The organism is Shimia sp. MMG029 (genome assembly GCF_027947445.1).
Classification (GTDB): Bacteria; Pseudomonadota; Alphaproteobacteria; order Rhodobacterales; family Rhodobacteraceae; genus Shimia.
Genome location: NZ_JAQJIM010000001.1, coordinates 1,246,303 through 1,409,107 on the forward strand (window position 1 = coordinate 1,246,303; position 162,805 = coordinate 1,409,107).

Below are 162,805 nucleotides of genomic sequence, written 5' to 3' on the forward strand. Positions count from 1 at the left end.
GCATTCGCAGCATCATTCGCGCGCGCAGCTCTTACGAAGAATTGCGCCTGCGCGAGCAGACAAGTCAGATTCCCGGGCTGGCGGAGTCCTTTGCTGGTTTTGACGGCCCCGCACAGGTTTTGCTTGCATCCTGGAACGCTGCCGAAGGGCTGTTGTGGAGTGCGCAGCTGCAACACGAAGTGCCATACGGTGTGCGCCATCAGCCAGTGGCTCAAATCATGCAGAACATGTCACTCTTTGCGCCTCCGGACGCAATCGTCATCTCATTGCGCACCGCCACGCCAGACGAGTCACTGCGCCTGCTTGCAGAAGTGCGGGCGCGGGCCACCACGCGGCAGGCAGCTGTTCTGGTTGTACTGGATGCAGAGGACGATGCGGCACGGATCAACGCGCTTGACCTCGGCGCCAATGACGTTCTGATTGATGGCTTTGACGCAGAAGAGGCCAGCCTGCGCCTGGCTGCAATGATTGCGCGCAAACGCCTGACCGATCGTCTGCGCAAGCGCGTGGAAGACGGGTTGACCGCGGCAGTAACTGACCCGCTCACCGGCCTGTTCAATCGCCGCTATGCGATGCCGCACCTGAACAAACTCGCGCAGCGTGCGCACACTCAAAGAGGCGATTTCGCGGTGATGCTGGCCGATCTCGATCACTTCAAGGGCGTCAATGACCGGTTTGGTCACGCAGCGGGCGACATCGTTCTGGCAGAAATTGCCCGCCGGATGCGCCGCTGCCTGTCACAAGCGGATTTGATTGCGCGCATGGGCGGCGAAGAGTTTATGATCGTTGTTCCTGTAGAAGATGTGGCCGCAGCAGAGCAAATCGCCCAACGTCTGTGTGATGTGGTGCGCTCTGAGCCCGTCTACCTGCGTGGCAGAGATATCCAAATTCCGGTCACCGTCAGCATTGGCGTGGCTCTCGGCAGTGATCTGATCAAGGCCTCCAGTGATGCGGCGCCCACGTCACACCTACGCGTTGCCGCAAATGATGGCATCGCCTCTGCATTGATCGATCGCGCCGATCAGGCCCTCTATGGCGCCAAAGCTGAAGGACGTGACAAAGTCACTCTCAGCTGCCCCGCAGCGTGATGTACAGTCTACCACGGCTTGCGCGCCCACTGTCGGGCGTGCCGCATCGGGCAATTGTGAAGACTTTGAGCGGTGTGTCGCCAACTCACTCTGACTTGTGCTTTTTCTTTGATTTGCCATCGCGATGTCCACCTTTGTGGCCGCGCTTCAGCTCCTCTTCCAGCCGATCTGCATAGGCTGCGCGCTCTGTATCGCTCATGCTGGAAATACGTTTCAGATAGCTCTCGCGCGCGATCTCGCGGCGATTGATGCCCGTCTGATCCAGCGTCTCCATCGTCGCCTTCATCGCAGGCGCATCAAACGGGGTCTCGCGCAGCAGGTCCAGCACGTCGAGATACAGCACATCATCCGCCCGTCGATCCACGGAGGCCGACCGAAAACCGCGACGGATCTCGCGCCCGACTTCGCGTTTGTCCTCATGGCTCAGCGCCCGCACAAAGGGTGCGGTAAATCGGTCACCAACCGGCGATGGTCCGTCGTGTTTTTTGAAGCTGAATACTGCACCGCCAACCAGACCAAGGATCACAACATTCAGTGTGAGAGATCCAATCAACAACACCCGCCCCACAAGGCGTTTTCGGGATTTTGGCGAACCCACATTCGGGGTTTCAGGTGCACCGTTGTCTTGTGTCATCATTCTTCCTCCACGCCCAGCGACAAGGCGTAGCTCACGTCCAAATCAGAGAGGTATGTTTGTGCGCTCTGGCCATAAAGATCGAGCCCCAATGTATTCTGCATCAAGGCGGTTCCTGAAGACACGCCAATCCACACGCCCGCCGCGCCAGCAATTGCAACACCACTGACAGAAGGCCATCCGCCCAGCGCCTGCAATACAGCATGGAACAAGCCTCCTTCTGCACGCGGTGCCACATCGGCGCTCTGTTGTGCGCCCCGCTGCTCAGCCTGAAGTGTCTCCGCGCTTTCAAGCACACGCGCCAACAGCTCTGCGGATGGATCCATGCGCGCATCACTCTTGGCAGAGGCAAACAGATCCTCCAGCGCTGCATCATCAAACATGTCATCGTCAAACTTATCAGCCATCGGTATACCCCAGTGCCTCGCGCTGGCTGGCCAATGCCTTGGCCAGCGTTCGTTTGCCGCGCGAAGTCAGGCTTTCCACTGCCTCCACGCTGATCTCCATGATGTCGGCAATTTCAGGATTGCCCAACCCTTCTATATGGCGCAACACCACTGCCATACGTTGACGTTCTGGCAAAGTGTTCAGGGCGTGCTGCAGGGCATCGTTGCGCGCCTGATCCTGCATCTGCTGTGCCGCCGATTTCGCCTCATCTTCCGGCTCCGGCACCGCATCGAGCGCCACACCGCGTGTCTTGCGCAGCCGATCGGTACACAGATTGGACACAACGCGATAAAGCCACGTCGTGACTTTGGCCTCCCCTTGCCGCCACTCAGGCGCTTGCTTGAAAAGACGGATCATCGCCTCTTGCGCCACATCCTCGGCCTCAGCTCTGTCACTCAACATGCGAAACGCCTGCGCAAACGCACGCGGGGTCAGCCGCAGTGTCAAAATGCGCGCAGCAGCCCCATCTCCATTGGCATAAAGCACCAACAAAGCATCATCGGGCATCTCATCCTGTTGATCGTATGGCATTGTCATTGTCTCAAGGGCTAACCGCTCCGCCGGTGCTGCGCAATTGCCTGAATGACACCTTGCGCAGCGGGCCGTTACCGGATCAGTTTTCGTCTGTCGCGGGAACGCCTTTCTTCATGCCGCCACGCGCCTCTTTGGCCGCATCCCATTCTTCCTGACTGATGCTACCGTCACCATCGGTATCGAGCGCCTTGAACATCTTTGCCTTGCGCTCAGCCTTATGCGCGGCGCGTTTGTCTTTCATCGCGTCATATTCTGCCTTGCTGATCTGACCATCACCATCGCTGTCCAAACGCTCCAGCATTTTGCCGATACGATCTTCTTTGGGCTTCATTTCTTCGGCCGACAGCTGGCCATCGCCATTGGCATCCATGCGATCAAACATCCGGTCCAGCCCCTTGAGCTTGCGATCCTGGCCCGCAGCCTCTGCCTGCGCGCGCAGCTCATCGCGCGAGATCAGATCATCATCATTGGCATCCAATCCTTCAAAACGCGCCTGCGCCTGAGCTTCCAGCTCTGCGCGCGTGACCACACCGTCGCCGTTGGTATCCAACTGCTCAAACGCAGGCATATGGTGGCCTCGGTGATGGCGGTGTTTGCCACCTTCTTTGGCAGAGGCCCCCACGGCGGTCACGCCCAGGGCTGCAATCACAACTGCGCTGATCATCAATTTGCTCTTCATCTTGGTCACTCCTTTTCGGCTCCGTCCAAGCTGGCTCATTGCCTGTTTGGTGCTGATAGAACGTACCACCCACAGGTTTCCGTCGCTTGGGTTTCAAGTTTTTTTTTGCGTCCTTGAAACCGCGCGCTTTGCGACATCGCGCCGCAAGGCACTTTGCCCTCTTTAATCTGCGCGCAACGCACCTCATTTTGGGCGGATCGAACGCGAGGACATGTGATGAGTGAAACAACAGCGGCACTGGAAGACAGACCCTTAAAGCCAGCACTGCTGCGCGGCTTTCGGCGGAAATGCCCAAATTGCGGCGATGGCCCCATTCTGAAAGGCTATCTCAAGGTGCGCGATCATTGCCCGGTGTGCAAACAAGAGTTCCATCACCATCGCGCCGATGATGGCCCCGCCTATCTGACCATTCTGATTGTAGGCCACTTGATGGCGCCATTGCTGCATGTGGTATTTGTGCATTGGCGCCCGGAACCTCTGATCCTGTTTACAATTTTTGCGGTTGGCTCGGTGGCGCTGTCCCTCTACCTTCTGCCAAGACTGAAGGGGGCAGTTGTTGCGTTTCAATGGGCGCGACGCATGCACGGATTCTAAACATCCGGCTCAGATCCCTTGATGCATGAGGGGAGCATCCGCCAGTGACCGAAGACAAAGCCGCCATCCGGAATGCCGCGACAGTGATTGTTCTGCGTGATCGCGACACAAACCCGCGCATCCTCATGGGACAGCGCGGGGCCAAAGCCGCCTTCATGCCAAACAAAGTGGTGTTTCCAGGCGGCGCTGTTGATTCTGGCGACGCCGACATCGCATTGGCAACGCCGATCTCGGAGTTTTGTGCCACCCGACTGCGCCAGGACAGCCCGCAGGATTTGACCCACAGCCTATGTGTCGCGGCAATCCGCGAACTCTGGGAAGAAACCGGCCTGATCCTCGGTCAAAAGAATGTCTGGTCCGCCCGCCCGGCTCCGGATTGGGAAAGCTTCGCCGCCACCGGCCACATCCCCACCGCTGAAGCGCTGCAATTTGTCTTCCGCGCCATCACACCTCCGGGCCGTCCACGCCGATTTGATGCGCGCTTCTTTCTGTTGGACGCGGATGAGATTGCCACGGATCTGGATGATTTCTCCGCCGCCTGCGAAGAGCTGTCCCATCTTCAGTGGATTCCGCTCAGCGAGGTGCGCGCGTTTGATCTGCCTTTCATCACCGAAGTGGTGCTCGCCGAAATCGAGGCGCGCGTGACAGATCGCAATCCCCCGACCTCTGTGCCTTTCTTTAAGAACAACGACGAGGCCAGCCTGTTCATGCAGCTGCACGGCCGCGAACAGGATCGTTAAATCAGGCGAGCAGAATCAGGCCAACAATCGAAGCCGCCAAAAGCGCCATACCAAAATATTCGCGCTTGCTGATGGTTTCGCGGAAAATCAGCACCGTACCCAGAATGCCAAACACCAGCTCGATCTGCCCCACTGTCTTTACATAAGCTGCGTTTTGCAGCGTGAAGGCCGTGAACCAGCAGAACGTGCCAGCCATGCTGGTCAAGCCAATGAACCCGGCAGTCCGCCATGCACTCAGCACCCTGCGAACTTCGCCCGGCTCACGCAACTTTAGCCACAGCCACATCCCGACCATCTGCATCGCTGTCACCGCTGCCAATGTCACCAAGGCGCGCTGCATCGGCGCCTCTAGCGGCACCTCAAGTGACGCACCACGGTAACAAACAGCCGAAATGCCAAACAAAGCCCCTGCAAGCAGCCCAAGCGCCGCCGAAGGGCTCAGCACCCATCGCCAGCCTTGCTGATTTGCCTCAATCGGGCCTGACAGCACCAATACCCCCGCGACGCCAATCGAAATCGCCAGCATCCCCAGCGGTGAAACCGCCTCTCCCAGCACCAGAATGCCAATCAACACGGTCAACAGCACTTCGGTTTTGATAAACGCCATGCCGACGGCAAAGTTGCGTCGCCCAAACAACATCACGGTACACACCGTCGCCGTGATCTGTGCCGCTCCGCCAACAATGCCATAGCCCCAGAACGGCAACGCCAGCTTTGGCAGCTGTATTTGGCCCAAAGCCACCAGCGTTGCCAAAATCGCACCTGCAATCGGCGCCGAATAGACAAACCGCGCAAAGGTTGCTCCAGCCGCGGAAAGTTTCACCTGCGCGAGATGTTTCTGCAGCATGAACCGAACGGTCTGAAACGCAGCGGCGGCGAGAGAGGCAATGATCCAAAATTCCATGCCGCTCTAGATGCACGGCTTAGATGCGCTTGTCACGCCCAAGCTGTCCCCATAACGCACCCACTCCCGCTACAGTCGCCCCCAGTGGACCCGCGCCCAGACGCGTTCGTAGATGACGTAACAGCACAGCCCGACCCCGGTGTTGATCAACGCAAGCTTGCCCCCCAACGCCAATGATCCCGTGGCCAAAAGCCCGACCAATGCCATTGAAGCCAGGCCAATCACGTTCCAGATCACTGCTTTCACAATCGAGCGTTTCGGGGTTTCTGTTGCCATGCTTCATATCCTTCTGGTCGTCCCTCACGCTTTCGTGAGCATGACTGACACTTACCCTGAGGCGCTGCGTTTCATAATTCCGAATATGATTAACAAAAATCGTCATTAGTGATAATAATCAACTTATGATCGAAAATATCGACAAACGTCTCCGCGCCAACCGCTTCCGCCAACGGCTTGCCACCGCCATGCAGACCAGCGCGATGTCACAGGCAGCGCTCGCGCGCGCCATCGGCGTGGATCGCTCCACCATCAGCCAATTGCTCAATGACGACGGCGCCCGATTGCCAAATGCGCAGGTTGTGGGCGAATGCGCGGCTGCACTCGGAGTGTCGGCTGATTGGCTCCTTTCGCTCACAGATCGCCCGGAAAACACCGCCGATATTCTGGCAAACGCCCTCACGGTCACCAAAGCGCCCCGTGCACTTGTGGATGAACAGATTTTTGCATGGCATCAGGAGGCGGCAGGCTACAAAATTCGCCATGTGCCCGCAGCATTGCCTGACATGCTCAAAACCGACGACATGCTGAGTTGGGAGTACTCCCCGCATCTTGGCCGCACCACAGAACAAGCGATCAACGCATCCCGTGACCGGCTGAACCTGATGCGTGCGGCCCAATCAGACTATGAAATCGCGCTGCCGCGGCACGACATGGAATCCTTTGCCCGCGGCGAGGGCTACTATCGTGGCCTTCCCACAGAAACACGCGCACGACAGCTTGATCATTTCGCGACCCTGTCTGCGCAACTCTATCCGCGCATGCGCCTCTATCTTTTCGACGCCCGCCGCCTTTACTCCAGCCCGATCACTGTTTTTGGGCCCTTGCTTGCCGTCCTTTATCTCGGGCGCAACTATCTTGCGTTCCGAGACACCGAGCGCGTGACCTCGTTTACAGAGCATTTTGACAATCTCGTGCGCCAGGCAGATGTCACAGCACGCGAAATTCCGGCGTACATCGAACAGCTCAGATCCGATTTATAGGGCAAGATACCGTCATAGAGCGCGCAACAGACTTGTCTAAAACGCCTATGGCTTCGTCACATCGTGACTGTAAATCCAATCAAACTGCCCCACCAGTTTTTTGGGCGCAAAGGTGGTCGCCAATCGCATGCCCATATGCGCGGCCGAGCGCACGACTGGGTTGGCCAGGTGATACTTCCAGGCGTTCTTGCTGGCGGCATCCACCACCCGTTTGACACGCTCCTCTCGGCGCGTTTGATAGGCCGCTAGCCCCTCAGAAAGGGTGCCCGCGCGCTCAAGCGCATCTCTTAGGACCCAGGCATCTTCCATCGCCATAGAAGCCCCCTGCGCCATAAACGGCAAAGTGGGATGCGCCGCATCACCCAGAATGGCGCAGTTTCCCTGATGCCAAACCGGCGCCACAGGGTGACGGAACAGCCCCCACCGGCTGACCTCTGTGACTTCACCAAGCAATGCGCGCGCATCGCCTCCAAAGTCGTTAAAAACACGGCGCAGGTTTTGCGGATCATCGGTGTGATGCCAGCCCTCTTCGGCCCAGCCTGCCTGCTCCTGCACGGCAACCAAATTCACCATCGTGCCACCGCGCAAAGGATAGCTCACCAAATGCCGATGCGGCCCCATATGGACCTGCACCAAATTGCCATGACGCATGGTGTTGGGAACAATGGCCCGCCAGGCGACCTGTCGCGTGAAAAACGGCGCAACCGTGCCATTCAACACCCCCCGCAACCGCGAATGCAGACCATCCCCGCCAATAACAAGATCGGCGCGCATTTCTGAGCCGTTGGACATCACCACCCGCGCCCGCTCACTGTCGCGACCTGGATGAACTGTCTCCACGTTCTGCAGCAAAAGTATTTTGATCCCCGCCGCCCGCACAGCCTGTGCCAGCAGATCAATCAAATCCGCACGATGCACAAAATGATAAGGCGTTCCCGCTTTGATCAATCCAAGATCAAGATGGGCAACCAGTCGTCCAGCGGCATAATCCCGCAACTCAACAGCCTGTGCCTTCACCGAGCGCGCCTCAAGATGGCTCGCCAAACCAAGCCCACGCAAAACCGCCAAACCATTGGGGCTGACCTGTAGGCCGGCGCCCACTTCCTTGATTGCCTCTGCCTGCTCCAGCACACAGACCCGTGCGCCCAGCTGCCGCAAAGCCAGCGCAGCTGTCAGTCCACCAATACCAGCGCCAATGACGCAAACTTTCTGTTCACTCAGATCCATCGTCGCCATATCTACAAAAAAACGCCGAGGCAAAAGCCCCGGCGCGGTGTTTTTTTGAGCAATTTGAAAAAATCAGTCGTCGCGATGTACTTTTTCGCGGCGTTCATGCCGTTCTTGCGCTTCAAGGCTCATCGTCGCAATTGGGCGCGCATCCAGACGGCGCAGCGAAATCGGCTCTCCGGTAACTTCGCAGTAGCCGTATTCACCTTCATCAATGCGGCGCAATGCACTGTCAATTTTCAGAACGAGTTTGCGTTGGCGATCCCGGGTGCGCAATTCTAGGGCGCGGTCGGTTTCTTCGCTGGCGCGGTCTGCAACATCAGGAATGTTGCGTGTGCTGTCTTGTAGGCCTTCAATGGTGTCGCGGCTGCCTGCCAGAAGCTCCTCTTTCCAGTTCAGCAGTTTACGACGGAAGTACTCAACTTGCCGGTCATTCATGAACGGCTCATCCTCTGCAGGACGGTAGTCGTCCGGCAGGAAAGTTTCTGCTTTCATTTGTGCTCCCTTACCGTGGTCAACGTCCGTGGTGCTATTCAAGTCAGACATGCCACCCCCTTCTCTATTGCCAGCAAATACTCTCTTGGAGCGAGAATGTCACTACCTGTTAATGGTACATTGCGGACAAAATATGTTCACGATAGGCTGCCGCGAAAAATTGATGTACGGGCGGAGAAATTTTATGCAGTTTTCAGGCACCAAAGACTATGTGGCCACAGACGATCTGACAGTGGCTGTAAACGCCGCGGTGGCGCTTGAACGCCCTTTGCTGGTCAAGGGCGAGCCGGGCACAGGCAAGACCGAACTGGCGCTGCAAGTGGCGCGCGGCCTTGGCCTAAAAATGATTGAGTGGAACGTCAAATCCACGACCAAGGCACAGCAGGGCCTCTACGAATATGACGCCGTGTCTCGCCTCCGCGATAGTCAACTAGGAGATGAGCGCGTCCACGATATCTCCAACTACATCAAACGCGGAAAACTCTGGGAAGCCTTTGAGAGTGATGAAAAAGTTGTGCTGTTGATCGACGAGATCGACAAGGCCGACATCGAGTTTCCAAACGACCTTCTCCAAGAGCTCGACAAGATGGCGTTCCACGTCTACGAGACCGGAGAAACCGTCAGCGCCAAACACCGCCCGATCATCATCATCACCTCCAACAACGAAAAAGAACTGCCCGACGCCTTCCTGCGCCGCTGCTTTTTCCACTACATCCGCTTCCCGGATATGGAGACACTGAAAAAAATCGTCGAAGTGCACCATCCAGGCATCAAAGAGGCGCTTCTGACCACCGCACTCACGCAGTTCTTTGAAATCCGCGACACCGCCGGGCTGAAGAAAAAACCCTCCACCTCTGAAGTGATTGACTGGCTGAAGCTGCTTTTGGCCGAAGATCTCTCTCCAGAGGACTTGAAGCGGGATGGCGCCAATGCGCTGCCAAAACTGCATGGGGCGCTGCTGAAAAACGAGCAAGATGTCCATCTTTTTGAACGCCTCGCTTTCATGGCGCGCTCCGGCCGCTGAGCAACAGCTGCGCATTTGCCGCGAAACAGAGGATCGCATGCCATAGGTGGCAAATAAAACGTGGCGCACAACAGTTTTTTGCGCCACGCCCCCGTTCTTGGCGTAACCTGAACCATAGGCGTCAGTCAGCATCTTGCATTTTGCAGCGCATAAGGAGCAAACTAGGCCCATGATCACAGCCCAAGCCACCGACTTGTGCATTCGTCCGCTCGAACGCTCTGACCAAGCCGACTGGCGCAGGCTCTGGACAGCCTATCTCGCCTTTTATGAAAGCACGGTCTCAGATGAAGTGTATGCCACCACATTTGAGCGGCTTCTGGGGGATGACGCTCAGGATTTTTCCTGCCTTGTAGCTGAAAAAGACGGCGCCCTGGTTGGCCTCACCCACTACCTGTTCCATCGCCATGCCTGGCGTGTGGAAAATGTCTGCTACCTTCAGGATCTCTACGCCGACCCACAGGTGCGCGGCACAGGGGTTGGGCGCAAACTGATTGAAGCTGTGTATGAAGCGGCAGATGCCCAAGGGGCTCCAAATGTCTATTGGCTGACGCAAGAGTTCAACACGACGGCGCGGCAACTGTATGATCGTGTTGGCAAACACACCCCATTTGTTAAGTACCAAAGGCCTTGATGTTTCGTTTTTTTCTTCCTGTCGTTTCGGTTTTGGGCGCGCTCGCTTTGGGGGCCTGCACCCCGCTAAACCAAAATAACACCTCCACACGCGCCGCCGTGGCCGACACGACGCTGCCGCCGGTCAAGGGGTTTGCCACACCACGGCCCAAAGCTCCGGCGCGGTCCAACCGCGATATTGCACGGGATTTTCTCGATCTCACATTTGAGCTGGAAAGCGGGCGCAAACTGGAGCGCCTGACACGGTTTGAAGGCCCAATCACAGTACGTGTCACAGGCACACCGCCCCCCGGCATGATGACCGACCTGCGCGCCCTGCTCGCGCGCCTGCGCTCCGAAGCGCGCATCAACATCAGCCTGAACAACACGCCAAACGCAAATATCACCATTCAGGCCGTGTCCCGCAAAGAGATCCGCAAGGCGCTGCCACAGGCGGCTTGCTTTGTTGTGCCCAATATTTCGTCTCTCAGCCAATATCGCGGCGCGCGGCGCAGCGGTGCGGCCAACTGGGCCCTGCTGGAAAACCGCGAAAAAATCGCGATCTTCCTGCCCAATGACACCAGCCCACAGGAAACCCGCGACTGCCTGCACGAGGAACTGGCGCAAGCGCTCGGTCCTCTCAATGACCTTTACCGCCTGCCGGACAGTGTCTTTAACGATGATAACATCCATGCGGTGCTGACCGGTTTTGACATGACCATACTGCGTGCGTTTTATGATCCGATGCTCGCCAACGGCATGAGCCGCAATCAAGTTGCCAATCGTCTGCCCGCCATCTTGAGCCGGATCAATCCGCGCGGGGATCAGCTGTCGTCAAATCCCCTGCCCGCCACACCGCGCAGCTGGATTGACGCGGTGCAAACCGCCCTTGGTCCCGGAACCACACCCGCCGGTCGCCGTGTCGCGGCACGACAGGCGCTCTTGATTGCCCAGTCTGAGGGCTGGCGCGACCACAGGTTGGGCTTTTCCCACTACGCGCTCGGGCGCCTGTTGCAGTCCCAAGACATCAGCGCCGCACTGTCGGAATTCCGCGCAGCCGATCGCGCCTATCGCAGCACCGATGGTCTGGGCCCGCACCGCGCCTTTGTCGCCACCCAGCTCTCTGCCTACGCGATCAGCGCAGGCCAAAGCCGCGAGGCCCTCAAAATCATCAGCCCTCAGCTCACCACGGCCGCCGAATTTGAAAACGCGGCACTGCTGTCTACCCTCATGCTGCTTCAAGCCGAAGCTCTGGACATGGAAGGCCAATTGGAAGATGCGGCCAACCTGCGTCTGGACAGTCTTGGGTGGGCACGCTACGGATTTGGGCCGGATTGGGCAGTGCGCGCAAAACTGCGCGAAATTGCAACGCTCAGCCCGATCAAAGGGGGATCATAAGACAAGATGTTCGTGATTATTGGGGCGCTTTTGGGCGCAGTGCTTGGCGGTGCCATTGCCAAAAAACGTGGCGGCAAACGGCTGGATATTTTGCAATATTCCGCTGTTTACGCGATGATTTTTGCTATGCTTGGCCTGTTCGTAACCTTAGCTATCCACCGTATGGCATTGTAAAAAATCATGTTTCTTCCCTTCTTTGAAAATCTACGCACTGCCCGCGTGCCCGTGTCGCTACGCGAGTTTTTAGGCTTTCTAGAAGGATTAAAGGCCGGGCTCGCCACCTATGATGTGGAGAGTTTTTATTACCTCGCCCGCACCGTGATGGTGAAAGACGAGCGCAACATCGACAAATTTGATCGCGCCTTTGCCATGACCTTTGATGGTCTGGCAGAGATCAGCGCAGAGGCCGTTCTGGAAGCTGTGGACATTCCCGAGGAATGGCTGCGCAAGATGGCCGAGAAACACCTCAGCGCCGAGGAAATGGCCGAGATCGAGGCCATGGGCGGCTTTGACAAGCTGATGGAGACTCTGCAGGAGCGCCTGAAAGAGCAGGAAGGGCGCCATCAGGGGGGCAACAAATGGATCGGCACTGCGGGCACCAGCCCGTTTGGCGCTTATGGCTACAACCCCGAGGGCGTGCGCATCGGCCAGAAAGAAAGCCGCCACCGCCGCGCGGTGAAGGTCTGGGACAAGCGCGAGTTCCGCAATTTTGACGACACGGTCGAGCTCGGCACCCGCAACATCAAGGTGGCGCTCAAACGCCTGCGTCGCTGGGCACGCGAAGGCGCGGCAGACGAGCTTGATCTCAATGGCACCGTTCGCGCCACCGCAGAGCACGGCTATCTGGATGTCAAAACCCGCCCCGAACGCCATAACGCCGTAAAAGTGCTGCTGTTTCTCGATGTTGGCGGCTCGATGGATCCGCACATCAAAGTGGTGGAAGAGCTATTTTCTGCCGCCCGTGCAGAGTTCAAACATCTGGAATATTATTACTTCCACAACTGCCTCTATGAGGGCGTGTGGCGCAACAACCAACGCCGATGGAACGACCAGACCCCCACCCACGAAGTGCTGCGCACCTATGGGCCGGACTACAAATGCATCTTCGTCGGGGACGCCTCCATGTCACCTTACGAAATCGCCTATGCAGGTGGGGCCAATGAACATTGGAACCAAGAGCCCGGCCAGGTCTGGCTGGAGCGCGCCCGCGATCAATGGCGCGACAACCTCTGGATCAATCCGGTGCCAGAAGCACAGTGGCAATACACCCACTCCATCAGCATGATCCGCGAGATTTTCGAGGACCGCATGGTGCCAATGACCCTGCAAGGGCTAGAGCGGGGCATGCGCGAGCTGACCCGTTGATCCCGCCCCTTAGGGCGTTTTTGCCTCCAACGCCGCCCAGGTGGCAGGCCCAACAACGCCATCCACACCCAAGCCATTGTCGCGCTGAAAATTCATCACCGCGCGTTTGGTAGCGGGACCAAAATCGCCATCAATCAAAACGCCATGGCCCGCGCGCCGCAGCAACAGCTGCAATTCACGCACTGCTTCTCCCAAAGCGCCCGTGCGCAACACCAGCTCATCTGGTTCCGCCACCACCCCAGACCCGCCGAACGCCGCATAGGCGCGGGCCATCTTAGTGTCATATTTGTTTACCTTGTAGCCCGGCCCATTGTACTGGCGCGCAAACGCCGCCCAGTTGAGCGCCTGCAGCTCATCCACCAGCCCAGCGCGGCGAATAAAATTGGCCATGACCTGCACCTGCCCCGCCGCGCCAGACACCGCATCGGCCACCAACGCATGAACATCTTGATAGCCAATCCACTCTGCATTGGCCCCCATCACCTGCCCCAGTCCCCAGGAGCAGCTGCGCAAGGCGGCCACCTCATGCAACTTCTTGGCCCGCGCCAGCAGATTGTAGCGCACCTGTTGTGAACTGGAATTTTTCACGCCACCCACCACAGTTGACGCAAGCCCAGCCCGAACCGCTTTCTTGCGCAGGGCCACAGGCAGCTCGCGATGAAAGTAATGCCCTTCCCAACGGATCAATGGCATGTCTTTACCATCCACCGTGGCAAACACCCGCCCGCCACTTTCAACCTGCGCCACCGCCAACAAGGCCGCAGGCTCCACAGTCAATTCTTCAGCAATCTTGGAAATTTCTTCAACAACATCGGGCGCAAACATCCGCCACACTCCTCACCTGACACAAAACTGCGGTTATGACACCCTGTGTCACATGAAGCTGTCAATGCAGTTGCACCTTACCTTTGTGCGCCCCATATCTTGGTCATGATCAAATTCATGCCCATACTTCTCGCCCTGATCATGGGGATCGTGTCTTTCAAATTCTCCGCCTGGCGCACCACCAAGGAGCTGAAAGCCCGCTCAACAGAGCTTGCAGATCCCCGCCTCATGCCGCTGATCAAAGATATGGCCAAAGCCCTCGATTTGCCGCGCATCCGGGTACACATCTACGAAATCGAGCCGGTGAATGGCCTCGCCGCACCAGATGGCAAAATCTATCTCACCCGCGGCTTTTATGAACGTTACCGTCAGGGCGCGGTCAGCGCCGAAGAAATGGCCAGTGTGATCGCCCATGAACTCGGTCATGTGGCCCTCGGCCACTCGCGCCGTCGTATGATCGATTTTTCCGGCCAGAATGCGCTGCGCACGGCGCTGGCCATGGTGCTCAACCGCTTTTTACCGGGTCTAGGTGCGGTGATCTCCGGCGCGGCCCTGTCGCTGCTGATGGCGCGCCTGTCTCGCTCTGATGAGTTTGAAGCCGATGCCTATGCCGCCGCCCTGCTGGTAAAATCCGGTATCGGCACCGCCCCACAAAAATCCCTGTTTGAAAAACTCAGCCACCTCACAGGCGCCCATGGGGCCAGCACACCCGCTTGGCTGCTCAGTCACCCCAAAACAGAAGAGCGTATCAAAGCGATTGAAAAGCTGGAAACCGACTGGGGCCTCACGCAAGCTTGAGCACGCTTCTCATTCGTCAAATATCCCGGGGGAGTCATATCCCTGATATGACGGGGGCAGCGCCCCCATGGCTGCTTAACGGCTCACCGCTTTGGCCAGCTTGGGCAGGCGTGCCTTTTTGAGCAGCGCACGCATCTCCCAGGTCTCGCCACTCAGCCGATCCGCCTCCTGCCGCACCGCCTCACACGCCTGTGCCACGCCTTCGGGATCTTCTTCCCAGCACTTGCGCAACAGCTCATCCGGCCCGAGGCGCGCCACGCCTTCTTCCGCCAGAATTTGGCGCGGGAAATCCTTCACATTCATCGTGACAATGGCGTCAGCCGATCCCGAAATCGCTGCGGCCAGAACATGAGTGTCATTTTCATCCGGCAGGTAGAGACGGTTCTGCAAACCTTGCGGCCACGTCACCTCTGCCTTGGGCCAATCAGCGCGGATCAGCGCAATTTCGCTGCGCGCCTGCGCCTCTCCTGTGGGGCCGATCTTGCGCGCCGCTCGTGCCCATTCTTCCAGAATGCGCGCCGACCATTGCGGTTGAAACGCTCCGGTCTTGGCCACCCCAAGCAGCACCTCACGCATCACTGTAGGATAAAGTACGCAGGCGTCGAGCAAGAGCCGTTTCAAAGCGCGCGCCTCACAGGCGGAAAATCAGCGATTTGAGATAGCCGCTTTCCGCCAGTTGCGGCATCAGCGGGTGATCTGGTCCTGCAAAGCCGGTGTGCAGAAGCTGCGCCTGACGCCCTGCCCGGCCAATCCCGCGCAGGCTTGCGCCCCGGAAACGCGCCACATCAGCGGCATGGGAGCAGGAACAGAGGCCCAGATAACCTCCTTCCGCCACCAACGGTGCGGCCAGTCGCGCCACACGTTCATAAGCCCGCAGGCCCTTTTCCAGCGCAGGCTTGGACGGCGCAAAAGCTGGCGGATCACAGATCACCACATCAAATTGCGCGCCTTCTTCCGCCAAAGCGGTCAGCACGTCAAACGCGTCACCCTTGCGGGTGGAGAAACGATCTGCCACGCCAGCAGCTGCGGCGCCAGCCTGCGCCAAATCCAGCGCTGCGGCAGAGCCATCCACTGCGAGGGCTTCAGATGCGCCGCCAGCAAGCGCGGCGAGCGAGAAGCCCCCGACATGGGAAAACACATCGAGAACCTTCGCATCTTTGCACAGCCCGGCAACAAAGCCGTGGTTGGGGCGCTGGTCATAAAACAAACCCGTCTTCTGCCCACCGGTCAGATCCGCCATATAGGTCGCACCGTTCATCACCACAGGGACAGGCGCATCCGGGGCTGTGCCCAGCATCACGGCGCTGTGCTCTTCCAGCCCTTCCAAGCTGCGCGCGCGGCCAGAGCCATTCATCAGGATCGTGCTGACACCGGTAACTTTGGCCAGGGCCGCAACCATCATTTCAAGCCGCGCATCCGCCCAGGCCGCATTTGGCTGGATCACAGCGGTGTCGCCAAAGCGGTCCACCACCACGCCGGGCAGCCCGTCCGCCTCCGCATGGATCAAACGGTAGTAAGGCGTTGCGTAGAGCCGCTCCCGCATCGCCAGCGCATAGGCAAATTTGGCCTCAAACCAAGCCTGATTCACCACGGTTGTGACATCGCGCGTGAGCATCCGGCAGAAGATCTTGCTCTGGCTGTTGGTCGCCACCAACCCGATGGGCGCGCGGTTGTCGTCTTCCAGAATGGCCAATGTGCCCGGCGTCAACGCTTTGGTGCGCCGGTCAGTCACAAGCTCATTGTCATAGACCCAGGGAAAGCCATGGCGGATCGCACGTGCATTGGCTTTGGGCTTAAGGCGGACAACCGGCAGATCACCGGCGGCGGAAACGGAAGAGGACGGCATAGACATGCCGCCCTCCTACTGTGTTCTTTGGGATGTGAAAAGCCCTCTCAGGCTCAGTTCAGCACTGCCGTGGTCAGAGCACTTGCCTCTGTCCCGATTGGCGCAAGCGGCTGAACCGTCTTGCTGGCGCCCCGGCTTGGTCCAACAAACCCTTGCGCTTTGGTCAGCTCTTCCCGCACCACATAGGCAAGGTGGTGGGTGATCCGGTACTTCTGGGTTAGGCCACGGGCCTCAGCTGCCAGTGCTTTTTGCCCCCCATACCCGGTGAGGCTAGCCTTGATTGGCTTGGGCCCGCGCAGCACGGCCCCGCTTTGCGCATCCACAATTGTCATCGTGAATTCAATCGCGTGCACACCGCCCACGCTGTACCGTGTCTTCTCGGTCAGCGCGTGAAAGCGGCTCACTTCAATCTGCACATGAACCGGACGCGCACCCACAAGCGGCCCGCCACCAAGACGCACCCCCTCTTCAAACATCGCTTTGACCTGTTCATAGCGATCGCCGTAGGCATCCCCGCGCCACACGATATCTCCACCGGGATAGTAGGTGTTGGCCTCAGATACCCGCAGGCTGCGCGGCACTGTGACTTCAAATCCAGCCATCTGATACGACGGCGCCGGGGCTGCAATCTCGGTAGAGGCCACATCAAAAGGCGCGTTCCGGCTGGCAGTATCCACAGAGGCACAGGCACTCACGCCAAGGCCCAAAACCATTGCTGCAACAACACGCATAAGTGACATGATCGACTCCTTCGGCGGATTTCGCCTTTTATTTCTGTCAATCAATATGCCCCCCAATTTGGGCGCGATTGCGGCGTGGTTCGGACCTTTTCAGGGGAATTGAGTCAAACCGACAACCCCCTAAAATCAATGCGGATTGTCAGTCTCGCGGACGACTCCGCCACCCGCCCCGACGCCGTGGCGCGGTCATTTGAACCTGACCGTCCCGCAGCACCTCGCTCATTGGGTGGTCAGGAAAGTCCGCGCCATAATGCGCAAGCAAAGCGTCAATAGCCGCTTGCGTATCACTCTCCTGTGGCAAAGAAAGCGCCCAATCAAGAAAGATCGAGCGACATTCCGGCAACGCAATGCCGTCAATCTGATAGCTTTCCCGGATCAGCCCCTTGGGGTCAAACTGCGAAAGATCCATGTCACGCCTCCCTTTTGGCGATCAGGTTTGTCTGTGCCAGCGCCGCGTCGATGCTTGTTGCTGCCACATCACACGCGATGTGCATCTGTGTTTGCAGCGCCTCTATGTCTGCAGCCCCCGTCTCACGCAATAGAAATGCGCGTCCACCTTCGCCAATTTGTTGCGGATCAATGGTCTGACCCGACAGCAATTTGGACGCAAGCTGCACCTGCCAACAAAGCCGATAAGTGGCCGCCAGCTCTGTCACATTGTCGGCGTTCAGCCACCCAATTGCGACTCCCGCCTGCAAACCCTGCGTGACCGCACGGCGTGGGCTCCCCGCGAGCAAGGCCGCCGTCTGGCTTAACAGCTCGATGTCCTGCAGTCGTCCAGCACCGATCTTGGCATCCCAAGCCCCATCTGGCGCCTTCGCAGCGGCGATCCGGGCGCGCATCTCCTCCACATCCGCCGCGACCTTGTCTGGTGTCTTGGGCTGCGTCAAAAGCGCCTGCCGGAAGGCTTCCACCTCCGCCATCAACTCTGGCGCTCCAGTCACAGGCCGCGCCCGGGTGAGCGCCAGATGTTCCCAGGTCCAGGCTTCGGTCTGCTGATAGTTCTTAAAGGACGCCAGCGAGGTCGCCACCGGCCCCTGTGTGCCAGAGGGCCGCAAGCGCATGTCCACTTCATAGAGCCGCCCCTGCGCCATCGGCGCACTCAACGCGGTCACAAACGCCTGCGTCAGGCGCGCATAATAGGGCCGTGTCGCCAATGGGCGTCGCCCTTCTGATCCCTCAACCCCATCCGCATCATAAATCACGATCAGATCCAGATCGGAGGTCGCATTCAGCCGGCGCGCACCGAGCGAGCCCATCCCAAGCACCATCGCCCCACGGCCCGGCATCGGCCCATGCTTGGCGGCAAATTGATCGGCAACCGGCTGCCACAAGGCGCCCAGCACAGCATCAGCCAGATCGGCATACTGCTGCCCTGCTTCCTCGGCCCCCATGAGCCCGCGCAGGTGATGCACCCCAATTCGGAACTGCCATTCCTTGGCCCAACGCCGGGTGCTGTCCAGCTGCGCCTCATAGTCGCTTTCCTGCGCCAGCCGTTCAGAAAGTTCCGCCGTCAGCGCTGCCTGTCCCGGCCATGGCGCAAAGAAGCCACCGCCGATCACCGCATCAAACACCCCGGAATTGCGCGACAGATGCTGCGCCAGCGCAGGAGCCGTGCCCACAATATCAATCAACAGGTCGATCAGTTGCGGATTGGCCTCAAACAGCGAAAACAGCTGCACCCCCGCGGGCAACCCGCGCAGGAACCCATCCATCGCCAACACCGCCTCATCCGGGCGCGGGGTCTGCGCCAGACGGCGCAAAATCTCAGGACGCAGCCGCTTCCAGATTTCAGTGGCCCGCGCACTACGCAGGGCGGGATAGGTCTGCCAGCGCCCAAGAACAGCCGGATCAAACGCATGTTCCACCGCCTCAGAGGCCGCCGCATCCGGCGCAAAGAACCCCTCGGTCATATCATGGACTTCAGTCAGCCGCGCACGCAGCTCCTGTTGTAGATCATCAATGTCGCGCCCCATCAGACCGGCAATCCGGCCCCAGCCTTCGGCCCCCTGTGGCAAGCGGTGAGTCTGCGCATCGGCCACCATCTGCACCCTGTGCTCCACCTCGCGATGAAAGCGATAGTGGTCGCTCAGCGCCTCTGCCACCTCATCAGGCACCCAGCCTTTGGAGGCCAGCTTGCGCAAACCCGGCACCGTATGACGGTCACGCAAGTAAGGATCGCGCCCGCCTGCAATCAACTGCCGTGTCTGCGTGAAAAATTCGATCTCCCGGATGCCGCCCCGGCCAAGCTTCATGTCGTGGCCGTCCAGTGAAATCTCACCGCCCAGCCCCTTGTGCTCGCGAATGCGCAAGCGCATGTCGTGGGCGTCCTGAATGGCGGCAAAATCCAGATGCCGCCGCCAGACAAAGGGCGTGAGCGTCTTCAGAAACCGCGCCCCGGCCTCCAGATCCCCTGCCGAAGGCCGCGCCTTGATATAGGCCGCCCGCTCCCAGGTGCGCCCCAGACTTTCATAATAGCGCTCCGCTGTTTCCATCGCGATACACACCGGGGTCACCGCCGGATCGGGCCGCAGCCTCAGATCGGTGCGAAACACATACCCCTCGCCGGTGATGTCATTCAGCATCGCCGCCATCTTGCGGGTCGCTCGAATGAAACTGGCACGCGCATCGTGATAATCATCCGGGTCAAACCGCGTTTCATCAAACAGACAGATCAGGTCAATATCAGAGCTGTAGTTCAGCTCATGTGCCCCCATTTTCCCCATTGCCAGCGTGACCATGCCCCCGGCTGTCGGGATATCATCTTCTGTGGCACCGGGCAGCTTGCCCCGCCGGATCTCTGCCCCGATGGTGGCCTCCAGCGCCAGCTGGCTCGCCAAATCGGCAAAATCGGTCAGCGTTCCGGTGACTTTTTCAAGCGACCACGCCCCAGACAGATCCGCCAGAGCGGTCAGCAGTGCGACCTTGCGCTTGGCCGCACGCAACACTGTGGCGCGCTGATCGGGCGCGCTCTCTTTCAGCGCAGCAAAAAGCTGCGCCAGCGCGGCATCTGCATCCAGCAGCGCTTCTGGCAACCAATCTGCCTCTTTGTGGATCAGCCCTTTCAGGTAAGGGCTAGAACCTGCGGTGCCCGTGATCAGCTTGGCCAGATCGCCGGACAGCCCCGGTACGGCGGCGCAGGCCTCCGCCCCAAGATCAGCATCATAAGCATGTGGCAGGCGGGTGATTTGGGATGCAAAAGTCATGGGGGGACTTTGAAACCCACAAGCCGCGAAGGTCAATGCGGCGTGATGGCAAAAGGGGCGACCCCCTGCCACAGCTGCGATGCGGCTACCCCGAGATGTTTGATGAATGACAGACGCTTAGGGATCTGGGACATCCGTAAGCGGGGTGTCTTGGCTGAAACTGTTACGCCACTCGCCATCCGTCGCGCGCTGCCAAAGTGAACTGATCAACATGGCCTCCCAGTCGGTGCTGCCAACCCGCAGATAATCCGCCCGGTACACCAGCAAGCCTCCATCTGCCGAGACCGCTCGAAACGTCATCTCAGACAGCCGAAAATCCGCAATCGTCGGGCCTTCAGCCAGCTGTCCCACGTGGTCGGCCTTGCTGCCGAACCCACTGGGGTACACCCCAAGAAAGTCCCCCGTCAAAAGAGCTGCATCAGCCGCTGAATCACCCTTGAGCAGTGCGGTCCACACGCGCCCCTCCAGAGCAGCAACCTTAGCTTTCAAATCGTTTTCTATTTTCATGGCCCTTCCGTGCCCTATGCTGCCTTCGAGATCAACCCAAACAGGATTCATGAGAGATGAGCAAAAGCCTCAAACGTGTACGCGCCGCGCTCGAAGCGGCCGGTGCCGCTGTCGATATCCGCGAAACCGATGGCGCACGTACCGCAGAAGTGGCGGCAAAGGCCGTCAGTTGCCATGTGGATCAAATCGCAAAATCCATCATCTTTCAGGCGCAGGACAGCGAGACTGTGGTGCTCTTTCTAACGGCCGGTGGCAGGCAGGTTGATCTGGCAGCCGCCTCCGCGCTGGCGGGTCTGGCGTTGCAACGCGCGGATGCGACAGTGGTGCGCAATCAAACCGGCTTTGCAATTGGCGGGGTCAGCCCGGTGGGCCACCTCTCCTCCATCCGTGTGTTTATGGATGAACACCTGATGGCATTTGAACAGATCTGGGCCGCAGCAGGCACACCGCATCACGTTTTTTGCATCAAACCGCATGAGTTGCGCGCTCTGACCCGCGCTGAGATTGGCGCTTTCAGCCTGTAGCTTTGTTTTTAAGTTCAGATAGTATTATTCAAAAACAATATCTTATCGCTAAAATGTAAAAACTATTCACATTCTGACTTGCAATCAAAGCCTACAGTGCCAATCTAGGTAATGTGAAAGGGATTTACATACCCAATCACAGCGTAGCTAGAAACACCAACTTCGGAGACCCCAATGACCCCTGCCGCAACCGCACATACCGCCGACACCCGCCACCTTGGCTGGTTTGGCAGAAGCGAGGCTTGGCTTGACAGCAAAGGCAAAGGTGCCTGGATCGCCGCCATGGTGCTTGGTTTTGTGTTCTTCTGGCCCGTCGGTCTGGCCCTTCTGTTTTACATGATCTGGAGCAAGGATATGTTCAAAAAATCTCACCGCAGCCGCAGCTGTTCGCGTCGGATGCATGTCATGACCCCAACCGGCAACAGCGCCTTTGACGCCTATCGCGACGAAACACTGCGCCGTCTGGAAGACGAACAGAAGAGCTTTGAAGAATTCCTGCAGCGTCTGCGCGATGCCAAGGACAAAGCCGAATTTGACCAATTCATGGACGAACGCGCCACCAAAGCGGCCGACGCGCCCAAAGAAACCGAAGACGCGTAAGCCCCCAGAACTTGCTAAGATGTGGCGCGGAAGCCCCCTTCCGCGCTGCTTTGCTTTGACAAAACACACATCACACTCACCCCGGAGGGAGGGCCATGAGCCACCACGACACGCACCACCGCAGCTACACTTTGCCTGATCCAGACACACAGGCTGAGTTCTATCAGGATGTGACGTTCAAGCGGCTTTTGGCCTGGTTTATCGACACCGCCGTGATCTTTGTGATCTGTGTGCTGGTGCTGCCCTTTACGGCCTTCACCGGCATCCTGTTCTTTGGCGCGCTGTTGTTTGTGTTTGGCTTTGCCTATCGCGTGGTGACCATCACCACCGGCTCCGCCACCTGGGGCATGCGCCTGATGTCGCTTCAGATGCGCCAATCAAACGGCGCCCGCTTCGATCTTGGCGCGGCCTTCCTGCACACATTGGGCTTCACCATCTCTGTGGCCTTCCCGATCCTGCAGATCATCTCGATTGTGCTGATGCTCACCACCGATCGCAAACAGGGCCTGACCGATCTTGTCATGGGCTCTGTCCTAATCAACCGCGCCGCGCGGTACTGAACGCCGCACCACGTCACGAACGAAAAACGGGGGCCAGATGGCCCCCGTTTCTGTGTCTTGGGTTGGTCGCATCAGCCGCCGAGCAGATCCGGCAGGATCGTCACGATGGAGGGGAAGTACCACAGGATCGCCAGACCAACGACCTGTATGAGCACAAAGGGGATGATGCCCTTATAGATGTGCCCGGTCGTGACCTCCTTGGGCGCAACCCCTCTGAGATAGAACAGCGCAAAGCCAAAGGGCGGCGTCAGGAACGAGGTCTGCAGGTTCACCGCGATCATGATGGTCACCCACTTGGGATCAAAGGTGCCGCCGTAGATGACCGGGCCGACAATTGGGATCACGATGTAAATGATCTCCAGGAAGTCGAGCACAAAGCCCATCACAAACAGCACCAGCATCACGATCAAGAAGACTTTGAACTCATTGTCAAAGGACTGCAGGAACTGCTGGATGTAGTGTTCCCCACCAAAGCTGATCACGACCAGATTGAGCAGCTGAGAGCCGATCAGAATGGTGAAGACCATGGAGGTCACTTTCGCCGTTTCGCGCACAATCGGTGTCAGGACCTTGCCACGGAACAGCACCCAGCAACCGTAAAGCAGACCGAACATCGCAAAGAGGTAAGCCCCTTTGGCCACGAAGAAGGCGATGTAGTTCTCGACCTCAACTTCAGCCTGATTCACACGCAGATCAAAGTTCACACCAACGAGGATCATGATGATCACCGCAAATGTGGCCCAGATGATGATCGCGCCAGAGCGTTCCTGATCCTGCAGCTTGCGATAAGCCGCCAGCATGATCGCGCCACCTGCGCCCAGCGCCGCTGCGGGCGTCGGGTTGGTGATGCCGCCAAGGATCGAGCCCAGCACCGCAATGATCAGCACGAGCGGTGGGAACACCACGCGCAGCAGATCGTTTTTACCAAGCAGCCCGGCCGCATAGCGCACACCATAAAGCGTCATCGCCAATGGGATCGCCATATAGATCAGCGTCCAGCCCGGTGTGGTGACCGGCGAGATCAGGACAATATCCACCAGCAACGCCAGCGCCACACCTGCACCGCCAACAATCAGCGGTGTGCGGTCCGCACTTGGCGAAACCCCACGCGCAGTGGTGATCACCAGTGCCAGCAGCAGGAAGCCAATCGCAATGCCAGAGCCGATAGGCGCTGCCGCCGCGATCTTCGCGGCACGTGCATCAGCGCGTTCCTCATCGGTCAGCGCGCGGGCTTCTGCCACACCGCCGGCCTCATCAATCGCCGTCTGCTCAGCCACAGCGGTATCCCACGCCAGCTGCCCATGCAGATCAATCATAGAGGCCCGGCACTCCTCGCTCACATTGGTGCGCAAGCTTGCGGTTTTGCCCGCATCAGAGAAGCTGTCCACAGTGACGTTCTGGCTGCCGATGAAGTTCACCTGACCCAGCAGGATCACACCCGCAATCAGCCCCGCAGGCACCGCGAGGAACCATGTCAGGCTTTCACCACGGGTGACCGCTTCCCCACCAGAGGCGCCAAGCTCAACAGCTGGGGCTTCTTTTGGGTTAAACAGCGCATAACCAAAGGCATAAAGACCATAAAGCACCGCCAGCATGATGCCGGGGATCAGCGCCGCCTGGAACAATGTGCCGACAGAAACAACCGCTGGTTCGCCAAGGAAGGTCAACGCATCAGAACAGCCCGCCACCTGCGCACGGTTTTCCTGTGCCGCAGAGTAGAGATCGCCCGCCAGCGTGCCGAGCAGAACGATCACGATGGACGGCGGAATGATCTGACCCAGCGTCCCAGACGCCGCAATCACACCTGTTGCCAGCTTTGGGTTATAGCCGTGCTTCAGCATGGTTGGCAGCGACAAGAGGCCCATGGTCACAACCGTTGCGCCCACAATACCGGTGGAGGCCGCAAGGAAAGCGCCCACAACCACAACCGACACAGCCAGACCGCCGGGCAGCGGGCCAAAGACGCGCGCCATGGTGGTCAGCAGATCGTTTGCGATCTTGGAGCGTTCCAGCGTGATGCCCATCAGAACAAACATCACAACCGCCAGCAGCGTTTCAATCGACTGACCGGCAAGCACACGCTCGTTCATCCGGTTCACAATAAAGCTGATGTTGCGGTCCATCGCCTGTTCCCAACCGCCCGCAAACACCGGCTCTGCATACCGTGGCAGATCCGGGTATCGGAAGATCGAGATTGTATCCGCCTTGACCCCCTGTGCGATCAAATCGGCATACATCGCCGAACTGGTGTCAATCGCTTGGTGAATAAGGATCCCGGCACTGTCGAGCGCCGCAATGATCCCGAAAGAGATCACCCCTGCCCCACCAATGGCAAAAGCCACCGGAAAGCCTGAGAGAATGCCTCCAAAGAGGCAGAGGAAGACGATAATCAGGCCGACTTCGACCCCATCAAGTCCAAATAGCATAAGTTCTGCCCCTTAGATCAGTGTGTGCCTTCATAGGCTTCTTCACCTTCACCCAGCGAATCTCGGTCAAGGTATTTGCCTGCACTTGCTGCGCCTTCTTTGAATTCAAGGAAGGAGCGATAGAAGAAGGCGATGGCTTGCAAAAAGACCATGCCAGCGAAAAGCACCAGCAGCACTTTGAACAAGAAGTAGGCGTTAAACCCGTTTGGCGAAAAGCCGATGGTTTCCACGTTCCACTTCAAAATGCGCGCTTTTTTCTCCAGCAGAGACAGCTTATCAGAGGCCGAAACCTTCGGTGTCACAAGGTGACGCCACATGAAGTACCAGCCGTACATCCACGTCAGCACAGCCGCAGGCATCATAAAGATCAGCGAGCCCAGCATATCGACCACGCGTTTCGCACGATGGCTGATGGTGGAGTAGATCAAGTCAACCCGAACATGGCCGCCCTGCACAAAAGTGTAGGTCGCACACAGGCAGACGATCATCGCATTATATAGCTTCAGTTCTTCGGCCCACCAGCTTACATCCGCTGTCAGCCAATCCACTTTCCAGATCAGCGAAATCTCTGCCACGGTGAAAATCCGCTGCATGAAAACGATGACGATCTGCTGAAGCACCATCAACAGGCCTGCCCACGCAAAGAAACGGCCCACCGTGTTGGCAAAGCCTTCCAGAACGCGCACGCAGCCCCACATGAAAGAGTTGCGCCAGATCCCGACCGCCGTTGCGATCAGAAACAGCGTAAACACCACAAAGAAAAACTCGACCGAGCCACCATAGTAAACAAACCGCATCAACGCTTGCTTGTCCTCGGTGGTCTCAAGGCCGCCTATCCAGCTCAGCCAGCTGTTTGGATGTGTCACCGCATAAGCGGCATTCACAAAAGCTTGGCCAATGTTGGAAAACAACCAGACCAGACCGTCCAGCATGTCCCCTCATCCCCTTTTTGTTCGTACAGACGGCACCGCCAGACCGTCGGGCATTTTTAGCAAAAGACCCCTCGGAAAGCTTCCCGAGGGGTCTATGGCTTTAGCGATCGGTGGGCTTAGCCCAAGATGCGGTCACGCTGGGAGCGGTACACACCTTCAGATTTCACAAGCCAGCCGGAAGACGCACGCATGCTGTCTTCAACCGAGTTGCGGATCTTGGCGAACAGCTCATCATCCATGTAGCTGTCCAGAGTTTCTTTAGACGCGGCACCCATCGCATCCCAAACAGTGTCAGGGAACTCAAGGGTTTTCACGCCACCCGCCTGCAGACGCTGAAGCGCTGCACCGTTGTTGTTGAGGAACTGAGCGAGGTTCCACTGGTGCGCTGCGGCGGCTGCGGTTTCGATGATCTTCTGGTGCGCAGGAGACAGGCTGTCAAAGACTTCGCGGTTGGTCGCCAGTGACAGACCCGCACCTGGCTCGTGGAAGCCTGCGGTGTAGTAGAACTTGGTGATTTCCTGGAAACCAGCTTTTTCATCTGCCCATGGGCCGATCCACTCGGTGCCGTCGATCGCGCCGGATGCGAGCGCCTGATACACTTCGGAACCTGGAAGGTTCTGAACAGAGGCACCCATTTTGCCCAGCGCCTGGCCACCCAGACCTGGCATGCGGAACTTGAGACCTTGGAAGTCTTCTGGGCCGTTGATCTCTTTGGAGAACCAGCCACCTGCCTGCGCGCCGGTGTTGCCCGCGAGGAAGGATTTCAGACCAAAGATTTCGCCCAGCTCATCGTGCAGCGCGTGGCCTTCACCGTGGTAGTACCAGTTCACCAGTTCCTGCGCGGTCATGCCGAACGGAACAGCGGTGTAATAGGCGTAACCTGGGTGCTGGCTTACGAAGTAGTAGTCCGCCGCGTGGTACATGTCGGCCTGACCCGCGGTCACGGCGTCAAACACTTCAAACGCGCCAACCAGTTCGCCAGCCGCTTTGATTTCCACGGTCAGGTCACCGCCAGACATCGCAGTGATGGTGTCTGCTGCGTATTGTGCCGCATCAAACACGCCTGCCAGACCACGACCCCAAGAGGTCACCATGGTCAGAGTACGCTTGCCTTGTGCATATGCAGGTGCGGCCAGAGTGGTTGCCGCGGCTGCAGTGCCGCCCAGAGCAGAAGTTTTCAGAAAAGAACGACGATCCATGTAGGTTTTCCTCCCAGAAATTTGTTCGGCCCGGGCCTCCCTTCAGAGAGTCCGGGCGGATCGTTGAAGTAGGGCGAGCCTAGCGTTGCCCCTACGTAGAAGAAATACCCACTACCGCGTAGAAAGCGGGCAAATGGCAAAAAAACCCGACCAATTCAGGTATTAAGCCTCCGCTGCGCTTGTGATGGGGGCGCATGCGCCACGAATCTTCTCTTTGATTCGCCATGAAATTTCCGTAACGAATCAGATATGCGAAACCTCTTCTCCATCCTGCGCCTGTCTTACGGACAGAAGCTCTTCTTGCTCGCCACCCTCCCCTTGATCTTGGCGGTGGCCGCAATCTCAATGCTGGTGGCCAATCAATCGCGCCAACTGGCAGAGCGGGAAATACGCGCCTTGGAGGCACAGCTGATCGAAGCCAAAAAAGCGGAACTGAAAAACTACATTTCGATTGCCCGCACCGCTTTCATCAATATCTACGGGCGCGCCGCGCCGGATGACGAGGCCGCAAAGCTCGCGGTCACCCAAATTCTGTCCTCCATGCTCTATGGCCCGGATGGCTACTTTTTTGTGTTTGATTATGAGGGCAACAACCTCGTCAGCCCGCGCCAGACCTATCTGATCGGCAAAAACTGGCGTGGCATGACCGATCTCAACGGCACAGAAATCACCGATCCTCTGATCCAGATCGCGCGCTCTGGCGGTGGCTATCACAGCTTTGACTGGACCAAGCCCAGCACCAATGAAACCGCGCGCATGGTCACCTACTCCGTCGGCTTGCAGGATTGGCAATGGGTCGTCGGCACCGGCATCTTTATCGACGATGTGCTCGAAAGCGTCGCCGCCGCCCGCGCCGATGTGGAGGAACGGGTGCAACGCACCTCCGTCTATATCCTTGGCATCACCTTCGCCGCGCTGCTTCTGGTGTTTGCCTCAGGCTTTGTCATCACCGTACGTGAACGACGCCTTGCAGACACAAAACTCAAAGCGCTGACACAGCGGGTGTTTGACGCCCAAGAAGAAGAGCGCGGCCGCGTGGCCCGCGAACTGCATGACGGCATCTCCCAATTGCTTGTGGGCGTGCGCTATGCGCTCGACAGCGCCCGCAGGCGGGTGAACGCCGGAGACGAACGAGGTCTGCAATCGCTTGACAAAGGCATCGACCACCTGTCGAGCGCCATTCAGGAGGTGCGCCGCATTTCCCGCGATCTGCGCCCCGGTGTGCTGGATGATCTGGGGCTCGGCCCGGCGCTCAAGGTGCTGACCGATGAATATGCGGCGCGCACCGGCATTCACGTCGCCTTCAAGACCGTTGTGTTCCGCAACCGGCTCGATCAGGAATCCAAAATCGCGCTCTATCGCATCGCGCAGGAAGCGCTCACCAATATCGAACGCCACTCCGGCGCCACCGAAGTCACCATGGATCTGCGCGGCCACAAGCGCGGCGCAACGCTGCGCATCGCCGACAACGGCCATGGCCTGCCACAAGACAATGCACCAGCCGAACGCGTCGGTCTTGGATTGCGCAACATGCAGGAACGTGTCGAACAACTCGATGGCACCCTGCGCATATTCTCATCTCGCTCTGGCACGGTGATTGTGGCAGAAGTCCCGCTGAGCCACATTCTGACCCCGGAAACCGAAGGATCGGACAAAAGTAGAAAGGCGCGCGCATGACAGCCCCTGCGGACACCCCCACCATCAAAGTCATGATTGTGGACGATCATCCGATGGTCGCCGAAGGCATCGAAAGCATTCTGGAAAGCTATGATGACATCACGGTCGTCGGCACATTGTCCAACGGGCGCGAAGCGGTGGACCAAATGACAGCGCTTGCGCCCGACGTTGTGCTGATGGATCTCAACATGCCTGAGATTGGCGGGCTGACAGCCACCGAAATGCTGCTCGAGATGAATCCAGAGCTCCGCGTGCTGATCCTATCGATGCACGACAGCCCAGAGTATATCTCCACCGCCCTCAGCCATGGCGCCATGGGCTATGTGCTCAAAGACGTGCCCACCGAAGAAATAAAAACCGCCATCGACGCGGTGATGCAGGGGGAGCGGTATCTCTGCACCGGGGCCGCAGGATCACTCTCTCCCGGCGATCAAAACGACCGCGAGCCGCTGACCAGCCGCGAGCAAACCGTGCTGCTGCAACTTGCTCAGGGCAAGTCCAACAAACAGGTCGCCATTGATCTCGATATTTCTGTGCGCACCGTGGAAACCCACCGCAAAAACATCAAACGCAAGCTTGGCATTTCCTCCACCGCCGGCCTGACCCGCTACGCGATGGAACACGGTGTTCTGCAAGGCACTGGCGTGCGCCTCTGACGACAGCCGACCGGCCAAAACGCAGCCGTTCAGGCACCGATCAGCCCGCTATCGTCTCACCAAAAAACACCAGCGTGCAGTCCTCGTCTTTCACATGAAATTCGCGCTGACCGTAGTCCTGGTCAAAAGGCGCCCGCACGCGGGCTGCGGGCAGGCGATCCAGCTGAGGCCGCAAATGCGCATACAGCCCGTCGATCCCCGACACATCAACATAGAAAGATGTCTCGTAACCTGACAGATTCACACCAGCGTCCACTTCGATCAGCCGAATGGCCACCTCCCCTGCCTTCATGAAAGCATAATTGTCAGCCTGAAAGCCCAGTTCAAAGCCCAGCACATCCCGGTAGAAGCCGATTTGAGACGCCAAATCGCGACAAGGGACGAAGGGCGTGATCTGTTTCAACAGGAATTCATCCATGATTTTTCCTCAAATTTCACGAAGACCCACAGTTCGCGCAACAAATGCAAAGATTTTCATCCAAAAATGTGCTTTCCACATCTCATTCCCTGTTGACGCCGCTGTGCAGCACACATAAGGTCCGGTTCGAACACAATGGAACCCAACTTGAGGACGGACGCAATGCAACAGCTAGTCGTCATTCTAAGAAATTGGCGCATGGGCCGGTAACGGACACCATAATGGTACCCCATGCGCCCTCGCCAAAAGCGAGGGTTTTTTTGTGCGCAACGAATGTGAAATGACGTCGGTAACGGAGAGAGTGATGACACGTCAGATGACCGGAGCAAAAATGGTTGTTCAAGCCCTGAAGGATCAGGGTGTGGACACAGTCTTTGGCTATCCGGGGGGAGCCGTCCTACCGATTTACGATGAGATTTTTCAGCAAAATGACATCCGCCACATCCTCGTGCGTCACGAACAAGGCGCGGTGCATGCGGCAGAGGGCTATGCCCGCTCTACCGGCAAGGTGGGTGTGGCGCTGGTGACATCCGGCCCCGGCGCAACCAATGCCGTAACCGGCCTCACCGATGCTTTGCTGGATTCCATTCCAATCGTTGTGCTCACCGGACAGGTGCCAACCTTCATGATCGGCTCTGACGCCTTTCAGGAAGCAGACACCGTAGGCATCACCCGCCCCTGCACCAAACACAACTGGCTCGCGAAAGAGACCGAAACCCTCAGCGAAACCCTGCATCAGGCGTTTCACGTGGCGCGCTCTGGCCGCCCGGGTCCTGTGCTGATCGACATCCCCAAAGACGTACAGTTTGCCTCCGGCACCTACACCGCGCCGGAGAAGTCCGACACCACAATTTATGAGCCGCAGACCAAAGGCGACATCGCCGCAATCAACGAATTGGTTGAGGCAATGGAAAAGGCTGAGCGCCCGGTGTTTTACACCGGCGGCGGCGTGATCAACTCCGGCCCCAAAGCTTCTCAGCTGCTGCGCGAGCTGGTGGATGCCACCGGCATTCCGATCACCTCCACCCTGATGGGTCTGGGCGCCTATCCGGCGTCTGGGGAGAACTGGCTCGGCATGCTGGGCATGCACGGTCTTTATGAAGCCAACATGGCGATGCATGACTGCGATCTGATGATCAACATCGGCGCGCGGTTTGACGACCGCATCACCGGACTGATCTCGGCCTTCTCGCCGAACTCAATCAAGGCGCATATCGACATTGACCCCTCCTCGATCAACAAAGTGATCAAGGCGGACATCCCGATTGTCGGCGATGTGGAAAGCGTGCTCAGTGACATTCTGAAAGTCTGGAAAGCCCGTGGCCGCAATGTGAACCGCGAGGCGATTGCCAACTGGCAGAGCCAGATCAGCGACTGGCGCAAGGTCGAATGCCTGAAGTACACGCAGGAAGGCAAGGTCATCAAACCTCAATATGCGCTGGAGCGTCTTGAGGCCCTGACCAAAGAGCACGACCGCTACATCACCACAGAGGTGGGCCAGCACCAAATGTGGGCCGCGCAGTACCTCGGCTTTGAAGATCCAAACCGCTGGATGACCTCCGGTGGCCTCGGCACCATGGGCTATGGCACCCCAGCCTCCATCGGTGTGCAGGTGGCGCATCCCGAAAGCCTCGTGATCAACGTGGCGGGGGAAGCCAGCTGGCTGATGAACATGCAGGAAATGGGCACCGCGGTGCAGTTCCGCCTGCCGGTGAAACAGTTCATCCTGAACAACGAGCGCCTCGGCATGGTGCGTCAGTGGCAGGAGCTGCTGCACGGCGAACGCTACAGCCACAGCTGGTCTGAGGCGCTGCCTGATTTTGTGAAACTCGCCGAAGCCTTTGGCGCCAAAGGCATCATCTGCTCTGACCCGGATGATCTGGACGAAGCGATCATGGAAATGATCAACTACGATGGCCCGGTGATCTTCGACTGTCTGGTAGAAAAACACGAAAACTGCTTCCCGATGATCCCATCAGGCAAGCCACACAATGAAATGCTTCTGGGAGAAGCCAGCACGCAAGGCGCCATCGAAGCTGGCGGCGCCGTTCTAGTCTGATCGCGCAGGGTTAAGGAGAGAGAACAATGGCTGCTCTAAAAATCAAGAAAGGCTCAACGAGCCATTCCGCCTATAACCTACGTCCGAACTTCTCGGACACACAGGAAGCCCACACCCTCGCGGTATTGGTGGACAACGAACCGGGCGTGTTGGCGCGCGTGATTGGCTTGTTTTCCGGCCGTGGCTACAACATCGAAAGCCTCACCGTGGCTGAGGTGGACCACACCGGCAAGCTGTCCCGCATCACCGTTGTGACCACCGGCACACCGCAGGTGATCGAACAGATCAAGGCACAGCTCGGCCGCATTGTGCCGGTGCATGACGTACATGACCTGACTGTGGAAGGCCCTTCGGTCGAACGTGAACTGGCGCTCTTCAAAGTGGCGGGCACGGGCGACAAACGTGTGGAGGCCCTGCGTCTGGCCGATATCTTCCGCGCCAATGCCGTGGACAGCACGCTGGAGAGCTTTGTCTTTGAACTGACCGGCGCGCCTGAAAAAATCGACGCTTTCGCCGATCTCATGCGCCCCCTCGGCCTGATTGAGGTGGCGCGCACCGGCGTGGCGGCTCTGTCGCGCGGCTCCGAGTAAACAGCTTATGAAACAATGAAAAGGGAGGCCATGGGCCTCCCTTTTTTGGTTTAAGACAGGCCGCAGCGGGCCACGTCTTTTCTGTTTAGGGTCTTCCCCTCAACGCTGTCCCGTGCTGAGGGTTTCGAAACCAGACCACGTCTGACACAACCAAAACGCAGCCGTGCTATCCGTGCTCCAACCTCTCCAAGTCAGTTGCCGAAGCTTTTGCGCACCGTTCTGACGGAAAGCGTATGACATTGTCACTCTCCGCCTTCATCACAGGCTGAAAGGGCAGAGATTCGCCTCCAAGGGCCAACCGACTCGCCGTCTTCAGCATGTCGATCAAATCATCCGCATCCCTATGCGCGAATAGACGAATATTGGTTGCACGCCGCAGCTGCTCGCTGTGACAAATATCAAACACCAACAGATCGCCCACACGTGGTACAATTGGCATGTCCCGTCCACCAATTGTTGTGTTTTCGCTATCCTGCGCCCCGTCAAAAAATGCAAGATCTTTCTGATCTTCACACCAAATCAGGGCCTTACGGCGCTTTGGATCACTCCAAAGTACCAAACCGAGCATTACATACTCCCCAAAAGTCTAACTTACCCGTGCAATACCACACCTTTCTTTCGCCCTGGCGGGGGCTTGCGCAAACGCGGCCCCCCTTTAAAACTGCCTACTGGCGGACAGGGTCTTTGTTTCGCACCGTTCTGGCGCTTCTGACGCTAAAGAGCATCATCGCTCTATAGTTAGCGCCTGTCGTTGGGTAAAATCCAGCGAAAATTGAATATGTGTGGTTCTCGTATATGTATGATTTCTTCAACGATCAAAGAGCGCGCAGTGAAAACTTCAGAGTCTCAAAACCGTCTGGAACTTTCCCCGAAGGAGCTGCGTGAGACCTTCAGCCGAAATTTGCGCGAACTGACAAAGCCTTACCGGTCTATTTCCAGCCTTTGCCGCGATCTTGACATCAATCGAACCCAGTTTAATCGCTACTTGGCCGGAGAAAGCTTTCCGCGCCCGGAAATCATCGCCCAGATCTGCAGCTTCTTTGAAGTAGACGCCCGCATCTTGCTTGGCCCACTCGCCGCGAGCGCCGACAGCGGTCCCGGTCACACGCACCCCTTTCTTGATGGGTTTGTCGGCCCCAAACCCGGCTGCATCAGCGAAGAACGTTTCCCCCCCGGCTTCTATCGGTTTTCCCGACAAAGCTTTTTGCACACGGACTTGGTTATTCACGGGCTGGTTTATGTGTTCCGCAGTGACGGGTTCACGCTACTACGCGGTTACGCCAGCCGCAGCGCCATGCGCGAAGTGTCCTTGCCAACTGACAGCGCGCTGCGCGAATTTCGCGCCGTCATCACCCCGCAAGAAGACGACCTCTACTTTATGCAATCGCACCGCAACAACATTGCCAGCGTGTTCAACTACCTCACCCGCGTCAGCGACGCCCCGACCCAGCTCTGGGTTGGATTTGCGGCCCGCCCGGACCGCGAAGACGCCACCAAACGGCGCATCACGCGGCTTGTTTTTGAGCGTTTGACCGGCGGGCTCTCAGACGCCCGCGCTGTGGCCGCCATGACAGGCTATCAGCCTCTCAGCGACCTGCCCCAAAGCCATCAGGACAATCTGCGCGTCGACCAACCTTTTGTGTGACGGACAGAGAGGTGGCTTAGGATGCAGTGGGAAGACCTAAGCGGCCCGCCCCAACCACCATCAGTCTTGAGCTAAAGCGCCGCGCGCCTCCTCCTCTGCGCCGGCAGCCTTGATCTGTGCATAAAGATGCCAGCTTGCGTGCCCCAGCACGGGAAAGATCACAAACAGGCCCAGAAACCCCGGCACCATCGCCGCAAAGGTCAGCCCAGAAACCATGGCTGCCCAAATCAGCATCACCCCAAGGTGTGCCTGCACATATTGAAAGCTCGCAATCATCGCAGTGACAAAATCCAGCTCGCGGTCCAGCAGCAAAGGCAGAGCAAGCACCGTGATCATGTACAGCAGCATCGCAAACAGAAATCCAACCACAGAGCCAACCCCGAGCATCATCAGCCCGTTTGCGGTGGTATAGACCTCCAGAGAACTGGAAATATTCGTCATCACCGACAGCCCCAGAAACAGGGCAAAAATCATGTGCCCCAGAAAAAACCAGAACAAGAACACGATGATGACAACAGCACAGATCGACGGCAACTGCCGTTTGCTCTGGCGCAGCACCACACCTGCAATCAAGGGCCAGTCCATGCGCCAGCCCCGCTCAAGCCGCAAAGACACCTCATAGAGCCCTACAGCCGCAAAAGGCCCCAACAGGGGAAACCCAATCGCCGCAAACGTCAGCCAATAACTCTGCCCGCTCGCCAAGGTGAGCCAGACCATGGCCCAGCCTCCAAGAACATAGAACAGCGAAAAACCAAGTCCATAGACGGGCTTCTTCATGAAGTCTCGCAGCCCAAGCCGCAAGGCCTGTGCCAACATATCCACCCGCACGCGTCCCAGCGTGGGCACCCCATGCGCCCGCGCACCATCTGCCGCTCGCGCGGCTGAAAACCGGGTGTGATCCTGCGCATCTGCCTCGGCGATACGCGATGCTGCCTCTGTCTTCTCCGGAATGCGCCCTGCGACATTACCCTGTATGCTCTCCTCAGACATGCGCCCTCCCCGCGCCTGTTCCTCCAGAGACCATGAAAGCGGCTTTGTCGCGTCAAATCAACCGATGGAAAGCTTTGGCGCATGCGCCTGCGGCCAATGGGTGGCACTATGATAGGCCTGCGCGATCTCCAAAATCTTTCGATCCGCCCCTTTGGCACCGATAATCTGCATCCCCATCGGCAGACCACGGGCATCAAACCCGACAGGCACACTGATCGCAGGCAACCCCAACAGGCTTGCAGGTACCATCACCTGCATCCAACGGTGGTAGCTGTCCATCGCTTGCCCCGCGATGTCCTTGGGCCAGTCCCATTCCGCCGGGAACGGGAAACACTGCGCCACAGGCAAGACCACCGCGTCAAACTGCGCAAACATCTCAGCTGCGGCCACATACCACGCGGAGCGCACCCGACTTGCCTGGTGCAACCCCATGGCATCCATCTCAATGCCCCGGCGCACTTCCCACTGCACCTCCGGCTTCAGCCGCTCCCGTGTCTGCGCGTCCTGATACAGCGGCGCAAGTTCGCCTGCCAAGGCAAAGGCACGCAGCCTGCTCCAGCTCTGAAACATCGCCTCTGCATCAAACGGAGGATCCAGCGCCATAACCTCGGCTCCAAGATCCGCAAGCACCGCCAACCCCGCCTCACAGAGTGGCAGAATGCCCTCCTCCATCGGCATTGCGCCGCCCCAGTCACCCAGCCAGCCGATGCGCAGCCCCTCTGCATTGCAGTGCTCCGGCACGTCCCAGTCCTGCGTTGGCATGTTAAACGGCACGCCCGCCTCTGCCTGTGCCATCACCCGCAGCAGTAAGGCGCAGTCTCTTGGGCTGCGCGCCATGGGTCCAATCGTTGACAACTGCTGCCAGAAACTCTCTGCACCAACCTCGCGCGGCACCACCCCCCAACTGGGGCGAAAGCCGTACACATTGTTCCATCCGGCCGGATTGCGCAGCGACCCCATCATGTCGCTGCCATCCGCCAACGTCACCAGCCCCAGCGCCAGCGCAGCCCCGGCCCCGCCGGAACTGCCCCCGGCGGTGCGGGCGGCATCAAACGGGTTGCGTGTGACCCCATGCACCGGGTTGTAGCTGTGGCTGCCCAGACCGAACTCCGGCACATTGGTTTTGCCAATGAATATCGCCCCCGCTGCGCGCATCCGCGCAACAAAGGCGCTGTCAGCCTCTGAAATCCGGTCGGCAAACAAGGGGCTGCCTTCTGTGTTGCGCGTGTCTTTGACATGGGCTAGCGCCTTGATCGCCATGGGCATGCCATGCAACGCGCCCCGCGCCTCATAAGGCACCGCATCTGCCGCCCGTGCCTCCGCCAGCAAGATCTCCGTCGCCCGCTGATCCACAATCGCATTCACCGCACCGTTGCGCGCTGCTATCCGCGCCAATGTGGCTGTCATGACAGCCTCCGCCGTCAGTCGCCCCTCGCGCAACGCCGCAATCAGAACCCCTGCATCCCAGTCCAGAAAATCGCTCATCTGCTGTCACCCTCCACGACAATCGCAGCACGATCCGCCCACAACCGCAAGCCTCAAAAGCGCAAATGGCGCGCCCCTGCGGGACACGCCATCTTCTCTTTCGTCAGATATCCTGGGGGGAACCGCCTTACGGCGAGGGGCAACGCCCCTGCCTTTCTCTTCTCAGCGCGGCAGCGCCCGAAAGGTCAGGCTCACTCGTCCGCCTGCGCGTCCGCGCGGCTCATGCCCGCCACATCCATCGCCAGCGTTGCCGCCATAAACCCATCCAGATCCCCGTCCAGCACGCCTTTGGTGTCGCTGGTCTCATGGCTGGTGCGCAGGTCTTTCACCATCTGGTAGGGCTGCAGCACGTAAGAGCGGATCTGGTTGCCCCAGCCCGCATCCCCCTTGGCTTCATGAGCGGCGTTGATGTCTGCGTTCCGGCGGTCCAGCTCCATTTGATAGAGCCGCGATTTCAACGCCTTCATGGCGATATCGCGGTTCTGGTGCTGCGACTTCTCCGAGCTGGTCACAACAATGCCTGTTGGCATGTGGGTGATCCGCACCGCAGAGTCGGTGGTGTTCACGTGCTGACCACCGGCGCCTGAGGAGCGGTAGGTGTCCACGCGAATGTCGGCCGGGTTCACTTCGATTTCAATGTTGTCATCCACCACCGGATAGACCCAGACCGAACTGAAGGAGGTGTGGCGCTTGGCAGCGCTGTCATAAGGCGAAATCCGCACCAGACGGTGCACACCGCTTTCGGACTTCAGCCAGCCATAGGCATTGTGCCCGGAAATTTTATACGCCGCGGATTTGATGCCCGCCTCTTCGCCCGGTGTCTCGGACTGCAACTCAACCTTATAGCCCTTTTTCTCCGCCCAGCGCACATACATCCGCGCCAGCATCGAGGCCCAGTCACAGCTTTCCGTGCCGCCAGCGCCAGAGTTGATCTCAAGGAAGGTGTCGTTGCCGTCCGCCTCGCCATCCAGAAGCGCTTCAAGCTCTTTCTCCGCCGCCTTCTCCGCCAGCGTTTTCAGCGCGGCCTCAGCTTCGGAAACAACCTCATCATCCTCTTCCATCTCGCCCAGCTCAATCAGCTCGACGTTATCAGACAGCTCGGTCTCGATGGATTTCACGGTGTCCATCGCATCCACAAGCAACTGACGCTCCCGCATCAACTTCTGTGCGCCTTCGGCATCGTTCCACAGGTCCGGATCTTCTACGCGGGCGTTAAATTCTTCAAGACGATAGGCTGCCGTTTCCCAATCCATACGCTGGCGCAATAGGGTCAGGGATTTCTCGATCTCTGTAACAGTATTCTGAGCGTCCGCGCGCATGATCTTAGCCTCATTCCGGTTCAGATCAGGGTGATAACGCAGAGCCGCAAAGGGGGCAAGGCACGAGGCACACCTCACAGCCAAACCAGAGACCATCAACGAAGATACATGACATGTTTTCGGAAAATTGTCGGTTGAAAGGCGCTTTGAATTTTACCGAAGGCTTAAGACTTTGTGGCAACAGGAGTGTAGATTTTTTCAGGATGCACCTTATGCGAAAGTTCGCCAAACTCTCCCTCTCCATCTTATTTTGCTTTTCTGGCGCTGCGGCAGCGATGTTTGGGGTACATCAGGTATCCGTTCCAATTGTGGAAACCCTGATGGAAGCGGATCTGCGCAAACACTCCGAACTCTGGCAACGCCGGGTGATCCTGCATCTTGATGACCCCGCGGGGACCTTCCTCAATGGTGAGCTGACCAGCAATAACATAAGCTACTTTGAGCTGCTGCCAGAAGCCTCCGATGTCTATCGCTTCAAACTCTATGACACCGAGGGGCTGGTGATCTGGTCCACACGCTCCGGCGACAAAGGGCTGTCGGATGCCGACACCTTCCCAGCGCAGGAGATCATGCAAGGCAAGACCTCCTACCGCCGCACCCAGAAACCCGCCGCTGAAATCGATGGGCTGGCGCTCCACGCTCTCTCACAGGATGTGGCCACGCATGAGGTCGCAGAAATCTATGAACCCGTCATTTCTGATGGCCGCGTGATTGGCGCGCTTGAGTTTTACACGGACATCACCGACACCCGCGCCCGGTTCCTCATCCGGGTTCGCGTGCTTTTGGCAGGCCTCACCGCTCTGGCAATTGCAACGGTGACTGCCGTGGCCATTGTGCTTTTCCGTGCAAACAGGCGCCAATATCAGGCCCTCACCCGTCGCACCACCAAAGAAAAGAAACTGCTCAGCGAACAGCTCAAACTCGCCCGCGACGTCAAAATTCTGGGTGAGCTGAACGAATGGCTACAATCCAGCCGCTCTCTGGATGAACTCTTTGACATGGTCAAACGCTTCATGACCCATGTGCTTCCGGATGCCGAAGGCAGCGTGTATGTCTACTCCAACTCCCGCGACGTGCTGGATGGTTGGGCCAGCTGGAACGGCGGCAACCACAAAGACCACATTCGCCCGGACGAATGCTGGGGCCTGCGCCGTGGTCGCACCTATGAATATGGCGATAGCGAGATCAATTTCACATGCTCGCATGCTGAGCCACACAACGATCACCCCTATTTCTGCTTCCCCATTCTAGCCCATGGCGAAACCGTCGGACTGCTGCACCTACGTGCCAAAAGCAACGATTCAGAGATGTTTCACGCCAATCGGGATCTGGCGCAGATGTGCTCTGAGCAGATTTCGATGGCCATCGCCAATGTGCGCATGCGCGACGAGCTGCATGACCAATCCGTGCGCGACCCGCTCACAGGTCTGTTCAACCGCCGTCACATGAACGAAACCCTGCGCAAAACCATCGGTGACAGCCAGCGCAGCACAGAACCCTTTGCCGTGATCGCGATTGACGTGGACCACTTCAAAAAGTTCAACGACACCCATGGCCATGACGCTGGGGATATGGTGCTGCGGGCCGTCGGCTCGGTGCTGCAACAGGATTGCGACCGCGACGATGTGGCCTGCCGCCCGGGTGGCGAAGAGTTCACGCTTATTCTCCCGGGCACCGGGCTCGATCAGGCCCAGGAGCGGGCAGAAAACCTGCGGCGCGCTGTGGAAAACATCAAAGTGCGCTATGGCGAGAAGACTTTGCCTCGCATCACCATCTCTGTTGGTCTGTCCATGTATCCGGAACACGGCACCCTGCCCCAGATGCTTCTGCGCAGCGCAGATGATGCGCTTTACCAGGCCAAAGCCTTGGGGAGAAACAGAGTGGTTGTCGCTGACAGCTTGGAAACTGGAGAACATGAAGGAGAGCCGTGGGAAAAGACAACCCCGACGGCCTTACCATCCGCGGCTGCTGAAGCGCGTGATGACAGTGGCGACACACCCCAAAAGAAAGCAGGCTAAGGCTAAAAACACCAAGCCCCACCAAATCCGGTGGGGTTTTTTTTATTTTACAGAGGGAAATCCCCCCCCTGCCCCTCCCTCTGCGCAGGGTAGAACGCTTGCACCCAAGCCACCACAAATCTTGACGAAATATTAAACGTCATGGTGTACACTACAAATCTTCTAAATTTTGCCTAATTCTCTTAATAACCCTGCGGAAACCGTGGGGTCACTTCGGTTATAGTACATTTGGTTTGCGATCCCCTGTGGCTCACCACAGAAGAGATCGTCTGACGCGCACAGAGAAAGAATTTCACGTGCCCAGTTTCAGCATCAGTGGTGGCAATTCCACCACCTACACCGATCCAACACCGGGCAATGGTTTTGTCATCGACTTTGATCGTCTCGACAACAGCATAAATGTCCAAATCAACGGTGTGGATCTGTTTGTCGGCGGCCCTGCGGGCGCCCCGAACGAACTGCAGTTTCAAACAGCGGCCACAGCGGGCCAAACCGTGCGTTTCGCCGATGGCGACCGCTACGGCACCAACACGCCAGAGATCTGGCAGCTGCGCAATTCCGGGGTCGATCCCGACCCAGTGTTTCGGCTTGAGATCAACCCCGACGGCACCATCGCCCTCTATGGCATGAAATTTAACAATGGCCCGCTCGAAGAGCTGGAGCTGTTCAATGGTCTCACCGTCAACTCCGCCGCCATCGCCAACGCCTGGAACGACGACGGGCCCAACACCGTTGTCGTGGATCAGTCGGTCACCGGACCCACCAACGCAAGTGGCGATTTTGAAGACGTGCCCTGTTTTGTCGCAGGCACCCAAATTGAAACGCTGCTTGGCTCCAAACCGGTTGAGGCGCTGCATGCCGGCGATCTTGTGCTGACCTATGACGGCACCTACGAACCCATTCGCTGGATCGGGTCATGCGCATTGGATGGCGCGCATTTGCGGGCCACACCAAAACTCAAACCGATCCTGATCAAGGCAAACGCCCTGGGGCTCGGGTATCCGCAACGCGATCTTTGCGTGTCTCCCCAGCACCGGATGCTGGTGTCTTCAAAGGTTGCCATGCGCATGTTTGGCACCAGAGACGTGCTGGTCCCGGCCCATAAACTTCTGCCGCTGGATGGCATCGAGGTGCTCGGCGACACGTCCGAGGGCGTGACCTACTGGCACATCCTGTTTGATGACCATCAGGTCGTCTGGTCCAACGGTGCGCCCTCCGAAAGCCTGTTCACCGGTCCGCAGGCGCTCAAGGCGCTTTCACCGGCGGGTCGCGCGGAAATCGAAACGCTGTTCCCTGAAATCTGCGCGCCCGGTTTCAAACCCACCTCCGCCCGCCACATCCCTGCCCAAGGCAAACGCGTCAAAAAAATGGTCGCCCGGCATCAGGCCAACAACATGCCGATCTATTGCCACTCCTAAGCTGAGGCGACGCCTCAGATAGAAACGGCCACTGCAACACCGACACCCAGCTGCTGCCCCCGCACAGCCAAGCCTGACAAGCCCAATCGGAAAGGCCCCTAACGTGCGCCTCAAACACATTTCTGGCCATTTCGCTGTGGCAAAACTCCCACCAGAGGCCGCGCTGCCGAGTTGGTTCACCGGCAGGGGCTTCTCTGCCATGGTGAGAGCGGACGATGAGCTGACCCTTGTGTGCGAGGCCCAACTCATCCCGCAAGAGGTCACAGCCCAGCGCGGATGGGCCTGCTTCCGCACGCTTGGTCCCTTCGCCTTTGACGAAGCCGGCATTGTCGCCGCACTCATAGCACCCATATCCGCAGCCGGCATTGGTGTGTTCGTGCTCTGCACCTTTGACGGAGAGCATATCCTTGTCCCTTCTGAGCATTTTGACAGGGTTCAGAACTTGCTCATCGCACAGGGGCACGAATTTGTCGCCTAGCGCCTGACAATCGGTCCGACAACGCCCCCTGAAACCAGCGTGCCCGGTCTCAGGGGCTTTGCCAGACCACAGCCCTATGCGGCCATAAAAAGGGCCCCGGTCATCATCTGACCGGGGCCTCATCATGTCATATTCTGCGCGTGTTAAGCGGCCAGATCAATAAAGCCCGCCCGAGCTCACCGTGCCAAAATCGGCCTTTGGCCCCACGATGCCAGTGCCACCGCTTGAGGTGGTCACTTCGCGGCCCTTAGAATTGGCGACTTCTTCCACCAGTGGCAGATTCTGCCCCATGGCAAAGCCACCGTCATAGGTGATGCCAAACACCGGCTCCTCGCCATCGCGGAAATACTCTGCCACCACATTGGCACCACTGGCGTCGCCATCCAGCCGCGCACCGGTGTAGCGGTCAATCTTGATGAAATGCCCACCCGGCGGCACACGGAACTTGCCGCCGCCGTATTTCTGCACCGCCTCTTCCATGAACTCCTGGAACACAGGGCCACAGGTGGTGCCACCATAGGCCCCACGCCCCAGCGGCCGGGGCCGGTCATAACCGATGTAACAGCCTGCCACGATATTGCTGGTGAAGCCGACAAACCACACGTCTTTGGCCTCATTGGTGGTGCCGGTCTTGCCAGCGACAGGCACAGGCAGATTGATCTGGCTGCTCGCCGTACCACGCGTTACCACGCCTTCCATCATCGAGGTCAGCTGATAGGCGGTCACCGCATCCATCACCCGCTCCCGGTTGGTCACGATACGTGGCCCCCGTGTGGCCGGGATACTTGGATCCAGGCAGTCGGTACATTCGCGCTGGTCATGACGATAGATCGTCTTGCCATAGCGGTCCTGCACCCGGTCCACCAAGGTCGGCTCCACACGCTCACCGCCATTGGCAAACATCGCATAGGCCGCCACCATCTGATAAAGCGTGGTTTCATCCGCCCCAAGCGAGTTCGCCAGAAACGCCCCCATATTGTCATAGACGCCAAAACGTTCTGCATAGCGCGCCACGGTCTCCATCCCAACCTCTTGCGCCAGACGAATGGTCATCAGGTTCCGGCTCATCTCAATGCCAGTGCGCAGCGGGGTCGGCCCGTAGAATTTGTTGGTCGAGTTCTTCGGGCGCCAGACCCCCTGCGGTGTGTTGATCTCAATGGGCGCATCAATCACGATGGTCGCGGGGGAATAGCCGCTGTCGAGGGCTGAGGCATAGACAAAGGGCTTAAAACTAGATCCCGGCTGACGCTTCGCCTGCGTCGCGCGGTTAAACACCGTGTCCTGATAGCTGAAACCGCCTTGCATGGCGATCACACGGCCGTTGTTCACGTCCATCGCCATAAAGCCGCCCTGCACCTCCGGCACCTGCCGCAAAGACCAGCGCACAAATTCACCGCTGTCATCCTTGGTGATCGCGCGCACCAGCACCACGTCACCCTCAGAAACCAGATCGCCCGCCACACGCGCCTTGCGGGCAAGCGAACCATCCGCAAGCCGTTTGCGCGCCCAGGTCACATCTTTGGCACTGATCCAATGGCCGTCGGCGTCATCTTCCACGCCCTCGATCCCGATCCGCGCATCATTGCTGCCAACTTCCAGCACGACCGCCGGATACCATTGCCCCTCAAGATCCACATCACGTGGCACCGACACTTCCGCCAGCGCACCGCGCCATGCAACATCATCTGTCAGCAGGCTAGCATCAATCACCTCACCGGTCCCACGCCAGATGCCACGGCTGCGATCATATTTTTCAAGCGCACGGCGCAGCGCCCGCGCCGCCACATCCTGCATCTCCGGGTCCTCGGTCGAACGCACGGTCATCCCGCCGGAGAAGAACTCGTCCTCGCCAAAGTCACGGCTCAACTGTCGGCGAATCTCATCCGTGAAATAATCCCGCGATGGCAGAGTTGATTTGAAGCTCTCATAATCACCATTCTGCACCGAGCGCAGCGGCAGCTCCTTTTCAGCCTCATAGACCGCCTGCGTGATATAGCCGTTTTCGGCCATTTCCTTCAGCACAAAGTTGCGCCGCGCCAGCACCCGCTCTTTGTTGCGCACGGGATGGAACTTGCCCGGCGCTTTGGGCATGGAAGCCAAAGTCGCCGCCTCATGTGGGGCAAGCTCTTCCAGCGACTTGTTAAAATAGGTCTGCGCGGCTGCGGCCACACCATAAGAGTTCTGCCCGAGGAAAATTTCGTTCATATAGAGCTCAAGGATCTGATCTTTGCTCAGCGTCTCCTCGACGCGGGTCGCCAGAATGATCTCTTTGATCTTACGTTCAATGCGCCGGTCACCCGACAACAGGAAGTTTTTCATCACCTGCTGCGTGATCGTCGAGGCCCCCCGCACGCTTTCCCCACGGCTCTGCACCGCTTCCACAGCCGCCGCAGCGATCCCGCGCGCGTCAAAGCCTGAGTGGTAGTAAAAGTTCTTATCTTCTGCGGAGATAAAGGCCTCTTTCACCATATCCGGAATCTCTTCCGCAGGCACAAACAGACGCCGCTCTTTGGCAAATTCATCAATGATATGGCCCTCACCCGAATAAATCCGGCTGATGGTCGGCGGCTTGTACTGCGCAAGGCTCTCATGGCTTGGCAGCTCTTGCCCATAGATCCAAAACACCGCCCCAATAGAGAGCGCCACAACGGCCAACCCCATGGTGACAAAGGTGAAAATGGTTCCGAAGAAAGACAGAATAAAACGTATCACGCCGAAGGCCCTTAAGTCGCAGCTCAGAGCCTCTCTATATAGGCGCGCGCAGGGCGGGTCAAAACACCTCTCTGTGCCTCAGGCAAATAAGCGCTGCGTCATATAGTGCGTATCACGACGCCGACGCGTTCTCCCGCTGCGCCAGATACTCTGCCAGCCGTGCTTTCATATTGGGCACCGCATTGTTCATTCGCAAAAACCGCGTCACATCCCACATGCGCCAGGCCTGCCCTTCCTCCCCCAGCCGCAGCCGGTTGATGTCCAGATCCGGCACTTCCGCCACAAAAAACCAGTTGACCACCTCACCCTGTCGTCCAGAAGCATAACGGCGTTTGTAGGTCAGTGTTGCCTCTGGCAGCGCCAGCCCCAGTTCTTCATGCAATTCGCGCAGCACACAGGATTCGGGGCTTTCTCCATCCTCGCGCCCACCGCCGGGGAAATCCCACATGTTTGGAAACGGAATATCCGCCTTGTTGTCCCGCAGAATGGAGACAAGCTGATCCCCTTTCAAAAGCGCCAGCTTGGCACCGTCAAAATCGGTAAATTCGCGCATTTCGACCCGTCTGTTGTGTTCGTCTTCCCCCGGCAGCACTCGACGGTGTTTGCGGCGCAAAGGGAAGCCACCTTTCCACTAGATTGCGGTAATAGGCGGAGCTTTGCCACCCACAACGGCACATGTCTGGAAAGTCATTGGCTGGTGGCCGTCGCGCGGCGAAGCCTATTGGCGCACAAGCGCCCGTGTCGCTTTGTCCTCTTCGATCCACGCCAACAGCCCGTCGCGCAAACCCGCCGCCATCGCCGCGCGCCATCCAGCATCCTGCAAGTTTGCCAAATCCTGCTGATCTGACATGAAGCCCAACTCAATCAAAACCGAGGGCACATCCGCCGCCTTCAAGACGGAAAATGCACCTTCTCTCAGTGGCTTACGGTTCAATCTTACACCACCATCACGCAAGGAACCTGCCAAGGAATGGGCCAGTTTGTCGGTGCGCGGCTCCGTCTCCATCCGCGCCAGATCCAACAGCACATCGGTTACTTCATCATCCGCGCCGGACAGATCCACACCAGAGATGATGTCCGCGCGATTATGCCGTTCCGCCAGCAAGGCAGAGGCTGCGTCACTCGCCTCTTCTGACAGGGTGTAAATCGTCGCGCCCTTGGCATTGCCCTGGCTCAGGCTGTCGGCATGCAAGGACAAAAACACATCGGCCTGATGCTGATGCGCCAACGCGACCCGACCCTCAAGCGAGACAAACACATCCGCATCCCGCGTCATGATCACCTCAAAATCTCCAGCCCGGCGCAGCAGGTCACGCAGCTCGCGCGCAAACATCAACATCAGCGCCTTTTCCTGCACATCTCCCCGCTCAGCTCCCGGATCAATGCCGCCATGCCCCGGATCAATCATCACCCGTGTCGGGGCCCAATCCGGGCGTGGCGCAGGCGCTGCCTCTGCTGCGGGCGCAGGCAAATCCCAGCGCGGGTCATAGGGCGCGCCAGCCGCTGACCCAAAAGTCTCTGCATCCGTCGGCGCCAGTCGCAGCGCCAGCGTCGCCGCCCCCGTGGCCTCGGCCACAGCCATCTCCGCGCTTTCCACATCAAACGGTCCCGCCAAATCGAGCACCATCCGGCTCCACCCCGGACGATAGGCACCAAAGCGCAACCCGCTCACGCCTTCTGCACTGCCGAGTTCCCCCGCCTTGAGGGTGCCCCAGTCAACCTCGCGAAAGTCCAGCACAACCCGGCGTGGGTCGTCCAGTGTAAACACCCGCCACGGCACCCCTTGGCTCAGATGGAGGCGCAGGTCCGTGGCCCCACGCCGCCCGTCAGACAGGCCACTCCCGGCCACATCCAATCGCGCCAGCGCGGAAAACCCATCCTCCTGCGCCCCCGCAAAGGTCGGCCCCAAAGCCACGCACAGCCCCAAAGCTGCCGCCCGTAGAAAGCTCATAGATCTGCCAAATCGCGCGCTCAAAATCATGCCTGCCCCACCGCTGTTCCGCGTGTCTTTGGGCACACCCTATATCAGCGCAACCGCCTATGCCACGCCCGGTTTGCCTAAGCTTGGACAGACCGGTGTTTCACACCTTCGGATCCGGGTTCACAGTGAAACCATCCACGGCAATCACCTGCCCGCTGATCATCCGCGCTTTGTCAGAACTCAAGAACACCGCCATATCCGCCACATCACGCGCCTCCACAAAGGCACCCAGCGCTGTGCCTGCGGCATAGCCTTCATAAACCGCATCCCGCGTCATGCCTTTGGCCGCCGCTTCCCGCGCCAGAACGCCTTCCATACGCGGCCCTTCCACCGCGCCGGGACAGATCACATTGGCCCGCACACCAAAGCTGCCCAGCTCCATAGCCAGCGTTTTGGTCAGTCCGATCACCGCCCATTTCGCCGCTGCATAAGGTGCGCGATACGGGTAGCCATATTGCCCCGCCGTTGAGCTGGTGATCACAATCGTCCCCTGCCCGGCAGCCTTCATCATAGGCGCCGCGTATTTCGCCGCCAGAAACGCGCCTTCCAGGTTGACCGCCACGCAGGCCTGCCAGTCTTGCAGTTTTATGTCCTCCACCGCCGCTGTTGGCCCAGCAACTCCGGCATTTGCGCAAAGCGCATCCAGCCCGCCCCATGCGGCCTCCACCTCCGCAAAAAGCGCGGCCACGCCCGTCTCATCCGTCACATCAAGCTGCGTCTTGCGCCAGCTATCCGGCACCTCCGCCAAGGCCGCGCCATCCAGATCCGCGACCCAGACCTGCCAGCCTTCACTTGCAAAAGCGTCCGCCATCGCGCGGCCAATACCAGAGCCGCCCGCCGTGATCAGAACCCGCCCGCTCACCGCGGCTGCCCCACATAGCGCCCAGCGCCCTCAGGTGCTGGCAGATCCGCCTGCGCCTCACAGATCATCTTCAGATTGGCCGCGATCTCTGCGCTAAACGGCGCAGGCCGCCGCGTCTCAAGGCTCACATGGATCAGGATATGCTCCCCCGTCGCCAAGAGCTTCTCGCCCGCATACATCTCATGCCAGAGATGCATCTTCTTGCCTTCGCCCATCAACACACGAGTGCGCACCTCAATCACGCTGCCCAGATGGGTCTCGTCGATATGTCGGATATGCGTCTCCGCAGTGAAAAAGCTCCCGCCCGTCGCGATGTAGGCCTGATCACAGCCAATGATCTCCATCAACCGGTCAGTGGCATCGGCAAAAGCATGCAGATAGCGGCTCTCGGTCATATGCCCGTTGTAATCCAGCCAATCGATCGGCACCGCCCGGCGCACGGTCACAATCGGCAAACTCGCATCCACAATCTCGCTGGCCTTGCGCACCATACCCGCCTCGGCAGAGAGCTTGGCGTCATGTTGATTGAGCACCGCACCGGAGGCAAAATCCTGCGCCTTCAAGGCCCGCATCATCGACACAAGGTTGTTGTCGCGAATGCGCTCCATCTCGCGAATGCTCATATGGCCGGACTGTGCATCAGACTGCCCCGCAATCAGATCCACCAGTTCCTCAGTGAACTCGGGCACATCCATGAGCTTGGTCCAGGGCCATTCCAGCGCGGGGCCAAATTGCGCCATGAAATGCTTCATCCCAGCTTCACCGCCCGCCACACGATAGGTGTCAAACAGCCCCATCTGCGCCCAGCGAATGCCAAAGCCCATGCGGATCGCCTCATCAATCTCTTCGGTGGTGGCAATCCCGTCTTTCACCAGCCACAGCGCCTCGCGCCACACGGCCTCCAGAAAACGGTCCGCAATATGGGCATCAATCTCCTTGCGCACATGCAGCGGGAACATCCCCACCCCGGTCAGGATCTCTTTCACCCGCGTCACCATTTCTGGCGGGTTCTTCTCAGTGGGCACCACTTCCACCAGCGGCATCAGATAGACCGGGTTAAACGGATGGGTCACCACAATCTGCGCAGGCCGCGAGGCACAGCCCTGCAATTCACTCGGCTTAAAGCCACTGGTAGAGCTGCCAATGATGGCGTCTTCGGCGCAATGCTCCTGCAGCGTCTGATAGACCTTCCGCTTCAGCTCCAGCCGCTCCGGCACGCTCTCCTGAATCCAAGCTGCGCCGTCCACAGCCTCAGACATGGTGTCATGAAAACTCAGCGCGCCTTCCGCTGGCAAGGCCGTGTCACTCAGCCCCGGCAAGCTCACCCGTGCATTGGCAATCACCTCGCCAATCTTGCGCTCCGCCTCCGGGTCCGGGTCAAACACCCGCACATCCCAGCCATTGAGCAGAAACCGCGCGGCCCATCCGCCGCCAATCACGCCACCGCCAATAACCGCAGCTGTCTTTGTCATCCCTTGTCCTTTCCGCATGATACGGGTCGCTGCACCTCTGTGCGCGCCCTAGTCTCCCTCGAAAAAGGAGACCGCCTATGTCTGTTCACTTTCATCCGTTGCCCGCCGCCGAGGTGGCCGCAATTCGCGCCACCCGCATCGATTCCTATGGCAACCCCGTGGAGCGCGCGATATGTGACGGCCCCGGTTTTCCCTGCCGGTCCTGTCTGACAGAAACCGCCGCCGGGGAACCCTTCCTCACGCTCGCCCACCGCCCCTTTGAGGGACAAAACCCCTTCACCGAAACCGGTCCGATCTATCTCTGTGAAAGCTGTGAGGGCACGCCGCCAAGCGCTACGCTTCCGGCGATCCTGAGCGCGCCCACCCATATTGTGCGTGGCTACAGCGCGGATGAACGGATTGTCTACGGCACGGGACAAGTCAGCCCGACAGCAGACATCAGCACTTATGCCGCCGCTCTGCTGGCGCGGGACGACATCGCTTTTGTCGATGTGCGCAGCGCCTCCAACAACTGTTTCCTGTGTCGGATCAAGCCGGCCTGAAACGCGCAACCCCGCGGCGGCGCAGCGCGAAAAAGGCTGAGCAACGGCCTTTCTTAACCTTTGCACCGCCGATTCAGGGACCGTTTTTGGCACCGACGCAATACCGTAGGGATACCGACGCGATACCGACGTGTTGTGTTTTTGGCCAAACAGCGCGCGGTGGGCCCAAAAGCCTGCAAAGCTTACCACGCCGCGCGCAGCTGTTGCGCCGCCCTCCCGCAAGGTCTCAGCCCTTCGGCGCGCGTTTCACCAGCCCCAGCTTTTCGCGTACTTCTGCCGGGCCAATCACCCGCGCACCCATGTTCTCAATGATCGTGCCCGCGCGCTCCACAAGCTGCCAGTTCTCAGCCAGCACCCCTTTGTCGAGCCACAGATTGTCCTCCAGCCCCACACGCACATTGCCACCCGCCAGCACCGCAGCCGCCACATAGGCCATCTGATGGCGCCCCAGAGCAAAGGCGCTAAACGTCCACTCATCCGGCACATTGTTGACCATCGCCATAAAGGTATTGAGATCATCCGGCGCGCCCCATGGCACGCCCATGCAGAGCTGCACAAGCGCATTGGGCTCCAGCACGCCATCTTTGACCAGCTGTTTGGCATACCACAGATGCCCGGTGTCAAAGGCTTCAATCTCGGGCTTAACCCCCAAATCTGTCATCATTTTTCCCATCGCCGTCAGCATGCCCGGCGTGTTGGTCATCACATAGTCGGCCTCGGCAAAGTTCATCGTGCCGCAATCCAATGTGCAGATCTCCGGCAGGCATTCCGCCACATGGGCCACACGCTCGGTGGCCCCCACCATATCTGTGCCCGCCACGGTGGGCAGAGGGGTTTCCACCCCGCCAAACACCATGTCGCCGCCCATGCCGGCGGTCAGATTCAGCACCATGTCGACCTCGCTGTCGCGGATGCGGTCTGTTACCTCACGATAAAGCCCCAGATCACGGCTCGGCGCGCCGGTTTCCGGGTCACGCACATGGCAATGCACCACCGCCGCGCCCGCCTTGGCCGCCGCAATCGCACTGTCGGCAATCTGCTTGGGGCTGCGCGGCACATGCGGGCTGCGATCCTGCGTGCCACCCGATCCGGTCACGGCACAGGTGATGAAAACCTCACGATTCATTTGCAGCGGCATGGTGATTCCTTTCTTGATTCTTGCCCAACCGTACCGCTCTTGCCGCGCAACACTTTTCATTTTACGAAAGAAACATGCCTCAATCCGCAGAAATCAGCGTTTTTCACCCAAACCCCGCGCCGCTCAACACGGCCATTTTGGTACTGGATGAGTGCAACACGCTGAGCTTTGCCGCCACAGTAGACCCAATGCGCGCCGCCAACCGCCGCGCTGGAAAAACGCTTTTCAAATGGCAGTTTTTCACCGCAGATGGCACCCCTGCCACCCTCACCAGCGGACTTGAAATACACGGCCCAGCCCTCTCCGAACTGGACAGCTGTGACCTTCTTTTTGTGGTCGCAGGCTTTCGTCTGGAAGAACAATCAACGCCACGCCTAGGGGCCTCACTACGCCGTATCTATGCCTCTGGTGCCTCTCTTGCCGCAATCGACGGCGGACCATGGCTCGTCGCGCGTGCCGGGCTTCTGGACGGCCATGAAGCAACGACTCACTGGGAAGATCTCGAAAACTTCTCCCAACAATTCCCGCAGGTTAAAACGCTTCAGGACCGGTTTTGCCTCTCTGGCCGCATCGCCACATCCGGCGGGGCCAGCCCCTGTATCGACATGATGATGCACCTGATTGCCAGCCGTTTCAGCCCCGATCTCGCACGCCGCGTCGGCAGCGCTTTTCTCTACGATCCGATGCCCTCTCAGGCACAAAGCCCTACGTCTACGCCACGCCAGATGCGCCAACACCCGCAAGTTGGCCGTGCGCTGGATGTCATGGCCCGCGCGCTCGACACGCCGCTCTCCATCCCTGCCATCGCGTCAATCCTCGGCACCTCAACCCGCACGCTGGAGCAGCGTTTTGCCGCGCATCTGAACAGCTCGCCACAGGCCACATATCTGCACCTGCGCCTCGAAGAAGCCCTGCGCCTCGCCACAGACACCCGCCTGCCAGTGCACGACATCGCCCTCGCAACAGGCTTCAACAGCCCCACCAGCTTCGCCCGCACCTTCAAAAAGGCCCATGGCACCTCGGTCAGAGAGCTGCGCAAAAAGCGCAGCTAACCGTCAATTTTAGTTGGAAATATCGCTAGCGCGCAGCGGCAAAAATCGCCTCGACATTCAGATGCGCTTCAACGTGATCTGCCAGACGATCCAGCACCGCCTGCACCGTGGCGTCATAGCCCTCGTTGCCCACCTGCGCGCCCAGCGCGGTCAGCCAGGCCCGGCGAAACCCATCGTCGCGGAACATGCCGTGCAGATAGCTCCCGGCCACCTGCCCTCCGGCTGACACAGCCCCCTCATCGCGCCCGTCCACCTGCGCAAAGGGTCGCGTCCGATCCGGCCCATCCGTGCGCCCGATGTGGATTTCATAGCCCCGAAACGCCTCACCGGAGGCCACATGCACCGCCTCCGTTTCCGTCAGACGTTTGTCCGGTGTCATCACTGTTTCCACATCCAAAAGCCCAAGCCCTTCGGTTTCGCCAGCAGGCCCTTCGATACCCTCCGGATCCTTCACGACCGCGCCAAGCATTTGATATCCGCCACAAATCCCAAGCACATGCCCACCGCGCCGCACATGCGCGGCGAGATCAACATCCCAGCCCTGCTCCCGCAGAAACGCCAGATCGCCCCGGGTCGATTTGCTGCCCGGAATGATCACCACATCCGCATCGCCGGGGATCGGCTCCCCCGCGCGCAACATGGTCAGCGACACGCCCGGCTCCTGCGCCAGCGGGTCCAGATCGTCGAAGTTCGCAATCCGAGAGAGCCCCAGACAAACCACTTTCAAACCGCCATCACGCTCGGCATTCTTGATGTCCAGCGCATCCTCGGCAGGCAATTTCCACGCCTCCCCGAAATAGGGCAACACCCCAAAACCGGCCCAGCCTGTGGTCTCTTTGATCAGGTCGTAACCGTCATCAAACAGGCTCGGATCACCGCGAAACTTGTTGATCAGGAAGCCCACAACCAGCGCTGCGTCCTCCTCGGAAATCACCGCCTGCGTCCCGACAACTTGCGCAATCACGCCACCCCGGTCGATGTCACCGGCCAGCACCACAGGCACCTCTGCGGCCTGTGCAAAGCCCATATTGGCGATATCTCCGGCCCGAAGATTGACCTCCGCCGGGCTGCCCGCGCCCTCAACAATCACCAGATCACTTTTTGATTTCAGCCGGTTAAAGCTCTCAAGCACCGCCTCAAGCAACTGCGGCTTGAACTTGGCATACTCCCGCGCCTTCACCGTGGTCAGCCGCTTTCCCTGCACCACCACCTGTGAGCCCACATCGGTTTCCGGCTTCAAAAGCACTGGGTTCATGTCCACAGTCAGCGCCTTGCCGCAGGCCAGCGCCTGCAACGCTTGCGCCCGGCCGATCTCGCCGCCATCAGAGGTCACAGCCGCGTTGTTGGACATGTTCTGCGGCTTAAACGGTGCCACAGACAGACCCCGACGCGTCGCCGCCCGGCACAACCCCGCCACAAGCATCGACTTGCCAACGTTGGAGCCTGTGCCCTGAATCATAATCGCTTTGCCCATGGCTCAGCCCTGTTTTGGGAGGAAGGCCTCCACCGCCGCAGAGGCGATGACAAGCACGTTTCCGTCATCGGGATTTGTCACATTCATACCCCCAAAGACCGCTTTCACCTCCGCGCGCCCGCGTGGCAAACGCGCAACCAATGCGTCACAATCCACTTGCTCCGGGTCTTGGACGCCGACTGTCACCTGCACACGCATCTCTTTGGGATCTTTGCCTAAAGCGGCAAACATCGGGATCGAAGAATGGCGAATCGCATCCTCGATCGCACGGGCCGCAGCCTTGGTGTAATCCTGCCCGTATTGGTCGTTGCCCATGCCCATTTCGATGATGAAACGCTGCTCGCTCATGCCGCGACCTCCACATCCAAAGCCACCGAAATCGCCACATTGGACATCACCGTAGGGTTGCCCCCATCATTGCGCGGCACGTCCAGCCCGCCTTTGACCGGCACAACTGTGACCTGCCCATAAGGGAAGATCGCCGCAATCACCGCGGTGTCAATCTGCTCCGGTTGCTGCACCGCCACCTCAACGGTGATGATCATCTCTGATTTGTCCTTGCCGAACAACTCCGCCAGATTGATCGAATTGTGCCACAGCGCGTCTTTCACAGCCCGGCTCGCCGCCTCGGTGTAGTCCTGACGGCGCAGCGAAGAGCCCATGCCAAATTCGGTGAGAAGGCGTTTGATCGCCATCAGAACTCCACCCCCGCCTGCGCTTTGATGCCATCGCGGAACGGATGTTTCAGCAGGGTCATCTCCGTCACCAGATCGGCGGCCTCAATCAGCTCCGGCTTGGCATTGCGTCCAGTCAAAAGAACGTGAGTCATGTCCGGCTTTTCGCTCAGCAGAAAATCGACCACCTCGTCGATATCCAGATAGTCGTTGCGCAGCGCGATGTTGATTTCATCCAGCATCACAAAGCGATTTGCCGGATCACGGATCAGCTCTTTAGCAAGCTCCCAGCCCGCCTGCGCTTTGGCAATGTCACGCTCACGATCCTGCGTCTCCCAGGTAAACCCTTCCCCTGAAACGTGAAATTTCACCTCATCTTTGAAGTGCGTGCGCAGAAAATCTCTCTCTCCCGTCGCCCAGGTCCCCTTGATAAACTGCACCACGGCGACGGGCATGCCATGCGAAATACAGCGCATGATCATACCAAACCCAGACGAGCTCTTGCCCTTGCCCGGCCCGGTGTGGACCATGATGAGGCCCTTTTCCTCGGTCTTGGTGGCCATCATACGGTCCCGCGCTGCCTTGATTTTCGCCATCTTGGCCTTGTGGCGTTCGTTCTGATCCGTGTTTTCAGACATTCGTGCCTCTCCGTTCCCGCTTGACTTGGCCGCAATCATTGCCCATTCGAGGTGTCGTTGGTTCCTGCTCCCTCGGGGCAGGTGAAAAGGGAATGTGAAACGGGTCCGACGTCAAGGCCCAAAGCGCAGCCGCCCCCGCGACCGTGACCGGAGAGGTCCGCCACAGCCACTGGAGCGATCCGGGAAGGCAGGAGGGCCACCAGAGCGCAAGCTCTGAAATCTGCAAGCCGGGAGACCTGCCAGCGGAGAAGACATAAACCGGACGGGGTGTTTCGGTGTTGGGCTCTCTTTATGATGTCCCGTGTGCCCCCGTCCCTGCGAAGGGACCAAAACTGATGGCTGATGCATCCGCTCCAGTCGACCTGCTTGTCTGCACCACCTGCCGTGCAGGTCAGCCCACCGACATTGAAGGGCCACGCCCCGGCACCCAGCTGTTTGAAGCCCTCAGGGCGTCAGATTTGCCGGACAACGTGACTGTGAAAGGCGTGGCATGCTTTTCCAACTGCGACTCTGGCTGCTCGGTCACCATTCGTGGTGGCGATGAACGCTGGACCTACGTCTATGGCAATTTCACTGGCGCAGACGACGCGGAGCTGGTTGCCGAGGGCGTGACCAAATACGCCGAAACCGTCGATGGGCTGGTGCCTTGGCGTGAACGCTCGACCCACTTCCGCAAAAACTGCATTGCACGCATTCCCCCACTGGAGATCCCTGAATGAGCACTCTTGAAAAACTTCCCGTCACCGTCATCACCGGCTTTCTGGGATCCGGCAAAACAACGCTGGTGCGCAACCTCATGACAAAGCCGCAGGGCAAACGCCTCGCAGTAATCGTGAATGAATTTGGCGATGTTGGCGTGGATGGCGAGATCCTGAAATCCTGCGCAATTCCGGACTGCCCAGCGGAAAACATCATGGAGCTGGCGAATGGCTGCATCTGCTGCACCGTGGCCGATGATTTCATCCCCACGATCGAAGCCCTGATGAACCTTGAGACCCGCCCAGAGCACATCCTGATTGAAACCTCTGGCCTGGCCTTGCCAAAACCGCTGCTGAAGGCGTTTGACTGGCCCGATATCCGCTCCAAGATCACTGTGGACGGCGTGATCGCTCTGGCTGATGCGGAGGCTGTCGCCGATGGCCGCTTTGCAACTGATGTGGCTGCTGTGGATGCGCAGCGCGAAGCGGATGAAGGTCTGGATCACGAAACCCCTCTGTCTGAGGTGTTTCTCGATCAAATCAACTGCGCCGACATCGTGCTTTTGACAAAACCTGACCTCGCAGGCCCCGAGGGCGTTGCCAAGGCCAAAGAGATCGTCCTGTCAAAAGCACCCCGCGCCCTGCCGGTGGTTGAAGTGGCTGAAGGCGATGTAGACCCGCGTGTGATCCTTGGTCTGGAAGCCGCCGCAGAAGACGATCTGGAGGCCCGCCCTTCCCATCACGAAGATCATCATCACGCGCATGATCACGACGATCACCATCATGACGACGACCATCACCATGATCACCACCACGACCACAATCACGATGCTTTCAACAGCATTGTCGTGGATGTGCCTGAACAATCCGATCCTGCGGCTTTTGCTGCCAAGATTGAAAAAATGGCCAAAGATCTCAACATTCTGCGCGTCAAAGGCTACGCCGCGGTTGAAGGCAAACCGATGCGCCTTTTGGTGCAGGCGGTGGGCGCACGCGTGCGGCATCAGTTTGATCGCCCATGGAAGGCCGAAGAAGGCCGTCAGGGCCGGATGGTCGTGATTGCTGAACATCATGACGTAAATGTGGATGCGATCCACGCAGCTCTGGTAGACTAAACTGCCATGCATGTAGTCTTTCGCGAAAGCCATGGCCTTGATGAGGCCGAAACCCCGATGGATCTGGGCCAGTCCCCGGCCGATCTGGTGGTGCTGTCTTTTTCTGACAGCGACCTTGGGGCTTTCGCGGCAGGCTGGCACCGCAGCAATGGCGATCTGCCAACGCTGCGCCTTGCCAATCTGACAGCGTTGAAACACCCGCTGTCAGTCGACACCTATATTGACCAAACGCTGTCTGGCGCCAAAGCCATCCTTATCCGTCTGATTGGCGGCATTTCTTACTGGCAATACGGCATTCAACAGGTGCAGGCCCTTGCAGCGGAAAAGGACATCGCCCTAGCGGTGCTGCCCGCAGATGGCCGCCCTGACACACGATTGGATGAGGTGTCCACCCTCCCGGTGTCCACTCTGCACCGCCTGACGCATCTTTGCGACACCGGCGGCGCCATTGCCGCACAGGCCGCTTTGGCACAACTCGCCCTGTCTGCAGGGCTTTATGCCAAGCCGGTCATGGGCTCCAAAGCCCTGCCGGATCACGGCGGCTGGACGCCTGAGACGGGCCTATCTGATCCTCTTGCTGCGCGCGATCCTGCAAAACCACTGATTGCCCTGACCTTTTATCGTGCTTACGTCAGTTCCGCCGACACCGCGCCAATTGAGGCCATGTTTGAGGAGTTTCGCGCACGAGGTTTTGATGTGGTGGGCCTGTTTGCCCCTTCCCTCAAAGTGCCCGCATCGGCCGCATGGCTAGCCGAAACCCTGCGCACCCTTGCACCTGCCGCCATTGTGAATGCCACGTCGTTCTCCGGCAAAGGGGCCGATGGCACCTCGCCTTTGGACGCCACCGAAGCACCCGTTTTTCAGGTGGCGCTGGCCACCTCCCGCAAAAAAGCCTGGGCAGAGGCAGAACGTGGCCTCGCGCCTTCTGACCTCGCCATGCATGTGGTTCTGCCTGAAGTGGATGGCCGCCTCTTTGCCGGCGTCGCCTCATTCAAGGAGCCGGGCAAAAAGGACCCGGCACTGGAATACTCTCGCTTTGCCCACCGCCCCGTGCCAGAGCGGATCATGGCAATTGCCGACAAGGTCGAGGGTTGGGTGCGTCTTGCGCAAAAGCCCAACGCAGAAAAACAACTCGCTTGTGTGCTCTCCACCTACCCCGGCAAAGACTGGAACATGGCCCACGCGGTTGGGCTGGACCCGCTCGCAAGTGTTGAGGCGATCCTGTCTGACTTTGCCGAGGATGGTTTTGAAACCGGTCACGCCGACAGCGCACTGGCGGACGCGCTGCTGGGAGAACCCCTCACATGGTCGCTGGCGGAATATAAGTCCGCGCTCAGCACCCTGCCGCAGGCACTGCAAGAGGATCTTGCCACCGCATGGGGCGCGCCAGAGGATGATCCCACCGTCGCAGGCGATGCCTTCACCTTCAAGGCCACAAAACGCGGCAACATCCTGATCGCGTTGCAACCAGAGCGCGGCACCGATCAGCTGCGAGAAGACGAGTACCACGATCTTTCCCGCGTGCCGCGCCATTCCTATGTGGCTTTCTATCTCTGGCTCCGGCAGACACAGTGTGTTGACGCGCTACTACATATTGGCGCCCATGGTACGCTTGAATGGCTGCCCGGCAAATCTGTTGCCTTGTCTGAAGCCTGCTGGCCCGAAGTGCTGATTGGCAACGTACCGGTGATCTACCCGTTTATCGTGAACGACCCCGGCGAGGCCGCACAAGCCAAGCGTCGCATCAACGCGCTCACATTGGGGCATGTGCCGCCGCCGCTCAAAGCCAGCGCAACACCGCAGCGTTTTGCGCGTCTGGAAACGCTTCTGGATGAGTTCTCCAATGCGGACGGCCTAGATCCCAAGCGCCGGGACCGGCTGCAATCTGACATTAAGGGCGAGGCCGAAGCTCTTGGCCTAAAATCAGAACTTGGCCTTGATGACGTGACTTGTCTCGCCGAGACCATCACCCGCATCGACACTTTTGTTTGTGACATCAAGGAAAGCCAATTCGGCGACGGGCTGCATGTCTTTGGCCGCGCGCCAGAGCAGGCTGGCGCGTTTGATGCAGCCCCCTCTGCTCACGCAGAACGCGCCGCGCTCACCCGCGCCTTAGCAGGCAAACGCATTGAGGCAGGCCCCTCCGGTTCGCCCTATCGCGGACGCAAAGATGTGCTGCCCACGGGCCGCAATCTCTTCACCACCGACCCACGGTCTGTGCCCTCGCGTTCCGCCTATGCGCAGGGTGTGAAACTGGCCGAAGAGCTGGTGCGTCGTCATCTGCAAGAAGAAGGCGACTATCCCAAAAACCTGATTGTGGATCTCTGGGGCAGCGCCACCATGCGCACCGCAGGCGAAGAGTTTGCCATGGCGCTGCATCTCTTGGGCGCAAAACCTGTCTGGGACGAAGGCAGCGAGCGGGTCTCCGGCGTTGAAATCCTGCCCATCGCTCTGCTGGACCGCCCCCGGATTGATGTCACCCTGCGTGTCTCTGGTCTGTTCCGAGATGTCTTTCCAACGCTCTCCACCCTCTTTGGTCAGGCTGTCAAAGCTTTGGCAGAACGCGACGAAGCCGCCGACTGGAACCCATTCGCGGGCCGCATCACGGCCCCTCGCGTCTATGGCCCCGCGCCCGGCAGCTACGGCCTTGGCATGGGCCACGACATTGAAAATTACTCAGACGAAGGCCGCAAAGCCGCAGGCGAGGCTTGGCTCAACGCGTCCTCTTATGCTTTTGATGGCGACAAGATCACCAAAGACGCAGCTGGCATTCGCGCGCTGGTGGGCGCCGCAGACAGCTTTGTTCACCTGCAGGACATGCCGGAAACCGACCTCCTGCTGGCGTCTGATTATGCCACCCACGAGGCAGGCTTTGCCGCCGCGCAAAAGATCACCGGCGGCAATGCCAACCTTTATCATGTGGACAACACCAACCCGGAAAACCCCCGCGCCCGCAGCCTGACCGAAGAAATCGCGCGTGTGGTGCACGCCCGCGCCACCAACCCGGATTGGCTGGCTGGCATGATGCGTCACGGTTTCCGCGGCGGTGCCGAAATCGCCGCAACGCTGGAGCATATGGCCGCCTTTGCCAATCTGGCAGGTGCAGTGCCACCACAGCTGTTTGACGCCTATCATGATGCCACTCTTGGCGATGATGGCGTTGTCGATTTTCTACAAAAAGAAAACCCGCAGGCATTGGTCGCGATGCGAGATCGTTTCGCCGCGCTCTATGAGGCCGGGCTCTGGGTCACCCGCCGCAACTCCATTCTGGCGGAGCTTGAGCAACTGCCATGAGCCGCCCCGCCGCCAAAGGCTGGTGCCCCGGTGCCTACAAGCCCATGATGTCTGGCGACGGACTGGTTGTGCGCGTGCGCCCGATGCTGGCGCGGCTGACACAGGCGCAGGTGCTCGGCCTCTGCGCCACAGCACAGAAATTTGGCTCTGGCTTGATCGATCTCACCAGCCGCGCCAACCTGCAAATCCGCGGCGTGGCAGAAGCAGATCACGAGGCCGTTCTGGAACGTCTCGCAAATCTTGGCCTGCTGCCAGATGATCCCCTTCTGGAAAGCCGCCGCAACATCCTGATCCCGCCGCTCTGGCAAGCCGGAGACGAAACCGACCGGATCGCAAACGCACTGGTTGCTCGTTTGGGCGAGTTCCCCGAGCTGCCCGCAAAAATGGGCTTTGCCATAGACATTGATGGCCCACCGCAATTTTCTCAGAACTCGGCGGACTTTCGGCTGGAGCGCTCTTGTGATGGCGCATTGATCTTACGCGCTGATGGGGCCTCACATGGGCGGCTTGTGACCGCAGAGACAGCCGTTGATGCCCTCATCGAAATGGCAAACTGGTTTGTCAAAACCGATGGCCCCTCTCACCGACGCATGGCTGCGCATGTGGCGCTGACCCCGCCACCGGCGGATTGGCAAGACGCCCTGCCCGTAGCGATAAACACAGCGCTGAAACCCGGCAGAGTCGAACTGGGAACCATCTTTGGCGCAGTTTTTGGCCAGATCGAAGCCGAAGCTCTTGCAACCCTAGTTCGTGAAACCAAAGGAAAAGCCCTGCGGGTCACACCGTGGCGCCTCTTCCTGTTGGAAGGTGCCGACGCCGTTGAAACCGTGGACTTCATCACAGAAGCACGCGACCCTTTGCTACAAATCGATGCCTGTCCCGGCGCGCCGCTCTGCACATCCTCAACCGTGGAAACCAGACAGCTTGCCCGCACACTCGCCAAAGAAACGCGCGGGCCGATGCACGTTTCCGGATGTGCCAAAGGCTGCGCGCGTCCACGCCCCTGCGCCACCACGCTGGTTGGGCATGACGGCGCATTTGATCTTGTCAAAAACGGCCGTCCATGGGATGCGCCCACAAAAACTGGTCTGACACCTCAACAGCTGACCACCGCCTTGGGAGAGTTTTGATGCCTTATGAATACGAAAAGAATGGTCAGGCGATCTATGATGAAAGCTTTGCCACCATTCGCCGCGAGGCGGAACTTGCTGACTTCGATAAAGACGAAGAGCAAGTTGTTGTCCGCATGATCCACGCCGCGGGCATGGTCGGTTTGGAAAAACACGTGAAATTCACCCCCGGCATGGTGGCTGCGGCCCGCAAAGCCATGGAAGACGGCGCGCCGATTTTCTGTGATGCGCGCATGGTCAGCGAAGGCGTGACCCGCCCGCGTCTGCCCGCAGACAATGATGTGATCTGCACCCTGCACGCCGACGGCATCCATGCGCTGGCCAAAGAAATGGGCAACACCCGCTCCGCTGCTGCGCTTGAGCATTGGCGTGACCGTCTTGGCGGGGCCATTGTCGCCATCGGCAACGCCCCCACCGCGCTGTTCCACCTCCTGAACATGCTCGAAGATCCCGACTGCCCCCGCCCCGCCGCCATCATCGGTTGCCCCGTGGGCTTTGTCGGCGCAATGGAAAGCAAAGACGCGCTTTGGGCGGATCAACCTGTGCCCTGCATGATCGTCGAAGGCCGCCTAGGCGGCTCCGCTATGACAGTGGCCGCCATTAACGCCATCGCGAGCCGCAAAGAATGACACAGACAGGTACCATCCACGGCGTTGGCCTCGGCCCCGGCGATCCCGACCTCATGAGCGTGCGCGCGCACCGTCTTCTGACCGGTGCCAAACATGTAGCATTCTTCCGCAAGGCAGGCCGCAAAGGCCAAGCCCGTCAGATTGTCGAAGGGCTGCTACCTGAGGGTGTGATCGAATTCCCGATGGAATATCCGGTCACCACCGAAATCCCGCTGTCTGATCCGCGCTACAATGAAATCCTGTCGCAGTTTTACGAGGATGTGACCCAGCATCTGATCCGCCTCGCGCAGGCGGGCGACGATGTTGTGGTGCTTTGTGAGGGCGACCCGTTCTTTTATGGCTCTTTCATGCACATCTATGAGCGCGTACGCAAAGTAGTGCCCGTCAACGTGGTGCCCGCCATCACCGGCATGTCCGGCGCGTGGACAGCCACAGGCGCCCCGATCACCTGGGGTGACGATGTATTGACCGTGCTCACCGGCACCCTGCCGCAAGACACGCTGACCGACTACATCGCGCGCACAGACTCTCTGGTGGTGATGAAGATCGGCACCAACTTTGAGAAGGTCATCGCCGCCCTCAAATCCGCAGACCGTTATGAGGATGCCTGGATCGTGCAATACGCCACCATGCCCAAGCAGACGGTGACAAAACTCTCGGAAATGACCGACGACGTGACGCCTTACTTCTCGATCATTGTTGTACATGGTCAGGGGCGCCGCCCATGAGCACGTCAGAACAAGGCTGGGTCCAAATCGTCGGCATCGGCCCCGGAGATGAAGCGCTGGTGACCCCACAGGTGCAGGCCGCGTTGGCTGAGGCCACCGATGCGGTGGGCTATATTCCCTATGTGGAACGTGTGGCAGCTAACCCGAACTTGACCCTACACCCGTCAGACAACCGTGTTGAAATCGACCGCTCCCGCCATGCCCTGGAAATGGCCTCTGAGGGCAAACGTGTGGTTGTGGTCTCCTCCGGCGATCCGGGCGTGTTTGCCATGGCTGCTGCGGTGTTTGAAGCGGTGGAACATGGCGAGGCCGCATGGCGCGATCTCGACATCCGCGTGCTGCCCGGCATCACTGCCATGCTGGCGGCCTCTGCGGCATGTGGCGCGCCACTGGGCCATGACTTCTGCGCCATCAACCTCAGCGACAATCTCAAGCCTTGGGAGCTGATCGACAAACGCCTGCGTCTGGCCGCTGAGGCAGATTTCGCCATGGCTTTCTACAACCCGCGCTCCAAGTCCCGTCCAGAAGGCTTTGAAAAAGCACTCAAAACCCTGAAAGACGCCTGTGGTGACAACCGCCCAATGATCTTTGCCCGCAATGTGTCGCGCCCGGATCAGACCATCAAAATTGTGCCGCTTCAGGACACCACGCCGGATATGGCAGACATGCGCACGGTGGTGCTGCTTGGCTCCAGCCAGACCCGCATCATCACGCGCGACGGCGCGCCGATTGTCTACACGCCTCGGTCGGTGGCTGGCTAAATGTCAGTCATGGCCCCTCGCCAAAAGGGCCGCGACCGATCCTGGGAGGAAGCAAAGCGCCCTCCCGTGGGGAGGGTCGGGCGCGGCCCGTCTACGCCGGGCCAAACTTCAGTTTTTAGCCCAAGCCAGAATCTCTTCCGAAGTGGCAACCACCGCGCTCGGCGGCAGCTTAGGGCGATCGATCATAATCACCGGAATGTTCAACGCCCGCGCCGCGTGCAGCTTGGCCTCTGCCCCGATGCCCCCCGCGTTTTTGCAAACCACCGCCTCGACGCGGTGCTGCTCCATCAAGGCCCGGTCCCCGGCCACATCAAACGGCCCCCGCGCCACAACCACGGTGTGATGCGGCACGGCGGGCGGGGTCTCCGGCTGATCCACAAGGCGCAGGATATAGTGATGCTGCGGTTGCGCCGCAAAGGCAGGCAGATTGAGCTTGCCCAGCGCCAGCAGCACCCGCTTGGCCGCCCCATCAAGCGTCGCCACAGCGCCCTCAATATCCGCCACATGGTGCCAGTCATCCCCGGCCTGCGCCTGCCAGGCCGGACGGGTCAAAGCGATCAGATCCACACCTTCCTGCGCGCAGGCATGATAAGCATTCCAGCTCATCTGCGCGGCAAAAGGATGTGTCGCATCAATCACATGGGTGATGCTATTGTCCCGCAAATAGGTGGCCAAACCGTCAACACCGCCAAATCCGCCCACCCGCGTGGGCAAAGGCTGATCTTTGGGCTTGGCGACACGCCCCGCATAAGAGAAAACCGCGTCAATACCGGCTTGCATCACGGCTTTGGCCAAAGCGCTGGCCTCGGTTGTGCCGCCAAGAATAAGGAGTTTGGTTGTCATGTCAGTTGATCCTTGGCTCACCATCGTCGGGCTCGGCGAAGATGGCCCAGATGGCCTTCCCCCTGCAAGCCGCAAAGCGCTTGAAAATGCCGAAGTTGTCATGGGCGCGGCACGGCACCTTTCGCTGCTGCCCCAGATCTCCGCTAAGACTGTGACATGGCCCGTGCCTTACGCGGATGGCCTCACACTTTTGCTGGAAAACCGCGGCCGCAAAACCGTCGTGCTCGCGTCTGGCGATCCGTTCTGGCATGGCGCTGGTGGCAGCCTCACCAAACACTTGGAGCCGGGGGAATGGCGCAGCCTGCCCGCCTCCTCCACCATGTCTCTGGCCGCCGCCGCGCTTGGCTGGCCGTTGGAAAGCACAACCACCATGGGCCTGCATGCAGCCCCCTTTGCGCGCCTGCGCCCGCATCTGGCCAATGGCACACGCGCCATCGTGACCCTGCGCGACGGGGATGCTGTTTCCGATTTTGCCACTTGGCTCACAGGTATCGGTTTTGGCGCAAGCCGTCTCCATGTGCTTGAAGCCCTCGGCGGGCCGCGTGAACGTATCCGCCGAGCAACCGCTCAAGAGCTGGCCTTCACCGATATCACACATCCCGTGTCCGTCGCGATTGAGGCGCAGGGCGGCCCTGCCCTCACCACAGCCTCGGGCCGCGCGGATGCGTTCTTTGACAACGATGGTCAGATCACCAAACGCCCTGTGCGCGCCCTGACGCTTTCTGCACTCGCTCCACTGCCCGGCGAGCACCTCTGGGACATCGGCGGCGGCTCCGGCTCCATCGCCATCGAATGGCTGCTGGCCCACCCGCGCACCCGCGCCACCAGTGTGGAGATCAACCCAGAACGGGCGCAGCGTATTGCAGCCAATGCTGCAAGCCTCGGCGCAGACCGCCTGTCAGTTGTCACCGGTGCTGCGCCCGCGGCCCTTGCCGGTCTTGAGCCCCCTGACGCCGTTTTCATTGGCGGAGGCATCAGCGAAGACATGCTACAAGCGGTCTGGCAGCAAATGCCCGAAGGCGCGCGATTGGTGGCCAACGCGGTAACGCTTGAGGCCGAAGTGCTTTTGGCCAATTGGCAGGCACAAAACGGCGGCGACCTCTTGCGTATCGAGCTGGCGCATGCCAACCCCTTGGGCCGAAAACGCGGCTGGAAATCCGCTTATCCCATTGTGCAATGGAGCGTCACAAAATGAGAGTTGCCGGTTTTGGCTTCCGACAATCCGCCACGCTGGAAAGCCTGCAAGCCGCTTGGCAGGCCGCGCAGCCCGTGGATGTGTCTGCGCTTGCCGCACCGGAAGACAAAGCGCAGGCGCAGGCATTTGCGACCTTTGCCGAGGCACTCTCTCTGCCTGTGATCCCCGTGGCACCACAGGATATGCACGCAGCCGCCACTGTGACCAATTCCACGAAAGTGCGCGAAAAACGCGGCACCGGATCCGTCGCAGAAGCCTGCGCGTTGGTGGCTGCAGGTGCATCCGCAACATTGCTGCAAACCCGCGTCATCTCAGAAGACCGTATGGCCACCTGCGCCATTGCTGAAGGAAGTACCACATGACCGTTCACTTTATCGGTGCAGGCCCCGGTGCGGCCGATCTCTTGACCTTACGGGGGCGTGACCTGATCGCCTCTTGTCCGGTCTGCCTCTATGCAGGCTCACTGGTGCCGGATGAAATCCTGTCCCACTGCCCCGAGGGCGCGCGCATCATCAACACCGCGCCGCTGGATCTGGATGCCATCGTGGCCGAATGCAAAGCCGCTCACGCAAAAGGCCAGGATGTGGCCCGCCTGCACTCCGGCGATCTCTCGGTCTGGTCCGCCATGGGGGAACAACTGCGCCGCCTGCGCGCTGAGGGCATTCCGGTTTCCGTCACCCCCGGCGTACCAAGCTTTGCCGCCGCCGCTGCGGCGCTGGAAACCGAGCTCACCTTGCCGGGGCTTGCGCAATCTGTCGTTCTGACCCGTACCCCGGGGCGCGCCTCCTCCATGCCAGAAGGCGAAACGCTGAAGAATTTCGCGGCCACCGGCGCGACCCTTGCGATCCATCTGTCCATTGGCAACCTTGATCACGTGATCGCTGATCTGACCCCCGCCTATGGCGCAGGCTGCCCGGTGGCCGTGGTCTACCGCGCCAGCTGGCCCGATCAGCAGATCATCCGCACCACGCTCGCCACTCTGAAGTCCGATGTGACCGAAAACATCACCCGCACGGCGTTGATCCTCGTCGGCCCCGCCCTCGCTGGCGAAGGCTTTGACGAGAGCTGCCTCTACGCCACCGAATATGATCGCCGTTATCGCCCGCAGACCGCAGACAGCCCGTGGTCGAGCTGGCAGCATGGAGACGACTGACATGACCACCACCATGCCCCCCGGCATCCTGATTTCCGCCCCCTCCTCCGGCACCGGCAAAACCACCGTGATGCTCGGCCTTCTGCGCGCGCTGGCCGAAGATGGCCTGAATGTGCAGCCGTTCAAATCCGGTCCAGACTACATCGACCCGGCGTTTCACCACGCCGCCGCCCGCCGCCCGGCTTTCAATCTGGACACATGGGCCATGCCGCCCGCCCTTGCCGGCGGCATATCAGAACAGGCGCAAGGCGCAGACATCATTGTCGCCGAAGGCTCCATGGGCCTGTTTGACGGCGTGGCGACACGTGGTGAAAACGGCTTTGGCAGCTCTGCGGAAACCGCGCTAATGATGGGCTGGCCGGTTGTTTTGGTGATCGACGTGGGCGGTCAGGCGCAATCCGCGGCCGCCACCGCGCTTGGCTTCAAAACCTACAACCCAGATCTGCCCTTTGCCGGGGTGATCCTCAATCGCTGCGCCTCCCCCCGTCATGAGCGCCTCGCACGGCTTGGCATGGATCAGGCGGGCATCAACGTCCTTGGTGTGCTGCCCCGTCGCGGTGATCTCGCCCTGCCTGAGCGCCACCTCGGCCTCATTCAGGCAATTGAGCATCCCGATCTTGAAGAAGCCATCACCGGCTATGCCGCCTTCCTGCGTGAAAATGTGAACTTAGAAGCCATCAAAGCCGCCGCCAAGGCAGGCCCAGCACGTACAGGGCAGTTGCCCAACCCTCCAGCCCAACGTATCGCCCTTGCGCGGGATGCCGCTTTCAGCTTCACCTATCCGCACCTGCTGACCGGCTGGCGCGACGCGGGTGCAGAGATCCTGCCCTTCTCCCCACTTGCCGATAAAGCCCCAGACGCAAGCGCCGATCTTGTCTGGCTGCCCGGCGGCTATCCCGAGCTGCACGCCGGCACGCTTGCCGCCAATCAGACCTACCTCACTGGCCTGCGCAAACACGCCGAAACCAAACCGGTGCACGGCGAATGCGGTGGCTATATGGCCTTGGGTCAGGCGCTAATCGACAAAGAGGGCAACCGCCACGAAATGGCAGGCCTTCTGGGTCTTGTGACCTCCTATGAGAAACGCAAATTCCACCTTGGCTACCGTCAGGCAACATTGCAGGCCCCCATGCTGGGCTTTGAAACGGGCGCGCGCCTGCGTGGCCATGAATTCCACTATTCCACCATTCTGGAAGAGCCAGATGCCCCCCTCGCCCAAGTAGGTGACGCAGACGGCAACCCGGTGCCGGAAACCGGCTCGATCAAGGGCCACACCACCGGCACCTTCTTCCACCTGATTGCAGAGGCCTCCGCATGACCGGCTTTGTCAGTTTTGTAAGCTCCGGCCCGGGTGATCCCGAATTGCTCACCCTGAAGGCTGTTGACCGCCTCGGGAAAGCAGAGGCCGTGCTGTTTGATGACCTCTCCGCAGGCCCCATTCTGGAGCACGCCAACAAAGAGGCGGATCTTGTTGGCGTGGGCAAACGCGCAGGCCGCCCCTCGCCCAAGCAACACCACGTCAGCCAGCTTTTGGTGGATTACGCCCAATCCGGCGCCCATGTGGTACGCCTGAAATCCGGCGACAGCGGCATTTTTGGCCGTTTGGAAGAAGAGATCACAGCGCTTAAAGAAGCAGGCATTGATTTTGAAATCATCCCCGGTGTGACCTCCGCCAGCGCCGCCGCCGCCGCTGCTGGCATCCCGCTGACCCGTCGTCTGGTGGCGCGCCGCGTGCAATTTGTCACCGGTCACGATGTGGCGGGTGCCCTACCCGGCGATCTCAACCTTCAGGCGCTCGCAGACCCCGGTGCCACCACGGTGCTCTTTATGCCCAAACGCACCTTCCCGGAGCTGGCAGAGAAGCTCTTCGCCACCGGCCTGCGCCGGGATTGCCCTGCGCTCTTGGCTGAAAGCGTGTCCCATCCGGAACAGACACTCACCCGTACCACGATGGAAGAACTCGCCAAACAGCTCGCGGAAGAGATTTCTTCTGCACCGGGCATCATTCTCTTCGGCGAACTGGCAGACCCCAAATGACCACGCTTTCCCTCGTTGGCATCGGCTCGGGCAACCCCGATCACCTCACCCGTCAGGCCCTCAAGACGCTGGAGGCCGCAGATGTCATCCTGCTGCCCCGCAAAGGTGACGAGAAAAACGAGCTCGCCGATCTGCGCCGCATGATCGCCGCAGAGCTTCTGACCACCGCGCCTAGGATCGTCGAATTTGACTATCCGGTGCGCGACGCAGACACACCAAAATACCTTGATGGAGTCAACATTTGGCACGATGCGCTGGCCGCAATCTGGCAAGATCTCATCGCCACGCATGCCCCCACTAATGGCCATGTGGCGCTGATGGTCTGGGGAGATCCCTCGCTCTATGACAGCACCCTCCGCATCGCTGATCGCCTGATCGCACGCGGCATCCCGCTGACTGTGAACGTGGTGCCCGGCATCACCTCGCTGCAGATGCTCACCGCCGCCCACGCCATTCCGCTCAACACTTTGGGCGATCCGGTGCAGATCACCACGGGGCGCAAACTGCGCGAAGACGGCTGGCCCGAAGGTGTTTCAACTGTGGCCGTGATGCTGGATGGCAGCTGCTCTTTCCAGCATCTCGATCCCGCAGGTCTGCACATCTGGTGGGGTGGCTATGTGGGCATGGACCAGCAGATCCTGATCGAAGGCCCGCTGGCAGAGGTCTCTGCCAAAATCATCAAGGCCCGCGCAGATGCACGGGCCGAGATTGGATGGATTATGGATATCTATCTGCTGCGCAAAGCAAATTAGATCGTCGCCTCAAACAGCGCAGTGAGGTTCGCCTCAGTTAGTTCCACCGGGTTGCCACCACAGCTCGGATCAATCAACGCACCTTTGACCAGATCAGGGATGGCATCCGCTTTCACGCCCAGCTCAGACAGCTTGCGCGGGATGCCAAGGCTGTCGTTAAAGCCTTGCACAAACGCGCGGAAGCCTTCAAAGCCGCCTTCAATCCCCAGATAGCCCGCTGCCAGATCAAAACGTGCTGAGATCTCAGCTGCGTTCAATTCCAGAACCGCTGGCATGCAGACCGCATTGGTGGTGCCGTGGTGCGTGTTAAACATCGCGCCCACCGGGTGGCTCATGGCGTGGATTGCCCCAAGACCTTTTTGGAACGCTGTCGCCCCCATCATCGCCGCGCTCATCATATGCGCGCGCGCTTCCAGATCGGTGCCATCCGCATAGGCGCGCGGCAAGTTCTCGATGACGAGCTTCATGCCTTCCAGCGCGATCCCCTGGCTCATCGGGTGGTAGTGCGGGCTGGAGTAAGCCTCAACGCAATGGGCAAAAGCATCAAGCCCGGTGCCCGCCGTGATAAACTTCGGCATGCCCACAGTAAGCTCTGGATCGCAGATCACGATGGCTGGCAGCACTTTGGGGTGGAAGATGATCTTCTTCTCATGGCTCACGGAATTGGTGATGACACTCGCACGCCCCACTTCAGACCCGGTCCCAGCGGTGGTTGGCACAGCGATAATGGGTGCAATCCCGTCAGGATCCGCACGGGTCCACCAGTCGCCAATGTCTTCAAAATCCCAAACCGGGCGCGTCTGGCCAGACATGAAAGCCACCATCTTGCCCAGGTCCAGCCCTGAGCCACCGCCAAAGGCGATCACCCCGTCATGACCACCTGCGCGGTAGACCTCAAGACCGGCCTCAAGGTTCTTCTCATTGGGGTTCGGATCCACATCCGAGAACATGGCGCGCCCCAGACCCGCCGCCTCCAAGAGGTCCAGAGTGGCCGTGGTGATCGGCAGATCCGCCAACCCTTTGTCCGTCACCAGCAGCGGCTTTTTCATGCCGGTGGCCGCACAGGCCTCTGCCAGCTCTTTGATGCGGCCAGCGCCAAATTTCACTGCGGTCGGATAGGACCAGTTGCCTACAAGTGTCATGATGTCACCTTCTTCAGATGGTAGGATTTCGGGCGTGTCAGGTTCTGGAAGCCGATCACAGACAATCCGCCCCCACGCCCGGTGTTTTTACAGCCGGTCCAGCACAGACCCGGATCCAGATAATCTGCCCGGTTCATGAACACCGTCCCGGTCTCAATCTCATTGCCCACACGCTCCGCGCGCGCCACATCTTTGGTCCACAGGCTCGCAGTCAGACCAAATTCGCTGTCATTCATCAGCGCAACGGCTTCCGCGTCAGAGGACACCTTCATGATCCCCACAACCGGCCCAAAGCTCTCATCGCGCATCACACGCATGTCGTGGGTCACGCCCGTCAGGATCTGCGGCGTCAGATAAGCCCCGCCATCATCCTCTGCAAAAGTCTCGATATGCGCCGTTGCCCCAGCTTCCAGAGCCTCCGCAATCTGGGCGCGCACCTCTTCAGCAAAGCGTACATTGGCCATCGGACCAATCGTGGTTTTCTCATCCAGCGGATTGCCAAGTTTGTAGCCATTAACAACGGCCACGGCCTTTTCCACAAAAGCATCATACAGGCTCTCATGCACATAGATCCGCTCGATCCCACAGCAGCACTGACCAGAGTTGAACATCGCCCCGTCAATCAGCGTGTCCACCGCCGCATCAAGATCTGCGTCTTCCATGACATAGCCCGGATCTTTGCCGCCAAGCTCCGTGCCAACACCAGTGAATGTGCCCGCCGCCGCGCGCTCCATCGCCTGACCACCACCGACGGAACCGGTGAAATTCACAAAATCAAACGCATTGCCCGCGATCAGATCATTGGTCACGTCATGGCTCAGGAAAACGTTCTGGAACACATCTTCCGGCACGCCAGCGCTGTGGAAGGCCTGCGCCATGCGCTCCCCCACCACGAGAGTCTGGGTGGAGTGCTTCAGCACAACGGAGTTGCCGGCAATCAGCGCTGGCGCCACGGTGTTGATCGCCGTCATATAGGGGTAGTTCCAAGGCGCCACCACAAACACCACCCCATGGGGCAGACGCTTGATATAGCGCTTGAACGTGTCGTCTTCGCCCACCTGAATATCCGCCAGAGACTCCGCAGCGATATCCGCCATATGGCTGGCGCGTTCATTGAAGCCGCCAAATTCCCCGCCATAGCGCACCGGACGGCCCATCATCTTGGCCAGCTCGGGCACGATCTCATCGTTCATCGCGCCCACAGCGGCCACACCGGCCATCACCAAATCAATCCGCTCCTGCAAAGGCCGCGCCGCCCAGTTTTTCTGCGCCGCTTTGGCGCGCGCCGCTGCGGCAAACGCCTCATCTGCGCTCAACACAGGGCGTTCTGCAAACACCGACCCATCGATCGGAGAGATACAAGTTAACATGCCGCTCATGGCAACACTCCATCCATAAGGGGCACAGCGCCCCGCTTTCTCATTCGTCAAAACCCCGGGGAATATGAGGGGCTGCCCCCTCACCTCTTCCGGTTTATGCCCGCTCAAACCCGCGCGCGATTTCCCAATCTGTCACCACCGCGTCAAAGGCTTCCTGCTCCCATTCTGCCATTCGCACATAATGGTCAACCACGTCACTGCCCATGGCCGCGCGCAGCATGTCAGAGCCACGCAGCGCCTCGGTGGCATCCCGCAGGCTGGTCGGGATCACATTGTCGCCCGCCTCATAGGCATCCCCTGTCAAAGGCGCACCGGGATCCAGCTGTTCCTCTATCCCTTTGATACCTGCCGCCAACATCGCCGCAATCGCCAGATAGGGATTCATATCCGCCCCCGGCACCCGGCATTCCACACGCACAGCCTTGCTGCCATCGCCACAAAGTCGGAAAGCGGCGGTACGATTGTCCACCGACCAGACTTTGGCAGTTGGAGCAAAGCTGCCTTTCTGAAAGCGTTTGTAGCTGTTCACATAGGGCGCAAGGAACACGGTGATATCATCTGCGTATTTCAGCAAGCCGCCCAGATAGTGCCGCGCCAGATCGGACATGCCCAGATCCTTATCCGCATCAAAAAACGCAGGCACGCCGTCTTTGGTCCAAAGCGACTGGTGCACATGGCTCGCGCTGCCCACTTTGTCATGGTGCCACTTCGGCAGGAAAGACACCGCATGCCCCTTCTGCCAGCCAATTTCCTTGGCTGCATGTTTGGAAATCGTGTGGTTCTCAGCCGCATCCATCGCGCTGCCGTAGCGGATGTTCAGCTCTTCCTGACCGGTCTCAGCCTCACCCTTGGAGCCTTCCACCGGAATGCCCGAGGCATAAAGCCCATTGCGCAGCGCACGCATCACGCCTTCTTCCTTGGTGGTCTGCAGTATGTGGTAATCTTCGTTATAAGCGCTGATCGGGGTCAGATCCCGGTAGCCTGTCTTGCTCATCTCTTCAAAGCTCTGCTCAAAGATAAAGAACTCAAGCTCGGTGGCAGAAACCGCCTCAAAACCCATTTCCGCCAGCCGTGCGATCTGCTTTTTCAGCATGGCACGGGGCGAATGCGCAATGTCGTTGTGGCCGTGGTGATCCATCACGTCACAGATCACCAGCGCAGTACCTTCCAGCCACGCTGCCCGGCGCAGGGTACTCAGGTCAGGCTTCATCAGATAGTCACCATAGCCCGCTGACCAACTGGTCGAGGCATAGCCCTCAACCGTGTGCATCTCCAGATCGGTCGCCAGCAGGTAGTTGCAGCAATGGGTCTCTTCCCACGCGCTGTCCACAAAATGCTGCGCCACAAACCGCTTGCCCATCAAGCGCCCCTGCATATCCACAATACAGGCCAGAACAGTGTCAATCTCGCCGCTCGCGCTCAGGCCGCGCAGCTCTTCTAGGGTCAGGTTGCCAGACATCAAATGCGCCTTCTTTGTTGCGTATCAAAGCCCCATCCGCTGACGGGGCTTTGAAAAATGTGATTCCAAAAAGACTTAGCCGTAACGGTACGGACGACCCGCCGCCTGCATGTCTGCGTTATACTTGCGGAAGATCTCCACAACCTTCGCCTTGGTTGGGCTTTCGGCGGCAATTTCATCCCAGAACTTCACAGCCGCAGTCTCAACCTGTGCCCATTCCTCATCCGGAATTGAGGTCAGCTGCATCTTGGTGCCGTTCACACGCAGATTGGCCTCACCACCCCAATACCACCACTGACGATAGTAATGTGACTGATCGGTACAGACGCGGAACAGGGTCTGCAGATCTTCTGGCAGCTCATTCCAGCGGTCCATATTGGCAAAGAAGCTGCCCGCCCAGGCACCGGAAATGTTGTTGGTGAGGAAGTAGTTGGTCACATCGGCCCAACCCACGGTGTAATCCTCGGTGATGCCAGACCATGCAATGCCATCAAGCTCGCCGGTCTGAACCGCCACTTCGATATCTTCCCATGGCAGGGTCACTGGCACGACACCAAACTGGCTCAGGAAACGACCCGCGGTTGGGAAGGTAAAGATACGCTTGCCCTTCAGGTCTTCCAGCGAGTTGATCGGATCTTTGGTGGCAAAGTGGCACGGGTCCCAGGCACCCGCGCTGATGTGCTTCACACCCACTTTGGAATACTCTTCGTCCCAAATCTCGTTCAGGCCGTACTGGTTGAACAGTACAGGCACATCGAGGCTGTAGCGGGAGGCAAACGGGAAGTAGCCACCAAAGACGGTCACCTCGGTGGGCGACGCCATGGAGTCATCGTCAGACTGCACCGCATCAATGGTGCCGCGCTGCATGGCACGGAACAGCTCGCCGGTTGGCACCAGTTGATCCGCATAGAACAGTTCAATCTGCATGCGGTCGCCGGCAATCTTGTTGAACATCTCAATCGCTGGATCAATCACATGCGCAGCCAGCGCCGGACCGGCATAGGTCTGCATGCGCCACTTGATGGTGCTTTGGGCAATTGCAGGCGCCGCGAGCGGTGCGGCCATTGCGCTCACACCTGCGGTCTGAAGAAACTTACGTCTTGTCGTCATTTCTCTATCTCCTTGTTGAAACTGGCACCGTTTGCGGCACTCTGTAGGTTTATTATTTTCCGTAAACATAGTTTGGCAGCCAAAGCGCGATCTGCGGGAAGACCATAACCAATGTCAGCGCCAGCACCATCACAGCCACAAACGGCACGATGCTCCGGTAGATGTCGCGCAGGGTCACTTCGCTTGGGGCCATAGCCCGCATGAGAAACAGGTTATAGCCAAACGGCGGCGTCATATAGGCGATCTGTGTGGTGATCGTATAAAGCACGCCATACCAAATCAGATCAAAGCCAAGCACTTTCACCAATGGCACGTACAGCGGCGCAACAATCACAAGCATCGCCGTGTCATCCAGGAAAGTCCCCATCAGGATAAAGCTCAGCTGCATCAGGATCAGGATCATCCATGGGTCTAGCCCCAACTGCTCGGTGAACAGGTTGTCGATCGCTTTGACCGCGCCCAGACCGTCAAACACCGCGCCAAAGCCCAGCGCCGCCAGAATGATCCACATGAACATGCAGGAAATGCCAAGCGTGCTGCGCACCGAGGTTTCAAACACCTCCCGCGTCATCCGCCCCTTCAGCACCGCAGCAACAAAAGCCGTAATCGCTCCAATCGCCGAGCTTTCGACCAGCGAGGTCCAACCATTCACGAAAGGCACCATCATGGTGGCAAAGATCACCACCGGCAGCAGCCCGGCACGCAACAGGCGCAGCTTTTCCGCACGTGAAATGTCACGATCCGCCTCAGGCAATGCCGGGCCAAGCTCCGGCTGAATGCGACACCGGATCACCACATAAAGGATGAACATCGCCGCCATCATAAGCCCCGGAAACACACCGGCCAGCCACAACTGCCCCACCGGCTGCCGTGCAATCATCGCGTATAGCACCAGAACCACCGAGGGCGGCACAAGAATACCAAGGCTCGATCCCGCCTGAATGACCCCGGTCACCATGCGTTTGTCATAGCCCCGTTTCAGCAATTCCGGCAGCGCAATGGTCGCGCCAATAGCCATGCCCGCAACGCTGAGACCGTTCATCGCAGAAATCAGCACCATCAACAGGATCGTACCAATCGCCAGACCACCGCGCACCGGCCCCATCCAGACATGGAACATCTTGTAGAGATCGTCCGCAATCTTGGATTCACTCAACACATAGCCCATGAAAATGAACATCGGCAGCGTCAGCAGCGGATACCATTTCATCAGCTTCATCGCGGCAGAGAAGCCAATATCGCTGCCCCCCGTGCCCCAGAGCAGCACCGCTGCCAGCACTCCCACAAAACCAATTGCGCCAAAAACGCGCTGCCCCGTCATGAGCATCAGCATCATGGTGGAGAACATCAGAATGGCGATCATTTCATAAGACATCAGTAGTCAACTCCACGCATCCGCGCGATGTCTTTGAACAGTTCAGAGACCGCCTGTAAGAACATCAGTATAAAGCCAAAAAGCATGATTAGTTTGATCGGCCACAACACCGGGCGCCAAGCCGTTGGGCTGCGCTCGATATAGCCGATCACTTCGCTGGCAGCCTCTTTGCCACCGGTGACATAGGCCAAGACCAGATCACGATAAAACGCATAAGGCTCGACGCCAAAATGCCCCAGTGAATAGGCGCTGGAGCCCACAGCACCGTGGATCAGGATGGCAATGTAAAACAGCAAAAAGAACACGGTCATCGCGTCCACCGTGGCGCGCTGGCGCAAAGTCCATTCGCCATAGAACAGGTCCATCCGCACATTGGAGCCAAGCTGCATCGAATATGGCCCGCCAAGAATGTAGTAGGTCACCATGGCGAACTGCGCCATCTCCAGTGTCCAGAGAGAAGGCGTCATGAAGGTCTTGGAGAAAGAGGACCACAGCAAAATCGCCATCATGGCAAAGATGCCATACATGATGAAACGCCCAATGCGCCGGTTAAACCCGTCGACACCGCGAATATAGAGCCGGATAAGCTTCGGCATTTATCGGCCCTCTTCCGTCTTTGTGTCTTTGGCAAGCCCCGCAAGTGCGGCTTGCAGCGCGCCTTCGATCACGTCAGCCATATGGGCAATCTGTGTCTCCGTCCGCAGCAGGTCATTGCGCACCTCAAGCATCACATTGGCCGTCTTGGTCGCGAGCCCGTAAAGCTTCAGCGAGTGTGTCACGCCATCTTCCGGCCCATAAGGCGCATTGCGCTGCACATCATGCGGTGCACCCGCCAACGCCTCAAGCATCCCATCTGCCAAACGTGTGTCCCGGTCATGCAGGATGCCAATCTCCACATCGCGCTTTGCGCCGTGATAGATCGGTGTGAACGAATGCACCGTGACAATCGCCTTGGGCTCAAGCATGGCAATCACCTGCTCAACGGCTCCTCGAAACGGCACATATATCTGCTCAACGCGGGCCTCTCGCGCCGCGTCAGACAACCCGACATTGCCAGGAATGTCGAAAATCTCACTGCGCTGAGGGATTGCACTCTCCGCCACCGGCGGGCGGTTGCAGTCGTACAGCAAACGGGAGACACCGCCCGCAACAAGGCTGCTATCAAAGCGTTCCGCCAACAGTCGTGTCAGCGCAAGCGCGCCCGGATCCCAGGCCACATGGCTTTCGCGGACCTCATCACTCAGCCCAAGATCACCGAACGATTCTGGAAAATAATTGGAGGCATGTTCACAGACAAACAGCACATCACAAGGCGCCACGGCGCCCTCAACATGAACCACTTCGTCATCTTCTAGCGTCATCAGCGCCTCCCTTTGTGAACAAACTTCTTCAGGAGCCCCCGTCCTGTCAATAATCATTCTGAAAATTTTTCTTCTTATAATTGAATTCTGAAACTATGCTTACAGAAACGGCAGAAAGAGAATGGGGTCCAAGTGGCAGACACCGCACAGGAAAAGATCAAAAAGATCTATGAAAGCCTGACCCGCGCAGAGCGCCAGCTCGCAGGGGTAATTCTGGAAAACTACCCGATGTCAGGGATGGGCTCGATCACGAGACTGGCTGACAAAGCGGCGGTCTCCACCCCCACTGTTGCTCGTATGGTCCAGAAACTTGGCTATTCAGGGTTCCCGGAGTTTCAAGACACGTTGCGACAGGAAATGGAGGCGCGCTTCTCCAATCCAATCGCAAAACATGAAAGCTGGGCCGAAAGCGCACCAGAAGAGCACCTCCTCAATCGCTTCACGGATGCCGTGATCGGCAATATTCGCCAGACGTTGGCCAGCGTTGACCCTAAACAATTCGACGCGCTGGCCGAAATGCTCGCGGATCAAAGCAACGCGCTGTATATCACTGGCGGGCGTGTCACCCATGCCCTCAGTGAATATTTGCACCTCCACATGCAGGTTATTCGTGCCCGTGTGCGCCACATCAGAGGCACCTCCAACGCATGGCCGCATGACCTTCTTGATATCAATGAAGGTGACGTTGTGCTGATCTATGACATTCGCCGCTACGAAAACTCTACATTGCGCCTCGCTGAAATTGCAAAGGCGCAGGGCGCACGCGTCGTTCTCATCACCGACCAATGGCAAAGCCCGATCAGCCAATATGCCGAAATCTCACTGAACTGCCGGATCGAAGCCCCATCTGCTTGGGACTCAACCATTGCAATGATGCTCCTGTCCGAAACACTGATTGCCGCAGTGCAGGAAGCCTCTTGGGGCCGAACAGAACAACGCATGCGCACGCTCGAAGATATGTTTGACCAAACCAAAATCTTCAGAAAATTCGTTTAGCGCGCAGCACGCATTATCTAGAGTCTCGGCGTGACAAAGCCCCCAACCGACGCCTGTCTTTCTGCGCAAACAGTGACGCACTTCATGGGTACGCATGGACGATCAACTGCCCTGTTTGTCGCCAAAGCAGAGACAAAAGTTAACAAAACCTTACTTTTTTCACGACACGTCACGCTTTTGCCCCGATCTGGACGCATTCGCTTTGCAAGGTCGCCCTTGGATCGAAAGACAGAATGTTCTTCGAACCGTGTTGGTTTGTGTTGAAAACGCTATCCATCAGGCAGCCACAGAAAGGGCTGAGACATGAAAATACTGGCCGTCGATGACGACGAAAGCATCTGCGCGCTTCTGGAAGAAGCGGTCGCTGCCAAAACCGAGCATACTTTGGTCACCGCACCATCAGGTCCGGAGGCGATCCGCATCATTGCAAAGGCCAAGGTGCCATTCGATTGCTTTTTGCTCGACATTCAAATGCCGGTGCTAGACGGCATCGCCCTGGCAGCGAAGATCCGCAAGACCAAAGGGTATGCGCGCACGCCGATCATCATGCTGACGGCAATGTCTCAAAAGAAATACGTGGATGCCGCCTTTGCCGCGGGCGCCAGCGACTTTGTGACCAAACCCTTTGATTTCTTAGAACTGTTCAGCCGCATCTCCATGGCTCAACACATGGTTCTGGAGCAGCAACGCACCCATGATGCGGCGGCTGAAATGGTCGCGCTGAAACGAGAGCTGCGTGAAACAGTGACGCAAAGCCTTGATGAACCCATTGAGCTGACTGGCGTCACCCAAGTGGTCGGCTATGTGAGCTTTGAAGACCATTTGTTGAACATGCCACGCCGCGCGGTGCGCAGCAGCTGCGCATTCGCAGTCAAAGTGGACACGATCCAAAGCGCATTCACAACGCTTTCCCCACATGCGTTTCGGCGCATGTTGACGGACATTTCCAGTGAATTGATGTCCGTCGTGGCTAACAACGCTGCAATCGCAACATACCGTGGAAGTGGTGACTACCTCTGCATTTTGCCGCGCAATAGGCGATTGCAGACAGAGCAAATCGAAGCGGACTTGAACGACCGCCTGCGCTATCTGCCATCCACGCAGATCGACGGGCTGGTCAGCAGAGTAACCGTCGGGCAACCCCAAAAACTGGCAACGCTTACACGCGCAGGTGCCCTGTTGGCCCTCCAACGGGCCCTTGCAAATGCGCAGTCACGCGCCCAGCACCGCAACGTGCAAGCGCCTTGCTTGCGTAAGCCCCTACGCCAAACAGGCAAAAGTGGCTTCCAAAACGAAATGGAACGCCGCGCTTATGAGCATCTGCTGCATGATGCCCTGCGCGAGGATATTGCCTCACGTCAAACCGCAACGGCCTTCGGCTAGCACTTTGCTCGCTCTGGCCCTTCAAACACAGATAGGTGCCTGAAAACGCAGAACGTTTAATGGCGATGGCTGTTTGACAAATCCATCCGCGCGACCTGCACAGGCACCCCGTCGATCAGCATCACAGGGCCGGCAGCGTATGCCACAAGCCCCAAGCGCCTGATCCAGCGCGGCCACACCGCAGGAACAAGACCCAGCACTTCCCGCGCATTCATCGCTCGGGCAGAGGAAATCAGCTTTTCCATCAACTGTGTCTGAACTTCCATCCGTTGCTCAGCAGGCACATCACGCGCCACAAATACGCGCGTCGCGTCCAGCACGCGCGGATCAATCGGCGCTTCATCAAACAACAGATTGCTCGGTATGGAGTCGAGCATGCCTTTTTGCGCATCCCGCAACATGTAGGAATACATACCACAACGCGCAGTTGTTGGCGTCAAACGGACACCAGCCATCACGCGTTCCCCTTCATGGACCGCAATCCAGCTACTGGCCGGCGTATCGTATTGATCGTACTCCATACCTGCCACCTCGGGCAGGTCCCATTTATTCTGCACAATGAAGGACTGTTTGCGCGCCCTTAACAGGTTCACCATCAATTCCCCATGCATGTGCATGTTCTCAAACGAGAGAGTCGTCGTCAGCATATCCATGAACTCTCCGGATATATTGTTTCCCCAAAACACCAAATCACACTGACACAAGGCGCCCTTCAACAGCGCGCCTGCTACATACCCTCGCACTCATCACCACACCCTTTGGGCGAACGGCACACTCCGAGAAAAACAACGAGAAACCCAAATACCCGACGCAGAAAAAACAGGTATAACCAAATAAAACAGCAGCTTAGCCAATAAGTACAGCAATTTAGCCACTCAGGCAGGAGCGCCCCCAGACACCACTAAGTAAACTGAGCCACAAATTTTACTCAACATCTACTGAAAAAGTTCACGACTTTAAAATTCTCGACTGTTTCTGCATTGAGAACACAGTTTTTACAATTTGATCAAAATTTTCTGCTAATTGTTTAGTCTCTGTAAACTATTCAAGGACATCATCCTCCTCACACTCAGGCGTGAGACTGCGTTCGCAAAATCTCCCAGCCTACAACATCAAATTGCCTCCTTCTGCCAGTGAGTTTGAGCAAGCACTGGGTATATAGGTACGGTTGCCATGGGGACGAAAATGCACACCTACTTTCTTAAGTTTCACGTTAAGGGCGAGATTGCACATACACTGCTGCTGTCTGAGCCCGAGCCGAAGCTTTTGGTGGACATTTCAGCCGAAGCCGCTCGAGACTCCGATGCACCGGGGTTTCGCTATCCAAAACGTGTCAGCTTCACCGTGCGCGATCAGGATCTGATTGAACGGTTTCGCAACTCTGTTGCACCGGGCGATGTCATTGAAGCGACCGGAACCTTCGATCAGTCTGGCTATGTGCCACATCACAAGGGCCACATCGACACAACATTTGAGCTGCTCGACTTTGTCCATTCTCCGGCCCAGGCAGATCTCAAACATGAAGGGCGTGTTTTCAGAACTGTGCAAGACGCCCGCCCCAACTAGGCCTAATCTCAACACGGCGCGATCCCGCCCACATCCCGCCACGATCCCGCCACATTCGCGTGTTTTTTTCCACCTGCCAGAAGGTAGGGGCGTCTCAGTCCTTTTCACGCAATTGGACGTGGCAGAATGCACGCAGATCAAAGACGACAGCCAGCACAGCACCGCAGGTCATTCCTGCTAAGGGCATCAGACCGCCTGCGAAATCTGCTCATCTCAAAGCCCCCCGCAGAGGCACAAGCCCGCAGATTCCACCAAGAAATTCATGACTTTGCCAAAGGCGGCGTTACGCTGTTTTGGCAACGGCAAGGCATCTACTCAGGGGCTGCGCTGCTGTGCGGTGTTTACTATTCTTGGCCGCTCGCGGCCTTTTGTTACCTGCTCGTGCAAACCGCCGATCTGTTTGACAACACCATTTGTTATCAGGTGATTCAGCGCACAGACCATTCTTTGCGCCACAGCCAGCGCCTGCTGCGCCGCCTGTCCTGGGCCAATGCGCTTTCAGCCGCCTCTGTTGCCACATTTACGCTGCTGCTTGCCCGCCTTGAGGGCCCGGGCGAACACTTTATGTCGCTGTTCTTTGTCTTTGCCGCTGGTTTGTTTGCGGCCATCAACAATCACCAACTGCCCCAGATACTGGCGCTGCGGCTCATCACCTATGGCTGCGTCTTCATCTATATCCCTGTGTCTGACATCCTGCGAGAAAACGCTCCGCTCGAGTCAAAACTGTGGCTGCATTTTGCGACAGCGCTTTTCGTACTCTACTTCGTGCTGGAATGCGCCGCGATTTTCTTGCGCATGTATCAGCGCACGCTCGACCACATGGATGAGCTGCGTTCCGAGCGCGACAAAGCCCGCGCCGGATACGAACTCAAATCACAGTTCGTGTCGGTGGTCAGCCACGAGCTGCGCACCCCGCTGACTTCGATATCCGGAGCGCTCAGCCTGTTGCGTGAAACGGATCTTGCCCAAAACCCTGACAGCGCGGGTCGCATGCTCGACATCGCCCACAAAAACAGCAAACGGCTTGGCAAATTGATCAACGACCTGCTCGACATCCAAAAAATGGAAGCTCGAAAAATGGTCTACGACTTCGCGCCGGTCGAATTGGGCGCGCTGATTGCAGAGGCGGCACAATCCATAACGCCCTATGCCAGCCAAAGAGACATCACCGTACGCACATCCCCGCCTGCGGACCCGCTTTGGGTCCGGGGCGACCACCAGCGCCTGATGCAAGTGCTCGACAACCTGCTCTCAAACGCAGTGAAATTCTCTCATGAGGACAGCTACATCGAATTGGCCGCGCGCCTCGAAGACGGTTGCGCCCGACTGGAGGTCCGCGACTACGGCATCGGCATCCCTCCAGAAAGCAGCCATCTGGTTTTTGGCATGTTTCAACAGGTGGATGCATCTGACAAACGCAAATTTGAAGGCTCTGGCCTCGGCCTTTCAATTGCCTACCAAATTACAGAAGATCACGGCGCCTCGCTCGACTTTGACAGCAAACAGGGCGAAGGCAGTTGCTTTTTCGCGGTGTTCCCACTCTGTGACACCGAAGAAAACACACGTGTAGAGCTGCCACAGCCTGCAACCACAAACTAACAGACACAGCCCGCGATGCTTCCATCCAAATACAAAAAGAAACTCGCAGGATTGCGCCGTCGCTTTCTTGCGGGCCTGCCCGCGCGTGAGGCAGAGATCGAAGATCTGACAGCGACATTGCTGGAGCATGGCCCCATGCCTAACGCGCTCAAAGATCTCTATATAGCAACTCACAAGCTTGCCGGCACAAGCGGCACCTATGGGCTGAGCGCACTCAGCCTGTGCGCCGAGCAGGTTGAACAGCTTTTGGAGCCCGCCCAACAGCGGCGCCCAACAGAGCCAGAGCTTGTGCGCATCCTGGTCGCAACCGATATCCTTTCAGAAAAGCTGAGCGATACGATTTCAGCGGGCTAGACTTCAGGCGCGTGCAGGTTCACGCGCCGCCACCATCCGGCGAAGTTGATCAGGCAATGTGACGGGATCAAACGGCTTCTGGATCGCCCCAATTGCGCGGTCACGTATGTCACATTCGTCCTGCGCACTGACATCTCTTGAAGTCAGAAACACCGCAGGGACCTCTGCCAAATCAGGTATCTTGCGCATGGCAATGAGCGTTTCAATGCCACTCAAGCCAGGCAACATCACATCCAGAAGCAAGAGATCCGGCTCAAATGCCGCCGCACGCAGCAGCGCGTCTTCGCCATTGTCACATTGCAGCACATCAAAACCGCCCAACTCTTTCAAAGCCAGCAGCGTGATCTCGCGAATGTCGGGATCATCCTCAACATGTAGTATCCTGTGAAACTCTGCCATGTCTTGCAAACCCGAAACCTGTTTTCACCAAATTGAAATACACCGTAGCGTGTGCATCCTCTCAGGAAAACCCTACATTGTGCCGACCTCCGCAAAACGTGACGCCGCGTTGCCCAAGCCCCTCCGACTTGAGTGACTCCACATTTTGCAGCAGCCTCATTCCATCAGTCAGCGCAGAGGTAAAACCATGGCAACGCCCCCCCTTCTGAACGAACATGTCGGCAACGCAGCGGTGCTCACGTTCAACGATCCCGATAGGCGCAACCCAATCGGGGCGTCTTTGCGCGGTGCGCTCACGCAAGCCCTCATGGAGATCGAGACTGACAGCAGCGTGCGCGCCATCATTCTCACTGGTGCCGGGGGCAACTTTTGTTCTGGTGGCGACATCGCAGCAATGGATGCGCCCATGCGTGACAAACGGATCAACTTTCAGGAGGTCAAACATCTGGCCAACCAGATCACCGGTGCCTCTGTCCCCGTTATCGCTGCTGTCGAAGGCTGGGCCGCCGGTGCTGGCCTGTCCATTGCGATGATGTGTGACACCGTGATTGCCACGCAATCCGCGCGTTTTCTATCTGCCTTCACCAAAATTGGCCTGATGCCCGACTACGGCCTGCTCACGTCCCTGCCCGCACGCATCGGCCACGCCCGCGCGCGCCAGATGATGCTCTATGCCAAACCCGTGGATGCGCCCACTGCGCTCACCTGGGGCATGGTTGATGACCTTGTCGAAGACGGCGGCGCGCGCGCAGCCGCGCTCGATCTTGCCCAGCACATCGAAACACTCGGCCCAGAGGCACTGCGCGCCATCAAAGCCTTTGACAGTGGACGCTTGGACCGCGCCATCGACTACGAACGAGACGTACAACCTCAGCTTTTGAGCAGCGCAAACGCGCAGGAAGGCCGCGCCGCTTTCTTCGAGAAACGCCCCCCCAAATTTCGCCCTAACTAACAAAAAGCCCGCCGATAAAATCGACGAGCCTCTCACTTACGACCCCTTAAAAATCACAGAAAATCAATGTGATGATACAGAGGAAGCTCACGTATGCGCTGCCCAGTGGCTGCAAAGATTGCATTGGCCAAGGCCGGCGCAGCAGGTGGCACAGGCGGCTCCCCGATGCCACGGATCTTGGGCGCATTTTCCAACCCCTTCACGAAGATTTCCGGACATTGGTACATCCGCATCCCTTCCGCATCCCAATAGTTGACCTGCTCCGCCATCCCATCAGAATAGGTGATTTCGCTGTTGATCGCATGGCCCAGCGCAAAGACCACACCGCCTTGCACCAGATTTTCAAAGTTCACCGGATCCAGCACGCGCCCCACGTCCGCAGCGACCCAGACCTTATCGATCTTGATCCCGTCCTCCGTGTTGGTGACCTCAATCACCTCTGCGGTCGGCACGCCAAAGCTCTCGACAAAGGCGACGCCGCGTCCTTTGCCTGCGGCCAGCGGGCTGCCCCAGCCTGACATCTCACCGACAGCTTCCAACACCTTGCGCGCCACCGGGTTGCCCATCAGCCGAATCCGCTCTTCCAGCGGGTCTGCACCCGCTTCATGGATCAGCTCATCCAACATGCAGTCAAAGAAAAAGCCCCCCGCCGAGGCGCCAACCGAGCGCCAGCTGGACACAGGTGCCAGTTCAGGAACGCGGTAGGCCCGCATCCGGTAGTTGTCGAGCGTATAGGGCACATCCCAAGCCCCCGCCGCAATCTGCGTATCAGGCCCCGGAATATTCAGTCCCACGCGCCCCATTTGCGACACCACAACAGACGGCATTGCAATCTGCAAATCGGCGGCAACGACCTTGCCATCCTTCACAGCCCCTTTGGCGCGCGCCATGCCAATATGGCGTGTGAAGTCATGGGCAAAATCCTCTTCGCGGCTGTAGGTCAACTTCACGGGTGTGCCACGCATCTGGTTGGCCACTTCAGCGGCCAGCTTCACCTGTTCAAACTCCAGCCGGTGCCCAAAGCTTCCCCCCATGTAGCGGTTGACCAGATCAACCTGCTCAGGGTCGTGCCCCGTGATCGCCGCCACCTGCTGTTGCAACATCACCGGGATCTGGTGACCTGTCCAAACCGTCACATTATCGTTTTCAACCAGCACAGTCGCGTTCATCGGCTCCAGCGGCTGATGGGCCACATAGGGCACGCGATACTCCACCTCAATAGCGGCGCCTTCCTGCACAATCTTCGCGCCCGCGTCGCCCTCGTCACGCCACTGCTTATCCAGCTGATCATCATTGAAGCTGCGTGCCACGGCCTCCCAATGGCCATCCTGCTCTGCAGGATACGGCGCGCCCCCCCACTCAAAGTCAATCGCCTGCGCCGCCTGAATGGCACGCCAGGTGTTGTCAGCCACCACAGCCACGCCGCCCGTGACTTCCACAATGGCTTTGACGCCGCGCATCTCTTTGGCCGCGCTGGCATCATAATTGGTGAGCGCGCCGCCTTTGCGCGGGTTGCACACCACCGTCGCATGCACGGCGCCTTCGACCTCTACGTCGATGCCATACTCCTGCGTGCCCGTCGATTTGGCAATCATATCAAGCCGCTGCATGGGTTTGCCCAGCATCCGCCACTCGCTTGGATCCCGCAGCTTGATGTCCATCACCGGCTCAAGCGTCGCCGCCTCCGCCGCCAATTCCGTGTACTTCAGCTCCGTGCCATCCGGCAGCTGCACCGCCCCATGCGCCGTTGTGAGCTGCGCGACAGGAACGCCACTCACATTGGAGGCCGCAAGCTTCAGCGTCTCTCGCGCCACAGCCCCCGCTTCGCGCAGCTTTACAAAGCTGTCAGGCACCGCACTGGAGCCACCGGTGATCTGCAACCCCAAAAGCTTGGCCACACCGCTCATGACACTGCGCGTCGCCTCGGCTGCAAAGCTCGTGTCTGTTGAGCGAAACGGCACCCCATCCGCAGACAGTGCCCGGTTCCAATAGGCCTTGTCCGGCTTGCCGAAACTTGTCTCCACCTGATCCAGCTCGATATCAAGCTCCTCAGCAATCAGCGCCGCCTGAACATGCGCAACGCCCTGCCCCTTGTCCCCATGCGGCCCGATCAGCGTCACCTTTTCGCTGTCGATGATCACCCAGGGATTAAACGTTGCCGCCCCATCGGCAAGCCCGTCCTTCAGCGGATTCTCATAAGGCGTGCGCACCTTATAGACGCCAAAGGCAACCCCCCCGGCCACCGCGGCTGCGCCCACCAGAAACGTACGGCGTGCAATTTTTCCAACCTTCCCCATGGCTCACACCTCCTGCAGTTTGGCAGCGGCTGTTTTTACAGCGGCGCGAATACGTGGATAGGTGCCACAGCGACACAGATTGCCGCTCATTGCGTCATCAATGTCGGCATCACTCGGGTTGGGAATGTCTGACAGCAGAGAGGCCGCCTGCATGATTTGACCGGACTGACAATAGCCGCATTGCGCCACCTGATGTTCCACCCAGGCTTCCTGCACCGCATGCAGCGCCCCCGGCTGGCCTAGACCTTCAATCGTGGTCACTTCGCCATCCACATCGGCCACCGGTGTCTGACAAGAGCGCACCGCCACGCCATCAATATGCACCGTGCACGCCCCGCAAGCGGCAACACCGCAGCCGTATTTCACACCTTTGATATTCAGCTCATCTCTGAGCACCCAAAGAAGCGGCATGTCATCCTCGACATCCACCTCATGTTTTTGTCCATCCACGATCAATTGCATAAGCTGTCTCCCGTTCGTTGGAACCTGTCGCGTTGTCTCCCAGATACCTCAGCTTTGCGCAAATTCACTCGCAGATCGTGCCAAAATCACCCACACCGCATCGCACTCAGCGCTGCGCCTCACAAAACTTGCGCGGCCGCCCCATTGTGCGGACCAACAAAGTGATTCGAAGACAGACGTTTCAGATCGCGCCACGATTTCGTTAACCAACAATTTACAAACCGCCACTCAATGATAGCGCTACCGTGAGCGGAACCGATATCGCCACCGATAGCGGAACCGGCCAAATTTATCGCTAACACACTCATATTTCACAGGATTTCACCTTCCGAAGACCTCCCATCAAGACTATAGGTTTGGCCAATCCCTATTCATCAGCGCAACACAGGAGCGCCTCATGACTGTCACCGTCGGCATCAATGGATTTGGCCGTATTGGCCGTAGCACCCTCATGCACATTGCCGAGGAAGCGCGCGAAGATGTGCGCGTTGTGAAAATCAACGCCACAGGCCCGCTGGAAACAGCCGCACACCTGATCCGCTATGACTCTGTGCACGGCCGCTTCCGCAACGAAGTGATCGCAGGCAACGGCACCATGGATGTGGGCCAAGGCCCGATGCGCATGTATTCCACCTACGACATGGACGAGCTGGATTGGGACGGTGTCGACATCGTTCTGGAATGTACCGGCAACTTCAACGACGGTGAGAAAGCCAAAAAGCACCTGGAGCGTGGCGCCAAAAAAGTGCTGATCTCCGCCCCTGCGAAAAACGTGCAGAAAACCATCGTCTTTGGCGTGAACGATCATCAGCTCGAAGCCAACGACAACATGATCTCCAACGGCTCCTGCACCACCAACTGCCTCGCGCCAGTGGCCAAAGTGCTTAACAACGCTTTCGGCATCGAAAGCGGCATCATGACCACAATTCACGCCTACACCGGCGACCAGCCTACGCTGGACCGTCGCCACAACGATCTCTACCGCGCTCGCGCCGCAGCCATGTCGATGATCCCAACCTCCACTGGCGCCGCCAAAGCCCTGGGTGAGGTTCTGCCAGAACTCAAAGGAAAACTCGACGGTTCTGCCATCCGCGTGCCAACACCAAATGTCTCCGCTGTGGATCTGACCTTCACCGCCTCCAAAGACGTGACAGAGGCTGATGTGAACGCCGTGATGGCCGAAGCCGCCGCAGGTGAAATGAAGGGTGTGCTGGGCTACAACGACCTGCCGCTGGTGTCTGTTGATTTCAACCACACCACCGAAAGTTCCACCTTCGCTGCAGATCAGACCAAAGTCATCGGCGGCCGTCTGGTGCGGGTGCTGGCATGGTATGACAACGAGTGGGGATTCTCCGCCCGCATGGCCGATGTCGCGGCCAAAATGGGCCGCATCTAAGCCCAAAGCCCCTAAAACAGACGACAAAATCTTGCGCCCTCGGATGGGGTCAGGCATATCTGCTCTGACCACGACCATCCGGGGGCGCAGCGCTTCATGACCAATCCCATCGCGATTTTCCTCGGCGCTGTTGTTTTGACGGGACTGGGCCTCGACGTGGTGTTCAACAACAGCGCTGCCTCATTTTTCCTCGCCCAGAAATTCATCGACCTGATCGAATGGCTCGCCTTCTGGCGATAGTGCCTTCCCCTGAGGGCACGTCTCAATAACCAACGCAGCCTCTCTGTTCCTGCGTGTGAAGCCCTGCGCAAATGCGCGCACTCCATTCCGAAGTCTCATTCTCCAAATATCCCCGCCGGAGGCGTCCCTCAGCGTGGCACAGACCCGGCAAAAGAAAAGGCGCCCCAACCGGAGCGCCTTTCCACATTTTATCCTAAACCGGATCAGTCGATCATGGTCAGCAGCTTATCAAGGCTCGCCTTTGCATCACCATAGAACATCCGGGTGTTCTCTTTGAAGAACAGCGGGTTCTCGATGCCGGAATACCCGGTACCCTGCCCACGCTTGGAGACAAACACCTGTTTCGCTTTCCAGCACTCCAGAACCGGCATGCCAGCAATCGGGCTGTTCGGATCTTCTTGCGCAGCTGGGTTCACGATGTCGTTGGAGCCGATCACGATGGCCACATCCGTTTCCGGGAAGTCATCATTGATCTCATCCATCTCCAGCACGATGTCATAAGGCACCTTTGCTTCCGCCAAGAGCACATTCATGTGGCCTGGCAAACGGCCCGCAACCGGGTGGATCGCAAAGCGCACGTTCTTGCCTTTGGCACGCAGACGACGGGTCAGCTCCGCCACATTCTGCTGCGCCTGTGCCACCGCCATGCCGTAGCCCGGAATGATCACAACACTGTCTGCATCATCCAGCGCTGCCGCCACACCGTCAGCCTCAATCGCGATCTGCTCGCCTTCCACTTCCATGGCCGGACCAGATGCGCCACCAAAGCCGCCCAGGATCACCGACACAAAGGAGCGGTTCATCGCCTTACACATGATGTAGGACAAGATCGCCCCCGAAGAGCCCACCAGCGCGCCCACAACGATCAGCAGGTCGTTGCCAAGGGAGAAGCCAATCGCCGCCGCAGCCCAGCCGGAATAGCTGTTCAACATGGAGACAACCACCGGCATATCCGCGCCACCGATGCCCATGATCAGGTGATAGCCAATGAACAGCGCCGCAATGGTCAGGATCAACAGCGGCAGCAGGCTGGCAGAGTTCATGTACCAGATCAGGCACAGAACAGAGAGCGCCGCCGCACCGGCATTGAGCATATGGCCGCCGGGCAGTTTTTCTGCTGCAGAGGTCACGCGGCCAGAGAGCTTGCCATAGGCGATGACGGAGCCAGTGAAGGTCACCGCACCGATCCAGATGCCAAGGCTGGCCTCGATCCGCAGGATGCCCACTTCGACCGCATCTTTCTTCGCCAGAAGCGCGGCAAAACCGTCCAGAGATTTATACTCTTCCACCAGCGCCTTTGTTTCAGCCACCAGCGCCAGTTCCGCAGGCCAGACAAAGCCTTTCGGGCTGGTCAGAATGCCCGCCACCTCTGGCAGCAGGGTCACAATCGCACCTTTCAGCGCCAGCACATTGGCCAGCTCAAAATGCGCGTTGAAGCCCACAAACACAGCCGCCAGACCGACGAGCGCGTGCATGCCTGCCACCAGTTCCGGCATCTGGGTCATTTCGACCTTGCTGGCCAGCTGATAGCCGATCGCACCACCGGCGATGATCAGCGGCACAGACAGCCACCACAGGCCGGCACCGGGGCCAATCAGCGTGGCAAACACCGCCAGCGCCATGCCGACAATGCCATACCACACCGCGCGTTTCGCGCTTTCCTGATTGCTCAGTCCACCCAAGGACAGGATGAAGAGCACTGCCGCAACAACGTAAGCGGCGGTCGTAAAACCAAAGTCCATTGCTCAGACCTCCTTAGGATTTCTGGAACATGGCGAGCATGCGCCGTGTCACGAGGAAACCGCCGAAGATATTGATCCCGGCCATGAAAACAGAGAGCGCCGCCAGCAGGATCACGAGGAAGCTCCCCGAGCCGATCTGCATCAAGGCACCCAGAATGATGATCGACGAAATCGCATTTGTGACCGCCATCAACGGCGTGTGCAGGCTGTGCGCCACACCCCAGATCACCTGGAAGCCCACAAAACACGCCAGCACGAACACGATAAAGTGCTGCATGAAGCTCGCCGGGGCCACCAGCCCAACGAGCAAGAGCAGCGCACCACCCACACCCAGAAGGGTCACCTGCTGTTTGGTCTGCGCCTTAAACGCCGCCACCTCTGCCGCGCGCTTCTCTTCCGGGGTCAACTCCGGCACCACCTCTTTGGGCTTGGCCGCAATCGCCTGCACCTTTGGGGGTGGCGGCGGGAAGGTGATTTCCCCCTCAAAGGTTACGGTCGCGCCACGGATCACGTCATCTTCCATGTCGTGATTGACCTGCCCGTCTTTCTCAGGCGTGAGGTCAGACATCATGTGGCGAATATTGGTCGCATAGAGGCTGGAGGACTGCGCCGCCATCCGGCTTGGGAAGTCGGTATAGCCCACAATAGTCACGCCATTGTCGGTCACAACCTTCTCATCCGCAACGGTGCCTTCCACGTTGCCGCCGCGCTCTGCCGCAAGGTCAACAATCACGGAACCCGGCTTCATCGCCTCAACCATATCCTTGGTCCAAAGGATTGGTGCTGCGCGGTTCGGGATCAGCGCTGTGGTGATCACGATGTCCACTTCGGGTGCCAGCTCGCGGAACTTCGCCAGCTGCGCTTCGCGGAATTCATCAGACTGCACAGAGGCATAGCCACCAGTGGCCGCGCCATCCGCCTGCTCTTCCTCAAAGTCGAGATAGACAAACTCGGCGCCCATGCTCTCAACCTGCTCCGCCACTTCGGGGCGCACGTCAAACGCATAGGTGATCGCGCCTAGGCTGGTCGAGGTGCCAATCGCGGCCAGACCGGCCACACCGGCGCCCACAACCAGCACTTTCGCTGGCGGCACTTTACCCGCGGCGGTCACCTGACCGGTGAAGAACCGGCCAAAGTTGTTGCCCGCCTCGATCACCGCGCGATAGCCCGCGATGTTCGCCATCGAGGACAGCGCATCCATTTTCTGCGCGCGCGAAATACGCGGCACCATTTCCATGGCGATCACATTGGCGCCTTTGGCTTTGGCCGCGTCCATGCCCTCTTCATTGCCCGCCGGGTTGAAGAAGGAAATCAGCGTTTTGCCTTTGGTCAGACGCTTGAGTTCAGTGGCGTTTGGCTGGCGCACCTTGGCAACAATATCGACCTCTTTCCAAAGGCCCGCTGCGGTTTTGACCACCTCAACGCCCGCTGCCTCATAGGCCGCATCGGAAAAGCCTGCGCCGGCACCTGCACCACTTTCGATGGCACAGTCATAGCCCAGTTTCTGGAGCTGCTTGGCCGAATCCGGCGTCATCGCGACCCGGTTTTCGCCCTCAAACACCTCTTTTGGTGTACCTATTTTCACCTTTCTTATCCCCCTTCAGAGTCAAAGCAATAATATTTCACGCAAGCGCCCTGCACTTGCATAAAGTTTTAACGCCAATTTTTTGCTGCACAAGCAAACAAGCCGCCATCTGGCGCAGTCGACGCAACGGCATCACAGCCACCGCCGCGTTTTTTCGCAGTACTTTGCAAAATCCATGCGGAACTGGCGCCGCAAACGGTTTTCTTCCGGGATCACAAAGCGCCGCTCCAGCATCCACAGGAACAAAGGCACAAGCGGCAGCGAAAGCACCGCATCCCAAAACAGGATAAACCCTGTCAAAATCATCAGATCCGCAAGGTAGATTGGATTGCGTGAGCGGCGAAAGATCCCGCTCTGGACCAAATGCGCAGCGTCATGGTGTGGATGCAGTGTGGTGCGATGGCGCCGCATCTCCATGATCGCCAACATAACAAGTACGCCACCGCCACCCACCAGCAGCCCGCCCAGCAGGTCTGCCCAAACCGGGCCGAAACTTAATCCTAACGAAAAATACCGCGCCTGACCCCAAGCGAAAAGCAGGGCCGCCACAAGCCACACGGGTGGCAGGTCACAAAAATACCGTCTTGCGGCGATGGTCATGCACAGGCTCCTAGACTGGCTTGCGACGCTTCGTGCGTCTGCTCCGACGCAACAGCGTCCCCTCCCGTTTAGCGATCTCAGCCGATGACGCAACGGCACAAAATGCCTCAATTGCGAAAAAGGACAGAATGTCTGCTGTTTTTGGAAAAATGAAACGAAAAGCACACAGGTTTTGTAAGGATCGTGCCGCCGTTCCATGAGATGCGCTCAAAATGACGGCGCGGCGTTTGCAACCACACTGCTTGTCAGAACCGCCGCTCCCGCTACTCTCACGCTAAACCACAGAGGGAGGAGATCACAATGTCACTGCACGGAAAACACGCTCTTGTGACAGGCGGCGGCACCGGCATCGGTCTTGCCATTGCCCGCGCGCTGGCGGCTGAGGGCGCAGAAGTCACCATCACCGGGCGGCGCTTAAATGTTCTGGAAGAGGCCGCCACCGATGGTCTGCACCCTTTGGCGATGGACGTTGCCGATGAAAGCTCCGTCGTCGAAGGTGTGGCCGCCGCCGTTGCGGCGCGTGGCCCGATCCAGATCTGCGTCGCCAACGCAGGCATTGCCGAAGGCCGCGCACTGCACAAAACCGATATGGAATTCTGGCGCAGGATGATGTCCATCAACATCGATGGCGTTTTCCTCACCATCCGCGAAAGCCTCAAATCCATGACCCAGACCGACTGGGGCCGGGTCATGGTGATCTCCTCCATCGCAGGTCTGCGTGGGCTCAAAGGCGCGCCCGCCTATTCCACTACGAAACACGCAGTCAACGGCATGATCAAATCACTGGCCGCCGATTACGCCAACAAACCCATCACCTTTAATTCGATCTGCCCCGCCTATGTGGAAACCCCAATCATCGACCAAAACATCGAGAGCATCATGGCCCGAACCGGCTGCAGCGAGGAAGAAGCCCGCCATATGATGGTGGGCGTTAATCCCCATGGCCGTCTCATCACCCCAGAGGAGGTCGCCCATTCCGCGCTCTACCTCTGCTCTGATATGGCTGACTCGATCCGCGGCCAGATGATTCAGGTCTCTGGCGGAGAGCTGTAGCGCGCCTTTGGCTCGCCGCAGTACAGCAGCACCGCGGCTGAGTCGCACCTCAGAAATCCCTAAATTCGTCACATTAGCGAGCGTAAGCCCGCCGATGTGACCACCCAGCCTGTGGGCGGTGGCCTGTCAAATCCACAAACTGCAAGCCCCCGCTCACGATCAGCTTCAAACTGCCCAAACCCCTGACGGCCCGCGACCCAGCGCAATACCGTTAAATCTCTGGCCGGAGCAGCGCCACTGCGCGCCGCTGTGTCAGGTTCGGCAGGGTTTTGCCACTGCGCCCCAGCAAGAGCCCGCCATCGGCAAAATCGCGCAAACCATTGATATTGATAATCTTTCACCTCTGATGAAGATTTATAGCACACGGCGAGACAGTCCCGCTGTGCTTACATCAAGGAGAACACCCATGCGTCGCTTCGCACTCACCACATCATTTGCCGCCCTGATCGCAGCGCCTTCCTTTGCCCTGACCGTCGCAGAGGTCGATCAAAACGGCGACAGCCTGATCTCATTTGACGAAATGGCAACGGTCTATCCGTCGCTCACCCCAGAGGCTTTCAACGCGGTTGATACCAGCGGCGACAGCGCGGTTGACGAGGACGAACTCACTGCTGCTTTGGAAAGCGGATTGATCGTCGCCCCGGCCGAATAAACCGTGCTGATCCCGCCATCCCCCAATGGCGCTCTGTCGGCACCTGCACTGCGGGTGTCGACCTTCCCGAAACCTTCACCGGATTGGCGCATCACCAATGCCCATATCTTTCAGGAGAAGCCTATGTCCACCGGATCCAAATCAAGGCGCGGCACCATCCTCAGCTTCTTTGCCATTGCGGCGGTCGCGGTCGCGATGCTCTTCATCGTTCTGTCGATCAGCGTCTCGTTGCCAGATGTCGAAAACGTTGAGCTTCCATCCATCGAAGCTGCACCCACCACACCTGTCGAAGAATGAGGCCAGCACTGCGCATCCTGCCAGACTGACGGGTTCGGACGCCGCGTTTCCGTTTACGACTGTCGCCAAGTTAACCAATAAGCGGTCGGAAAAACGCACCGTCGCGATACCGCCGCAATACAGACGCAATACCGACGTGCGAAATCAACGTTTTCTGGCGTTAACCTTTAGGCGGATTTCAGAACTGGCCGCGCTTCTTCGTTGGCAGACCAGGCCCGCACCGCCTCGCCAAAGGCTTCAAAAAGCGGGCGGCTCACAGGGTCCACCCCCGCCTGCCATTCCGGATGCCACTGCACCGACATGGTAAAGCCCGGCGCATCTTTGATGTAGATTGCCTCTGGCGTCCCATCAGGCGCGTAACCATCTATAATCACACGACTTCCCGGGCGTTTGATGCCCTGCCCGTGCAAGGTGTTTGTCAGAACTTCGCGCGCGCCCATAAGCTTGTGAAAGGGCCCATCCTCGCTAAAGGTCACGATATGGCGCAGCTCAAACTTCTCTTCCAGCGTGCCATCTGGCGGCATGCGGTGGTTGTCCCGCCCCGGCAGATCGCGAATTTCGGGGTAAAGACTGCCGCCCATGGCGACATTAACCTCTTGAAATCCCCGACAAATCCCAAAGAACGGCTGCCCAGACTCCACACAGGCCCGCACCAGTGGAAGCACGATGGAATCCCGCGCCCGATCAAACGCGCCATGCGCTTCCGTGGCCGCTTCCCCATATTCTTCAGGATGGACATTGGGCCGACCGCCCGTCAGCAGAAAACCATCACAGGTGGCCAGCAATTCTTCGACAGACAGATAGCGCGGATCCGCTGGAACAAGCAGCGGCATACAACCAGAAACCATTGAAACCGCTTCGGAATTCATGGCTCCCCCAGCATGTGCTGGATACTCGTCATTAATAAGGTGGTGGTTTCCGATAATCCCGACGACTGGTCGCGTCATGAAAGCCTCTTTGTCTTGCTGCGCAGCTCAACATAGGCGCTGCGCAGCTTAAGAGAAAGCCCCGATCAGATTTCGCCGGTCAATCCAACCGCATCAATGCCCGCCATCGCGGCAATTGCATCATTATCGGACGTATCCCCAGTCACACCCACAGCGCCAATCACAGCGCCCTTCTTGTCGCGCAGCAGAACACCACCCGGCACGGGTACAACCTGCCCACCATAAACGCCATTCACCGCCGCCATGAAATAGGCCTGCTGCTCGGCTCGCGCCATCTGTGCGCTGCCCGCCATGCCCAGCATCACCGCGCCGTAAGCCTTGCCGTGGGCAATGGCAAAACGCCCGGGTGCCGCACCATCTTCCCGCTCAAACGCCTGCACGTGGCCGCCTGCGTCCAAAACCACAACCGACAGTGGCTTCAGCTCCATTTCACGGCCCTTTTCCAGCGCCTTACGAATGATTGTACGCGCGCGTCGCAATGAAATTGTCATGGTGTTTCCTTCCCATAAAGAAAGGTCAGGGCATGGCCCTGACCTTGAATGTTATGCCTGAGCCTTCAGTTCGAGACGCCGCGCATGCAGCACTGGCTCAGTATAGCCAGACGGTTGCACCCGCCCCTTAAAGACCAGATCACAGGCCGCTTGGAATGCGACTCCGTCAAAATTCGGCGCCATCGGAACATACAGCGGATCATTGGCATTCTGTCCATCAACCACGACAGCCATCTTCTGCATTGCGGCCATCACCTGCTCTTGCGTGACAACGCCCTGATGCAGCCAATTCGCCAGACCTTGGCTGGAAATCCGGCAGGTGGCACGGTCTTCCATCAGACCCACATTATTGATGTCTGGCACCTTAGAACAGCCAATGCCCTGATCGATCCAGCGCACCACATAGCCCAGAATACCCTGCGCATTGTTTTCAACTTCTGCTGCAATCTCTTCTGGCGAAAGGTTCTGCCCATCCATCACAGGAATGGTCAGCAGGTCATCCAATGTCCCACGCAGACCACCTGCTTTGATCTCATCCTGGCGCGCCAGCACATCAACCTCATGATAATGTGTCGCATGCAATGTCGCCGCAGTGGGGGACGGTACCCAGGCACAGTTTGCCCCAGATTTCGGATGGCCGATCTTCTGCTCAAGCATCGCGCCCATCAGATCCGGCATGGCCCACATGCCCTTACCAATCTGCGCCTTACCCTGCAGGCCACAGGCCAGGCCAATATCCACATTGCGATCCTCATAGGACGCAATCCATGGCGTTGCCTTCATCTCACCTTTGCGCAGGAAGGTCCCCGCTTCCATAGAGCTGTGAATCTCATCGCCAGTGCGATCAAGGAAACCGGTGTTGATGAAGGCCACACGCGTTTTGGCTGCGCGGATACATTCCTTGAGGTTGGCCGAGGTGCGGCGTTCCTCATCCATGATCCCCATTTTCACCGTGTTGCGCGGCAGACCAAGCACATCTTCAACCTTGGCAAAGATACGATCAGAGAAGGTCACTTCTTCCGGCCCGTGCATCTTCGGTTTTACAACGTAAACCGAACCATGCACCGAGTTGCCACTTTCCTGCTGCAGGTCATGCATCGCGATCATCACCGTGACTAGCGCATCCATCAGCCCTTCGCCAATCTCATTGCCGTCCTGATCCAGAACCGCCGGATTGGTCATCAGGTGGCCTACGTTGCGCACCAGCATCAGGGAACGGCCTTTCAAAACGGTTTCACCACCGTTCGCTGCCGTAAAGGTTACATCATCGTTCAAAACGCGGGTGAAGGTCTTGCCACCTTTGGAAACCTCTTCTGCGAGATCGCGTTTCATCAGACCCAGCCAGTTGCCATAGGCAACAACCTTGTCTTCGGCATCCACACAGGCCACGGAATCTTCGCAATCCATGATCGTGGACAGCGCACTTTCCAGCGTGATGTCATTGATATTGGCCGCATCGCTTGCGCCAATGTTGCCTGCCGCATCAATCTCGATGACCACATGCAGACTGTTGTTCTTCAAAACGATACGGGACGGGTCCGCAGCATCTCCCACATGACCGGCAAAAGCGCTGACGTTCTTGAGCGCGGGCTTCAAAGCGCCTTCGACAACGCTCAAAGAAGACACATCGCTCCAGGAGCCTTCCGCCAGAGGGACTGCGCGGTCAAGGAAGTCCCGCCCCCAGGCAATCACGCGCGCGCCGCGGGCCGCGTCATATCCACCACCTGCAGGCAAATCGCCCATGGCATCGGTGCCATAGAGCGCATCATAAAGGCTGCCCCAACGGGCATTGGCGGCGTTCAGGGCGAAACGAGCATTGGTGATCGGGACAACCAACTGAGGGCCAGGAATGGTCGCGATCTCAGGGTCGACATTCGCAGTTTCAACCGCAAAATCCTCACCTTCGGGCACCAGATAGCCGATCTCTTTCAAGAAGGCTTGATAGGCCTCGGCATCATGCACATTGCCTTTGTTCGCCAAATGCCAGCCATCCAGCTTCTGCTGAATTTCTTCGCGCTTTTCCAGCAACGCGCGGTTTTCCGGACCAAAATCATGCGCCAATGCGCTCAGCCCCGCCCAGAATGCATCTTCCGCGACGCCCGTTCCCGGCAACGCTTGATCTACAATGAAATCATAGAGTTCCTGAGCAATTTGCAGCCCGTGCTTCTCCACCCGATCGGTCATCGCGGCTCTCCCATTTGGCTTGTATCGTTTCCCAATTAAGGCATGAGTTTCCGATAGGCAACAAAATTGGTTATCTTTTTTTACCAAAGATATTTTCAAACAAAACCGAATAGTCTCTGCAGTCTTTAGGCTTGCACAGAGAATGGCGCATCTCCTCTTGCAGGCAGCGACGGATGAATTACACCGATGTCACACACTGTATGGAGAGTTCGATGAAAGACGCAGCGCCACAAACCATCCACCTCAAAGATTATACGGCCTTTGGCTTCATCGTGGACAGCGTCGCGCTCACTTTTCAGCTGCACCCAACGGCCACGCGCGTTCTTTCCAAAATTCAGTTTCGCCCAAACCAAGACGCAACGGACAACCGTTTTTTCCTTCATGGTGAGCAACTTAGCCTGATTTCGGCAAAGATTGACGGCGCAGAAATAACGCCGCGCCTTGTAGATGGCGGGCTGGAAGCAGATGTGCCAAACGCACCCTTCGTCTGGGAAGCAGAAGTCGAAATCAACCCGCAGGCCAACACAGCCCTAGAGGGGCTCTACATGTCAAACGGCATGTACTGCACCCAATGTGAGGCCGAAGGCTTCAGCAAGATCACCTTCTACCCGGATCGCCCTGATGTGATGTCCACGTTTGATGTGCGGATTGAATCAGATGGCGACAACACGCCCATCATGCTGTCAAATGGCAACGGTGCAGAAAGCGGCGCGGGCTTTGCCAATTGGACAGACCCATGGCCCAAACCGGCCTACCTCTTTGCCCTGGTGGCGGGCGACCTGATCGCCCACGAAGACAGCTTTACCACCAGGTCGGGCAAGCCCGTCAAACTCGCCATCTGGGTGCGCCCCGGCGATGAGCACAAATGCGCGTTCGGCATGGAAGCCCTCAAAAAGTCCATGAAATGGGACGAAGAGGTCTATGGCCGGGAATATGATCTCGATGAGTTCAACATCGTCGCCGTGGATGACTTCAACATGGGCGCGATGGAGAACAAAGGGCTGAACATCTTCAACAGCTCCTGTGTCTTGGCCTCGCCAGAAACCGCGACTGACGGCAACTTTGAACGCATCGAAGCGATCATTGCCCACGAGTATTTCCACAATTGGACAGGCAACCGCATCACCTGCCGTGATTGGTTTCAGCTGTGCTTGAAAGAGGGTCTCACCGTTTTCCGCGACGCCCAGTTCACCGCCGATATGCGCTCTGAACCGGTGAAACGCATCGATGATGTTATCGCTTTGCGCGCGCGCCAGTTCCCGGAGGATCAAGGCCCCCTGTCCCACCCTGTGCGCCCAGAAAGCTTTCAGGAAATCAACAACTTCTACACAGCGACCGTCTATGAAAAAGGCGCTGAAGTTATTGGCATGCTCAAAACCCTTGTTGGGGATGATGCCTACGCCAAAGCGCTGGACCTCTATTTTGACCGCCACGACGGGCAAGCCTGCACCATCGAGGATTGGATCAAAGTGTTTGAGGACAGCACTGGCCGCGATCTAAGCCAATTCAAACTCTGGTATTCCCAATCCGGCACGCCCGAAGTCACCGTGCGTGAGGAGTATGAGGGCGACACCTTCACGCTGCACCTCAGCCAGAAAAGCGCGGCAAAACCCGGTCAGGATAGCAAAGCACCGCAGGTCATACCCGTGGCTGTTGGACTTCTAAATGGCAATGGCGATGAAGTGCTGCCTACCCAGATTTTGGAACTGACGGAGACAGAGCAGAGCTTCAGCTTCACCGGCCACGCAACGCGCCCGGTGCCCTCCATCCTGCGCGGCTTCTCAGCACCGGTCACCCTGACCCACGACATCGACAACACCCGCCGTGCGTTTTTGCTGGCGCATGACACCGATGCGTTCAATCGCTGGGAAGCGGGCCGTGATCTGGCCCGTGACAGCCTGCTCAACTCAATTCAAACCGGCGCAGCGCCCAGCGCGGCCTACCTTGATGGCCTGAAAGCGCTGTTGGCAGATGATACTCTCGACCCAGCCTATCGCGCCCTGATGCTCGGTCAGCCATCACAATCTGAGCTTGCCGCCACTTTACACAAAGAGGGTCAGATCCCTGACCCTGCTGCGATTCACAGTGCCAGCGAAGCGCTGCGCGAGGCAAAAGCGCAAGCGTTCTCTGACATTCTGCCCACGCTTTATGCCGCCAATCAGGTTGACGGCCCCTACCGCCCAGATGCTGGCCCGGCTGGTCAACGCAGCCTAGCAAATGCAGCACTCTCTCTGCTGACACGTCTGGACGGCGGCGAAGCCGCAGCCAAACAATATGCGGCGGCGGACAACATGACCCTGCAGCTCGCCGCCCTCGGTGCCCTGCTGGATGCAGGCAAAGGCGCTGATGCACTGCAGGCGTTTTATGATCAGTGGCAGAATGATCGCCTTGTGATTGACAAATGGTTCTCCATGCAAATCATGCAAGCCAAAGCAGAGGCGGTCGCATCCACCGCGCAAGCACTCACCGAGCATGCTGATTTTGATTGGAAAAACCCGAACCGCTTCCGCGCGGTGATGGGCGTTTTGGCAATGCATCATGCGGGGTTCCACCACGAAAGCGGTGCCGGATATACCCTCTTGGCTGATTGGCTGATCAAGCTGGATCCGGTGAACCCGCAAACCACTGCGCGCATGTGCAGCGCTTTCCAGACATGGAAACGCTACGATTCCGCGCGGCAGGCAAAAATCAAAACAGAACTTGAGCGCATCGCCAACCAACCCAGTCTGAGCCGAGACACCACCGAAATGGTGACACGTATCCTGAACGCATGACCGAGATACTCCTCAGCCATACCGCTCAAGGCCGCAACCGGCGCAGCATCATTGTTTTGACGCTGACCATTGTCGCCTTGGGCGGCCTGCTTTTTGCGGGCACCCACTGGGCAATTGTGGCCTTCCTCTCGCTCTTTACACTCCCGACGCTGGTGGATGTTCTGTTCAATCCGCAGGCAAGCTTTGCCCTGACGGAGGATGAGGTGCGCTGGAAAAACGCCACACAAGAGGCCGACATCGCGCTTGGGAAAATTCAGTCCATTCAAATCGCAACACGACTGAACGTCGCCTTCCGCATAACTTTGGTGATGTATGACGGTGCCAAAGTCCGGATTCCACAAGATGTTTTGCCACCCCGCGCTGATCTTGAGGCCGCGTTTAACCACTTGAGCATCCCCGTAAATCGCGACCGGCTGCGGCTGATCTGAAACCCATCTGCCCAACGTCCTGTCGCGAGTTTGACGGCATGATTTCAACTTCATGCCCTTTTTTGGCCTGAAAGCAATTTCATAGTGAGCTCCAGTACCAAACGGAGCCAAAATGAAATTCTTTTCCAAAGAACGGTCAAGCACGCGATCTGGCCCCAATGCCGCGCGCGCTGCCACATTTGCGGCTCCAGTGCTGCGCAGACTGGGCAAACCCTTTGCGACGTCGCGCCCAAATGCGCCGGACACGCGCACCGGCCAAGCACAGCAAACCTATCGTGATCTGCTGCCAAGGCTCCAAATTCCCATCAACGCTGCCACGCCTGATCAAATTGAAAGCGAACGCCTGCGCGCGCAGGGGCAGTTTCTGGCCCGTCAGGAGCGTTGGGACGAACTTGAAGATTACGTGCGCACCCATGATCAAAATCGCGCCGCCACTAATTCAGGCACGCCGCTGTCTGAACTGATGCTTTTTGGCGCACGATCAGACGTGGTGCGCGCGGCCGAACATGCACTTTTACACGGCAAACCTGCTGAGGACGCTGACTTCTTTCATGGCATCGAAGCCATGGAGTATTTGCTGGAGGACATCCCGGACAGCTATCCAATCGCCCTCGTCGTGGCGCTCATGCACATTGACGTCGGCTGGGCCTGGCGAGGTGCCATCGCCAGAGATGATGAGCGCGAAATCAATAGAGAAGCCTTTCAAGCGCATTTTGCGCGTGCCCAGAAGATCCTGGAACGGTATTGCCCGGTGAAACATCACTCGCCAGCTCTTTCTGCTGCGCGCTGTGCGCTTCTCCCCGGCGCAGCGGAGCCGACCAAAGCCCTATGCGCCGAATATGAATCCCTCATCGCGCTCGACCCTCTCAACCCACGCCACATGCGCACGCTGGGCAATTATCTGCTGCCGCGTTGGTATGGCAGCTTTGATCAGCTCGACCTGCAGGCGCGCAGGATCGCCGCGCAAACCTATGAACTCTGGGGCGCAGGTGCCTATGCTTGGGTCTGGTTTGACGCATTGCTGGTAGATCCAAATGGCCTGGCCGAGGTCGAAATAGACTACTTCCTGGATGGCATCGCCGACGCACTGGAAAGGCATGGCACCCAACACGCAGCAAACCTTATGGCGGCACATCTGCACCGCAGCTGGCAGTTTGCGCTCAGTCAATATGACACTGGAACGCTAGACCACACGGTTGCAACGGCCTTGCGAGATGGGTTTGACATGGTCGTGCATGATCATTTGCGCGAAATTCACCCCCTGATCTGGGGCCACGCGGAAATCGGATTTGAAAACACATCGCGTGTCATTTCAAAGGAGCGCCTGTCAGAAAAAGGCCGCGATGTGGCCCTGCAAGCCGTCGCCATGCCGTTCATGACCAGCCTAAAAGCCGGCCAAACCGTCAATTTCTCCCCAGAAGGCATCACTCAGATCAGCCCATAGGCCTGCTGCCTCTTGCTCCTTATCTCTCGCTGGCCTAGAACGCAGACCAGCCAGAGATTTAAGGAGCGTGAGCGATGCTCGACCTGACATATGAGACCCCCAAGCCCAAAGTGATCGCGGGTGCCAAACATGACTGGGAACTGGTCATTGGTATGGAGGTGCACGCGCAGGTTTCTTCCAATGCGAAACTGTTCTCCGGTGCCTCCACCACCTTTGGTGCAGAGCCCAACGCCAATGTGGCTTTCGTAGACAGCGCAATGCCAGGCATGCTGCCTGTCATCAATGAATACTGCGTGGAGCAAGCGGTGCGCACAGGTCTTGGCCTGAATGCCGAGATCCACCTGAAATCCGCCTTTGACCGCAAGAACTACTTTTACCCGGATCTGCCGCAGGGTTACCAAATTTCCCAGCTTTATGAACCCATTGTGGGCGAAGGCGAAATCCTCGTGGACATGGGCCCCGGCGTTGCACGTCTGGTGCGTGTGGAGCGCATCCACCTTGAACAGGACGCCGGCAAATCCGTGCATGACATGGATCCGAACATGTCCTTCGTGGACCTGAACCGCACCGGTGTCGCCCTGATGGAAATCGTCAGCCGCCCTGACATCCGCGGCCCTGAAGAAGCCGCCGCCTATGTCACCAAGCTGCGCCAGATCCTGCGCTATCTGGGCACCTGTGATGGCAACATGCAGAACGGCAACCTGCGTGCGGACGTGAACGTTTCCATCTGCCGTCCGGGCCAGTATGAGAAGTACATGGAAACACAGGACTTCTCGCATCTCGGCACCCGTTGCGAAATCAAGAACATGAACTCCATGCGCTTCATTCAGGCGGCGATTGAATATGAAGCGCGTCGCCAGATCGCGATTGTCGAGGCCGGTGGTTCTGTCGATCAGGAGACCCGTCTCTATGATCCGGACAAGAACGAAACCCGCTCCATGCGTTCCAAAGAAGAAGCGCATGATTATCGCTACTTCCCCGATCCCGATCTGCTGCCACTGGAGATCGAACAGGGCTGGGTGGACGATATCGCCAAGACCCTGCCAGAGCTGCCCGACCAGAAAAAAGCACGTTTTATCAAAGACTACGGCGTGACCGAATATGATGCGTCGGTGCTGACAGCCGAGGTTGATCTGGCCGATTACTTTGAAGCCTCCGTTGGCAAAGGTGACGGCAAGAAGACCGCAAACTGGGTGATCAATGAAGTGCTGGGCCGCGCCAATAAAGCCGAGGTTCGCCCACAAGAGCTGGTCGCGCCAGAAGCCAATGCCGCCATTCTGGCCATGGTCGCTTCTGATGAAATCAGCACAAAGATCGCCAAAGACGTGCTGGAAATCCACATCGAGACCAAAGACGATCCCGCTAAGATCGTTGAAGAAAAAGGCCTCAAGCAGGTGACCGACACTGGCGCAATCGAAGCGGCGCTGGATGAAATTATCGCGGCCAACCCGGCTCAGGTGGAGAAAGCCAAACAGAACCCGAAACTGGCGGGCTGGTTTGTGGGTCAGGTGATGAAAGCCACCGGTGGCAAGGCCAACCCGAAGGCCGTTAACCAATTGGTGGCACAGAAGCTGAACGGCTAAAACGCCACATCGGTATTGCGTCTGTATCGCAACGGTAACGCGTCGGTGTAAAAACCGGCGCGTTTTCGCGTTTCAAAGGTTAACAGAGGCCATGAGCCAGTTCATAACTGCTGATTTTCAGGCGTCACAGCCCCGCTCAATCCAGAGCAATTTCACCCATCCTTGAGCGCAGTGCCGCCACGGCTTCAAGCACGGACAGCGGCGTCATCGCGTCATAGGCGTGCACCGCGTAAATCGGGATAGGCTCTGTCGGATGCGACGGGCAAACTCTCACCAGCTGCCCATCATTCAAGTCTTTTGCAACTGCGACATCAGGCAGCAATGCCACGCCCAAGCCCTCTTTTGCCAAGGCTACTATCGCCTCCATGGTGTTGGCGCGCATGCCAGATTGGAAACGAAGTTTCAGGGGCGCATCTGCTGACCGCGCATGCCCCCGATAATGCAGGTTGGTGGGTTCGCGCATATGGGCCACATACGGCAGGGTTTGAACCCACTCAAAGAACACAGCGTCTGATTGGGGTGGCCCGGATTGCAGCAAACTCGGCGCGGCACATAAGACATCCTGCAATGCCCCAACACGCTGTGCCTTAAAACTGCTGTCCGGCAGATCGCCAACCGTCAACGCCAGATCAATGCCTTCTGCCACCAGATCCAACCGTGCATCATCCGCAATCACACGCGGCTCAAGCATTGGGAACCGACGCACCAGCGATGCCAAGGCAGGCGCAACCACCGGCGCAACAAGCGCATGCGGTGCGGTTATGGAGAATGACCCTCTCGGTGTGGCGCCATAGGCTTCCATCTCTGTGCGGGCGCTCTGCGACAGAGCCACGATCTCCTTACAGCGGTGATAGTAGCGCTCTCCTGCGGGGGTAAGAGTGATCTTACGCGTGGTTCTGACCGCCAGTTTGACATCAAGCTGCTGCTCCAGACGCTTCAAGTTTTGACTGACGGCCGATTTTGCCAGCCCAAGCGCCTCAGAGGCGGCGGTGATAGATCCGGTTTCGACAATCGCCAGAAAGGTCTTTGGCAGATGGGACAGCATGTTTATTGTTCTCTTTTTATGAACTAATACTTCACACTATTCCTGTTTTTCATACAAGCAAAACACCCTAGCTCAAGGTCAAGAACCTGACCAAAGGAGCACCATTATGAAACGTCTTTCCCTTCTCTCACTTGTCGCAACACTGGGCATGAGCCTGACAGCGCCCGCATTCGCCCAAGACGCTGAAGACGCCGCAGCAAAAGAATTTGCACTCTCCACTGCCGTTGCAACCGCAAGCCGCGCATGGCGCGATGCCTTTAATGCGGGCGATGCCGCCGCCGCGGCCGCTCTGTATGAGGCAGACGCAATCATGGTTGCCAAACCCTTTGGCACCTTTGAAGGCCGCGAGGCGATTGAAGCCTTCTGGCAGAACCTGATTGAGAATGGCTATGATGACATTGTGTACGCAAATACTATCACCAAAGTGATCGATACCTCTTTGAGCGCCGCACAGGTTTCCGCTGATTGGAAAATGAACAACGCACAGGGCATCATCACAAATGAGCTTTGGGTGCTTCAGCCTGACGGGACAGCGCTCTTGCGCGAAGACCACTTTGAGGTCGCACAGTAAATACACACCTCAGTCCGAACAGATCCACATGCATTGCAAAGAACAACGGCCCGCAGGAGAAACTGCGGGCCGTTTGAGTAAGCTGGGCGTGCGTTAGCGTTTCTTTTTCTTAAACTTAAACCCGCCGAACTCTTCTTCCAACAAGTCGCAGGCGTGTTGAATATCCGCTTCACAGGCCTGACTGAGATAGGCTTCGGCTTGCTTTTTGTCTTTCTCGACACCTTCGCCATTCAGGTATTGATACCCCGCAGCGTAACATCCTCTCATTCTTTCTTTCTCACATGCCAAGATGAACAATTCGAAAGCCTTCGTGTAGTCTTGCGCAACGTCTTCTGCATCGCGGTACACCCAGGCCAAGTTGTAACACGCAAGCCCGTCATCCTTTTCACAGGACTGCTCATAAAGTGCGCGCGCCTTCTGATGATCCTGCTCGACACCTCTCGCCTTGGAATACGCGTCGCCAAGGTTGGTGCAGGCATAAACGTGCCCTTTGTCACATGCGGTCTGATAATATGTGAACGCTCGAGGCAAATCCTCTTCAACACCACGTGCCATCCCGTAGGCCAAACCAGTGTTGTAACACCCAACCGTGTTGCCCAAATCACAAGCCATCTCAGAAAACTGGGCAGCTTTGGGCAAATCGATCTCTACCCCAATTCCCAAAGCGTATGCACTGCCAAGCTTGCCACAGCCCGTGCCAGAATTGCCCTCACAGCTGCGCTCAAAATACGTGATCGCCCGTTGGGTGTCTTCGGGCACCACGTCGCCGTTTTCATAAAGAATGCCCGCAAAGGCGCAGGCATCCGCATCATAGCCGTAGCGCCCCTCGCAGGCCTGTAAATACATGCTCATCCCAAGGCGGCCGTTTTTGATACCGGCTTCCCCGTGCTCATAAATCTGACCCAGCGCCCGGCAACTTGCCCACTGTTCGCTGTCACATCCATATGAATGCAGGAGCGCAGCAGTCTTGAAATCCTGCGCCATACCGCGCCCTTCAAGAGCCAAGAAGCCCAATTTGGAACAGCCCAGTGACAGACCCGCACCATAGCAGGCCGTTTCATAGTTGGTGATCGCAAGATCGTAGTCTTGTGCAACCCCACGCCCCTCCTCTTGCAAGATGCCGAGATAGGCGCAGCCTTCATGCTCTTTGCCCTCGCAGGCCAGCGTGTAGAACTGCGCAGCCTTTGCCAGATCTTGCGCGACACCAGCGCCGTCATCACTGGTCGCCAATTCATACATGCGTCCAACCGGGGTACAGGCCCAACTCTCCCCAGCTTCGCAGCCAACGGCATAGTAGTTTGCCGCCCGCAGCTGGTCCGCCTCAACACCACGGGCGCGCGCATACATGTACCCTGCATCCGCACAGCTGCGGTCAAATCCGGCCTCACAGGCCCGCACATACAACGCCGCCGCTTTGGCTTCGTCCCATTCAACGCCCTCGCCGCTGTAGTAAAGATGTCCCAGCTCATAACAGCTGACCAGCTCACCGGCCTCACAGCTTTCGTGCAACGCAGCGGGATCTGCCGCTTGATCAGCGTTTTGCGCCGCCAACGGCTGCGCCAATACGGCCACCACAACACCAGTCGCACCGAGGTACGGTCGCATTCGGAATAGGTCAAACATCAGGGATGTTCCTCTTAAGTCTTTTATCAATGTCTGCCCGCGCTTTGCTGCGCGCAAAACGGGCAAATCGTATGGTCAAATTCCCGCCGAAATTGGCGATCCTGTCTTGGTGACGTAGTCAGATGCACCACTGGCCACAGGGACGAACAATCCGTCCACTGCCGTACTAAGCGCACGCCCCTCCACATGTGGACGCGTGTATAAAGGCGCAAAAGCCACCGCAAGAGACACGAGATCGCTATGGTCGCACAGCTAAAAGTTGTTGCGCGCATGCACAGCTACGCACCAGCCGGCGTGCGCCAAGGTGCCGGAACATCAGGCAAGTTTTCCTTGATAAGCCATCCCGCGCGGATCATAAAATTTTGAAAAACAACAGGAGCTCTACCATGGCCTTCGTCGCCCCATTTATCTCATCGCCCATGGAAGTTGAGGCGCAATGGCTTGATTTCAATGGCCATCTCAACATGGCCTATTACAATTTGCTGTTTGATCGGGGTGTCGATCAAGTGTTTGACCAATTGGGGCTCGATGCGCCCTATCGGGCGGCCACGGGCAACACCACATTTTCAGCAGAATTCCATCTCTGCTATCTGAAAGAACTGCATTTGGGTGACAAGGTCACGGCACATTTTCAGCTGTTGGATCACGATGAAAAGAGCTTTCATTTCTATCAGGAGCTGTGGCACGAAGATGGCTGGCTTTCCGCAACAGGTGAAGGTCTGGGGCTGCATATCGACCAATCCGGCCCCCGGGTGGCCCCCATGCCAGAACACATCCTGACAGGTTTTGCGGAGATGGCGGACGCCCATAGCGCCCTGCCGCGGCCGTCACGTGTGGGGCGCCAGATGGGCATTCGCCGCAAGCCCGCGCAGGCAGTCGCAGGCTGAAATCTCAAGACACCGGACGATGCAGCCAAGCCACGTTTTGTCGCAAAGACCGCCCCTCTTTGGGATGCATGCTGGACCCTGCGCGTCAATCCGTGAATAGCTGAGCCGCAATGGTAGACGTGATCGACATTCTGCAAGAGCGCAAGGAACTGCCTCTCTTTCTGGAACGCGACGGCCTTATCGGCATCGAGTTGGGGGTGGCCGGTGGCTGGTATTCCAGACGCCTGATGGAAACCGGTCTGTTCAAAGAGCTGTATGGCGTTGATCTCTATGGCGATCATCACGATACGGCGGAGTACATCAAGGCGCTCAAAAACGTGGGGATGGGCAAACCCTACTGGCTCCTGCGCATGAGCTTTGAGCAGGCTCTGGACGCCTTTCCTGATGAGTTTTTTGATTTTGTCTACATAGATGGGTACGCCCATACGGGCGAAGAGCGGGGCAAAACCATGTTTGACTGGTTTGCCAAGGTGAAGGTTGGTGGCATGATCGCGGGCCATGACTACCACAAGAAATGGCCTCTGGTGGAGATCTGCGTCGACGCCCTTGCCGATGAATTGGGCCAACCCATTATGCGCACGGCCAATTCCAAACAACGCGATCCGCAAGACAGCTTTCCAAGCTGGGCCATGCGGAAAGAAACCTCCGCGCTGCCAACCTACCCAGAACGGCTGCGCCTGCTGCCAAAAAAAATGCGCGGATAAAGCCGCACGCAACGACACAACCGATATCTATTTTGGACTTTAAACGATGACATTTGAATACAAAGTGGTGCCTGCCCCAACACGTGGCCAGAAAGGCAAAGGGATCAAAGGCCCAGAGGCACGTTTTGCCAACACGCTGGAATTGCACATGAATACGCTTGCGGCGGACGGCTGGGAATTTTTGCGCGCAGAGACGCTGCCAAGCGAAGAGCGCAGTGGCCTGACCAGCACCACGACAACCTATCGCACTGTGCTGGTGTATCGCCGCTCAAAATCCGTGGACGAAAACGCAGACGGCAACGCGCCAGCGCCCGCCGCGCTCCCGGCACCAAGTGACGAAGCGCAGCCAGCTGAAGCTGAGGCAACAACGCAGGCCAATGAAGTGCCTGAAACTGTCCCTGAAACCAAAGATCTGGATCAGGAGGATGATTCAGAAAGCACTGAAAATGCCGAACCGCGTGACCAAGACGATGTCGTGCGCGCAGGCGTGGACTCGCTTAAGCAAGACTGATCAGAACGCGCCCGCCGCTGCTGGGGGCGACCTAGGCCGCGTCGATATCCAACGCCAAAGCGTGAATACGTCCGATCAAATCCGCGCCAAGTGCTGCGTGAATCGCGCGGTGGCGCGCAAGGCGTGACTGCCCCGCAAAGGCCGCCGCTCTGATCCGCACGTTGAAATGACTTTCCCCGCCACCTGGCGCACCAGCGTGACCGGCATGGCTTGCACTGTCATCAACGACCTCCAGCTCAGCAGGTGCAAAAGCGGCAGCCAACTTATTGTGAATTTCTTGTGCAACGCTCATTTTTCTACACTCAGCCTCTTCAATCTGCGTCAGGTTAGGGTAAACTCTCTGCTCCGAGTCGAAAAGGTGAGTTCATGACCAAATCAGATCCCTTTGGTTTCGATATGTCCGTGAAGTCGGCGAAGAAGAAAAACCCGCGCGGACGGCGCAGCATGACAGGCGCATCCGAAACCTCCACACGTGTGTGTGAGCATCCCGGCTGTGAAGAGGCCGGTGTTTACCGTGCCCCACGCGCGCCCGATGTGTTGGACGAGTTCAAGTGGTTCTGCAAAGACCACGTGCGGGAATATAACCTGAAATGGAACTTCTTTGACGGCAAGACCGAAGCCGAAATGAACGCGCAGAACTCCAAGGACAAAGTCTGGGAGCGCGAGACCAAAAAATTTGTGGATCCAGAAACGCGTGCCTGGGCGCGTCTGGGCATCGAAGACCCACATCAGGTGCTGGGCGGCAACGCCACGCAAAACCCCGGCAAAGGCGGCGGTGGCAGCAAACGCCTGCCCCCAACAGAACGTCGTGCCATCGAAATTCTCGAGGCCAAGGATCACTGGACCAAAGCCGAAGTGCGCAAAGCCTACAAAAAGCTCATCAAAGTCTTGCACCCCGATATGAACGGCGGCGACCGGAGCCAGGAAGAGCAGCTGCAGGAAGTTGTCTGGGCCTGGGATCAGATCAAAGACAGCCGCAATTTCAAATAATTGCAGATAAAACTTAATCTAAGGCGCGACCAGTTGGGCGCGCCTTTTTTGTTGCCCATTATGTTGCCTATTGGGCCGTTTCTTCTGAATAGCGGTTCCCACCCTTGGGTTTGCACTCTAGCGTCTTCATAAGCGGACTCGTCATGACAGCTGGGGGCATAAATGCAAAAACTGATCGACCATCTGACGGCACATCCCAAACAGCTATATTTGGCGGCGCTCACCGCGATCGCCCTTTTGCCCGTCGCACTTTGGCTGGATCTTAACAGCCTGTCCCACCACAATCTGCATCGCCAGGCCAATGGCCTGAACAAGCTCATGTATGAAATTCGCGATCACTACGAGATCAGCGTAGGCAGCGCCGCCGCCAGCGCAACGGGCGCCGAACAAGCCACGCTGATGTACCGCGAAACCAACATCAAAGATCCCGCACCCCTTTCGGCCGATGCTGCGACAATCGCGTTGTCTGAGAGGTTTTCCGAGATTCTGCCCGGCACCACCTTTCGATTTGTGTTTGAAGATCCGCAAGCTGGTGTCCCCACAACCGAACTGAGTGACTTTGAACGCCACGCGCTGGAGCGGCTGCGCGATCCTGACAACCAGCGACCGCATATTGTGCAGGAGGCAGGTGGGCTTTTGAGGCACCGCCTCACCGTAGCCGCCCCGCTCAAGGAGGGGGACCACATTCGCGGATTGCAAATCGTACATGTGCGCCAGCCGCTCTCCCTCAACCTGAGTTCGTTCAAGTTTCTTTTGGGATACATGCTGATCGCCGGCACACTGGTGGTGATCTTTGCCCGCCATCAATTGCAGCTTGCTGGAAAATTTCGCGACGCCAACGCGGAACTGAGCGAAAACAACGCCTTTCTTGCAGATGTCTCGCTTAAGATTTCCAAGTATCTCGAACCACAGGTCTATCGTTCGATCTTTGAGGGGGAGCGCGATGCCTCCATCAGCACTGAACGCAAGAAACTGACCGTATTTTTCAGCGACATCAAAGACTTCACGGCCACAACCGAGCGGATGCAACCCGAAGAACTGACCGCCCTGCTCAACGAATATTTCACAGAGATGGGGCTGATCGCCGAAAAATATGGCGCCACCATCGACAAGTTTATCGGCGATGCCATCGTCGCTTTTGTTGGGGATCCCACCAGTCAGGGCGTGGCAGAAGATGCCCGCGCTTGCGTAAAAATGGCCTTGGACATGCAGGCACGACTGGATGAGCTGGAGCAAATATGGCGCGCGCGCGGGATTGAGCACCCGTTTCGCGCCCGGATGGGGCTGAACACGGGGTATTGCAATGTCGGCAATTTTGGCTCTGAAACACGAATGGACTACACGATCATTGGCGCTGAGGCGAATTTGGCGGCGCGCCTTGAAGGGATTGCCGAGCCCGGCGGGATTGTGATGAGCTATGAAACCTACGCCCATGCCAAAGATCTTGTGGCTGCGGAGCCGCTCGCGCCCCAACATTTCAAAGGCATTTCCCGAGAAATCACCCCCTATCGTGTCCTGCGTCACGGCACCAATCGTCGCTCGGCCACGGCGACCGATCAGGGCGAAAACTTGGTCGTGCATATGCAAGGACTGGACAAGGAAACACGCGATAAAATCGCCACGGCGGTGCGCGGCGTTTTAGACGCGATGTGACCGGGGTGTCTCATTAATCTGGCCTGCGCTGCAGATAGGCTTCAATCAACATGGCCGACTGAAACCACGGTACCTGTGCCCCTTGCGTCTGTTGTACCACATCCAACCGGACCTTGCGCATAAGCTCCGCCAAAGGAGGGGACTGCGGCCCCACATGGCGCAGAAACGCACGCGCAAACGGGCTTTGCCCCTGGCGCCCGTCATAGGCCTCCGTCCCCGGCGCAGAGGCATATGCCAATGCCAATCCCGCCTGCCAGGACAGAGGCGGCAGTGCCTCTAAAGTCTCAGGCGCTGCAAACACGCTGCGACAGGCATCAAAAAAAATGATCTTTTGTCGTGGGCGTTCCGAAACCGCGCGCGCAAAAAGCATCACGGGCAGCGCCGCGCCGACACGGACTTGACCAGCTGCTCCTCCAGCATCAACGGGGACATAGTAGGCCCGCCCATCTTGCATAAAACCATGCCCAGCAAGGTAGAAAACCACCTGCTGCGCGTCGTGTGCCATCAGGCGCAAAATCGCCAATGCACGCAAAATATCCTGCCGCTGCGGGTTTTGCAGATAGACCACCCGGTAGCCCAACTCTCGCAAGCGCGTTGCAATCGCCTGCGTATCAGACAGAACATTGGGCAAGGCATCTACCCCCGCATAAGCGCCGCTGCCCACAACCAACGCAACATGGCTTACTGGTGCTTTTTCCGCATAAGCCGGCAAAGAAAACACACATGCCAACGACAGTATCAGCGTCAATAACAGGTGCCTCACCGGCAGGTTGCCCCGTCCATCTTTCGCGCCAGGATTTCCACCCGTCGGTTCAGAGGATGTGCCCCTGGGATACCTGCAAGCAATGCCCGTTCCCCTCTGGCTTCGGTCAGCAATCTGCTGCGCGGCACCTTTGACACCGAGGCCAGATTATCCGCCACAACCCGCGCCCGCGCCGCCGAAAGCGTTTGATTATAGGCAGCCCCCCCCACACTGTCAGCATGCCCCACCAGCTTGATGCAGCTCCCTGCAAGTTGCTCTGAGGTCAGCACCCGCCCCAAACGCGCGAGATGGGCCGTGTACTCCGCAGTGAGCTGATCGGAATTGAAGGGAAAGCGGATGAAATACCCTTGGTCTCCATCAGCGCTCTCGAGGCTCGCGGCCCCTGTGTCATATCCCTGAGGCGAGAGCTTTCGCGTGCGCCCCAAAGCCTCAAGCGGAGGGGGGGCACAGCCATGCGCAACCTGCCCCGTCAGAGCGAAAAAAATTGCACATCGATCTGCGGAAACAGCCAGCTCTCTGGGCGCAGACACCGCAGCAAATGGAAGAAAAAACAGGGGCAGACACAGCCCAACTACGCGCAAGCGGAACATACGATCGCCTCAAACCTCGGCACACTGGAAACAGCTATATTGTGCGCGAAAGACGTAAACAGCGCGTTTCCGTCTCAAGTATAATTTTGCGAAAATTCGAAAGAAAAGGTCGTCGTTATTTGCGCTCTGTAAACCCGTCTCCCTGACAATCGAAGGGTGTTTTGTTCTGTTTGGTGATGTTGTGCCTCTAGATCGCCCCGATTCTCGGCTGTTTTTGTTCCTTATTTGCCTCATGGTGCTGACGGGCTGCGCGTCCAATCGCGCAAGTTTTACGCCAGCGATCGCCCAGCCAAACGCGCGGCCAGCACGCAATTTCACCTCTTTTTCGCAATCGCTGCGGTGCATGGATGGGCTATTGGCTCAACTGCCCGCCCGCCGTTACTTGGTGTCCTCCTCCGACATTCCAGATGAGACACGCGGGATCTATGTTGGCGCAGATGACATGCTGATCAACGCGCTCAATCAGATGAACCGCACCAGTCGACGCTATGTGTTTCTGGATCAGGCGCGGATCTCTGGATTTGGCCAGCTGGAGCTGGTGACAACCCGTAAGAAAGGCGAGGTGAAGCCAAATCTCTATATTCGCGGGTCAATTTCGCAGCATGATTCAGACACTGTCGACAACAGTATCAGTGCCGGACATGACTCAAAAACCGGCAAAGGCATCGTGAACTCGCTGTATCGCAGCAGTCGCACCCTTTCGATTGTTTCCGTCGATCTGCATCTTGTGCAGTACCCCAGCCGACAAATCCTGGCAGGTGGGTCGGTTTCCAATTCCATGGTCGTCACCAAGCGCGGTCTCAATGGGGTTGTCGGGGGCGTTATCGGCGATGCGGATGTGGCTGTGCCAATCGCAATTGAACGTGTCGAAAGTCAGGGACAGGCCGTGCGCAATCTGATCGAGCTTGGCCTGATCGAGTTGTTGGGCAAACATGCGGGTGTCCCGTATTGGCAATGCCTCGGCGCTCAAGGCACCGATGCCCGCGCTGCCGAAAAGCGCGAACGCAAATTCGTACTGTCCGGACCGGATATCAAGCGCATGCAACAGCAGCTCATCGCATTGGGATATATGTCAGGACCCATCGACGGCAAATTGACCCCGACAACACGACAGGCTGTTACAAGATTTCAGGTGGCGCAAAATCTCATTGCCAATGGCGAGCCGGATTTTGATGTGATCGAACGTCTGAACCGTCTCACATCGGCGCCAGTGCCAACGGCGCGCCCCGCTGCCGCTTCTGCGCCCTCAAAGGCCACCCCGCGCGCGCCCCAGGCAAAGCGAAGCGCGACCGCCCCTTCCCCCAAATCGAAATCGGGAGCAACCGCACCCTCTGCGGCAACCTCGCCACAATGTGTCGGCGGGCAAAACTGCGACGGACTTTACAAAAATCTCTATGACTTCATCAAAGACGACGTGGAATTTTAGGCCCCTCAGGAAACGCATCCCGTTTCGCGGCATGCGCGTATTTCATGCACGACTGCGGCGCGCGGCAGGGCATGATCAACAACACCGCGTCTTTTTTGTGGTTTCGCTTGTGATCCTTTTCAATTTGATGCACCAAAGGCCGGTAGATTTCAGCCGCCCTTATTTTGCGGCACATTGAAGGACGACAAACATGGCCGACGGCATCATGGACAGCAACACAAAGCCCACAGAAGACATTGATCTGCGCGAAGTCTTTGGCATCGACAGCGACATGAAAATCAAGGGTTTTGAAGAGCGTACAGACCGTGTGCCTGAAGTGGACCCAACCTATAAGTTTGACCCAGAGACCACGCTGGCGATCCTTGCGGGCTTTGGCCACAATCGTCGCGTGATGATTCAGGGCTATCACGGCACCGGTAAATCGACCCACATCGAACAGGTTGCTGCGCGCCTGAACTGGCCCTGTGTGCGTGTGAACCTCGACAGCCACATCAGCCGTATCGACTTGATCGGAAAAGACGCGATCAAACTGCGTGACGGCAAGCAGGTCACCGAATTCCACGAAGGCATCCTGCCTTGGGCGCTGCGCAACCCAACCGCCATCGTCTTTGACGAATATGACGCGGGCCGCGCGGATGTGATGTTTGTGATCCAGCGCGTGTTGGAAGCCGACGGCAAACTGACTCTGCTCGACCAAAACGAAGTGATCAAACCGAACCCCTACTTCCGTCTGTTTGCTACAGCAAACACGGTGGGTCTGGGCGACACCACCGGGCTTTACCACGGCACGCAACAGATCAACCAAGCCCAGATGGACCGCTGGTCGCTGGTCAGCACGCTCAACTATCTGAGCCATGATGCCGAAGCTGCGATCGTTCTGTCCAAAGCGCCGCATTACAACACCGCTGAAGGCCGCAAGATTGTGAATCAGATGGTGACTGTGGCGGATCTGACCCGTACCGCCTTCATGAACGGCGATCTCTCCACCGTGATGAGCCCACGCACCGTGATCAACTGGGCCGCCAACGCGGAAATTTTCCGCAATGTGGGCTATGCCTTCCGCCTGAGTTTCCTGAACAAATGTGACGAGCTGGAGCGCCAGACCGTGGCGGAATTCTACCAGCGCTGCTTTGACGAAGAACTGCCTGAAAGCGCAGCCAGCGTCAGCCTCGGGTAAACAAGGCGACATTGCACACAAAGGCCGCTCCATTGGGGCGGCTTTTTTGTTGGGTGTGCTTGCCTTTCTGCCAGCGCCACAAAGGCACCACGAAAAGCCACCGCTCTAAATTTTCTGCCATTTTAGATGAGAACGTTTAACAAACACCTCCACAAAATATGATATCTTTTTAATATCTTTTGTATATACAGTATTGACTGTACTGCGTCCTGCCATACTGTAGAGGCATGACATATTCAGCTCGCACGACCCTCCGCAGTTTGCTCTGTGGCGCCGCCCTGCTGACAATGGGCACCGCCGCATCTTCTCTGCCGATTTGGCCGCACCAACAGGCACAGGCCTTTGCCACCTGCTCTGGTCGCATCTCTGCCCTCACCACCCATCAGCGCGCAGTTCGAAATCCCGACGCAGAAGGCAATGCGGCCCTCGTGGAGACCTTTGATTTGATGCTGGAAGCGGTGCTGCCCGACGCCCTGCCAAATGAAGAGGACGCCAAAGTCTCGGTGCAATGGCGGGCCCAGGGATGGAGCGAAGTGGCCGGCCTGTTGGCGCATTCTTTTTATAGCTTTGATCACGGCGTGGCAGAACGCGCCCAAGCTGCGCTGCTTGCACGCATAGAAGATTGCCGCAACATGGTGCTCTAGGCCAAATGACGCGACAAAGGCACGCGGTATCTGACGCTCAGGAAATCGCACTTGGGCGGCGCGCAGCCCCTTGCACATTGCGTCTCTCCCGTGATTAATCACAGCCATGACCAAGAAGTCCGACAACCCCGCCGATCCGTTCAAAAAAGCCTTGGCCGAGGCCACCAAAGTCATGGCCGATGATCCGGAACTGTCGGTGACCTATACGGTCGATCCATCTGGTATTTCCGGCGAGAACGTGCGCCTGCCGCAAGTGAGCCGCCGGATGAGCCGCGACGAGGTCCTGCTGGCCCGTGGCACCGCCGATGCGCTGGCGCTTCAGCACAAATACCACGACACCGCGACCCATCAACGCTACGCCCCCGGTCAGGGCATTGCCCGCGATCTCTATGAGGCGATGGAAACCGCACGATGTGAGGCGATGGGCGCGCGCGAAATGCCCGGCACCGCCTCCAACATCGACGTGAAGATCAGCCATGAAGCCGCCGGTCGTGGTTACGGCGAGATGACATCATCTGACCAAGCCCCCTTGCCTGTGGCCGCTGGCTATCTGATCCGCCACCTGGCAACCGGTCGGGATCTGCCCGCCGCGGCTGCCAATGTCATGAACCTGTGGCGCGGCCATATCGAACAAAGCGCAGGCGAACACCTGGACGATCTGCAGGCGATGCTGTCTGATCAACAGGCGTTTGCCAAATTCGCGCGCCAGATCATCGACGATCTCGGGTATGGCGATCAACTTGGAGACGACCCTGACGATCTCGATGATGAACAGGACGAAGCAGAGCCTGAATCCGAGGAAGAGGATGATCCGGATAGCACCGGACAGGACGAACAGGATCAAGAAGACGCCGAAGCAAACCCTGAGCAGTCTCAGGAAGAGCAGCAGGATATGTCTGAGGCTCAGGTCACAATGGATGACATGGCCGAGGACGAAATGTCTGACGAGGCGGAGCTGCCCGATGGCGAAGCCCCCCTCGATCCGCCCCCGCCCCCTCCCATTTCCGAGGCTGACCCGGATTATGTGGTGTTTGACACCACAAACGACGAAGAGATCGCCGCAGAAGATCTGGCAGAGCCGGTGGAGCTGGAGCGCCTGCGCGCGTATCTCGATCAGCAGCTCGAACCGCTGAAAGGTGCCGTCAGCCGTCTGGCCAACCGCCTGCAGCGTCGCCTTCAGGCACAGCAGAACCGCAGCTGGGAATTCGATCTGGAAGAAGGCACATTGGATGCTGGCCGACTGGCCCGCGTTGTTGCCAACCCCACTACGCCGCTGAGCTTCAAAATGGAACGTGACACGGAATTCCGCGACACGGTGGTGACCCTGCTTCTGGACAACTCCGGCTCCATGCGTGGCCGTCCGATATCAATTGCCGCAATCTGTGCCGACGTGCTGGCCCGCACGCTTGAGCGCTGCAACGTAAAGGTCGAAATCCTCGGCTTCACGACGCGCGCCTGGAAAGGCGGTCAAGCGCGGGAGAAATGGCTCAACGATGGCCGCCCGCAACAGCCCGGCCGCCTCAATGATCTGCGCCACATCATTTATAAGCAGGCCGATGCCCCTTGGCGTCGCGTGCGCCCGAACCTTGGGCTGATGATGAAAGAGGGTCTGCTGAAGGAAAACATCGACGGTGAGGCGCTTGAGTGGGCACACCGCCGCATGATGATGCGCCCAGAGCAGCGCAAGATCTTGATGGTGATTTCAGATGGCGCGCCAGTGGATGACAGCACGCTTTCGGTCAACCCTGCCAACTATCTGGAAAAACACCTGCGCGACGTGATCGCCATGGTCGAGAAACGCAAGATGGTTGAGCTTCTCGCGATTGGCATCGGTCACGATGTAACCCGCTATTATGACCGCGCAGTGACGATCACCGATGTGGAACAGCTTGCCGGAGCTATGACCGAACAGCTGGCCGCCCTGTTTGACAGCGATCCACGCGCCCGCGCCCGCGTCATGGGGCTGCGCAAAGCCGGGTGATCTGTTGGGGCACCCGTCCTAACCTACCCTTGCCTGGTTGCCTTCCCCTGCTTTGCAGGTCTACGCTGTGGCTGAGCAGTAAGGGAAGGTCTTCTGATGAAGGTGATCCGAGGCATCATAGCCGCAATCGTTTTGTTGGCTATCTCAGGCGTTGTGCTGATCGTCGCACTGCCGGGTGAGAAAATCGCCAAACTGGCCGCTGATCAAGTGAAGGCACAGACCGGCCGGGATCTGGTGTTTGAAGGCAGCGTTGGCTTCAGCTGGTATCCTGTTCTGGGCATCCGCACCGAGGCGGTGCGTTTTGGCAACGCATCTTGGTCCAGCAAAGGACCGATGTTTCAGGCCGAAAGCGCGGTCATCGGCGTGGATGCAATGGCCGCACTTGGCGGTGACATCCGCATCAAAACCCTCGAATTGGTCAGCCCGGATGTGCTCCTTGAAGTCAACGCCGATGGCCAGGCAAATTGGGATCTGACTGCGGACAAGGCCCCAGATCCCGCGACCACGTCTGCGCCGGATGTCTCAGCCAGCGCGGCGACCCCCATCACCTTGGAAAGCCTCTCTCTCAGCAACGCGCGCCTCCGGTATATTGAGGCGGGCACACAACTACAGGAAATCGCCAACCTGTCTCTCACGCTCGACTGGCCAGAGCGGACCGGGCCCGCCTCCCTTGCCGCCGAGGCCGCCCCTTTTGGCAAGGCCCTCGCGACACAGGCGACCATCGCGGCCCCGCTTACGCTTTTGCAGGGAGGCACCACTCAGGTTTATGCAAAACTCACCGCAGCGCAGGGACAAGCCTCATTTACCGGACAGTTTGGCATCGCGCCCGAAGCGCAGGGGCGGCTCGAGGTAAACGCGCCAGATGCGCACGCCTTTTTAGCCACGCTTGGCGCCACAGGCCCCGAGGGACCACTGGCGGCATCTGGGGATGTGACCCTAACCGGCAACCAGCAAATGTCGCTGCGCGGTGGCACGTTGCAAGTTTTCGGCAACACCTTCAGCGTTCAGGCAGATGTCAATCTGTCCGGCACACGCCCCAATGTCATCGCACAAATTGCGACAGAGCATCTGCGACTGCAGGACAGCCAAACCGCATCAGACAACGCAATCCCAAAACACGAAGCTGACATCGGCGGCTGGTCCAAAGAGCCGATTGATGCACAGGCGCTTGGCCTGATCGATGGCACCATCACATTCGCAGCCGAAGCCATGGATCTGGGCTATATCCCGGTCGGAAAAACCCGAGCATCTCTAACAATCGACACGGCTCGCGCGGTGGCAACAATCGAAGAAATGGCCATTTTTGACGGCGCGGTACAAGGCACGCTGGTGGCAAACAACCGAAACGGATTTTCTGTACGGGGCGATCTCACAGCCGCCGCAATCGGGCTCGAACCCTTCCTCGCGACAGCCGCCGATATCGACCGTTTCACCGGGACTGCGGATGCCCGCGCCACCTTCCTCAGCTCTGGGGACAGCGTTGATACGCTGATGAACGGTCTCAGCGGAGAGGGCAATCTCTCTGTTGGGCGCGGCACCATCGAAGGCATTGATCTGGATCGGCTTTTGCGTGGTGATGTAACCGGTGGCACCACAGTGTTTGATAACATGGCCGCCAGTTGGACAATTAAAGAAGGCGTGTTGCAAAACGATGATCTTGTGATGGGCCTGCCCCGCCTGGCGGCCACCGGCAAAGGCACGGTTGGTCTTGGTCTACAAACCATCGACTATATTTTCACCCCCCAGCTGCGTGGCACCGATGGCCCGGCCCTCATGGTGCCCGTCAAAATCCGCGGCAGCTGGCACAATCCAAGCATTGTGCCCGATCTGGAAGCGGCAATCGAAAGCGGATTTGAGGCTGATCTGGACGCGATCGAAGACAGCCTAAAGGATGCGGTGCAAAATGAGCTGGGGGTCACCCCGCAGGAGGGGCAATCCACCGAGGATGCGCTCAAAAAGAAGTTGGAGGATGAGGCCAAGAAAGGGCTGCTGAACCTTCTGGGCGGAAACTGACCGCTGTGACCTCCAGCGCAACGCTCAGCCCACCCCATCTGAACACTCTGGTACTGCTCACCGCAATGTCAGTGCTGTCGCTCAACATGTTTCTGCCCTCCATGGCCGCGATCGCCGCGGAATTTAGCGTGCCCTACGCGGTGGCAAATCTGTCTCTTGGCGGGTTTCTGGCCATCACGGTGGTGTTGCAAGTGGTGATCGGGCCCTTGTCTGATCGCTATGGCCGACGGCCAGTGATGCTGTCTGGATTGGCAATCTTTGCACTTGGCTCTGCGGGCTGCTTGTGGGCGGACAGCATAACCGGATTCCTGTTCTGGCGCATGCTACAGGCGGCGGGCGTGGTTGGCATCGCGCTCAGCCGTGCGGTGGTGCGCGACATGCATGGCCCACAGGAAGCCGCAAGCAAGCTCGGCTATATTTCCATGGTCATGGCCATTGCGCCCATGCTTGGCCCCACATTGGGCGGCCTGCTGCATGAAAGCTTCGGCTGGCGGGCCAGCTTTGTGCTCTATTTGCTGATGGGCGTCGGGCTGCTGGCCCTGTGTTGGCGCGACCTTGGCGAAACCAACACCGACCGCGCCGCCACCATGCGAGAGCAATTCGCCACCTACCCTGCCCTGCTCAAATCCCGCCGGTTCTGGGGATATTCCCTCTGCATCGGATTCTCGGTCGGGGCTTTTTATGTGCATATCACCGGATCTGTTCTGGTCGGTGCAGAAGTATTTGGCCTCAGCCCCGCTGCTGTGGGCATGTCAGTTGGCACCATTGCCATCGGGTTTTCCTTTGGCTCTTTCCTCTCCGGCAAGCTGGCCCCGCGCCTGCCTTTGTGGGTTTTGGTTCTGTCCGGGCGCATCGTTGGACTTGTCGGACTTTGCATCGGGCTTACGATTGTGCTGTTTGGCTTTATCCATCCGGTGACCTTCACTGGGGCGGTGATTTTTGTGGGCATTGGCAATGGCTTAACCCTGCCGTCGGCCAACAGCGGTGCCATGTCCGTGCGCCCAAAACTGGCGGGCAGCGCCTCTGGCCTGTCCGGCGCGATGAGCGTCGGGATCGGCGCTGTGATGACCAGCGTGACAGGCGCCATTCTCACCCCCGCCAACGGCGTCTATCTGATGTATGGGTTGATGATCGGCTGCGGTGTGATCTCTCTCATCACCGCAGTTTACGTGCGTTGGCTCGACATCACAGAACCGCTGGACGACACCCCAAAAGCCGCTTGACCGACGTTTCCGCCTGTGGCACGAAACAGGCATGAACACTCAAGGTATCTTTTTTGGCATCTATTATCCCCTGACCACATAGTGGCGGGGTCTTTAGCATCTTCATCCGCCGCGTTTGCCGGGGATGAAGCCAAAAAACCTTCCAACACATGAGTTCCCGGACAGGCGCGGCCTGACACAAAGGAACCCCGTGATGGGACAAGCAGTAAAACACTTGAACAACGCCCAAGAAATCGTTGATGGCCAGCCACGTGTGGGGCTTGTGGGATTTGGCGGCTTTGGTCGTCTTGTTGCGCGCGAGCTCGCCCCACAGTGCGCCCTGACAATCTGCGATCCAGCCTACAGCCGGGCCGTGCTGCCTGACGGCAAACGCCTGACGCTGCAAGGATTGGCAGAAGTGGCACAATGCGATGTGATCATTCTGGCGGTTCCGGTTGCGCGCATGGAGCATGTCTGCCGCGCGCTGTCACCACACTTGCGCCCCGGCACCGTGGTGATGGATGTGGGATCAGTCAAAGTGGCACCGCTGGCAGATATGCACCGACACTTGCCGGCGCATGTGGACATACTGGGCACACATCCGCTGTTTGGACCCCAAAGTGCTGCCAATGGCGTTGCGGGGCGCAAGATCGCGCTCTGCCCAATACGCGGAACACAGTGGCGGCGCATCGGAGCGTTTCTGCGCAAAGCGGGCCTCGACGTGATCGTCACCACCGCAGAACAACACGACCGCGACATGGCCATGGTGCAAGGGCTGACCCACCTGATTGGAAAGGTGATCACAGATCTCGGCCCCCTCCCTGACAAGCTGACAACCGCAAGCTTTGATCTTTTGCGCGAAGCCGTAGACATGGTGCAGGATGATCCACCAACAGTTCTGCATGCCATCGAAGTCTGTAATCCCTTTGCCAGAGAGGTGCGCAGCGCTTTCTTTGAAAAAGCCGAGCAGATGCGCGACCACTTTGAGCGCGAGACGCTGCTTGTGCAGGGTCAGCGCATGTCACCCGCGGCATAAATCACAACCGCCGCAATCATGGCGGCGACACCAAAAAGGAAGGCCCGCGTGTTGATGTGTTCGCGCGCGGGCAGCTTCAGGCGGATCGACAAAATGATAACAATCCCTCCGACAATTGCTGTCGCAACAGATTGATACGGATCATATTTTTCGATCTGCCTCCCAATCAGCCCCCCAGCAGCGACTGCCGCCACAAACGCAAACCGCATCCAGCTCCGAAAGTCATCCGCATAGTGGCTGATCAGAAAACTGTTCACACCAAACAAATGCAGCACAAAAACCAAACTGGACACCACATAGAATGCGGCAGCTGGTTCATTGATATGCAGAATCGTGATGCCAACCAGCACGTTGTAGACCAGAAATGACAGCGCGTTGAATGCCATACGAACACGCGCAAACCGCACGGCATCCGCGCCAAAATCGATCAAATAATACGCCAGAAAGCCGCCAAACAAATAGACATACAATTGGTGTTCGACCAACACATGCGCCTCCGGCTGTCGAAGCGCGATCTGTCCGGTCATGCTGCCAATTTTGGGCAAGAGATAGAGAAAAGCGTATCCCAAACCCAAACCGCACGAAAAATCCTGCAGCCAGCGCGTGGCCTCTGGCAAGTGCCGTTTGAACCGCAGGGCAAACAGGTGAGCCACCGCAATGGTCATCAAGCTCACGATCTCAAATGCTGTCAGCATTCCAGTCACCTGCCACCACCCGATGCGAAAACCCCGTTTGACAATCCTTGGGTGAAAGCAACCATAACTGTCTCATAAACAAAGAAAAGCCCCAGCGACGCGTGTCGATGGGGCTCATATAATTCTCTGGCAGATGGTTTAGCGTTTGCGATCGCGGCGCGAACTCATCGGCTGGAACGCCACGCCCACATGGGCCTCACAATAGGGTTTGCCCGCCTGTACAGGCAGACCACAGAACCAGAACTCCTCAGTGGCGGGGTCCCCCACAGGCCATTTGCAGGTGCGCTCGGTCAATTCCATCAAAGACAGCTTCTTCGCGGTCTTTTCGACTTCATTGACCTTGGCAAGCGCCTCTGGGCTGATCTCATTGGCGGAAGGCTGCGGTGGCAGCGGCTGCCCGGCCGGAATGATCGCCTTGCGCATGGGCTGCGCGGTGCGCGCCGGTACGGCGGGTTCGGTTTTTGGCTCAGGCTTGGCCGCAACCTCTTCTGCCTTCGGCTCCGCTTTCGGCTTGGGCGCTGTGGCCTTCGGCTTGGGCGCGGCCTTGGGTTTGGGCTCGGCTTTGGGTTTGGCGTCAGCCTTAGCAGTGCTGCTGGTGGTGCGGTTTGACAGGCCCAGACGATGCACTTTGCCAATAACCGCGTTGCGGGTTACACCGCCGAGCTCCTTGGCAATCTGGCTGGCCGACTGGCCTTCGCCCCACATTTTTTTCAAAAGCTCTACGCGCTCGTCGGTCCAGGACATTCGTCACTTCCTCAGCTAAAAAGCGGCCCGCCAAAGGCCGCCTCTGCATTTCTTGGTCAGGGGCCTATTCTAATCACCCCAGCCCGAGTTACAAGGCGAAGAATCACTTCCTGCGCTGACAATCTCCGACAATGGCGCGGCGGGCACAACAAAGCGAGAGATACGGGATGCACAACGACATGTCAGATCGTGAACAAACACTGCAAATGGGTGTACGCCGCTTCGGGCGCGTGAACTGGCTGGGCCTCCAAACACTGGCAATGCGAGAGATTCTGCGTTTCTGGACGGTCTGGACCCAAACCCTGCTTGCGCCGCTGGTCACTGCAGGGCTGTTCCTGTTGATTTTCTCCATCGCCATTGGCCCGAGCCGCAGCGACGTGATGGGCGTGCCGTTTCTGACCTTCCTGATTCCCGGCATCATGATGATGACGGTGATTCAAAACGCCTTCGCCAATACATCCTCCTCGATTGTGATTTCCAAGGTACAGGGCAATATCGTGGACACCCTCATGCCCCCGCTTGCGCCTTTGGAAATGGTGCTGGGCTACCTTGCAGGATCCGTTGCACGGGGCCTTTTTGTCGCCATCGCCATGAGCGTTGTCAGCGCCTTGGTGCTGGGACAAGGGATCGCGCATCCGCTTTGGGCGTTGAGCTTTGTCGTGCTCGGTGGCGCGATGATGGGGGCCGTTGGCATTGTCGCGGGTATCTTTGCCCAGAAATTTGATCAGATGGCCGCTATCACAAACTTCATCGTGACCCCGCTCGCCTTTCTGTCCGGCACCTTCTATTCAGTGGATGCGCTGCCGCCCGTTCTGCAGAAATTCACCCATATCAACCCGATCTTCTATCTGATCGATGGCACGCGCTATGGCGTGATCGGCGTCTCTGACAGCGCTCCCGCCCTAGGGTTGCTGGTTGTGCTCAGCGTGACCACCCTCCTGTGCGCCGTCGCATGGTGGATGCTGAAAACAGGCTACCGACTGAAAAGCTAACAGCCGGCCCCTCATTCAAAATGGGGGGCTTATCTCCCTTTGCCAAAGCGGCGGCGCTGGCCTATACGGGCGCCCATGTCCAGCAACCCGCCAGAACTCCGCCCCGACCTCGCCCGCGCAACCCTCACAGGGGAGCAGCGCCCCGGCCAGCCGACCATCGGCATGGTCTCCCTTGGCTGCCCCAAAGCGCTGGTGGACAGCGAACGCATCCTCACCCGCCTGCGCGCCGAAGGCTATGGCATTTCTCCCGACTATTCCGGCGCGGATGCGGTTATTGTGAACACCTGCGGTTTTCTGGACAGCGCCAAAGCGGAGAGCCTTGAAGCCATCGGCGAGGCCATTCAGGAAAACGGCAAGGTCATCGTCACCGGCTGCCTGGGCGCAGAGCCGGAATATATCACCGGCACCCACCCCAAAGTGCTCGCCGTGACCGGCCCCCATCAATATGAGCAGGTGCTGGATGCGGTGCATGGCGCGGTGCCCCCCAGCCCTGATCCCTTCATTGACCTGCTGCCAGCCAAAAACGTCTCTCTGACACCGCGCCACTACAGCTATCTGAAGATTTCTGAGGGCTGCAATCACAAGTGCAAATTCTGCATCATCCCGGACATGCGCGGCAAACTGGCCTCCCGCCCTGTGCATGCCGTGCTGCGCGAGGCGGAAAAGCTGGTTGAAAGCGGGGTGAACGAACTGTTGGTGATTTCACAGGACACCTCCGCCTACGGGCTGGATCGCAAATATTCCACCCACCCGTGGAAAAACCGCGAGGTGCGCAGCCACATCACCGATCTGGCACGCGAGCTGGGCCAACTCGACGCTTGGGTACGCCTGCACTACGTTTACCCCTACCCGCATGTGCGCGAGCTGATCCCGCTGATGGCGGAGGGGCTGATCCTGCCCTATCTCGACATCCCATTTCAGCACAGCCACCCGGACACGCTCAAACGCATGGCCCGCCCGGCGCATACCTCCAAAACGCTGACAGAAATCGCCGCATGGCGCGACATCTGCCCCGACATTACCCTGCGCTCCACCTTTATCGTGGGCTACCCCGGCGAAACCGAAGCAGAGTTCCAGCACTTGCTGGACTGGATGGATGAAGCCCAGCTCGATCGCGTCGGCTGCTTCCAATATGAAAACGTCGATGGCGCACGCTCCAATGATCTGCCAGATCACGTCGCCCCCGAGCTCAAGCAGGAACGCTGGGAGCGCTTCATGGAAAAAGCGCAGGCGATTTCTGAGGCAAAACTTGCCGCAAAAGTGGGCCAAACGCTTGATGTGATCGTAGATGACATCGACGAAGACGGCATCGCCACCTGCCGCACCAAAGCCGACGCGCCTGAAATTGATGGCAACCTGTTCATCGATGACGGCACGGATGGGCTTTCTGTGGGCCAGATCGTGACAGTCGAGGTGGACGAAGCCGGCGAATATGACCTTTGGGGTTGTCTGAAACAGAGCTGACTTACGCAGCCTGCTGGGCGCCCCACAACCGGAGCGCTCATGAGCCAAGAAACCCGCGTTTTGTTCAACGCAGACTGCCCAATCTGCAACACTGAAATCTGCCACTATCGCGCCTACACAGAGGCGCGTGGCCTCGATGTGGCCTATGACGATCTCAACGGGAACGCGCTCTCTGAATGGCAGATCGACGCTGATGAAGCCGCCAAACGCCTGCATGTCACCCAAAATGGCGAGGTCTATATGGGTGTGGCGGCATTTGCGGCGCTGTGGTCAACCATGCCCCGCTATCGTTGGCTGGCAAAGTTTGCGCGCCTGCCGGGGCTCTGGCAATTGGCTAATGTGATCTACGACCGCGTGTTGGCACCTTGGCTGTATCGCAAGCACCTTAAACGCGCGGTGGCGGCAGCCAATTCACAAGGCGCATCAAATCCTTAGTGCTTCGCCAAGCGTGTCATCAGGTTTGCATGGCAACAGAACTCTGGCGGTGTCTTTTTGCCGCCTGCAGCGCCCAGCCATACCTGACATTCAGCCACATGACTGCATGTGCGACACCGGGTGACCATTCCCGCATAGTCTTGCGGCGTCAGGCTGCCCTCTGCCATGGCTTCGCTGAGGGACACCCCCATTTTCCGGCCCATGCTTCGGGTCAGCCAGAAATGTGTTTCCGGATCGCCAAGCGGCACAACACGTCCCATCACACCAGCGCCTGCAGTCGATGCAGCAAATCTGCGTTGCGGCAATAAATCGGTGTACTCGTGCCATCCGTAGCGGCTGATTTCACACGCAGGGAACAGCGCGCCGGCTGCAAACAGCCCGTACAACGCACAACAGCGTTGGAAATCTCATCACAGTCTATCGCCCCGCGAATCGCCGCCTCTTGCAAATCGACACCCACATGCGTGGCCATATCGTCAAACAAAGCCGCGTGACGTTTGATTTTTTCCAGCCGGTCCATACGAGAAACTCCTGCGTCATGTGCAAACAGACTAACAGGCCCCTGCAGGACTCCCCTTGATGTGTATCAAGCAGAGGCTAAAGCGCCTCAAGGTAGGCATTCACACAATCCTGCACCCGGCGAAAACGATCACCGCCCAGCTTCACGCCGCCATACCAACGCGTCACAACAACGATGTGATCCGTGATCCCCTCGCGTTCCAGCATGCGCAAGATCACCAACCCCGCGCCGCTTTCCCCATCATCGCCTTTCAGGGGCGTGCCATCACTCAGCAGCGCAGCCCATGTGTTGTGGGTGGCTTTGGCAAACTTCTTGTTGCGTTTCAGCTCTTTGAGGAAGCGATCCGCCTCCTTCCGGTCCGTCACCGCACCCCCGGAAACCGCATATTTGCTGCCCCGATCCGTAACCACATTGGTAAGTTGCAACATAGGTTTACAGACCCGCCGCCGTGCGTTTCACGATCTCAATACGCGAGGCATTGGGCGGGTGCGTGCCAAGAAACACGTTGCCCGGATCTGGCGTGCGCTCAAAAAAGCCCACACCAATCAGCGGATCATATCCTGCCTGTTTGGTCAAAACCGTGCCAAGGCTGTCGGCTTCAAGCTCATACTCCTTGGAAAACGAGCGTGATCCGACAGAGGCGCCAAGGTTGGCCGCGGCGTCAATCGAACTGGCGCTGCCCCCGGCCAAGCCGATCAAAATCGCACCCAGCGCCGCACCTGTCAGCGCATCCGCCTGCTGGCGCGTGAGATGGCCGGCAATATGGTGCGCCGCCTCATGCCCCATGACAAAGGCAAGTTCATGCTGATTGCGGGTCTCCGCAATCAAAGGCGCTGTGAAAATGATCAGCGGGCGGCCGTTCTTGTCGACCGTCTGATAGGCGTTGGGCGGAATGTCTGTGCGTGGATCCACCGAAATTTTGTAGTCGCAATCTGTGCCGCGCGCTGCACGGCGGCGGCATTCGCGCTCTGCCACAGGCTCCATGGTGGCAATGATCGGCGCCAGCCGCGCTTCGGCCTGTTTCACCGTGATCTTGGGCGCTTTGGCTTGCGGTGTCGTGCGGGGCGGGGCCGTGGTTGTGGTGGTCTCACAGGCCGCCAGCGCCACCGCAGCAACCGTTGCCATCGCCATCACGCGCCACTTTGCCAACCCTGCTCCTGAAATTTGCGCCACCATCACGCAATCCTCCCAACACCTCAGCCAAAGAGGCGCTTGTAAATCCATCTTCGTTCTGAATTTACGCCCGCCCGGTGGCCGAGGCCAGCGGGAAATGCTTGCACCTTGCGACACTTACGCTACGCTAGAGGTATGTTCAGCATAGAGCACGAATTTGACGCCACCGTTGTCACGCTCGTCGATGAAGGCGCCGCGCCATTGGGCGAAGATGTTGTGATCCACATGTTTGAGGATTGCGTCACCATCGAACAATATGATCCGCGCACTGACAGCATGCAGAAAATCACACTTTCCACGACGCAGGTGCAGGATCTCACCGCCGCGCTGGATCTGCCTGAGGGGGTCTACATGCTCAAACGTGACCCAGAGCAGACCTAGGCTATTTGCAAGCGTGCCGAGCCGCTGAAATGAAGCGATTTTGGCGCCAGTGCAGCAGGATTAATGGGCCCTGAGCCTAGTCTACGCGAAACACCTTGTCGCGCGCGGTCTGCCCTCGCACAAGGGTTAGGCGTGACTTCGCAATGCCCAGAGCTTTGGCCAGCAGCTTAACCACAGCTGCATTCGCCTTGCCGCCTTCTGGCACAACCGTCACGTAAACGCGCAGCCTGTCGCCCTCTTGCACCACCGCATTGCGCGAGGCCCTGGGCGTCACCCGCACTGCAATTTCGGTTCCGGATGCCAAAGGCAACTCAATCGCGCTGGTCATACCTGATCCCCCAGAAACATATGGTGCGACAACAGCGATTTACATTCCACAAATGCCCCGCTTAGGGTAGCCCGCAAATGACAACGGGAGCGGCGCATGGCGACGGGACAGACCACAGGGTTCTTTTTTGATGAAAAGTGCTTCTGGCATGCTGGGGGCAACTACGCTCTGACCCTGCCCGTTGGTGATCTTGTGCAACCCCTTGCCGCTGGCGGACTCCCCGAAAGCCCCGAAACCAAGAGACGCCTCAAAAATCTGATGGATGTCACAGGCTTAACAGCCGAACTTGATGTGCGCAGGGCCGCCGCTGCAACCACAGAAATGCTCGCCCGTGTACACCCCGGCGACTTCCTGGGAAAGTTCAAAGCCGTGTCTGATGCCGGTGGCGGAGAGATCGGATTGCGCACCCCCTTTGGCAAAGGCGGCTATGAAATCGCAGCCCTCTCCGCAGGTCTGGCCAGCGAAGCCGTGCGCGCCGTGGCCGCAGGAGAGCTGCAAAATGCCTACGCTCTGTCACGCCCGCCGGGGCACCACTGCCTGCCAGATTGGCCCAACGGCTTCTGCCTGCTCGCCAATATCGCCGTCGCCATTGAGGCCGCGCAGGCGGAAGGCCTCGCCCAGCGCGTTGCAGTGCTCGACTGGGATGTCCACCATGGCAACGGCACGGAAGCGATCTATTATGAGCGCAGCGACGTGCTCACCATCTCGCTGCATCAAGAAAAGAACTACCCGCTCGACACCGGCGATGTGGCCGATCGCGGCAAAGGCGCCGGGCTTGGCACCAACATCAACGTGCCCCTGCCCCCCGGCGCAGGCCACAACAGCTATCTCTACGCCATGGAGCAGATAGTGCTCCCCGCGCTGCACAGCTTTAACCCCGACATCATCATCGTCGCCTGCGGCTTTGACGCCGCCGCTTTTGATCCGCTGTCGCGTATGCTGGCCACCGCAGACACCTTCCGCCAAATGACACGACACGTCATGGCCGCTGCCGAGACGCTGTGTGCAGGCAAACTCGTGCTGGTGCACGAAGGCGGCTATTCAGAGGCCTATGTGCCCTTCTGTGGCCATGCCGTGATCGAAGAGCTTGCAGGCTCTGACATTCGCGCCGAAGATCCAATGGCGGCCTCCCTTGCCATCCGTCAGCCCAACGCCCGTGTCGAGGCGTTCTTTGCCACGCTCATTGATGAGATGGCCACCACATTCGCAAGCCCGCCGGGTTGAAAAGACCCGCTGCCGCGCCAACATAGTCACTCAACCCCTGAGAGAACCCTATGCCACAACGAAACCAAGCCGCGCTGGATTTCCTGCTGAGCCGCCGCTCGCGCCCAGCCAAAACGCTGATCGGCCCTACGCCCACACGCACCGAACTGGAACCTCTGCTTGAGGCCGCCCTGCGCAGCCCGGATCACGGCAAGCTTGAGCCCTGGCGGCTCATTGTCCTGGAACGCAAAGCCTTGAGAAAGCTGGCAGATCTTATTCCCGAATGCGGTAAATCTCTGGGGATCGCGCCGGAAAAGATCCAAAAGGGCCAAGATCAATTCGCCAATGCAGAGCTTGCCGTGGCGGTGATCGAATCCCCCGTGATCAGCGAAAAAATTCCCGCGATTGAGCAAACCTACTCTGCCGCCTGCGTGTGCCTGCAACTCCTCAATGCCGCTCTTGCGGCGGGCTGGGGCGCCAACTGGCTCTCCGGCTGGGCCAGCCACGACCGCACCTTTGTAGAGAAAGGCCTCGGCCTTGCGCCGCATGAGAAAGTCGCAGGCTTCATTCACATCGGCACCGAAAAAGCCGCGCCCCCCGAACGCCCACGCCCCAACATGGAGACAAAGGTCACATGGCTGTTGGACTGATCCTATCCTCTTTTGGCAAAACCCTGAGCCAGCTCGGGGATCCGCGCTTTCGCCGGGTTCTCCTCAAGGGCATCGGCCTCACGTTTGTGCTGCTGATCGCCGTCTATGTCGCATTTCTGTGGTTCTTAAGCTGGCTTGGCGCCGCCGCATGGGTGCAGGAGCTTCTGGGCAATATTTCCTGGGTCGGCGATCTCTTCACCGCCGCGTCGCTGTTTTTGATGATCATTCTATCGGTGTTTTTGATGGTGCCCGTGGCTTCAGCCATCACATCGCTGTTTCTGGATGAGGTCGCTGACGCCGTCGAAGACCGCCACTACCCGCATCTGCCCGACGTGCCTGCGGTGTCTTTCGGCGAGGGGCTAAAAGACTCCGTCAACTTCATGGGTGTCTTGATCGCCGCCAACCTTCTGGCGTTGATCGTCTATGTGATCTTCACGCCTTTTGCCCTGTTCATCTTCTGGGCGCTGAACGGCTTTTTGCTGGGGCGAGAGTATTTTCAGCTCACAGCGATGCGCCGTGTGGGCCGTGCAGAGGCAAAGAAGCTCCGGCGCAAACACATGGGCACGCTTTGGCTCGCTGGCATCCTGATGGCGATGCCCCTGTCGGTGCCATTTTTGAACCTACTGATTCCAATCCTGGGCGCCGCCACATTCACCCATCTGTTCCATCAACTGGAGCCGACGCGGGCGCATCCCCCATCCGGTTGAACCAATCCAGATCGCGCACAGTGATCATACCGGATGTAATGATCCAAAACGCAATCAACCAGATAACCGCAGAGGCCAAGGTCGTGATCTTGGCCTTTGCTTTGAGATGGTGGTGCTCAGGCGCGCCGGCATGGGTGCCGGGCACAACGTCGCCCAAATCACCCTGCGTTTGTAAGCGAATCGGAATCACAATCAGAAAGGTCATAAACCAAATGACCGCATATAAGACGATGGCCGAGGTGATCCCCATATCGCTCTCCTCCTAAAAATTGAGCGGGCATCCCTGCCCGCTATTTCGCCCAAATCGGGCACAGACGTCAGACCTGCTCAAGCTCCACCAGACAGCCGTTGAAGTCTTTGGGATGCAGGAACAAGACCGGCTTGCCATGCGCGCCAATCTTTGGCTCGCCGCTCCCCAGAACCCGCGCACCGGTCTCTTTCAGATGGTCACGCGCCGCCAGAATGTCATCCACTTCATAACACACGTGATGAATGCCACCTGAGGGGTTTTTCTCAAGGAACCCATTGATCGGGCTATCTTTTCCAAGTGGATACAACAGTTCAATCTTGGTGTTTGGCAATTCGATGAACACCACCGTCACCCCGTGATCTGGCTCATCCTGCGGGGCCCCAACCTTGGCGCCCAGCGCGTCGCGATACTGCGCGCTCGCAGCCTCCAGATCGGGCACGGCAATCGCCACGTGGTTCAGTCGTCCAATCATATTTGTCCTCCATGGATCGATTTGGTCCCGCTCAGTGCTGTTATGGGATTTGCGCCGCGCCTGCGCAAGCGGCAGGGCGTCGCGGTTGCGATTAACCCTTCGTTAGTCATGTGCCGCCTAGCCTATTGCATGTGAATGTATCAGTTACTCTGCTTCGTTGAGGATTCAGCTATGGATGACCACTCGCCTTTTTCACCACTGACCACGCCCTCTGCTGCGCGGCCGCTTCTGGGCATGACCGTGCTCGTGGTCGAAGACAGCCGTTTCGCCTCCGACGCATTGCGTCTGATGTGTGTGCGCTCGGGCGCCCGCATCCGCCGCGCAGACAGCCTGTGCTCGGCACGCCGCCATCTGCAAATCCACCTGCCAACCGTCATCATTGTCGACATGGGCTTGCCTGATGGTTCTGGTGCCGAACTGATTGACGAGCTGCACAACGCCTCTCCACGCGTCGAGCTGATCCTTGGCACGTCCGGTGATGATTTCGCCGAAGACGCTGCGCGGGCCGCCGGTGCTGACGGCTTCATCACAAAACCCTATGGCAGTCTCGCGACCTTCCAGCAGGCCATTTTGTCCCGTCTCGCGGTGGGTTTCCGGCCAACTGTGGCGCGCATTGCCGACAATGAAACCATTCAACCCGACCCAGTCGCTCTGCGCGATGATCTCATGCATGCGGCCGATACGCTTCAGGCCACCACGGAACAGGCGCTCAAGGATGGCGTTGTGGATTATGTGGCGCAGTTTCTTGGGGGCATTGCCCGCAGCTCTGAAGATGACAGCCTGCTCAACGCAGTGCGCGCCGTTGAACAGGGCCGCAAACAAGGGGCCATGCCAACCGCCGATGTCGCGCATCTGACCGGGCTTGTGCAGGAACGTTTGGCCCAGTCGGCCACAATCTAAGCGTTCCGACGCGCGCGTGAATTGGACTCTGGCGATCACGCTCCGCGACCCGGCGCGCACGCGCCCTTACGGCGCTTGCATTGGATCACTGGCAGGCCGCACCAGCCGGGTGAGATCTCTCAGCCGCTCTTTCTGCTGTCCGTCCGGCGTGAAATTTTGCGGATCCAACCAAACATCATAGGCCGCTTTGAGGGCGGGCCATTCTCGGTCAATTGCTGCAAACCACGCCGTATCCCGATTGCGTCCCTTGTAGACCAGCGCTTGCCGAAAGATGCCTTCATAGCTCAAACCAAGACGCTGCGCCGCGCGGCGTGATGGGGCATTGAGCGCATCACATTTCCACTCATAGCGCCGATACCCCGCCTCAAAGGCCCACTGCATCATAAGATACATTGCCTCAGTGGCAGCAAGGGTTCCCTGCATGATCGGAGCAAAATTGATGTTGCCCACCTCAATTGACCCTGCCTCGGGGGCAATCCGCAAGTAGGACGCAACCCCCGTAAATGTGCGCGCGCCCTTGCTATAGATCGCGTAGAAAAAGTGATCTGGGTTCGCAACGGTTTCGCGGACCCATCGATGATACTGCGCTGCCGAATGAAACGGGCCATAGGGCAGGTAATCCCAAACCCAGTCATCCGATTGATAAGCCCGAAACAGCAGGGCAGCATGCGCTTCCGCATTGAGTGGTTCAAGCCGCACATAGCGCCCCTCAAGCACGGCGCCATCTGGATAAGGGGGCGCTTGCCAATCCGGCACCGCAAATCCAACAGGTCTTGGCTCTCGCATCCTTGGTCCTTTGTTTTTTAGAAAGGTCGCACACCACTTGGCCGTCGCCAAGCATTCGTTTCACAGCCGGTGTGCTATCGCCACGATCACCGCAACAGCGCCAGATCGCCCCCCATCTGGAGCCCTGGGAACACCGCGCTTTCCAACACATCACGCCCCAGCCCAAAACTCTCTCGTATCGCCCAGGCCGCATAGCGGCGCACATCATCTGTCGGCATCAAGTCTCGACGCTCAAACAGATCCGCTTCCTCAATCCCCGGCCATTGCCCCAACACGCGCGCGCCCCGCAACGCCCCACCAGCCAGCACCATTGCGCCCCCCGTTCCGTGGTCCGTCCCGGCCGTGCCATTTTCCGCAACCGTGCGGCCAAACTCTGTCATCGCAAGCACCGTCGTACGCCCCCAGATCTGCGCCCCAAGGCCGGAGCGGAGCGTCAGCAGGCTGTCAGCGAGCTGCCCAAGTGGCCGCCTGAGCGCCCGCGCCTGCCGCGCATGTGTGTCCCATCCCCCAAGCGAAAAGCAGGCCACACGCGCGTCATCACGCAGCCGTTCAGCGGCAAATTTCGCAACGCGCGTGTGTGCATGCCGCGCGTCCCGCCCCTGTGGGGCCGTCTGCGCATCCATCAACTCGTCCAGCGCCTCCATGTCCTCAAGACCCGCACTCTGCACAACGCCACCGCTACCGTTGCTGCCCGCCAAAGCCAACGCGCGCGTCATCGCATCCCTCATCGCCGGATCGCGCTCCATCGTCAGCGCCAGCAAGCGCGCGGCCTGACTGGAGAGCACAAAATCCACATCCGGCGACCAGGTCTCGACCGCTGCTGCTCCCCGACTGAGCAACATCGGATCCGCCCCAATCGCGTAAGCCGTCGACATCTCTGCCCCCGGCATATGTTGCAGCATACGGTTCAACCAGCCCTCTTTGGCCCGCCCCTGCCCAAGCTCCGCCGTACCCGCTTCCAGCATGTCCTGCCCATCAAAGTGACTGCGCTTGTGCCGATAAGGCGTTGAAACCGCTTGTACAAACGCAAGCTCACCCGCCTCCCACAATGGCCAGAGTTCCGCACATCCCGGATGCAACTGAACCCCTCCGGTGATTTCCAGCCCAGACGCCTGCGCCCCCAACGTGGGGCGCAACCGCATCAGCGTGTCAGACGGCGGTGGGCGCAGAAGATCCAGACCATCCAGCCCCCCGCGCAGGATGATCACAACCAACCGGTTGTCGCCCCCCATGGCGGCAAAACTCACCGGCGTCACCAAAGGGCTCGCAGCCAGCGAACACCCAACCGCAAGGCTTTGGCCAAGAAACCCCCGTCTGTTCAATTCCGCCATCTCGCCCCCCTATACCCGCTGAAACGCCGGTGACATCAGCACAAGCGCAATGCCCTCACGCCGATTTTCCGCCGCTTTGGCCGCAAAATGCACAACGGCGGGCGCCTCCGCCCCCAGCGCGACACCAACAAATTCACGCGGGTCTGGCAAATCCGCCGCCACGGCCGCCGGCGAGGCCAAGGCCCATTGCAACCGCGCGCCCATGCCCTGAGGAGACAGCCAATGCGCATCCTCTTCGGCAAACCCGTCCGGCCCAAAGGGTCTGCGCCACGGCTGCCCCATGTGGCGCAGTGGCGACAAAATCAGCCGTTCAAAGGTTTTGGCGTCCATGCGGAGAAATCGCGCCTCCGGCACCGCCAATGCCCGCAACGCTGAAGAGACAAATTGCTCTGGCTGTTTAAAGTTGCCGCCGCCTTCGGGGCGTGCGTGCCACGCCGCCTCATGGCGCAGCATCGCCTCCACCACAGCGCCCAGATCTCCATCGGTCTCGCGATAGCGGATCTCAAGCTCCATCACCAAACCTGCATCCGGCTGATCCCCCAGAAAGTGCCGCGCGATTTTCTGTGCAAGATGACGTGCGGTCTCTGGATGGCGTGCCAGATCCCGCAAAGCGGCATGTATGTCGCTGATCCGCGCACGCCGGGTGCCATATGTCTGCCCCAGTACCGTTTCCGCGCCCGGTTCAATCCGCTTGCTGTCATAGCGCGTGTCTTGCCCCGTCCCTGCGGTCAGCCCAGTCAAAAGTTCGGCAAACTCCCGCACGTCTTTTTGCGTGTAACTGCCATGCACGCCCAATGTATGCAGCTCAAGAACCTCGCGTGCGAGGTTTTCATTCAGCCCTGCCCCGTTTTGACGTTTCTTGGCAAACCGGCTGTTGGGCCCGACAGACCGGTTCTGATCCAGATATTGCAGCATTTGCGGATGGGTCACGGCAGCAATCAGCATGTCCTCAAACCGCGCGGCAACATGGGGCCGTATCGCCGTTTCAACGTAAGAGGCGGCCGCATACCGATAAAACGTGCTTTGCCCCGGTGCCGTGAAATGATCCGCCCAAAACGCCACAAGCCGCTCGCGCAGCCCGTCCTCGCTCCAGATCCGGCGCAACAACGCTTGCCGCACCCAGCCCGCGCTTTCCACACGCGCGGCCTTCAGTGCCTTACGATAGGTCGCGCGCAAATCATGCCTGTCTTTGCTGCCTCTTTCTGCGCGTTTATAAGCCCGCTGCGCGAGATACAGTGCACGCACCTTGGGGTTCATGGCCTCTGACGTTGGAATGACAAAGCGTTGCGTGATTGCATCTGGCCTGCGCAGCTGTGCCACCATCGCATCGACGCTTGCCGGTCCCGGCACCACGGGGGACAGCCCATAGCCAAACCGCATTTGCGCAATGTCAGGGTCAAAACCCATTCTGCATCTCCATTTCCCGCGCCAACATATCAGAGCACGCAAAAACGCGACAAAGAAAAAGGCCGCCCTCACCTATGTGAAAGCGGCCTTTCTTTGTCTCAGGTCAACGCCCGGATCACTCCTGCGGGATCACCCGCAGACCCAGCTCCATCAACTGATCGCTGGAAGGATCGTTGGGCGCATTCATCATCAGGTCTTCGGCGCGCTGGTTCATTGGGAACATCATCACTTCGCGAATGTTCTGCTGATCTGCCAGCAGCATCACGATGCGATCCACACCAGCTGCACAGCCACCGTGGGGTGGTGCGCCGTACTGGAAGGCTTTGTAAAGCGCGCCAAAGCGCTCTTTTACTTCCTCTTCGCCGTAACCCGCAATCTCAAACGCCTTCAGCATGATTTCTGGCTGGTGGTTCCGGATCGCGCCAGAGACCAACTCATAACCGTTACAGGCCAGATCGTACTGATAGCCTTTGACGGCCAGCGGATCGCCGTTCAGCGCGTCCAGACCGCCCTGCGGCATGGAGAATGGGTTGTGTTCAAAGTCGATCTTGCCGCTTTCTTCGTCTGCTTCATAGATCGGGAAGTCCACGATCCAAGCAAAGGCAAAGCGGTTCTCGTCGATCAGACCCAGCTCTTGGCCGATCACGTCACGCGCACGCCCTGCGATCTTTTCAAAGGCTTTTGGTTTGCCGCCCAGGAAGAAGGCCGCATCACCCACGCCCAGACCCAGCTGCTGGCGGATCGCCTCGGTGCGCTCAGGGCCGATGTTCTTGGCCAGCGGACCAGCAGCTTCCATGCCACCTTCCACTTCGCCGGATTTCAGCTTGGCCTGTGCCTCTTTCACCGAAATACCCAGCTCTTGCGCCACGCTGTCTGCGGTTTTGTCGCGCCAGAAGATGTAGCCCATGCCCGGCAGGCCTTCGCCTTGGGCAAATTTGTTCATGCGGTCACAGAATTTGCGGCCACCACCGGTCGGCGCTGGGATAGCGCGCACTTCGGTGCCTTCCTGCTCCAGAAGTTTGGCAAAGATCGCAAAGCCGGAGCCCGCGAAGTGCTCGCTTACAACCTGCATCTCAATCGGGTTACGCAGGTCAGGCTTGTCAGAGCCATACTTCAGCGCCGCTTCCGCATAAGGGATCTGCGGCCAGCTCTCTGGTGCGTCTACCTTGCGGCCACCGCCGAACTCTTCAAACACACCCGCCAGGACAGGCGCGATGGTGTCAAAGACGTCCTGCTGCTCCACAAAGGACATCTCCATGTCGAGCTGGTAGAAATCGGTCGGGGAACGATCGGCGCGCGGGTCTTCGTCACGGAAGCACGGCGCGATCTGGAAGTATTTGTCAAAACCCGCAACCATCATCAGCTGTTTGAACTGCTGAGGCGCCTGTGGCAGCGCGTAAAATTTGCCGGGATGAATGCGCGACGGCACGAGGAAGTCGCGCGCACCTTCTGGGCTCGATGCCGTGATGATCGGCGTCTGATACTCGCGGAAGCCCTTGTCCCACATGCGCTTGCGCATGGAGGACACAACATCAGAGCGCAGCACCATATTCTCCTGCATCTGCTGACGACGCAGATCAAGGAAGCGATACTTTAGACGAGTTTCTTCAGGGTATTCCTGATCACCAAACACCATCAATGGCAGCTCATCTGCTGCGCCGAGGATCTCCAGATCACGCACAAACACTTCGATTTCGCCGGTCGGGATCTTGTCGTTGATCAGATCCGCGTCGCGCGCTTTGACGTTGCCATCAATGCGGATACACCACTCGCTGCGCACCTTCTCCATTTCGGAGAAAACCGGGCTGTCCGGATCACACAGCACCTGCGTGATGCCAAAGTGGTCGCGCAGGTCGACAAACAGAATGCCGCCGTGATCGCGGATGCGGTGCACCCAGCCAGACAGGCGGACGGTGTCGCCCACGTTGGATTTGTTCAGGTCGGCGCAGGTATGGCTGCGATAGGCGTGCATGTGCGGCCCCTCTTTCAGGGTGAAAAACATTGGTCGCGCCGATACACCTTTTTGGGCGGCCAAAGTCAAGGGAACAGCGCTGGTTTGGGCGTAAAAAGCGCCCCATCAGCGCAAGGGCGTCCCCTCCATCACGGCCAAAATCTCTCCGCGCAGCGCATTTGTCAGATGCACACGCTCCGCATTGGCCAAATCCGCCACCGTCAGCACAGCTTCGCGCACCACACCCGCATTGATCAGGCTCTGCCGATAGACCCCCGGCAAACAGCCCGACGCGACAGGCGGTGTCAGCCGCGTCCCATCCGGCATGGTCAACACCACATTGGTGATCGTGCCCTCACACAACTCCCCACGCTCATTCAAAAACAACCACTCCTGAACACCTTCAGGCAAGTCGGCACGCGCTTCATCATAGATCGCCCGCCGCGTGGTCTTATGCTGCAAAAACATATCCTGTGACGACAGCCTCACCTCTGAGATCCGGCACACCCAGGGCTTTTGGGCTGCGGCAGGCATGTCCGCAGTGGAGATTTCTACGTCTCCCGCCGCCCCAAGCGTCAGCCGGCAACGCAACGGGGTCTCACCTTTCAGCGTCTCGATAGCGCGCATCACAGCGCCTTCGGAAAACGCAAAGCCCAGCGCCTTGGCTGAATTCCCAAGCCGCGCCAGATGCAGCGGCAGGCGTGCCACTGGCGCCCCCGGCACATAGCGAAAGGTCTCGATCAGGCGGGTTCCGGCTGGAACGTCTTGGCAAAGCGGGCTTTCCACAGCGCTTCCTCATATTCATCGGCTGCCTTGCTGTCCCAGACCACACCGCCGCCCACATTCAACACCGCCTGCCCGGCCTCAACCAGCATCGTGCGGATCGCCACGCTGAACTCAGAGCGGCCATCCGGCGCCGCCCAGCCAATTGCGCCACAGTAGATCTCCCGCGGCCAGGGCTCCAGATCACGCAAAATCTCCATCGAACGCAACTTCGGCGCGCCGGTGATCGAGCCGCAGGGGAAAAGCGCCTGCAAAATCTCTGGCAGCCCCGCGCCCTCCTGCAGCTCCGCCTGCACCGTGGAGGTCATCTGATGCACCGTGGCATAGCTCTCGACCTCAAACAGCTTTGGCACCTTCACGCTGCCGGGCTTGGCCACGCGGCTGATGTCATTGCGCAGAAGATCCACAATCATAAGATTCTCGGCGCGGTTCTTTTCATCCTGCGCCAACCACACCTTGCGACGTGCATCCTCCGCCGCATCCTCACTGCGCGGCTGGGTGCCCTTCATCGGGCGGGTTTCAATCCGCCCCGCTGCGTCCGTGCGGAAAAAAAGCTCAGGCGAGCGTGATAGAATGTCCGGCAACCCACTCTGCTTAATCAACGCCCCATGACCAACAGGCTGACGCGCCGCCAGCGCCGCATAGAGCGCTTCCGCATCGCCAGAAATCGCCGCATCCAGCGGAAACGTCAGATTGGCCTGATAGATATCACCCGCCCCAATGTAGCCATGCACCCGATCAAAAGCGGCGCGATAGGTGGCCGCGCTCCAACGCGGTGCAAATGTCCCCATATCAAACTTGGCATCACCTTGCAGCGCGTTCGCAGCACGCGGCGCGCGGAACACACCAAACTGCATCAACGGCAGACGCCGCGCCTTGGGCAACATCCGACGCAAACGTGGCTCCAGCACATAGCCAAGTTCATAGCTCACATAGCCCGCAAGCCAAAAGCCCGCAGCTTGCGCCTCGCCTAAAACCTGAAAGGCCGCAGCAACCTCACCGGGCTCGGTCACAGAGATCACATGCTCCGCTGCATCAAACAGCGTGGCACGTCCATCGGGCCCGCGATCAAAACGAATCTGCACCTGTTTCCCCTGTTCGCTGTCTTTCGTGTTACGTCATATATGGCGCATTCGCACCAATGACATCGGGAATACGGCATATTATGACAAAAACCCGCTCCCTCTGCGATCCCTCTTGCACGTTGTCGCTTGATGCGTATAACCCACGACAATTTGCGCATTCGGCGTCTCCCACCGCGCCCACCAAGCCCGAGGTCTATCATGCCAAAAAGAACCGACATCTCCTCGATCATGATCATCGGGGCCGGCCCCATTGTGATTGGTCAGGCCTGCGAATTTGACTATTCAGGGGCTCAGGCCTGTAAAGCGCTCCGCGAAGAGGGCTATCGCGTCATTCTGGTGAACTCCAATCCAGCGACAATCATGACCGACCCGGGTCTGGCCGACGCCACCTACATCGAGCCGATCACGCCAGAGGTAGTGGCCAAAATCATCGAGAAAGAGCGCCCCGATGCGCTCCTGCCCACCATGGGCGGTCAGACCGGCCTCAACACCTCACTCGCGCTTGAAGAAATGGGCGTGCTGGACAAGTTCGGCGTGGAGATGATCGGCGCAAAACGCGACGCCATCGAAATGGCCGAAGACCGCAAACTCTTCCGCGAAGCCATGGACCGTCTGGGTATTGAAAACCCCCGTGCCTCCATCGTGACCGCCCCAAAGAAAGACGACGGCTCCGCTGATCTGGACGAAGGTATCCGCCTTGCGCTCGAAGAGCTGGAAAGCATCGGCCTGCCCGCCATCATCCGCCCAGCCTTTACCCTCGGCGGCACCGGCGGCGGTGTGGCCTACAACCGCGAAGACTACATCCACTTCTGCCGCACCGGCATGGACGCCTCCCCGGTGAACCAGATCCTCGTGGATGAAAGCCTGCTCGGCTGGAAAGAATATGAGATGGAAGTGGTGCGCGACAAAGCGGACAACGCCATCATCGTCTGCGCCATCGAAAACGTCGACCCAATGGGCGTGCACACCGGCGACTCCATCACCGTGGCCCCTGCGCTCACGCTGACGGACAAAGAATACCAGATCATGCGCAACCACTCGATCAACGTGTTGCGCGAGATCGGTGTGGAAACCGGCGGCTCCAACGTGCAATGGGCGGTAAACCCGGCCGATGGCCGCATGGTTGTGATCGAAATGAACCCACGTGTGTCCCGCTCCTCGGCGCTGGCCTCCAAGGCGACCGGTTTCCCGATTGCCAAAATCGCGGCGAAACTGGCCGTGGGCTACACCCTCGATGAACTCGACAACGACATCACCAAAGTGACGCCTGCGTCCTTTGAGCCAACCATCGACTATGTTGTCACCAAGATCCCGAAATTCGCCTTTGAGAAGTTCCCGGGGTCTGAGCCGCACCTGACAACCGCGATGAAATCCGTGGGCGAAACCATGTCCATCGGCCGCACCATCCACGAATCCATGCAAAAGGCGCTGGCCTCCATGGAAAGCGGCCTGACCGGTTTTGATGAAGTCGAAATCGAAGGCGCGGATGACACAGCCGAAGGCAAAGCCGCTGTGATCAAAGCAATCAGCGTCGCCACCCCGGATCGCCTGCGCACCATCGCGCAAGCCATGCGCCACGGTCTGACCAACGATGAAATCCACGGCGTCACCATGTTTGACCCATGGTTTCTCGATCGCATCCGCGAAATCGTGGACGCCGAAGAAGAGGTGCGCAAGAACGGCCTGCCGGTCACCGAAAAAGAGCTGCGCGCGCTTAAAATGCTCGGCTTCACCGACGCCCGCCTCGCCAAGCTCTCTGGCCGGGACGAAGACAACGTGCGCCGCGCCCGTCAGAACCTCGGCGTGACCGCCGTGTTCAAGCGCATCGACACCTGCGCCGCCGAATTTGAGGCGCAGACCCCTTACATGTACTCCACCTACGAAACCCCAATGATGGGCGAAGTGGAATGTGAGGCGCGCCCGTCAGAGCGTAAGAAAGTCGTGATCCTTGGTGGTGGCCCGAACCGCATCGGTCAGGGCATCGAATTTGACTACTGCTGCTGTCACGCCTGCTACGCGCTGACCGAGCAGGGTTATGAAACCATCATGATCAACTGCAACCCAGAGACCGTGTCCACCGACTATGACACCTCTGACCGTCTGTATTTTGAGCCGCTCACCTTTGAGCACGTAATGGAAATCCTGCGCGTTGAGCAGGAAAACGGCACCCTGCACGGCGTGATCGTACAGTTCGGCGGTCAAACCCCGCTGAAGCTGGCCAATGCGCTAGAAGAAGAAGGCATCCCGATCCTTGGCACCACGCCGGACGCCATCGACCTTGCTGAGGACCGCGAGCGCTTCCAGGCGCTGGTCAACGAGCTGAAGCTGAAGCAGCCGAAGAACGGCATCGCCTCCACCGACGCCGAAGCGCTTGCGATTGCAGATGAAATCGGCTTCCCGCTGGTGATCCGCCCCTCCTACGTTCTGGGTGGCCGCGCCATGGAAATCGTGCGCGACATGGGCCAACTGGAACGCTACATCGCTGAGGCGGTTGTGGTATCCGGCGACAGCCCTGTTCTGCTCGACAGCTACCTCTCCGGCGCAACCGAGCTGGATGTGGACGCGCTGTGTGACGGAAAAGACGTGCATATCTCCGGCATCATGCAGCATATTGAGGAGGCCGGCGTGCACTCCGGTGACTCCGCCTGCTCCCTGCCGCCCTACTCGCTCTCCAAAGAGACCATCGCGGAAATCGAGCGCCAAACTCGCGCCCTTGCGCTGGCCCTGAACGTGGTTGGCCTGATGAACGTACAGTTCGCGGTGAAAGACGGCGAAATCTACCTCATCGAGGTAAACCCACGCGCCTCCCGCACCGTGCCGTTTGTCGCGAAATCCACCGACAGCGCGATTGCCTCCATCGCAGCGCGCATCATGGCGGGCGAGAAACTCGCGGACTTCCCCAAACGCGCCCCTTACGTGGAACTCGACGCCACCAAGGATCAGCCGATTGCGGATCAGATGACACTGGCGGACCCGAACATGCCTTGGTTCTCCGTGAAAGAGGCCGTGCTGCCCTTTGCCCGCTTCCCGGGCGTCGACACCATCCTCGGCCCGGAAATGCGCTCCACCGGCGAAGTCATGGGCTGGGACCGCAGCTTTGCGCGCGCCTTCCTGAAGGCACAGCTCGGCGCAGGCATGGAGCTGCCCACCTCCGGCAAAGCCTTCATCTCGGTCAAAGACGACGACAAAACCGACGCAATGGTCGAAGCGGCCAACATCTTGATCGAACTGGGCTTCTCTGTGGTCGCAACAGCAGGCACCGCCACATGGCTGAGCGAGCAGGGCGTGGATTGCACCAAGGTGAACAAAGTCTATGAGGGCCGTCCAAACATCGTGGACCACCTCAAAGACGGCGACATCTCTTTGGTGATGAACACCACCGAGGGAGCACAGGCCGTCAACGACAGCCGCGAAATCCGCTCCGTGGCGCTGTTTGACAAGATCCCCTACTTCACCACCGCCGCCGCCTCCAACGCGGCAGCACGGGCCATGAAAGCCCGCGAAGAAGGCGACCTGGAAGTGCGCAGCCTGCAAGGGTAAGCGGCGCCTTCACTTCAAAATCTTTCCAAAGGGCAGCCCACAGGCTGCCCTTTTTTCTGTGCCTTGACACCCTTAGACCCGCCGCCTAAAACCCGCGCTTTTCCTTGAGGAATGGAGTGTAGATCATGAGCACCAAACCACACACTTTGGGCATTGATTTTGGCACCTCAAACTCCGCCGCCGGGCTGATGGTGGATGGCGCACCGCACCTCATCACCTTTGACGCCGGTCAGACCACTCTGCCTACCACCTTCTTCTTTGATTACGACAGCCGCGCCACGCTCTTGGGACAGCCCGCCAACAATGCGCTCCTGCAGGGCGAAGAAGGCCGCTTCATGCGCGCCCTCAAACGCGTGCTTGGCACCACACTTATGCATGAAAAGCGCCAGATCCTGAACGAGCGCGTGACCTTCGTTGACATCATCGCCCGCTTCCTGCGCCACATCAAACGACAGGCCGAAGCCCAGACCGGCCTCACCTTCACCCACGCCATCTCTGGCCGCCCTGTGGTGTTTCACGGCAACGACGACCCGCGCGAGCAACAGGCCGAAGACGATCTGCGCGCCTGCTATCTCGCCGCTGGGTTCTCCGAGGTCACCTTCCTGTCTGAGCCCGAAGCCGCCGCCATCGCCTGCGGCGCACACAAACACACCGGCGAAACCGGCCTGATTGTCGACATCGGCGGCGGCACCTCGGATTTCTCCGTCTTCCGAACCACCGAGGCTGGCGTCGACATCCTCGCCAACCACGGCATCCGCATCGGCGGCACCGATTTTGACCGCGCGCTCAGCTTTCATCATGTCATGCCGCTGCTCGGCAAAGGCTCCCCCCTGCGCGATACTTTCGGCAAGGGCACCCTACCCGCGCCCAACGCCATTTTCCACGATCTCGCCACCTGGGAGAAAATCCCCTTCCTCTACAATGCCCGCACCCGCCGCACGGTCGAAGACATGCTGCGCCAGGCCGATGAGCCCGAAAAGCTCACCCGCCTTGAAACCGTCCTGCGTGACGAGCTGGGCCATGAGCTGGCCTTTGATGTGGAGCGCGGCAAAATCGCCGCCAACAACGGTGACACAGACGCACAGATCAGCCTGTCAGAGATTGAGCGCGGCCTCACCCAACCGGTGGACGCCGCGACCCTCACCACCATCCTCACCGATCACGCCGGCCAGCTGCACAAAGCCGCCGAAGACACGCTGGCGATGGCCAACTGCACCACAGCAGACATCGACCGCGTGATTTACGTCGGCGGCTCCAGCCTGCTGACAGTGGTGTCTGGCACCATGAAAACCGTGCTGCCGGACGCAGAGCACACCTTCGCCGAGGTCTTCACCGCCGTCGCCGACGGATTGGCGCGGGCCACGGAGCTGCGCGGCAACAGCGTGTAGCCCCTGCGCAGCCCGCAAAAAGAGCGACACAATTCGCAGGCGCACCAATTTCTCCGTACGAGACCCGCGCGCGCCCACATTCGAACTGACGCAGCCATCTTCCTATTGCCCCACAAATCTACCGCGTTCTTTCGATCACCATACTTGTGGGGTCCTAAGAGCAGCTGTTCGTGGCCCACGCGGCATTCTCTCTCAGAGAGCCCAATTTACCGGATGCTGCGCGGTGGGCGAATGGCCGCTTCGCCGGAGATGGCATTGTTTGCTTTTAACTTCTAATCTGAAATCATGGACAAAGTTATCTATGCAATTGGCGATGTGCATGGTCGTGACGACCTACTTCGCGACTTGCACGAACACATTCGGGATTACCACCAACTGATGCACTCGGGCAGAGATGCTGAGTTGATCCATGTTGGCGACTACATCGACGGTGGTGCGCACAGTCGCGAAGTCATTGATCGGCTCATGTCGGGCCTAGACGGTTTTCAAATGACATGTCTTCTCGGTAATCATGAGGCGATGTTGCTGGAGTGTCTGGCCACGGACAACCGACAAGCCTGGTACACTTGGCTTTCCAACGGAGGTGAGGAAACACTTGCGTCATTTGGCATATCCCTTCGTTTTGGCGGCTACGACCCTGACGAACTTCATGCAGGTGTGGGCGAAGATAGAGTCGCTTGGCTTAAAGCTCTACCGCTCTACAAAGCCGTCGAACCCTATCTGTTTGTTCATGCCGGGATTGCTCCCGGCATTCCAATCGAGCAACAGCAATCTAAAGATATGCTTTGGATTAGGTCACGCTTCCTAGATTGCGAAGAGGATCACGGCTACGTGGTTGTACACGGTCACACGCCCGGTGACGAACCTGTGGTTAGGGCCAATCGGATTTGTATGGACACAGGTGCAACGTCGAATGGATTGTTGACCGCCGCCGTATTGGATGGAAACGCTTCTCCCGCTTTCTTGCGGGCAGCCGGTCGCCCGGGAAAAACCGGCTAGCAACAGGAAGCCGACTTTGGCGCAGACGCAGCGAAATTGCGCGTCGTCCGCACCTCGCCGCTTCATGACCAGTGCAGCGAACGTCAGCTTTTACAAAATTGCCGCGACGCAGCGATCTGGTATCTGCCCCTTTTTCAGCACCGCCCCCCAACTTTTCCTCTTGCTGAAAATATCCCGGGGGTATGGGGGCTGGCCCGATCCATTCCAGCCCCGCGCAAATATAAAAACCACGCAAATCCATCGTCCGCACCACGCATGCAACAAAAACAGCGCACGACTCACCACCGTGCGCTGCCTCACATGCCCGAAAATTGCACCTCCGCAATACCGTCGCGATACTGACGCAATACCGACGTTGTGTTTTCAGACCTTTTCCTGCGTGTACTGACGCAACTCCTTGCGCGCCACCTGACGGCGATGCACCGCGTCCGGCCCGTCTGCAAGGCGCAACGTACGCACATGTGTCCACGCCTGCGCCAGCGGTGTGTCCTGCGAAATCCCGGTGCCGCCAAACATCTGCACCGCCTCGTCAATCACCTTCAGCGCCACATTTGGCGCCACCACTTTGATCTGGCTGATCCAGGGGGCGGCGGCCCGCGCATCGCCCTGATCCATCATCCAGGCGGTCTTCAGACACAGCAGCCGCGCCTGCTCGATCTCCATGCGACATTCGGCGATGATGTCATAATTGGCCCCAAGATGCGCCAATGGCTTGCCAAAGGCTTCCCGGCTCAGCGCCCGTTTGCACATGCGCTCAAGCGCCGCCTCAGCCTGCCCAATCGCGCGCATGCAATGGTGGATGCGCCCCGGCCCAAGCCGGCCCTGCGCAATCTCAAATCCGCGCCCTTCTCCGAGCAGCAGGTTCTCTGCAGGCACGCGTACATTGGTGAACTTAATGTGCATATGGCCATGTGGCGCATCATCCTGCCCATAGATCATCATGGGGCGCAAAATCTCGATGCCGTCTGTACCTGCTGGCACAACAATCATGGATTGGCGCTTGTGTACTGGCAGCTCCTCTCCGCCGGTTTTGACCATCACGATATAGACCTTACAGCGCGGATCACCTGCGCCAGAAGCCCAATATTTCTCGCCATTTAGCACATAATCATCACCATCTCGCACACAGGACATCGACACATTGGTCGCGTCCGAACTCGCCACATCCGGCTCCGTCATCAGATAGGCGGACCGGATCTCGCCATTGAGCAGCGGCTTCAGCCACTGCGCCTTCATCGCCTCTGTGCCGTAGCGCTCAAACACCTCCATATTGCCGGTATCCGGGGCTGAGCAATTGAACACCTCCGCCCCCAAAGGCGTCTTGCCCATCTCTTCGGCAAAGAAGGCATATTCCACAGTGGACAGGCCAAAGCCTTTGTCAGAATCCGTCAGCCAGAAGTTCCAGAGCCCTCGGTCTTTGGCCTTGGCTTTCAGCCCCTCCAGAATCTCTGCCTGCCGCGCGGTATAGGTCCAACGATCCTCTTTGGCGATCTCTGCATGATAGGCATCTTCCAGAGGCATGATTTCGTCCTGAATCATCTCTTTCACCTGCGCCAGCAAGGCCTCATTTTCCGGCCGCATTCCCAAAAACATCGCCGTCCCTCCTCTGTTCCACGTTGCCCCACCATGTCGCCCCGGCCCGCCCTTTGTCCACGACGGGCTGCGCGAAATGACGCGAGGTCTTCAAAAACCCTGTGTTTAAAGGGGGTAAATATTTCGGAGAAAATTTTTTGTTCTGAGAGGCATTTTTTTCGCCAAAAAACGCATTTCAGGTCTTGCACCTCTCAGCCGCTCTGAGTAAACACCGCCTCACAGTTGGGGTGTAGCCAAGTGGTAAGGCACCGGTTTTTGGTACCGCGCACCGTAGGTTCGAATCCTACCACCCCAGCCATTTTTCATCCAGTTCTAAGTACTTAGATAATAGCGCTCGAAATGTGCCGTCACCGCTTCTTTTGTGGTAGTTCAGCAAAAACCAAGTCGGTAAATGCTCGATTGAGACTGCTATGGCCTCCTTAAAACACGACTGAAACTCGTTTTAGCGCTCCTTTCTCACCGCTAAACCACATGCTGGCTCGCAGATCAGCGTTGCAGCGACCAATCAGAACTTATTGCTGCCTGCGAGGCGACTAACGGTTTCCAAAGTCATGAAATGTGGGGAGATTTTCGGATCTATACCCAGCGCAAAATGGCTGTTCACCAACCCCGAAATTCTCGCATCTACAATCGCCACTCTGGCCAAATTCTCGCGAATTGCAGCGCCAACCTCTTCAGAACCAGCACCGTGATGCAGGGCCATAGTCCCGACAAGGACACTCAAAGCTTGCGCTGAAACCTCCTGGTTTGTCAGTAGTGTACGCACCAGCCAGTCCACAGCAGCGCGTCCCTCATACTCCATCAAGGCAATCGCATATGCGCCAAGCATCGGCCCATCGCTTCGCGCATTCGCGCGCACGCCCTCTTGAAAAAAAGCCCGCAACCCCACCTCCTCACTGAGACCAAGTAGCAGAACACGCACGGGTTTAAGGTTGGCCTCTCCAACCACGTGGATGCGACTTAAGATGCGTTTGGTGTCAACCTGCAAACCCAGCTTACGAAAGGTGCTGTAGTCCAACAGATCCAATTCGCCCAAGGCCAAGTTGTGAAGCTCGGGGTCTTCCTCGTCCAGAAGCGCCGCAAAAAATTCGGCACGTCCGGCTGTGTCACCCTCCTTCCACTCAACGAGATGTGCGAGAATCTGGCGAAGAACCCGGTGCATGTCTTGATCCACATTAACCAAGCGCACCCACGCGCCGGTTTGGGAATCTTTGGCGAACAAAACACGTGCCTCAGGTGATTTCTCAAAGAATGCACGTGTTTTGCTGTCAACCATATGTGGAATCACCGCCTCTCCAGCCGCACCTCGCAAGGCCCTCACATCGGTAAAGCGAAATGGCGTTTCAGCATGCGATCTGGCAAGCACAATCGAGGAGCTCGACATCAATCTCTCAACCATCGTTGGGATCGGGGTGTATCCATGAAACGCGCAAGACAGAACTGGCGCAGCAGCCATTGCGGCAATGAAAGTGATGACAACAAGGTATCGAACCATGGTGACGACCTACCTGGATATCTGACCTGAAAGTGCGCCCTCTGCGTTTCATAGGACGGCAACAAAGACGCTCTGTCGAGAGTTTTGTGCATGATGTCAAAATGTTATCACATAACAACTTTGCAAAAATTCACTGACATTTCCTTGTGTCATGTTAGCGTAACGGAGCGCAGAGGTATTTGAGCGCGCTATTTTCAGGCACTATTTTAGGGAGACGACTATGAAACAGATGATTACATTACTGCTTTCCACCTCTTTCCTAGCATCGCCTGGGTTGGCAGATGGTGGCTCTGCGGATCCAAAGAAATTCGACACACTATATCCCGGAAAAACCTTTTCTCCCTATGCTAAACGCTCCTTCCCCAGCAACGTGTATTGGGGCGACACGCATCTGCATACAGGCATGTCCCTTGATGCAGGCTTGTTTGGAAACACGCTGGGCCCAGAAGATGCTTGGAAGCTCGCCAAGGGCGAAGAAATCACATCCTCCACTGGTTTGCCTGTCAAGCTTGGGCGCCCACTCGACTGGATGGTGCTCACAGATCACACTGATCTGATGGGATTCGCGATTGATCTGCAAGCAGGTGCGCCAAACGTTTTGGCAAACGAAAAAGGTGCAGAATGGTATGCAGGGTTTGTGGCAGGCGGCGCCGCAGCAGGTGAAGCCGCTGTTGATTTGATCACAAACTTCACGCAAGGCACCCTCCCCGAAGAATTTCTAGAATCCTACAGTACAGGGGCCCAAGCCTACGATGGCGTCTGGGAACGCATTATTGATGCAGCAGAAGACGCAAACGAGCCAGGGCATTTTTCGGCGTTCATTGGCTTTGAATGGACGTCCGTACCTAAGGGGTTCAACTTACATAGGAATGTGATGCTGCGCGACGGAGCCACAAACGCTTTGCAGGTGTCGCCACCAGTCACGGCTCCGCCGTATGGAGACACCGATCCGTTTCATCTTTGGAAATGGCTGGAAAACTATGAAGAGCGCACAGGCGGCACCGCGATGGCTTTCGCGCACAATGGGAACTTGTCCAACGGCTGGATGTTCCCGATCGAAGACACCTATCACGGCGGCAAGGTCGACGAGGAATATGTTCGGTTGCGGGCGCGCTGGGAGCCGCACTATGAGATTACGCAAATCAAGGGCGACGGGGAGGCACATCCCTACCTTTCACCCGACGACGAGTTCGCGGATTATGAAAACTGGGATGTGGGCAATCTCGACATAACGGAATTGAAGACGGAAGATATGCTCGCGGGGGAGTATGGTCGAGAGGCGCTCAAGCGTGGACTGCTCCTGGAAGAAAAGTTTGGGATAAATCCTTATAAATTCGGCCTTGGAGGGGCCACCGACAGCCACACTGCTCTCGCGACTGCGGAGGAGGAAAACTTCTTTGGCAAATCGACGAGTGTTGAACCAAGCGACAGCCGCATGACGCACCCTTTCGTAAAATCTGAACTTGGCGTCATTGAAGGCTATCAGCTGCTTGCCGCGGGCTATACGGGTGTTTGGGCAAAAGAAAATACGCGCCGCGCAATTTTTGATGCGATGGCGCGGAAAGAAACCTATGCCACGACCGGGCCACGTATGACCGTGCGGTTCTTTGGCGGGTGGCAGTTCTCCGAAGATGATCTGCGTACGCGCACGCCAGCCTTTGTCGGCTATGAAAAAGGGGTCCCCATGGGGGGCGACATGGGCCAACAGACATCAGAAGCACCGAACTTCATGATCCTGGCCGTACGGGATCCGATCGGCGCCAACTTAGATCGCGTACAAGTTGTGAAGGGATGGCTCGCGGCCGATGGCTCGCTGAATGAAAAAGTTTATAACGTTGCTTGGTCTGGCGACAGAGAACAAGATGCAAGCGGCAAACTGCCAGCTGTGGGCAACACGGTTGATCTGGAGGCCGCCAGCTGGGCCAACACCATCGGTGCCTCAGAATTAGCGACAATTTGGACGGATCCAGATTTCGATCCGGCTGAGCGCGCATTTTACTATGTTCGCGTACTGGAAATACCCACACCGCGCTGGGTCGTATATGATAAGGTCCGGTTCGGCGTGAACATTCCAGAAGGCTCCGAACTGATCGGCCAAGAACGCGCTTATACCTCCCCTATCTGGTACACACCGCAAGAAAATTGATACGCATGTTGTGCAGGCGGCAACACATGATTGCCGCTTTTCGCACGCAGCTCGTCTTGGCACCTCTCCGCTTGCTCACACAGTTCGTGGCCTTTAATCACCTGATGCGGCGCTTCGGTCCCATGGGCAGCTTAAGGGAGCGCCAGCAACTTCTCATTCTTTTATGAAATCTTCTAAAGGTTTGGCGCCGTCGTTCGTTCTCTAGGTAGAAGACATGAACGCAACCGCACACGAGCGACAATTTAGTGGGTGAGAGATCTAGCGCAGTCGAAGTAGCAACGAGTGTCGCATTGGCTTGAAAGGCACGGATGGCACATGCGGCTGCGCGCTCCCACGAAATCTTCGATATGGTCTTCGGCGGCGGCGCTCTAAACAATCGAGGGACCTTTTCGATGCTCACTAGAACTCTGACCACCCTACTAACAGCTATTTTTGCGCCAATCACCGCCGCTGCTCAGGATGCCCCAACACCAGTGCACGCGCCGCAACACATTGCGACAGATACCGTTACGCTGGACTTTGCGTCCATGCCTGAGAATTTGAAACTGGTCTACGCCGACGAAAATGGAGGCTGGATTGAAGTCTTTAAAGGCAAGTCAGGCGATCGCTACCTTATGGAGCGACAGTTTCCCGATGGTACATTAGACTATCTTGGCTACTACAATATAGATGGTCATTTGATTGCCCGCCATTATAGCTCTGGCAACATACGTACTTTTTCTCCACACCATTGTGAACGCGTTGTTGGGGAGTGTCGTTTTCGCTTTTGGAATACAGAAGGATCTGAAGGCACGTTGCACGTGCTCACCGAGCGCGACGACGATACATATATCACGGCTTTCTGGGAACTGGATTTCGCCAAGACATACCTGAGTTTTGTACCAGGCGAATACAATATCGCTCAATCCGGGATAAGTCCCCGCGGCATCGCCTTTGAACTTGTTGAAATGAGTGTTCAACACTAGCCGCACTTGCGACCGCTGTAAGCGTCCCTAGGAAAAACGAGGACAGAATGCCTGTCCTCGTTGGTTTCACTGAATTCCAAATTACTCAAAGCGGCGCGACAGCGGCGCAAACTGTGACAAAGGTGTGCCTGATCGCTTCCCGCGACCATTTTCAAACACCACGAACCCTCGGCTGGAATAATATCCAAGATATGCCATCTCCGCTCGTAGCTCGTTGAGATCGTCGGCTGAGAGGAAAAACCAAATGCGGCCCTCGTGATCGTATTCAATCCACGCACGCGCGGCGCCATCTCGCGCAAACTCAGGCACTTGGTCAAAGTGCTCTGATGCCAGCTGCGCGACTTCGTCTGTGGTGCCGATCACCATACGGCCCAACGTTGCACGATCCTCAGTACTCCAGATCAAATTGTGATCAGGCAGCATGCTGGACAAAATCTCACGCGCTTGTGCAACCTCAGCTTCTGTCGATACCGCTGCACTGGTGATGAAATCATCGGTGTTAAACGCGATCCCCAAAGTTGGTGCCAGCTCTTTGTCGACCGGACGACGCAGCATGTCAAAGCCAGGATCCACACGCAGGCCGAGCACCGGTGAGGCCGCCGGTATCTCGAAATCCTGTTCAACCTCGTCCATATGCAAAGTCACATGCTGGACGCCGGTTTCGGTTTCAACTTCAACAGGCACGTCAAGCAGGTATGGAGGCGTTGATTGGCGCAATACCAGTTTCGCACCCTCAACGGTTTTTTCTGCTTGAGCGATAGCAAGTGTCGGCAATCCTGCTTGATCCACCCACTGGGTGAAAAATGCACTCAAATCCGATTTGCTTTCCTGTTCAAACGCATCTTGCAGCGCGTTCCAATCGGCGCGCGCACCTTTGTTCTCAATGTAAAATGCGCGCAGCGCGGCAAAGAACACTTCGTCTCCCAGGGTCTCTCGCAAAAGGTGAAAAACCATTGCCGCCTTGCCGTAGCCTTCACTCTGATTTTGCTCATGACTTGCAGCGACAAACGCGCGTAGGGAAGACATCTCTGCATCGGAAAGCGCATCGAGATTGCGGATCCAGCCACGCCGCATCGCTGCCTCCTGTACGGGATCCTGCTTTGCCCCAACCCCGTAGTCAGCCAAGTAAGTCGTCAGTCCCTCTGACCAATTGCCCGCTTCATAGTCCACCCGCACAGCATTGCCCCACCAGCTATGAAGGACCTCATGCGCGAGAGATCTGCCATACATGTAATCATGTGACAGCAACTCCTGGCCAACAAACGTCAGGCCCGCAAACCCCAACCCGACCGGAATGGGCGCAGAAACAACCGAATAGCTATCGTAGGGAAATGGCCCTATCTGTTTTTCGAAGTGGGCAATATAGGTTTCGGTTGCGGCAAGATAACGGTCGGACTTATCAGCATCTTCTACATGGAAGTATGTGCGCACCGTTAGGTCTCCGACAGTGCGTTCAGCGACGTCATACCGACCGATGATCACCATAAGCTGATCGCTTGTACCATCGAATATAAAGCGCACATGCCGCTTTTCCCCTTCGATATCATCCGCGATGATTTTGCCGGTGACGGCGACTTGATCTGCGGCGTCAACTACAACAGTCACGTCATGGCTTCGCGTTGCATTCACACCTTTAGGAAGCCAGTTATCACCCAAGATGTAGCTGGCCTTCTCGCTCCAAGCCGCCGTTCTTAGAGTGTCGCTCAACGGAGGCACATTGCCTGCAAAGGAGCCGTCGTCCAGCTGCTCTGACAACCAATCCGCAGAAATGTCGTCCTGTTGGCAGCCATCGCATTGGATACGCAACGCGCCAGTTGCGCTGTCAAAGTGCATCGTCGCGGAAAGCGCTGTTTCTGCCGATGCGGCGCCGAAGGGGAGCGCCATAAGCAATATTTGCAAAACGCCTACTCGGAGCGCAGTCAAAAATGTGAAAGACATTTTCCATCTCTCTTTCGTTTGTAAATACTCAAAGAGCGGGGCCAAGGCCCCGCTCCAAGTGAATGTGCTTCAAAGAAGCGCTTCATCTGCGCCAGTCCTTTGCTGGATCAGAACGTGTAGTTGCCACCGATCCAGACTGTGCGCCCTTTCACGTAGGGGTTGGAGTCCGTTGCCGTGCCATTCTGTTTCTCATCCAGCAAATTGTTGACCCGCACATCCAGGCGGAACTCATTGCCCGCGCTGTTGGTGAAGAGACGGATCGAGCTGTTCAGGTGCAACTGCAGCTGACTTCCAAAGGCGTGATCTTCGTATACATCATACCGTTCGCCATCAGCAGGGTTGGTATACCGGTCCCCTGTCTCGACGGCCCCAATATAGCTGTCTGTCATATCAGCAATCAGACCGAGGCGTACGAGATCGTTGCTCCAGCTTGAACGAAGTTCAACAGAGCCACGCAATGGGATATCCAGATTGCCGCGCACAGTGTCAAATTCATTTTCGACATAGCCATTGCCTTTGTACCAAATACGATCAGGTACCGCAGTTTCATTTGCAAAGTAGGAGTTGTGCGATGTCTTGCGATCCGCCCAGGTCAGAGAGGTATACAGCCCAACGGCATCCAGGAAGCGAATACTGGGGGTATTCCATGTCTTTTGATATTCAAGCGAAATCGACTCATAGTCACTCGAACCGTCATTGGTCAGGAGGTTCTGCCCGCCACTCAGCATGGTTGTCTCAGATTGCGCGAAGAGATCTTTGCCTTTCCGCTTCAGACCACGCAACCGCCAGATCCCATTCGTCCAGGCATCGTTATAGGACATCGAGACACTTAATTCGTCATTATACGGCGTCTTAAGGTTGCTTGAGGTGTACGATTTAAGCCCTTGACCGAAGCTCGGACCCCAATCCGCAAGCGGATTGCCAAAGCGTAAACTGTTCAAAGGACCCGGCGTCGCATCGTGCACGGCATATGACAGATGGTTGTCATCGTAGTACCGGTTCGCACCAAACGAGAGGGAGAAGTTGTCTGCTGCGTTCCAAGTTGCAGACAAACGCGGCGCAATATCGAAGTTGTCAAAAACATCATTATAATCACCGCGCAGACCCGCGCGTAGGGTCCAGTCTCCGAAGGTCTGGTCCGCTTCGACGTAGAGACCAACCTGTTGGGCAGTTACACCTACATCATAGGCGTCTTGCGCGGTTCGGAATTGCAAGAACTGATCAGCATTACAAGTCGGATCACCGGGCAAGCATGTGCCTTGAGCGTTGGCTGCTCCCAGAAAATACTGCTCAAATCCGCTGCCGACATTGTGCACGTCAAAGTACTGATATTCGATACCGGAGCGGAAGTTACCGTTGCCGACCTCTGCATTTAAGTCAGCGGCAAGCGAAATACGGTTGTCAGTGATCTGCTTAGAACCCTGACCGCCCGTGAAACAGTTCTGCACACCAGCTGTGGGGTCGGGTGAACACCAATCCAAACTTCCAGACAAATCAGCATCACTGTGGTTTATCCCTGACCACAACAACAACTGGTTTGAGCCGGACTCGTTTTCAACTTCGTTACGCTGCGTAGACACTCGGAAGTCCAAAGTCGCATTCCGCAAGAAGCCAACATCATGCAGTTGTTTCTGGTATTCAACGTCCGCCATCAAAGACTTCGTTTTGATGTCGAGGTGGCGATCATAGCTTTCTGGTATGTCCCAGGTCTGACCATAATCCGTATAGTTTACACGCGCATTGAGCGCATCCCCGTTATCCAATTCATGTGTCACAGCAAACCGATAGAAATCACTGTGTGATTTTGAATCGACCCAATCTGACCCGTATTGAATTTCACGTTGCTTTTGAGTGCTCGCGCGTTGTGTCGAGTAACCGAACAGCACCGCAGTACGATCAGAAACAGGTGTGGAATAGTCCAGCGCGAACGTGGACTTTGTCCATTCTGGCTTGGCGCGGTCTTCTGGATTCTCACCGTCCTCTGTTGCCAAAGAGTACTTGGCCATATTGTCGTCTTGGTAGGAGAAATTGACAGATCCCCTCGGCCCTTCAAGATCCGGCTTACGCAGCTTGTAGTTCACGACGCCGCCAACGAATCCGCCGTATTTTGCCGAAACATTTGAGTCAAAAACTTCCGCCTGCTCCACAAAGCTGGTCGGAACAAACTGGGTCTGAGAATGAAGACCATATAGCTCAAATAGCTGCGGAGTTTCACCATCTTTAGGAGCGTACTCGCCAGTGGGGCTGGACAGAGAGTTCACACCAACACCGTCAATCATGATGTTGTTTTCATTCACCGCAGCGCCAGAAATTGACAGATTAAGAGGCTTCAGATTCAACACATCATCGGTGTGTTCACCGATATCGTTGGGCACGCCATTGGAGTAACCGCCGCGGTTTTGTCCTACATCCGTACGTGTCTGCACATTTGGCAACGTACCGATGGCGGTGTTCGCGTCCTCACCAGTTGAGCGGTATTCGATGGCACGCGCGTCCAGTACCACCTGTCCGGTATTGTTTGGATCGTCAGGGTTGATCGGTTGGCCGGTTTCAGGATCGTATGAAACGATGATCGTTCCAAGATCCACATACTCTTCGCCATCGTCCAAAGTGATCACATTCTGTGACACCTCTTCTCGCGAAACGATCACGCCGTTTTTACCCACACTGCGCACAGACATACCTGTGCCCTCAAGCAGCGCCTGCAGCGCTTCTGTGGGTGTCATAAGCCCGGTGACGCCTTGGGTCTGGGTGTCTGCGATCACGCGTGCGCTTGCTGCGATGCGTAGGCCAGTCTCTCGCCCAAGTTCGGTAATTGCAGTGGCAAGCGGCTGGGCATTGATATCAATGGTTTGGGCCTGCTCCGCCTTGAGAGCTGCGGAAAACAAAGCAGACAAGCTCAACGCCAGGGCAGTGGTATTGCGTAGTGATGTTTTTTTCATAGGTCTCCCGCGCCGAAGCGCGCTTTTTCGAGTGGCTTTCACTGAGAAAACGAACCAGAAGACCAAACCTTTAGAAAAAAGATCAGGAATTTTATCTTTTCGCGATGACGGACACGACGTAGGGCATGGAAATGACTTTCGCCCCCATTAATTCGACCACCAGATCGAGAGATTGCTGCGGATCAGACAGATCAAAAGACCCGACAATTTTTGTGTCCGCAAGCGTCGCGTCAGTCACGATAAGCTGCCCGGGCATGCGCCGATCCAAGACATCGACAATTTGCTCAAACGTCATATCATCAGAGATCAAAACGTCATTGCGCCAACTTGCGGTTTGTGACGCATCAAACTTGGTGAGGCGGGCTCCAACATCATCTGACCAGACCAACCGATCACCGGGCCGCAACTGCCACGACGCGTTTTCAATCACGACATTCACAGCCCCTTCAGCCACCGAAACCATACCGCTGTTTTCGTCGCCTGTGACTTCAAACGCCGTACCTGTCACCTGCACACGCACATCGCCTGCGGTCACAACGAAAGGACGACTTTCCGTTTCAACATCAAAAAACGCTGCCCCTTGTAAAAGGTGAACATGCCGTTCATGTGCATCGCTTTTGTCAACGAAGGCAGATCGTGCATCAAGTGCAAGGTAATCCCCGCTGTCCAGATGCAGCGCTTGCGTATCATATTGCGTGTAAACATCTGCAATCAGAATATGGCGATTTGCCTGAAAGGTAACATACCCCGCAACCAGAACTGCCCCGGCAAGCGCAAGCGAGGCCACGCCAGGTCGCTTGGCACGCTTTGCCGTACCCGTGACACTCCAGACTTGTAGCATTTTATGATAAGCTAGGCGCTCTTCTTCCCCACGCGCAAGAAATGACTCCCGCTCTCGCAACAGTTTAGGGTCTTCAGGATTGTCTCGCAGCCTCAGAAAGATGTCTGTGGCGTCACGTATCCGCTGGATCTCGTCTGAGTCTTGCATCACTTTTAAAATGTCCTGAAACGGGCAGTTGTAGAAAATCGCCTAACCTGAACGCAAAGGCTTCAAATCAGTCTTCGAACACGACCACAAGTCGGACAATCGCATCAGATACAAGCTGACTGGCACGAGACTCCGAGACTCCCAGTCGTTTGCCAACTTCTTTCAGCGTCATACCTTCGATGCGGCTATACCGGAAAGCCAAGCGCACCTTCGGCGGAAGAGTTTCAACCAGTTTGATAACGTTGTGAAGCTGTTGACGTGCCAACACCACGCGCTCAGCATCAAGCGCGGTCTCATCCAAAAGGCGCTGGGTTTCAATCGCTTCGAACTCAATGCGGCGTTTGCGATGCCAGTCAATCGCAAGATTTTTCACAATACGCAGCAAAAGCGGGCGCGTATGCTCCGCTGGATATTGCTTGGCGTGCCAACGTATCCAGCTCTCCTGCACCAACTCTTCAGCCACAGCATGGCTGTCTACGATACGATACGCTGCAGCGATCAGCCTGTCCCGCTCATCAACAAAGGTATCCAAACCGGTCGCATATGTTGGATGGGTCATTGCCAGCCCTTAATAGATGGATGAGTTGGGCTTGCTCCATCCGAGCTTGCTGTATGCGCTTTACACGGGCGGTTTCATAAGAAGAAGAGGAGATGAGTTCTTTGACGGTCGCTGCTTAAAATTCGTCCAGAACCGGGGCAGAATAGTCACAGTAAATTTATCAGAAATAAAATTGAGACCTCGGCCAACAGGACAGTGCCCCTTAGCTATTGAAACAAGTGCCCCTCGCCTCATACAGCGGCGGCGACAACATGCAGAGGGTCAGTCAACACCGATAATGTGCTGCTCACCACGCTGACGCGCCAGCATCATTTGTTTTTGGCGCTCTCTAAATCGGGCTTTGTCTGCCTCCGAATAGTCATCAACACACTGATGACAACTCACTCCGGCTTCATAACCCTGGCGCTCCTGATCCTCTGGCAAGATAGGACGACGACACGCGTGGCACAAAATGTGCGGGCCTTCCTTGAGACCATGGCCAACGGAGACCCGGCCATCGAACACAAAACACTCACCATCCCATGTGCTCTCTTCTTGAGGCACCTCTTCCAGATACTTCAAGATACCGCCCTTAAGATGGTAGACGTCTTCCACCCCTTGGCTCATCAGAAAGTTTGTGGACTTCTCGCACCGAATGCCACCTGTGCAGAACATGGCGACCCGCTTGTTGTGAAAGCGCTCTTTGTTTTCATCCCACCATGCAGGGAAATCTCTAAACGACGCCGTTTCGGGGTCAATCGCGCCCTGAAACGTACCAATGGCAACCTCGTAGTCGTTACGTGTATCAATCGTCACGACGTCGGGAGATTTTATCAACTCGTTCCAATCCGCAGGATCCACGTAATGGCCAACGTGCGCAGTCGGGTCGACATTGGGCTGGCCCAGCGTGACTATCTCTTTCTTGAGCTTAACCTTCATCCTCGGAAAAGGCTTTTCAGCTGCCGTGCTCAGTTTCCACTCAAGATCGGCACATCCGGGTAATGACTGAATATGCCTGATGGCTGCTTCAATCCCTTTCTTGGGCCCCGCGATGGTGCCGTTTATCCCCTCATGTGCCAGCAACAAAGTTCCGGTGACACCTTCCTTGAGACACAACTCCAAGAGCGGTGCACGCAGGGCTTCATGGTTGTCAAAGCGGGTAAAGTGATAGAGAGCGCAGACGGTAAACATGGCATCCCAATACGCCCATTTGCCCATCGCATCAAGGCAGACTAAGTCTGTGGATTAACCAGTGGTTGAACACAACCTGTGACAATCAACAACACGCGAGACTCAAGCAAGCACAACCCAACCAGAGGCCAATGGCAAACTGGAGGAGTTGGTACGCTTTCTTGCGCGGGCAGCAGCGGAAGCGGATTTCCAGGAATTTGTTCTCGCACCCACGGACCCTGATTGTGGGCGGCAAGACACTCCGCGCTGCCCGCAGAAAGGACGCCCTACATGAAGGACATAAACCGCAAGCGCGTTGCGATTTACGCGCGATACTCATCAGACTTACAAACCGATAAATCCATCGAAGACCAGATCCGCGTCTGCCAACAACGCGCCAGCCAAGAAGGCTGGGATGTGGTCGAATGCTACACAGACCACGCCCTTTCTGGCGAGAACCTGTTTCGACCTGGCATCCAAGCCTTGCTGAGCGCAGCCCCAACGGGCCAATTCGACATTGTGCTGTCAGAGGCCTTGGACCGGATCAGTCGTGACCAAGAAGTTGCGGCAAGAGTCTTCAAGCAACTGCGCTTTAATGATCAACAGATATTCACCCTGTCGGAAGGGTTCATAAATGAGCTGCACATTGGGTTCAGCGGAACCATGGGCGCCATGTTCCTCAAAGAGCTGGCCAATAAAACCCGCCGTGGTCTGCAAGGACGCGCCGTCAAAGGTAAGAGCGCAGGTGGCATTGTCTATGGCTATGACGTGGCGCATGAGGCTGGTGCAAACGGTATGATCGAACGCGGAGGCCGCAAGATCAACGAAGCCCAGGCCAAGGTCGTCAAACGCATCTTCACAGCCTATGTCTCAGGCCAATCTCCAGCGTCACTCGCCAAACAACTCAATGCTGAGAATGTGCCCGCCCCCAATGGCGGGGCTTGGGGCCCAAGCACGATCTATGGCAACCGGGAACGCGGCACCGGCATCCTGAACAACGAACTCTATATCGGGCGTCAGATCTGGAACCGGCTGCGCTACATCAAAAACCCTGAGACCGGTAAACGCATCTCCCGTATGAACCCCGAAGACCAATGGGTTATCACAGAGGTGCCAGACCTGCGCATCATTGACCAAGACCTCTGGGACAAGGTCAAAGCGCAGCAGGGCGTCCATAACAAAGCCGACAAGCCATTGCACCAGCGCAACCGCCCCAGCTACCTGCTGTCCCACCTGGTCAAATGCGGCTGCTGTGACGGCGGCTACGCCATGCACAACAGAACCCACCTATCTTGTTCCACCGCAAAGAACAAAGGCACCTGCTCAAATAAGCTGACCATCAAACGCGAAGATCTGGAAGCCAAAGTGCTTCACGCACTCAATGCCAACCTTATGGATGAACGCCTCGTCGAGACCTTCTGCCAGGAATATACCAAACGTATGAACGAGCTGCGCCGCGAGCAAAACGCAGCACGCTCCTCCTTCGTCAAAGAACAAGGCAAGCTCACACGCGAGAAAGAGAAGATCGTTCAGTCGATCTGTGATGGCGTCCCAGCAGAGATGCTCAAAGACCGCGCTGTCTTCATCAATGACCGCCTCAAAGAAATTGAGACGCTGCTGACTGCGCAGGCTGAACAGAAGGTGATGTTTCACCCCAATATGAGCGCGCGCTACAAGCAGGAGGTTTCAAACCTCATGACCACGCTCAACAACCCTGAGCGCCGCGTCGAGGCGTCACAACACCTCAGAACGATGATCGATAAAGTGGTCCTCATCCCCAATGAGGCGGGTGACGATCTCACCATCGATCTGATCGGCGACTTGGCAGGTATCCTGTCAGTTGCCACCTCGTCGGAAAGCAGTCGCGTCGCAGCGGAGCTTTCTAAACTTCAACCTATGCAACAAGGGGTTAGCCCTAAAACGACAAAAGCACCGCAGATTAACTCTGATGGTGCTTTGTATGTCGGTTCTACTTCACAAGTAGAGC

At 58.0% G+C, this 162,805-nt stretch carries 156 protein-coding genes, 1 tRNA gene and 1 riboswitch (1 of these 158 cut by a window edge); of the genes, 79 read left to right on the forward strand and 78 right to left on the reverse strand.

The features are described from left to right. Positions 1-1,088, forward strand: the 3' portion of a protein-coding gene (locus PJL69_RS05945) for a diguanylate cyclase (protein WP_271308820.1). It extends 343 nt beyond the left edge of the window; the window shows 1,088 of its 1,431 coding nt (coding positions 344-1,431); the start codon falls outside the window, past its left edge; it ends in the stop codon at positions 1,086-1,088. A gap of 85 nt (positions 1,089-1,173) precedes the next feature. On the opposite strand, the gene PJL69_RS05950 is transcribed toward PJL69_RS05945, so the two are convergent. From PJL69_RS05950 to PJL69_RS05965, 4 genes are all read right to left on the reverse strand, one after another. Then, positions 1,174-1,725: a periplasmic heavy metal sensor gene (locus tag PJL69_RS05950; RefSeq protein WP_271308821.1), complete on the reverse strand. Its 552-nt coding sequence runs from the start codon at positions 1,723-1,725 to the stop codon at positions 1,174-1,176. After that, positions 1,722-2,129: a hypothetical protein gene (locus tag PJL69_RS05955; RefSeq protein ID WP_271308822.1), complete on the reverse strand. Its 408-nt coding sequence runs from the start codon at positions 2,127-2,129 to the stop codon at positions 1,722-1,724. The genes PJL69_RS05950 and PJL69_RS05955 overlap by 4 nt, the downstream gene beginning before the upstream one ends. Beyond that, positions 2,122-2,706, reverse strand: a complete 585-nt coding sequence (locus PJL69_RS05960) for an RNA polymerase sigma factor (RefSeq protein WP_271308823.1) — start codon at positions 2,704-2,706, stop codon at positions 2,122-2,124. Before PJL69_RS05960 ends, PJL69_RS05955 begins: the two co-directional genes overlap by 8 nt. Before the next feature lie 76 nt (positions 2,707-2,782). Then, complete coding sequence (locus tag PJL69_RS05965) at positions 2,783-3,382, reverse strand: EF-hand domain-containing protein (RefSeq protein WP_271308824.1); 600 nt, start codon at positions 3,380-3,382, stop codon at positions 2,783-2,785. A gap of 216 nt (positions 3,383-3,598) precedes the next feature. Here PJL69_RS05965 and PJL69_RS05970 point away from each other — a divergent pair, with 216 nt between their 5' ends. Both PJL69_RS05970 and PJL69_RS05975 read left to right on the forward strand, forming a co-directional pair. Next, the gene (locus PJL69_RS05970) at positions 3,599-3,976 is read left to right on the forward strand and encodes a DUF983 domain-containing protein (RefSeq protein ID WP_209096473.1); all 378 of its coding nucleotides are present in this window, start codon (positions 3,599-3,601) and stop codon (positions 3,974-3,976) included. A 44-nt stretch (positions 3,977-4,020) separates the two neighbouring features. Next, complete coding sequence (locus PJL69_RS05975) at positions 4,021-4,716, forward strand: NUDIX hydrolase (RefSeq protein WP_271308825.1); 696 nt, start codon at positions 4,021-4,023, stop codon at positions 4,714-4,716. 1 nt (position 4,717) lies between these two features. Here PJL69_RS05975 and PJL69_RS05980 read toward each other — a convergent pair whose 3' ends face one another. Continuing rightward, entirely contained in the window at positions 4,718-5,620 is a 903-nt protein-coding gene (locus PJL69_RS05980; protein ID WP_271308826.1) for a DMT family transporter, read from the reverse strand. Between the two features lie 69 nt (positions 5,621-5,689). Further along, on the reverse strand, positions 5,690-5,896 hold the full coding sequence (locus tag PJL69_RS05985; RefSeq protein WP_209096479.1) for a DUF2061 domain-containing protein: 207 nt from the start codon (positions 5,894-5,896) through the stop codon (positions 5,690-5,692). Between the two features lie 125 nt (positions 5,897-6,021). Between PJL69_RS05985 and PJL69_RS05990 the strand changes: the two genes are divergently transcribed. Further along, positions 6,022-6,879: a helix-turn-helix domain-containing protein gene (locus PJL69_RS05990; protein WP_209096481.1), complete on the forward strand. Its 858-nt coding sequence runs from the start codon at positions 6,022-6,024 to the stop codon at positions 6,877-6,879. Positions 6,880-6,924: 45 nt separating this feature from the next. On the opposite strand, the gene PJL69_RS05995 is transcribed toward PJL69_RS05990, so the two are convergent. Together PJL69_RS05995 and dksA are read right to left on the reverse strand one after the other, a co-directional pair. Continuing rightward, positions 6,925-8,106, reverse strand: a complete 1,182-nt coding sequence (locus tag PJL69_RS05995; RefSeq protein WP_271308827.1) for an FAD-dependent monooxygenase — start codon at positions 8,104-8,106, stop codon at positions 6,925-6,927. 72 nt (positions 8,107-8,178) lie between these two features. Then, positions 8,179-8,601: an RNA polymerase-binding protein DksA gene (gene dksA / locus PJL69_RS06000; protein ID WP_209096484.1), complete on the reverse strand. Its 423-nt coding sequence runs from the start codon at positions 8,599-8,601 to the stop codon at positions 8,179-8,181. 184 nt (positions 8,602-8,785) lie between these two features. Between dksA and PJL69_RS06005 the strand changes: the two genes are divergently transcribed. The 5 genes from PJL69_RS06005 (at position 8,786) to PJL69_RS06025 (ending at position 12,997) form a co-directional block, all read left to right on the forward strand. Continuing rightward, complete coding sequence (locus PJL69_RS06005; RefSeq protein WP_271308828.1) at positions 8,786-9,625, forward strand: AAA family ATPase; 840 nt, start codon at positions 8,786-8,788, stop codon at positions 9,623-9,625. 169 nt (positions 9,626-9,794) lie between these two features. Continuing rightward, positions 9,795-10,256 carry a GNAT family N-acetyltransferase gene (locus tag PJL69_RS06010; protein ID WP_271308829.1) on the forward strand — a complete coding sequence of 154 codons (462 nt, stop codon included), beginning with the start codon at positions 9,795-9,797 and terminating at the stop codon, positions 10,254-10,256. Next, a complete protein-coding gene (locus PJL69_RS06015; RefSeq protein WP_271308830.1) occupies positions 10,256-11,632 on the forward strand; it encodes a DUF2927 domain-containing protein in 1,377 nt (458 codons plus the stop codon). Before PJL69_RS06010 ends, PJL69_RS06015 begins: the two co-directional genes overlap by 1 nt. Positions 11,633-11,638: 6 nt before the next feature. Beyond that, on the forward strand, positions 11,639-11,806 hold the full coding sequence (locus PJL69_RS06020; protein WP_271308831.1) for a hypothetical protein: 168 nt from the start codon (positions 11,639-11,641) through the stop codon (positions 11,804-11,806). Between the two features lie 6 nt (positions 11,807-11,812). Further along, positions 11,813-12,997: a vWA domain-containing protein gene (locus tag PJL69_RS06025; protein WP_271308832.1), complete on the forward strand. Its 1,185-nt coding sequence runs from the start codon at positions 11,813-11,815 to the stop codon at positions 12,995-12,997. A gap of 9 nt (positions 12,998-13,006) precedes the next feature. On the opposite strand, the gene PJL69_RS06030 is transcribed toward PJL69_RS06025, so the two are convergent. Beyond that, entirely contained in the window at positions 13,007-13,822 is an 816-nt protein-coding gene (locus PJL69_RS06030) for an N-acetylmuramidase domain-containing protein (RefSeq protein WP_271308833.1), read from the reverse strand. Positions 13,823-13,927: 105 nt separating this feature from the next. Here PJL69_RS06030 and PJL69_RS06035 point away from each other — a divergent pair, with 105 nt between their 5' ends. Beyond that, positions 13,928-14,620 (forward strand): M48 family metallopeptidase, encoded by a 693-nt coding sequence (locus PJL69_RS06035; RefSeq protein WP_271308993.1) that lies wholly within the window; start codon positions 13,928-13,930, stop codon positions 14,618-14,620. A gap of 75 nt (positions 14,621-14,695) precedes the next feature. On the opposite strand, the gene PJL69_RS06040 is transcribed toward PJL69_RS06035, so the two are convergent. From PJL69_RS06040 to PJL69_RS06065, 6 genes are all read right to left on the reverse strand, one after another. Beyond that, a complete protein-coding gene (locus tag PJL69_RS06040) occupies positions 14,696-15,241 on the reverse strand; it encodes an RSP_2648 family PIN domain-containing protein (RefSeq protein WP_271308834.1) in 546 nt (181 codons plus the stop codon). A gap of 10 nt (positions 15,242-15,251) precedes the next feature. After that, positions 15,252-16,472, reverse strand: a complete 1,221-nt coding sequence (locus tag PJL69_RS06045; protein WP_271308835.1) for an RSP_2647 family RNA methyltransferase — start codon at positions 16,470-16,472, stop codon at positions 15,252-15,254. 47 nt (positions 16,473-16,519) lie between these two features. Continuing rightward, positions 16,520-17,206 carry a DUF6778 family protein gene (locus PJL69_RS06050; protein WP_271308836.1) on the reverse strand — a complete coding sequence of 229 codons (687 nt, stop codon included), beginning with the start codon at positions 17,204-17,206 and terminating at the stop codon, positions 16,520-16,522. 139 nt (positions 17,207-17,345) lie between these two features. Further along, a complete protein-coding gene (locus PJL69_RS06055; protein ID WP_271308837.1) occupies positions 17,346-17,615 on the reverse strand; it encodes a hypothetical protein in 270 nt (89 codons plus the stop codon). Between the two features lies 1 nt (position 17,616). After that, a complete protein-coding gene (locus PJL69_RS06060; protein WP_271308838.1) occupies positions 17,617-20,412 on the reverse strand; it encodes a glutamine-synthetase adenylyltransferase in 2,796 nt (931 codons plus the stop codon). A gap of 117 nt (positions 20,413-20,529) precedes the next feature. Further along, on the reverse strand, positions 20,530-20,919 hold the full coding sequence (locus PJL69_RS06065; protein WP_271308839.1) for a nuclear transport factor 2 family protein: 390 nt from the start codon (positions 20,917-20,919) through the stop codon (positions 20,530-20,532). 56 nt (positions 20,920-20,975) lie between these two features. Between PJL69_RS06065 and PJL69_RS06070 the strand changes: the two genes are divergently transcribed. The 3 genes from PJL69_RS06070 (at position 20,976) to PJL69_RS06080 (ending at position 22,603) form a co-directional block, all read left to right on the forward strand. Then, a complete protein-coding gene (locus tag PJL69_RS06070; RefSeq protein WP_271308840.1) occupies positions 20,976-21,443 on the forward strand; it encodes a YbaK/EbsC family protein in 468 nt (155 codons plus the stop codon). Positions 21,444-21,617: 174 nt separating this feature from the next. Beyond that, positions 21,618-22,043, forward strand: coding sequence for a DUF2852 domain-containing protein (locus tag PJL69_RS06075; protein ID WP_209096509.1), 426 nt, complete (start codon positions 21,618-21,620; stop codon positions 22,041-22,043). Between the two features lie 95 nt (positions 22,044-22,138). Then, positions 22,139-22,603, forward strand: a complete 465-nt coding sequence (locus PJL69_RS06080; protein WP_271308841.1) for an RDD family protein — start codon at positions 22,139-22,141, stop codon at positions 22,601-22,603. A gap of 71 nt (positions 22,604-22,674) precedes the next feature. Here PJL69_RS06080 and PJL69_RS06085 read toward each other — a convergent pair whose 3' ends face one another. The 3 genes from PJL69_RS06085 to PJL69_RS06095 form a co-directional block, all read right to left on the reverse strand. Continuing rightward, positions 22,675-25,029: a TRAP transporter large permease gene (locus PJL69_RS06085; protein WP_271308842.1), complete on the reverse strand. Its 2,355-nt coding sequence runs from the start codon at positions 25,027-25,029 to the stop codon at positions 22,675-22,677. A gap of 17 nt (positions 25,030-25,046) precedes the next feature. Beyond that, a complete protein-coding gene (locus PJL69_RS06090) occupies positions 25,047-25,961 on the reverse strand; it encodes a TRAP transporter small permease subunit (RefSeq protein ID WP_271308843.1) in 915 nt (304 codons plus the stop codon). Between the two features lie 116 nt (positions 25,962-26,077). Beyond that, positions 26,078-27,160 carry a TRAP transporter substrate-binding protein gene (locus PJL69_RS06095; protein ID WP_271308844.1) on the reverse strand — a complete coding sequence of 361 codons (1,083 nt, stop codon included), beginning with the start codon at positions 27,158-27,160 and terminating at the stop codon, positions 26,078-26,080. 249 nt (positions 27,161-27,409) lie between these two features. On the opposite strand from PJL69_RS06095, the gene PJL69_RS06100 reads away from it, so the two are divergent. Next, positions 27,410-28,837, forward strand: coding sequence for a cache domain-containing protein (locus PJL69_RS06100; RefSeq protein ID WP_271308845.1), 1,428 nt, complete (start codon positions 27,410-27,412; stop codon positions 28,835-28,837). After that, a complete protein-coding gene (locus PJL69_RS06105) occupies positions 28,834-29,493 on the forward strand; it encodes a response regulator transcription factor (RefSeq protein ID WP_209096523.1) in 660 nt (219 codons plus the stop codon). Before PJL69_RS06100 ends, PJL69_RS06105 begins: the two co-directional genes overlap by 4 nt. Before the next feature lie 40 nt (positions 29,494-29,533). Here the strand turns inward: PJL69_RS06105 and PJL69_RS06110 are convergent, their stop codons facing one another. After that, positions 29,534-29,911 carry a bleomycin resistance protein gene (locus PJL69_RS06110; RefSeq protein ID WP_271308846.1) on the reverse strand — a complete coding sequence of 126 codons (378 nt, stop codon included), beginning with the start codon at positions 29,909-29,911 and terminating at the stop codon, positions 29,534-29,536. A gap of 304 nt (positions 29,912-30,215) precedes the next feature. Between PJL69_RS06110 and PJL69_RS06115 the strand changes: the two genes are divergently transcribed. Together PJL69_RS06115 and ilvN are read left to right on the forward strand one after the other, a co-directional pair. Continuing rightward, entirely contained in the window at positions 30,216-31,970 is a 1,755-nt protein-coding gene (locus tag PJL69_RS06115; protein WP_271308847.1) for an acetolactate synthase 3 large subunit, read from the forward strand. Positions 31,971-31,996: 26 nt separating this feature from the next. Further along, on the forward strand, positions 31,997-32,560 hold the full coding sequence (gene ilvN / locus PJL69_RS06120) for an acetolactate synthase small subunit (RefSeq protein WP_209096534.1): 564 nt from the start codon (positions 31,997-31,999) through the stop codon (positions 32,558-32,560). A 166-nt stretch (positions 32,561-32,726) separates the two neighbouring features. Here the strand turns inward: ilvN and PJL69_RS06125 are convergent, their stop codons facing one another. Continuing rightward, the gene (locus tag PJL69_RS06125) at positions 32,727-33,128 is read right to left on the reverse strand and encodes a hypothetical protein (RefSeq protein ID WP_271308848.1); all 402 of its coding nucleotides are present in this window, start codon (positions 33,126-33,128) and stop codon (positions 32,727-32,729) included. A 261-nt stretch (positions 33,129-33,389) separates the two neighbouring features. On the opposite strand from PJL69_RS06125, the gene PJL69_RS06130 reads away from it, so the two are divergent. Beyond that, complete coding sequence (locus PJL69_RS06130; protein ID WP_271308849.1) at positions 33,390-34,205, forward strand: helix-turn-helix domain-containing protein; 816 nt, start codon at positions 33,390-33,392, stop codon at positions 34,203-34,205. A 60-nt stretch (positions 34,206-34,265) separates the two neighbouring features. Here the strand turns inward: PJL69_RS06130 and PJL69_RS06135 are convergent, their stop codons facing one another. The 3 genes from PJL69_RS06135 to prfB form a co-directional block, all read right to left on the reverse strand. Beyond that, complete coding sequence (locus tag PJL69_RS06135; RefSeq protein ID WP_271308994.1) at positions 34,266-35,021, reverse strand: DUF2189 domain-containing protein; 756 nt, start codon at positions 35,019-35,021, stop codon at positions 34,266-34,268. Between the two features lie 231 nt (positions 35,022-35,252). Beyond that, a complete protein-coding gene (locus PJL69_RS06140; RefSeq protein ID WP_271308850.1) occupies positions 35,253-36,680 on the reverse strand; it encodes an amidase in 1,428 nt (475 codons plus the stop codon). Positions 36,681-36,871: 191 nt separating this feature from the next. Continuing rightward, the gene (gene prfB, locus PJL69_RS06145) at positions 36,872-37,999 is read right to left on the reverse strand and encodes a peptide chain release factor 2 (RefSeq protein ID WP_271308851.1); all 1,128 of its coding nucleotides are present in this window, start codon (positions 37,997-37,999) and stop codon (positions 36,872-36,874) included. Positions 38,000-38,211: 212 nt separating this feature from the next. Between prfB and PJL69_RS06150 the strand changes: the two genes are divergently transcribed. The 3 genes from PJL69_RS06150 (at position 38,212) to PJL69_RS06160 (ending at position 41,913) form a co-directional block, all read left to right on the forward strand. After that, positions 38,212-40,017, forward strand: coding sequence for a sensor domain-containing diguanylate cyclase (locus PJL69_RS06150; protein ID WP_271308852.1), 1,806 nt, complete (start codon positions 38,212-38,214; stop codon positions 40,015-40,017). Positions 40,018-40,313: 296 nt separating this feature from the next. Beyond that, the gene (locus tag PJL69_RS06155) at positions 40,314-41,435 is read left to right on the forward strand and encodes a Hint domain-containing protein (RefSeq protein WP_271308853.1); all 1,122 of its coding nucleotides are present in this window, start codon (positions 40,314-40,316) and stop codon (positions 41,433-41,435) included. Positions 41,436-41,538: 103 nt separating this feature from the next. Next, positions 41,539-41,913, forward strand: a complete 375-nt coding sequence (locus PJL69_RS06160) for an ACT domain-containing protein (RefSeq protein ID WP_271308854.1) — start codon at positions 41,539-41,541, stop codon at positions 41,911-41,913. Between the two features lie 156 nt (positions 41,914-42,069). Here PJL69_RS06160 and PJL69_RS06165 read toward each other — a convergent pair whose 3' ends face one another. The 5 genes from PJL69_RS06165 to PJL69_RS06185 form a co-directional block, all read right to left on the reverse strand. Next, on the reverse strand, positions 42,070-44,625 hold the full coding sequence (locus tag PJL69_RS06165) for a penicillin-binding protein 1A (protein ID WP_271308855.1): 2,556 nt from the start codon (positions 44,623-44,625) through the stop codon (positions 42,070-42,072). A gap of 112 nt (positions 44,626-44,737) precedes the next feature. After that, positions 44,738-45,178, reverse strand: coding sequence for an NUDIX hydrolase (locus PJL69_RS06170; RefSeq protein ID WP_271308856.1), 441 nt, complete (start codon positions 45,176-45,178; stop codon positions 44,738-44,740). Positions 45,179-45,343: 165 nt separating this feature from the next. Then, a complete protein-coding gene (locus PJL69_RS06175; protein WP_271308857.1) occupies positions 45,344-46,576 on the reverse strand; it encodes an N-acetylmuramoyl-L-alanine amidase in 1,233 nt (410 codons plus the stop codon). A 130-nt stretch (positions 46,577-46,706) separates the two neighbouring features. Further along, positions 46,707-47,468 carry an SDR family oxidoreductase gene (locus tag PJL69_RS06180; protein ID WP_271308858.1) on the reverse strand — a complete coding sequence of 254 codons (762 nt, stop codon included), beginning with the start codon at positions 47,466-47,468 and terminating at the stop codon, positions 46,707-46,709. Next, the gene (locus PJL69_RS06185; RefSeq protein ID WP_271308859.1) at positions 47,465-48,940 is read right to left on the reverse strand and encodes a carnitine 3-dehydrogenase; all 1,476 of its coding nucleotides are present in this window, start codon (positions 48,938-48,940) and stop codon (positions 47,465-47,467) included. The genes PJL69_RS06180 and PJL69_RS06185 overlap by 4 nt, the downstream gene beginning before the upstream one ends. 77 nt (positions 48,941-49,017) lie before the next feature. Here PJL69_RS06185 and PJL69_RS06190 point away from each other — a divergent pair, with 77 nt between their 5' ends. Then, entirely contained in the window at positions 49,018-49,482 is a 465-nt protein-coding gene (locus tag PJL69_RS06190) for a DUF1203 domain-containing protein (RefSeq protein ID WP_271308860.1), read from the forward strand. 226 nt (positions 49,483-49,708) lie between these two features. Here the strand turns inward: PJL69_RS06190 and PJL69_RS06195 are convergent, their stop codons facing one another. Beyond that, positions 49,709-50,620, reverse strand: a complete 912-nt coding sequence (locus PJL69_RS06195; protein WP_271308861.1) for a 3-keto-5-aminohexanoate cleavage protein — start codon at positions 50,618-50,620, stop codon at positions 49,709-49,711. Between the two features lie 74 nt (positions 50,621-50,694). On the opposite strand from PJL69_RS06195, the gene PJL69_RS06200 reads away from it, so the two are divergent. Next, complete coding sequence (locus PJL69_RS06200) at positions 50,695-51,672, forward strand: GlxA family transcriptional regulator (protein ID WP_271308862.1); 978 nt, start codon at positions 50,695-50,697, stop codon at positions 51,670-51,672. Positions 51,673-51,697: 25 nt separating this feature from the next. Here the strand turns inward: PJL69_RS06200 and PJL69_RS06205 are convergent, their stop codons facing one another. The 4 genes from PJL69_RS06205 to cobO are packed head-to-tail and all read right to left on the reverse strand — an operon-like array spanning position 51,698 to position 54,458. Beyond that, positions 51,698-53,146 carry a cobyric acid synthase gene (locus PJL69_RS06205; protein ID WP_271308863.1) on the reverse strand — a complete coding sequence of 483 codons (1,449 nt, stop codon included), beginning with the start codon at positions 53,144-53,146 and terminating at the stop codon, positions 51,698-51,700. Between the two features lie 3 nt (positions 53,147-53,149). Then, entirely contained in the window at positions 53,150-53,494 is a 345-nt protein-coding gene (locus tag PJL69_RS06210) for a Lin0512 family protein (protein WP_271308864.1), read from the reverse strand. Then, positions 53,491-53,841, reverse strand: coding sequence for a Lin0512 family protein (locus PJL69_RS06215; RefSeq protein WP_271308865.1), 351 nt, complete (start codon positions 53,839-53,841; stop codon positions 53,491-53,493). The genes PJL69_RS06210 and PJL69_RS06215 overlap by 4 nt, the downstream gene beginning before the upstream one ends. Further along, positions 53,841-54,458 (reverse strand): cob(I)yrinic acid a,c-diamide adenosyltransferase, encoded by a 618-nt coding sequence (cobO, locus tag PJL69_RS06220; protein ID WP_271308866.1) that lies wholly within the window; start codon positions 54,456-54,458, stop codon positions 53,841-53,843. The genes PJL69_RS06215 and cobO overlap by 1 nt, the downstream gene beginning before the upstream one ends. Positions 54,459-54,499: 41 nt before the next feature. Continuing rightward, a riboswitch (cobalamin riboswitch) is annotated at positions 54,500-54,716 on the forward strand. Between the two features lie 77 nt (positions 54,717-54,793). On the opposite strand from cobO, the gene PJL69_RS06225 reads away from it, so the two are divergent. Genes PJL69_RS06225 through cobJ form a run of 7 tightly spaced genes read left to right on the forward strand, consistent with a single transcriptional unit; the run spans position 54,794 to position 62,813 of the window. Then, on the forward strand, positions 54,794-55,177 hold the full coding sequence (locus tag PJL69_RS06225; RefSeq protein WP_271308867.1) for a DUF1636 domain-containing protein: 384 nt from the start codon (positions 54,794-54,796) through the stop codon (positions 55,175-55,177). Continuing rightward, on the forward strand, positions 55,174-56,271 hold the full coding sequence (gene cobW, locus PJL69_RS06230) for a cobalamin biosynthesis protein CobW (protein WP_271308868.1): 1,098 nt from the start codon (positions 55,174-55,176) through the stop codon (positions 56,269-56,271). The genes PJL69_RS06225 and cobW overlap by 4 nt, the downstream gene beginning before the upstream one ends. A gap of 6 nt (positions 56,272-56,277) precedes the next feature. Then, positions 56,278-59,565, forward strand: coding sequence for a cobaltochelatase subunit CobN (cobN, locus tag PJL69_RS06235; RefSeq protein ID WP_271308869.1), 3,288 nt, complete (start codon positions 56,278-56,280; stop codon positions 59,563-59,565). Next, positions 59,562-60,695: a cobalamin biosynthesis protein CobG gene (locus tag PJL69_RS06240; protein WP_271308870.1), complete on the forward strand. Its 1,134-nt coding sequence runs from the start codon at positions 59,562-59,564 to the stop codon at positions 60,693-60,695. Before cobN ends, PJL69_RS06240 begins: the two co-directional genes overlap by 4 nt. Then, entirely contained in the window at positions 60,695-61,324 is a 630-nt protein-coding gene (locus tag PJL69_RS06245; protein WP_271308871.1) for a precorrin-8X methylmutase, read from the forward strand. Before PJL69_RS06240 ends, PJL69_RS06245 begins: the two co-directional genes overlap by 1 nt. Beyond that, positions 61,321-62,052, forward strand: coding sequence for a precorrin-2 C(20)-methyltransferase (gene cobI / locus PJL69_RS06250; RefSeq protein ID WP_271308872.1), 732 nt, complete (start codon positions 61,321-61,323; stop codon positions 62,050-62,052). Before PJL69_RS06245 ends, cobI begins: the two co-directional genes overlap by 4 nt. Next, positions 62,049-62,813, forward strand: a complete 765-nt coding sequence (gene cobJ / locus PJL69_RS06255; protein ID WP_271308873.1) for a precorrin-3B C(17)-methyltransferase — start codon at positions 62,049-62,051, stop codon at positions 62,811-62,813. The genes cobI and cobJ overlap by 4 nt, the downstream gene beginning before the upstream one ends. 108 nt (positions 62,814-62,921) lie before the next feature. On the opposite strand, the gene PJL69_RS06260 is transcribed toward cobJ, so the two are convergent. Then, the gene (locus PJL69_RS06260; protein ID WP_271308874.1) at positions 62,922-63,656 is read right to left on the reverse strand and encodes a cobalt-precorrin-6A reductase; all 735 of its coding nucleotides are present in this window, start codon (positions 63,654-63,656) and stop codon (positions 62,922-62,924) included. On the opposite strand from PJL69_RS06260, the gene cbiE reads away from it, so the two are divergent. From cbiE to cobF, 6 genes are read left to right on the forward strand one after another with little or no spacing between them, the layout of a single operon-like run. Then, entirely contained in the window at positions 63,655-64,851 is a 1,197-nt protein-coding gene (cbiE, locus tag PJL69_RS06265) for a precorrin-6y C5,15-methyltransferase (decarboxylating) subunit CbiE (protein ID WP_271308875.1), read from the forward strand. The genes PJL69_RS06260 and cbiE overlap by 2 nt on opposite strands. Next, on the forward strand, positions 64,848-65,213 hold the full coding sequence (locus PJL69_RS06270; RefSeq protein ID WP_271308876.1) for a cobalamin biosynthesis protein: 366 nt from the start codon (positions 64,848-64,850) through the stop codon (positions 65,211-65,213). The genes cbiE and PJL69_RS06270 overlap by 4 nt, the downstream gene beginning before the upstream one ends. Next, the gene (gene cobM, locus PJL69_RS06275) at positions 65,210-66,004 is read left to right on the forward strand and encodes a precorrin-4 C(11)-methyltransferase (RefSeq protein ID WP_271308877.1); all 795 of its coding nucleotides are present in this window, start codon (positions 65,210-65,212) and stop codon (positions 66,002-66,004) included. Before PJL69_RS06270 ends, cobM begins: the two co-directional genes overlap by 4 nt. 1 nt (position 66,005) lies before the next feature. After that, positions 66,006-67,322: a cobyrinate a,c-diamide synthase gene (locus PJL69_RS06280; RefSeq protein ID WP_271308878.1), complete on the forward strand. Its 1,317-nt coding sequence runs from the start codon at positions 66,006-66,008 to the stop codon at positions 67,320-67,322. Continuing rightward, positions 67,319-68,041 carry a uroporphyrinogen-III C-methyltransferase gene (gene cobA, locus PJL69_RS06285; RefSeq protein ID WP_271308879.1) on the forward strand — a complete coding sequence of 241 codons (723 nt, stop codon included), beginning with the start codon at positions 67,319-67,321 and terminating at the stop codon, positions 68,039-68,041. Before PJL69_RS06280 ends, cobA begins: the two co-directional genes overlap by 4 nt. Then, positions 68,038-68,793, forward strand: a complete 756-nt coding sequence (gene cobF, locus PJL69_RS06290; protein WP_271308880.1) for a precorrin-6A synthase (deacetylating) — start codon at positions 68,038-68,040, stop codon at positions 68,791-68,793. Before cobA ends, cobF begins: the two co-directional genes overlap by 4 nt. Here the strand turns inward: cobF and PJL69_RS06295 are convergent. The 7 genes from PJL69_RS06295 to PJL69_RS06325 form a co-directional block, all read right to left on the reverse strand. Further along, positions 68,790-69,935, reverse strand: coding sequence for an iron-containing alcohol dehydrogenase (locus PJL69_RS06295; protein WP_271308881.1), 1,146 nt, complete (start codon positions 69,933-69,935; stop codon positions 68,790-68,792). The two genes, cobF and PJL69_RS06295, sit on opposite strands and share 4 nt — an antisense overlap. Beyond that, complete coding sequence (locus PJL69_RS06300; protein ID WP_271308882.1) at positions 69,932-71,314, reverse strand: aldehyde dehydrogenase family protein; 1,383 nt, start codon at positions 71,312-71,314, stop codon at positions 69,932-69,934. Before PJL69_RS06300 ends, PJL69_RS06295 begins: the two co-directional genes overlap by 4 nt. Before the next feature lie 94 nt (positions 71,315-71,408). Beyond that, on the reverse strand, positions 71,409-72,773 hold the full coding sequence (locus PJL69_RS06305) for a glutamine synthetase family protein (protein WP_271308883.1): 1,365 nt from the start codon (positions 72,771-72,773) through the stop codon (positions 71,409-71,411). 75 nt (positions 72,774-72,848) lie between these two features. Beyond that, positions 72,849-73,883 (reverse strand): TRAP transporter substrate-binding protein, encoded by a 1,035-nt coding sequence (locus PJL69_RS06310; protein WP_209096603.1) that lies wholly within the window; start codon positions 73,881-73,883, stop codon positions 72,849-72,851. 52 nt (positions 73,884-73,935) lie between these two features. Then, positions 73,936-75,258: a TRAP transporter large permease gene (locus PJL69_RS06315; RefSeq protein WP_271308884.1), complete on the reverse strand. Its 1,323-nt coding sequence runs from the start codon at positions 75,256-75,258 to the stop codon at positions 73,936-73,938. Continuing rightward, complete coding sequence (locus PJL69_RS06320) at positions 75,258-75,854, reverse strand: TRAP transporter small permease subunit (RefSeq protein WP_271308885.1); 597 nt, start codon at positions 75,852-75,854, stop codon at positions 75,258-75,260. Before PJL69_RS06320 ends, PJL69_RS06315 begins: the two co-directional genes overlap by 1 nt. Continuing rightward, positions 75,855-76,619 carry an N-formylglutamate amidohydrolase gene (locus PJL69_RS06325; RefSeq protein WP_271308886.1) on the reverse strand — a complete coding sequence of 255 codons (765 nt, stop codon included), beginning with the start codon at positions 76,617-76,619 and terminating at the stop codon, positions 75,855-75,857. 132 nt (positions 76,620-76,751) lie between these two features. Between PJL69_RS06325 and PJL69_RS06330 the strand changes: the two genes are divergently transcribed. Together PJL69_RS06330 and PJL69_RS06335 are read left to right on the forward strand one after the other, a co-directional pair. Next, complete coding sequence (locus PJL69_RS06330; RefSeq protein ID WP_271308887.1) at positions 76,752-77,615, forward strand: MurR/RpiR family transcriptional regulator; 864 nt, start codon at positions 76,752-76,754, stop codon at positions 77,613-77,615. A gap of 303 nt (positions 77,616-77,918) precedes the next feature. Then, the gene (locus PJL69_RS06335) at positions 77,919-78,998 is read left to right on the forward strand and encodes a response regulator (protein WP_271308888.1); all 1,080 of its coding nucleotides are present in this window, start codon (positions 77,919-77,921) and stop codon (positions 78,996-78,998) included. A 56-nt stretch (positions 78,999-79,054) separates the two neighbouring features. On the opposite strand, the gene PJL69_RS06340 is transcribed toward PJL69_RS06335, so the two are convergent. Then, positions 79,055-79,651, reverse strand: a complete 597-nt coding sequence (locus tag PJL69_RS06340; RefSeq protein WP_333781867.1) for an acyl-homoserine-lactone synthase — start codon at positions 79,649-79,651, stop codon at positions 79,055-79,057. Positions 79,652-80,183: 532 nt separating this feature from the next. On the opposite strand from PJL69_RS06340, the gene PJL69_RS06345 reads away from it, so the two are divergent. The 3 genes from PJL69_RS06345 to PJL69_RS06355 all read left to right on the forward strand — a co-directional run bounded on the left by PJL69_RS06345 (position 80,184) and on the right by PJL69_RS06355 (position 82,517). Then, positions 80,184-80,564 (forward strand): hypothetical protein, encoded by a 381-nt coding sequence (locus PJL69_RS06345; RefSeq protein WP_271308889.1) that lies wholly within the window; start codon positions 80,184-80,186, stop codon positions 80,562-80,564. Positions 80,565-80,690: 126 nt separating this feature from the next. Beyond that, positions 80,691-82,163, forward strand: coding sequence for a sensor histidine kinase (locus PJL69_RS06350; RefSeq protein WP_271308890.1), 1,473 nt, complete (start codon positions 80,691-80,693; stop codon positions 82,161-82,163). 15 nt (positions 82,164-82,178) lie between these two features. After that, the gene (locus tag PJL69_RS06355) at positions 82,179-82,517 is read left to right on the forward strand and encodes an Hpt domain-containing protein (RefSeq protein WP_271308891.1); all 339 of its coding nucleotides are present in this window, start codon (positions 82,179-82,181) and stop codon (positions 82,515-82,517) included. 3 nt (positions 82,518-82,520) lie between these two features. Here PJL69_RS06355 and PJL69_RS06360 read toward each other — a convergent pair whose 3' ends face one another. Then, entirely contained in the window at positions 82,521-82,916 is a 396-nt protein-coding gene (locus PJL69_RS06360; protein WP_271308892.1) for a response regulator, read from the reverse strand. A 187-nt stretch (positions 82,917-83,103) separates the two neighbouring features. Between PJL69_RS06360 and PJL69_RS06365 the strand changes: the two genes are divergently transcribed. Continuing rightward, entirely contained in the window at positions 83,104-83,868 is a 765-nt protein-coding gene (locus tag PJL69_RS06365) for an enoyl-CoA hydratase/isomerase family protein (protein ID WP_271308893.1), read from the forward strand. Positions 83,869-83,921: 53 nt separating this feature from the next. Here PJL69_RS06365 and PJL69_RS06370 read toward each other — a convergent pair whose 3' ends face one another. Next, on the reverse strand, positions 83,922-86,165 hold the full coding sequence (locus PJL69_RS06370; RefSeq protein WP_271308894.1) for a xanthine dehydrogenase family protein molybdopterin-binding subunit: 2,244 nt from the start codon (positions 86,163-86,165) through the stop codon (positions 83,922-83,924). A 3-nt stretch (positions 86,166-86,168) separates the two neighbouring features. Next, positions 86,169-86,627 (reverse strand): (2Fe-2S)-binding protein, encoded by a 459-nt coding sequence (locus PJL69_RS06375; RefSeq protein ID WP_209096633.1) that lies wholly within the window; start codon positions 86,625-86,627, stop codon positions 86,169-86,171. A gap of 397 nt (positions 86,628-87,024) precedes the next feature. Here PJL69_RS06375 and gap point away from each other — a divergent pair, with 397 nt between their 5' ends. Next, a complete protein-coding gene (gap, locus tag PJL69_RS06380) occupies positions 87,025-88,023 on the forward strand; it encodes a type I glyceraldehyde-3-phosphate dehydrogenase (protein ID WP_209096634.1) in 999 nt (332 codons plus the stop codon). A 96-nt stretch (positions 88,024-88,119) separates the two neighbouring features. After that, the gene (locus PJL69_RS06385; protein ID WP_209096635.1) at positions 88,120-88,263 is read left to right on the forward strand and encodes a hypothetical protein; all 144 of its coding nucleotides are present in this window, start codon (positions 88,120-88,122) and stop codon (positions 88,261-88,263) included. Between the two features lie 203 nt (positions 88,264-88,466). On the opposite strand, the gene PJL69_RS06390 is transcribed toward PJL69_RS06385, so the two are convergent. The 3 genes from PJL69_RS06390 to PJL69_RS06400 form a co-directional block, all read right to left on the reverse strand. Continuing rightward, positions 88,467-90,005: an NAD(P)(+) transhydrogenase (Re/Si-specific) subunit beta gene (locus tag PJL69_RS06390; protein WP_271308895.1), complete on the reverse strand. Its 1,539-nt coding sequence runs from the start codon at positions 90,003-90,005 to the stop codon at positions 88,467-88,469. Between the two features lie 13 nt (positions 90,006-90,018). Beyond that, complete coding sequence (locus tag PJL69_RS06395) at positions 90,019-91,590, reverse strand: Re/Si-specific NAD(P)(+) transhydrogenase subunit alpha (protein ID WP_271308896.1); 1,572 nt, start codon at positions 91,588-91,590, stop codon at positions 90,019-90,021. 132 nt (positions 91,591-91,722) lie between these two features. Continuing rightward, positions 91,723-92,190 (reverse strand): methyltransferase family protein, encoded by a 468-nt coding sequence (locus PJL69_RS06400; protein WP_271308897.1) that lies wholly within the window; start codon positions 92,188-92,190, stop codon positions 91,723-91,725. A gap of 300 nt (positions 92,191-92,490) precedes the next feature. On the opposite strand from PJL69_RS06400, the gene PJL69_RS06405 reads away from it, so the two are divergent. From PJL69_RS06405 to PJL69_RS06415, 3 genes are all read left to right on the forward strand, one after another. Further along, positions 92,491-93,243 (forward strand): SDR family NAD(P)-dependent oxidoreductase, encoded by a 753-nt coding sequence (locus PJL69_RS06405; protein ID WP_271308898.1) that lies wholly within the window; start codon positions 92,491-92,493, stop codon positions 93,241-93,243. 406 nt (positions 93,244-93,649) lie between these two features. After that, on the forward strand, positions 93,650-93,895 hold the full coding sequence (locus PJL69_RS06410) for a hypothetical protein (RefSeq protein WP_209096640.1): 246 nt from the start codon (positions 93,650-93,652) through the stop codon (positions 93,893-93,895). A gap of 123 nt (positions 93,896-94,018) precedes the next feature. Continuing rightward, positions 94,019-94,192 (forward strand): hypothetical protein, encoded by a 174-nt coding sequence (locus PJL69_RS06415; protein WP_209096641.1) that lies wholly within the window; start codon positions 94,019-94,021, stop codon positions 94,190-94,192. A gap of 167 nt (positions 94,193-94,359) precedes the next feature. Here PJL69_RS06415 and PJL69_RS06420 read toward each other — a convergent pair whose 3' ends face one another. The 3 genes from PJL69_RS06420 to PJL69_RS06430 form a co-directional block, all read right to left on the reverse strand. After that, complete coding sequence (locus tag PJL69_RS06420) at positions 94,360-95,139, reverse strand: gamma-glutamyl-gamma-aminobutyrate hydrolase family protein (RefSeq protein ID WP_271308899.1); 780 nt, start codon at positions 95,137-95,139, stop codon at positions 94,360-94,362. Between the two features lie 65 nt (positions 95,140-95,204). Continuing rightward, positions 95,205-95,630 carry a GlcG/HbpS family heme-binding protein gene (locus PJL69_RS06425; protein ID WP_209096643.1) on the reverse strand — a complete coding sequence of 142 codons (426 nt, stop codon included), beginning with the start codon at positions 95,628-95,630 and terminating at the stop codon, positions 95,205-95,207. Positions 95,631-95,681: 51 nt separating this feature from the next. Then, on the reverse strand, positions 95,682-97,814 hold the full coding sequence (locus PJL69_RS06430; protein ID WP_271308900.1) for a malate synthase G: 2,133 nt from the start codon (positions 97,812-97,814) through the stop codon (positions 95,682-95,684). Between the two features lie 212 nt (positions 97,815-98,026). On the opposite strand from PJL69_RS06430, the gene pepN reads away from it, so the two are divergent. From pepN to gatB, 4 genes are all read left to right on the forward strand, one after another. Continuing rightward, a complete protein-coding gene (gene pepN, locus PJL69_RS06435) occupies positions 98,027-100,588 on the forward strand; it encodes an aminopeptidase N (RefSeq protein ID WP_271308901.1) in 2,562 nt (853 codons plus the stop codon). Beyond that, positions 100,585-101,016, forward strand: coding sequence for a hypothetical protein (locus PJL69_RS06440; protein WP_271308902.1), 432 nt, complete (start codon positions 100,585-100,587; stop codon positions 101,014-101,016). The genes pepN and PJL69_RS06440 overlap by 4 nt, the downstream gene beginning before the upstream one ends. Positions 101,017-101,128: 112 nt before the next feature. Continuing rightward, a complete protein-coding gene (locus PJL69_RS06445) occupies positions 101,129-102,460 on the forward strand; it encodes a hypothetical protein (RefSeq protein ID WP_271308903.1) in 1,332 nt (443 codons plus the stop codon). A 74-nt stretch (positions 102,461-102,534) separates the two neighbouring features. Next, entirely contained in the window at positions 102,535-104,043 is a 1,509-nt protein-coding gene (gene gatB, locus PJL69_RS06450) for an Asp-tRNA(Asn)/Glu-tRNA(Gln) amidotransferase subunit GatB (protein ID WP_271308904.1), read from the forward strand. A 136-nt stretch (positions 104,044-104,179) separates the two neighbouring features. Here gatB and PJL69_RS06455 read toward each other — a convergent pair whose 3' ends face one another. Next, positions 104,180-105,088, reverse strand: coding sequence for a LysR family transcriptional regulator (locus PJL69_RS06455; protein ID WP_271308905.1), 909 nt, complete (start codon positions 105,086-105,088; stop codon positions 104,180-104,182). Between the two features lie 106 nt (positions 105,089-105,194). On the opposite strand from PJL69_RS06455, the gene PJL69_RS06460 reads away from it, so the two are divergent. Next, positions 105,195-105,659, forward strand: coding sequence for a nuclear transport factor 2 family protein (locus PJL69_RS06460; protein ID WP_271308906.1), 465 nt, complete (start codon positions 105,195-105,197; stop codon positions 105,657-105,659). Between the two features lie 93 nt (positions 105,660-105,752). Here PJL69_RS06460 and PJL69_RS06465 read toward each other — a convergent pair whose 3' ends face one another. Then, the gene (locus tag PJL69_RS06465) at positions 105,753-107,282 is read right to left on the reverse strand and encodes a tetratricopeptide repeat protein (protein WP_271308907.1); all 1,530 of its coding nucleotides are present in this window, start codon (positions 107,280-107,282) and stop codon (positions 105,753-105,755) included. Positions 107,283-107,668: 386 nt separating this feature from the next. Between PJL69_RS06465 and PJL69_RS06470 the strand changes: the two genes are divergently transcribed. From PJL69_RS06470 to PJL69_RS06480, 3 genes are all read left to right on the forward strand, one after another. Continuing rightward, a complete protein-coding gene (locus PJL69_RS06470; RefSeq protein ID WP_271308908.1) occupies positions 107,669-108,169 on the forward strand; it encodes a thioesterase family protein in 501 nt (166 codons plus the stop codon). 110 nt (positions 108,170-108,279) lie between these two features. After that, positions 108,280-108,873, forward strand: a complete 594-nt coding sequence (locus PJL69_RS06475; protein ID WP_271308909.1) for a class I SAM-dependent methyltransferase — start codon at positions 108,280-108,282, stop codon at positions 108,871-108,873. Positions 108,874-108,919: 46 nt separating this feature from the next. Further along, complete coding sequence (locus tag PJL69_RS06480) at positions 108,920-109,384, forward strand: DUF4177 domain-containing protein (protein ID WP_271308910.1); 465 nt, start codon at positions 108,920-108,922, stop codon at positions 109,382-109,384. Between the two features lie 31 nt (positions 109,385-109,415). On the opposite strand, the gene PJL69_RS06485 is transcribed toward PJL69_RS06480, so the two are convergent. After that, on the reverse strand, positions 109,416-109,676 hold the full coding sequence (locus PJL69_RS06485) for a BolA family protein (RefSeq protein ID WP_271308911.1): 261 nt from the start codon (positions 109,674-109,676) through the stop codon (positions 109,416-109,418). Between the two features lie 74 nt (positions 109,677-109,750). Between PJL69_RS06485 and PJL69_RS06490 the strand changes: the two genes are divergently transcribed. Then, positions 109,751-110,374 (forward strand): J domain-containing protein, encoded by a 624-nt coding sequence (locus PJL69_RS06490; protein ID WP_271308912.1) that lies wholly within the window; start codon positions 109,751-109,753, stop codon positions 110,372-110,374. 162 nt (positions 110,375-110,536) lie between these two features. Then, positions 110,537-112,027 carry an adenylate/guanylate cyclase domain-containing protein gene (locus tag PJL69_RS06495; protein ID WP_271308913.1) on the forward strand — a complete coding sequence of 497 codons (1,491 nt, stop codon included), beginning with the start codon at positions 110,537-110,539 and terminating at the stop codon, positions 112,025-112,027. A 13-nt stretch (positions 112,028-112,040) separates the two neighbouring features. Here the strand turns inward: PJL69_RS06495 and PJL69_RS06500 are convergent, their stop codons facing one another. Together PJL69_RS06500 and PJL69_RS06505 are read right to left on the reverse strand one after the other, a co-directional pair. Next, a complete protein-coding gene (locus tag PJL69_RS06500) occupies positions 112,041-112,775 on the reverse strand; it encodes a caspase family protein (RefSeq protein ID WP_271308914.1) in 735 nt (244 codons plus the stop codon). 11 nt (positions 112,776-112,786) lie between these two features. Beyond that, on the reverse strand, positions 112,787-113,380 hold the full coding sequence (locus PJL69_RS06505) for an OmpA family protein (protein ID WP_271308915.1): 594 nt from the start codon (positions 113,378-113,380) through the stop codon (positions 112,787-112,789). Between the two features lie 355 nt (positions 113,381-113,735). Here PJL69_RS06505 and PJL69_RS06510 point away from each other — a divergent pair, with 355 nt between their 5' ends. The 7 genes from PJL69_RS06510 to PJL69_RS06540 all read left to right on the forward strand — a co-directional run bounded on the left by PJL69_RS06510 (position 113,736) and on the right by PJL69_RS06540 (position 122,859). Beyond that, complete coding sequence (locus PJL69_RS06510; protein ID WP_271308916.1) at positions 113,736-114,806, forward strand: peptidoglycan-binding domain-containing protein; 1,071 nt, start codon at positions 113,736-113,738, stop codon at positions 114,804-114,806. Between the two features lie 190 nt (positions 114,807-114,996). Beyond that, positions 114,997-115,983, forward strand: a complete 987-nt coding sequence (cobS, locus tag PJL69_RS06515; RefSeq protein ID WP_209096661.1) for a cobaltochelatase subunit CobS — start codon at positions 114,997-114,999, stop codon at positions 115,981-115,983. A 227-nt stretch (positions 115,984-116,210) separates the two neighbouring features. Next, a complete protein-coding gene (locus PJL69_RS06520; protein WP_271308917.1) occupies positions 116,211-116,627 on the forward strand; it encodes a hypothetical protein in 417 nt (138 codons plus the stop codon). A gap of 106 nt (positions 116,628-116,733) precedes the next feature. Further along, complete coding sequence (gene cobT / locus PJL69_RS06525; protein ID WP_271308918.1) at positions 116,734-118,608, forward strand: cobaltochelatase subunit CobT; 1,875 nt, start codon at positions 116,734-116,736, stop codon at positions 118,606-118,608. A gap of 96 nt (positions 118,609-118,704) precedes the next feature. Continuing rightward, a complete protein-coding gene (locus PJL69_RS06530; protein WP_271308919.1) occupies positions 118,705-120,621 on the forward strand; it encodes an AsmA family protein in 1,917 nt (638 codons plus the stop codon). A gap of 5 nt (positions 120,622-120,626) precedes the next feature. Further along, on the forward strand, positions 120,627-121,844 hold the full coding sequence (locus tag PJL69_RS06535; protein ID WP_271308920.1) for a multidrug effflux MFS transporter: 1,218 nt from the start codon (positions 120,627-120,629) through the stop codon (positions 121,842-121,844). A 193-nt stretch (positions 121,845-122,037) separates the two neighbouring features. Beyond that, positions 122,038-122,859: a prephenate dehydrogenase/arogenate dehydrogenase family protein gene (locus PJL69_RS06540; RefSeq protein ID WP_271308921.1), complete on the forward strand. Its 822-nt coding sequence runs from the start codon at positions 122,038-122,040 to the stop codon at positions 122,857-122,859. On the opposite strand, the gene PJL69_RS06545 is transcribed toward PJL69_RS06540, so the two are convergent. After that, entirely contained in the window at positions 122,835-123,554 is a 720-nt protein-coding gene (locus tag PJL69_RS06545) for a hypothetical protein (protein WP_271308922.1), read from the reverse strand. The two genes, PJL69_RS06540 and PJL69_RS06545, sit on opposite strands and share 25 nt — an antisense overlap. 138 nt (positions 123,555-123,692) lie before the next feature. Then, a complete protein-coding gene (locus PJL69_RS06550; protein ID WP_271308923.1) occupies positions 123,693-124,298 on the reverse strand; it encodes a GcrA family cell cycle regulator in 606 nt (201 codons plus the stop codon). Between the two features lie 167 nt (positions 124,299-124,465). Between PJL69_RS06550 and PJL69_RS06555 the strand changes: the two genes are divergently transcribed. From PJL69_RS06555 to PJL69_RS06565, 3 genes are all read left to right on the forward strand, one after another. Then, positions 124,466-125,290, forward strand: a complete 825-nt coding sequence (locus tag PJL69_RS06555; RefSeq protein ID WP_271308924.1) for an ABC transporter permease — start codon at positions 124,466-124,468, stop codon at positions 125,288-125,290. Between the two features lie 75 nt (positions 125,291-125,365). Continuing rightward, positions 125,366-126,754, forward strand: a complete 1,389-nt coding sequence (gene rimO, locus PJL69_RS06560) for a 30S ribosomal protein S12 methylthiotransferase RimO (RefSeq protein WP_271308925.1) — start codon at positions 125,366-125,368, stop codon at positions 126,752-126,754. A 39-nt stretch (positions 126,755-126,793) separates the two neighbouring features. Next, complete coding sequence (locus PJL69_RS06565; protein WP_271308926.1) at positions 126,794-127,189, forward strand: thiol-disulfide oxidoreductase DCC family protein; 396 nt, start codon at positions 126,794-126,796, stop codon at positions 127,187-127,189. Here PJL69_RS06565 and PJL69_RS06570 read toward each other — a convergent pair. From PJL69_RS06570 to PJL69_RS06585, 4 genes are all read right to left on the reverse strand, one after another. Next, the gene (locus tag PJL69_RS06570) at positions 127,186-127,449 is read right to left on the reverse strand and encodes a DUF6455 family protein (RefSeq protein ID WP_209096670.1); all 264 of its coding nucleotides are present in this window, start codon (positions 127,447-127,449) and stop codon (positions 127,186-127,188) included. The genes PJL69_RS06565 and PJL69_RS06570 overlap by 4 nt on opposite strands. Next, positions 127,449-127,709: a DUF6455 family protein gene (locus PJL69_RS06575; RefSeq protein ID WP_271308927.1), complete on the reverse strand. Its 261-nt coding sequence runs from the start codon at positions 127,707-127,709 to the stop codon at positions 127,449-127,451. The genes PJL69_RS06570 and PJL69_RS06575 overlap by 1 nt, the downstream gene beginning before the upstream one ends. Positions 127,710-127,786: 77 nt before the next feature. After that, entirely contained in the window at positions 127,787-128,137 is a 351-nt protein-coding gene (locus PJL69_RS06580) for a YigZ family protein (RefSeq protein ID WP_271308928.1), read from the reverse strand. Positions 128,138-128,141: 4 nt separating this feature from the next. After that, on the reverse strand, positions 128,142-128,885 hold the full coding sequence (locus PJL69_RS06585) for a M48 family metalloprotease (protein WP_271308929.1): 744 nt from the start codon (positions 128,883-128,885) through the stop codon (positions 128,142-128,144). A 132-nt stretch (positions 128,886-129,017) separates the two neighbouring features. On the opposite strand from PJL69_RS06585, the gene PJL69_RS06590 reads away from it, so the two are divergent. Continuing rightward, positions 129,018-129,263, forward strand: coding sequence for a hypothetical protein (locus PJL69_RS06590; protein WP_209096757.1), 246 nt, complete (start codon positions 129,018-129,020; stop codon positions 129,261-129,263). Between the two features lie 76 nt (positions 129,264-129,339). On the opposite strand, the gene PJL69_RS06595 is transcribed toward PJL69_RS06590, so the two are convergent. Further along, positions 129,340-129,591: a DUF167 domain-containing protein gene (locus tag PJL69_RS06595; protein WP_271308930.1), complete on the reverse strand. Its 252-nt coding sequence runs from the start codon at positions 129,589-129,591 to the stop codon at positions 129,340-129,342. A 96-nt stretch (positions 129,592-129,687) separates the two neighbouring features. On the opposite strand from PJL69_RS06595, the gene PJL69_RS06600 reads away from it, so the two are divergent. The 3 genes from PJL69_RS06600 to PJL69_RS06610 are packed head-to-tail and all read left to right on the forward strand — an operon-like array spanning position 129,688 to position 132,151. Beyond that, positions 129,688-130,815 (forward strand): class II histone deacetylase, encoded by a 1,128-nt coding sequence (locus PJL69_RS06600; protein WP_271308931.1) that lies wholly within the window; start codon positions 129,688-129,690, stop codon positions 130,813-130,815. Positions 130,816-130,865: 50 nt separating this feature from the next. Continuing rightward, positions 130,866-131,444 (forward strand): nitroreductase family protein, encoded by a 579-nt coding sequence (locus PJL69_RS06605; RefSeq protein ID WP_271308932.1) that lies wholly within the window; start codon positions 130,866-130,868, stop codon positions 131,442-131,444. Then, positions 131,441-132,151 carry an EI24 domain-containing protein gene (locus PJL69_RS06610; RefSeq protein ID WP_209096758.1) on the forward strand — a complete coding sequence of 237 codons (711 nt, stop codon included), beginning with the start codon at positions 131,441-131,443 and terminating at the stop codon, positions 132,149-132,151. The genes PJL69_RS06605 and PJL69_RS06610 overlap by 4 nt, the downstream gene beginning before the upstream one ends. Here PJL69_RS06610 and PJL69_RS06615 read toward each other — a convergent pair. Both PJL69_RS06615 and mce read right to left on the reverse strand, forming a co-directional pair. Then, the gene (locus PJL69_RS06615) at positions 132,096-132,401 is read right to left on the reverse strand and encodes a DUF1467 family protein (RefSeq protein ID WP_209096676.1); all 306 of its coding nucleotides are present in this window, start codon (positions 132,399-132,401) and stop codon (positions 132,096-132,098) included. The genes PJL69_RS06610 and PJL69_RS06615 overlap by 56 nt on opposite strands. A gap of 67 nt (positions 132,402-132,468) precedes the next feature. Next, the gene (mce, locus tag PJL69_RS06620; RefSeq protein ID WP_209096677.1) at positions 132,469-132,873 is read right to left on the reverse strand and encodes a methylmalonyl-CoA epimerase; all 405 of its coding nucleotides are present in this window, start codon (positions 132,871-132,873) and stop codon (positions 132,469-132,471) included. A 171-nt stretch (positions 132,874-133,044) separates the two neighbouring features. On the opposite strand from mce, the gene PJL69_RS06625 reads away from it, so the two are divergent. After that, positions 133,045-133,773, forward strand: coding sequence for a response regulator (locus PJL69_RS06625; protein WP_271308933.1), 729 nt, complete (start codon positions 133,045-133,047; stop codon positions 133,771-133,773). Positions 133,774-133,839: 66 nt separating this feature from the next. Here PJL69_RS06625 and PJL69_RS06630 read toward each other — a convergent pair whose 3' ends face one another. The 6 genes from PJL69_RS06630 to PJL69_RS06655 form a co-directional block, all read right to left on the reverse strand. Then, positions 133,840-134,559 carry a GNAT family N-acetyltransferase gene (locus PJL69_RS06630; RefSeq protein ID WP_271308934.1) on the reverse strand — a complete coding sequence of 240 codons (720 nt, stop codon included), beginning with the start codon at positions 134,557-134,559 and terminating at the stop codon, positions 133,840-133,842. A gap of 86 nt (positions 134,560-134,645) precedes the next feature. Next, positions 134,646-135,890 (reverse strand): DUF1501 domain-containing protein, encoded by a 1,245-nt coding sequence (locus PJL69_RS06635; protein ID WP_271308935.1) that lies wholly within the window; start codon positions 135,888-135,890, stop codon positions 134,646-134,648. A gap of 9 nt (positions 135,891-135,899) precedes the next feature. Continuing rightward, positions 135,900-137,297, reverse strand: coding sequence for a DUF1800 domain-containing protein (locus PJL69_RS06640; RefSeq protein WP_271308936.1), 1,398 nt, complete (start codon positions 137,295-137,297; stop codon positions 135,900-135,902). 115 nt (positions 137,298-137,412) lie between these two features. Beyond that, entirely contained in the window at positions 137,413-139,269 is a 1,857-nt protein-coding gene (aspS, locus tag PJL69_RS06645) for an aspartate--tRNA ligase (protein WP_271308996.1), read from the reverse strand. 105 nt (positions 139,270-139,374) lie between these two features. Beyond that, positions 139,375-140,034 carry an aminotransferase class IV family protein gene (locus PJL69_RS06650; RefSeq protein WP_271308937.1) on the reverse strand — a complete coding sequence of 220 codons (660 nt, stop codon included), beginning with the start codon at positions 140,032-140,034 and terminating at the stop codon, positions 139,375-139,377. Next, entirely contained in the window at positions 139,989-141,116 is a 1,128-nt protein-coding gene (locus tag PJL69_RS06655) for an aminodeoxychorismate synthase component I (RefSeq protein ID WP_271308938.1), read from the reverse strand. The genes PJL69_RS06650 and PJL69_RS06655 overlap by 46 nt, the downstream gene beginning before the upstream one ends. Before the next feature lie 198 nt (positions 141,117-141,314). Here PJL69_RS06655 and carB point away from each other — a divergent pair, with 198 nt between their 5' ends. The 3 genes from carB (at position 141,315) to PJL69_RS06670 (ending at position 147,043) form a co-directional block, all read left to right on the forward strand. Then, a complete protein-coding gene (gene carB / locus PJL69_RS06660; protein WP_271308939.1) occupies positions 141,315-144,656 on the forward strand; it encodes a carbamoyl-phosphate synthase large subunit in 3,342 nt (1,113 codons plus the stop codon). Between the two features lie 125 nt (positions 144,657-144,781). Then, a complete protein-coding gene (locus tag PJL69_RS06665) occupies positions 144,782-146,044 on the forward strand; it encodes an Hsp70 family protein (RefSeq protein WP_271308940.1) in 1,263 nt (420 codons plus the stop codon). Between the two features lie 285 nt (positions 146,045-146,329). Then, entirely contained in the window at positions 146,330-147,043 is a 714-nt protein-coding gene (locus tag PJL69_RS06670) for a metallophosphoesterase family protein (protein WP_271308941.1), read from the forward strand. A gap of 363 nt (positions 147,044-147,406) precedes the next feature. Here PJL69_RS06670 and PJL69_RS06675 read toward each other — a convergent pair whose 3' ends face one another. Further along, positions 147,407-148,636 (reverse strand): acyl-CoA dehydrogenase family protein, encoded by a 1,230-nt coding sequence (locus tag PJL69_RS06675; protein ID WP_271308942.1) that lies wholly within the window; start codon positions 148,634-148,636, stop codon positions 147,407-147,409. Positions 148,637-148,859: 223 nt separating this feature from the next. On the opposite strand from PJL69_RS06675, the gene PJL69_RS06680 reads away from it, so the two are divergent. Beyond that, positions 148,860-148,934, forward strand: a tRNA-Gln gene (locus PJL69_RS06680). A 207-nt stretch (positions 148,935-149,141) separates the two neighbouring features. Here PJL69_RS06680 and PJL69_RS06685 read toward each other — a convergent pair. Next, entirely contained in the window at positions 149,142-150,131 is a 990-nt protein-coding gene (locus PJL69_RS06685; RefSeq protein ID WP_271308943.1) for a hypothetical protein, read from the reverse strand. A 220-nt stretch (positions 150,132-150,351) separates the two neighbouring features. Between PJL69_RS06685 and PJL69_RS06690 the strand changes: the two genes are divergently transcribed. Then, positions 150,352-152,277, forward strand: a complete 1,926-nt coding sequence (locus PJL69_RS06690; RefSeq protein WP_271308944.1) for a DUF3604 domain-containing protein — start codon at positions 150,352-150,354, stop codon at positions 152,275-152,277. Positions 152,278-152,585: 308 nt separating this feature from the next. Further along, positions 152,586-153,242: a hypothetical protein gene (locus PJL69_RS06695; protein ID WP_271308945.1), complete on the forward strand. Its 657-nt coding sequence runs from the start codon at positions 152,586-152,588 to the stop codon at positions 153,240-153,242. Positions 153,243-153,323: 81 nt separating this feature from the next. Here the strand turns inward: PJL69_RS06695 and PJL69_RS06700 are convergent, their stop codons facing one another. The 5 genes from PJL69_RS06700 to trhO form a co-directional block, all read right to left on the reverse strand. After that, positions 153,324-155,180 (reverse strand): M1 family metallopeptidase, encoded by a 1,857-nt coding sequence (locus PJL69_RS06700; protein ID WP_271308946.1) that lies wholly within the window; start codon positions 155,178-155,180, stop codon positions 153,324-153,326. Between the two features lie 107 nt (positions 155,181-155,287). Continuing rightward, a complete protein-coding gene (locus PJL69_RS06705) occupies positions 155,288-158,122 on the reverse strand; it encodes a TonB-dependent receptor (protein ID WP_271308947.1) in 2,835 nt (944 codons plus the stop codon). Between the two features lie 91 nt (positions 158,123-158,213). After that, entirely contained in the window at positions 158,214-159,110 is an 897-nt protein-coding gene (locus PJL69_RS06710) for a FecR family protein (RefSeq protein ID WP_271308997.1), read from the reverse strand. Between the two features lie 67 nt (positions 159,111-159,177). Continuing rightward, the gene (locus PJL69_RS06715) at positions 159,178-159,669 is read right to left on the reverse strand and encodes an RNA polymerase sigma factor (RefSeq protein WP_271308948.1); all 492 of its coding nucleotides are present in this window, start codon (positions 159,667-159,669) and stop codon (positions 159,178-159,180) included. Positions 159,670-159,930: 261 nt separating this feature from the next. Beyond that, complete coding sequence (gene trhO, locus PJL69_RS06720) at positions 159,931-160,839, reverse strand: oxygen-dependent tRNA uridine(34) hydroxylase TrhO (RefSeq protein WP_271308998.1); 909 nt, start codon at positions 160,837-160,839, stop codon at positions 159,931-159,933. 270 nt (positions 160,840-161,109) lie between these two features. Here trhO and PJL69_RS06725 point away from each other — a divergent pair. Beyond that, the coding region (locus PJL69_RS06725) for a recombinase family protein (RefSeq protein WP_271308949.1) at positions 161,110-162,805 on the forward strand (1,696 nt) is incomplete at its 3' end.

Bases quoted from the DNA above. Each gene is read 5' to 3' on its own strand.
- PJL69_RS06410 (WP_209096640.1), top strand. From the start codon at position 93,650: ATGCGTCGCTTCGCACTCACCACATCATTTGCCGCCCTGATCGCAGCG.
- PJL69_RS06115 (WP_271308847.1), top strand. From the start codon at position 30,216: ATGACACGTCAGATGACCGGAGCAAAAATGGTTGTTCAAGCCCTGAAG.
- PJL69_RS06205 (WP_271308863.1), bottom strand. From the start codon at position 53,146: ATGGGCAAAGCGATTATGATTCAGGGCACAGGCTCCAACGTTGGCAAG.
- rimO (WP_271308925.1), top strand. From the start codon at position 125,366: ATGTCCAGCAACCCGCCAGAACTCCGCCCCGACCTCGCCCGCGCAACC.
- PJL69_RS06580 (WP_271308928.1), bottom strand. From the start codon at position 128,137: ATGTTGCAACTTACCAATGTGGTTACGGATCGGGGCAGCAAATATGCG.
- PJL69_RS06350 (WP_271308890.1), top strand. From the start codon at position 80,691: ATGCACGCAGATCAAAGACGACAGCCAGCACAGCACCGCAGGTCATTC.
- PJL69_RS06390 (WP_271308895.1), bottom strand. From the start codon at position 90,005: ATGGACTTTGGTTTTACGACCGCCGCTTACGTTGTTGCGGCAGTGCTC.
- carB (WP_271308939.1), top strand. From the start codon at position 141,315: ATGCCAAAAAGAACCGACATCTCCTCGATCATGATCATCGGGGCCGGC.
- PJL69_RS06360 (WP_271308892.1), bottom strand. From the start codon at position 82,916: ATGGCAGAGTTTCACAGGATACTACATGTTGAGGATGATCCCGACATT.
- cobT (WP_271308918.1), top strand. From the start codon at position 116,734: ATGACCAAGAAGTCCGACAACCCCGCCGATCCGTTCAAAAAAGCCTTG.
- PJL69_RS06320 (WP_271308885.1), bottom strand. From the start codon at position 75,854: ATGCCGAAGCTTATCCGGCTCTATATTCGCGGTGTCGACGGGTTTAAC.
- PJL69_RS06170 (WP_271308856.1), bottom strand. From the start codon at position 45,178: ATGCGCGAATTTACCGATTTTGACGGTGCCAAGCTGGCGCTTTTGAAA.
- PJL69_RS06085 (WP_271308842.1), bottom strand. From the start codon at position 25,029: ATGCTATTTGGACTTGATGGGGTCGAAGTCGGCCTGATTATCGTCTTC.
- PJL69_RS06405 (WP_271308898.1), top strand. From the start codon at position 92,491: ATGTCACTGCACGGAAAACACGCTCTTGTGACAGGCGGCGGCACCGGC.
- PJL69_RS06570 (WP_209096670.1), bottom strand. From the start codon at position 127,449: ATGGGACGTGTTGTGCCGCTTGGCGATCCGGAAACACATTTCTGGCTG.
- PJL69_RS06460 (WP_271308906.1), top strand. From the start codon at position 105,195: ATGAAACGTCTTTCCCTTCTCTCACTTGTCGCAACACTGGGCATGAGC.
- PJL69_RS06010 (WP_271308829.1), top strand. From the start codon at position 9,795: ATGATCACAGCCCAAGCCACCGACTTGTGCATTCGTCCGCTCGAACGC.
- PJL69_RS06035 (WP_271308993.1), top strand. From the start codon at position 13,928: ATGATCAAATTCATGCCCATACTTCTCGCCCTGATCATGGGGATCGTG.
- PJL69_RS06485 (WP_271308911.1), bottom strand. From the start codon at position 109,676: ATGAGCGTTGCACAAGAAATTCACAATAAGTTGGCTGCCGCTTTTGCA.
- PJL69_RS06665 (WP_271308940.1), top strand. From the start codon at position 144,782: ATGAGCACCAAACCACACACTTTGGGCATTGATTTTGGCACCTCAAAC.
- PJL69_RS06630 (WP_271308934.1), bottom strand. From the start codon at position 134,559: ATGCGAGAGCCAAGACCTGTTGGATTTGCGGTGCCGGATTGGCAAGCG.
- PJL69_RS06600 (WP_271308931.1), top strand. From the start codon at position 129,688: ATGGCGACGGGACAGACCACAGGGTTCTTTTTTGATGAAAAGTGCTTC.
- dksA (WP_209096484.1), bottom strand. From the start codon at position 8,601: ATGAAAGCAGAAACTTTCCTGCCGGACGACTACCGTCCTGCAGAGGAT.
- aspS (WP_271308996.1), bottom strand. From the start codon at position 139,269: ATGCACGCCTATCGCAGCCATACCTGCGCCGACCTGAACAAATCCAAC.
- PJL69_RS06420 (WP_271308899.1), bottom strand. From the start codon at position 95,139: ATGACGCGACCAGTCGTCGGGATTATCGGAAACCACCACCTTATTAAT.
- PJL69_RS06685 (WP_271308943.1), bottom strand. From the start codon at position 150,131: ATGGTTCGATACCTTGTTGTCATCACTTTCATTGCCGCAATGGCTGCT.
- PJL69_RS06385 (WP_209096635.1), top strand. From the start codon at position 88,120: ATGACCAATCCCATCGCGATTTTCCTCGGCGCTGTTGTTTTGACGGGA.
- PJL69_RS06225 (WP_271308867.1), top strand. From the start codon at position 54,794: ATGGCTGATGCATCCGCTCCAGTCGACCTGCTTGTCTGCACCACCTGC.
- PJL69_RS06480 (WP_271308910.1), top strand. From the start codon at position 108,920: ATGACATTTGAATACAAAGTGGTGCCTGCCCCAACACGTGGCCAGAAA.
- PJL69_RS06530 (WP_271308919.1), top strand. From the start codon at position 118,705: ATGAAGGTGATCCGAGGCATCATAGCCGCAATCGTTTTGTTGGCTATC.
- PJL69_RS06335 (WP_271308888.1), top strand. From the start codon at position 77,919: ATGAAAATACTGGCCGTCGATGACGACGAAAGCATCTGCGCGCTTCTG.
- PJL69_RS06465 (WP_271308907.1), bottom strand. From the start codon at position 107,282: ATGTTTGACCTATTCCGAATGCGACCGTACCTCGGTGCGACTGGTGTT.
- PJL69_RS06245 (WP_271308871.1), top strand. From the start codon at position 60,695: ATGCCTTATGAATACGAAAAGAATGGTCAGGCGATCTATGATGAAAGC.
- PJL69_RS06190 (WP_271308860.1), top strand. From the start codon at position 49,018: ATGTCTGTTCACTTTCATCCGTTGCCCGCCGCCGAGGTGGCCGCAATT.
- PJL69_RS06305 (WP_271308883.1), bottom strand. From the start codon at position 72,773: ATGTCTGGCAACCTGACCCTAGAAGAGCTGCGCGGCCTGAGCGCGAGC.
- gap (WP_209096634.1), top strand. From the start codon at position 87,025: ATGACTGTCACCGTCGGCATCAATGGATTTGGCCGTATTGGCCGTAGC.
- PJL69_RS06375 (WP_209096633.1), bottom strand. From the start codon at position 86,627: ATGCAATTGATCGTGGATGGACAAAAACATGAGGTGGATGTCGAGGAT.
- PJL69_RS06175 (WP_271308857.1), bottom strand. From the start codon at position 46,576: ATGAGCTTTCTACGGGCGGCAGCTTTGGGGCTGTGCGTGGCTTTGGGG.
- PJL69_RS06540 (WP_271308921.1), top strand. From the start codon at position 122,038: ATGGGACAAGCAGTAAAACACTTGAACAACGCCCAAGAAATCGTTGAT.
- PJL69_RS06455 (WP_271308905.1), bottom strand. From the start codon at position 105,088: ATGCTGTCCCATCTGCCAAAGACCTTTCTGGCGATTGTCGAAACCGGA.
- PJL69_RS06135 (WP_271308994.1), bottom strand. From the start codon at position 35,021: ATGTTGGCACAGGCCTTGCGGCTTGGGCTGCGAGACTTCATGAAGAAG.
- PJL69_RS06055 (WP_271308837.1), bottom strand. From the start codon at position 17,615: ATGGATCTTTCGCAGTTTGACCCCAAGGGGCTGATCCGGGAAAGCTAT.
- cobM (WP_271308877.1), top strand. From the start codon at position 65,210: ATGACCGTTCACTTTATCGGTGCAGGCCCCGGTGCGGCCGATCTCTTG.
- PJL69_RS05960 (WP_271308823.1), bottom strand. From the start codon at position 2,706: ATGACAATGCCATACGATCAACAGGATGAGATGCCCGATGATGCTTTG.
- cobF (WP_271308880.1), top strand. From the start codon at position 68,038: ATGACCACGCTTTCCCTCGTTGGCATCGGCTCGGGCAACCCCGATCAC.
- PJL69_RS06430 (WP_271308900.1), bottom strand. From the start codon at position 97,814: ATGACCGATCGGGTGGAGAAGCACGGGCTGCAAATTGCTCAGGAACTC.
- PJL69_RS06605 (WP_271308932.1), top strand. From the start codon at position 130,866: ATGCCACAACGAAACCAAGCCGCGCTGGATTTCCTGCTGAGCCGCCGC.
- PJL69_RS06310 (WP_209096603.1), bottom strand. From the start codon at position 73,883: ATGACGACAAGACGTAAGTTTCTTCAGACCGCAGGTGTGAGCGCAATG.
- PJL69_RS06595 (WP_271308930.1), bottom strand. From the start codon at position 129,591: ATGACCAGCGCGATTGAGTTGCCTTTGGCATCCGGAACCGAAATTGCA.
- PJL69_RS06105 (WP_209096523.1), top strand. From the start codon at position 28,834: ATGACAGCCCCTGCGGACACCCCCACCATCAAAGTCATGATTGTGGAC.
- PJL69_RS06300 (WP_271308882.1), bottom strand. From the start codon at position 71,314: ATGAGCGGCATGTTAACTTGTATCTCTCCGATCGATGGGTCGGTGTTT.
- PJL69_RS06555 (WP_271308924.1), top strand. From the start codon at position 124,466: ATGCACAACGACATGTCAGATCGTGAACAAACACTGCAAATGGGTGTA.
- PJL69_RS05970 (WP_209096473.1), top strand. From the start codon at position 3,599: ATGAGTGAAACAACAGCGGCACTGGAAGACAGACCCTTAAAGCCAGCA.
- PJL69_RS06020 (WP_271308831.1), top strand. From the start codon at position 11,639: ATGTTCGTGATTATTGGGGCGCTTTTGGGCGCAGTGCTTGGCGGTGCC.
- PJL69_RS06070 (WP_271308840.1), top strand. From the start codon at position 20,976: ATGAGCAAAAGCCTCAAACGTGTACGCGCCGCGCTCGAAGCGGCCGGT.
- PJL69_RS06050 (WP_271308836.1), bottom strand. From the start codon at position 17,206: ATGTCACTTATGCGTGTTGTTGCAGCAATGGTTTTGGGCCTTGGCGTG.
- PJL69_RS06370 (WP_271308894.1), bottom strand. From the start codon at position 86,165: ATGGGGAAGGTTGGAAAAATTGCACGCCGTACGTTTCTGGTGGGCGCA.
- PJL69_RS06470 (WP_271308908.1), top strand. From the start codon at position 107,669: ATGGCCTTCGTCGCCCCATTTATCTCATCGCCCATGGAAGTTGAGGCG.
- PJL69_RS06475 (WP_271308909.1), top strand. From the start codon at position 108,280: ATGGTAGACGTGATCGACATTCTGCAAGAGCGCAAGGAACTGCCTCTC.
- PJL69_RS06565 (WP_271308926.1), top strand. From the start codon at position 126,794: ATGAGCCAAGAAACCCGCGTTTTGTTCAACGCAGACTGCCCAATCTGC.
- PJL69_RS06030 (WP_271308833.1), bottom strand. From the start codon at position 13,822: ATGTTTGCGCCCGATGTTGTTGAAGAAATTTCCAAGATTGCTGAAGAA.
- PJL69_RS06365 (WP_271308893.1), top strand. From the start codon at position 83,104: ATGGCAACGCCCCCCCTTCTGAACGAACATGTCGGCAACGCAGCGGTG.
- PJL69_RS06210 (WP_271308864.1), bottom strand. From the start codon at position 53,494: ATGAGCGAGCAGCGTTTCATCATCGAAATGGGCATGGGCAACGACCAA.
- PJL69_RS06215 (WP_271308865.1), bottom strand. From the start codon at position 53,841: ATGGCGATCAAACGCCTTCTCACCGAATTTGGCATGGGCTCTTCGCTG.
- PJL69_RS06065 (WP_271308839.1), bottom strand. From the start codon at position 20,919: ATGAAAATAGAAAACGATTTGAAAGCTAAGGTTGCTGCTCTGGAGGGG.
- PJL69_RS06670 (WP_271308941.1), top strand. From the start codon at position 146,330: ATGGACAAAGTTATCTATGCAATTGGCGATGTGCATGGTCGTGACGAC.
- PJL69_RS06315 (WP_271308884.1), bottom strand. From the start codon at position 75,258: ATGTCTTATGAAATGATCGCCATTCTGATGTTCTCCACCATGATGCTG.
- PJL69_RS06150 (WP_271308852.1), top strand. From the start codon at position 38,212: ATGCGAAAGTTCGCCAAACTCTCCCTCTCCATCTTATTTTGCTTTTCT.
- PJL69_RS06100 (WP_271308845.1), top strand. From the start codon at position 27,410: ATGCGAAACCTCTTCTCCATCCTGCGCCTGTCTTACGGACAGAAGCTC.
- PJL69_RS06240 (WP_271308870.1), top strand. From the start codon at position 59,562: ATGAGCCGCCCCGCCGCCAAAGGCTGGTGCCCCGGTGCCTACAAGCCC.
- prfB (WP_271308851.1), bottom strand. From the start codon at position 37,999: ATGCGCGCGGACGCTCAGAATACTGTTACAGAGATCGAGAAATCCCTG.
- PJL69_RS06675 (WP_271308942.1), bottom strand. From the start codon at position 148,636: ATGTTTTTGGGAATGCGGCCGGAAAATGAGGCCTTGCTGGCGCAGGTG.
- PJL69_RS06090 (WP_271308843.1), bottom strand. From the start codon at position 25,961: ATGCTGGACGGTCTGGTCTGGTTGTTTTCCAACATTGGCCAAGCTTTT.
- PJL69_RS06005 (WP_271308828.1), top strand. From the start codon at position 8,786: ATGCAGTTTTCAGGCACCAAAGACTATGTGGCCACAGACGATCTGACA.
- ilvN (WP_209096534.1), top strand. From the start codon at position 31,997: ATGGCTGCTCTAAAAATCAAGAAAGGCTCAACGAGCCATTCCGCCTAT.
- gatB (WP_271308904.1), top strand. From the start codon at position 102,535: ATGCTCGACCTGACATATGAGACCCCCAAGCCCAAAGTGATCGCGGGT.
- PJL69_RS06195 (WP_271308861.1), bottom strand. From the start codon at position 50,620: ATGCCGCTGCAAATGAATCGTGAGGTTTTCATCACCTGTGCCGTGACC.
- PJL69_RS06705 (WP_271308947.1), bottom strand. From the start codon at position 158,122: ATGAAAAAAACATCACTACGCAATACCACTGCCCTGGCGTTGAGCTTG.
- PJL69_RS06125 (WP_271308848.1), bottom strand. From the start codon at position 33,128: ATGCTCGGTTTGGTACTTTGGAGTGATCCAAAGCGCCGTAAGGCCCTG.
- PJL69_RS06690 (WP_271308944.1), top strand. From the start codon at position 150,352: ATGAAACAGATGATTACATTACTGCTTTCCACCTCTTTCCTAGCATCG.
- PJL69_RS06520 (WP_271308917.1), top strand. From the start codon at position 116,211: ATGACATATTCAGCTCGCACGACCCTCCGCAGTTTGCTCTGTGGCGCC.
- PJL69_RS06355 (WP_271308891.1), top strand. From the start codon at position 82,179: ATGCTTCCATCCAAATACAAAAAGAAACTCGCAGGATTGCGCCGTCGC.
- PJL69_RS06345 (WP_271308889.1), top strand. From the start codon at position 80,184: ATGCACACCTACTTTCTTAAGTTTCACGTTAAGGGCGAGATTGCACAT.
- PJL69_RS06495 (WP_271308913.1), top strand. From the start codon at position 110,537: ATGCAAAAACTGATCGACCATCTGACGGCACATCCCAAACAGCTATAT.
- PJL69_RS06045 (WP_271308835.1), bottom strand. From the start codon at position 16,472: ATGTCTATGCCGTCCTCTTCCGTTTCCGCCGCCGGTGATCTGCCGGTT.
- PJL69_RS06095 (WP_271308844.1), bottom strand. From the start codon at position 27,160: ATGGATCGTCGTTCTTTTCTGAAAACTTCTGCTCTGGGCGGCACTGCA.
- PJL69_RS05965 (WP_271308824.1), bottom strand. From the start codon at position 3,382: ATGAAGAGCAAATTGATGATCAGCGCAGTTGTGATTGCAGCCCTGGGC.
- PJL69_RS06080 (WP_271308841.1), top strand. From the start codon at position 22,139: ATGAGCCACCACGACACGCACCACCGCAGCTACACTTTGCCTGATCCA.
- cobW (WP_271308868.1), top strand. From the start codon at position 55,174: ATGAGCACTCTTGAAAAACTTCCCGTCACCGTCATCACCGGCTTTCTG.
- PJL69_RS06440 (WP_271308902.1), top strand. From the start codon at position 100,585: ATGACCGAGATACTCCTCAGCCATACCGCTCAAGGCCGCAACCGGCGC.
- cobA (WP_271308879.1), top strand. From the start codon at position 67,319: ATGACCGGCTTTGTCAGTTTTGTAAGCTCCGGCCCGGGTGATCCCGAA.
- PJL69_RS05955 (WP_271308822.1), bottom strand. From the start codon at position 2,129: ATGGCTGATAAGTTTGACGATGACATGTTTGATGATGCAGCGCTGGAG.
- PJL69_RS06615 (WP_209096676.1), bottom strand. From the start codon at position 132,401: ATGGGGATCACCTCGGCCATCGTCTTATATGCGGTCATTTGGTTTATG.
- PJL69_RS06715 (WP_271308948.1), bottom strand. From the start codon at position 159,669: ATGACCCATCCAACATATGCGACCGGTTTGGATACCTTTGTTGATGAG.
- PJL69_RS06575 (WP_271308927.1), bottom strand. From the start codon at position 127,709: ATGGACCGGCTGGAAAAAATCAAACGTCACGCGGCTTTGTTTGACGAT.
- PJL69_RS06280 (WP_271308878.1), top strand. From the start codon at position 66,006: ATGACCACCACCATGCCCCCCGGCATCCTGATTTCCGCCCCCTCCTCC.
- PJL69_RS06590 (WP_209096757.1), top strand. From the start codon at position 129,018: ATGTTCAGCATAGAGCACGAATTTGACGCCACCGTTGTCACGCTCGTC.
- PJL69_RS06445 (WP_271308903.1), top strand. From the start codon at position 101,129: ATGAAATTCTTTTCCAAAGAACGGTCAAGCACGCGATCTGGCCCCAAT.
- PJL69_RS06545 (WP_271308922.1), bottom strand. From the start codon at position 123,554: ATGCTGACAGCATTTGAGATCGTGAGCTTGATGACCATTGCGGTGGCT.
- PJL69_RS06505 (WP_271308915.1), bottom strand. From the start codon at position 113,380: ATGTTCCGCTTGCGCGTAGTTGGGCTGTGTCTGCCCCTGTTTTTTCTT.
- cobN (WP_271308869.1), top strand. From the start codon at position 56,278: ATGCATGTAGTCTTTCGCGAAAGCCATGGCCTTGATGAGGCCGAAACC.
- PJL69_RS06635 (WP_271308935.1), bottom strand. From the start codon at position 135,890: ATGGCGGAATTGAACAGACGGGGGTTTCTTGGCCAAAGCCTTGCGGTT.
- PJL69_RS06415 (WP_209096641.1), top strand. From the start codon at position 94,019: ATGTCCACCGGATCCAAATCAAGGCGCGGCACCATCCTCAGCTTCTTT.
- PJL69_RS06585 (WP_271308929.1), bottom strand. From the start codon at position 128,885: ATGGTGGCGCAAATTTCAGGAGCAGGGTTGGCAAAGTGGCGCGTGATG.
- PJL69_RS05995 (WP_271308827.1), bottom strand. From the start codon at position 8,106: ATGGATCTGAGTGAACAGAAAGTTTGCGTCATTGGCGCTGGTATTGGT.
- PJL69_RS06110 (WP_271308846.1), bottom strand. From the start codon at position 29,911: ATGGATGAATTCCTGTTGAAACAGATCACGCCCTTCGTCCCTTGTCGC.
- cbiE (WP_271308875.1), top strand. From the start codon at position 63,655: ATGTCAGTTGATCCTTGGCTCACCATCGTCGGGCTCGGCGAAGATGGC.
- pepN (WP_271308901.1), top strand. From the start codon at position 98,027: ATGAAAGACGCAGCGCCACAAACCATCCACCTCAAAGATTATACGGCC.
- cobJ (WP_271308873.1), top strand. From the start codon at position 62,049: ATGAGCACGTCAGAACAAGGCTGGGTCCAAATCGTCGGCATCGGCCCC.
- PJL69_RS05990 (WP_209096481.1), top strand. From the start codon at position 6,022: ATGATCGAAAATATCGACAAACGTCTCCGCGCCAACCGCTTCCGCCAA.
- PJL69_RS05950 (WP_271308821.1), bottom strand. From the start codon at position 1,725: ATGATGACACAAGACAACGGTGCACCTGAAACCCCGAATGTGGGTTCG.
- PJL69_RS06295 (WP_271308881.1), bottom strand. From the start codon at position 69,935: ATGACACTTGTAGGCAACTGGTCCTATCCGACCGCAGTGAAATTTGGC.
- PJL69_RS06695 (WP_271308945.1), top strand. From the start codon at position 152,586: ATGGCACATGCGGCTGCGCGCTCCCACGAAATCTTCGATATGGTCTTC.
- trhO (WP_271308998.1), bottom strand. From the start codon at position 160,839: ATGTTTACCGTCTGCGCTCTCTATCACTTTACCCGCTTTGACAACCAT.
- PJL69_RS06015 (WP_271308830.1), top strand. From the start codon at position 10,256: ATGTTTCGTTTTTTTCTTCCTGTCGTTTCGGTTTTGGGCGCGCTCGCT.
- PJL69_RS06140 (WP_271308850.1), bottom strand. From the start codon at position 36,680: ATGAGCGATTTTCTGGACTGGGATGCAGGGGTTCTGATTGCGGCGTTG.
- PJL69_RS06060 (WP_271308838.1), bottom strand. From the start codon at position 20,412: ATGACTTTTGCATCCCAAATCACCCGCCTGCCACATGCTTATGATGCT.
- PJL69_RS06075 (WP_209096509.1), top strand. From the start codon at position 21,618: ATGACCCCTGCCGCAACCGCACATACCGCCGACACCCGCCACCTTGGC.
- PJL69_RS06425 (WP_209096643.1), bottom strand. From the start codon at position 95,630: ATGACAATTTCATTGCGACGCGCGCGTACAATCATTCGTAAGGCGCTG.
- PJL69_RS06550 (WP_271308923.1), bottom strand. From the start codon at position 124,298: ATGTCCTGGACCGACGAGCGCGTAGAGCTTTTGAAAAAAATGTGGGGC.
- mce (WP_209096677.1), bottom strand. From the start codon at position 132,873: ATGATTGGACGACTGAACCACGTGGCGATTGCCGTGCCCGATCTGGAG.
- cobS (WP_209096661.1), top strand. From the start codon at position 114,997: ATGGCCGACGGCATCATGGACAGCAACACAAAGCCCACAGAAGACATT.
- PJL69_RS06260 (WP_271308874.1), bottom strand. From the start codon at position 63,656: ATGACAACCAAACTCCTTATTCTTGGCGGCACAACCGAGGCCAGCGCT.
- PJL69_RS06340 (WP_333781867.1), bottom strand. From the start codon at position 79,651: ATGGATATGCTGACGACGACTCTCTCGTTTGAGAACATGCACATGCAT.
- PJL69_RS06700 (WP_271308946.1), bottom strand. From the start codon at position 155,180: ATGTCTTTCACATTTTTGACTGCGCTCCGAGTAGGCGTTTTGCAAATA.
- PJL69_RS05985 (WP_209096479.1), bottom strand. From the start codon at position 5,896: ATGGCAACAGAAACCCCGAAACGCTCGATTGTGAAAGCAGTGATCTGG.
- cobO (WP_271308866.1), bottom strand. From the start codon at position 54,458: ATGTCTGAAAACACGGATCAGAACGAACGCCACAAGGCCAAGATGGCG.
- PJL69_RS06625 (WP_271308933.1), top strand. From the start codon at position 133,045: ATGGATGACCACTCGCCTTTTTCACCACTGACCACGCCCTCTGCTGCG.
- PJL69_RS06200 (WP_271308862.1), top strand. From the start codon at position 50,695: ATGCCTCAATCCGCAGAAATCAGCGTTTTTCACCCAAACCCCGCGCCG.
- PJL69_RS06185 (WP_271308859.1), bottom strand. From the start codon at position 48,940: ATGACAAAGACAGCTGCGGTTATTGGCGGTGGCGTGATTGGCGGCGGA.
- PJL69_RS06490 (WP_271308912.1), top strand. From the start codon at position 109,751: ATGACCAAATCAGATCCCTTTGGTTTCGATATGTCCGTGAAGTCGGCG.
- PJL69_RS06270 (WP_271308876.1), top strand. From the start codon at position 64,848: ATGAGAGTTGCCGGTTTTGGCTTCCGACAATCCGCCACGCTGGAAAGC.
- PJL69_RS06710 (WP_271308997.1), bottom strand. From the start codon at position 159,110: ATGCAAGACTCAGACGAGATCCAGCGGATACGTGACGCCACAGACATC.
- PJL69_RS06640 (WP_271308936.1), bottom strand. From the start codon at position 137,297: ATGGGTTTTGACCCTGACATTGCGCAAATGCGGTTTGGCTATGGGCTG.
- PJL69_RS06025 (WP_271308832.1), top strand. From the start codon at position 11,813: ATGTTTCTTCCCTTCTTTGAAAATCTACGCACTGCCCGCGTGCCCGTG.
- cobI (WP_271308872.1), top strand. From the start codon at position 61,321: ATGACACAGACAGGTACCATCCACGGCGTTGGCCTCGGCCCCGGCGAT.
- PJL69_RS06325 (WP_271308886.1), bottom strand. From the start codon at position 76,619: ATGACGCTAGAAGATGACGAAGTGGTTCATGTTGAGGGCGCCGTGGCG.
- PJL69_RS05980 (WP_271308826.1), bottom strand. From the start codon at position 5,620: ATGGAATTTTGGATCATTGCCTCTCTCGCCGCCGCTGCGTTTCAGACC.
- PJL69_RS06400 (WP_271308897.1), bottom strand. From the start codon at position 92,190: ATGACCATCGCCGCAAGACGGTATTTTTGTGACCTGCCACCCGTGTGG.